Source organism: Kingella potus, from assembly GCF_900451175.1.
In the GTDB taxonomy this organism is placed as follows: domain Bacteria; phylum Pseudomonadota; class Gammaproteobacteria; order Burkholderiales; family Neisseriaceae; genus Neisseria; species Neisseria potus.
The window spans coordinates 445,985-671,967 of the sequence record NZ_UGJJ01000002.1 but is presented as its reverse complement, the minus strand read 5'-3'; the positions used below and the strand labels follow the sequence as shown (position 1 = coordinate 671,967).

The 225,983-nt window shown below is 57.0% G+C and carries 222 protein-coding genes, 8 tRNA genes, 3 rRNA genes and 3 pseudogenes (2 of these 236 running past the window's edge); 72 read left to right on the top strand and 164 right to left on the bottom strand.

Going from position 1 to position 225,983, the window contains the following annotated elements; all coding sequences use genetic code 11:
- The 23 genes and pseudogenes from rpoC to DYE40_RS09700 all read right to left on the bottom strand — a co-directional run.
- Nucleotides 1-940, bottom strand: the 5' end (the start) of a protein-coding gene (rpoC, locus tag DYE40_RS09815) for a DNA-directed RNA polymerase subunit beta' (RefSeq protein ID WP_115308894.1). It extends 3,275 nt beyond the left edge of the window; the window shows 940 of its 4,215 coding nt (coding positions 1-940); the start codon lies at nt 938-940; its stop codon lies beyond the left edge, outside the window.
- Nucleotides 941-1,117: 177 nt separating this feature from the next.
- The gene (gene rpoB, locus DYE40_RS09810) at nt 1,118-5,314 is read right to left on the bottom strand and encodes a DNA-directed RNA polymerase subunit beta (protein WP_115308893.1); all 4,197 of its coding nucleotides are present in this window, start codon (nt 5,312-5,314) and stop codon (nt 1,118-1,120) included.
- 214 nt (nt 5,315-5,528) lie between these two features.
- Nucleotides 5,529-5,900 (bottom strand): 50S ribosomal protein L7/L12, encoded by a 372-nt coding sequence (rplL, locus tag DYE40_RS09805; protein ID WP_115308892.1) that lies wholly within the window; start codon nt 5,898-5,900, stop codon nt 5,529-5,531.
- Nucleotides 5,901-5,958: 58 nt separating this feature from the next.
- Nucleotides 5,959-6,459, bottom strand: a complete 501-nt coding sequence (rplJ, locus tag DYE40_RS09800) for a 50S ribosomal protein L10 (protein ID WP_115308891.1) — start codon at nt 6,457-6,459, stop codon at nt 5,959-5,961.
- A 241-nt stretch (nt 6,460-6,700) separates the two neighbouring features.
- Nucleotides 6,701-7,396: a 50S ribosomal protein L1 gene (gene rplA / locus DYE40_RS09790; protein ID WP_115308890.1), complete on the bottom strand. Its 696-nt coding sequence runs from the start codon at nt 7,394-7,396 to the stop codon at nt 6,701-6,703.
- A complete protein-coding gene (gene rplK / locus DYE40_RS09785; protein ID WP_115308889.1) occupies nt 7,397-7,828 on the bottom strand; it encodes a 50S ribosomal protein L11 in 432 nt (143 codons plus the stop codon).
- Nucleotides 7,829-7,976: 148 nt separating this feature from the next.
- Nucleotides 7,977-8,626: pseudogene (locus DYE40_RS09780) on the bottom strand (IS1595 family transposase).
- A gap of 49 nt (nt 8,627-8,675) precedes the next feature.
- The gene (nusG, locus tag DYE40_RS09775) at nt 8,676-9,209 is read right to left on the bottom strand and encodes a transcription termination/antitermination protein NusG (RefSeq protein ID WP_115308888.1); all 534 of its coding nucleotides are present in this window, start codon (nt 9,207-9,209) and stop codon (nt 8,676-8,678) included.
- Between the two features lie 9 nt (nt 9,210-9,218).
- Nucleotides 9,219-9,650, bottom strand: a complete 432-nt coding sequence (gene secE, locus DYE40_RS09770; RefSeq protein WP_115308887.1) for a preprotein translocase subunit SecE — start codon at nt 9,648-9,650, stop codon at nt 9,219-9,221.
- Nucleotides 9,651-9,705: 55 nt separating this feature from the next.
- Nucleotides 9,706-9,781, bottom strand: a tRNA-Trp gene (locus DYE40_RS09765).
- A gap of 7 nt (nt 9,782-9,788) precedes the next feature.
- Nucleotides 9,789-10,979: an elongation factor Tu gene (gene tuf / locus DYE40_RS09760; RefSeq protein WP_115308024.1), complete on the bottom strand. Its 1,191-nt coding sequence runs from the start codon at nt 10,977-10,979 to the stop codon at nt 9,789-9,791.
- A gap of 46 nt (nt 10,980-11,025) precedes the next feature.
- Nucleotides 11,026-11,100, bottom strand: a tRNA-Thr gene (locus DYE40_RS09755).
- A 12-nt stretch (nt 11,101-11,112) separates the two neighbouring features.
- A tRNA-Gly gene (locus DYE40_RS09750) sits at nt 11,113-11,186 on the bottom strand.
- Nucleotides 11,187-11,230: 44 nt separating this feature from the next.
- Nucleotides 11,231-11,314: transfer RNA gene (locus DYE40_RS09745), tRNA-Tyr, on the bottom strand.
- A 122-nt stretch (nt 11,315-11,436) separates the two neighbouring features.
- Entirely contained in the window at nt 11,437-11,688 is a 252-nt protein-coding gene (locus DYE40_RS09740; protein ID WP_115308886.1) for a YfhL family 4Fe-4S dicluster ferredoxin, read from the bottom strand.
- Between the two features lie 107 nt (nt 11,689-11,795).
- Complete coding sequence (gene rsmD / locus DYE40_RS09735; RefSeq protein WP_115308885.1) at nt 11,796-12,365, bottom strand: 16S rRNA (guanine(966)-N(2))-methyltransferase RsmD; 570 nt, start codon at nt 12,363-12,365, stop codon at nt 11,796-11,798.
- On the bottom strand, nt 12,362-13,309 hold the full coding sequence (locus tag DYE40_RS09730) for a DUF4349 domain-containing protein (protein ID WP_115308884.1): 948 nt from the start codon (nt 13,307-13,309) through the stop codon (nt 12,362-12,364). Before DYE40_RS09730 ends, rsmD begins: the two co-directional genes overlap by 4 nt.
- 712 nt (nt 13,310-14,021) lie before the next feature.
- Nucleotides 14,022-16,331, bottom strand: a complete 2,310-nt coding sequence (topA, locus tag DYE40_RS09725; protein WP_115308883.1) for a type I DNA topoisomerase — start codon at nt 16,329-16,331, stop codon at nt 14,022-14,024.
- Nucleotides 16,332-16,443: 112 nt separating this feature from the next.
- The gene (locus tag DYE40_RS09720) at nt 16,444-16,899 is read right to left on the bottom strand and encodes a Smg family protein (RefSeq protein ID WP_115308882.1); all 456 of its coding nucleotides are present in this window, start codon (nt 16,897-16,899) and stop codon (nt 16,444-16,446) included.
- 95 nt (nt 16,900-16,994) lie between these two features.
- Nucleotides 16,995-18,215, bottom strand: a complete 1,221-nt coding sequence (dprA, locus tag DYE40_RS09715) for a DNA-processing protein DprA (RefSeq protein ID WP_115308881.1) — start codon at nt 18,213-18,215, stop codon at nt 16,995-16,997.
- A gap of 80 nt (nt 18,216-18,295) precedes the next feature.
- Nucleotides 18,296-20,140: an ABC transporter ATP-binding protein gene (locus DYE40_RS09710; protein WP_115308880.1), complete on the bottom strand. Its 1,845-nt coding sequence runs from the start codon at nt 20,138-20,140 to the stop codon at nt 18,296-18,298.
- A gap of 187 nt (nt 20,141-20,327) precedes the next feature.
- Nucleotides 20,328-20,807, bottom strand: coding sequence for a protein-export chaperone SecB (gene secB / locus DYE40_RS09705; protein ID WP_115308879.1), 480 nt, complete (start codon nt 20,805-20,807; stop codon nt 20,328-20,330).
- A gap of 164 nt (nt 20,808-20,971) precedes the next feature.
- On the bottom strand, nt 20,972-21,649 hold the full coding sequence (locus DYE40_RS09700) for a DUF4190 domain-containing protein (RefSeq protein ID WP_115308878.1): 678 nt from the start codon (nt 21,647-21,649) through the stop codon (nt 20,972-20,974).
- 193 nt (nt 21,650-21,842) lie between these two features.
- On the opposite strand from DYE40_RS09700, the gene gmhB reads away from it, so the two are divergent.
- Nucleotides 21,843-22,424 carry a D-glycero-beta-D-manno-heptose 1,7-bisphosphate 7-phosphatase gene (gene gmhB, locus DYE40_RS09695; RefSeq protein ID WP_115308877.1) on the top strand — a complete coding sequence of 194 codons (582 nt, stop codon included), beginning with the start codon at nt 21,843-21,845 and terminating at the stop codon, nt 22,422-22,424.
- Nucleotides 22,408-23,145 (top strand): lysophospholipid acyltransferase family protein, encoded by a 738-nt coding sequence (locus tag DYE40_RS09690; protein WP_115308876.1) that lies wholly within the window; start codon nt 22,408-22,410, stop codon nt 23,143-23,145. The genes gmhB and DYE40_RS09690 overlap by 17 nt, the downstream gene beginning before the upstream one ends.
- A 71-nt stretch (nt 23,146-23,216) precedes the next feature.
- On the opposite strand, the gene DYE40_RS09685 is transcribed toward DYE40_RS09690, so the two are convergent.
- Both DYE40_RS09685 and DYE40_RS13150 read right to left on the bottom strand, forming a co-directional pair.
- Entirely contained in the window at nt 23,217-23,909 is a 693-nt protein-coding gene (locus DYE40_RS09685; protein ID WP_115308875.1) for a hypothetical protein, read from the bottom strand.
- A gap of 162 nt (nt 23,910-24,071) precedes the next feature.
- On the bottom strand, nt 24,072-24,203 hold the full coding sequence (locus DYE40_RS13150) for a hypothetical protein (protein ID WP_280529823.1): 132 nt from the start codon (nt 24,201-24,203) through the stop codon (nt 24,072-24,074).
- 126 nt (nt 24,204-24,329) lie between these two features.
- On the opposite strand from DYE40_RS13150, the gene mgtE reads away from it, so the two are divergent.
- Complete coding sequence (gene mgtE, locus DYE40_RS09680) at nt 24,330-25,763, top strand: magnesium transporter (protein ID WP_115308874.1); 1,434 nt, start codon at nt 24,330-24,332, stop codon at nt 25,761-25,763.
- A gap of 88 nt (nt 25,764-25,851) precedes the next feature.
- Here mgtE and fabG (DYE40_RS09675) read toward each other — a convergent pair whose 3' ends face one another.
- Complete coding sequence (gene fabG, locus DYE40_RS09675) at nt 25,852-26,598, bottom strand: 3-oxoacyl-ACP reductase FabG (protein WP_115308873.1); 747 nt, start codon at nt 26,596-26,598, stop codon at nt 25,852-25,854.
- 230 nt (nt 26,599-26,828) lie between these two features.
- On the opposite strand from fabG (DYE40_RS09675), the gene DYE40_RS09670 reads away from it, so the two are divergent.
- The 3 genes from DYE40_RS09670 (at nt 26,829) to DYE40_RS09660 (ending at nt 29,527) form a co-directional block, all read left to right on the top strand.
- Nucleotides 26,829-27,434, top strand: coding sequence for a BON domain-containing protein (locus tag DYE40_RS09670; protein ID WP_115308980.1), 606 nt, complete (start codon nt 26,829-26,831; stop codon nt 27,432-27,434).
- A 9-nt stretch (nt 27,435-27,443) separates the two neighbouring features.
- A complete protein-coding gene (locus DYE40_RS09665; RefSeq protein WP_115308872.1) occupies nt 27,444-27,974 on the top strand; it encodes a hypothetical protein in 531 nt (176 codons plus the stop codon).
- A 77-nt stretch (nt 27,975-28,051) separates the two neighbouring features.
- Nucleotides 28,052-29,527: a DegQ family serine endoprotease gene (locus tag DYE40_RS09660; RefSeq protein WP_115308871.1), complete on the top strand. Its 1,476-nt coding sequence runs from the start codon at nt 28,052-28,054 to the stop codon at nt 29,525-29,527.
- Between the two features lie 72 nt (nt 29,528-29,599).
- On the opposite strand, the gene DYE40_RS09655 is transcribed toward DYE40_RS09660, so the two are convergent.
- On the bottom strand, nt 29,600-29,827 hold the full coding sequence (locus DYE40_RS09655) for a hypothetical protein (RefSeq protein ID WP_115308870.1): 228 nt from the start codon (nt 29,825-29,827) through the stop codon (nt 29,600-29,602).
- Nucleotides 29,828-29,862: 35 nt separating this feature from the next.
- Between DYE40_RS09655 and nagZ the strand changes: the two genes are divergently transcribed.
- Nucleotides 29,863-30,945 (top strand): beta-N-acetylhexosaminidase, encoded by a 1,083-nt coding sequence (gene nagZ / locus DYE40_RS09650; RefSeq protein WP_115308869.1) that lies wholly within the window; start codon nt 29,863-29,865, stop codon nt 30,943-30,945.
- Between the two features lie 371 nt (nt 30,946-31,316).
- Here nagZ and miaB read toward each other — a convergent pair whose 3' ends face one another.
- From miaB to purB, 34 genes are all read right to left on the bottom strand, one after another.
- Complete coding sequence (miaB, locus tag DYE40_RS09645; protein WP_115308868.1) at nt 31,317-32,648, bottom strand: tRNA (N6-isopentenyl adenosine(37)-C2)-methylthiotransferase MiaB; 1,332 nt, start codon at nt 32,646-32,648, stop codon at nt 31,317-31,319.
- Between the two features lie 402 nt (nt 32,649-33,050).
- Nucleotides 33,051-33,428, bottom strand: a complete 378-nt coding sequence (locus DYE40_RS09640) for a hypothetical protein (RefSeq protein WP_115308867.1) — start codon at nt 33,426-33,428, stop codon at nt 33,051-33,053.
- A gap of 117 nt (nt 33,429-33,545) precedes the next feature.
- Nucleotides 33,546-33,923 carry a 50S ribosomal protein L17 gene (gene rplQ, locus DYE40_RS09635; RefSeq protein WP_115308866.1) on the bottom strand — a complete coding sequence of 126 codons (378 nt, stop codon included), beginning with the start codon at nt 33,921-33,923 and terminating at the stop codon, nt 33,546-33,548.
- Between the two features lie 27 nt (nt 33,924-33,950).
- Nucleotides 33,951-34,934 carry a DNA-directed RNA polymerase subunit alpha gene (locus tag DYE40_RS09630; RefSeq protein WP_115308979.1) on the bottom strand — a complete coding sequence of 328 codons (984 nt, stop codon included), beginning with the start codon at nt 34,932-34,934 and terminating at the stop codon, nt 33,951-33,953.
- Nucleotides 34,935-34,959: 25 nt separating this feature from the next.
- Entirely contained in the window at nt 34,960-35,580 is a 621-nt protein-coding gene (gene rpsD, locus DYE40_RS09625) for a 30S ribosomal protein S4 (protein ID WP_115308865.1), read from the bottom strand.
- Between the two features lie 17 nt (nt 35,581-35,597).
- Nucleotides 35,598-35,993 carry a 30S ribosomal protein S11 gene (rpsK, locus tag DYE40_RS09620; protein ID WP_115308864.1) on the bottom strand — a complete coding sequence of 132 codons (396 nt, stop codon included), beginning with the start codon at nt 35,991-35,993 and terminating at the stop codon, nt 35,598-35,600.
- 18 nt (nt 35,994-36,011) lie between these two features.
- Nucleotides 36,012-36,374, bottom strand: a complete 363-nt coding sequence (gene rpsM, locus DYE40_RS09615; protein WP_115308863.1) for a 30S ribosomal protein S13 — start codon at nt 36,372-36,374, stop codon at nt 36,012-36,014.
- A gap of 52 nt (nt 36,375-36,426) precedes the next feature.
- Nucleotides 36,427-36,540: a 50S ribosomal protein L36 gene (gene rpmJ / locus DYE40_RS09610; RefSeq protein ID WP_003697674.1), complete on the bottom strand. Its 114-nt coding sequence runs from the start codon at nt 36,538-36,540 to the stop codon at nt 36,427-36,429.
- Nucleotides 36,541-36,563: 23 nt separating this feature from the next.
- The gene (gene infA, locus DYE40_RS09605) at nt 36,564-36,782 is read right to left on the bottom strand and encodes a translation initiation factor IF-1 (RefSeq protein ID WP_115308862.1); all 219 of its coding nucleotides are present in this window, start codon (nt 36,780-36,782) and stop codon (nt 36,564-36,566) included.
- Nucleotides 36,783-36,799: 17 nt separating this feature from the next.
- Complete coding sequence (gene secY / locus DYE40_RS09600; RefSeq protein WP_115308978.1) at nt 36,800-38,092, bottom strand: preprotein translocase subunit SecY; 1,293 nt, start codon at nt 38,090-38,092, stop codon at nt 36,800-36,802.
- 12 nt (nt 38,093-38,104) lie between these two features.
- The gene (gene rplO, locus DYE40_RS09595) at nt 38,105-38,539 is read right to left on the bottom strand and encodes a 50S ribosomal protein L15 (RefSeq protein ID WP_115308861.1); all 435 of its coding nucleotides are present in this window, start codon (nt 38,537-38,539) and stop codon (nt 38,105-38,107) included.
- Nucleotide 38,540: 1 nt separating this feature from the next.
- Nucleotides 38,541-38,726 (bottom strand): 50S ribosomal protein L30, encoded by a 186-nt coding sequence (rpmD, locus tag DYE40_RS09590; protein ID WP_115308860.1) that lies wholly within the window; start codon nt 38,724-38,726, stop codon nt 38,541-38,543.
- A complete protein-coding gene (rpsE, locus tag DYE40_RS09585; RefSeq protein WP_115308859.1) occupies nt 38,719-39,237 on the bottom strand; it encodes a 30S ribosomal protein S5 in 519 nt (172 codons plus the stop codon). The genes rpmD and rpsE overlap by 8 nt, the downstream gene beginning before the upstream one ends.
- A 37-nt stretch (nt 39,238-39,274) precedes the next feature.
- Entirely contained in the window at nt 39,275-39,628 is a 354-nt protein-coding gene (gene rplR / locus DYE40_RS09580) for a 50S ribosomal protein L18 (protein WP_115308858.1), read from the bottom strand.
- 13 nt (nt 39,629-39,641) lie between these two features.
- Nucleotides 39,642-40,175, bottom strand: a complete 534-nt coding sequence (gene rplF, locus DYE40_RS09575) for a 50S ribosomal protein L6 (protein ID WP_115308857.1) — start codon at nt 40,173-40,175, stop codon at nt 39,642-39,644.
- A gap of 11 nt (nt 40,176-40,186) precedes the next feature.
- On the bottom strand, nt 40,187-40,579 hold the full coding sequence (rpsH, locus tag DYE40_RS09570) for a 30S ribosomal protein S8 (RefSeq protein WP_115308856.1): 393 nt from the start codon (nt 40,577-40,579) through the stop codon (nt 40,187-40,189).
- A gap of 14 nt (nt 40,580-40,593) precedes the next feature.
- Nucleotides 40,594-40,899: a 30S ribosomal protein S14 gene (gene rpsN, locus DYE40_RS09565; protein ID WP_115308855.1), complete on the bottom strand. Its 306-nt coding sequence runs from the start codon at nt 40,897-40,899 to the stop codon at nt 40,594-40,596.
- A gap of 2 nt (nt 40,900-40,901) precedes the next feature.
- Complete coding sequence (rplE, locus tag DYE40_RS09560; RefSeq protein WP_115308854.1) at nt 40,902-41,441, bottom strand: 50S ribosomal protein L5; 540 nt, start codon at nt 41,439-41,441, stop codon at nt 40,902-40,904.
- Nucleotides 41,442-41,446: 5 nt separating this feature from the next.
- On the bottom strand, nt 41,447-41,782 hold the full coding sequence (gene rplX, locus DYE40_RS09555; RefSeq protein ID WP_115308853.1) for a 50S ribosomal protein L24: 336 nt from the start codon (nt 41,780-41,782) through the stop codon (nt 41,447-41,449).
- Between the two features lie 14 nt (nt 41,783-41,796).
- Nucleotides 41,797-42,165, bottom strand: a complete 369-nt coding sequence (rplN, locus tag DYE40_RS09550; RefSeq protein WP_115308852.1) for a 50S ribosomal protein L14 — start codon at nt 42,163-42,165, stop codon at nt 41,797-41,799.
- A 230-nt stretch (nt 42,166-42,395) separates the two neighbouring features.
- Complete coding sequence (rpsQ, locus tag DYE40_RS09545) at nt 42,396-42,659, bottom strand: 30S ribosomal protein S17 (protein ID WP_115308851.1); 264 nt, start codon at nt 42,657-42,659, stop codon at nt 42,396-42,398.
- Nucleotides 42,659-42,850, bottom strand: coding sequence for a 50S ribosomal protein L29 (rpmC, locus tag DYE40_RS09540; protein ID WP_115308850.1), 192 nt, complete (start codon nt 42,848-42,850; stop codon nt 42,659-42,661). Before rpmC ends, rpsQ begins: the two co-directional genes overlap by 1 nt.
- Nucleotides 42,850-43,266, bottom strand: coding sequence for a 50S ribosomal protein L16 (gene rplP / locus DYE40_RS09535; RefSeq protein WP_115308849.1), 417 nt, complete (start codon nt 43,264-43,266; stop codon nt 42,850-42,852). Before rplP ends, rpmC begins: the two co-directional genes overlap by 1 nt.
- Nucleotides 43,250-43,945, bottom strand: a complete 696-nt coding sequence (rpsC, locus tag DYE40_RS09530; RefSeq protein ID WP_115308848.1) for a 30S ribosomal protein S3 — start codon at nt 43,943-43,945, stop codon at nt 43,250-43,252. The genes rplP and rpsC overlap by 17 nt, the downstream gene beginning before the upstream one ends.
- 9 nt (nt 43,946-43,954) lie before the next feature.
- Nucleotides 43,955-44,284, bottom strand: coding sequence for a 50S ribosomal protein L22 (gene rplV, locus DYE40_RS09525; protein ID WP_115308847.1), 330 nt, complete (start codon nt 44,282-44,284; stop codon nt 43,955-43,957).
- An 8-nt stretch (nt 44,285-44,292) separates the two neighbouring features.
- Nucleotides 44,293-44,571: a 30S ribosomal protein S19 gene (gene rpsS / locus DYE40_RS09520; RefSeq protein ID WP_009119027.1), complete on the bottom strand. Its 279-nt coding sequence runs from the start codon at nt 44,569-44,571 to the stop codon at nt 44,293-44,295.
- 5 nt (nt 44,572-44,576) lie between these two features.
- Nucleotides 44,577-45,410: a 50S ribosomal protein L2 gene (gene rplB / locus DYE40_RS09515; protein WP_115308846.1), complete on the bottom strand. Its 834-nt coding sequence runs from the start codon at nt 45,408-45,410 to the stop codon at nt 44,577-44,579.
- Between the two features lie 5 nt (nt 45,411-45,415).
- A complete protein-coding gene (gene rplW / locus DYE40_RS09510; protein ID WP_172461247.1) occupies nt 45,416-45,730 on the bottom strand; it encodes a 50S ribosomal protein L23 in 315 nt (104 codons plus the stop codon).
- Entirely contained in the window at nt 45,727-46,347 is a 621-nt protein-coding gene (gene rplD, locus DYE40_RS09505; protein ID WP_115308844.1) for a 50S ribosomal protein L4, read from the bottom strand. Before rplD ends, rplW begins: the two co-directional genes overlap by 4 nt.
- Complete coding sequence (rplC, locus tag DYE40_RS09500; RefSeq protein WP_115308977.1) at nt 46,347-46,991, bottom strand: 50S ribosomal protein L3; 645 nt, start codon at nt 46,989-46,991, stop codon at nt 46,347-46,349. The genes rplD and rplC overlap by 1 nt, the downstream gene beginning before the upstream one ends.
- A gap of 229 nt (nt 46,992-47,220) precedes the next feature.
- On the bottom strand, nt 47,221-47,865 hold the full coding sequence (locus DYE40_RS09495) for a DUF1294 domain-containing protein (RefSeq protein ID WP_115308843.1): 645 nt from the start codon (nt 47,863-47,865) through the stop codon (nt 47,221-47,223).
- An 89-nt stretch (nt 47,866-47,954) separates the two neighbouring features.
- Nucleotides 47,955-49,019: a class II fructose-bisphosphate aldolase gene (gene fba / locus DYE40_RS09490; RefSeq protein ID WP_115308842.1), complete on the bottom strand. Its 1,065-nt coding sequence runs from the start codon at nt 49,017-49,019 to the stop codon at nt 47,955-47,957.
- A gap of 219 nt (nt 49,020-49,238) precedes the next feature.
- Nucleotides 49,239-50,450: an NAD(P)/FAD-dependent oxidoreductase gene (locus tag DYE40_RS09485; RefSeq protein WP_115308841.1), complete on the bottom strand. Its 1,212-nt coding sequence runs from the start codon at nt 50,448-50,450 to the stop codon at nt 49,239-49,241.
- A 171-nt stretch (nt 50,451-50,621) separates the two neighbouring features.
- Nucleotides 50,622-51,992: an adenylosuccinate lyase gene (purB, locus tag DYE40_RS09480; RefSeq protein WP_115308840.1), complete on the bottom strand. Its 1,371-nt coding sequence runs from the start codon at nt 51,990-51,992 to the stop codon at nt 50,622-50,624.
- A gap of 155 nt (nt 51,993-52,147) precedes the next feature.
- Between purB and DYE40_RS13145 the strand changes: the two genes are divergently transcribed.
- Genes DYE40_RS13145 through DYE40_RS09470 form a run of 3 tightly spaced genes read left to right on the top strand, consistent with a single transcriptional unit; the run spans nt 52,148 to nt 53,900 of the window.
- Nucleotides 52,148-52,273, top strand: coding sequence for a hypothetical protein (locus DYE40_RS13145; protein WP_281270671.1), 126 nt, complete (start codon nt 52,148-52,150; stop codon nt 52,271-52,273).
- A complete protein-coding gene (locus DYE40_RS09475) occupies nt 52,270-53,019 on the top strand; it encodes a class I SAM-dependent methyltransferase (RefSeq protein ID WP_115308839.1) in 750 nt (249 codons plus the stop codon). The genes DYE40_RS13145 and DYE40_RS09475 overlap by 4 nt, the downstream gene beginning before the upstream one ends.
- Complete coding sequence (locus tag DYE40_RS09470) at nt 53,016-53,900, top strand: NUDIX hydrolase (protein WP_115308838.1); 885 nt, start codon at nt 53,016-53,018, stop codon at nt 53,898-53,900. Before DYE40_RS09475 ends, DYE40_RS09470 begins: the two co-directional genes overlap by 4 nt.
- A 540-nt stretch (nt 53,901-54,440) precedes the next feature.
- On the opposite strand, the gene DYE40_RS09465 is transcribed toward DYE40_RS09470, so the two are convergent.
- From DYE40_RS09465 to pmbA, 13 genes are all read right to left on the bottom strand, one after another.
- Nucleotides 54,441-54,932, bottom strand: a complete 492-nt coding sequence (locus tag DYE40_RS09465) for an META domain-containing protein (RefSeq protein ID WP_115308976.1) — start codon at nt 54,930-54,932, stop codon at nt 54,441-54,443.
- A 774-nt stretch (nt 54,933-55,706) separates the two neighbouring features.
- On the bottom strand, nt 55,707-56,132 hold the full coding sequence (locus DYE40_RS09460; RefSeq protein WP_115308837.1) for a F0F1 ATP synthase subunit epsilon: 426 nt from the start codon (nt 56,130-56,132) through the stop codon (nt 55,707-55,709).
- Between the two features lie 12 nt (nt 56,133-56,144).
- Nucleotides 56,145-57,542 carry a F0F1 ATP synthase subunit beta gene (atpD, locus tag DYE40_RS09455; protein WP_115308836.1) on the bottom strand — a complete coding sequence of 466 codons (1,398 nt, stop codon included), beginning with the start codon at nt 57,540-57,542 and terminating at the stop codon, nt 56,145-56,147.
- Between the two features lie 41 nt (nt 57,543-57,583).
- Nucleotides 57,584-58,462 (bottom strand): F0F1 ATP synthase subunit gamma, encoded by an 879-nt coding sequence (atpG, locus tag DYE40_RS09450; protein WP_115308835.1) that lies wholly within the window; start codon nt 58,460-58,462, stop codon nt 57,584-57,586.
- A gap of 23 nt (nt 58,463-58,485) precedes the next feature.
- Nucleotides 58,486-60,033, bottom strand: coding sequence for a F0F1 ATP synthase subunit alpha (gene atpA, locus DYE40_RS09445; RefSeq protein WP_115308834.1), 1,548 nt, complete (start codon nt 60,031-60,033; stop codon nt 58,486-58,488).
- 10 nt (nt 60,034-60,043) lie between these two features.
- Entirely contained in the window at nt 60,044-60,592 is a 549-nt protein-coding gene (locus DYE40_RS09440) for a F0F1 ATP synthase subunit delta (RefSeq protein ID WP_115308833.1), read from the bottom strand.
- 3 nt (nt 60,593-60,595) lie between these two features.
- A complete protein-coding gene (locus DYE40_RS09435; RefSeq protein WP_115308832.1) occupies nt 60,596-61,066 on the bottom strand; it encodes a F0F1 ATP synthase subunit B in 471 nt (156 codons plus the stop codon).
- A gap of 69 nt (nt 61,067-61,135) precedes the next feature.
- Nucleotides 61,136-61,369 carry a F0F1 ATP synthase subunit C gene (atpE, locus tag DYE40_RS09430; RefSeq protein WP_002642492.1) on the bottom strand — a complete coding sequence of 78 codons (234 nt, stop codon included), beginning with the start codon at nt 61,367-61,369 and terminating at the stop codon, nt 61,136-61,138.
- Between the two features lie 98 nt (nt 61,370-61,467).
- The gene (gene atpB, locus DYE40_RS09425) at nt 61,468-62,340 is read right to left on the bottom strand and encodes a F0F1 ATP synthase subunit A (RefSeq protein ID WP_115308831.1); all 873 of its coding nucleotides are present in this window, start codon (nt 62,338-62,340) and stop codon (nt 61,468-61,470) included.
- Nucleotides 62,324-62,665, bottom strand: a complete 342-nt coding sequence (locus DYE40_RS09420) for an ATP synthase subunit I (protein ID WP_244731618.1) — start codon at nt 62,663-62,665, stop codon at nt 62,324-62,326. The genes atpB and DYE40_RS09420 overlap by 17 nt, the downstream gene beginning before the upstream one ends.
- A gap of 328 nt (nt 62,666-62,993) precedes the next feature.
- Nucleotides 62,994-63,854 carry a ParB/RepB/Spo0J family partition protein gene (locus tag DYE40_RS09415; RefSeq protein WP_115308829.1) on the bottom strand — a complete coding sequence of 287 codons (861 nt, stop codon included), beginning with the start codon at nt 63,852-63,854 and terminating at the stop codon, nt 62,994-62,996.
- A 125-nt stretch (nt 63,855-63,979) separates the two neighbouring features.
- On the bottom strand, nt 63,980-64,477 hold the full coding sequence (locus DYE40_RS09410) for a disulfide bond formation protein B (protein WP_115308828.1): 498 nt from the start codon (nt 64,475-64,477) through the stop codon (nt 63,980-63,982).
- Nucleotides 64,478-64,723: 246 nt separating this feature from the next.
- Nucleotides 64,724-66,055 carry a metalloprotease PmbA gene (gene pmbA / locus DYE40_RS09405; protein ID WP_425451194.1) on the bottom strand — a complete coding sequence of 444 codons (1,332 nt, stop codon included), beginning with the start codon at nt 66,053-66,055 and terminating at the stop codon, nt 64,724-64,726.
- Between the two features lie 101 nt (nt 66,056-66,156).
- On the opposite strand from pmbA, the gene yjgA reads away from it, so the two are divergent.
- Both yjgA and DYE40_RS09395 read left to right on the top strand, forming a co-directional pair.
- Nucleotides 66,157-66,702, top strand: a complete 546-nt coding sequence (yjgA, locus tag DYE40_RS09400) for a ribosome biogenesis factor YjgA (RefSeq protein ID WP_115308975.1) — start codon at nt 66,157-66,159, stop codon at nt 66,700-66,702.
- Between the two features lie 9 nt (nt 66,703-66,711).
- Entirely contained in the window at nt 66,712-67,179 is a 468-nt protein-coding gene (locus DYE40_RS09395) for a DUF2750 domain-containing protein (protein WP_115308826.1), read from the top strand.
- Nucleotides 67,180-67,450: 271 nt separating this feature from the next.
- Here the strand turns inward: DYE40_RS09395 and mnmE are convergent, their stop codons facing one another.
- The 5 genes from mnmE to DYE40_RS09370 all read right to left on the bottom strand — a co-directional run bounded on the left by mnmE (nt 67,451) and on the right by DYE40_RS09370 (nt 75,486).
- Complete coding sequence (gene mnmE / locus DYE40_RS09390) at nt 67,451-68,815, bottom strand: tRNA uridine-5-carboxymethylaminomethyl(34) synthesis GTPase MnmE (protein WP_115308825.1); 1,365 nt, start codon at nt 68,813-68,815, stop codon at nt 67,451-67,453.
- A gap of 99 nt (nt 68,816-68,914) precedes the next feature.
- Nucleotides 68,915-72,343, bottom strand: coding sequence for a DNA polymerase III subunit alpha (gene dnaE, locus DYE40_RS09385; protein WP_115308974.1), 3,429 nt, complete (start codon nt 72,341-72,343; stop codon nt 68,915-68,917).
- Nucleotides 72,344-72,761: 418 nt separating this feature from the next.
- Nucleotides 72,762-73,538, bottom strand: a complete 777-nt coding sequence (locus DYE40_RS09380) for a ParA family protein (protein ID WP_115308824.1) — start codon at nt 73,536-73,538, stop codon at nt 72,762-72,764.
- A 464-nt stretch (nt 73,539-74,002) separates the two neighbouring features.
- Complete coding sequence (locus DYE40_RS09375; RefSeq protein ID WP_115308823.1) at nt 74,003-74,818, bottom strand: siderophore-interacting protein; 816 nt, start codon at nt 74,816-74,818, stop codon at nt 74,003-74,005.
- The gene (locus DYE40_RS09370) at nt 74,815-75,486 is read right to left on the bottom strand and encodes a TetR family transcriptional regulator (protein WP_115308822.1); all 672 of its coding nucleotides are present in this window, start codon (nt 75,484-75,486) and stop codon (nt 74,815-74,817) included. The genes DYE40_RS09375 and DYE40_RS09370 overlap by 4 nt, the downstream gene beginning before the upstream one ends.
- 210 nt (nt 75,487-75,696) lie before the next feature.
- On the opposite strand from DYE40_RS09370, the gene DYE40_RS09365 reads away from it, so the two are divergent.
- From DYE40_RS09365 to DYE40_RS09355, 3 genes are all read left to right on the top strand, one after another.
- Nucleotides 75,697-77,037: an efflux RND transporter periplasmic adaptor subunit gene (locus tag DYE40_RS09365; protein ID WP_115308821.1), complete on the top strand. Its 1,341-nt coding sequence runs from the start codon at nt 75,697-75,699 to the stop codon at nt 77,035-77,037.
- Nucleotides 77,038-77,049: 12 nt separating this feature from the next.
- Nucleotides 77,050-80,229, top strand: coding sequence for an efflux RND transporter permease subunit (locus DYE40_RS09360; protein ID WP_115308820.1), 3,180 nt, complete (start codon nt 77,050-77,052; stop codon nt 80,227-80,229).
- 70 nt (nt 80,230-80,299) lie between these two features.
- Nucleotides 80,300-81,733, top strand: coding sequence for an efflux transporter outer membrane subunit (locus DYE40_RS09355; protein ID WP_115308819.1), 1,434 nt, complete (start codon nt 80,300-80,302; stop codon nt 81,731-81,733).
- A gap of 561 nt (nt 81,734-82,294) precedes the next feature.
- Here DYE40_RS09355 and DYE40_RS09350 read toward each other — a convergent pair.
- Both DYE40_RS09350 and DYE40_RS09345 read right to left on the bottom strand, forming a co-directional pair.
- A complete protein-coding gene (locus tag DYE40_RS09350; RefSeq protein ID WP_115308818.1) occupies nt 82,295-82,972 on the bottom strand; it encodes a HEPN domain-containing protein in 678 nt (225 codons plus the stop codon).
- 202 nt (nt 82,973-83,174) lie between these two features.
- On the bottom strand, nt 83,175-84,590 hold the full coding sequence (locus DYE40_RS09345; protein WP_115308817.1) for a leucyl aminopeptidase: 1,416 nt from the start codon (nt 84,588-84,590) through the stop codon (nt 83,175-83,177).
- Nucleotides 84,591-84,766: 176 nt separating this feature from the next.
- On the opposite strand from DYE40_RS09345, the gene lptF reads away from it, so the two are divergent.
- From lptF to DYE40_RS12355, 3 genes are all read left to right on the top strand, one after another.
- Nucleotides 84,767-85,879: an LPS export ABC transporter permease LptF gene (gene lptF / locus DYE40_RS09340; protein ID WP_115308816.1), complete on the top strand. Its 1,113-nt coding sequence runs from the start codon at nt 84,767-84,769 to the stop codon at nt 85,877-85,879.
- Nucleotides 85,876-86,946 (top strand): LPS export ABC transporter permease LptG, encoded by a 1,071-nt coding sequence (gene lptG / locus DYE40_RS09335; protein WP_115308815.1) that lies wholly within the window; start codon nt 85,876-85,878, stop codon nt 86,944-86,946. Before lptF ends, lptG begins: the two co-directional genes overlap by 4 nt.
- A 236-nt stretch (nt 86,947-87,182) precedes the next feature.
- Nucleotides 87,183-87,371: a hypothetical protein gene (locus DYE40_RS12355; RefSeq protein WP_147286625.1), complete on the top strand. Its 189-nt coding sequence runs from the start codon at nt 87,183-87,185 to the stop codon at nt 87,369-87,371.
- A gap of 77 nt (nt 87,372-87,448) precedes the next feature.
- Here DYE40_RS12355 and DYE40_RS09330 read toward each other — a convergent pair whose 3' ends face one another.
- From DYE40_RS09330 to DYE40_RS09245, 19 genes are all read right to left on the bottom strand, one after another.
- Entirely contained in the window at nt 87,449-88,168 is a 720-nt protein-coding gene (locus tag DYE40_RS09330; RefSeq protein WP_115308814.1) for a hypothetical protein, read from the bottom strand.
- Entirely contained in the window at nt 88,156-89,190 is a 1,035-nt protein-coding gene (locus DYE40_RS09325) for a beta-ketoacyl synthase N-terminal-like domain-containing protein (RefSeq protein WP_115308813.1), read from the bottom strand. The genes DYE40_RS09330 and DYE40_RS09325 overlap by 13 nt, the downstream gene beginning before the upstream one ends.
- The gene (locus DYE40_RS09320) at nt 89,187-89,477 is read right to left on the bottom strand and encodes an acyl carrier protein (RefSeq protein ID WP_115308812.1); all 291 of its coding nucleotides are present in this window, start codon (nt 89,475-89,477) and stop codon (nt 89,187-89,189) included. The genes DYE40_RS09325 and DYE40_RS09320 overlap by 4 nt, the downstream gene beginning before the upstream one ends.
- Nucleotides 89,478-89,531: 54 nt before the next feature.
- Nucleotides 89,532-90,056, bottom strand: a complete 525-nt coding sequence (locus tag DYE40_RS09315) for a hypothetical protein (protein WP_115308811.1) — start codon at nt 90,054-90,056, stop codon at nt 89,532-89,534.
- Nucleotides 90,057-90,177: 121 nt separating this feature from the next.
- Nucleotides 90,178-91,428, bottom strand: a complete 1,251-nt coding sequence (locus DYE40_RS09310; protein WP_115308810.1) for an ABC transporter permease — start codon at nt 91,426-91,428, stop codon at nt 90,178-90,180.
- On the bottom strand, nt 91,425-92,321 hold the full coding sequence (locus DYE40_RS09305) for an ABC transporter ATP-binding protein (RefSeq protein WP_115308809.1): 897 nt from the start codon (nt 92,319-92,321) through the stop codon (nt 91,425-91,427). Before DYE40_RS09305 ends, DYE40_RS09310 begins: the two co-directional genes overlap by 4 nt.
- An 80-nt stretch (nt 92,322-92,401) precedes the next feature.
- Nucleotides 92,402-93,397, bottom strand: coding sequence for a BtrH-related acyltransferase DarH (darH, locus tag DYE40_RS09300; RefSeq protein ID WP_115308808.1), 996 nt, complete (start codon nt 93,395-93,397; stop codon nt 92,402-92,404).
- A gap of 97 nt (nt 93,398-93,494) precedes the next feature.
- Nucleotides 93,495-93,887 carry a DarG family dialkylresorcinol biosynthesis protein gene (locus DYE40_RS09295; protein WP_115308807.1) on the bottom strand — a complete coding sequence of 131 codons (393 nt, stop codon included), beginning with the start codon at nt 93,885-93,887 and terminating at the stop codon, nt 93,495-93,497.
- 15 nt (nt 93,888-93,902) lie between these two features.
- Nucleotides 93,903-94,673 (bottom strand): DUF3800 domain-containing protein, encoded by a 771-nt coding sequence (locus DYE40_RS09290; RefSeq protein ID WP_218564342.1) that lies wholly within the window; start codon nt 94,671-94,673, stop codon nt 93,903-93,905.
- Between the two features lie 166 nt (nt 94,674-94,839).
- Nucleotides 94,840-95,979 carry a beta-ketoacyl-ACP synthase III gene (locus DYE40_RS09285; RefSeq protein WP_115308805.1) on the bottom strand — a complete coding sequence of 380 codons (1,140 nt, stop codon included), beginning with the start codon at nt 95,977-95,979 and terminating at the stop codon, nt 94,840-94,842.
- A gap of 130 nt (nt 95,980-96,109) precedes the next feature.
- Entirely contained in the window at nt 96,110-97,024 is a 915-nt protein-coding gene (locus DYE40_RS09280) for a hypothetical protein (RefSeq protein ID WP_115308804.1), read from the bottom strand.
- An 87-nt stretch (nt 97,025-97,111) separates the two neighbouring features.
- The gene (locus tag DYE40_RS09275; RefSeq protein ID WP_115308803.1) at nt 97,112-97,855 is read right to left on the bottom strand and encodes a class I SAM-dependent methyltransferase; all 744 of its coding nucleotides are present in this window, start codon (nt 97,853-97,855) and stop codon (nt 97,112-97,114) included.
- A 71-nt stretch (nt 97,856-97,926) separates the two neighbouring features.
- Entirely contained in the window at nt 97,927-98,517 is a 591-nt protein-coding gene (locus DYE40_RS09270; protein WP_115308802.1) for a LolA family protein, read from the bottom strand.
- A gap of 41 nt (nt 98,518-98,558) precedes the next feature.
- On the bottom strand, nt 98,559-98,996 hold the full coding sequence (locus tag DYE40_RS09265) for an acyl-CoA thioesterase (RefSeq protein ID WP_115308801.1): 438 nt from the start codon (nt 98,994-98,996) through the stop codon (nt 98,559-98,561).
- 21 nt (nt 98,997-99,017) lie between these two features.
- Nucleotides 99,018-99,947, bottom strand: a complete 930-nt coding sequence (locus tag DYE40_RS09260) for a lysophospholipid acyltransferase family protein (RefSeq protein ID WP_115308800.1) — start codon at nt 99,945-99,947, stop codon at nt 99,018-99,020.
- Nucleotides 99,944-100,675, bottom strand: coding sequence for a glycosyltransferase family 2 protein (locus tag DYE40_RS09255; RefSeq protein WP_115308799.1), 732 nt, complete (start codon nt 100,673-100,675; stop codon nt 99,944-99,946). The genes DYE40_RS09260 and DYE40_RS09255 overlap by 4 nt, the downstream gene beginning before the upstream one ends.
- Nucleotides 100,672-101,763 carry a FlxJ family methyltransferase gene (locus tag DYE40_RS09250; RefSeq protein WP_115308798.1) on the bottom strand — a complete coding sequence of 364 codons (1,092 nt, stop codon included), beginning with the start codon at nt 101,761-101,763 and terminating at the stop codon, nt 100,672-100,674. The genes DYE40_RS09255 and DYE40_RS09250 overlap by 4 nt, the downstream gene beginning before the upstream one ends.
- Complete coding sequence (locus DYE40_RS13140; protein WP_281270666.1) at nt 101,760-101,882, bottom strand: hypothetical protein; 123 nt, start codon at nt 101,880-101,882, stop codon at nt 101,760-101,762. Before DYE40_RS13140 ends, DYE40_RS09250 begins: the two co-directional genes overlap by 4 nt.
- A 94-nt stretch (nt 101,883-101,976) precedes the next feature.
- On the bottom strand, nt 101,977-103,779 hold the full coding sequence (locus tag DYE40_RS09245; RefSeq protein WP_115308973.1) for an ApeI family dehydratase: 1,803 nt from the start codon (nt 103,777-103,779) through the stop codon (nt 101,977-101,979).
- Between the two features lie 364 nt (nt 103,780-104,143).
- On the opposite strand from DYE40_RS09245, the gene DYE40_RS12955 reads away from it, so the two are divergent.
- Both DYE40_RS12955 and DYE40_RS09235 read left to right on the top strand, forming a co-directional pair.
- On the top strand, nt 104,144-104,680 hold the full coding sequence (locus DYE40_RS12955) for a hypothetical protein (RefSeq protein WP_244731631.1): 537 nt from the start codon (nt 104,144-104,146) through the stop codon (nt 104,678-104,680).
- 54 nt (nt 104,681-104,734) lie between these two features.
- Entirely contained in the window at nt 104,735-105,316 is a 582-nt protein-coding gene (locus tag DYE40_RS09235) for a 4'-phosphopantetheinyl transferase family protein (RefSeq protein WP_115308797.1), read from the top strand.
- Nucleotides 105,317-105,691: 375 nt separating this feature from the next.
- On the opposite strand, the gene DYE40_RS09230 is transcribed toward DYE40_RS09235, so the two are convergent.
- From DYE40_RS09230 to DYE40_RS09220, 3 genes are all read right to left on the bottom strand, one after another.
- A complete protein-coding gene (locus DYE40_RS09230) occupies nt 105,692-106,927 on the bottom strand; it encodes a beta-ketoacyl-ACP synthase (protein ID WP_172461246.1) in 1,236 nt (411 codons plus the stop codon).
- Nucleotides 106,927-107,655, bottom strand: a complete 729-nt coding sequence (gene fabG / locus DYE40_RS09225) for a 3-oxoacyl-ACP reductase FabG (RefSeq protein ID WP_115308796.1) — start codon at nt 107,653-107,655, stop codon at nt 106,927-106,929. Before fabG (DYE40_RS09225) ends, DYE40_RS09230 begins: the two co-directional genes overlap by 1 nt.
- Before the next feature lie 459 nt (nt 107,656-108,114).
- Nucleotides 108,115-108,600: a hotdog family protein gene (locus tag DYE40_RS09220; RefSeq protein WP_115308795.1), complete on the bottom strand. Its 486-nt coding sequence runs from the start codon at nt 108,598-108,600 to the stop codon at nt 108,115-108,117.
- Nucleotides 108,601-108,708: 108 nt separating this feature from the next.
- Here DYE40_RS09220 and DYE40_RS09215 point away from each other — a divergent pair, with 108 nt between their 5' ends.
- The 6 genes from DYE40_RS09215 to DYE40_RS09190 all read left to right on the top strand — a co-directional run bounded on the left by DYE40_RS09215 (nt 108,709) and on the right by DYE40_RS09190 (nt 111,789).
- Entirely contained in the window at nt 108,709-109,455 is a 747-nt protein-coding gene (locus DYE40_RS09215) for a beta-ketoacyl synthase chain length factor (protein WP_115308794.1), read from the top strand.
- Complete coding sequence (locus DYE40_RS09210; protein WP_115308793.1) at nt 109,452-110,210, top strand: lysophospholipid acyltransferase family protein; 759 nt, start codon at nt 109,452-109,454, stop codon at nt 110,208-110,210. The genes DYE40_RS09215 and DYE40_RS09210 overlap by 4 nt, the downstream gene beginning before the upstream one ends.
- Nucleotides 110,207-110,473 (top strand): phosphopantetheine-binding protein, encoded by a 267-nt coding sequence (locus DYE40_RS09205; RefSeq protein ID WP_115308792.1) that lies wholly within the window; start codon nt 110,207-110,209, stop codon nt 110,471-110,473. Before DYE40_RS09210 ends, DYE40_RS09205 begins: the two co-directional genes overlap by 4 nt.
- Before the next feature lie 27 nt (nt 110,474-110,500).
- Nucleotides 110,501-110,758 carry an acyl carrier protein gene (locus tag DYE40_RS09200; RefSeq protein WP_115308970.1) on the top strand — a complete coding sequence of 86 codons (258 nt, stop codon included), beginning with the start codon at nt 110,501-110,503 and terminating at the stop codon, nt 110,756-110,758.
- A 243-nt stretch (nt 110,759-111,001) separates the two neighbouring features.
- On the top strand, nt 111,002-111,538 hold the full coding sequence (locus DYE40_RS09195) for a COG4648 family protein (protein ID WP_115308791.1): 537 nt from the start codon (nt 111,002-111,004) through the stop codon (nt 111,536-111,538).
- Between the two features lie 53 nt (nt 111,539-111,591).
- Nucleotides 111,592-111,789 (top strand): hypothetical protein, encoded by a 198-nt coding sequence (locus tag DYE40_RS09190; protein WP_115308790.1) that lies wholly within the window; start codon nt 111,592-111,594, stop codon nt 111,787-111,789.
- 154 nt (nt 111,790-111,943) lie between these two features.
- On the opposite strand, the gene DYE40_RS09185 is transcribed toward DYE40_RS09190, so the two are convergent.
- The 6 genes from DYE40_RS09185 to DYE40_RS09160 form a co-directional block, all read right to left on the bottom strand.
- Nucleotides 111,944-113,152: a beta-ketoacyl-ACP synthase gene (locus tag DYE40_RS09185; RefSeq protein ID WP_115308789.1), complete on the bottom strand. Its 1,209-nt coding sequence runs from the start codon at nt 113,150-113,152 to the stop codon at nt 111,944-111,946.
- Nucleotides 113,153-113,155: 3 nt separating this feature from the next.
- Nucleotides 113,156-113,695, bottom strand: coding sequence for a hypothetical protein (locus tag DYE40_RS09180; protein WP_115308788.1), 540 nt, complete (start codon nt 113,693-113,695; stop codon nt 113,156-113,158).
- A gap of 407 nt (nt 113,696-114,102) precedes the next feature.
- Nucleotides 114,103-115,344 (bottom strand): NAD(P)/FAD-dependent oxidoreductase, encoded by a 1,242-nt coding sequence (locus tag DYE40_RS09175; RefSeq protein WP_115308787.1) that lies wholly within the window; start codon nt 115,342-115,344, stop codon nt 114,103-114,105.
- 22 nt (nt 115,345-115,366) lie between these two features.
- Nucleotides 115,367-116,050, bottom strand: a complete 684-nt coding sequence (locus DYE40_RS09170; RefSeq protein ID WP_115308786.1) for an Abi family protein — start codon at nt 116,048-116,050, stop codon at nt 115,367-115,369.
- A gap of 221 nt (nt 116,051-116,271) precedes the next feature.
- The gene (locus tag DYE40_RS09165) at nt 116,272-118,611 is read right to left on the bottom strand and encodes an MMPL family transporter (RefSeq protein WP_115308785.1); all 2,340 of its coding nucleotides are present in this window, start codon (nt 118,609-118,611) and stop codon (nt 116,272-116,274) included.
- 35 nt (nt 118,612-118,646) lie between these two features.
- Entirely contained in the window at nt 118,647-118,985 is a 339-nt protein-coding gene (locus tag DYE40_RS09160; protein ID WP_115308784.1) for a hypothetical protein, read from the bottom strand.
- A 220-nt stretch (nt 118,986-119,205) separates the two neighbouring features.
- On the opposite strand from DYE40_RS09160, the gene pyrH reads away from it, so the two are divergent.
- Nucleotides 119,206-119,925 (top strand): UMP kinase, encoded by a 720-nt coding sequence (gene pyrH / locus DYE40_RS09155; protein ID WP_115308783.1) that lies wholly within the window; start codon nt 119,206-119,208, stop codon nt 119,923-119,925.
- A gap of 124 nt (nt 119,926-120,049) precedes the next feature.
- Here the strand turns inward: pyrH and hemL are convergent, their stop codons facing one another.
- On the bottom strand, nt 120,050-121,333 hold the full coding sequence (hemL, locus tag DYE40_RS09150; protein WP_115308782.1) for a glutamate-1-semialdehyde 2,1-aminomutase: 1,284 nt from the start codon (nt 121,331-121,333) through the stop codon (nt 120,050-120,052).
- Nucleotides 121,330-121,788, bottom strand: coding sequence for a glucosamine-fructose-6-phosphate aminotransferase (locus DYE40_RS09145; protein ID WP_115308781.1), 459 nt, complete (start codon nt 121,786-121,788; stop codon nt 121,330-121,332). Before DYE40_RS09145 ends, hemL begins: the two co-directional genes overlap by 4 nt.
- A gap of 107 nt (nt 121,789-121,895) precedes the next feature.
- Here DYE40_RS09145 and DYE40_RS09140 point away from each other — a divergent pair.
- Together DYE40_RS09140 and murJ are read left to right on the top strand one after the other, a co-directional pair.
- A tRNA-Lys gene (locus tag DYE40_RS09140) sits at nt 121,896-121,971 on the top strand.
- Nucleotides 121,972-122,016: 45 nt separating this feature from the next.
- Complete coding sequence (gene murJ / locus DYE40_RS09135; RefSeq protein WP_115308780.1) at nt 122,017-123,555, top strand: murein biosynthesis integral membrane protein MurJ; 1,539 nt, start codon at nt 122,017-122,019, stop codon at nt 123,553-123,555.
- 143 nt (nt 123,556-123,698) lie between these two features.
- On the opposite strand, the gene DYE40_RS09130 is transcribed toward murJ, so the two are convergent.
- Nucleotides 123,699-124,217: a hypothetical protein gene (locus tag DYE40_RS09130; protein ID WP_115308779.1), complete on the bottom strand. Its 519-nt coding sequence runs from the start codon at nt 124,215-124,217 to the stop codon at nt 123,699-123,701.
- Nucleotides 124,218-124,352: 135 nt separating this feature from the next.
- Nucleotides 124,353-125,102 carry an amino acid ABC transporter permease gene (locus DYE40_RS09125; protein ID WP_115308969.1) on the bottom strand — a complete coding sequence of 250 codons (750 nt, stop codon included), beginning with the start codon at nt 125,100-125,102 and terminating at the stop codon, nt 124,353-124,355.
- Between the two features lie 182 nt (nt 125,103-125,284).
- On the opposite strand from DYE40_RS09125, the gene DYE40_RS09120 reads away from it, so the two are divergent.
- Together DYE40_RS09120 and DYE40_RS09115 are read left to right on the top strand one after the other, a co-directional pair.
- Nucleotides 125,285-126,211, top strand: coding sequence for a bifunctional riboflavin kinase/FAD synthetase (locus DYE40_RS09120; RefSeq protein ID WP_115308778.1), 927 nt, complete (start codon nt 125,285-125,287; stop codon nt 126,209-126,211).
- Nucleotides 126,212-126,543: 332 nt separating this feature from the next.
- A complete protein-coding gene (locus DYE40_RS09115; protein WP_244731648.1) occupies nt 126,544-126,804 on the top strand; it encodes a hypothetical protein in 261 nt (86 codons plus the stop codon).
- A gap of 86 nt (nt 126,805-126,890) precedes the next feature.
- Here the strand turns inward: DYE40_RS09115 and DYE40_RS09110 are convergent, their stop codons facing one another.
- The gene (locus DYE40_RS09110) at nt 126,891-127,496 is read right to left on the bottom strand and encodes a nitroreductase family protein (protein WP_115308776.1); all 606 of its coding nucleotides are present in this window, start codon (nt 127,494-127,496) and stop codon (nt 126,891-126,893) included.
- 10 nt (nt 127,497-127,506) lie between these two features.
- Nucleotides 127,507-127,905: a DoxX family protein gene (locus DYE40_RS09105; RefSeq protein ID WP_115308775.1), complete on the bottom strand. Its 399-nt coding sequence runs from the start codon at nt 127,903-127,905 to the stop codon at nt 127,507-127,509.
- A 127-nt stretch (nt 127,906-128,032) separates the two neighbouring features.
- Between DYE40_RS09105 and DYE40_RS09100 the strand changes: the two genes are divergently transcribed.
- Together DYE40_RS09100 and DYE40_RS12350 are read left to right on the top strand one after the other, a co-directional pair.
- Nucleotides 128,033-128,932 carry a LysR family transcriptional regulator gene (locus DYE40_RS09100; protein WP_115308774.1) on the top strand — a complete coding sequence of 300 codons (900 nt, stop codon included), beginning with the start codon at nt 128,033-128,035 and terminating at the stop codon, nt 128,930-128,932.
- A 140-nt stretch (nt 128,933-129,072) separates the two neighbouring features.
- The gene (locus tag DYE40_RS12350; RefSeq protein ID WP_147286624.1) at nt 129,073-129,276 is read left to right on the top strand and encodes a hypothetical protein; all 204 of its coding nucleotides are present in this window, start codon (nt 129,073-129,075) and stop codon (nt 129,274-129,276) included.
- Here DYE40_RS12350 and DYE40_RS09090 read toward each other — a convergent pair.
- Nucleotides 129,249-131,426: a FepA family TonB-dependent siderophore receptor gene (locus DYE40_RS09090; protein ID WP_115308772.1), complete on the bottom strand. Its 2,178-nt coding sequence runs from the start codon at nt 131,424-131,426 to the stop codon at nt 129,249-129,251. The genes DYE40_RS12350 and DYE40_RS09090 overlap by 28 nt on opposite strands.
- A gap of 479 nt (nt 131,427-131,905) precedes the next feature.
- On the opposite strand from DYE40_RS09090, the gene DYE40_RS09080 reads away from it, so the two are divergent.
- The 3 genes from DYE40_RS09080 to DYE40_RS09070 all read left to right on the top strand — a co-directional run bounded on the left by DYE40_RS09080 (nt 131,906) and on the right by DYE40_RS09070 (nt 134,897).
- On the top strand, nt 131,906-132,496 hold the full coding sequence (locus DYE40_RS09080; RefSeq protein ID WP_115308770.1) for a hypothetical protein: 591 nt from the start codon (nt 131,906-131,908) through the stop codon (nt 132,494-132,496).
- A gap of 93 nt (nt 132,497-132,589) precedes the next feature.
- Nucleotides 132,590-133,720, top strand: coding sequence for a bifunctional diaminohydroxyphosphoribosylaminopyrimidine deaminase/5-amino-6-(5-phosphoribosylamino)uracil reductase RibD (gene ribD, locus DYE40_RS09075; protein WP_245944094.1), 1,131 nt, complete (start codon nt 132,590-132,592; stop codon nt 133,718-133,720).
- Nucleotides 133,721-134,273: 553 nt separating this feature from the next.
- A complete protein-coding gene (locus DYE40_RS09070; RefSeq protein WP_115308769.1) occupies nt 134,274-134,897 on the top strand; it encodes a LysE family translocator in 624 nt (207 codons plus the stop codon).
- A 447-nt stretch (nt 134,898-135,344) separates the two neighbouring features.
- On the opposite strand, the gene DYE40_RS09065 is transcribed toward DYE40_RS09070, so the two are convergent.
- Entirely contained in the window at nt 135,345-136,757 is a 1,413-nt protein-coding gene (locus DYE40_RS09065; RefSeq protein ID WP_115308768.1) for an alanine/glycine:cation symporter family protein, read from the bottom strand.
- Nucleotides 136,758-136,925: 168 nt separating this feature from the next.
- Here DYE40_RS09065 and DYE40_RS09060 point away from each other — a divergent pair, with 168 nt between their 5' ends.
- The 5 genes from DYE40_RS09060 (at nt 136,926) to nadD (ending at nt 140,065) form a co-directional block, all read left to right on the top strand.
- On the top strand, nt 136,926-137,432 hold the full coding sequence (locus DYE40_RS09060; RefSeq protein ID WP_115308767.1) for a hypothetical protein: 507 nt from the start codon (nt 136,926-136,928) through the stop codon (nt 137,430-137,432).
- A 269-nt stretch (nt 137,433-137,701) separates the two neighbouring features.
- The gene (gene hpaR, locus DYE40_RS09055) at nt 137,702-138,148 is read left to right on the top strand and encodes a homoprotocatechuate degradation operon regulator HpaR (RefSeq protein WP_115308766.1); all 447 of its coding nucleotides are present in this window, start codon (nt 137,702-137,704) and stop codon (nt 138,146-138,148) included.
- 162 nt (nt 138,149-138,310) lie between these two features.
- Complete coding sequence (gene hpaC / locus DYE40_RS09050; protein ID WP_115308967.1) at nt 138,311-138,808, top strand: 4-hydroxyphenylacetate 3-monooxygenase, reductase component; 498 nt, start codon at nt 138,311-138,313, stop codon at nt 138,806-138,808.
- 55 nt (nt 138,809-138,863) lie between these two features.
- On the top strand, nt 138,864-139,442 hold the full coding sequence (locus tag DYE40_RS09045; protein WP_115308765.1) for a beta-class carbonic anhydrase: 579 nt from the start codon (nt 138,864-138,866) through the stop codon (nt 139,440-139,442).
- Entirely contained in the window at nt 139,439-140,065 is a 627-nt protein-coding gene (gene nadD / locus DYE40_RS09040; RefSeq protein ID WP_115308764.1) for a nicotinate-nucleotide adenylyltransferase, read from the top strand. The genes DYE40_RS09045 and nadD overlap by 4 nt, the downstream gene beginning before the upstream one ends.
- 265 nt (nt 140,066-140,330) lie before the next feature.
- Here the strand turns inward: nadD and DYE40_RS09035 are convergent, their stop codons facing one another.
- The 5 genes from DYE40_RS09035 to DYE40_RS09015 form a co-directional block, all read right to left on the bottom strand.
- Entirely contained in the window at nt 140,331-140,735 is a 405-nt protein-coding gene (locus tag DYE40_RS09035) for a murein L,D-transpeptidase (RefSeq protein WP_244733500.1), read from the bottom strand.
- Nucleotides 140,736-140,771: 36 nt separating this feature from the next.
- The gene (locus DYE40_RS09030) at nt 140,772-141,296 is read right to left on the bottom strand and encodes an outer membrane protein assembly factor BamE (RefSeq protein ID WP_115308762.1); all 525 of its coding nucleotides are present in this window, start codon (nt 141,294-141,296) and stop codon (nt 140,772-140,774) included.
- A 76-nt stretch (nt 141,297-141,372) separates the two neighbouring features.
- Nucleotides 141,373-153,084, bottom strand: coding sequence for a YadA-like family protein (locus DYE40_RS09025; protein WP_115308761.1), 11,712 nt, complete (start codon nt 153,082-153,084; stop codon nt 141,373-141,375).
- A gap of 762 nt (nt 153,085-153,846) precedes the next feature.
- The gene (locus tag DYE40_RS09020; RefSeq protein WP_115308760.1) at nt 153,847-156,057 is read right to left on the bottom strand and encodes a RelA/SpoT family protein; all 2,211 of its coding nucleotides are present in this window, start codon (nt 156,055-156,057) and stop codon (nt 153,847-153,849) included.
- Between the two features lie 153 nt (nt 156,058-156,210).
- Entirely contained in the window at nt 156,211-156,567 is a 357-nt protein-coding gene (locus DYE40_RS09015) for a hypothetical protein (protein WP_115308759.1), read from the bottom strand.
- A 443-nt stretch (nt 156,568-157,010) separates the two neighbouring features.
- Between DYE40_RS09015 and grxB the strand changes: the two genes are divergently transcribed.
- Nucleotides 157,011-157,655: a glutaredoxin 2 gene (gene grxB, locus DYE40_RS09010; RefSeq protein WP_115308758.1), complete on the top strand. Its 645-nt coding sequence runs from the start codon at nt 157,011-157,013 to the stop codon at nt 157,653-157,655.
- 95 nt (nt 157,656-157,750) lie between these two features.
- Here the strand turns inward: grxB and DYE40_RS09005 are convergent, their stop codons facing one another.
- Nucleotides 157,751-157,993 (bottom strand): helix-turn-helix domain-containing protein, encoded by a 243-nt coding sequence (locus DYE40_RS09005; RefSeq protein ID WP_218564341.1) that lies wholly within the window; start codon nt 157,991-157,993, stop codon nt 157,751-157,753.
- 91 nt (nt 157,994-158,084) lie between these two features.
- On the opposite strand from DYE40_RS09005, the gene DYE40_RS09000 reads away from it, so the two are divergent.
- The 3 genes from DYE40_RS09000 to DYE40_RS08995 all read left to right on the top strand — a co-directional run bounded on the left by DYE40_RS09000 (nt 158,085) and on the right by DYE40_RS08995 (nt 160,365).
- Nucleotides 158,085-159,335 (top strand): PD-(D/E)XK nuclease family protein, encoded by a 1,251-nt coding sequence (locus tag DYE40_RS09000; protein ID WP_115308757.1) that lies wholly within the window; start codon nt 158,085-158,087, stop codon nt 159,333-159,335.
- Between the two features lie 16 nt (nt 159,336-159,351).
- Nucleotides 159,352-159,513 carry a hypothetical protein gene (locus tag DYE40_RS12655; RefSeq protein ID WP_172461245.1) on the top strand — a complete coding sequence of 54 codons (162 nt, stop codon included), beginning with the start codon at nt 159,352-159,354 and terminating at the stop codon, nt 159,511-159,513.
- A gap of 90 nt (nt 159,514-159,603) precedes the next feature.
- Nucleotides 159,604-160,365: a DnaA/Hda family protein gene (locus DYE40_RS08995; RefSeq protein ID WP_115308756.1), complete on the top strand. Its 762-nt coding sequence runs from the start codon at nt 159,604-159,606 to the stop codon at nt 160,363-160,365.
- Nucleotides 160,366-160,842: 477 nt separating this feature from the next.
- On the opposite strand, the gene DYE40_RS08990 is transcribed toward DYE40_RS08995, so the two are convergent.
- The 6 genes from DYE40_RS08990 to DYE40_RS08970 form a co-directional block, all read right to left on the bottom strand.
- Nucleotides 160,843-162,690 (bottom strand): RNB domain-containing ribonuclease, encoded by a 1,848-nt coding sequence (locus DYE40_RS08990; protein WP_115308755.1) that lies wholly within the window; start codon nt 162,688-162,690, stop codon nt 160,843-160,845.
- Nucleotides 162,691-162,793: 103 nt separating this feature from the next.
- A complete protein-coding gene (gene dksA, locus DYE40_RS08985; RefSeq protein WP_115308965.1) occupies nt 162,794-163,210 on the bottom strand; it encodes an RNA polymerase-binding protein DksA in 417 nt (138 codons plus the stop codon).
- Between the two features lie 184 nt (nt 163,211-163,394).
- Nucleotides 163,395-164,189 (bottom strand): pyrroline-5-carboxylate reductase, encoded by a 795-nt coding sequence (gene proC, locus DYE40_RS08980; protein WP_115308754.1) that lies wholly within the window; start codon nt 164,187-164,189, stop codon nt 163,395-163,397.
- A gap of 85 nt (nt 164,190-164,274) precedes the next feature.
- The gene (locus tag DYE40_RS08975) at nt 164,275-164,463 is read right to left on the bottom strand and encodes a hypothetical protein (protein ID WP_115308753.1); all 189 of its coding nucleotides are present in this window, start codon (nt 164,461-164,463) and stop codon (nt 164,275-164,277) included.
- Between the two features lie 30 nt (nt 164,464-164,493).
- The gene (locus tag DYE40_RS13135; protein ID WP_280529829.1) at nt 164,494-164,622 is read right to left on the bottom strand and encodes a hypothetical protein; all 129 of its coding nucleotides are present in this window, start codon (nt 164,620-164,622) and stop codon (nt 164,494-164,496) included.
- Nucleotides 164,623-164,642: 20 nt separating this feature from the next.
- The gene (locus DYE40_RS08970) at nt 164,643-165,338 is read right to left on the bottom strand and encodes a YggS family pyridoxal phosphate-dependent enzyme (protein WP_115308752.1); all 696 of its coding nucleotides are present in this window, start codon (nt 165,336-165,338) and stop codon (nt 164,643-164,645) included.
- 129 nt (nt 165,339-165,467) lie between these two features.
- Between DYE40_RS08970 and DYE40_RS08965 the strand changes: the two genes are divergently transcribed.
- Together DYE40_RS08965 and DYE40_RS08960 are read left to right on the top strand one after the other, a co-directional pair.
- A complete protein-coding gene (locus DYE40_RS08965; protein WP_115308964.1) occupies nt 165,468-166,505 on the top strand; it encodes a type IV pilus twitching motility protein PilT in 1,038 nt (345 codons plus the stop codon).
- Between the two features lie 35 nt (nt 166,506-166,540).
- Nucleotides 166,541-167,776 carry a PilT/PilU family type 4a pilus ATPase gene (locus DYE40_RS08960; protein ID WP_115308751.1) on the top strand — a complete coding sequence of 412 codons (1,236 nt, stop codon included), beginning with the start codon at nt 166,541-166,543 and terminating at the stop codon, nt 167,774-167,776.
- A gap of 97 nt (nt 167,777-167,873) precedes the next feature.
- Here the strand turns inward: DYE40_RS08960 and DYE40_RS12650 are convergent, their stop codons facing one another.
- Both DYE40_RS12650 and DYE40_RS08955 read right to left on the bottom strand, forming a co-directional pair.
- Entirely contained in the window at nt 167,874-168,017 is a 144-nt protein-coding gene (locus DYE40_RS12650) for a hypothetical protein (RefSeq protein ID WP_172461244.1), read from the bottom strand.
- Between the two features lie 529 nt (nt 168,018-168,546).
- A complete protein-coding gene (locus tag DYE40_RS08955; RefSeq protein ID WP_115308750.1) occupies nt 168,547-168,912 on the bottom strand; it encodes a DUF805 domain-containing protein in 366 nt (121 codons plus the stop codon).
- 131 nt (nt 168,913-169,043) lie between these two features.
- Between DYE40_RS08955 and brnQ the strand changes: the two genes are divergently transcribed.
- Nucleotides 169,044-170,450 (top strand): branched-chain amino acid transport system II carrier protein, encoded by a 1,407-nt coding sequence (gene brnQ, locus DYE40_RS08950; protein WP_115308749.1) that lies wholly within the window; start codon nt 169,044-169,046, stop codon nt 170,448-170,450.
- 430 nt (nt 170,451-170,880) lie between these two features.
- Nucleotides 170,881-172,605, top strand: coding sequence for a proline--tRNA ligase (locus DYE40_RS08940; protein ID WP_115308747.1), 1,725 nt, complete (start codon nt 170,881-170,883; stop codon nt 172,603-172,605).
- A gap of 659 nt (nt 172,606-173,264) precedes the next feature.
- On the opposite strand, the gene DYE40_RS08935 is transcribed toward DYE40_RS08940, so the two are convergent.
- The 3 genes from DYE40_RS08935 to lysS form a co-directional block, all read right to left on the bottom strand.
- Entirely contained in the window at nt 173,265-173,843 is a 579-nt protein-coding gene (locus DYE40_RS08935; protein ID WP_115308746.1) for a UbiX family flavin prenyltransferase, read from the bottom strand.
- A gap of 213 nt (nt 173,844-174,056) precedes the next feature.
- Nucleotides 174,057-174,809: a hypothetical protein gene (locus tag DYE40_RS08930; protein ID WP_147286623.1), complete on the bottom strand. Its 753-nt coding sequence runs from the start codon at nt 174,807-174,809 to the stop codon at nt 174,057-174,059.
- Between the two features lie 151 nt (nt 174,810-174,960).
- The gene (gene lysS, locus DYE40_RS08925) at nt 174,961-176,472 is read right to left on the bottom strand and encodes a lysine--tRNA ligase (protein ID WP_115308744.1); all 1,512 of its coding nucleotides are present in this window, start codon (nt 176,470-176,472) and stop codon (nt 174,961-174,963) included.
- 272 nt (nt 176,473-176,744) lie between these two features.
- Between lysS and DYE40_RS08915 the strand changes: the two genes are divergently transcribed.
- The 4 genes from DYE40_RS08915 (at nt 176,745) to fabF (ending at nt 181,124) form a co-directional block, all read left to right on the top strand.
- On the top strand, nt 176,745-177,119 hold the full coding sequence (locus tag DYE40_RS08915; protein WP_115308742.1) for an ACP-like domain-containing protein: 375 nt from the start codon (nt 176,745-176,747) through the stop codon (nt 177,117-177,119).
- 99 nt (nt 177,120-177,218) lie between these two features.
- Entirely contained in the window at nt 177,219-179,246 is a 2,028-nt protein-coding gene (locus DYE40_RS08910; RefSeq protein ID WP_115308741.1) for a prolyl oligopeptidase family serine peptidase, read from the top strand.
- Between the two features lie 278 nt (nt 179,247-179,524).
- On the top strand, nt 179,525-179,761 hold the full coding sequence (gene acpP, locus DYE40_RS08905; RefSeq protein ID WP_115308740.1) for an acyl carrier protein: 237 nt from the start codon (nt 179,525-179,527) through the stop codon (nt 179,759-179,761).
- A 115-nt stretch (nt 179,762-179,876) separates the two neighbouring features.
- On the top strand, nt 179,877-181,124 hold the full coding sequence (fabF, locus tag DYE40_RS08900) for a beta-ketoacyl-ACP synthase II (RefSeq protein ID WP_115308739.1): 1,248 nt from the start codon (nt 179,877-179,879) through the stop codon (nt 181,122-181,124).
- Between the two features lie 542 nt (nt 181,125-181,666).
- Here the strand turns inward: fabF and pyrI are convergent.
- From pyrI to DYE40_RS08875, 5 genes are all read right to left on the bottom strand, one after another.
- Complete coding sequence (gene pyrI, locus DYE40_RS08895; RefSeq protein ID WP_115308738.1) at nt 181,667-182,125, bottom strand: aspartate carbamoyltransferase regulatory subunit; 459 nt, start codon at nt 182,123-182,125, stop codon at nt 181,667-181,669.
- Nucleotides 182,126-182,134: 9 nt separating this feature from the next.
- A complete protein-coding gene (gene pyrB / locus DYE40_RS08890) occupies nt 182,135-183,055 on the bottom strand; it encodes an aspartate carbamoyltransferase (RefSeq protein WP_115308737.1) in 921 nt (306 codons plus the stop codon).
- A 347-nt stretch (nt 183,056-183,402) separates the two neighbouring features.
- Nucleotides 183,403-185,313, bottom strand: coding sequence for a nucleoside-diphosphate sugar epimerase/dehydratase (locus DYE40_RS08885; protein ID WP_115308736.1), 1,911 nt, complete (start codon nt 185,311-185,313; stop codon nt 183,403-183,405).
- Between the two features lie 122 nt (nt 185,314-185,435).
- Nucleotides 185,436-185,942 carry a DUF302 domain-containing protein gene (locus tag DYE40_RS08880; RefSeq protein ID WP_115308735.1) on the bottom strand — a complete coding sequence of 169 codons (507 nt, stop codon included), beginning with the start codon at nt 185,940-185,942 and terminating at the stop codon, nt 185,436-185,438.
- An 82-nt stretch (nt 185,943-186,024) separates the two neighbouring features.
- Nucleotides 186,025-186,399 carry a rhodanese-like domain-containing protein gene (locus DYE40_RS08875; protein ID WP_115308734.1) on the bottom strand — a complete coding sequence of 125 codons (375 nt, stop codon included), beginning with the start codon at nt 186,397-186,399 and terminating at the stop codon, nt 186,025-186,027.
- 318 nt (nt 186,400-186,717) lie between these two features.
- Here DYE40_RS08875 and DYE40_RS08870 point away from each other — a divergent pair, with 318 nt between their 5' ends.
- The 6 genes from DYE40_RS08870 (at nt 186,718) to DYE40_RS08850 (ending at nt 192,854) form a co-directional block, all read left to right on the top strand.
- On the top strand, nt 186,718-187,599 hold the full coding sequence (locus DYE40_RS08870) for a helix-turn-helix transcriptional regulator (RefSeq protein WP_115308733.1): 882 nt from the start codon (nt 186,718-186,720) through the stop codon (nt 187,597-187,599).
- A gap of 222 nt (nt 187,600-187,821) precedes the next feature.
- Nucleotides 187,822-188,505 (top strand): sulfite exporter TauE/SafE family protein, encoded by a 684-nt coding sequence (locus DYE40_RS08865; protein WP_425451195.1) that lies wholly within the window; start codon nt 187,822-187,824, stop codon nt 188,503-188,505.
- Between the two features lie 122 nt (nt 188,506-188,627).
- Nucleotides 188,628-190,544 carry an ATP-binding cassette domain-containing protein gene (locus tag DYE40_RS08860; RefSeq protein ID WP_115308963.1) on the top strand — a complete coding sequence of 639 codons (1,917 nt, stop codon included), beginning with the start codon at nt 188,628-188,630 and terminating at the stop codon, nt 190,542-190,544.
- Nucleotides 190,545-190,624: 80 nt separating this feature from the next.
- On the top strand, nt 190,625-191,419 hold the full coding sequence (locus DYE40_RS08855) for a tetratricopeptide repeat protein (protein ID WP_244731738.1): 795 nt from the start codon (nt 190,625-190,627) through the stop codon (nt 191,417-191,419).
- A gap of 433 nt (nt 191,420-191,852) precedes the next feature.
- The gene (locus DYE40_RS12345; RefSeq protein WP_147286622.1) at nt 191,853-192,041 is read left to right on the top strand and encodes a hypothetical protein; all 189 of its coding nucleotides are present in this window, start codon (nt 191,853-191,855) and stop codon (nt 192,039-192,041) included.
- 261 nt (nt 192,042-192,302) lie between these two features.
- Entirely contained in the window at nt 192,303-192,854 is a 552-nt protein-coding gene (locus DYE40_RS08850) for a DUF1287 domain-containing protein (RefSeq protein ID WP_115308961.1), read from the top strand.
- Nucleotides 192,855-193,375: 521 nt separating this feature from the next.
- On the opposite strand, the gene DYE40_RS08845 is transcribed toward DYE40_RS08850, so the two are convergent.
- The 11 genes and pseudogenes from DYE40_RS08845 to fabI all read right to left on the bottom strand — a co-directional run bounded on the left by DYE40_RS08845 (nt 193,376) and on the right by fabI (nt 202,574).
- Nucleotides 193,376-193,870, bottom strand: a complete 495-nt coding sequence (locus DYE40_RS08845; protein WP_115308731.1) for a GlcG/HbpS family heme-binding protein — start codon at nt 193,868-193,870, stop codon at nt 193,376-193,378.
- A 44-nt stretch (nt 193,871-193,914) separates the two neighbouring features.
- Nucleotides 193,915-194,445: a hypothetical protein gene (locus tag DYE40_RS08840; RefSeq protein WP_115308730.1), complete on the bottom strand. Its 531-nt coding sequence runs from the start codon at nt 194,443-194,445 to the stop codon at nt 193,915-193,917.
- Nucleotides 194,446-194,619: 174 nt separating this feature from the next.
- Nucleotides 194,620-194,751, bottom strand: a complete 132-nt coding sequence (locus tag DYE40_RS13130; protein WP_280529832.1) for a hypothetical protein — start codon at nt 194,749-194,751, stop codon at nt 194,620-194,622.
- Nucleotides 194,752-194,797: 46 nt separating this feature from the next.
- Entirely contained in the window at nt 194,798-194,926 is a 129-nt protein-coding gene (locus DYE40_RS13125) for a hypothetical protein (RefSeq protein WP_281270663.1), read from the bottom strand.
- A 407-nt stretch (nt 194,927-195,333) separates the two neighbouring features.
- On the bottom strand, nt 195,334-196,764 hold the full coding sequence (locus tag DYE40_RS08830; RefSeq protein WP_115308729.1) for a tetratricopeptide repeat protein: 1,431 nt from the start codon (nt 196,762-196,764) through the stop codon (nt 195,334-195,336).
- A gap of 414 nt (nt 196,765-197,178) precedes the next feature.
- Nucleotides 197,179-197,820 (bottom strand): Imm53 family immunity protein, encoded by a 642-nt coding sequence (locus DYE40_RS08825; protein WP_172461243.1) that lies wholly within the window; start codon nt 197,818-197,820, stop codon nt 197,179-197,181.
- Complete coding sequence (locus DYE40_RS08820) at nt 197,817-199,217, bottom strand: MafB family polymorphic toxin (protein WP_115308727.1); 1,401 nt, start codon at nt 199,215-199,217, stop codon at nt 197,817-197,819. The genes DYE40_RS08825 and DYE40_RS08820 overlap by 4 nt, the downstream gene beginning before the upstream one ends.
- 182 nt (nt 199,218-199,399) lie before the next feature.
- A pseudogene (locus tag DYE40_RS13315) lies at nt 199,400-199,660 on the bottom strand (adhesin); the annotation flags it as partial.
- 104 nt (nt 199,661-199,764) lie between these two features.
- Nucleotides 199,765-200,373: pseudogene (locus tag DYE40_RS08810) on the bottom strand (adhesin); the annotation flags it as partial.
- A gap of 507 nt (nt 200,374-200,880) precedes the next feature.
- Entirely contained in the window at nt 200,881-201,723 is an 843-nt protein-coding gene (kdsA, locus tag DYE40_RS08800) for a 3-deoxy-8-phosphooctulonate synthase (RefSeq protein WP_115308725.1), read from the bottom strand.
- Nucleotides 201,724-201,791: 68 nt separating this feature from the next.
- Nucleotides 201,792-202,574, bottom strand: a complete 783-nt coding sequence (gene fabI / locus DYE40_RS08795) for an enoyl-ACP reductase FabI (protein ID WP_115308724.1) — start codon at nt 202,572-202,574, stop codon at nt 201,792-201,794.
- Between the two features lie 171 nt (nt 202,575-202,745).
- Here fabI and DYE40_RS08790 point away from each other — a divergent pair, with 171 nt between their 5' ends.
- Both DYE40_RS08790 and DYE40_RS08785 read left to right on the top strand, forming a co-directional pair.
- Nucleotides 202,746-204,536: an extracellular solute-binding protein gene (locus DYE40_RS08790; RefSeq protein ID WP_115308960.1), complete on the top strand. Its 1,791-nt coding sequence runs from the start codon at nt 202,746-202,748 to the stop codon at nt 204,534-204,536.
- Nucleotides 204,537-204,681: 145 nt separating this feature from the next.
- Nucleotides 204,682-204,981: a DUF2818 family protein gene (locus tag DYE40_RS08785; protein WP_115308723.1), complete on the top strand. Its 300-nt coding sequence runs from the start codon at nt 204,682-204,684 to the stop codon at nt 204,979-204,981.
- An 826-nt stretch (nt 204,982-205,807) separates the two neighbouring features.
- Here DYE40_RS08785 and lptA read toward each other — a convergent pair.
- From lptA to DYE40_RS08760, 3 genes are read right to left on the bottom strand one after another with little or no spacing between them, the layout of a single operon-like run.
- Entirely contained in the window at nt 205,808-206,332 is a 525-nt protein-coding gene (lptA, locus tag DYE40_RS08770) for a lipopolysaccharide transport periplasmic protein LptA (RefSeq protein ID WP_115308720.1), read from the bottom strand.
- Complete coding sequence (gene lptC / locus DYE40_RS08765) at nt 206,313-206,894, bottom strand: LPS export ABC transporter periplasmic protein LptC (RefSeq protein ID WP_115308719.1); 582 nt, start codon at nt 206,892-206,894, stop codon at nt 206,313-206,315. The genes lptA and lptC overlap by 20 nt, the downstream gene beginning before the upstream one ends.
- A complete protein-coding gene (locus tag DYE40_RS08760; protein ID WP_115308718.1) occupies nt 206,891-207,436 on the bottom strand; it encodes a KdsC family phosphatase in 546 nt (181 codons plus the stop codon). The genes lptC and DYE40_RS08760 overlap by 4 nt, the downstream gene beginning before the upstream one ends.
- Nucleotides 207,437-207,647: 211 nt before the next feature.
- On the opposite strand from DYE40_RS08760, the gene DYE40_RS08755 reads away from it, so the two are divergent.
- The 3 genes from DYE40_RS08755 to DYE40_RS13220 all read left to right on the top strand — a co-directional run bounded on the left by DYE40_RS08755 (nt 207,648) and on the right by DYE40_RS13220 (nt 208,741).
- Nucleotides 207,648-208,214, top strand: coding sequence for an NADPH-dependent FMN reductase (locus DYE40_RS08755; protein WP_115308959.1), 567 nt, complete (start codon nt 207,648-207,650; stop codon nt 208,212-208,214).
- A 186-nt stretch (nt 208,215-208,400) separates the two neighbouring features.
- Nucleotides 208,401-208,476, top strand: a tRNA-Phe gene (locus DYE40_RS08750).
- 103 nt (nt 208,477-208,579) lie between these two features.
- On the top strand, nt 208,580-208,741 hold the full coding sequence (locus DYE40_RS13220) for an Arm DNA-binding domain-containing protein (RefSeq protein ID WP_342345901.1): 162 nt from the start codon (nt 208,580-208,582) through the stop codon (nt 208,739-208,741).
- A 157-nt stretch (nt 208,742-208,898) separates the two neighbouring features.
- Here the strand turns inward: DYE40_RS13220 and DYE40_RS12950 are convergent, their stop codons facing one another.
- From DYE40_RS12950 to DYE40_RS08710, 8 genes are all read right to left on the bottom strand, one after another.
- Nucleotides 208,899-209,045: a hypothetical protein gene (locus DYE40_RS12950; RefSeq protein ID WP_244731769.1), complete on the bottom strand. Its 147-nt coding sequence runs from the start codon at nt 209,043-209,045 to the stop codon at nt 208,899-208,901.
- Between the two features lie 78 nt (nt 209,046-209,123).
- On the bottom strand, nt 209,124-209,372 hold the full coding sequence (locus DYE40_RS12340) for a hypothetical protein (RefSeq protein ID WP_147286621.1): 249 nt from the start codon (nt 209,370-209,372) through the stop codon (nt 209,124-209,126).
- Between the two features lie 285 nt (nt 209,373-209,657).
- On the bottom strand, nt 209,658-209,975 hold the full coding sequence (locus DYE40_RS08735) for a ComEA family DNA-binding protein (RefSeq protein ID WP_115307676.1): 318 nt from the start codon (nt 209,973-209,975) through the stop codon (nt 209,658-209,660).
- Nucleotides 209,976-210,123: 148 nt separating this feature from the next.
- A 5S ribosomal RNA gene (gene rrf / locus DYE40_RS08730) occupies nt 210,124-210,236 on the bottom strand.
- Between the two features lie 134 nt (nt 210,237-210,370).
- Nucleotides 210,371-213,257 (bottom strand): 23S ribosomal RNA (locus tag DYE40_RS08725).
- A 328-nt stretch (nt 213,258-213,585) separates the two neighbouring features.
- Nucleotides 213,586-213,661 (bottom strand) — tRNA-Ala (locus tag DYE40_RS08720).
- A gap of 9 nt (nt 213,662-213,670) precedes the next feature.
- Nucleotides 213,671-213,747: transfer RNA gene (locus DYE40_RS08715), tRNA-Ile, on the bottom strand.
- A gap of 57 nt (nt 213,748-213,804) precedes the next feature.
- Nucleotides 213,805-215,345: ribosomal RNA gene (locus DYE40_RS08710) — 16S ribosomal RNA — on the bottom strand.
- Together the 16S, 23S and 5S rRNA genes with 2 tRNA genes alongside form the textbook arrangement of a ribosomal RNA operon.
- A gap of 447 nt (nt 215,346-215,792) precedes the next feature.
- On the opposite strand from DYE40_RS08710, the gene thrB reads away from it, so the two are divergent.
- The 8 genes from thrB to DYE40_RS08670 all read left to right on the top strand — a co-directional run bounded on the left by thrB (nt 215,793) and on the right by DYE40_RS08670 (nt 223,160).
- Nucleotides 215,793-216,722 (top strand): homoserine kinase, encoded by a 930-nt coding sequence (thrB, locus tag DYE40_RS08700; RefSeq protein ID WP_115308715.1) that lies wholly within the window; start codon nt 215,793-215,795, stop codon nt 216,720-216,722.
- Nucleotides 216,723-216,967: 245 nt separating this feature from the next.
- Nucleotides 216,968-218,392, top strand: a complete 1,425-nt coding sequence (locus DYE40_RS08695; protein WP_115308714.1) for a sodium:proton antiporter — start codon at nt 216,968-216,970, stop codon at nt 218,390-218,392.
- A 91-nt stretch (nt 218,393-218,483) separates the two neighbouring features.
- The gene (locus DYE40_RS08690) at nt 218,484-219,020 is read left to right on the top strand and encodes a cysteine hydrolase family protein (RefSeq protein WP_115308713.1); all 537 of its coding nucleotides are present in this window, start codon (nt 218,484-218,486) and stop codon (nt 219,018-219,020) included.
- A gap of 223 nt (nt 219,021-219,243) precedes the next feature.
- Nucleotides 219,244-219,432, top strand: a complete 189-nt coding sequence (locus DYE40_RS12335; protein WP_147286620.1) for a hypothetical protein — start codon at nt 219,244-219,246, stop codon at nt 219,430-219,432.
- Nucleotides 219,432-221,258, top strand: coding sequence for a lytic transglycosylase domain-containing protein (locus DYE40_RS08685; RefSeq protein WP_115308958.1), 1,827 nt, complete (start codon nt 219,432-219,434; stop codon nt 221,256-221,258). Before DYE40_RS12335 ends, DYE40_RS08685 begins: the two co-directional genes overlap by 1 nt.
- Nucleotides 221,259-221,353: 95 nt before the next feature.
- A complete protein-coding gene (locus tag DYE40_RS08680) occupies nt 221,354-221,881 on the top strand; it encodes a C40 family peptidase (RefSeq protein WP_115308712.1) in 528 nt (175 codons plus the stop codon).
- 297 nt (nt 221,882-222,178) lie between these two features.
- The gene (locus DYE40_RS08675; protein ID WP_115308711.1) at nt 222,179-222,547 is read left to right on the top strand and encodes a cytochrome C; all 369 of its coding nucleotides are present in this window, start codon (nt 222,179-222,181) and stop codon (nt 222,545-222,547) included.
- A gap of 94 nt (nt 222,548-222,641) precedes the next feature.
- Entirely contained in the window at nt 222,642-223,160 is a 519-nt protein-coding gene (locus DYE40_RS08670) for a hypothetical protein (protein WP_115308710.1), read from the top strand.
- Between the two features lie 195 nt (nt 223,161-223,355).
- Here the strand turns inward: DYE40_RS08670 and der are convergent, their stop codons facing one another.
- The 3 genes from der to DYE40_RS08655 form a co-directional block, all read right to left on the bottom strand.
- Nucleotides 223,356-224,828, bottom strand: coding sequence for a ribosome biogenesis GTPase Der (gene der, locus DYE40_RS08665; RefSeq protein ID WP_115308709.1), 1,473 nt, complete (start codon nt 224,826-224,828; stop codon nt 223,356-223,358).
- A 64-nt stretch (nt 224,829-224,892) separates the two neighbouring features.
- Nucleotides 224,893-225,324, bottom strand: coding sequence for a hypothetical protein (locus DYE40_RS08660; protein WP_115308708.1), 432 nt, complete (start codon nt 225,322-225,324; stop codon nt 224,893-224,895).
- Nucleotides 225,325-225,470: 146 nt separating this feature from the next.
- Nucleotides 225,471-225,983 carry the 3' portion of a YfgM family protein gene (locus DYE40_RS08655; protein WP_115308707.1) on the bottom strand. The gene runs 117 nt beyond the window's last position, so the window shows 513 of its 630 coding nt (coding positions 118-630); its start codon lies beyond the right edge, outside the window; the stop codon is at nt 225,471-225,473.

Genomic DNA, 225,983 nt, shown 5'->3' with positions numbered 1-225,983 from the left:
GGCCGTTATCCAGCAGCGAATCCACCGCTTCCTGCAACATACGTTTTTCGTTGCGTACGATGATGTCGGGCGCATTCAGCTCCAACAGGCGTTTGAGGCGGTTGTTGCGGTTGATGACGCGGCGGTAGAGGTCGTTCAGATCGGAGGTGGCAAAACGTCCGCCGTCCAGCGGCACCAGCGGGCGCAGGTCGGGCGGCAGCACCGGCAGCACGTCCATAATCATCCATTCGAGCTTCATGCCGCTGCGCTGGAAGGCTTCCAACACTTTCAAACGTTTGGCGATTTTTTTGATTTTGGTGTCGGAATTGGTGCTGTCCAATTCCTGACGCAGTATTTCCACTTCGGAGGCAATGTTGAGATTCGACAACAGGTCGCGGATGCCTTCCGCGCCCATTTTGGCATCGAAGTCGTCGCCGTATTCTTCCAGCTTCTGGTAGTAGTCCTCTTCGGTCAGCAGCTGGCGGCGCTGCATGGGTGTCATACCCGGATCGGTTACGACGAAGGCTTCAAAATACAGGACGCGCTCAATGTCGCGCAGGGTCATGTCCAATACCATACCCAAGCGTGAGGGCAGGGATTTCAAAAACCAGATGTGGGCGACGGGCGCGGCCAGTTCGATGTGTCCCATACGTTCGCGGCGCACTTTGGACAGGGTTACTTCCACGCCGCATTTTTCGCAGGTAACACCTTTGAATTTCAGTCGTTTGTACTTGCCGCACAGGCATTCGTAGTCTTTTACCGGGCCGAAGATTTTGGCGCAGAAGAGGCCGTCGCGCTCGGGTTTGAACGTGCGGTAGTTGATGGTTTCGGGTTTTTTCACTTCGCCGTAAGACCACGAACGGATGGTTTCGGGCGAGGCGATGCCGATTCTGATGGCATCAAATTCTTCTTCCATTCCTGCTGCTTGCAGGGGATTAAACAAATCTAGCAATGCTTTCATTTCTGTTCCTCGGTAAGGATGGGTTTTGTTCCGTATCGCGGATGCGGAATGTTTTTTTCAGACGGCCTCTACGCCGCAACAGGCAAAGGCCGTCTGAAACGGGTATGTGCCGCCGCATTCTGCGCGGGCGGCTTTTTCAGACGGCCTCTTGGTTTTGAGGCCGTCTGAAACCCGCCGTCAGTAACGCTCTAAGTCGATATCCAAGCCCAGCGAACGGATTTCTTTAACCAATACGTTGAAGGACTCGGGCATACCGGCATCGATTTTGTGTTCGCCTTTGACAATGTTTTCGTACATTTTGGTGCGGCCGTTCACGTCGTCGGATTTCACGGTAAGCATTTCCTGCAAGGCGTAGGATGCGCCATAGGCCTCCAACGCCCAAACCTCCATCTCGCCGAATCGCTGGCCGCCGAACTGGGCTTTGCCGCCCAACGGCTGCTGGGTAACCAGCGAATAGGGGCCGGTGGAGCGTGCGTGCATTTTTTCGTCTACCAAATGGTGCAGTTTCAGATAATGCATCACGCCGACGGTTACTTTGCGGTCGAAAGGCTCGCCCGAACGGCCGTCGTAGAGGGTGATTTGGGTTTTGGTGTCGTTGAAACCGAGTTTCTGCACTTCGGGATCGTCGCTCGGGTAGGCCAGTTCGAGGAAGGCTTTGATTTCGCTCTCGTGTGCACCGTCGAATACCGGCGAGGCAAAGGTTGCACCGTTGCGCAGGTTTTGCGCCAGCGTGAGGATTTCCGCATCGGAAAGCTGCGACAGGTTTTCCTTGTGCATATCCGTACCGCCGAGATTGCCGTTGTACATGGTGTCGAGGAATTTGCGGATTTCTTTGACTTTGCGTTTCTCGTCCAGCATCCGTCCGATGCGTTCGCCTATGCCTTTTGCCGCCCAGCCCAAATGCACTTCGAGAATCTGGCCGATGTTCATACGCGAGGGTACGCCCAGCGGGTTGAGTACGATGTCCACGGGGCGGCCGTCTGCCATATAGGGCATATCCTCCACCGGCAAAATGCGCGATACAACGCCTTTGTTGCCGTGGCGGCCGGCCATTTTGTCGCCCGCCTGCAAGCGGCGTTTGATGGCGATAAAGACTTTGACCATTTTCTGCACACCGGGCTGCAATTCGTCGCCCTGGGTCATTTTCTTTTTCTTGATTTCAAACAGGCTTTCGGCTTCTTCGCGTTTGTCCTGCAAGCTGCTTTTAATCAGCTCCATCTGTTTGGCGATGTTTTCGTCGGCGACGCGCACGTCGAACCAGTCGTGTTTGCTCGGCAGTCCGGCGAGATATTCGGCGGTAATTTCGCTGCCTTTGGCCAGCTTCATCGGTCCGCCGTTGGCTTTCTGGCCGACAATCATGCGTTCGATACGGTCGAATGCGTCGTTATCGAAAATGCGCAACTGGTCGTTCAGATCCAAACGGTAGCGTTTCAGCTCTGCATCGATAATGGACTGGGCGCGTTTGTCGCGTTGGATGCCTTCACGGGTAAACACCTGCACGTCGATAACGGTGCCGCTCATACCGGTGGGCATACGCAGCGAGGTGTCTTTCACATCGGAGGCTTTTTCGCCAAAGATGGCGCGCAGCAGTTTTTCTTCTGGCGTGAGCTGGGTTTCGCCTTTGGGCGTTACTTTGCCCACCAGCACATCACCTGCCTCCACTTCCGCACCGATGTAAACAATACCGGATTCGTCCAGACGGTTTTGCATACGCTCGGAGAGATTGGGAATATCGCGGGTAATGTCTTCGGCACCGAGTTTGGTATCGCGGGCAACAACGTTCAGTTCTTCGATATGGATGGAGGTGTAACGGTCGTCAGCGGCCACCTTTTCGGAAATCAGAATCGAATCTTCGTAGTTGTAGCCGTTCCACGGCATAAAGGCGATGGTCATATTCTGACCCAATGCCAGCTCGCCCAAATCGGTAGACGCACCGTCGGCCACCAAATCGCCGCGCTGCAGCACGTCGCCGGCTTTTACGGCAGGACGCTGGTTGATGTTGGTAGACTGGTTGGAACGGGTAAATTTCACCAGATTGTAAATATCCACGCCCACTTCGCCTGCCACGGCTTCATCGTCATGAACCCTTACTACCACACGGTTGGCATCGACATATTCGACCACGCCGCCACGACGGGCGACAATGGCTGTCGCGCTGTCTACCGCAACATCGCGCTCAATACCGGTACCCACCATCGGCTTCTCCGCACGCAGGCAGGGTACGGCCTGACGCTGCATATTCGCACCCATCAGGGCACGGTTTGCATCATCATGCTCGAGGAAGGGAATCAGGGATGCGGCAACCGATACCGCCTGTCCTGTTGCCACGTCCATATACTGCACGCGGTCGACGGTGGCCATGATGGTTTCGCCTTTTTCCCGACAGGTTACCAAATCGTCAATCAGACGGCCTTTGTTATCCAATGCGGCATTTGCCTGTGCGATAACAAAACGGCCTTCTTCGATTGCGGAGAGATATTCGATTTCATCGGTTACTTTGCCGTTTACGACACGGCGGTACGGTGTTTCCAAAAAGCCGTATTCGTTAGTGCGTGCATAAACGGAGAGCGAGTTGATCAGACCGATGTTCGGGCCTTCCGGCGTTTCAATCGGACAAACACGGCCGTAGTGGGTCGGATGCACGTCGCGCACTTCAAAGCCTGCACGCTCGCGGGTCAGACCGCCCGGGCCAAGTGCGGACACGCGGCGTTTGTGTGTGATTTCCGAAAGCGGATTGGTCTGATCCATAAACTGCGACAACTGGCTCGAACCGAAAAATTCTTTAATGGCCGCAGAAACCGGCTTGGCATTAATCAGATCGGTAGGCAACAGATTCTCTGATTCCGCCTGATTCAGACGCTCTTTTACTGCACGTTCGACACGCGAAAGGCCGCTGCGGAACTGGTTTTCCGCCAATTCTCCTACCGAACGCACGCGACGGTTGCCCAAGTGGTCGATATCGTCTACTTCTCCATGCCCGTTGCGCAACTCGACCAAAGTAGCAATAGATGCCACAATGTCTTCAACATTCAGTACAAATCCGCCTTTTGCCGCCGCACCGGCAAATGTTTCATTCAGCAAGCGGCCGTACCACGAGGCCTTCTGTTCGTCGCTCAATTTTTGTTCGTACGTACGGGTATTGAACTTCATACGTCCCACGCGCGACAAATCGTAACTGTCTTCGTTGAAAAACAGCCGGTTGAACAGCAATTCGACAGCATCGTCGGTGGGTGGTTCGCCCGGGCGCATCATTCTGTAGATGGCAATGCGTGCAGCATGCTGGCCTACGGTCTCATCCGTGCGCAACGTGGCCGAAATATATCCGCCCTGATCCAAATCGTTGATATAGAGGGTTTGGATTTCCTTCACGCCGTTAATATCAAACTGAGCCAACAGTTCTTCAGTAATCTCGTCATTGGCCGCAGCCAGCACTTCTCCCGTGTCTTCCGCCACCACATCCCGTGCCAATGATTTGCCGATCAGGGTATCCGCCTCAACTGGCAGATACTTCAAGCCTGATTTTTCAATATCACGGATGTGTTTGGCAGTAATACGTTTACCTGCGGCCACTAAAATATTACCGTCCTTATCGGCAATATCCTGCTTGGCAGTTTCTCCTTTCAGACGGCCTGCCACCAAATCGGTACGGACTCCGTCCTTTGACAGATAAAAGGTTTCTTTGTCGTAAAAAGTGTCCAATATCTGTTCATTGGTATAACCCAATGCTTTCAGCAGGATGGTTACCGGCATTTTCCGGCGGCGGTCAATACGGAAATACAGCAAATCTTTCGGATCAAATTCAAAATCCAACCAAGAACCACGGTAAGGGATAACGCGGGCGGAAAACAGCAGCTTGCCCGAAGAATGGGTCTTACCTCTGTCGTGCTCGAAAAATACACCCGGGGAGCGGTGCAGCTGTGACACGATAACCCGCTCGGTACCATTAATAATGAAAGAGCCGCTGGGAGTCATCAATGGAATCTCACCCATATAAACTTCGTTTTCGCGCACTTCCTTAATCACATCTTGTTTGCTGGATTCCTTATCCAAAATTACCAAGCGGATACGCGCACGCAAGGGAGCCGCATACGTAATCCCGCGCAACTGGCATTCGGGAATATCAAACAGTGGCTCTCCCAAAATATAGTGCACAAATTCCAAACGGGCATAGCCGTTGTGGCTTACGATAGGAAAAATGGAATTAAACGCAGCCTGCAAACCTTCGTCCGCACGTTTGTCATAAGCTTTTTCCTGCTGCAGGAATTTAGCGTAAGAATCAAGCTGGGTAGCCAGCAAAAAAGGTACTTCCAATACGTTTTTGCGCTTTGCAAAACTTTTACGGATACGCTTTTTCTCGGTAAAAGAATAAGTCATGGCGTACTACTCCAAAGATAACGATTAATTAATCCGTCCCAATACTGAGGCCGTCTGAAACATCAGGGGATATACACCCCCTTCAAAACCTACCAAATTCACTTATTTTTTAATTGAATAAATTAGAAATGAAAAAATAAGTAAACTTCGATATTAAAAAATAACAGATGCAATAAGGCTGGCAGCCAAGCTGCCAGCCTTATACAGGTAAAACTTATTTGATTTCGACTTTTGCGCCAGCTTCTTCCAGCTGTTTCTGAATATCTTCCGCCTCGGCTTTAGATACACCTTCTTTAATAGCCTTCGGTGCTCCGTCAACCAAATCTTTAGCCTCTTTCAAGCCCAAACCGGTAACGGCACGGACAACTTTAATTACGCCAACTTTCTGATCTCCGGCAGAAGCCAAGATAACATCAAATTCGGTTTTCTCTTCTGCAGCAGCACCAGCAGCAGCCGGACCAGCAGCAACAGCAACTGCTGCCGCAGATACACCGAATTTTTCTTCAAATGCTTTAACCAAATCGTTCAATTCCATTACGGTCAAAGAACCAACTAATTCCAAAATGTCTTCTTTAGTGATAGCCATGCTATTCAAACTCCAATAATTGTATTTAAAGATAAAGTTTCAAATGAAACAAAATTGATTAAGCGGCTTCTTCGCCTGCTTTTTTCTCCGCCAACGCAGCCAACCCACGTGCGAAACCAGACAACGGAGCCTGCATAACGAACAACAGCTTGGACAACAGCTCTTCACGACTCGGGATAGAAGCCAACTCAGCTACCTGAGCAGCACCCATTACCTCACCGTTATAAGCACCGGCTTTAATAACAATTTTGTCATCTTTTTTCGCGAATTGATGCAGCACTTTTGCAGCAGCGACAGCGTCTTCAGATGCAGCATAAACCAACGGACCAATCATACTATCCGCCAATCCGGCAAACGAAGTACCTTCCACCGCACGACGGGCCAAAGTATTTTTCAGAACACGCAAATATACGCCTTCTTTACGCGCATTCGCACGCAGCTCGGTCATGCTGGCAACACTGATACCGCGATACTCTGCAACCACGAGGGTTTGTGCATTGGCAATTGCCGCACCAATCTCCTCAACAGTCGCTTTCTTGGTTTCAATATTAAGACTCAAGGTCTACCTCCCACTGTTTATCAAAAGAATACCGAAACGGTACTCCACCAGCTCGGCAACCTAAAAAGACATTTTACAAGTAAGCTCGTAATACGTTTCAGGACTACCGTCTGCGTAGGGTTGTTACAATTAAATCACATGATCCCTACGGTCTTGGACATCTACTTAATCTTCAATCTAAGCAGCCCAAATCCGAGCAGTCTAAGCTAAAATGCCAGGCCACCCGAAATTTTCTATTTTATTAATTGTTGATACTTGAAGTATCAACACGAACACCAAGCCCCATGGTACTGGACACAGCAACCTTCTTCAGATACTGGCCTTTTGCAGCAGCAGGCTTAGCCTTCAAAATAGCATCCAACAACGCATTGAAATTCTCTTTCAATGCTGCCTCTTCAAATGAAGCACGCCCGATAGTCGCATGAACAATACCTGCTTTGTCTGTACGATATTGCACTTGACCGGCTTTTGCATTTTTTACAGCCTCAGCAACATTCGGGGTAACCGTACCCACTTTCGGATTAGGCATCAATCCTCGCGGACCTAAAATCGTACCCAACTGACCAACGATACGCATCGCATCAGGAGATGCAATAACTACATCAAAGTTTAAATTACCACCTTTGATTTCCGCTGCCAAATCCTCAAAGCCGACAATATCGGCACCGGCAGCTTTCGCAGCCTCAGCATTTGCACCCTGAGCAAAAACAGCCACACGAGTGGTTTTACCTGTACCTTTCGGCAAAACAACAGAACCACGAATAACCTGATCGGATTTACGAGGATCAACACCTAAGTTAAAAGCAACATCTACGGACTCATCAAATTTAGCCGTAGCCGCTTTTTTTACCAATGCAATCGCCTCATCAACCGCATACAGTTTATTAGCCTCAACAGAAGAACGCAGAGCTTTTAATCGTTTAGATACCTTAGCCATTTATACGCCCTCCACATCCAAGCCCATTGAGCGAGCAGAACCAGCAATAGTCCGCACTGCTGCATCCAAATCAGCAGCAGTCAAATCCGGCTCTTTAGTCTTAGCAATCTCTTCCAACTGCACTCTTGTCAGCTTCCCTACTTTATTAGTTAAAGGATTGGAACTTCCCTTTTGCAAACCAGCCGCCTTTTTTAGCAAAATGGATGCTGGCGGGGTTTTCATAATAAAAGTAAAGGACTTATCTGCAAACGCAGTAATAACAACCGGAATAGGCAAACCCGGCTCTACACCCTGAGTCGCAGCATTAAATGCTTTACAAAACTCCATAATATTCAAACCCCGCTGACCCAAAGCAGGACCAACAGGAGGAGAAGGATTGGCCTTGCCTGCAGGAATCTGCAGTTTAATATAGCCGACTATTTTTTTTGCCACTGAAAAGCTCCTAAAAAACGGGTAAAACGCAGAATAAATCCTGCTCCCCAATTGACGAACTTGTCATTTTACATTTTTAAAAATTAAAAATCAAGCACCAATACCAAAGCACAGCCAAGCACTTAATTTTTGGGGCTGTCCTAGATAACTAGGACAAATCCGATTTTACTAATTGTTTTAAAATGGAAATTTGAACTTTTATCTCACTGTTGTTAAAACGCCATTCGCACTCTTTCAAATACAGCTCAAAATGCTCTTTGGGAATGCCGTTAAACTTACGCAAATGCCGTTTTGCCTGACTCCAAAAGTTCTCAATTCCGTTAATATGATTGTGCTTTTGGGCAAAATGTGTGCTGTGGTTAATACGGAAATGATTGAACTCACTCACGTCCAACACGCCATAGCCCTTATGGCAATCCGTGTAAACAATGCTGTCAGGCTTAACCTGTTCTCGGATAATGGGCAGTAATGTTGCTGTTTGCGTATTGGGTACGGCAACGGTGTAAACCTTGCCATTGTGCTTTAACAGCCGAATACTGCAGTTTTGCCAGCAGCTCCGCGACCGCGTTTGCCTTTGTAGTGTCTGCCGAAATAGCTCTCATCTGCTTCTACTTCGCCGTCAAACATTTCTAAGTGGCGGCTGTTTTGGTAAATAAGCAGACGTAAACGGTGGAAGTAATAGGCTGCGGTGTTTTTGTTGACGTTCGCCAATTGGGCAGCCGTGCGGGCGGTTACACCTGCAACGAAAAGTTCAATTAGTTTGTTTTGCTTGTACTGGCTTAGACGACTTTTTCTCATGGGGAAATTCTAAACTATGTGGAATTTCCTGAGTTATCTAGGACAGCCCCTAATTTTTTTCAACCTGCCCAAATTCCAATTCAACAGGAGTCTCCCTGCCGAAAATCTGAACAGAAACGCGCAACTTGTTGCGTTCATAATTAACTTCTTCTACAACGCCGTTAAAATCAGCAAAAGGACCTTCATTTACGCGCACTTTCTGCCCAATCTCAAATTCTACCCTCGGTTTGGGTTTTTCACCATCAACCTGAACTTGAGCCATAATTATCTCAACCTCTTTTTGTGAAATTGGCAAAGGACGATTAGCAACTCCTCCAACAAAGCCAGATACCCTAGGTGTACTCTTTACCAAGTGCCAAGAATCATCAGACATTTCCATCTCAATAAGCACATACCCCGGAAAAAATTTTCTTTCGCTGACCGTGCGCCGACCGTTCTTAATATCAACTACTTCCTCGACAGGAACCAATATTTCCCCAAAATACTGTTCCATACCCTCCCGCACAATACGCTCTTTCAAAGTTTTTTGAACATTTTTTTCAAATCCGGAATAAGCTTGGATAACATACCACTGCTTAGCCATATACACCCCCTATCGCATCAGAAGATCAAACAATACCCAAGAAACCACGGTATCCACGCCATAAATAAAAACGGCAAGTATAGTAACAAAGACCAAAACAAATCCAGTCATCCTAACAGCATAGGATTTTTCCGGCCATACAACTTTTTTCAATTCAGTTATCGATTCCCGAACATAACGTATGAACCGATAAAAATTTCCCCATATACAAATTACTATAATCAATAAAGCAGATATAGCACTTACCACATTTTGCAAATAAGGCGGCAAATCAGGCCTGTATTGCAATAATAAAATTGCACCAGCTATAACAAGCAAGATAAAAATCATCCTAACCGCAACCGATATGGCAGATTTTCTCACTTGTTTAACCTGCTGCTGTAATCTATCACTAACAACAACACTTGTGGCGACTTTATTCTCAGAATCTTGCTTAGACATAATTCATACCAATCAATAGAAAAAACTAACCGACACAAGCCGGTTAGTTTTTATTTGGCAGGCCAGGAGGGTTTCGAACCCCCAACCCTCGGTTTTGGAGACCGATACTCTACCAATTGAGCTACTGGCCTATATAATTTAAGCGATTACGGCAGAAACCACGCCGGCACCCACAGTACGGCCGCCTTCGCGAATGGCGAAACGCAGACCATCTTCCATGGCGATCGGAGCAATCAGTTCTACGGTAATGGTTACGTTCTCACCGGGCATCACCATTTCCACTCCGTCTTCCAAAGTTACCGCACCGGTTACGTCAGTCGTACGGAAGTAGAACTGGGGACGGTAGTTGGCGAAGAACGGTGTATGGCGGCCGCCTTCTTCTTTGCTCAGTACGTATACCTCGGCTTTGAATTTGGTGTGCGGGGTAATGGTGCCGGGTTTGGCCAAAACCTGACCGCGTTCCACTTCTTCGCGTTTGGTACCGCGCAGCAGTACGCCGACGTTGTCGCCTGCCTGGCCTTCGTCCAGCAGTTTGCGGAACATTTCGACACCGGTACAGGTAGTTTTTTGGGTTTCTTTCAAACCGACGATTTCAATCTCGTCGCCTACGTGGATGATACCGCGCTCTACGCGTCCGGTTACCACGGTACCGCGGCCGGAAATGGAGAATACGTCTTCAATCGGCAGCAGGAAGGGTTTGTCTACGGCACGCTCGGGCGTGGGGATGTAGCTGTCCAAAGCATCAGCCAAAGCGAAGATGGCGGTTTCGCCGATGTCGGAAGTGTCGCCTTCGAGTGCTTTAAGGGCGGAACCTTTAATAATCGGTACGTCGTCGCCCGGGAATTCGTAGCTGTTCAGCAGGTCGCGGATTTCCATCTCAACCAACTCAAGCAGCTCTTCGTCGTCCACCATGTCGCATTTGTTCATGAATACGATAATGTAGGGTACACCTACCTGACGGGCAAGCAGGATGTGTTCGCGGGTTTGGGGCATGGGGCCGTCGGCTGCGGAACACACCAAAATCGCACCGTCCATCTGGGCGGCACCGGTAATCATGTTTTTAACGTAGTCGGCGTGTCCCGGGCAGTCTACGTGTGCGTAGTGGCGGCCTTCGGTTTCGTATTCGACGTGCGAAGTGTTGATGGTAATGCCGCGCGCTTTTTCTTCGGGGGCATTGTCGATTTGGTCGTAGGCTTTTGCGGCACCGCCGAATTTCTTAGCCAAAATAGTAGTCAGTGCAGCAGTAAGGGTGGTCTTACCATGGTCTACGTGACCGATGGTGCCGACATTTACGTGCGGTTTGCTGCGTTCGAATTTTTCCTTTGCCATGGCAAACTTCCTATCTGAAATTAGAACATTAAATAAAATAATTAGTTGGTGCCCATAGGCAGATTTGAACTGCCGACCTCTCCCTTACCAAGGGAGTGCTCTACCCCTGAGCTACATGGGCCTGGAAATTTATTGGAGCGGGTGAAGGGAATCGAACCCTCACCGTAAGCTTGGAAGGCTTCTGCTCTACCATTGAGCTACACCCGCATATTCAACTGCCGGAATCCATGTTCCGGCAATTTTTTTAGATATGGTGGTGGGAGAAGGATTCGAACCTTCGAAGCTCTCGCAACAGATTTACAGTCTGCCCCCTTTGACCGCTCGGGAATCCCACCAAAACAGAAGCGCGATAGTACCAACCGTTGCCAACATCGTCAAGCGCGAAGTTGAAATAATTTTGGAGAAACAGCTTTAATGCAAGCATAAGTATATATTTGCAATAGTTTTTAATTATTTTTTATTTCTCTTCTACAATGCGTATATATTTGGCGTAAAGCTCATCATGCGTTTCGGGATGCTCTTCGTCAATCAGAATACAGTCCACAGGGCATACTTGCTGACACTGAGGTTCGTCGTAGTGGCCGACGCATTGCGTGCAGAGGTTGGGGTTGATTTCGTAGATTTCTTCGCCTTGTGAAATGGCATCGTTGGGGCATTCCGGTTCGCAAACGTCGCAGTTGATGCACTCATCGGTAATAAAGAGCGACATGGTTGAATCCTTCTTGAAGTGGGTGTGTTTGGAATTTATCGGGCGCGGATTATATCACGCCTTTATTTTAGCTTTTTGTTTTTTATACGTTTAATGAATAATTATCATTAATTTGGCAGCCCGGCTGACACACGCGCCAGAAGATGCCTGCTTTGCCCTGCCCTGCCTTCGCGCAATACGGTGAGCCACTCCGGCAGTTCCGGCAAACGTGCCGCCTCGATATAAACCCGTGCATCGGTTTTCAGACGGCCTTTGAGTGCGACAAACAAAACCGGCCATTCCTGCCATGCAAACGGCGGATCGAGAAAAACGGTATCAAAGGTTTGGGCGGTGTTGTTTAGAAATGCGGCGGCCGTACGGCAGCAGACGAAGACTGTGCCGTCCCAGCCGAACTGTTCCCTATGCCGGTTCAGATTTTGTGCGGTCTGCCTGTCCGCTTCAATCATGACGATTTTCCCCGCACCGCGCGAGGCCGCTTCAAAACCGAGTGCGCCGCTTCCGGCAAACAGGTCGAGTACGGTTTGCCCCGTCATGTCCTGACCCAGCCAGTTGAACAGTTTTTCGCGCACGCTGTCGGGAGTGGGACGCAGGCCGTCTGAAACGGCGAAGGTAATTTTCCGCCCCCTGTGCGTGCCGCCGATGATGCGGACTTGGTTTTGGTGTTTGGGATGACTCATACTTTCTTTCTGATGCTGCGTTTGCGGACAATGCGCCAGAAGACTACGAACAGGGCTGAAAACAGCCACAGCGGCCACAGCGCGGCCAGCAAAAGGGACAGCCGCACGAATCCCGCCCAGCCCTGCTTCAACATCACGCCCGCCGACTGCCAAAACGAGGGCGCATACTGCCGCGCCTCGGCATCGCTGTCGGGACGGGTGTAGCGGAACACGGATTCCGGTTGGAAAAACCGCAGGTTGAGGGTGGCGAAAGCCACTTTGTCCTGCCAATATGCCTGCTGCAATCGGGCATATTCCGCTTCTGCGCGTGCTTCGGACTGTCTGACCAGCACTTCGGCAGTACCGCTTTTGCTGCTTTTTTCAGCAGACGAAGCGGCTTGTTGCAGGCGTTCGGCCAAACTGTGCTGCCGCGCCGCTTCCAATGCCTGACGGCGTATGTCTAGCGCGACATCGGCGGCGGCAAATGACTGGTTTTCAAGAAATACGACAAACGGCTGTATGTCGCGCAGAAAATCCGCTGTTTTTTCTTTCGGCAGACGCACCGTCATGCTGCCGTATTGCCCGTAGCGGCGGACAACCAGCAGCGTACCGTCCTGCTGCGGATAGGTGCGCTCGCTTTCGGTTTCGGCTTCGATACGGCTTTTTTCGACGAAACCGCCGTATTTCAGAGCCAGCTTTTCCAATTCGGACAAGGTTTGGCGGCTGTCTTTCGTTTTAAACGATATATCGGCTTCCACCACCATCTGCCGCCCTTCCGGCTTCTGCGACAATATGATGCTGTCGGCGCGGGCGGAACTTTCCTGCCCGCCTTTTTCCGCCGCAGGCAGAGCATACGCGGCGACCGGAGCCTCGGATTGTCCGCTTTCCGCATCTTGCTCCTGTGCGCCGCAGGCGGCCAAGAGGGCGGCAGACAAGAGTAGTGAAACTGGTGGGCGTATATTCATAATTGCTCCGTCGTTGTGAATCACAGGCCGTCTGAAAACCAAAAAGCGGTTTTCAGACGGCCTCAAACCGAAATATGCCGATTATAGGGCTGTTTATGGGTTCATGCGGAGAAACAGGCGCACCGTATTCCAATCAGTCGCCTGACGCAGCAGACCGTTTTCCCACTCTTCGGGCATAAAAGCCCTTGTCAAAGGTTTTACCTGTGATTCCGCAGAAATGGCGGTACTTGCCTTGTACGGTAAAACCACAGGCGGCACACTGCCGGAGCAGGCTGGGCTTTTCTGACAATATAAAAGGCCGTCTGAAAATCGCAAAAACGGTTTTCAGACGGCCTCAAAACTTTGTGCCGCACACCGCATACGGCCAATCCGCATCAGCAAACAGGCCGTCTGAAAAACGTAAAACTGCATTTCGGACGTGCCGGACACGTGCTTTCAGACGGCCTCGTTTTCCTTTTTTTGCAAAAACTGTGTAAATATCCGCAACCGCGTGCGTGGCGGTGCCGCAAGCCTTACCTGACGGCAGAGGCTGCTCCGAACGAATTCCGTGCCGGTGTTGCAGAACGGTACACGCGGTGTGAAGGGCTTGTCGGGAGGGCGGCCTGTCAAATAAAGAACACGTGCGCCGCCACACGATATATCCTGCCAAAGGCAGAGGCCGTCTGAAAAATGTTTTCAGACGGCCTCTGTGTTTTTGCCGCTATGGCACAGGTCAGGCTTTCGGTGCGGGCGGTTCGATTTGCTCTTTCCAGCCGCAGTCTTTCTGCGGGCAGACTTTTTCCACGCCCCAGCGTTTGGTGGTTTTGACGGTCAATACCGGCCATTGGCATTTGGGGCAGGTTTCGGCCAGCGGCGGATTCCAAGTGGCGTAGTTGCAGTCGGGATAGGTGCTGCAACTGTAAAACAGTTTGCCGTAGCGCGATTTGCGTTCGACCAAATGTCCTTTTTTGCATTGCGGGCATTCGACGCCGGTGTCTTTGGGTTTTTCCAAAGGTTCGATGTGTTTGCACTTGGGGTAGTTGGCGCAGCCGATGAATTTGCTGCCGGTGCGGCTGTATTTGTACACCAGCCGTCCGCCGCATTTGGGGCACTCGCGCCCGTCGAGCTCGGCCTGCTCGGCTTCGGCTTTGGCGATGCGCTCGGCGGCTTCTTCGGCGGTTTCGTTAACGTTGCGTGTGTAGCTGCATTCGGGATAACCGGCACAGGCAACGAAGCGTCCCATTTTGCCGAATTTGATTTGCAGTTTGTGGCTGCCGCATTTGGGGCAGGTTTCGTCCAGCTCTTCGGTGGTGAATTTGGCGCGTTCTATGCCTTCTTTTTCTTCAACCTGTTTGTGGAAGGGCTTCCAGAATTTGTCCATCACGGGTATCCACTCTCGTTTGCCGCTGGCGATTTCGTCAAGCTGGTCTTCGAGTTTGGCGGTGAAGTGGTAGTCGACGTATTGGGCGAAGTGTTCGGTGAGGAATTTGTTGACGATTTCGCCGGTGTCTGTGGGCATGAAGCGTTTTTGTTCGAGCGTTACATATTCGCGGTCTTTCAGGGTGGAGATAATGCTGGCATAGGTCGAGGGGCGGCCGATGCCGAACTCTTCGAGTGCTTTGACCAGTGTGGCTTCGTTGAAGCGCGGCGGCGGGCTGGTGAAGTGTTGTTCGCTGTAGATGTTGTCGACGGGCAGTTGCTCGCCTTCTTTCATTTCGGGCAGTTTTTTGTTTTCTTCGCCTTCGTCGGTGTCGTCTGTTCCTTCTTCATACACGCTCAAGAAACCGGCAAAGGTCTGTACTTGGCCGGTTACGCGGAACACGCCGCTGCCCACGGCAATATCGACGGTGGTCTGGTCGAATTTGGCGGGCGTCATCTGGCAGGCCACGGTGCGCTGCCAAATCATTTGGTACAGCTTGAACTGGTCGGCGGTGAGAAAGGGTTTCACGCTTTCGGGCGTGCGGTAAACCGAAGTCGGACGTATGGCCTCGTGGGCTTCTTGGGCGTTTTTGGATTTGGTTTTGTAGTGTTTGGCGGCGGCGGGCAGGTATTCTTTGCCGATTTTGTTTTCGATGTAGTGGCGGATTTCGACCAGCGCTTCGTCGGAAAGGGTAACGCTGTCGGTACGCATATAGGTGATGAGGCCGGTTGCGCCCTGTCCGACATCGATGCCTTCGTAAAGCTGCTGGGCGGTACGCATGGTGCGGTCGGTGGTCATGCCGAGTTTGCGTACGGCATCCTGCTGCATGGTGGAGGTGGTAAACGGCGCGGCGGGGTTGCGGCTGCGCTTTTTCTTTTCTACGGCGGCGACAACGGCTTCTCTGCCTTCCAGCTCTTTCAGTACGGCAGACTGTGCGGCTTCGTCGGGCAGGGAAAACTGTTCGAGTTTTTCGCCCTGCCATTGCACGAGGCGGGCGGTGAATTTGCTGCGGTTTTTGTGACTGTCGAGATGGACGGTCCAGTATTCCTGTGCTTCAAAAGCGCGGATTTCGTTTTCTCGTTCGCAAATCAGGCGCAGGGCGGGGCTTTGTACGCGGCCGGCACTCAAGCCCCGGCGGATTTTTTTCCACAACAGCGGCGAAAGGTTGAAGCCGACGAGATAGTCGAGCGCGCGCCGTGCCTGTTGGGCATCGACAAGGTCGATTTCGATGCCGCGCGGGTGGGCGATGGCTTCGAGTACGGCGCTTTTGGTGATTTCGTGAAACACGACGCGCTGCGGGCTGATGTTTTTCAGGCCGCGTTTGGATTTTAAAATTTCCTGCAAGTGCCAGGAAATGGCCTCGCCTTCTCTGTCCGGGTCGGTGGCGAGATAGAGGTTTTGCGCCTCGCGGGCGGCGGCAACGATGGCATCGACATGTTTGATGTTGCGGGAAACCAGTTCGTATTTCATGGCAAAGTTGTTGTCGGGATCGACTGCGCCGTTTTTGGGCACCAAATCGCGTACATGGCCGTAGGATGCGAGTATTTCAAAATCGCCACCCAAATATTTTTTCAGTGTTTTGGCTTTTGAGGGCGATTCGACGATTACAAGGTTTTTTGCCATTTTGTTTTCTCCGGTATGGGCAGATACGCCGTTTCGGTATTTCAGACGGCCTGCCCTTGTGGGGTAGGCCGTCTGAAAAAGGAACGGATAATGTGTTGTCCGAACGTATGGTTTAGTGCATGGTGGCCTGCCCGTGCAGGGCGGCCATCAGTTCGTCGCCGATTAAAACGGGCAATTCGGCGTTTTGCGCCCACAACACCAGCAGGGTCATGACTTTGGCGGTGTCGGCAGTAATTTCTTCGGCAGGCATGAACATCAGGGCGTTGATGACGAATTCGCGCTGCCCGGCATCCAATGCGCCGGCCTGTTCGAGCGAATGCAGCAGGCCGCGCACTTCGGCGGGCAGGCGTTCGATTTCCTCCGGCCAGTAGGCGCGCAGGCCGCCCGCGCTCTGGCTGCCGGTTTGCAGCTGCGATTCTTCGTTCAGCACGTCGACCAGGGTCAGGATTTTCCGGATTTCGGTTTCGCCGAAGCCGACTTCTTCCAGTATGTTGCACAGGTCGCCGCCGGTGGGGCAGTCGGCAAAGTTTTGGAAGTGTTCGATCAAAAAGGCTATCAGTTCCGCCATGTGTCCGTTCTCTTTGAAATATTGTCAGGCCGTCTGAAAATGGTGCGGGATGCGGCTGCGCCGTGCCGCGTTTTCAGACGGCCCCGATGTCTGTTTTATCCGATTCTCTGGTAGCAGCCGCCGGCGGCTGCGGCAACGCGGCCTTCGAGTTCGAGTTCCAGCAGGGCGGCGAAGATGTCGGCGGCGGGGAGGCCGAGCCTTTCGGCCAACGCGTCGGGATGGACGGGATCGTAGCCCATCGCCGCAAGCAGGCCGTTTTCCGCCTCCGTCTGCCGCTGCGCCGGAGCAGACGGATTTTGCGCGGCTTTTTCCGGCGTTTCCGTCTTTTCAGACGGCCTCTGTATCTGTGTTTCGGCAGCCGTCTGAATGTCCGTTTGGCCGCCGTGCCGTGTTTCTCTATTTATAGAATATGATGAAGCCGTGTCTTTTGGCAACAGGTGCGGGCATTCGCTCAAAATGTCTTCCAGCGATTCGGTGAGTTTCGCGCCCTCTTTGATGAGCTTGTGGCAGCCTTTGCTGCGGGGGTTGTCAATCGAGCCGGGCACGGCCATGACTTCGCGCCCCATTTCCGCCGCCAGCCGCGCGGTAATCAGCGAGCCGGATTCGAGGGCGGCTTCCACTACCAGCACGGCCTGCGACAGGGCGGCAATCAGGCGGTTGCGGCGGGGAAAGTTGCCGGCCAGCGGGCGGGTGTCCAACGGAAATTCGCTGACCACCAGGCCTTTGGCGGCGATTTCGTAGGCAAGGTTTTTATTGGACGGCGGGTAGATGCGGTCGATGCCGGTGCCCCATACGGCTATCGTGCCGCCCGCGCCCTGCAATGCGCCACGGTGGGCGGCGGTGTCTATGCCTGCCGCCATGCCGGAGACGACGGTAATGCCCTGCTGCGAAAGGGCGCGGCCGAAATCGTGCGCGATGCGTTCGGCCTGCGGGGAAGCGTGGCGGCTGCCGACCAGGGCAACGGCGGGGCGGCGCAGCAATCCGGTGTCGCCGCGCACAAACAGCAGCGGCGGCGGGGTCAGGCCTTCGCCGAGCAGTGTGGGAAAACCGTCGTCGCACAACAGCAGCAGGCCGCAGTCTGCGCCCTCTTCCCAGCGCAGGGCGGCGGCGGCGGCGCGTTCGGCCTCGCCGCGCCGGTTTGCCCATGCGTCCTGCGCCTGTTTGCGGACGAGAAACGGGCGTACTTCGTCCCATCCCGCCTGCCATGCGTTTAGGGCGTTGCCGAAGTGTTTTACCAGCTGTAAAAAGGTTTCCGAGCCGATGTGGGGCATGAGGGCGAGCTTGATCCAGGCTTCGCGTTCGTTTTGTCCGTGCATTGCGTTTCCCTTTGTTTTGACAGGCGGGAGGCCGTCTGAACAGGCTGTTTCGTGTTTTCAGACGGCCTCCCGCCTTGCGCCTAATCGTGGTGCCCGCTCAAAAAGCCGCCGCTCTGGCGCGACCACAGTTTGGCGTAGAGGCCGTTTTGCGCCAAAAGTTCGGTGTGGCTGCCTTCTTCGACGATGCGGCCTTTGTCCAGCACGATGAGCCTGTCCATCGCGGCGATAGTGGAGAGGCGGTGGGCGATGGCGATAACGGTTTTGCCGTCCATCATTTTGTCGAGGCTTTCCTGAATGGCGGCTTCCACTTCGGAATCAAGTGCGCTGGTGGCTTCGTCCAGCAGCAGTATCGGTGCGTCTTTGAGCATCACGCGGGCAATGGCGATGCGCTGCCGCTGGCCGCCGGAAAGTTTCACGCCGCGCTCGCCCACATGGGCATCGTAGCCGCGCCGCCCTTTGGCATCGGACAGGTTGGGGATAAAGCCGGCGGCTTCGGCGCGTTCGGCGGCGGAAAACATTTCTTCGTCGGTGGCATCGGGGCGGCCGTACACGATGTTGTCGCGCACGGAGCGGTGCAGCAGCGAGGTGTCCTGCGTTACCAGGCCGATTTGGGCGCGCAGGCTTTCTTGGGTAACGTCGTTGATGTTTTGCCCGTCGATGGTGATGGTGCCGCTTTGCGGCTCGTAAAAGCGCAGCAGCAGGTTCACAATGGTGGATTTGCCCGCGCCGCTGCGGCCGATAAGGCCGACTTTTTCACCCGGTTTGATGGTGAGGTTGAAACCGTTGAGCAGGGGCTTGCCTGCTTCGTAGGAGAAATCGACGTGGTCGAACTTGATTTCGCCCGCGCCCACTTTGAGCGGCAGCGCGGCGGGTTTGTCCAAAATCGTCTGCGGTTTGGAGAGCGTGTCCATGCCGTCGGACACCGTGCCGATGTTTTCAAACAGGCGGGCGGATTCCCACATGATGTATTGCGACAGGCCGTTGACGCGCAGGGCCATTGCGGTTGCCGTGGCCACCGCGCCCACGCCCACCTGCCCCTGATGCCAGAGCCAGATGCCCAGCGCGGCGGTGGAGAGCGTGAGCGAGGTGTTCACGATGAAGCTGCATGTGTGCAGCAGCGTCGCCAGCCGCATCTGCGCGTGTACCGTCAGCATAAATTCTTCCATCGACTGCTTGGCGTAGGCCGCTTCGCGCGCGCCGTGGGAGAAGAGCTTGACCGTGGTGATATTGGAATAGGCATCGGTGATGCGGCCGGTCATCAGCGAACGCGCGTCGGCCTGCGCGGCGGCGGTTTTGCCCAGCTTGGGAATCAAGAGCTTCATCACCAGCACAAAGCCGACCAGCCAGCCGGCAAAAGGCAGCAGCAGCCAGCCGTCGAGCGCGATCAGAATCACGCCGGAAGTGATGAAGTACACCAGCACATACACCACCATATCGGCCACGGTCATCACCACGTCGCGCAGCGCGAGCGCGGTCTGCATTACTTTGGCCGACACGCGTCCGGCAAATTCGTCTTGGTAAAAACCGAGGCTCTGCCCCAGCATCAGACGGTGGAAATTCCAGCGCAGGCGCATGGGAAACACGCCCTGCAAGGTTTGCAGGCGCACGTTGGAAGTAACGAATATCCACAGCACGCCGAACACCATCATGCCCGCCATTGCGGCAAGCTGCCAGCCCTTTTCGGCAAACAGCGTCTCGGGCGTGTATCTGCCCAGCCAGTCCACCACCTTGCCCATAAACTGAAACAGCAGCGCTTCCATCACGCCGATGCCCGCCGTCATCAGCGCGAGTATCAGAATCCACTTGCGCACGCCCTCGGTGGCCGACCACATAAAGGGAAACAGCGTTTTCCCCGGCCGCAGCGACACTTCGTCGGGATAGGTTTCGATGCGGCTTTCAAACCAAGAAAATATTTTTTTAATCATTAATCTGCTTTACCAATACGTTTTCAGACGGCCTCTGCGTCCGAGGCCGTCTGAATACAAAACAAAGGCGGCATTCTACGGGAAAAGCCCATGCGGCAAAAGCGGCGGCGGCAACGCCATACGAAAGGCCGTCTGAAAACCTCGAAACGGGTTTTCAGACGGCCTGTTACCGGCGCGGCGGCGCGGTTTAAGCGTTGCCCTGTTCCTGCTGCTGTTGGAACATTGCCTCGAAGTTGATCGGGGCAAGGATGACGGGCGGGAAACCGGCGCGGGTAATGGTGGAGGAGACGGTTTCGCGGGCATACGGGAACAGAATGTTCGGACAGGCCACGCCCAGCAGCAGTTTTTCGTCGTCTGCGGGGATGTTTTCCAGACGGAAGATGCCGCTTTGGGTTACTTCGTTGAGGAACATGACGCGCTCTTCGCCGAGACGGGCGGTTACGGTTACGGTTACGGCAACGTTGTAGTAGCCCTCTTCCAGCTTGTCGCTCTGGGTGGAAATGCGCATTTCGACATTGGGCTCGCCCTGTTCGAGGAAGATCTGCGGCGCGTGCGGCACTTCGAGGGACAGGTCTTTGACATAGATTTTTTCAACGCTGAAAACAGGTTGCGCTTCGGCCTGATTGTCCTGTTTGCTGTTTTCCTGTTTGTTTTCTTGCTCGCTCATGTTTGCTCTCGCTTTAAGTTGGGCCGTCTGAAAACGGCGGGTTGGTAAAAACGGATGGGAGTTTGCCTGCACCGCAGGGGCGTTGCCGCAAAGGCCGCCATTATGGCGGCGGCAGGCGTTTTTTCAAGTACGGCGGCGGACAAGTATCGTCCGGCCGCCCGGCTTCAGCGGCAGACGGTCTGCTCGACCGCTTCTTCCAATTCGCCGATGCACGACCAGGTAAGCCGCCCTTCTTCCTGCGCGGACAGCAGGATGATTTGGCGGGAGAAGCCGTGTTTGTCGGGCTTGGGGGTAACGATGATGCTGCCCTGTTTGGCTTCGATGCTCTGCCAATGGCTGTTGCGGTCTTCGGCTTGAACGAAACTTTCGTTGATTTCGTCGAGCGGCTCGCCGTTTTGCAGCCGTTCGGCCACGGTTTTCTGTGCGGCGAGAATAACCTCCGCCTGCGGCGGGATAACGGCGGGCAGGGGCTTCTCAACGGAGGATTTGGGTGCGGCGGGCTTTATGGCAAACGGCCTTTCAGACGGCCTGTGTTCCGTTACGGCAGGCTTGTCCTTGCCGCTGCCGCCGAACAGGCTTTTGCCCTCGGGCAAGGCCACCCATGCGCCGAAGAGGATGGCGGCGGCGGCCAGTCCGGAGTAGCCGAGTACCATACCGGCCATCGCCATGCCGCGCCCGCCGACGTTGAGCCGTTTGCTTTTGGCATGGGCAACGTGGCCGCAAAACATGGCGGCGAGGGCGGCAAAGAAGGGGAGCAGCGTCCACGCAAGTATGCCGCAGACCAGGCTGACGGGGGCGAGGATGTTGGTACGGCGCAGGGCGGACTGTCGGTTGAGGCGCATAGCTGTTTCCAATCTTCGAATGATTTCGGCGGCATATTATACGGTGCTTGGACGTTTTGCGGCAGGCCGTCCGAAAACGGGCGCGGAAGCGGGACGGGCGGCAGTGCGGCCAAATGGCCTTTTCAGACGGCCTGTCTTGACAGGGCGCGTCCGCAGCCTACAATGCCGCAGCATTTTTTTCCGAAAGCCTTTCATGAAACTGATTATTCTCGACCGCGACGGCGTAATCAACCAAGACCGCGACGATTTCGTCAAGTCCGCCGACGAGTGGGTGCCGCTCGATGGCAGTATGGACGCAATCGCCTTTCTCACGCAGGCGGGCTACACCATCGCCGTTGCCACCAACCAATCGGGTATCGGGCGTGGTTTTTTCACGATGCAGCAGTTGAACGAGATGCACGCCAAAATGCACAAGCTGGTGCGGCAGGCGGGCGGCGAAATCGACGGCATCTGGTTCTGCCCGCATACCGCCGCCGCCGAATGCAACTGCCGCAAGCCCCAAAGCGGCATGGTGGAGGACATTCTCGCCCGCTTCAACGCCAAGGCGGCCGACACCTATATGGCGGGCGACAGCCTGCGCGACGTACAGGCTGCGGCGGGCGCGGGCTGCCGTCCGGTGCTGGTGCTGAGCGGCAAAGGGAAAAAAACGCTGGCCGAATCGGCAGACAGGCTGCCGCAGGGCACGCAGGTGTTCGACAACCTTTCCGCCTTCGCCCAATATCTGATGGAGCGGCAGCGGCAGAACGAGGAGGCAGGCCATGCTGCTGGCGCGTAACCTTCTGCACTGGCTGATACTCGTCGCCAGCCTGATTTCCATGTTTCCGTTTATCCTGCTGGCCGCGCCCGTTCCCAACGGCGCACACTTTGTCGCGCGGCAGTGGGTGAAAGTGCTGATGTGGTCGCTCAAGCACGTCGTCGGCCTGAAATACCGCCTCACCGGCGCGGAAAACATTCCCGCGCGTCCCGCCATCATCTGCGCCAAACACCAGAGCGGGTGGGAAACGCTGGCCTTGCAGGAAATCTTTCCGCCACAGGTGTTTGTCGCCAAACGCGAGCTGTTTAAAATACCCTTTTTCGGCTGGGGCTTGAAAATCGTCAAAACCATAGGCATCGAGCGCGGCAGCGCGCAGGCCAGCACCCAGCTTGCCAAACAGGGGCGGGCGCGGCGCGACGAGGGCTACTGGATCACGATTTTCCCCGAAGGCACGCGCGTTGCCCCGGGCGCACAGGGACGCTACAAAAGCGGCGCGGCACGGATGGCGAAGCTGTTTGAAATGGACATTGTGCCCGTTGCCCTCAACAGCGGCGAGTTTTGGCCGAAAGATTCGTTTCTCAAATATTCCGGCACGGTGGACGTGATTGTCGGCGAACCCATTCCCTACGGCAGCGGCAGCGAGGCCGAGCTGATGCGCCGCTGCGAGGAATGGATAGAGGCGCGGCAGCAGGAAATCAACGGCAAAGGGCCGATGGCCGCCAAAGACACGCCGCCGCAGTAAGGCGCAAAAAGCAGGAGGCCGTCTGAAAAACGTTTTCAGACGGCCTCTGTCATGCTGTCATGCCAACCGCTTTATTTCACAAAACGCGCATCGGCTTTGAAAGGCTCGCTGCTGGTCGGTTTGGCAGTGTAGAAACGGGTGAAGGTGCTGTCGAGCTTGGTTTCCACTACTTTGCCGTCGATCACCGCACCGGCTTGCAGCTTCACGCCGCCGCCGCTGGCTTCGCCTTTTTTCATGTTCGGCAGCTCGAGTTCGGTAATTTTCAGATACGGTTTTTCCACCACGGCTTTTTCGTTCATCAGCTGCTTGCCGATGGGGCGGATTTTCTCGTCGGCCGAGTGGGGCGTGTCGCCGCCGTTGTCGTCCACCACGCCGATGTTGATCAGACGGGCATGGGCGGGATCGGGCTTGCCTTTAACCACGGGAACGCCGACAAACAGCTTCACGCCCCTGTGGACGTAGGTCTGTTCGCGCCACTGGGTCTGACCCTCTTTGGGCGGCTTGGTTTCGGCTGCGGCAGAATAGGTGCGGCCCATAATCATGATTTTGTAACCGGGAACTTTCTTGCCGGACAGGCCGTCGGTAATGTCTTCCACCAGCTCGGGTGCGGAGAAGTCTTTGTTGGCCAGCACGCGGGCGGAGGTTTCGGTCAGATGGGCGGGTTTGCCGTCGATGGTGAGCTTCTGCACGTTGCTGAAATCGGCAGCGGAAGCAAAGGGCGCGGCAGCCAGGGCGGCGGCCAGCAGGACGGAAGTTTTTTTCATAATGCTCTCTCCTTATATAGTAGGGAAAAGATTAAAAGATTAAGAAACAGACATTGCCGCCGCCGCACCGGGCAGCGGTAACGGGCATATTGTTTCACGAATGGTAAATATTATCAAGATTTGTCAGAAAAAGTTGCCGCAATGTAGGCGGCAGGCAACATATCAGGCCGTCTGAAAACGCGGCGGCGGCACGGCAAAACCCGTTTTCAGACGGCCTGATGCGCCCCTTGTGCTACAATACCGCCCGTTTACGGCCATCCCGCCTGCACCGCAGGCCGCAAGAAATGGACTCATCCGGCTCGTCCCCCGCCTTATCTCTTTTTTACATACGAACCATCGCATCCGCCGCCCGCAAAGGCGGATACGGGTTTTAAAACATCCCGCTGAACGCCCCGCCGCCTTCACGCGGGCGGAGCATCCATGAACACATCTTCCCCCGCCCACCGCGCCGACGCGCCGCGCCTCGATTTGGACATCGACCGCGTACACGCGCTGGCCGAAGATCTGCTGCCGGTTTACGCACAGATCCGTGCCGACGCACCGCTCCCCGACGCATCCCTCAACGGCAAACTGTCCGAACTGACCGGCATCCTGCACGAGCTGCATCCCGCCGACATGGCCGCGCTGCTCGAATCGCTGCCGCCCAAAGAGCGCGTATTGGTGTGGCGGCTGGCCGGGCCGGAAGACGACGGCGACGTGCTTTTGGAAGTGTCCGAAGCGGTGCGCGAAACCCTGATCGAGGCGATGAACCGCGAGGAAATGCTGGCGGCGGTGGAGGATATGGATGCGGACGAGCTGGCCGAGCTGGCCGACGATCTGCCGCACCAGGTGGTGTACGAAGCCCTGCAAACGCGCGACGAGGAAGAGCGCGAGCAGGTCAAGGCCGCCATGTCCTACGAAGACGGCACCATCGGCGCGCTGATGGACTTCGAGCCGGTGAGCGTGCGTGCCGACGTGTCCTGCGAAGTGGTGCTGCGCTATCTGCGCCGCTTCGACGCACTGCCCGACCATACCGACAAAATCTTCGTCGTTGACGAAGAAGACGTACTAATCGGCGTGCTGCCCGTGCGCAAGCTGCTGATTTCCAATCCCGAAGATTTGGTGGCCGACGTGATGGCCACCGACGTGGTGCGTTTCTCGCCCGAAGACGATGCGGAAGAAGCCGCGCAGGCTTTCGAGCGTTACGACTTGGTTACCGCGCCCGTTATCGACGCATCAGGCAAACTCATCGGCCGCATCACCATCGACGAAATGGTGGACGTTATCCGCGAAGAGTCGGAAGCCGACATTTTGAACATGGCCGGTTTGCAGGAAGAAGAAGACCTGTTTGCCCCTGTGTGGGATTCGGTCAAAAACCGCTGGACCTGGCTGGCGGTAAACCTCTGCACCGCCTTTGTTGCCAGCCGCGTTATCGGTGCGTTTGAAGGCAGCATCCAGAAAATCGTCGCCCTGGCCGCGCTGATGCCGATAGTGGCGGGCATAGGCGGCAATTCGGGCAACCAAACCATCACCATGATTGTGCGGGCGATGGCCGTCGGCCAGCTTGCCGACATCCAGGCGGGGCGGCTGTTGAAAAAAGAAGTGGGCGTTGCGCTGGCCAACGGCCTCATCTGGGGCAGCGTGATGGGCGCACTTTCCTACGCGCTCTACGGCAGCATCGGCATCGGTCTGGTAATGGTGGCGGCAATGACGCTCAACCTGCTGCTGGCCGCCGCAGTCGGCGTGCTGATTCCCATCGCGATGGAAAAACTCGGCCGCGATCCCGCGCTGGGCAGCTCGGTACTGATTACCGCCGTTACCGACTCCGGCGGCTTTCTGATTTTCCTCGGCCTGGCCACCGTATTCCTCATGTAAACCATGCAAACCGCGCCGCAAATAGCAAGAGGCCGTCTGAAAACCCACAAAGCAGGTTTTCAGACGGCCTCTTTAACTATCCGGCGCATCAAGGCATCAGCATACCGCCGTTTACGTGCAGCGTTTGGCCGGTGATGTACCTACCCTGATCGGAAGCCAGGAACAACACCGCGTCGGCAATGTCCTGCGCATCGCCAAACCTGCCCAACGCAGTTTGCGCTTCAAACATTTTGCGGGTTTCTTCCGGCAGGGCGCGGGTCATATCGGTATCGATAAAGCCCGGGGCAACGCAGTTTACGGTAATGCCCCTGCTGCCGACTTCGCGTGCCATCGACTTGGAAAACCCGATCAGGCCGGCTTTGGCGGCGGCGTAGTTGGCCTGACCCGCGTTGCCCATCACGCCCACTACCGACGTGATGTTGATGATGCGGCCGGAACGCTGCTTCATCATGCCGCGCAACACCGCTTTGGAAGCACGGAAGACGGATTTCAGATTGACCTGCATAATCTCGTCCCACTCTTCTTCTTTCATGCGCATCAGCAGATTGTCGCGCGTGATGCCGGCGTTATTGACCAAAATATCGAGTTTGCCGAACTCTTTTTCGATGCCGGCAACCAGGTTTTCGATCGTATCGGGTGCGGCAGAATCCAACACCCTGCCCACGCCACCCCATTGTGCCAAACGTCCGCCGACGGCAGCCGCGCCGGATTCGCTTGTGGCCGTGCCGATGACTTTCGCACCTGCTGCGGCAAGCGTGTCGGCCACCGCCGCGCCGATACCGCGTGATGCGCCTGTTACCAATGCGGTTTTTCCGCCCAAATCCTGTGTACTCATAATGTAAGGTTCCGTGTCGGTAAAAATGAAGGCGGCCTTATATCATAAGGCCGTCTGAAAACTCAAATATGCAGCTCGGATTGGAAACACCCGCGATCTTGCCGCGCTGCGCCGCAAACGCAGCCGCGCAGGACAAACCCTACGCACAAACGGCAATACCCGCTACAATACGCGCCGTTTTGGATTTTCACACCCGGCAGCCGCAACAATTGCCGCGAAAGGATACAAACATGACCACAAACCGGCTCAAAACACTCTCCGCCGCCCTCCTCGCCGCCCTGCTGCTCAACGGCTGTGCGGCCGCCATCATCGGCGGCGCGGCGGCAGGCACGTCCTCCGCCATCGACCGGCGCACCACCGGCGCGCAGGCCGACGACCAAATCATCGAGCTGCGCGTGAAAAACACCGCCACAGCCTACCTGAAACAACACAGCCCCGCCGACGGCTTCACACCCAATCTCAGCGTCATCAGCTACAACCGCCACATCCTGCTGTTGGGCAAAGTCGCCAACGAAAGCGAGCGGCAGTTTGTCGAGCAGGTTGCCCGTTCCGAGCAGTCGGCGGAAGCGGTGTACAACTACATCGAAGTCAATCCGCAGGCACGCTCCTTTGGCAGCATTTCCGCCGACACATGGAGCACCGCCAAAGTGAAAACCATGATTGGTGCGGGCGGCGTATACCCGGGCCGCGTCAAAATCGTTACCTACGACGGCGTTACCTACGCCATGGGCATCCTTACCCCCGAAGAGCAGGCGGCGGTAACGCAGAAAGTCAGCACCACCGCCGGTGTACAGAAAGTCATCACCCTCTACCAAAACTACACGCCGCAGAAATAAATACCCGAAATGAGCGAACACAACACACCGTCCGGCAAGAAAAAGAGCTTCCTTACCGCAGGCAAACTACTGTGGGCATTCGTCTTCCTGCTCTCCGTGGCCGTGGCCGCGCTGCTGATCAACGTCTGGCTCGAGCTGCAACGCCCTCCCGCCCCGCCCCCTGCCGCAAGCGAACCGAAAACAGACAAAATCGAAGTGCTCTCGCCCAGCGGCGCACCCCCGCCCGCCACAGGAAACGGCAATCCGCTGGTGCCGCAGCGGCCGCAGGAGGCGGATAACCCGCCCGAAGAAGCCGCCTCGGCAGCCGCAGCACCCGCCAAACCCAAAGCAAAAGCCAAGCCCAAGGAAGATGTGCCAAAAGAAGAAAAAATGACACCGCAGGAAACCGTCCTCGAGCCGGTAAACAAGCAGAAAAACAACAGCGAACGTACCTTGGAGCCGGTAAACAAAACCGCCCCCGCAGGCGAAAGACCGCTTACCCCGAAAACCGACAAACCCGCCAGACGGCAAAGCGGCGGCGATATGGACAACCTGTTTTAATGCCGGAGGCCGTCTGAAAACCGCATTTTCAGACGGCCTCAAATCCCTGCCGCACCCGAACAACCAAAGGAAACACCATGAACCGCACCCTGAAATTCCCCGCCCTTGCAGCCGCCGTCATCCTCGCCCTCGCCGCCTGCGGCAAAAAAGAACAGGCCGACACACCGCCGGCGCAAAGCGCGCAAGAACAAACCTTTGCCAAACCCGTCGAAACGCACACCCCGCAGGGCAAAGTCGATATGCTGCTGCCCGACTTTACCAAACTCATGGAGCAGGAAGGCGCGGCAGTCGTCAATATCCAAGCCGCCAAACAAAGCGAAAGCAGCGGCGACAGCTCCCTGCCCGAAGACGACCCGTTTTACGACTTCTTCCGCCGCCTCGTTCCCAACGCCCCCCAATTGCAAGATCCGGACGACGGCAAAAGCCAAAACTTCGGCTCAGGCTTCATCATCAGCCCCGACGGCTACATCCTGACCAACACCCACGTCGTGGGCGGGATGAACAACATCAAAGTTACCCTCAACGACAAACGCGAATTTGCCGCCAAACTCATCGGCTCCGACGCGCAGTCCGATGTCGCCCTGCTCAAAATCGAAGCCGACGGCCTGCCCGCCGTCAAAACCGGCGACGTGAAAGCCCTGCGCCCCGGCGAATGGGTGGCCGCCATCGGCGCGCCTTTCGGCTTTGAAAACAGCATCACCGCCGGCATTGTCTCCGCCAAAGGCCGCAGTCTGCCCAACGAAAACTACACGCCCTTCATCCAAACCGATGTCGCCATCAATCCCGGCAACTCCGGCGGCCCTCTGTTCAACCTCAACGGCCAAGTCGTCGGCATCAACTCGCAGATATACAGCCGCAGCGGCGGCTTTATGGGCATTTCCTTCGCCATTCCCATCGACGTGGCGATGAATGTCGCCGAACAACTCAAAACCACCGGCAAAGTGCAGCGCGGCCGCCTCGGTGTCATCATTCAGGAAGTGGATTACAACCTTGCCAAATCTTTCGGCCTGGCCAAACCCACCGGCGCGCTGATTACCCAGATTCTGCCCGACAGCCCCGCAGCACAAGGCGGCCTCCGCCAAGGCGATGTCGTCCTCGCCGTTAACGGCGAAGAGGTCCGCGCTTCCAACGACCTGCCCGTTTTGGTCGGCTCCATTGCCCCCGGCAGGGAAATCACCCTCAAAATCTGGCGCAGCGGCCAAACAATCGAACAAAAAATCCTGCTCGACAGCGCGGAAAAAAACAACAGCCGCCGCAACACCCCCGCCGACAACGGCGGCAGCGGCCTGCAAAGCCAAAGCTTCGTCCTCGAAAACACCGGCCTGACCCTCTCCGCCCCGACCGAAGGCGGCGACCGCCTGCAAGTCCTGCGTGCCGAAGGCCCGGCCGAACGCGCCGGCCTCAAACGCGGCGACCACATCCTCGCCGTCGGCCAAACCAAAGTTTCCGACGAAGAAAGCCTGCGCAAAGCCTTTGCCGCAGCAGGCAGCAACATCCCCCTGCTCGTACAGCGCGGCGACAACACCCTCTTCCTCGCCATTACCCTGCAATAAACCGAAGCGGCATGAGAGGCCGTCTGAAAACCGGCAACCGCGTTTTCAGACGGCCTCCCTCCATACAGGCCATCAGGCAGCTTGGCGGATCGGACCAGCAAACGGGACAACGGCAGCATATGCCGAAACAATTTGGAACGAACCATTATTCCCCTCCCGCCCGTCGCCATTCTTTCGATAATTCCATTGGGGACGCTTCTCGGATTCGGCAGAAACCGCCGCCCTGATAAAAATATAGTGAAATAAAATAGAAAAGGTGCAAGGCAGCGAGGCCGTAGGCTTTTTATTTTGCCCCACCATACCGCAATCCTTATCCCCGTTTTTGAAAGCCAGCCATGACCCACCAGCTCCCGCGCGGCCCCGTAATGGCCGACATCCAGGGCACCGTCCTTACTGCCGAAGAAAAACAACGCCTGCTGCACCCGGCAATCGGCGGCATCATCCTCTTCCGCCGCAATTTCCAAAACAAAGAGCAGCTCGCCCGCCTTACCGCCGAAATCAAATCTCTGCGTGAGCCTCCCCTTATCATCGCCGTAGACCATGAAGGCGGCCGCGTCCAGCGGTTTACCGAAGGCTTTACCCGCCTCCCCGCCATGCGCACCCTCGGAACGGTGTGGGATACGCAAGGCCGCGCAACAGCCGAAAGCCACGCCGAAGCCGTCGGCCTCGTTCTCGCCACCGAGTTGGCCGCCTGCGGCCTCGACCTGTCCTTCACTCCCGTTCTCGATTTGGACTGGGGGCAATGCGCCGTCATCGGCAACCGCAGTTTCCACAGCCATCCCGACACCGTAGCCGCCCTCGCCCTCGCCTTGCAGCGCGGCCTCGCCCGTGGCGGCATGAAAACCTGCGGCAAGCACTTCCCCGGCCACGGCTGCGTCGAAGGCGACAGCCACCACACCCTGCCGCAAGACCCCCGCAGCCTCGCAGAACTCGAAACCGCCGACCTGCGCCCCTTCGCCGCCCTGGCCGCCGCCGGAATGGCCGCCGTTATGCCCGCCCATGTCGTTTACAGCCAAGCCGATTCCCTGCCCGCCGGCTATTCCTCCTTTTGGCTGAAAACAATCCTGCGGGGAAAACTCGGCTTTAACGGCATCATCTTCTCCGACGACCTGACGATGGAAGGCGCGGCCGCCGCAGGCGGCATCAAAGAACGCGCCCGCCTCGCCTTTGAGGCCGGCTGCGACATTGTCCTCGTCTGCAACCGCCCCGACCTGACCGACGAGCTGCTGGACAGCTTCCAAGCCCCCGCCAATCCCGAGCTGGCCGCCCGCTGGCAAAACATGGCCTGCACGCTTTCCCCGTCAGCCGCCCGCGCCGAAATGGAAAGCGACAGCTTCCGTGCCGCCCAAGCCCTAACTGCCGCCCTCGCTTCGCCGGACGATACCGCAGGAGGCGTAAAAGTCGGCGAAGCATTTTAAGTTTCCGCTATCACACAAAGGCCGTCTGAAAATCTCGTTTTGCCATTTTCAGACGGCCTTTGCACCGCACCAGTAAGATATCCGCAGACAATGACCCTGCTTGCGGCGCGGTATAAGCGGAACAAATAACAGGCCGTCTGAAAGCACGGCTTCCGTACAGCACGCAAAGGATTCGCTGTGTCAAAAACCATTCCCGCATTGATGCCCGTATGGGATATAAACACCGTATCTGCTTTACAACATATACGGTTCGGCATAGAAATTGCCGTTGGGGCAAAGTAAGAAAACAAAAGGCCGTCTGAAAAACCGAAAACGGAATTTCAGACGGCCTCTTCACCTATTGCCACTACCTTTGTCGGACACCAGATCTGTTATGAATCGGCAACAAGTTTCCCACGCAGAGAAAAAGTGAACGCTTCCGTGATCTCAATCTCCACCATTTGCTTGATAAGGCTTGGTACTCCGGTAAAGTTTACCACCCGGTTGTTGGCTGTGCGGGCTTGGAGCTGATCGGGATCTTTTTTGGAGATGCCCTCGACTAGACAGCGTTGTACCGTACCGACCATGGTTTGATTGATGCGGGCGGTTTCCGCTTCAATCACTTCGTTCAGAGCTTCAAGACGGCGCACTTTTTCGGCGTGCGGGGTATTGTCGGGCAGATTGGAGGCAGGCGTACCGGGGCGCGGGCTGTAAATAAATACGAAGCTGAGGTCAAAAGCAATATCTTTTACCAGCTTCAAGGTCTGTTCGAACTCGCGCTCGGTTTCACCGGGAAAGCCGACAATAAAGTCGCTGCTCAAACACAAATCGGGACGGATGGCACGCAGCTTGCGGATGATGGATTTGTATTCAAGCGCAGTATAGCCGCGTTTCATGGCTGACAGCACACGATCAGAACCACTCTGAATAGGCAGGTGCAGATGGGAAACCAGTTTGGGCAGGTCGCGATAACATTCGATGATCGCATCGGTAAACTCACGCGGATGGCTGGTGGTAAAACGCAGGCGTTCGATGCCCGGGATTTCGTGAACAATGCGCAGCAGAGTGGCAAAATCACAGATTCCACCGTTATCCATCTCTCCACGATAGGCATTGACGTTTTGACCGAGCAGATTGATTTCTTTCACACCCTGCTGCGCCAAACCCGCAATTTCGGTTAATACGTCATTGAGCGGACGAGAAAATTCCTCACCACGCGTGTAAGGTACAACACAGAAGGAACAGTATTTGGAACAACCTTCCATAACGGAAATAAACGCACTGCCGCCCTCTACCCGGACAGGCGGCAAATGATCGAATTTTTCGATTTCGGGAAAAGAAACGTCTACCTGCGCATAACCCGTGGTTTCCTTATCCGCAATCATTTTAGGCAGACGGTGAAAAGTTTGCGGGCCGAACACCACATCCACATAGGGTGCGCGTTTGACAATGTTTTCCCCCTCTTGCGAGGCAACACAACCGGCCACACCGATAATCACATGGGGATTTTTCTCCTTGATAGGTTTGACCCGTCCAAGATCAGAAAATACTTTTTCTTGAGCCTTTTCCCGCACAGAGCAGGTATTAAAGAGAATAATATCGGCATCATCCGGTGCCGCCACCTGTTCAATACCACCGTGTTCCTCTTCCAAAACAGCAAGCATTTTCTCACTGTCGTATTCATTCATCTGACAGCCGAAAGTGCGGATAAAAACTTTCTTCATAATTTGTTCTTTCTCAGGATGCCCGTAATCGCGGGGCTGAACTGTTGTCAAAAGGCCGAGATTATAAATGAATTTAAAAAATATAAAACAAAATCATATAATTAAAATATATAGTCATCATCATTTATCAGGTATAGCCAACCCCCTTTATGAATTTTCAAATAAAAATCCCGCCTTTCCAACAGCGGGATTTTCTAAAAAATAATTGAAGATACGACACACCCTAATAATCTTCCTGTTATTGTTACCACCTAGCCAAGCAGTTTGGCGGCCAACTTAATCAGGTAGTAAACAATGGATGGCATGATACCTCTGCCTCCTTCTTCCAAATCTCTAGAACATACAGTTAATTTTTTTAAAATTAGCAGATAAACAAGATAATTTATCCAGACACATCAGTTTTCACTGAGTACGTCGCTTCATTTCTTCCCGTTCTTTAGGAGTTAAAACCCAAATTTCCTTTATCTGCCCCTGACGGTCAAAAAAGACTCCGACAGGCTGTCCGATATGTTTTACTAACCGGTTTTTAGTAATAAAACGGTTATATGTATCTTTAATCCGTATGCTGCCTAAAGCCTCTGCCTCTGTTTGGTTGTTATTAACCAATCCCAACGTCAGAATTTGCGTCCAAGTCCACCCGTCTCCGGACAATACAATATCCGGATAATCGGCTTTTTTCAGAACTGCCAAACGCATATCAGGCGGAAGTACTCTGCCGGCAAATGCCATATGTGAAGCTAAAAACAATGTACAAACAAATAAAAATATTTTTTTCATCATAACATCCAATCAATAAATACTATTATCGAATTATAACCAATCCTTAACTGATAGGATACTCAAATCAACTACCTCATCGCATGACAAAAAGCCGACCTGAAAAGGTCGGCTTTTTTTCTACTCAGCAACGGTTTGTTCAGCTTTATCCACCAACTCAATCAGTGCCAATGGAGCATTATCCCCTTTGCGGAATCCGCATTTTAAAATACGAAGATAACCACCATTGCGTGCTGAAAAACGAATGCCCAACTCATCAAACAATTTAGTTACCACATCACGATCGCGAGTACGATCAAATGCCAACCGACGATTCGCCAACGATGGCTTTTTACCCAAAGTAATCAAAGGCTCAACTACCCTACGCAACTCTTTGGCTTTAGGCAAAGTTGTTACAATAGTTTCGTGAGTCAGCAAAGAGTTTGCCATATTCCGCAGCATTGCTGCACGATGGCTGCTGGTACGGTTTAATTTACGATTTCCATTACGATGACGCATGTCGTTTTCCTTTAATATTCATAGACACTACGGCCTTTCCAAGCCCACGGGCGGCCAAGACTCAAGCTTGGAGCCCAAAGTCAATCCTTTAGAAGCTAAAACCTCTTTTATCTCATTTAGAGATTTTCTACCCAAATTGGGTGTCTTCAACAGCTCGGTTTCTGTACGCTGTATCAAATCACCAATATAATAGATATCTTCAGCTTTCAAGCAATTGGCCGACCTTACAGTCAATTCTAAATCATCAACAGGACGTAGTAAAATCGGATCAATTGGAGGAGTTTTTTCTTCTACCTCTTCCGCAGGAGTACTTTGCAAATCTGCAAAAACAGACATTTGATCAATTAAAATACGAGCGGCACTACGAACAGCCTCTTCAGGATCTAATGAGCCATTTGTTTCAACATCAAGAACTAACCGATCAAGATCCGTCCTTTGTTCTACTCGAGCCGGCTCCACCTCAAAGCTAACTCTGCTAATTGGCGAAAAACTAGCATCTAGCTGGATAGCACCAATACCAATATCGTTTCTTGTATTACGACGACCTGAAACAGATTGATATCCACGCCCCTGCTCCACCACAATCTCCATCTCAATACTACCATTATTTGCCAAGTTACAAATAATATGATTGGGATTGATAACATCAACATCATGCGGCAAAGTGATATCAGCTGCAACAACTGGGCCATTTCCCATTTTTTTCAACTGAAGCTTAACCTCTTCCCGACCATGTAGTTTAAATATCACACCTTTCAAATTCAGGAGAATATCTACAACATCCTCCTGAACACCATCTAATGTCGAATATTCGTGCAATACTCCTGTGATGGAGACTTCTGTTGGCGCAAAACCATTCATAGATGACAGCAAGATACGACGCAAAGCATTACCCAAAGTGTGTCCGAAACCACGCTCAAACGGTTGCATGGATACTCGAGCTCTATTATTAGATATAGTATCCACATCAATCTGACGTGGCTTTAAAAATTCGGAAGTGCTGTTTTGCATTAAACTGTCCTTCATTAAACTGGCATTACTTAGAATAAAACTCTACCACCAGTTGTTCGTTAATATCGCCAGATAACTCCGAACGATCAGGCATATTCTTAAAAATGCCTTCCATTTTTACGGCATCAACAGACACCCAGCCAGGAAAACCTATCTGAGCAGCCAAGCCTAAAGCTTCCTGTATCCGAACTTGTTTCTTAGCCTTTTCTCTTACCGCAATAACATCACCAGCTTTTACCTGATAAGATGGGATATTTACTACTTGTCCATTCACAGTAACGGCTTTATGGGATACCAACTGCCTCGCCTCTGCCCGCGTAGAGCCAAACCCCATTCTATATATCACATTATCCAAACGGGATTCCAACAATTGCAACAGCAACTCACCAGTCGATCCTTTGCGCCGCACAGCTTCGGCAAAATAGCGACGAAATTGGCGTTCTAATACACCATAAATTCTACGAATTTTCTGCTTTTCACGCAATTGCAAGCCATAATCGGATAATCTTGGCTTTCTTGCACCATGCTGCCCTGGAACAGCATCTATTTTACATTTAGATTCCAAAGATCGTCGCGCACTTTTCAGAAATAGATCAGTACCTTCACGACGAGCTAACTTACATTTAGGGCCTATATAACGTGCCATATTATAATTACTCCAAACTAAATACGACGTTTTTTGGGAGGACGGCAGCCATTGTGGGGTAACGGCGTAACGTCTGTTATGCTAGTAATTTTAAAACCAAGCGCATTCAGGGCACGAACGGAAGACTCTCTTCCAGGCCCAGGCCCCTTAATACGGACTTCTAAATTTTTTACACCATACTCTTGGGCAACTTTACCAGCACTTTCTGCCGCAACTTGCGCAGCAAAAGGTGTACTCTTGCGCGATCCTTTAAAACCTGCACCGCCAGAAGTAGCCCAAGATAATGCATTCCCTTGGCGATCTGTAATAGTAATAATAGTATTATTAAAAGAAGCATGTACATGTACAATGCCCTCACTAACGGTTTTACGTACTTTTCTACGTACACGCGAGGCTGTATTTGCTTTAGCCATTAATTAATCCTCAACATTTTATTTCTTACCAGCAATTGCCTTACGAGGCCCTTTTCGGGTGCGTGCATTTGTTTTCGTCCGCTGTCCACGACAAGGTAAACCCCGACGGTGCCTGAACCCACGGTAACATCCCATGTCCATCAATCGCTTGATTGACATGGTTACTTCACGGCGTAAGTCACCCTCAACCTCATACTTTGCAACCTGCGCACGCAAAGCTTCCAATTGTGATTCATCTAAATCCTTTACTTTCGAACTGGGTACAATACCAGCCGTCTCGCAAATTAATTTAGCACGACTACTGCCAATCCCATAAATCGCTTGTAAACCAATCACGATATGAGCATTATTAGGGATATTAACCCCCGCAATACGAGCCATATTTAGTCCTTAATAAATAAAGATAAAATCCAGTCAAAGCACAAAGTCCAACTCACCCTTGCCGTTGCTTATGACGAGGATCCGTGCAAATTACACGAACTACACGATTTCGCCGAATGATTTTACAATTTCGACAAATTTTTTTTACAGAAGGCTGAACGCGCATTCTCAAATTTCCTTTCTATTAAATTATCTAGCTCGAAAAACTATACGGGCTCGAGATAAATCATAAGGTGTCAATTCTACTGTAACCTTATCACCAGGAGAGATGCGTATATAATGCATCCGCATCTTTCCAGATATATAACCTAAAACCACATGTTCGTTTTCTAGCTTAACCTTAAAAGTAGCATTAGGCAGGGTTTCCAAGATCTCTCCCTGCATCTGTATTGTATCTTCTTTTGTCATCTTAAAAATTAATTCAACTAATGTATTTGTTTTGAATTTACCCGCTTCATTAAATGTTCATACTGACGAACCATCCCATATGAGGATATTTGGGTATTAAAATCCATTGTTACAACAACTAAAATTAATAAAGAAGTTCCACCCAATGCAAACGATACATTAAAAATAGAAGTAAAAAATTCAGGTATCAAACAAATTACGGTAATGTACAAAGCACCCCATAACGTCAACCTCAATACAACACCTTCGAGATAACGAGAGGTTTGACTACCAGGACGAATACCAGGTATAAAAGCCCCACTTTTTTTCAAATTTTCCGCCATTTCTTTAGGACTAAAAACTAAGGCAGTATAAAAATAGCAAAAGAAAATAATTGAAGCTGAAAATAATAAAATATAAATGATATTCCCATGTTGAAGCCATACAGCCAATTTTTGCAGCCATCCATACTCCCCTCCAATCCAACTAATTAGAGTTGATGGGAAAAGAATAATGCTTGAAGCAAAGATGGGAGGAATTACACCTGCCATATTTAATTTAAATGGTAAATGAGAACCTTGCGATACAACCGAATACTGCTGCCGCTTCGCATAATGAACTGGAATTTTTCTTAATGCAGCTTCAAAATAAACAACAATATAAACTAATATTAGTGCAGATAATATAATAAATAAAGCAGCTAACAATTTATCAGTTACAGCCATATCCCAAAGATGTATAACTCCTGAAGGAATACCCGCCGCAATACCTGCCGTAATAATCAAAGAAATGCCATTCCCAATTCCTCGTTCAGTAATTTGTTCACCTAGCCACATTAAGAACATAGTTCCAGTTACCAAACAAATCAAAGCTAAAAAATAGAATTCAAACTTGGAAATTACTACGACTCCTTGCTGATAAACAAAAGTTGCTGCAACAAAACCCTGAAGCGTAGCCAAAATAACTGCACTTAATCGCGTATATTTTGTAATTGCCTTTCGCCCAACTTCTCCTTCTTTTTTCAAAGCCTTTAACGATGGGATAATCTCGGAAGCAAGCTGAACAATAATTGAGGCTGATATGTAAGGCATAATGCCTATAGCGAAAATACTAAACCTCTCTAGAGAACCTCCAGAGAACATATTTAACATTCCTAAAATACCGCCACTTTGTCCTCCCTTATAGACTTCAGATAAAGCAGCGGCATCAATGCCCGGCACCGGAATATGTGCACCTATTCTAAATACCACCAATGCAGCTAACAAGAATATAAGCCTGCCCTTTAATTCTTTGGATTTAAACAACCCTAATACTAGCCCTCTATTAGCCACTATCATTCAGCCTTAGTCTTCTATTGTACCACCAGCCGCATTAATTGCAGCCCTCGCACCCTCTGTAACCCTAATACCTCTTATCCTAAATGGTTTCTTAATCTCCCCTGTATTAATGATTTTAACATTTCGCACAGAAGAACTAATTAGTCCAACCTGCTTTAGCATCAAAATATCAACAGTACCTTCCGGCAGAATAGAAAGAGAATCCAGATTAAGATCTGCATTTAATGAAGCCGATAAAGATTTAAACCCCCTTTTAGGCAGCCGGCGTTGCAACGGCATCTGACCACCCTCAAATCCTACTTTATGAAAACCGCCAGCACGACTTTTTTGACCTTTGTGACCACGCCCACATGTCTTACCCAAACCACTACCCATACCTCGACCTACTCTACGTCTAACATGAGTAGCCCCACTCTCCGGTCGCATCGTATTCAAATACATATTAAAACTCCACTTTTAATAGATAGCTAACTTTATTAATCATTCCTAAATTTTCAGGAGTTGCTAAAACCTCAACAGTATGATGCCTTCGCCGCAATCCCAAGCCTTTTACACAAGCACGGTGAGACTCAATAGTACCAATTAAACTTTTTACCAATGTAACTCTTACCTTCTTACATTCAGTCATTGCTTACTCCCATAATCTCCTCTACAGATAGACCACGTTTAGCTGCAATCTCACTAGGTGTATATAATTTGGTCAACCCATCAAACGTAGCGCGTACAATATTATAAGGATTAGTAGAACCATGTACTTTCGCTGAAATATTATGTATGCCTAGAGCATCAAATACTAAGCGCATAGGGCCACCCGCCTTAACACCACTACCCTCTTTTGCGGGTTGCATAAATACACGGGTTGCTCCATGCCTTCCAATAACCCCATGAAAAATTGTACCGTTTTTTAAAGGAACTTTAATCATAGAGCGACGAGCCTGATCCATAGCCTTCTGAACAGCAACGGGCACCTCTTTAGACTTACCTTTGCCCATGCCAATTCTACCATCTCCATCCCCAACAACTGTTAAAGCTGAAAAAGCCATAATACGACCGCCTTTAACAACCTTAGTCACACGATTGACAGCAATCATCTTTTCAATTAAGCCATCACTACGCTCTTCTGCTTCATGCTTTGCCATATTTTTCCAAACTCCACAACATTTCTATTTATTTCATTTAGAAGCTCAAGCCCGAACCGCGAGCTGCCTCTGCCAATGCCTTAATACGACCATGATATTGAAAACCTGAGCGGTCAAATGCTACTTTCTCAATACCAACAAGCTTAGCCTTTTCAGCAATTCGCTTACCAATTATAGCAGCAGCTTCAATATTTGATCCTGACTTCAAATTACCACGTACCTCTTTTTCCAAAGTAGAGGCACTAGCCAATACCTCATTACCATCTTCACTAATAATTTGAGCATAAATATGAACATTAGTACGGTAAACACATAACCGTACCATACCCAAACTTGCTATACGGGAACGGGTCTTTCTCGTACGACGCAATCTCGCCATATGTTTATTCATTCTAATTCCTTAACTATTTTTTCTTAGCTTCTTTCAGCACTATAGTCTCGCCCACATAACGAACACCCTTACCCTTATAAGGCTCAGGAGGACGGAACGACCGAATCTCAGCAGCAACTTGACCTACTGCCTGCTTATCAGCACCATTAAGTACAATTTCAGTTTGAGAAGGAGTTTGGACAGATACCCCATCAGGCATCTCATATACGATCGGATGAGAAAAACCTAATGATAAGTTTAAAATTTTTCCTTGAGCCTGAGCACGATATCCAACACCAACCAATTGCAACCTTCTTTCAAAGCCATTAGCAACACCCTTTACCATATTAGCAATTAATGCTCGAAAGGTACCAGACATTGCATTAGCTTGCTGCCTTGAATCAACAGCAGCAACAATTAATTGACCATCACCCAATGTAATTTTCACATCAGAAGACAATGACAAAGCCAATTTACCATGCTTCCCTTGAACTATTAATTCAGCTGCACCAATACCCACCTCCACATCATCAGGGATAGTTACTGGATTTTTTGCTATACGAGACATTCTATCACCCTCTATGCGACAATGCACAACAACTCACCACCAACACCCTCATATCGGGCCTTGCGGTCAGTCATCACACCCTTCGAAGTGCTGATAATGAGAATACCCAAACCATTCATAACTGAAGGAATAGAATGAGCGCCTTTATAAACTCGCAAACCAGGCCTAGAAACTCGCTTAATCTGTTCAATGACAGGCTTGCCTGAATAATACTTTAATTGAATTTCAAGTTGCGGCTTAAATTCAGAAGAAACTGAAAAACTATCAATATACCCTTCCTCTTTTAAAACATTTGCAATTGCACATTTTAGTTTAGAGGAAGGCATAGAAACAACAGACTTTCCAGCCCGCTGCGCATTACGAATACGCGTCAGCATATCGGAAATAGGATCATGCATACTCATTTAAATTCCTCACATTACCAGCTGGCCTTAATTACACCAGGAATCTCCCCACGCATCGCAATTTCACGAATTTTAATACGCCCCAAACCAAATTTACGGAAAGTACCACGTGGCCTACCCGTTAAAGCACAGCGACGACGCTGACGAACAGGAGCAGCATTACGCGGAATAGCCTGTAATTTCAACCGTGCTTCAAATTTTTCTGCATCAGTTGCATTTCCATCATTGATAATAGCAAAAATAGCAGCCCTTTTTTGAGAGTAACGTTTCGCAAGAGCAAGCCTTTTAGCCTCACGATTAATAAGTGCTTTTTTAGCCATAACTATCCTTTAAATGGAAATTTAAACAGTGACAACAAAGCTTTAGCCTCTTCGTCAGTTTTCGCAGAAGTAGTGATTGTGATATTCAAACCACGTATGCTATCAATCTTATCATATTCAATTTCGGGAAAGATAATCTGCTCCCTAATGCCCATATTATAATTTCCGCGACCATCAAATGATTTATTACTCACACCACGAAAATCTCTAACCCTTGGCAAAGCTATAGTAACCAGCCTATCTAAAAATTCAAACATCTTCTCACGCCGTAAAGTTACCTTACAGCCAACAGGATAATTATCTCTAATCTTGAACCCTGCAATAGATTTTCGAGCTACTGTCACAACAGGCTTCTGTCCTGCTATTTTTTCCAAATCTGAAACAGCATGATCCATAATTTTCTTATCTGCTACAGCCTCCCCAACACCCATATTTAAGGTTATTTTTTCAATACGAGGAACCTCCATAACAGTTTTATAACCAAACTGTTCAATTAACTTTGGAATAGCAACGCTATTATAAAAATCTTTTAATCGAGCCATATTCGTCAACTACCTTTTTGCACATTAATTGCCACATCATTAGATTTAAACACCCTAATACGCCTAACAACTCCATCCCCACTAATCAACTTAATGCAAACTCGATCAGCTCGTTCGGTATGCGGATTAAAAATAGCAACATTTGAAATATCAATAGGTAAACTTTTTTCGACTATCCCACCCTCCACACCACGAATAGGATTTGGCTTGGCATGCTTTTTTACCAAATTCACACCCTCTACCACAACTTTTCGTTCTCTTACAGAGAGAACAGCACCAATCTTACCCTTATCCTTACCAGAGACAACGATAACCCGATCACCTTTAATAATCTTATTCACTATTACGATTCCTTTTATAGGACTTCCGGAGCCAACGAAACGATTTTCATAAACCTCTCAGTGCGTAATTCACGAGTCACTGGCCCAAAAATACGTGTACCCATAGGTTCAAGTTTGTTGTTCAACAACACAGCAGCATTATTGTCAAACTTAATCAAAGCTCCATCAGGACGCCGCACGCCTTTTGCAGTACGAACTACCACAGCATTATATACATCACCTTTTTTAACCCTGCCACGAGGAGTGGCATCCTTGACTGCAACTTTGATAACATCACCAATATTGGCATAGCGCCGCTTAGAGCCACCCAACACCTTAATACACATCACCCGACGCGCACCAGAGTTATCAGCCACATCCAAAATAGTCTGCATCTGAATCATTTTTTTTGCCTTTTAAAAATCCAACTTAACCTATCTTTTTAAGCTGATTAGGAAATTAGATTCATCCCCAAATCAACTTAAACCTCAAATTAAGAGGTCATAATAAGCCAGTCTTGGTTCCCGATGGGAGAAACTTTCTAGAAACGAAAGTTAAGAATGGGAGTATACAGACATCTCAATCTATCTGCAAGTCCCATTTTAACTTAATTGCTGCATTAGCATAGTTAACGCTAAACAGCTTTTGATTTTTCTACAATTTCTTTAACCACCCAAGATTTTGTTCGAGAAAAAGGACGACCTTCCTCAATAATGACAATATCACCAACTCCATACTGATTAACTTCATCATGCGCATGAATTTTAGTAGAGCGGCTAATAACTTTACCATACAAAGGGTGCTTTACTTTTCTTTCAATAAGCACTGTCACGGTTTTGTCCATTTTGCTACTAACAACTTTACCTTGCAAAGTACGGACGTTTTTTATTTCATCCATTATTTCGCACCTTTCTCACTCACTATAGTCTTGATGCGTGCAATATTACGCCGTATTTTCTTCAGCTCGCTAGACCTTCCTAACTGACCCGTAGCATTTTGCATTCTAAGGCTAAATTGCACTTTCAGCAGATCAAGCAGATCAGAATGCAGTTGCTCAACTGATTTATTCCTTAATTCATCGGTTTTCATTATTTACCCACCTGCCTTACTACAAATGTTGTTGGAATAGGTAATTTTGCAGCCGCTAACGCAAAAGCCTCTCGTGCCAGCGATTCGGAAACCCCATCCATTTCATAAAGCACTTTTCCCGGCTTGATTTCAGCAACATAATATTCTACTGATCCTTTACCACCACCCATACGAACCTGAATCGGCTTTTCAGTAATAGGTTTATCAGGAAAAATACGAATCCAAATCCGCCCACCACGTTTAATATGACGAGTCATAGCTCGACGTGCAGCCTCAATTTGCCGAGCAGTTAATCGTCCTCGCCCAATAGATTTCAACCCAAAATCACCGAAATTTACAGTATTGCCTCGAGTTGCAATGCCTGTATTTCGACCCTTATGTTGTTTTCGATATTTTAGTCTAGTTGGCTGCAGCATTTCTACCTGCCTTTCTACGTTTGTTTTCCTGTTCAGGTTTTGCTTGAACAGACTCATTGCCCTCGCCAGTATAAACCCAAACTTTCAAACCAATTACACCGTAAGTTGTATGCGCCTCACTTGTAGCATAATCAACATTAGCACGCAAAGTATGCAATGGCACACGCCCTTCTCGATACCATTCGCTACGAGCAATATCAGCACCATTCAAACGGCCAGAGGTCATAATTTTAATACCTTTTGCACCGACACGCATTGCATTTTGCATTGCACGCTTCATGGCACGACGAAACTGAACACGCTTCTCCAATTGCTGCGCAACACCGTCAGCAATAATCTGAGCATCCAATTCCGGCTTACGAATTTCTTCAATATTGACATGAACCGGTACGCCCAAGAGATTTTGCAAATCACGCTTCAACACCTCAATGTCTTCACCTTTTCTACCAATGACCACACCAGGGCGAGCAGAATAGATGGTAATACGTGCAGATTTAGCAGGACGCTCAATAACGACACGCCCAACAGAAGCATTTGCCAAACGCTTGCGCAAATAGTCGCGAACATCAATATCTTGTTTCAAAACAGTTGAAAACTCTCCAGTTTTAGCAAACCACTTTGAAGACCAGTTTTTATTTACCGCTAGGCGAAAACCAGTCGGATGAATTTTTTGTCCCATAGATTTTCCTTAGTTTCCTACCGTTACATTGATATGGCAAGTTTGTTTCTCAATACGATTGCCACGCCCCTTTGCCCGGGCTTGAAAACGTTTCAACGAAGATGCCTTATCAACATAAACAGTTACGACTTTCAACTCATCGATATCAACACCGTTATTATGCTCAGCATTTGCAATAGCAGATTCCAATACCTTCTTAACCAGCTCAGCACCTTTTTTCGGACTAAATGTCAAAATATTCAATGCCTGGGCAACATCCTTACCACGAATCAAATCTACAACCAAGCGAGCTTTTTGCGCAGAAATCCGTGCATTTTTATGACTTGATGATACTCTCATGATTTACCTTATTTCTTTTTGGCCTTTTTATCGGCCAAGTGGCCTTTAAAAGTACGGGTCAACGAGAACTCGCCCAATTTATGTCCGACCATGTTGTCACTAATAAACACAGGAACATGAGTGCGGCCGTTATGCACCGCAATAGTCAAACCAATAAAATCAGGCAAAATAGTCGAACGCCGCGACCATGTTTTAATAGGACGCTTATCGTTATTTGCTCGTGCAGCATCCACTTTTTTCAAAAGATGCAGATCTACATACGGACCTTTTTTCAATGAACGTGCCATGTCAATTAACCTTTATTCGAATAACGGCGGCGGACAATCATATTATCCGTACTTTTATTGTTACGGGTGCGGTAACCTTTAGCAGGCGTACCCCACGGACTAACGGGCTCACGAGCCTCACCGGTACGTCCCTCACCACCACCATGCGGGTGATCAACAGGGTTCATAACGACACCGCGCACTGTCGGACGAATACCACGCCAGCGGTTAGCACCTGCCTTACCGATTTTTTTCAGGCTCTGCTCTTCATTACCAACTTCACCGACTGTAGCCCTGCAATCAACATGGATTTTACGCACCTCACCCGAACGCAAACGAACTTGGGCATACGTACCTTCTTTTGCCAAAACTACCGCAGAAGCACCAGCAGAACGGGCAATTTGAGCACCTTTCCCGGGTTTCATTTCGATGCAATGCACGGTAGTACCAACCGGAATATTACGAATCGGCAAAGTGTTGCCTGCTCTAATTGCAGCCTCAGAACCGGATAACAATACCGCACCAACCTGAATGCCAGACGGAGCAATGATGTAGCGACGTTCGCCATCTGCATAACACAGGAGCGCAATATGTGCCGTGCGGTTCGGATCATATTCAATCCGCTCTACTTTCGCCGGAATACCGTCTTTATTGCGCTTGAAGTCGACGATGCGGTAATGTTGTTTATGTCCGCCACCTTTATGGCGGGTGGTAATATGACCATTATGGTTACGGCCGGCAGTCGAGTTCTTTTTCTCAACCAACGCGCCATAGGGCGCACCCTTATACAAATCTTCCGTGATGACGCGAACCATGCCGCGACGACCAGCAGAAGTAGGCTTCATTTTTACGATAGCCATTCCATTTACTCCTTATCGGCCGCTGCAGCAGCAGATTCGAGATCAAGCTCTTGACCTTCGATCAAGCTGACATAAGCCTTCTTAACATCACTGCGACGACCCATATTACGACCAAATCGCTTGGTTTTACCTTTAATTGTAACGGTAGCAACCGAAGCAATCTGCACACCAAACAACAATTCAACAGCTGCTTTGATTTCAGGTTTCGTTGCATTCGGCAATACTTTGAAAGTCATCTGATTGCGTTTTTCGGCCAGCAAGTTACTCTTTTCAGAAACAACAGGTGCCAAAATTACTTTCATTAAGCGTTCTTGATTCATACCCATTGCTCCTCAAGTTGCGCAACTGCAGCCTTAGTAACCACTACTTTTTTATAGCGCAACAGGCTATAAGGATCAATTTGCTGCGCTTCCAATACCAAGACATTTGGCAGATTACGGGAAGACAGATATACGTTTTCGTCCAACTGGCTGGTTACAAACAAAACCTGCTCCAAACCGAGATTCTTTACCTGCTCGGCAAAGTCTTTGGTTTTCGGCGTCGCCGCAGTCAATTGCTCAATGACACAAAGACGCTCATCGCGAACCAGTTGCGACAGAATAGTAGCCATACCGGCACGGTACATCTTACGGTTTACCTTCTGAGTAAAATTCTCATCAGGCTTGTTCGGAAATGCGCGACCACCGCTTCTCCACAAAGGAGAGGAAGTCATACCGGAACGGGCACGCCCCGTACCTTTCTGTCTCCACGGCTTTTTAGTGGAATGTTTTACTTCGGCACGGGTAAGCTGGGCACGGTTACCAGAGCGGGCATTAGCCAAATAGGCAGTTACCAACTGATGAACCAGTGCTTCATTATATTCTCGCGCAAATAAAGTATCGGAAGCAGACAAGGAGCCTGCAACCTGACCTTGTGCATTAATTACTTTTAATTCCATTACGCACCCACTTTCACGCCGGGACGGACAATCACATCGCTATTCACAGCACCAGGAACAGCACCCTTTACCAGCAAGAGGTTGCGCTCTGCATCAATGCGCACAACTTGAAGATTCTGTACGGTAGAACGGGTGTTGCCATACTGCCCCGCCATACGCTGACCCGGGAAAACACGGCCGGGATCCTGCGCCATACCGATGGAGCCGGGTACGCGGTGCGAACGGGAGTTACCGTGGGAAGTGCGCTGGGAGTCGAAGTTGTGGCGTTTGATGGTGCCGGAGAAGCCTTTACCTTTCGAGGTGCCGGTAACATCAACCAACTGACCCGCTTCAAACAGGGAAACGGAAATTTCGCCGCCCACTTGCAATTCGGCCAGCTTTTCGGCAGAAACAGCAAATTCAACCAAACCGCGACCAGCCTCGACACCTGCTTTCGCAAAATGTCCGGCTTCGGCTTTATCGGTATGTTTCGCTTTTTTCTGACCGAAGGTAACCTGAACGGCCGTATAACCGTCGGTATCTTCGGATTTCAGTTGCGTGACGCGGTTGGGGGTAATTTCCAACACGGTTACCGGAACAGAAACGCCCTGTTCGTCGAACACGCGGGTCATACCCACTTTGCGCCCAACCAGACCTAATGTCATGATTATTTTCCTTAAAATTAAAGGGGTCAGCTGCGATTGGCCGACCATTGGACAAAAAAGATTCTTGGCGCGTAACGCCAAGCTGCGCACTATACTACACTACCGGCTGTATTTTCAAGAGAAAATGCCGCAACCGATAATTTTTGCAACAAGCAGCCGCAAAGACGGCAGGAAGGCATCCGTCAAACCGGCACACCCTGCCTTTCCCAGCAAACGGGACAACTCCGTCCTACCGCCACAACACCGCAAACCATGCCGGACGCGTGGCGAGATACAGCAAAGCGGCGGTGTTGAAAAAGACGGTGGCGTAAAACACGCTGCGGAAAGATGCTTTTTGCGATTTGTGGCGCATATAGGCTTGCGCCAGAAGTGCGCCGCCCCAGCCGCCGAGTAATGCCAACATGTGCAGCGTGTCTTCTTTGATACGCCATTCTCCTGCCTGTGCCGCCTGTTTGTCTGAATAATAGGCAGCAAATGTAATGATGCCGGCAACGATATACCATGCAAACAGCAGCCACGGCAGTCTGCCTGCCGCACACAAAACGGCCACACCTGCATAGAGTGCGGCGACAACGGTGGCTTGGCTGCTGCGGCCGGACGCAAATGCCTGCTGTTGTTGCTGCCGCTGCTTTTCTTGGCGTTTCCGTGCCATGGCTTTACGCTGCACGAAGGCAAGTTCCTGCACGCTCACCGCCTGTGTTTTCCCTTGCCGTTCGGCGAGAGCAAACGCCACTCTGTCGCCGCACTCCGGCCGCCTGTCCGCACGGAACTGGCTGATGTGGAAAAATACTTCCCGACCGTTGTCGTCGCAGCGGATAAAGCCGTAGCCCTTATCGTCGTGCCAGCGGGCGACGGTGCCCGTTTGCTTGTCCATGCTTTGTCCTTGTCGGCGGTAACTTTTAAGGCCGTCTGAAAACCTGTTTTACGGATTTTCAGACGGCCTCAACGCATATTGCGGGCAAATTAGCCGGTAATTTGACCCAATTCGCCCTTGGCGTAGCGTTCAGCCATTTTGTCCAGCGATACGGGCTTGATTTTCGAGGCCTGACCCTCGCAGCCGAAGGCCAGATAGCGGTCGATACAGATTTGCTTCATGGCTTCGACGGTTTTGGCCAGGTATTTGCGCGGGTCGAATTCGGCAGGGTTTTCGGCCATAAATTTGCGTATTGCGCCGGTGCTGGCCAGGCGCAAATCGGTGTCGATGTTGACTTTGCGCACGCCGTGTTTGATGCCCTCGACGATTTCTTCCACGGGTACGCCGTAAGTTTCGCCGATGTTGCCGCCGTATTCGTTAATCACTTTGAGCCATTCCTGCGGCACGGAGCTGGAGCCGTGCATCACAATGTGGGTGTTGGGCAGGGCCTGGTGGATTTCTTTGATGCGGTCGATGCGCAACACGTCGCCTGTAGGCGGACGGGTGAATTTGTACGCGCCGTGAGATGTGCCCACGGCAATCGCCAGCGCGTCCACGCCTGTGTCTTTTACAAAGCGCACGGCATCTTCCACGCTGGTAAGCATTTGGTCGTGCGAGAGTTTGCCCACCGCGCCCACACCGTCTTCTTCGCCCGCCTCACCGGTTTCCAAATTGCCCAATACACCGATTTCGCCCTCTACCGACACGCCGCAGGCATGGGAGAAATTTACCACGGTGCGCGTGGCGTTGACATTGTATTCGTAGCTCGACGGGGTTTTGCCGTCTTCCAGCAGCGAGCCGTCCATCATCACGGAGGAGAAGCCGAGTTGGATGGAGCGCTGGCACACGTCGGGCGATGCGCCGTGGTCTTGGTGCATCACCACAGGAATATGCGGAAACTCTTCCACCGCCGCTAGAATCAGGTGGCGTAAAAACGGCGCACCGGCGTATTTGCGCGCACCCGCGCTGGCTTGGACAATCACGGGGGCGTTTACCTGGTCGGCGGCTTCCATGATGGCGCGCATTTGTTCGAGGTTGTTAACGTTGAAAGCAGGCAGGCCGTAGCTGTGTTCGGCAGCATGGTCGAGCAGTTGGCGCATGGAGACGAGTGCCATGAAAAACTCCTAAAAATAAAATGTAATCGGATGTAGGGCGCGGATTATAGCAAAGTTGAGTTGAAAGGCCGTCTGAAAACTGTATCCGGCTTTTTCAGACGGCCTTTCTTACGGCGCAATAGGGCGCGGGGCACGTACGGCGGCGGGGCTGGAAACCCGCAGGCCGTCTGAAAAACCGTTTCCGGGTTTTCAGACGGCCTGTTGCGCTTGGCCGGAGGCTTATCCGAACAATATCTGCGATTCGCGTACGAAGGGGTTTTCTTTGTCCCAGGCGTAGCCGGCGAGGATGGCGCAGACCATGCGGCCGGTGTCGCTGTTTTTGTCCACGTCGAAAACCAGATCTTGAAAGCGTCCGTCGTACCAGCCCTGTATGTAGCTGCCGAAAGCGGTTACCCCGCTCATCAGCGGGATGGCAAATTCGCTTTTCCAATCGGGATTCTGCCCGCGCAGCTCGCGTGCGGTGCAGGCAACGGCGAGTTTGGCCGACTGTACGGCGATGGTTACGCCGGAGGAAAAAACAGGGTCGAGAAACTCTCCCGACGCGCCCAAAAGGGCGAAATGGCGGCCGTAGAGGCCTTTGCCTTTGGTGGTGTAGCCGGGCAGGTAATGGAAGGGGAAGCCGTTGTCCCATTTCGCGTCGGCCAGGATTTCGGCGAGGTACGGGATTTCCGCCACCATGCCTTTGAGGATGGCGGCGGTGCTTTCGTGGCGGAAGTAGTGTTCTTCGCCCACTACGCCGATAGAGCTTCTGCCGTTGGCAAACGGGATGAGCCAAACCCATACGTCGCGGTATTCGGGATGGATGCAGACGAGGTTTTTGTTGCGGTCGAATTTGGGCGAGGTGATGCGGTCGTCGATGTGGGTAAAATGCACCTGCCGCATCACGCTGTGCGGCGGCAGCTCCCAGTTCATCAGGCGCGGCAGGGCGCGGTAGAAGCCGCTGGCATCGAGGACGAAACGGGTTTCCATTTCGTACACTTCGCCGTTTTCGCGCTCCACGGCGAGCATGACGGTGTCGCCTTCGTTGTCGAAGCGTTTGACGGTTTCGCCGTAGCGCACGGCCACGCCGCGTTTTTCGGTTTCGTCGATGAGGAGTTTGTCGAAATCGGCACGTTGGACGTTGAAGGCGGTGGTATTGCCTGCGCTGAATTTGTCGAGGAAGCTGAACGAGGTATAGCGTTCGCCCCAGGAAAAGGCGAAGCCGTTTTTATATTGGAAGCCCAGTCCCGCAGCCTGTACGGCGTGCAGGAGATCCGCTTCTGCGAGCACGTCCATCGCATACGGCAGCAGGCTCTCGCCGATAACGAAGCGGGGGAAATGCTGCTTTTCCAATACGCAGACGCTGAAACCCTGTTTGTTCAGCAGCGCGGCCGATACCGAACCCGCCGGCCCCGCGCCGATAATCACGACATCATAGATAAATGCGGCCACACAACCCCCTTTTTCTCTGTATTTGTTTTAACGTGTATGCCTTAGTATGCGGCGGCGGATTGTAACGGCATGAAAGAATGCTGGCAATCGCACGGCATAGCAGAGGCCGTCTGAAAACCGGTTTTCAGACGGCCTCTGACTCAAGGAAACCAAGTACACTCGGCAAACGCTTCAAATCCGTTTGGCCAGCTCTTCGGCTTTGCCGACATACAGCGCGGGGGTCAGAGCCAGCAGCGCGGCTTTGGCTTCGGCCGGGATGGCCAGCGACTCTATGAAGGCTTGGAGCGTTTCGGGCGTGATGCCGTTTTTGCCGCGCGTGAGGTCTTTGAGTTTTTCATAGGGGTTGGCCACGCCGTAGCGTCGCATCACGGTTTGAATCGGTTCGGCCAAAAGCTCCCATGTCGCGTCCAAATCGGCGGCAAGGGCTGCGGGGTTGGGTTCGAGTTTGTCCAGGCCGCGCAGGTGGGCGGCGTAGCCAAGCAGGGTGTAGCCCGCGCCCACGCCCATATTGCGCAAAACCGTGCTGTCGGTGAGGTCGCGCTGCCAGCGGGATACGGGCAGTTTTTCGGCGAGGAAACCGAGTACGGCGTTGGCCATGCCGAGGTTGCCTTCGGAGTTTTCAAAATCAATCGGGTTGACTTTGTGCGGCATGGTGGACGAACCGACTTCGCCGGCTTTGACTTTTTGTTTGAAGTAACCGAGCGAGATGTAGCCCCATACGTCGCGGTTGAAATCAATCAGGATGGTGTTGATGCGCGAGAGGGTTTGGAAAAATTCGGCCATGTAGTCGTGCGGCTCGATTTGGATGGTGTAGGGGTTGAACGCGAGCCCCAGGCCGCTTTCGACGAAGCGGCGGCAATGGTTTTCCCAATCCACATCGGGATAGGCGGCCAGATGGGCGTTGTAGTTGCCCACCGCGCCGTTGGTTTTGCCGAGAAATTCCTGCGATTCGAGGATGCGGATCTGGCGTTGCAGGCGGTAAACCACATTGGCAAGCTCTTTGCCGAGCGTGGTGGGCGTGGCGGGCTGGCCGTGGGTGCGGCTCATCATGGGTACGGCGGCCAGGCTGTGCGCCATGCCGGTGAGTTTTTCCACGATTTCGGCGAGCTTGGGCAGCAACACGTTGTCGCGCGCTTCTTGCAGCATCAGCGCGTGGGAGAGGTTGTTGATGTCTTCGCTGGTGCAGGCGAAGTGGATAAATTCGCTGACTGCGGCCACTTCGGGCACGGCGGCAAAACGTTCTTTCAGCCAGTATTCGACGGCTTTGACATCGTGGTTGGTCGTGGCTTCGATGGCTTTTACCGCTGCCGCGTCTTCCAATGAAAAGCCGTCGATAACGCCGTCGATTTCGGCAAGGGCGGCGGCGGAAAAGGCGGGGACTTCGGCAATCGCCGGCTCGGCCGCCAGGGCTTTGAGCCAGTTTAATTCGACTCGGACACGGGCTTTGATTAGCCCGTATTCGGAGAACACGGGACGCAGGGCTTCGACGGAGCGGGCATAGCGGCCGTCGAGTGGGGAAAGGGCGGTAACGGGGTTGGTCATGGTCGGCAGTCCTGAAATGGGAAAGCGGCGATTATAACCGAAAGGCAGGCGGCGTTTTACCGCAATGCGGCGGCAGATATTGCTACAATGAGGCCGTCTGAAAAACACGGCAACCGTTTTTCAGACGGCCTCTTTTTTATCCGCAGGAGCACGCAATGGCTCAAACACCCGCACAAACCAAGCACGGCCTTTTGCCGGCCGCCGTTTCCCCCATTTCCCCGCACACTCTGCCCGCCGTCATGCCGGACTTGGTTTGCCGCAAAGAAAAGGCACGGCCGTGATTCCCTTTTCCGCCACGCCCGACGCGCCTGCCGACACCATCGCCCTGGCCGCACGCTTCGGCTTCGCGCCGTCCGAATATCCTGTTTCAGACGGCCTCTTCCTTTATGCCGACGCAGGCGGCATCAGCCTGCGCCGCAGCGGCGAAAAGGGCTGCGTACAGGCGGACTTCACAAGCGGCGCGGCGCAATACCGGCGCGAAAAAGGCGGCGGCGAACTCATTGCCAAAGCCGTCGGCCACCCCGCTGCCGCCGACATCATCGATGCCACCGGCGGCCTCGGCCGCGACGCATTCGTCCTCGCCGCCCACGGCATCAACGTCCGCATCATCGAACGCCATCCTGCCGCCGCCTGCCTGCTGGCCGACGGCCTCGCCCGCGCCCTTGCCTGCCCCGACACCGCCCAAGCCGCCGCCCGCATCACCCTCTATCACGGCGACGCAGCCGCCCTGCTTCCCGCACTTGCCGCCGCACACCGCCCCGATACCGTGTACCTCGACCCCATGTACCCCGTCCGCCGTAAAAACGCCGCCGTCAAAAAAGAAATGGCCTACTTCCACCAACTCATCGGCAGCGCACAAGCCTCCGACGATGCCACCCTCCTCGCCGCCGCCCGCGCCGCCGCCAAAAAGCGCGTGGCCGTCAAACGCCCGCGTCTGGGAGAATTTCTCTGCGGCGCAAAACCCGCCTACCAATACAGCGGCAAATCCACCCGCTTCGACATCTATCTGCCCGAGCATCCCGAATGAATACCGCCCCCCTACCCGACTCCGTCCAAAACGCCCTGCTCGCCTTTCTGCAAAACACCTTCCGCCACCGTTTGCAAGACACGCACCCGCTGCTGCTCAACGGCATCCCTCTCGGACGGCTTACCGCATCATGGCGGCAGCGGCTGCAACAAGACTGGACGGGCCGCTTGCAAGCCCGTGCGGACGGCCTGCTGCTCGAAACCGACAGTTGGCACGATATGGCCGCCATGCTGCAAGAAACCGCCCGCCGCTGGCACGAAGCCGGATACTTCGGCGGCTGGCGCGGCGAACAATGCGACGTGCACGACGGCGGCGGACACCTCCTCTTCACACTCGAACGCTCCGCCTTCCGCCCGCTCGGCCTTGCCAGCCGCGCCGTCCACATCAACGGCTGCTGTGAAACACCCGCAGGCCTCCGCTTTTGGATTGCCCGCCGCAGCCCGCACAAGGCCGTCGATCCCGGCAAACTCGACAACCTGACCGGCGGGGGCATCGCCGCCGGCGAAACCTCCGTTTGCGCCATGTACCGCGAAACATGGGAAGAAGCCGGCATCCCGCCCGACACCGCCGCTGCCGCACACCCAGCAGAATGCCTGTTCAGCAGCCATCCCGTCAGACGCGGTCTGCACCGCGAATACCTGCACATCTTCGATCTCCGCCTGCCGCACGGTTTTACCCCGCAAAATCAAGACGGCGAAGTCGCTTCTTTCTCACTGATGACGGCCGAAGACACCGCCGCCGCCATTGTGCAGGGCAAAATGATGAACGACTCCGCACTCGTAACCCTGGATTTCTTCCGCCGCCTCGGCCTCGTCAGCCCGCAGCATCCGCTGGCCGAATACCTGCAAAGTTTCCAAAGCACGGGAGTGGAGGCCGTCTGAAACAGTAAGAGGCCTCTTACTGTTTGTAATGCAGAGGATGCCGACAGCAGAAAGGCTGCGGGACTTCAGACTGTTCCAACCTTCGGGAAAACTCCAATTCTGCACCACGGAAATGCAAATTCATCCATCCGGCTAAATACATCGAACAAAACGACAATACAGCAATATTCCACCGTTTCAAATATATGATGGAACAAAATAGAAAAGATGTAAGGCAGCAAGCCCAGATAATGCGGACAATACGGGACAGATTTTCTTGGCATTGTTTTCAATGCCTTAGAAAATCCTCCTTTCCGAACCAAGACGCAACAACGCCGTAGATTTTTTATTTCACTACGAACGCTTACACCCCTCCATTGCAAAAATAACCGATCTGCAATCGGTTACGTTTAAAAACACCTGCAATGCATGACTGTTTTTATTGCAAAAACATCGCTAGCCTGATTCAAAACGCAAACGGCAGCCTTTTCAAACCTGTCGTTATCCATAGCCGGCCTGTTTGACATCCCTATATTATTGATACAAAAAGCATTTCGACGACTAATGCAGCGGAGCGAAATGACTTTTCCTGGATTTTTCAGGTTTGTCCGCCGCATTTTCAGACGGCCTGTCTTCTTTCTCCACCGCATGTCCGCTCATTCTCGTTGCCTGCAACAGCACATTTCCTTCGCCATCTTCCAGCAGCAGACGGCCTCCGCCAATACGGAAGGCCTCGGTCTGGGTAAATGCGTGGCTGATGCGCTGTTCCGCTTCGGCAGCATCGGAAGCGCAAGCCATACGGGTAGAAGCGGTATATCCGAAATTCAGACGGCCTTTTCCGTCGGAAGAATACCGTGTATTCATCCGATTGCAGCCCGCATAGCTGGAAAGCATTTTTTCCTGCACTTCAAAAGACAACTCCGCTACTCCTTTAAAAGGCTCTCCGCTGATTTTGCTTACTTTCCACTTTCCTGCCAACGCCTCGCTGTCGGCGGACACAGCGGCGCATCCGGCCAGCAGCACACATACCAATATGTACACCATTTTGTTCATTTTATTTCCTTTTAGCATCATTCTATGCAGGTAATTTTGTGGCAGAGATACAAAATCAAGAGGATCTTCTAAAAAATTATGCGGTATACCACTCCGGCCTTAACCTGACAAAAAACAAATGTCCTCCGCCGCCATTCCTGCATTTATATTCTAACTTCGGTTACGCTTCGTACAAATCATCATGCTTTGACGGAAACAGAATTTGATTTCTTTCAAATATGAATAACTAGCTGTATGCTTTGCTTCCGTCAAACAGGATCGGAAGAGGCTTCGCACTCCTTCGAAACGAGCCGGTATCATTGATGCCCGTAGTCCTCAGATAAATCCATGTCTGCGAAATACCCTCTGAAAGGTTTGGCAAAGATCAGTTTGATCGGTTACAAATAAATGTGGCAGCTATCGGCAACTGCCCCATTCCGGCCGATATGGTATCGGATGAACTTTCACAATGCAGTTTCGAAAAATCCAAAAATACTTTCAGTACAAATCCTACAATTTTATTGCAGTCTGTTGCCAACAGGTTCCCACTTTTCACATTTGATCGCCAAACATTACCGTCATTTTAGATATGGCTGTCGACGTTTCCAAGTCTTGGTATCTGCTAGTTTGCAACATCAGACACTACCGGCTTAAAAACCCAATCCATAGGATCCGGCAAAATTTCGCTTCGGCAGTTTTACCTAAGGCCTGATTTTGACAAATCTTCTAATACAGATATTAAAGAAAGCACGGACATGCCGTGCTTTCTTTAATAATACTAACAATACTGCAAATTCACTTATGCTTTTGAGAGCGGATATAGTCAAGTGTTTTCAGTTCGGCAATTGCGGCCGCCAAAGCCGCATGTGCTTTCGCCAAAGCTTCATCGTCTGTTGCTTTTGCAATCGAACTTTCTGCGGCTTTTTTGGCTTCCTCCGCACGCGCCTGATCCATTTCACTACTGCGTACGGCAACGTCGGCCAATACAGTCAACTTATCAGGCTGCACTTCCAACACTCCTCCGGAAACGGCAACCAAAACCTCTTGACTGCTTCCGGGAACCTGCAGTCGTAACGCACCAGGACGCACCAAACTCATAATCGGCTCGTGTCGTGGGTAAATACCGAGCTCGCCCTGTACGGTGGGAACTACTGCAAAGCTGGCTTCGCCCGAATAAATGTTATATTCGTTGCTTACCACTTCAACTTGCATGACACTCATGCCGCCCTCCTATCAGCTTAACGTTTTCGCTTTCTCAGCAGCTTCTTCGATACCGCCCACCATATAGAATGCCTGCTCCGGAAGATGGTCGTATTCTCCACTCAAGATAGCTTTAAAGCCTGCAATGGTATCACGCAGCGGCACGTATTTACCGGGCGATCCGGTAAATACCTCAGCCACATGGAACGGCTGAGACAGGAAACGCTGGATTTTTCTCGCACGCATTACAGTCAGTTTGTCTTCAGCAGAAAGCTCATCCATACCGAGAATAGCAATAATATCGCGCAATTCTTTGTACTTCTGCAAAGTAGACTGAACACCGCGTGCAACATCGTAATGTTCCTGACCTAATACCATCGGATCAAGTTGGCGGGAAGTGGAATCCAAAGGGTCAACAGCAGGATAAATACCCAAAGAAGCAATATCACGGCTTAACACGACTGTTGCATCCAAGTGAGCAAACGTAGTTGCCGGAGACGGATCGGTTAAGTCATCGGCAGGCACATACACAGCCTGAATGGACGTAATCGAACCTGTTTGCGTTGAAGTAATACGCTCTTGCAGACGACCCATCTCTTCAGCCAATGTCGGCTGATAACCCACAGCAGAAGGCATACGACCCAACAACGCGGATACTTCGGTACCCGCCAGCGTGTAGCGGTAGATATTGTCCACAAAGAACAATACATCACGGCCTTTTCCGTTTTCATCTTTTTCGTCACGGAAATATTCGGCCATTGTCAAACCGGTTAACGCAACACGTAGACGGTTACCCGGAGGCTCGTTCATTTGTCCGTAAACCATCGCTACCTTGTCCAACACATTGGAGTCTTTCATCTCATGGTAGAAGTCATTGCCTTCGCGGGTACGCTCACCCACTCCGGCAAATACAGACAAACCGCTATGTGCTTTTGCAATGTTATTGATTAATTCCATCATGTTAACGGTTTTGCCCACACCGGCACCACCGAACAAACCTACTTTGCCGCCTTTTGCAAACGGACAAAGCAAATCAATAACTTTAATACCTGTTTCCAATAGCTCGGTAGTTGACGAAAGCTCATCAAACTTGGGAGCTTCCTGATGAATGGCTCTAGTATGCTTTGCACCAACAGAACCTGCTTCATCTACAGGATTCCCCAATACATCCATAATACGGCCAAGCGTCTCCTTACCCACAGGAACGGTAATCGGAGCATTTGTATTATTTACCGCCATACCGCGTTTCAGTCCGTCAGAACTGCCCATTGCAATGGTACGAACGACACCGTCGCCCAGCAATTGCTGCACTTCCAAAGTCAGGTCGTTTTCAACTAATTTTAAAGCATCGTAAACATGCGGAATCGCATCACGCGGAAATTCTACGTCTACCACCGCACCAATAATTTGTACGATTTTACCTTGACTCATGATCGTATCCTAAGTTTTCTATTCCGAGTTTTCAGACGGCATCAAACTGCCGCCGCACCCGCAACAATTTCTGACAACTCTGTGGTAATTGCGGCTTGGCGTGATTTGTTATACACCAAGCGCAGCTCTTTGATGGCATTTCCCGCATTGTCGGTCGCAGCCTTCATTGCCACCATCCTTGCAGCCTGTTCGGAGGCCATATTATCGCTCAATGCCTGATAAACCACAGATTCCAAATAACGGCGAACCAAATACTCTAACACTAAGACAGGACTAGGTTCATAACGGTAATCCCAGTTATAGCTTTGTGCTTCCCTACTGGCTTCCTCAAGAGTATTTCTGCCTATCGGCAGCAATACTTCCATGCGTGGCTCTTGTCGCATGGTATTTACAAAGCAGGAATAAATGATATGAATAATATCAATCTCATTTTTTTCATAGCATCGGAACAACTCGGTTAACGCTCCTACCAAAATTTCCAGTCGAGGCGTATCACCCAAATTAACAACACTGGCAATCACATTTAAGCCAATACGCTGGCAAGCCGCCAAACCTTTGCTGCCAATACACACCACATCGACAGCTATGCCTTGACTTTGATATTCCTGCACTTGTGCCAAAAACTTTTTCAACACATTAGCATTCAAGCCGCCACATAGGCCTTTATCGGTTGTAATCAGGATAAAGCCTGCCCTACGAATTTCCCTATGCTCGTCTAAAAGCTTGATGCCGTGATTTTCTTGTGTCTGCGCCAAGTGGCTCATAACCAAGCGAACCTTATCTGCATAGGGACGAGCCAAGCGCATTCGCTCTTGAGTCTTCCGCATTTTAGAGGTTGACACCATCTGCATTGCCTTAGTGATCTTTTGAGTATTTTGAACACTTCGGATTTTGGTGAGAATCTCTTTTCCTACTGCCATTTCAGACTCCTTTTCAGACGGCCTTATGCAGCATAACCGTAAGACGCTTTAAAAGCCTTCATAGCCTCATCCAAACTCCGTTCAGCCTCATCAGACATTGCTCCAGAGTTATTGATATCTTCTAAAACCTGAGGATTTTGAGTGCGGACAAAGTTTAAAAAATCAGCTTCAAATGACAGTGCTTTTGAAACAGAAACATCACCATACGACCCGTTATTGATTGCCCACAGAGTCAATGCCATCTCGGCAGTATTTAGCGTACTGAACTGTTTTTGTTTCATCAATTCGGTAACCACCTCACCATGTTCGAGCTGCTTACGGGTAGCTTCATCCAGATCTGATGCAAATTGAGAAAACGCAGCCAACTCACGATATTGGGCTAATGCAAGTCGTATACCTCCACCCAGTTTTTTAATGACTTTTGTCTGCGCCGCCCCACCAACTCGCGATACAGAAATACCTGCATTAATCGCCGGGCGGATACCTGAATTAAATAAATCAGTTTCCAAGAAAATCTGACCATCTGTAATCGAAATTACATTAGTCGGCACAAATGCAGATACATCGCCAGCCTGAGTTTCAATAATAGGCAGCGCAGTCAAAGAGCCAGTTTTTCCTTTTACCTGACCCTCAGTCAGTTTTTCAACCTCATCGGCATTAATACGTGCCGCACGTTCCAACAGGCGGCTATGCAAATAAAAAACATCGCCAGGATAAGCTTCCCGGCCGGGAGGTCGGCGCAGCAGCAAAGAAATCTGACGGTAAGCAACAGCCTGCTTCGACAAATCATCATATATAATCAGTGCATCTTCGCCACGATCACGGAAAAATTCACCCATAGTACAGCCGGCGTAAGGAGCAATATACTGTAAAGCAGCAGCCTCCGAAGCTGTCGCGGCAACCACGATAGTATGCTCCATAGCCCCATGTTCTTCCAGCTTGCGTACCACATTTGCAATAGAGGACGCTTTCTGCCCCACTGCAACATAAATACAAATAACACCCGTACCTTTTTGATTGACAATAGCATCCAAAGCTACGGCTGTTTTACCGGTCTGACGGTCTCCAATAATTAATTCACGCTGCCCACGACCAATCGGCACCATAGAATCAATAGCCTTTAATCCAGTCTGCATCGGTTGATCCACAGACTGACGGGCAATCACACCTGGTGCAATTTTTTCTATTGGAGCAGAAAGCTCCGCACCAATAGCACCCTTACCATCAATGGGCTGACCTAATGCATTGACGACACGACCGATTAACTCGCGACCAATAGGTACTTCTAAAATGCGACCAGTACATTTAACCTCATCGCCTTCTTTGATATGTTCGTACTCTCCCAGTACTACCGCACCTACAGAATCACGCTCCAAATTCATCGCCAAACCGAAAGTATTACCAGGAAATTCAAGCATCTCTCCTTGCATTACATCCGACAAACCATGTACACGGACGATACCGTCCGTTACAGAAATTACTGTACCTCGCGTACGTAGTTCTTGTTTGGTATCTAAATTCTCAATTTTAGCCTTCAGTAAATCACTGATTTCAGCAGGATTAAGCTGCATGAAAATTCTCCTAATTTATCATTGCCGCGTACAATTTATTCAATTTATTCCGCACAGAAAGATCCAGCACCTGATCTTCCACTTCTACTTTAATACCCCCAATCAACTCAGGCGCAACCTTAAAAGTAGCATCCAAACGCGTATTAAAGTGACGTTCCAAGTCTGCTAAAAGCTTAGCCTTTTGTCCTTCACTGGCAAATTCAAAAGCACTATATATTACAGCATGTTTGGTATGGTTATTTGATAAAAATAAATTTTGAAACTGAGCATAAATTTCAGGTAAAGCGAAAAATCTTTTTGCTTCCGCTACTACATTGACAAAATTACGGAATACCACACTTTTTGCCACCTGACTATCAGATAGCAAATTAAGCAAGAAATTCGCTTTATGCTCAACCGTATCAGACGTATTATCAAGTAGCGCAGAAATAGACGGCTGCTGTACAATCCATGCCAATTCCTTCAACGCCCCCAGCCAAGATTCTGCTTGATGCTTCTCGTCAGCCAGCTCAAACAATGCATTTGCATAAGGCCTGGCAATAGTTGCAAATTCAGCCATAGATTACAGCTCCTGTTTCAAGTTGCTCAGCAAATCCGCATGCTTTGCAGCATTAACCTCACTACGTAAAATTGCTTCTGCTCCTTTTACAGCCAAAACGGCAACTTGCTCGCGCAGACTTTCTCGCGCACGACTAGTCTCCTGCTCCACATCCGCCTTAGCCTGTGCTGTAATACGTGCAGCTTCGGCGGCCGCATGATTTTTGGCATCCTCCACAATTTGCGAGGCACGTCTTTCAGCGTTTGCCACCAATTCAGCAACTTGGCTGCGACCGTCGGCTAAGAGTTCTGCAACTTTTTTTTCCGCCTGTTCAAAATCACTTTTTCCACGCTCGGCAGCAGCCAAGCCTTCTGCGATTTTATCGGCGCGCTCGTCAAGTGCTTTTGCAATCGGAGGCCACACATATTTCATAGTGAACCAAACCAAAATACAAAAAACAATTATCTGCGCAAATATGGTTGCATTTAAATTCACTTTACTCAACCTTCGTATTTGTGGTTAATCAACATCCTTTGCTTGACGCAAAACAGTCTGTATTTAGGATTAGCCTTGGAAGGGATTAACAAAGGCAAACAACAGAGCAATGGCCACACCAATCAAAAATGCAGCATCAATTAAGCCCGCAATCAGGAACAGCTTGGTCTGCAACGGACCAATCAACTCAGGCTGACGCGCTGAAGATTCCAAATATTTAGAACCGACCATTGCAATACCAATAGATGCGCCCAGTGCACCCAAAGCAACGATCAAACCACAAGCGATAGCAATCAAACCCATTTTTAGAACTCCTTCAATATCAAACAAAAGGTTAAACTACATTAAAAAATTAAAACAACTTACTAAAAAACCGTACTGTCAAAAACATCATCCGGCAATCAATGCGAGTCATGCGACTGCCCAATATAAACAAAAGCCAAGGCCATGAAGATAAATGCCTGCAAGGTAATAATCAGGATATGGAAAATCGCCCACGCAGAACCTGCAACAATATGGAATAAGAATAAAATAGGATCCATCAAACCTACGCTACCGGAAGCTGCCCATGCACCTCCCAGCAACGCAATCAGCAAAAACACCAACTCTCCCGCATACATATTACCAAACAACCGCATGCCGTGAGATACAGTCTTGGACAAAAACTCCAAAATATTCAGCAGGAAATTGGCAGGAAACAGAAACGGTCCGAATGGTGCTGTAAAAAGCTCATGCACCCAACCCTTGCCGCCTTTGATTTTTATATTGTAATAAATACACACAATCAGCACACCTACCGCTAAAGCCAAAGAGGTATTCAAATCGGCAGTCGGCACAACACGTAAAAGCGCGTGATGATTACCTGTAATACCCTGCCAAGTTAATGGCAGCAGATCTACCGGCAGCAAATCCATGGCATTCATCAGAAAAATCCATACAAACAGCGTCAAACCAAGCGGAGCAACCATTTTGCGCGATTCGGCATTATGGATAATGCCCTTGCACATATCATCTACAAACTCATAAAGCAATTCGACGGCAGCCTGAAAACGACCGGGGACACCTGAAGTAGCGGCGGCGGCGGCCTTACGCAACAAGAAGCAACCCAAAACACCAAGCAAAACAGCAAAAAACACCGCATCCAAATTGATATAGGAAAAATCGGCGATATTCTTTAAATCCTGCCCTTTGTCCACATTGGACAAACTGGTCAAACTCTGCAAATGGTGTTTGATATAGTCGGCCGCAGTCATGGTTTCACTTGCGCTTGCCATAATATTTAGCTTTCCAAAAAACAAAAAAAATGATTTGACTGACTGCCAAAAGACCGAAAAGAAACGGCAAAAATTTCAGACTCCGATGAAACAGTGCAAACACTGCAACCATCAGAAACAGAGCCAGCACTATTCTTAAACCTTCTCCGATTAAAAAGGCATAACCCGCATATTGCGGCTTATTGCGGAAAATATTTAAGAACAGCACCGCAGCAATAGAAGGAATAAAGTAACTTAATCCGCCTGCAACCGCAGACCACGCCGCAGCAGAACCTGCCGCAGCACCACACAATAGAGTTACAGCAACCAAGGCAGCAAACTGCAAATAAAGAATCCTAACCATTGGCGCATTAAAGTACGATTCAGACTAATCGCAGGCACTATAATGAATGCCCTATTTTTCGTCAAGCAGTTCGGTTAATTTTCGTGAAATATTTTAACAGCAGATTAAATCCGCGACCCATGCCGCCCTATTGCCAATCACCTGACTATTTAATTAATCTATTGTTTTATATATTTATTTTAAAATTAAAAATTTATCGTTTGAAAACAAGCAGCCCGCCTCTGCATTAAAGCGGCGGCTTGTCTGTCCTTAACCAGCCCAAGTGCCGTATTCCAAGCCTTTCTTTACTGCCCGCCGCTTTTCAGACGGCCTACCGCCCGTAATCCACTCCCAACCGTTCCAACAGCGCGTCCAACATTTCCGGGCTGTCGAAATGCAGCACAACCCGTCCGCTGCGCCGGTTGCTGCTTTTTACCTCCGCATTCATGCCCAGTGCGTCGGTTAGGGCTTCATTCAGACGGCGGATGTCGGGATGGACGGTTTTGCACGGTTTTTCCGCTGCAGGCTGCTGCGCCATCCGGCTGCGTTTTTCCACCTCCCGCACCGACCAGCCGTTTTTTACCGCTTTTTGCGCCAGTTCCAGCTGATCGACCACCGGCAGGGTCAGCAGCGCACGGGCATGCCCCATTTCCAAACGCCGCTGGTAGAGCATGTCCTGCACCGGTTCGGGCAGGGCAAGCAGGCGCATACTGTTGGATACCGCGCTACGGCTTTTCCCGACGGCTTTGGCGATGGTTTCGTGAGTCAAGGAAAACTCGTCGGCCAGTCGTTTCAAACCGCGTGCTTCCTCAATCGGATTCAGGTTTTCCCGTTGCAGGTTTTCTATCAGACCCATCGCCAGCGCGGTTTCGTCGCTGATGTTTTTGACCACGATGGGGATTTCCGCCAGTCCGGCCAGTTGTGCCGCCCGCCAGCGGCGTTCGCCTGCGATCAGCTCGTATTGCGACAAACCGTGTTCGCGCACGATAACCGGCTGGATGACTCCCTGCGCCTTGATGGATTCCGCCAACTCGTGCAGGGCTTCGTCGTCCATTTGCACGCGCGGCTGGTAGCGGCCGGGAAGGATGTCGCCGACGGCGGCAACGGACAAACGGTCGCCCTGCCCGTCCCCTATGCTGCCGGCCAGCAGGGAATCCAGCCCGCGTCCCAATCCGCCAGGTAGTTTGGCCATAATTCTTTTCCTTATAAAAATGCGGGATTATTTTAAAGGAAAGGCCGTCTGAAAGCAGTTTTATTTTGCCTGCGCACCTGCGCGGGGCATTGTCTGCCCGTTACCTGCACGCTTTTCAGACGGCCTCAACGCTTCTTGCGCCCCGTTTTGACGAAGCCGCCCCACACCAGCAGCAGCACCGCAGAAAAAAACAGTGCGCTCCACACTGGCAGGGGCACGCCCAGTATGTATTCGCGTGTGCCGCAGTTGCCGAAGCCTTCGACGATAAAACGCCATTGCTCGAACAGCGGCCATTCTTTCAGGCGGAAAGTCCACGGTGCGCCGCAGCCCGGCTGTTCGTCCGCGGGCAGGCTTTGCAGCCAGATTTGGTAAACGGCGGTATACAGCCCCCACGCGGCAGGAAGGCTTGCAAGCAGCGCGGCGGCAATGCGGCCGGCGGGCTTGGCGGCGGGAAGCAGCAGGCATAGGGCGGAAACCAGCAGCACGGCGATCACGGCAACGCGTTGCAGGATGCACAGCGGGCAGGGGTTCAGCCCCATGACGTATTGGGCGAAAAACGAGCCGGCCGTGGCGGCGGCAGACAGCAGAACAACGGCAAACAGGACGGTGCGGTAGGATTTCATGGTTTTCCCTGCGTGGTTGGCAACAGGCGGATTATACCCGTTCGGCGTACCGAGGCCGTCTGAAAACGGGTTTTCAGACGGCCTCTTTATGCTTTCAAGTCATTCGGAAAACCGTGGCATAACGGGGCAAAGAACGCGTGCGCTGTTTGGGCGGCACACCTACACGGCGGCAGAAGGGCGTATTATGAAACGGCAGGCCGTCTGAAATTTATTTTTCAGACGGCCTGGTTTGGTTCGGGTACGGGACTACTGCCCGGCCACGGTCATGTTGCCGATCAGTATCGAGCCGACTTTGTGCGAGGTGCGGCGCAGCGCGTCTCCCGCTACGCCTGCGATGTCGGCAAACATATCCTGCAAGCGGCCGGCCACGGTGATTTCTTCGACAGGGTATTGGATTACGCCGTTTTCCACCCAAAATCCGGCCGCGCCGCGCGAGTAGTCGCCGGTGAGCATATTCACGCCCTGCCCCATCAGCTCGGTTACCAAAAGCCCGCTGCCCATTTGGCGCAGCAAATCGGCCTGTGTCGGGCAGGTGGAGCTCAAAATCAGATTGTGTGCGCCGCCGGCGTTGCCCGTGGTGTGCAGGCCGAGTTTGCGCGCGCTGTATGAGGACAGGAAGTAGCCCTGTATTACGCCGTCTTCGATGACGAAGCGCGGGCGGGTGGCCACGCCTTCGCTGTCAAACCAGGTGCTGCCCCACGCGCGGGGAATGTGCGGCTCTTCGCGCAGGCTGAGGCCGGCGGGCAGGATTTGCCTGCCGAGGCTGTCGGTAAGAAAGCTGCTTTGGCGGTAGAGTGCGCCGCCGGAAAGTGCGCCGACGAGGTGGCCGATCAGGCTGCCGGACACGGTGGTGTCGAAGAGGACGGGGCAGCTTCGGGTGGAAAGGCTTGCGGCATTGAGGCGGCGCACGGTGCGCTCGGCGGCGGTGCGGCCGACGGCCTCCATGCTGTCGAGTTCTTCGGGTGCGCGGGCAAGGTCGTACCAATAGTCGCGCTGCATCGCGCCGCTGCCGTCTTCGGCAACCACGCTGCACGAAATGCTGTGGCGGGTGCCGCGTTCGTGTTGCAGAAAGCCGTGGCTGTTGCCGTAGGCAAACTGGTAGTGCGAGGTTTGGATGTCCGCGCCTTCGGAGTTTTTCACGCGCGGGTCGGCGGCGAGTGCGGCGGCTTCGCAGCGGCGGGCGAGTGCCACGGCTTCTTCTACGGACAAATCCCATTGGTGGTATTTGTCCAAATCGCCGAATGTATGTGCCATCAGTTCCGCATCCGCGAGGCCGGCGCAGTCGTCCTGCGCGGTGTGGCGGGCGATGTCGAGCGCGGCCTGCACGGTTTCCTCCACCGCGCGGCGGGAAAAGTCGGCTGTGCTGGCGCGGCCTTTGCTTTGGCCGAGGTAAACCGTGATGTCGAGCGATTTGTCCTGCTGGTGTTCGATGTGTTCGGTTTCCTGCAAACGCACCTGCACGTTTTGGCCGACCGATTCGCTCAAATCGGCTTCGGCGGCGGTGGCGCCCTTTTGTTTGGCGGCATCGAGCGCGAGGGCGCACAAGTCGGACAATTCCTGCGGCGAATGGGTAAACATAATCTCTCCGTGGCAAACGTATCGGGCGGCATTTTACCCGCGCACGGCGGATATTGCTGCTAAAATGCCGCCCCTGCCGCAACCAACCGCCGAAACAAAAAATGAGCGCAACCGACAACGCCGAACGGGTCAGCAAAACCCAAATGAAAAAACACATGAACGATTTGCAGGATTTGGGCATGGAGCTTACCCGCCTGTCGGACGAAACGCTGAAAAAAGCCGGCCTGCCCGAAGAACTGTACCAAGCCGTGCGCGACTACAAAAAAATCACTTCCAACGGCGCGCTGAAACGGCAAAACCAATACATCGGCCGCCTGATGCGCGACACCGACCCCGCCCCCATCCGCGGATTTCTCGCCAAACTCAAAGGCGAAAACCGTGCGCACAACGCCTTTTTGCAGCGCGTCGAGCAAATGCGCGAAAAGCTGCTCGGCAGCGACGAAGCGTTCACGGAATTTGCCGCCGCCCATCCCGCAGCCGACCTGCCCGCCCTGCGCACCCTCATCCGCAATGCCCGCAAAGAAAAAGAACAAAACAAGCCCCCCAAACACTTCCGCATCCTCTATCAGGCACTCAAAGCCGCAATGGAAGCGCAGAGGCCGTCTGAAAACGCCGTTTCAGACGGCCTGCCACACCCGTCAGAATAAGGAAAAACCATGTTCCCGCATCCGCAAGACGAAGAATACAACCGCTTCATCCGCGCCGTCCTCGGCACGCAGACCGTCTACACCCTCGTATCCGGCGAAGACGTGGCCGAATGTCCCTCCACAGAATACGAAGAGGACGACGGCGAAGCCGTGCCCGTATTCTGCGTCTGGCACGAACGCGCCGCCGCCGAAGCCTGTACCGCCGAAGAATGGGCCGACTACGAAGTCGAAGAGCTGCCGCTGGATTTTTTCCTGCACGAATGGCTGGTCAATATGGATCAGGACGCGGTGCTGCTGGGCGTAGACTTCGATCCCGAGCTCTACGGCCTGGAAATCGAACCGGTGGAAGTGTTGGCCGACATCCTCGACGCGGCGGAACAAATGCAGTGCACCGAACTGATCGACGGCTACGGCGAGCTGATGGACTACCGCCTCGAATGGGAACGCGAAATGGCGGGGCAGAAGCGGCTGAACTGAACCCGTATCCCCAAGCCGCAGATACACCGGCACGGCAGAGGCCGTCTGAAAACGGAAACCCGCTTTTCAGACGGCCTCTTTGCGGCAAACAGCCGGGACCGCGTGCGTGTCCGCGCCACACCCTCTGCCCCGTCTGCCGAATCCCGCCCATGCCGAACCATACGCAGGGTGTGCCGCCCCGAGGCGGCGCACGCTGTTTCCGTCATGCGACAGGCCGTCTGAAAACCTTTAAATCCGGTTTCAGACGGCCTTTTTGTTTTCAGACGGCCTTTTATTTGCCGATACAGAAACGCGAGAAAATCACGCCGAGCAAATCGTCGGCGGTAAATTCGCCGGTGATTCCGCTGCACGCGGCCTGCGCCAGCCGCAGATGTTCGGCCATCAGCTCGATTTGGTTGTTGCCGCACAGGGCGGCGTTGTCCAATTCGGTTTGTGCGGTTTCGAGGGCGAGGGTGTGGCGGCGGCGGGCGAGAAACAGGCCTTCGCTTTCGCCCTGCCAGCCGATTTGCCGCAGCAGTGCCTGTTTGAGCAAATCCAGACCCGCGCCGGTTTTGGCCGAGAGGGCAATCAGCGTGTCCGCGCCGCTTTCGAGTGTGAGGCCGTCTGAAAGGGCGGGCGCGGTGCCGGTCAGATCGATTTTGTTGCGGATTTCGATTTTTTTCAGATGGGGCGGCAGCGCGGCGAGAATGTCGCGCGTTTTTTGGTTCAGGCCTTCGGCGGGGTCGGTAAGAATCAGGGCAAGATCGGCTTCGGCGAGTGCTTTGCCGCTGCGTTCGATGCCGATTTTTTCCACTGTGTCGTCGGTGTCGCGCAGGCCGGCGGTGTCGGTGATGTGTACGGGGATGCCGTCGATGGTGATTTGTTCGCGCACGGTGTCGCGCGTGGTGCCGGCGATGTCGGTAACGATGGCGATGTCGTCGCCCGCCAGCGCGTTGAGCAGGCTGGATTTGCCTACGTTGGGTGCGCCGACCAGCACGACGTTCATGCCCTCGCGCAACACCGCGCCCTGCTGTGCCTGTGCCAATACGGTTTTCAGACGGCCTTGCAAACCGGCCAGTTTGCCGCGTGCGTCGGCGGCTTCGAGAAAGTCGATGTCTTCTTCGGGAAAGTCGAGCGTGGCTTCCACCAGCATCCGCAGCGTGATGAGTTCGTCTACCAGCGCATGGATGTGTTGCGAAAACGCGCCTTTAAGCGAGCGTACGGCCATGCGGGCGGCCGCTTGGCTGGATGCGTCGATGAGATCGGCCACGCTTTCGGCCTGCGCCAAATCGAGTTTGTTGTTGAGAAAGGCGCGTTTGGTAAACTCGCCCGGTTCGGCCGGCCGCGCACCGAGTTCCAAACAGCGTGAGAGCAGCATCTGCATGACGACGGGGCCGCCGTGTCCCTGCAATTCGATCACGTCTTCGCCGGTGAAGCTGGCGGGTGCGGCAAAATAGAGCAGCAGGCCGCTGTCGATGGTGCGGCCGTGGGCATCGAGAAAATCGGTGTAAAGGGCAAGGCGCGGCTGCGGGGTTTTGCCGCCGCTGATTTGTTGCGCCAAAGGCAGCAGGCGGCGGCCGGAAATGCGGATTACGCCCACGCCGCCGCGTCCGGGGGCGGTGGCGGCGGCGGCGATGGTGTCTGGAGTGGCGGTCATGGGTGTGTCCCTGTGGATCGTTTGCAATGTTTCAGACGGCCTCTGCGTACTTTGAGGCCGTCTGAAAAAAGGATTGTCTGTTTTCAGACGGCCTTTTCTTTACCAGCCGACGCTTACGCCGTAGTCGCCGAGCAGGGTGTGCAGGCTTTCAAAGAGTTCGGCGCGGGCGGTAATCTGCCATTGGCCGTGCAGGTCGAGTTCGCCGGACGCGCCGCCGTTGCGGTAGCGGATGTGCAGGGGGATGCCGCCGCTGCGGGTGCGGGCGGATTCGAGCAGGGCGGCAAGGGCGGGGATGTCGCTGCCGGGGCCGACGGTCAGGGCGAGGCTGCGGGCGAATTTTTCACGCGCCTGCGGCAGGGTCATGATGCTGTTGGCTCGGATGCGCAGTTCGCCGCCGTTGTAGTCGTTGCGGCTGATGCGGCATTCGGCGATAAGGATTTGGTCGGTTTTGAGCCGGTCGCGCACTTCTTCCAGCAGTTCGCCGGAAACGCTGACTTCGGCCGCGCCGCTGCGGTCTTCGAGCAGGACGATGGCGAATTTGCCGTTTTTCCCCATCATGGTGCGCACGCCGGTAACGAAACCGGCCACGCGCACGCTCTCTTGCGGTTTCAGACGGCCTAAGGACACGGGGGCGAAGCGGCGGATTTCCTGTTCGTAGGGGGCAAACGGGTGGCCGGACAGGTAAAAGCCGATGACGGTTTTTTCTTCGGCCAGCTTTTCCGATTCGCTCCATGGGGCTGTGTCGGCAAGTTTTACCGGCTCGATGGCGTCTTCCATCATGTCGAACAGGCCGCCCTGGTTGGCGTTGGCGGCTTTTTGTTCGGCGTTGTCCATTGCCAGGTCGATGTTGGCGATGAGTTTGGCGCGGTTGGGTTCGATGCTGTCGAACGCGCCGCCGCGTATCAGGGCTTCGAGGGTGCGGCGGTTTATGTGTTCTTTGCCGACGCGTTCGCAAAAATCGAGCAGCCCCGTGAATTTCCCGCCAGATTTGCGGGCGGCGATGATGGATTCTACGGCGGCTTCGCCCGTGCCTTTGATTGCGCCGAGGGCGTAGCGGATTTGTTTGCCGCCGCAGGGGACGAAGCGGTAGGACGATTCGTTGATGTCGGGCGGCAGAAACCCGATGCCGTTGGCGCGGCAGTCGTCGTAAAAAAGTTTGAGCTGGTCGGTGTTGTCGAGTTCGGACGACATGGTGGCGGCCATAAACTCGGCCGGATAATGGGCTTTGAGCCAGGCCGTCTGATAGGAAATCAGCGCGTAGGCGGCGGCGTGGGATTTGTTGAAACCGTAGCCGGCGAATTTTTCCATGTAGTTGAAGATTTCGTCGGATTTTTCGCGCGGGATGCCTTGTTTGGCCGCACCTTCGGCGAAGATTTCGCGGTGTTTCACCATTTCTTCGGGCTTTTTCTTGCCCATGGCGCGGCGCAGCAGATCCGCGCCGCCGAGCGAGTAGCCGCCGATAATCTGCGCTGCCTGCATGACTTGTTCCTGATACACCATGATGCCGTAGGTCGGCTCCAGAACCGATTCGAGCAGCGGGTGGATGTATGCGAATTTTTCGCCTTTCATGCGGGCGACGAAGTCGGGAATGTTGTCCATCGGGCCGGGGCGGTAGAGCGATACGAAGGCGATCAGCTCTTCAAATTTGGTGGTGTGCGCCGTTTTCAGCATTTTTTTCATGCCGGTGGATTCAAACTGGAATACGGCGGTGGTGTTGGCGTCGCGGAAAATCTGGTAGGCGGCCTGGTCGTCGAGCGGGATTTTGCCCACGTCAACGATGTCGCCGGTGGTGTTTTTGATGTTGTCCTGCGCCATTTCGATGATGGTGAGGTTGCGCAGGCCCAAAAAGTCGAATTTCACCAAACCCACGTCTTCCACGTCGCCTTTGTCGTACATCGATACGGGCGAGGCGGACTCGTCAGCCTGGTAAACGGGGCTGTAATCGGAGATTTTTCCCGGCGCGATGAGTACGCCGCCCGCGTGCATACCCAAGCCGCGCGTGAGGTCTTCGAGTTTTTTCGCCAGCGTGATGAGTTCGCCGGCTTCTTCGGCTTCGATTAATTCCTGAATCTGCGGCTCGGCTTCCATCGCTTTGTCGAGGCTTAAAGGCTTGTTGGCTTCCAGCGGAATCAGCTTGGAGAGTTTGTCGCACAAATTGAACGGCAGTTCCAATACGCGCCCCACGTCGCGGATGACGGCCTTGGACGACATCGTGCCGAAGGTAACAATCTGGCTTACCGCTTCCGCGCCGTATTTGTCGCGTACATATTCAATCACGCGGCCGCGGTTGGACTGGCAGAAATCCACGTCGAAGTCGGGCATGGACACGCGCTCCGGATTTAAAAAACGTTCAAACAGCAGCGCGTATTTCAAAGGATCGAGATCGGTAATTTTTAGGGAATAGGCCACCAGCGAGCCTGCGCCCGAGCCGCGTCCGGGGCCGACGGGGCAGCCGTGTGTTTTCGCCCAGTTGATAAAGTCTTGTACGATAAGGAAATAGCCCGGAAACTTCATCTGAATGATGATGTTCAACTCAAAATCCAGCCGCGCCTGATATTCGGGCATTTTCGCCGCGCGTTCGGCTTCGTCGGGATAAAGCTGCGCCATGCGCTCCCGCAGGCCTTCGTTGGAGAGTTTGACCAGATAATCGTCGAGCGACAGGCCGTCGGGCGTGGGAAACAGCGGCAGGAAGTTTTTGCCCAAAGTGATGTGCAGATTGCAGCGTTTGGCGATTTCCACCGAGTTTTCCAAGGCTTCGGGCAAGTCGGCGAAACGTTCGAGCATGGTTTCGGGCGGGATGAAAAACTGGCCGCCTGTAAATTCGCGCGGACGTTTTTTGTCGGTGAGTACCCAGCCGCCGGCGATGCATACGCGTGCCTCGTGCGCATTGAAATCGCCCTCGCTCATAAACTGCGCCGGATGCGTCGCCACCACCGGCAACCCCAATTCTTCCGCCAGCTTTACGCTGCCCGATACCGATGTTTCCCATTCCGGCCGCTCGGGCAGGCGTTGCAGTTCCAGATAAAACGCATTCGGAAACCAAGCCGCATATTTCAAAGCCGCCGCGCGCGCCGTGTCTTCGCGGCCGTTTGCCAGATTCGCGCCCACCTCGCCCAAATGCGCACCCGAAAGGCAGATCAGGCCGCTGTTGTCGCCGTCTGCCAGCCATTCGGGCTTGAGTTCGGCAATGTGCGTGTTGCGGTCGCGGCCGACATAAGCGGCGGTCAAAAGCTCGCTCAAACGCAGATAGCCCGCCTCGTTGCGGATAACCAGCATCGCGCGGAAAGGCTTGTCGGGCGACTCGGGATTGCCGATGCGCACGTCCGCCGCACCGATGGGTTTGATGCCCGCGCTGCGGCAGGCTTTGTAGAATTTCACCAAACCAAACTCGTTCATCAAATCGCTGATGCCCAGCGCGGGCAGGCCGTATTCCTGCGCTTTTTTCACCACTTCTTTGATGCGCACCATGCCGTCGGTAATCGAAAATTCGGTGTGCAGGCGCAGGGGGATGTAGGCGGGGTCGGTCATGGCGGAATCCGGCAAAAAAACGAAAGTGCGGATTATAGCAGGCCGTCTGAAAACCGCGTTTTCAGACGGCCTGCTGTTTGTGCCGCCGTGCAGGGTGCCGTATACGGCGCGGCGGATGCGGTCTTGCTGAAATACGCGGTTTCCTTGCGGCGTTTCCTGACAACACAAGGAACGCGTGCGCCGCCTTTGGGCGGCATACGCTACTTTGGATTTGCTGTGGGCGGAAAACGAAAGGCCGTCTGAAAATGCGGTTTTCAGACGGCCTGTTGTTTGTGCCGCCGTGCAGGGCGTGTCGTTTACGATGCACACGGATGCGGTCTTGCGGAAAGCAGAAGGATTTCCTGCGGCATTCAGAAAACACGTGCGCCGCTTAGGCGGCACCCTACCCTAACCGCAGAGGCCGTCTGAAAAGCGGTTTTCAGACGGCCTTGCCCGCCCGCGCCGCCACTTCGGCCGCCAAAGCCTGATAGGCCAGCGTGCCTTTGGCCTTCGCGTCGTAGGCCAGCGCGGGCATACCGTGGCTGGGGGCTTCGGCCAGACGGATGTTGCGCGGGATGGTGGTGTCGAACAGCTTGCTGCCGAAATGGCGGGCAAGCTGTTCGCCCACTTCCACCGCCAGCCGGCTGCGTTTGTCGAACATAGTGCGCACGATGCCGAGGATGTCCAGCCCGGGGTTCACCGCCTGGCGGATTTTGCGCACGGTGGCCACTAAGTCGGAAATGCCTTCGAGGGCGTAGTATTCGCACACCATCGGCACAATCACGCCGTCGGCGGCCACCAGGCCGTTGAGCGTGAGCAGCGTGAGCGTGGGCGGGCAGTCGATGATGATGAAGTCGTAATCGTCCGCCACTTCGGCCAGGGCGTTTTTCAAACGCATTTCGCGGGCAATCTCCTGCACCAGCTCGATTTCCGCGCCGGCCAATGCGCGGTTGGCCGCCAGCACGCCGTAGCCGCCGCCCGGGCTGCGGCTGACGGCTTCGCCCACGGCCGCCTCGCCCAGCAAAACATGGTAAACGCCTTTGGCGATGGCGGTTTTGTCCACGCCGCTGCCGGTGGTGGCATTGCCCTGCGGGTCGAGATCGACCACCAGCACGCGCTGTCCGGCCGCCGCCAGCGAGGCGGCAAGGTTGACGGCGGTGGTGGTTTTGCCCACGCCGCCTTTCTGGTTGGCAACGGCGGTGATGTACGCGCTCATGACAGGTTTCCGTTCGGTTTGCAGGGGCGCGGATTGTACCGTTATTCGAGGCCGTCTGAAAACGGCCGGGCAGGTGCGGCACGGGCTTTTGCCCATGCCGCTGCGTAGTACGTGTGGCGCGGCCGCGCACGCGGTTTTGTCTCGGAAAGTGTGCAGATTCCTTGCGGCATTTTATTTATGCAAGGAACGCTTGCGCCGCCTTTGGGCGGCACACCCTACCGGATTGTTGTAGGGTGTGTGGCGCGGCCGCGCACGCGGTTTTGTTTTTTCAGACGGCCTCTGTCGGGAATCGCGGAACGCGTGTGTCGCCGGGGCGGCACACCCTGCTTTGAAAATCTGAGAGGGCCGGTAGCGCGGATTCTGTTTTGGATTCGTTACGGATGAAAAACGGCAGGCCGTCTGAAAACTAATTTTCAGACGGCCTCTTATCTTTGCGCACCGACAAATATGCAGACGGCCGCAGGCTAGGGCGCGTCGTTGTCTACGAAGGCGTGGCGTTGCTCGTGGTAGGCCTCTTCGGCCTCGCCCTGCCGCCAGTAGGGCACGGCGTAGCAGCGGGCGGGCGGCAGCCCCCAGTCTTGGCGTGCGATGGGGCGCAGGGCGGCAACGAGGGCGGCTTCGGCGGCAAACCAAACGTAGCAGTCGCCGCCTGCGGGGCGGGATTGGGACACGGCGGCGGCGATGGCGGGGTTTTGTCCGCTGCCGCCGAAAAAGGGCAGGATTTCAATGCCGGCCGGGCGGACAAGCTCGGGCAGGTCGGCGGCTTCGGGCAGCAGCAGCAGGACTTTGCCCCGCGCGGCGGGAGACTGCTGCGCGAGTTCTTCCAGCATGGCGGCGATGGCGGGCAGGGCGGTGAGGTCGCCCGCCATCAGGTATTCGGCGGCGGGCTTGAGCAGGGTGCCGCGTTTGGGGGCGGTGATGCCGACGGTTTGGCCGGGCGCGGCCTGCGCGGCGAAGGCGGCGGCGGGGCCGTTGTCGCCGTGGAGGACGAAATCCACGGTCAGGATGCGGGCTGCGCGGTCGAAACGGCGCACGGTGTAGGTGCGCGATATGGGTTTTTCAGACGGCCTGTCCCATTGCGGGCGGCCGTTGGCAAAACGGTCGGGCATTTTCGGCTCGCTTTGGCCGCTGTGCGGCAGCAGGAGCTTGAACGGCACACCCGCGCCGTCGCAGGGATAATCGGCCAGCTCGGGCGAGGTGAAGAAGATGCGGCGGGTGTGGCGGCCGACGGTTTCGGCGGAGAGGACGCGGACAAGGCGGGGGCGGGCGGCGTGGTTCATAGGGCGGTTTCCGTGGCGGGGAGGCTGTGGCGGGCAGGGTGTTTTTCAGACGGCCGCAGCAGATGGGGGCTGTGGCGCAGGGTGTATACCGCACTGTCGATAACAGGCTGCACGAAGGCGGAAAAGTCGGCTTCGGGCTCGCAAAACCAGATGCCGGCCAGGCCGTCGATAACGGTGTGCAGATAGAAAACGGCCAGGTCGGGATCGATGGCCTGCGGCAGCTCGCCGCGCTCCGTACAGCTTCGGATCAGACCTCGGAGCTGCTCTTCCCACAGGCCGATGTATTTTTTCTTCACATCGAATACGGCGCGGGTTTCTTCGGTGAACTCGCATTTGAGGTGGATGATGGTAAACAGCTTGCGGTGGGTGTCGTCATAGCGGATGCGGTCGAACATGCCGCAAAGCATACGGTGCAGCCCCTGCCCGTCGTGTTCCCCGAGGCCGTCTGAAAGCGAGGCGCGGCAGGCAAGAAAGATTTTTTCAAACAGGGCTTCAAACAGATCTTCCTTGTTTTTGAAATGCCAGTAGAGCGCACCGCGCGTTACGCCGGCATTGCGGGCGATGGCGGCCAGCGAGGTGCGGGCGACACCGTGTTCGAGAAAGGTGTCGAGGGCGGACTGCATAAGCTGCTCGCGGGTTTTCTGTGCTTCTTCTTTGGTTTTTCGCATGGCCTGTATCGTGAAACGTTATGTAATTGTAAAGATTAGGACGGCATTATATTTTTTAACTTTCTTACATTCAAGACTGTATGTATAATTCGCCCCGAATTTATTTGGTTTGCAGCATCCGACAGGCCGTCTGAACGTTTTCAGACGGCCTGCACAGGTTTGATTTTTTGCATTTTTGTTTGGTGTTTTTCAGAAAAAAAGGATAGCAATATGACACGCAGAACGTGGCATCTGGCGGCTTCGGCCGCAGCCGTATCGCTGGCTCTGGCAGCCTGCGGCGGACAGGGCGGCGCAGCCGCCGAAGGCGGACAAGGCGCGGCACAGGAAGGCGGCGCGGCCGCGCAGCAGCAGCCTCCCGCCCCTGCGGTGGAGGTGGTAACCGTGCAGCCGCAGGATGTCGCGCTCACGGTGGAGCTTCCCGGCCGCTTGGAAGCGGTGCGCTCCGCAGCCGTACGCCCGCAGGTGGGCGGCATTGTGAAACGCCGTCTGTTCCAGGAAGGTACGTTTGTGCGCGAAGGCCAGCCGCTCTACCAGCTTGAAGACGCAAGCTACACCGCCTCGCTGGAAAGCGCGCGCGCGCAGCTCGCTTCGGCCGAAGCCGCGCTGGCCAAAGCCAATGCCGATGTGTCGCGCTACCGCCCGCTGGTGGAGGCCGACGCAATCAGCAAGCAGGAATTTGATGCCGCAATCAGCGCGAAACGTTCCGCCGACGCATCGGTGAAAGCCGCCAAAGCCGCCATCCGCTCGGCGCAGATCAATGTGAACTATTCCCGCGTGAGCGCACCGATTTCCGGCTTTATCGGCCAGTCGAACGTGTCCGAAGGCGCGCTGGTGTCCTCGGGCGACGCAACTGCGATGGCCACCATCACGCAGACCGATCCGATGTATGCCAACGTTACCCAGTCGGCCGTGGAAATCATGAAGCTGCGCCGCCAAATCAGCGAAGGCAAGATGGCGGCGGCAAACGGCCGCATCGAAGTGGACATTCTGCTGGAAGACGGCTCCGCCTATGCCCACAAAGGGCAGCTTATGTTTGCCGACCCCACGGTGAGCGAAACCACGGGGCAGGTGAAGCTGCGCGTGGTGGTGCCCAATCCCGAAAACGTGCTGCTGCCCAACCTGTATGTCCGCGCGGTGATGAGCCAGTCGGCCGTGCCCAATGCCTTTGTCGTGCCGCAGCAGGCGGTTACGCGCGGTGCCAAAGATACGGTGATGGTGGTGAATGCGCAGAGCGAACTCGAGCCGCGCGTGGTAAGCGTGGCCGCGCAGCAGGGCGGCAACTGGATTGTTTCAGACGGCCTCAAAGCGGGCGACCGCGTGGTGGTGGCCGGTACGACCATCGCCGCCATGATGGGGGCGCAAACCGGCTCGAAAAAAGTTGCGCCCAAAGAATGGGTGAGGCCGTCTGAAAACGCCGCCGCACCCGCCGCTGCCGCACAGGCGGCGGAACAGAACGCCTCCGCGCCGCAGCAGGCCGCTTCCGCCGCGCAGCCCGGCGTTCAGACGGCCTCCGAAGCGGGCTCCGCATCTGCCGCCTCCGCCGCCAAATAAGGAAATCCGCACATGGCTAAGTTTTTTATCGACCGCCCCATTTTCGCGTGGGTAATCGCGATATTCGTCATTCTGGCGGGCATTATCGGCATCAACAACCTGCCGGTGTCGCAGTATCCGAGCGTGGGTGCGCCCACCATCAGCCTCTCCGCCGCCTATCCGGGCGCGTCGGCGCAGGTGATGGAAGACAGCGTGCTGTCCGTGATCGAGCGCAATATGAACGGCGTGGAAGGTTTGGACTATATGTCCACCGATGCCGACAGCAGCGGCTCCGGTTCGGTTACGCTGACGTTTACGCCGGAAACCGACGAGAATTTCGCCCAAGTCGAAGTGCAGAACAAGCTCTCGGAAGTATTGTCGCAACTGCCGGCCACAGTGCAGCAAAACGGCGTAACCGTGTCCAAATCGCGCTCCAACTTCCTGATGGTACTCATGATGTCGTCCGAAAGCATGAGCACCGAGGAAATCGCCGACTATGTCGAGCGCAACATCAAACCCGAAATCCAGCGCGTCGAAGGCGTAGGCGCGGCGCGTATCTTCGGTTCGCAACGGGCGATGCGCGTGTGGATCGATCCGAAAAAGCTGCAAAACTACAATCTCTCTGTAGCCGAAGTGAACGCGGCGATTTCGGCGCAAAACGTGCAGATTTCCGCCGGTTCGATCGGCGATCTCCCCAACGTGGCCGGCCAAACCATTTTCGCCACCATCTCCGCCGAAGGCCAGCTCTCCACCGCCGAGCAGTTTGGCAACATCATCGTGCGCGCCAACACCAACGGCTCCAACGTGTACCTGAAAGACGTGGCCAAAATCGAGTTGGGCAGCCAAGACTACTCCACCGCCACCAAACTCAAAGGCAAGCCTGCCGTGGGCATGGCCGTGATGCTGTCGAACAAGGGCAATGCGATGGCCACTGCCACCGCCGTGCGGGCGCGTATGGACGAACTCAAACGCTTCTTCCCTGCCGGTATGGAATGGAGCGCACCCTACGACTCCTCGAAATTCGTATCCATCTCGATTGAAAAAGTGGTGCACACGCTGCTTGAGGCGATTGTGCTGGTGTTTATCGTGATGTATTTGTTCCTGCAAAACTTCCGCTACACGCTGATTCCCACCATCGTCGTGCCGATTTCGCTGCTGGGCGCGTTTGCCTGCCTGCAATATCTGGGTATGTCGATCAACGTATTGACCATGTTTGCCATGGTATTGGTGATCGGTATTGTGGTGGACGACGCGATTGTGGTGGTGGAAAACGTCGAACGCATCATGTCTGAAGAAGGGCTGCCGCCCAAAGAAGCCACCAAAAAAGCCATGTCGCAGATTTCCGGCGCGGTCATCGGCATTACCGCCGTATTGGTGTCCGTGTTTGTGCCGCTGCTGTTTTTCTCGGGCGCACAGGGCAAAATCTTTACCCAGTTTGCCGCCACCATGGCGATTGCCATCGGCTTCTCCGCCTTCTTCGCCCTCTCGCTCACGCCCGCATTGTGCGCCACGCTGCTCAAGCCGATTCCCAAAGGCCACCATGTCGAGAAAAAAGGCTTTTTCGGCTGGTTTAACCGCACATTCAGCAAAGGCACGCACGGCTACGAAGGCTGGGTGGCCAAGCTGATGAAACGCGGGGCGCCGATGATTGCGGTGTATCTGGCACTGGCCGGCGTGGCCGGTCTGCTCTACCGCAACATCCCCACATCTTTCCTGCCGCAGGAAGACCAGGGCAGCCTGATGATGATGGTGCAGCTCCCCGCAGGCGCCACCAAAGAGCGCACCGACGAAACCATGAAAGTGGTGGACGGCGTGTTGCAAAACATGCCCGAAGTCGATACCTACCTTACCGTATCGGGCTTTAGCTTTGCCGGCTCGGGCCAGAACATGGGCTTCGGCTTTATCACGCTGAAAGACTGGGCAGAGCGCAGCGATCCGGCCAGCGGCTCCGCCGCCGTGGCGGGCAAAATCACCGGCGCGCTGATGGGCAGCGTCAAAGACGGCTTCGCCCTCGCCATCAACCCGCCCGCCATCAGGGAGTTGGGTTCGAGTTCGGGCTTCGAAATGTATCTGCAAGACCGCAACAACAGCGGCCACGCCGCCCTGTTGGCCAAGCGCAACGAGCTGATCGGCAAAATGCGCCAAAGCCCGATGTTTGACGCATCCAACGTGCGCGCCTCCGGCCTGGAAGACGCGCCGCAGCTCAAGCTCGAAATCGACCGCGCCGCAGCCGCCGCGCAGGGCATCGACTTCTCCGCCGTGCGCACCGTGTTAGCCACTGCGTTGAGTTCTTCGTATATCAACGACTTCCCCAACAACGGCCGCTTGCAGCGCGTAATCGTGCAGGCCGATGCGGCTTCGCGTATGCAGCCCGAAGACATCCTCGCGCTGACCGTGCCCAATTCATCGGGCGCAGCCGTACCGCTTTCTACTTTCGTGAGCGCGAAATGGGAAAACGGTATGCAGCAGAGCATACGTTTCAACGGCTATCCGGCGATGAAAATCGAAGGCGCGGCCGCCACGGGCTACTCCACCGGCCAGGTCATGGCCGAAGCGCAGCGCATGGTCAACGAACTCGAAGGCGGCTACAGCCTCGAATGGGCGGGACAATCGCGCGAAGAAGTCAAAGGCGGCTCGCAAACCTATCTGGTTTACGGCCTGGCCATTCTCGCCGTGTTCCTCGTGTTGGCTGCGCTGTATGAAAGCTGGTCGATTCCGCTGGCCGTCATCCTTGTTGTGCCGCTGGGCTTCCTCGGCATCGTGTTGGGCGTAACCGGCCGCAACGGCTTCCTGGCCCTCTTCGGCGTGCCGCCGCAGTATCTCAACGACATCTACTTCAAGGTCGGCATGATTACCGTGATCGGTTTGAGCGCGAAAAACGCCATTCTGATTATCGAGTTTGCCAAAGACCTGCAAGAACAGGGCATGGACGCGGTAAAAGCCGCCTTACAGGCCGCCCACCTGCGCTTCCGCCCGATTCTCATGACCTCCTTCGCCTTTATCCTGGGCGTGGTGCCGCTGTTTTTCGCCTCCGGCGCAAGCTCGGCCAGCCAGAGGGCCATCGGCACCACCGTGCTTTCGGGTATGCTGGTCGGCACCATCCTGTCGGTGTTCCTCGTGCCGCTGTTCTATGTATTCGTGCGCAAACTCTTCAAAGGCAAAACGCCGCACGCAGAGCCGCCGCACGAAACGCAAACCGGCCGCACCGCCTAAACGACGGCATCTTTCAGACGGCCTCTGTGCAGCAGAACAGGCCGTCTGAAAACCATCAAGGAAACAGATTATGAAAAAACAGACTACATTCCCCCTTGGCGCAATCGCCGCCGCCCTCCTCCTGTCGGCCTGCACCATGATTCCCAAATACAGCGAGCCGAAAGTTGCCGTACCCGAAACCTTCGGCTACGACAAAGCGCAAAGCGGCATCCGCGCCGCCGACCTCGGTTGGCAGGACTACTTCGCCGACCCGCGCCTGCACCGCCTGATCGAAACCGCGCTCGAGCGCAACACCGACCTGCGCACCGCCGCCCTCAACGCCGAAGCCATGCGCGAACAATACCGCATCAGCCGCGCCGCCCTCTTCCCTTCTCTGGGCGCAACCGGCAGCGGCACCCGCCAGCGTAGCGCAGGCGATCTCAACGGCACGGGACGCGGAGTCATCTCCGAATCGTACAGCGTCGGCCTCGGCGTATCCGCCTACGAACTCGACCTCTTCGGCAAAGCCCGCAGCAACAAACAGGCCGCCCTCGAAGGCTACTTCAACAGCACCGCCGCCCGCGACTCCGCCCACCTCGCCATCGTTGCCGCCGTAGCCAAAGCCTACTTCAACCAGCGTTATGCCGAAGAAGCCATGGCACTGGCGCAGAAAGTGCTCAAAAGCCGCGAGCAGACCTACCGCCTCAGCCAAATCAAACACAAAGCCGGCGTGATTTCCGCCGTGGACCTGCGCCAGCAGGAAGCCCTGATCGAAGCGGCCAAAGCCTCCTACGAATCCGCCGTGCAAAGCCGCGAGCAGGCGCGCAACGCCATAGCCGTCCTCATCAACCGGCCCATACCCGACGATCTGCCCGCAGGCCTGCCGCTGGACAAACAGTTTGCCGTTTCCCGCCTGCCCGCCGGCCTCACCTCCGAAGTGCTGCTCAACCGCCCCGACATCCGCGCCGCCGAACACGCCCTCAAACAGGCCGATGCCAACATCGGCGCGGCCCGCGCCGCCTTCTTTCCCAGCATCAGCCTCACCGGCAGCGTCGGCACCGCCTCCAACGAGCTGAACAACCTCTTCAAAGCAGGCAACGGCACCTGGGCATTCGCCCCCAGCATCAACATCCCCATCTTCACATGGGGCAGCCTCAAAGGCAGCCTCAACGCCGCCAAAATCCGCAAAGAAATACAGGTTGTCAATTACGAAGCCGCCGTACAGGGCGCGTTCCGCGACGTATCCGACGCACTCGTCGCCCGCGAACAGCTCGACAAAACCTATCAGGCCAACGCGCGGCAGAGCAAAGCCTACGCCGACCAGCTCCGCCTGATCAGCCTGCGCTACAAACACGGCGTGTCCAGCGCGCTCGACCTGCTCGATGCCGAACGCAGCAGCTACTCCGCCGACACCGCCCTGCTCGCCAACCAACTCACCCGCCTCGAAAACATGGCCGACCTCTACAAAGCCCTCGGCGGCGGCATGAAACGGCACACCGCCGAATCCGCAGCGCAGGCCAACTGAGGCCGTCTGAAAAACGGCTGCGCCAAAATGCAGCCGCGCAGACACAAAAAGGCCGTCTGAAAACCCGTTTGAAGGTTTTCAGACGGCCTGATGCTTCTTATGCCGTCCCGCTGCCGCCGTGCAGGGTATGCCGCCCAAGCGGCGCACGCATTTTCGTGCTGCAACGCAATGCCGTAACAAAGCTGCGTACGTTCCAAGAAACAAAAACCGCGCGCGTGGCTTACGCCACACCCTGCGCAGCAGCATTAAAAGCCGTCTGAATGCCCGCAAAACCCGTTTTCAGACGGCCTGCCGTTTCATCATACGACCTGCAAACCTACCGTAGGGTGTGTGGCGCAGCCACGCACGCGTTCTTTGCTTCATTATTCCCTGGATTTTCAGAATGGCTTGAAAACACAAAGAGGCCGTCTGAAAACCTTCAAACGGGTTTTCAGACGGCCTTCCGGCTATTGCCCCGCCTGTTTTCAGCCAAACAAACGCCCCGCCCTGCCCCGCAGCCCTGTTTTGCCGCCGCACTCCGTGCCGCACCACATTTTCGGTTTTTCCAACGGCACCGCCGGCTCAATCCTCCCTGACAAACGGATAAAACGGCCTGCCCCAATCATCATCCGGATGCTGCTGCATAATGTGCAGCAACGCCGGAATCAGGCTGTCCAAGATATTGCAGGCATCCCGAAGCTGGCTGCGGTTGGCCGAACTGCCACATGTCGCGCCGCCGTGGACAAGCTGGTTGCGCAGCGTATAAAGACGGTCAAACAGCACCGTGAGCACGGTATCCGTATCCTGCGCCGCCAACGCGGCATGTGCCTTTTTCTTTGCCCGTGCAAAGCCGTCCAGCCATGCGCTTTCGCTGATTTTGCCGTTGTGGAAATCCCAAAACGGCTGGAAAGTGTAGCGGTTGTCCAGCAGCGTGCGGATGCTGCCCGAAAACGTCTGCCACACCAGCTTGTACAGCAGCTTTTCCGTGTCCAAACGGCACACCGTCTGCAAAAACTGTCTGAAATCGCTGCGCTCCGCCGACATCGTGCGCCCGTCGATTTCCTTGGCATAGGCGGCATTGAAAGCAATCCACAGCGCGATAAAACGGAAATCAAGGCGTTCGGGCTGTTTTTCAGACGGCCTTTGAGCCTCTGCCGCAGATTTGAGCCAACTGATCGCACGGTGGATACGCAGGCGGAAAGGGTCGGGGTAGGCGGCGCGGTGTTGGTGGTAGCAGGTGTCGATCGTTTGCAAATCCATGACTCTGCCTTAGATTAAAGGTTGATATAAAAGATAAACGGTGTATTTGGATTGTGGCGTTTTTTTGCTTTTTTGTAAAGGTGTTTGCATATCGCTTGCGATCGGCAAAAAAGCCGTACCCGGCAGAGTTGCCCGATACGGCTTTTTTAGTTGCACGGATGCGTTTTCAGACGGCCTGCGCCATGTCCTGCGGCAGACTGCGCTATGCCGCGCGGTCGCGCAGGAATTGCAGCAGCAGGGCGACGGGGCGGCCGGTCGCGCCTTTTTCTTTGCCGGATTTCCATGCCGTGCCGGCAATGTCCAAATGCGCCCAGGGGTGGCTTTCGGTAAAGTGGGACAGGAAGGCGGCGGCGGTGATGGTGCCGGCGGCGCGGCCGCCGATGTTTTGCAGGTCGGCGAAATTGGATTTGAGCTGTTCCTTATATTCGGGGAACAGGGGAAGCTGCCAGATTTTGTCGCCGCTTGTGCGCGAGGCGGCGAGAAGCTGGTCGGCGAGCTGCTGGTTGTTGGACATGAGGCCGCTGGCGGCGTGGCCGAGGGCGATGATGCACGCGCCGGTCAGGGTGGCGGCATCAATCAGGGCGGCGGGGCGGAATTGTCCGGCGTAGGTCAGCGCGTCGCAGAGGATGAGGCGGCCTTCGGCATCGGTGTTGAGGATTTCGATGGTAGTGCCGTCCATGGCGGTTACGATGTCGCCGGGTTTGCTCGCGCCCGCGTCGGGCATGTTTTCGCAGGTGGGGACGACGGCAACAATATTGAGCGGCAGGCGGGCTTTGGCAGCGGCGGCAAATGCACCGATTACGCTTGCCGCGCCGCCCATATCGTATTTCATTTCGTCCATGGCTTCGCCGGGCTTGAGGGAGATGCCGCCCGAATCGAAGGTGATGCCTTTGCCGACGAGGACGACGGGGGCTTCGTCGGGATCGGACGCGCCGTTCCAGCGCAGCTCGATGAGGAAAGGGTTTTGCACGCTGCCTTTGGCTACCGACCAGAATGCGCCCATGCGTTCGCGGATGTAGTCTTTGTCGAGAATGGTGGCGGCGGCACCGAATTTTTCCGCTTCGGCGCGGGCGGTGTCGGCGAGGTATTGCGGGGTGCAGACGTTGGGGGCGGTGTTGCCGAGGTCTTTGCAGAGGTTGATGCCGTAGAGTGTGGCTTCGGCATCGGTTAAGGCCGTCTGAACGGCGGCTTCGTATCCTGTGTAAAAGGCGGCGCGTTGCAGGCGGGCGGGCTTGGCTTCTTTTTTGAAACGGTCGAAACGGTAAACCGCCGCACCGAGGGCGATAACGAACACTTCGGCAGCCAGGGCGGCGGCGTTTTCGTCGGATGCGGGCAGCACGATGGCAAGGCTTTGCTGCTTCTGCGCCCAGGCGGCGGCTTCGGCGGCGGCCTTTTCGAGGCTTTCGCGCTCGAAGCCTGCCGGACGGCATACGGCCACGGGGCGCAGCGTGCCGCCGGATACGGTTTGCGCGGCGGCGAAGGTGTCGCCCTCGTCCAAAGAAGCGAGCAGCAGGGCGGCGGCTTCATCGGCCGGCGGCTGTGTGCCTGCGGCGGCAAGGTAGAGCACCGCACCCTCGGGATGCGGCTGCAAAGCGGCGGCTTTTGTGATAAATTCCATTTTCCTAATTTCCTGTCGGCTGTTGTAAACAGCGCGGGATTGTACCCCATCATGCGGCATCTGTTTGCAGTCTCTGCCCTATCCGGCAAGGCGCATACGGCAGCCGCACACCGACCCACAGGCCGTCTGAAAACGCCGCCGTGCCTTTTCAGACGGCCTTTGCCGATAATGCGCTTATGATCTACCGCCAGAATTTCATCAAAGAACTCACTTACACCGCCGCCGGCATTTTCGCCGTGATACTGGCGGTGCTGGTGTCCACACAGGCCGTAAACCTGCTCGGCCGCGCCGCCGACGGGCGGGTGGCGGCGGATGCCGTTGCCGCCCTCATCGGCTTTTGGACGCTGGGCATGACCCCGCTGCTGCTGGTGCTCACCGCCTATATTTCCGTGCTCACCGTGCTGACCCGCTTTTGGCGCGACAGCGAAATGGCCGTATGGCTCTCCTGCGGCCTGTCGCTGCGGCAGTGGCTGCGTCCCGTCCTTGCCTTTGCCCTGCCCTTTGCCGCGCTGGTGGCGGCCATGCAGCTTGCCGTGTTGCCGTGGGCGGAGCTGCGCAGCCGCGAGTTTGCCGAGCTGCTGAAACAAAAACAGGAGCTTTCGCTGGTGGAGGCGGGCGAATTCCGCACGCTGGGCAAACGCAACGGCCGCGTGTATTTCGTCGAAACCTTTGACACCGAATCGGGCGTGATGAAAAACCTTTTCCTGCGCGAGCAGGACGAAAAAGGCCGCGAAAACGTCGTGTTCGCCAAAGAAGGCCGCTTCGCCCTCACCGACCACCGCCGCACGCTCGAGCTGACGCAGGGCTACCGTTACAGCGGCATCCCCGGCGAAGCCGACTACAACCGCGTCGGCTTCGAACATCTGAGCCTCGTCATCAGCACCACGCCGAAAATCGTCAATCCCATCGACCACCGCCGCACCATCCCCACCGCCCGCCTCATCGGCAGCGATAACCCGCAATACCGCGCCGAACTCATGTGGCGCATCAGCCTGCCGCTGGCCGCCGTCATCCTCGCCATCCTCGCCGTGCCGCTCTCCTATTTCAACCCGCGCACCGGCCACACCTACAACATCCTGTTTGCCATCGGCTTTTTCCTTGTTTACCAAAACGGCCTCACCCTGCTGCGCAACGCCGTGGAAAACGGAAAAATCGGCTTTTGGGCGGGCTTTCTGCCGCTGCACATCCTGATGTTCGCCGCCGCCCTCATCCTCCTGCGCGTGCGCACCATGCCCGCGCAACCCTTCGGCAACGCCCTCAAAGCCGCATTGAAAGGCGGTAAAGCATGAACACCATCCCGCGCTACCTCATCCGCCAGCTCAGCGTCATGAGCCTCTACGCCATGTTTGCCCTGCTGGCCCTATACAGCTTTTTCGACATCGTCGCCGAAGCCGGCGGCATCGGCGAAGGCAGCTACACCGCAGGCAAAATGGCACAGTACGTCCTGCTGCAAATCCCCGACCACGCCTACCAGCTCATGCCGCTGGCCGTCCTCATCGGCAGCCTGCTCGCCCTCGGCCGCCTTGCCGCCAACAGCGAGCTGACCGTCATCAAAACCAGCGGCATGACCACCGCCGGCCTGCTGGCCGTGTTCTTCGGCTTCGGCCTGATTTTCGCCACCGCCACCGCCCTGCTCGGCGAACTCGCCGCCCCCGCCGCCAACCGCTACGCCGAAAACCTCAAAACCACCGCCAAAAACGGCAGAATCAGCACCGGCGCGGAAGGCTTGTGGATCAAAGAACAAGGCAGCATCGTCAACGTGCGCGAAATGCTGCCCGACCAAACCCTGCGCGGCATCAAAGCCTTCCGCCACGATGCAGACTTCCGGCTGACTGAAAGCTGGCAGGCCGAGTCCGCCGCCGTGGCCGCCGACGGAAGCTGGCAGCTTGAAAACGTCCGCCGCAGCATACTCGGCAGCGACAGCGTGCGTACCGAACAGCACGCGCGCGAAACCTGGCACGCGGGCATCCGCAGCGGCCTGCTCGACGTACTGCTCGTCAGCCCCGACCAAATGTCGCTGACCGCCCTCACCGCCTACATTACCCATCTCGAAGAAAACCGCCAGAAAACCGACCTCTACCGCATCGAATGGTGGCGCAAACTCATGTACCCCGCCGCCACGGTCGTCATGGCCTTCGTCGCCTTCGCCTTTACCCCCCAATCCTCGCGCCAGGGCAACACCGGCCTGAAACTGTTTGGCGGCATCTGCCTCGGCCTCGCCTTCCACTTCGCCGGCCGCCTGTTCGGCTTCACCAGCCGCCTCTACGGCATCCCCCCCTTCCTTGCCGCCGTGCTGCCCACCCTCCTGTTCGCCGCGTGGGCGGTGTGGCTGATACGCAGGCACGAAGCCCGCTGAAGCGCAGCGTAAACAGGCCGTCTGAAAATCCGCAAAACGGGTTTTCAGACGGCCTCTGCCGTTCAAGCAGGGTGTGTTGCCACAGCGACGCACGCGGTTGCGGATGTCTGCACGATGGAATGGCGAACATCCCCGAATCGTCCCCGCATCCGTCAGCCCCGCGTTTATCCGCCGGCGGGACAGCGGCGGTTTCGCCAAAGTTTGCAAAAGACAAATCCATAAAGGGTAAAAAACACGTGCGCCGCTTGGACGGCACACCCTACATGATTGGCTGCACGGAGACATACATCAAACCAAAAGGCCGTCTGAAAATCCGTTTTGACGGTTTTCAGACGGCCTCTTTCTTATCCCAAACCAGAGAACGTATGCGCCGCTTGGGCGGCACACCCTACTCGGCAAACCGCGCTAATCGCATCAGGCGATGAGCAGGAAAAATAAGATTAGGTTTATTCAGGACTATTTATTTAATCTCAGGTCCGGCCTCTATGTGCTTACGCCCCGCCTAAACTCTTCCCCGCGCCACCGCCCAATCCGCCGCGCCCACCAGCAAATCCCAGTCGCCCACGCGCAGCGGGCTTTCTGTTTCAGGCTGGCTTGTGAGCCGGTCGCATACGGTTTGCCAATAGTATCCGTCCGACTGTGCTGTTTCGCAGGGGGGTGCGGTGTGGTTTTGCCGCACGCGTATTGTTGCGCCTGTGTTTGCGCCGTGTTCCAGCAGCAGCCATACGCTGCCTTCTGCGGTGCAGCGGTGTTCGTTTTGGTATTCGTAACACCAGCCCACCGCTGCCTGTCCGCCTGCGTCCAATGCTAGGGCGGCGGCGAGCAGCGGGTAGTAGGGTTGCTGTTTGCCAGTGGGGATGAATACGGTAGCGCCGCTGCTGGCAAGGCTTTGCGCGGCGTGGAAAGCGGGAGCGTTGTGCAGGTTGGCGATGAAATCAAAGGGCATGGCGGCGTGGTTGAACACGTTGTCCGCCATTTTTGCAAACACGCCGGGCGATGAAAACGGGGCGGCGGTATAGACGGCGCAGTCGGGTGCGATGGGGCGGTTTTGTTTGAGCAGGTGTGCGCCGAGCGCGGCGATAAGGCTCAGGCGGCTGAAACGGCGCGGGTCTATGCCGCTTTGCTGTTGCAGCGCGGCTTTGAGCTGTTTGGCGGGTGTTGCCGCATCGGTGTCCAAACGGGCGGCGGCGGTGATGCGGATGTTTAAGTCTAGGATGTCCATTGCCAGATGCTTGCGGTGTTGCTGCCGCCGAAGCCGAAATGGTGGGCAAGGCAGTAGAGATGGTTGGAAAGGGGAATGCTGCGCCCGTGTATATCGGTGAGCGTGCGGCGGCGGAGTGCTTCGGCGAGCAGGGCGGTTTCCAGCGCGGCACTTGCGCCCAGGGTGTGCCCGATTTGCGGTTTGAATGCGACCAGCGGGGGCGGTGTGCCGAATACGTCGTTTAACGCGGCAAGCTCGGCGGCATCGGTGTCTGCGGTGCCGATGCCGTGGGTTTTGACTAGGGCGATGCGGCTTGGGGCAAGGTCGGCTTGTTGTAGTACGCGGCGAATCAGTCGGGCTTGGGTTTCGGCATGGCTTTGCACCAGATGGCTGCCTGTGTTGGCGGCGGTGGCGATGAGTTTCAGGCTGCCTTTGCGGGGCGGGGCATCGGCTGATAGGGCCAATGCGGCTGCGCCTTCGCCCAATATCAAGCCGTTGCCGTGGAAAGGCTGGTATTGCTGGGCAAACAGTCCCAAGCTGTGGAAATGCAGCAGCGTGAGGCGGTTTAGGTTTTCTATGCCCAGCACAAAGGCGCGTGCTGCCAAGTCGTGCGACAGGAGGCGGTGTGCCTGCATCAGGGCATGGGCGGAGGAGGTGCAGGCGGTGGCGGTGTTGAAGATGCTGCGGTTGCCGCTGCGTTGGGCAAGGTCGCCGGCGAGATAGAGCAGGTGGTTTTCTAGGTGGGGAATGTGGGCGGCGCGGCGGTTTTCGTATTCGGAGATGAGATAGGTGCTGGACGCGACAAACACGGGCGCGCGGTGCCAGCTTTCAGGCTGCCAGCCTGCCTGTTCGGCGGCGCGGCGCAAGTGCTGTTCGGCGGCATCGGCAATTTCGCTGCGGGAAAGGCTGTCGGCGGCAAAGGCGCGGTAGTATGGGGCTTGGTGGGTTTGCCCGAGAAAGGCGAAATCTATGGTTTCAGGCTGCTTTGATGCGCGTTGCGTGTGGCCGGCACACGTTGCCGCTGCGCCGCACAGCCAAGTCATGCGCCGTGTTCCGTGCGGACAAACGCCGCCAAATCGCGCACGCACATCATGTGTTTGCGTACCATGCGGTCGCCCTGCAAACGCACGCGAAAATGCTGCTGCAATGCCACGCTGATTTGCAGCGCGTCCAGCGAATCCAAGCCGATGGGGCTTTGGTCGCCAAACAGCGGGAGGCCGTCTGAAAAATCGGATAGCGCTATCGCATCGGTTTTATCGGCTTCTTGCAGGATGAGTTTTTTTAATTCGGTTTCCAAGGCTTCGGGGGCGAGGGTGAAGGTGTAGGGCATGGGGGGCTTTCGTGGGGTGTGTTGTGTGCTTGGGCAGCCTGAAAAAGGGGGCGGTTAAAGCGTTACGTTGAACCAGCCTGTTTCGGTTTGATAGCCGTATTTCACTTCGTCCAGCCGCCAGCCGTTTTCTTCCAGCCGAAAACCAAAGCGGTTTTTCTTTGCCGGCGTGCCTGTATAGTAAAACTCAACCGTCATCTTTTTCGCGCTTTTTACAATCAATTCGGCGCGGCAGGGCAGGTCAATATAATGGTATCGGGCGGGCCAGCCGAAAGACTGTGCAATGCCTTTTTGCAGCTGCTGCTGAAACAGGCTTGCGCTTGCCCATTGGCGAACCAGCGCGGTTTTTTGTTCGGCAAAATCGCGCCAAATGGCTTTGTCTTCATCGTTGGTTTGGTGGGTGGGCAAGCCGTTGGCGGTTTTTTGGTTTTGCGATGCTTTGTGCCTGTCGTGCGCTTCGGTTTCCAAGCGGTTGAGCTCGGCGAGAAAACCGCAAAATTGGTAGAAAAAATCAATGTGTGCTTGGGTGAGCACTTTTTCGCGCGATTGTTGGGTGTTCAGTTCAATATTGCTGTATTGCATTGTTTTCCCTTTGTTTATGTTTTCAGGCTGCCTGAAAGGGGGTAGGTTGCCAAATTCATTTGTGCGCTGTCAGATGGGCAGGCAGCCTGAAACGCCAAACCATAATCGCAAAACCGCAGGCTCAAAACCTTACCTGCGTTCGCAACTGCCGCCGATAAACCAGCACCGCCGCCGCCAGCGTCAGCACCGCAAAGCCTGCCAGCAGCGCGAGATACGGCATGATGCCGTGCAGGCCGCTGCGGTTGAGCAGCAATGCCTGAAACGCTTTCAAGCCCCATGCCATCGGCGACACCCAAGTGAGCTGCTGCATGGTTTCCGGCATCACATGGGCAGGCACCATAATGCCGCCGAGTGCCGCCATCAGGATAATGCCGCCGCCGCCCAGCACCACCGCGTGTTCGGTGGATTTGGCGCACACGCTAATCAGCAGCGCGTAGCCGAGCGCGGCGGCGGACACGGCGGCGGCAAGCAGCGCGTAGGGCGCAAGGCTGCCGTTCAATACCAGCGCGCTCACGCCGATTTCGGGCAGCAGATAACGCCCGAGCAGCAACATGCCTGCAAACTGCAACTGGTTAATCAGGAAATACGGCACCAGCTTTGCCGCAATCAGCCCCGTTGCGCTGGCACGCGCCAGCCGCAGGCGCGTAATCGTGTTGGTCTGCCGCTCCAAAGCCATCACGTTGGACAGCGGTATCATGATGAAAAACATCCCGAAAATCAGCCATGCCGGTACGCTGTGCTGCACCGCGTTGGGCTTGGCGACCGCGCCGCTGCCCGCGCTCAAATAATGCTCTTCCAGCATCGGGCGGTTGAGAAACGCGCTCACCGCGTTCAGCTGCTCGGCGTTTTTCTCGTCTATCTTTTTCTGGATTTCTTGGCGCACGGCAGGCGGCAGTTTTTTATTGTCAATCGTGATGCCGCTGCCGTCAAAATAAGCGTTGATGCGCGTTTCGGTGTAATGCTGGCGCAGCACGCCTTTTACCGCCGCCAGCCACGAAGGCTCGGTGTCGGGCGCAACGTAAATCTGCAAAGGCTTGCTGTCGGCAAGGCTTTCGGCAAGGCGGTTGGGATTGTGCAGCACCAGTTGGAAGCGTTTTTCGTGCAGCCCGTTTTGCGCTTCGGCGAGTTTTTCAGACGGCATGGTGCTGACCTGCATGGCTTCTTTTGCCAGCGCGGCGGCAAGCTGCGTGTTGATTTTGTCGCCTGCCGCGCCCACCAGCGCAATGCGGCTGCCTTGGTGCGGGTCGGCATCGCGGCTCAACGCCAGCGACATAATCAGCATGAAGGTAATCGGCATCACAAACAAAACCGCCAAGCCGTGCAGGTCGCGGCCGAGCAGTTTCAATTCTTTAACCAGCGAGGCGGCAATCATGGCTGCTCCGTTTCTCGGCGCAAAAAGTCCAAATAAAACGCTTCCAGCGAGCCGTGCCCCTGCTGGAAATAGCGGATGCGCGTGCCGCTGTTTTGCAGGGCGGCATACACCGCCGCCGCGTTTTGCGCCGTTTCCATCATGCCGTGTTTGTCTAAGGGTGCGGCTTCCAGCGCGGCTAGGGCTTCGGGCGGCAGGGGCGGCTCGGTCATAAAGCGCACCGTTTGCGCCTGCGTGTCCAACAGCGTGTTCAGGCTGCCGTGGTACACCAGATGCCCGTGTTGCAGCAGCGCGATTTTGCTGCAAAGCTGCTCGATTTCGGGCAGGTAGTGCGAGGTGTACACCACCGTTACCCCCTGCTGCGTCAAATCCGCCACGCTGTCCAAAATAAAGCGGCGCGACTGGGGGTCTATGCCCACGGTAATTTCGTCTAAAAACACAAGCTGCGGCGCATTCACCAGCCCGATGGCGAAATTCAGACGGCGTTTCAAGCCGCCCGAAAGATGCTTGGCGGCTTTGTGCGTGTGCGCTTCCAAGCCTGCCTGCGCGATGAGCTTTTTCAGGCTGCCTTGGTCGCGCAGGCGATAGAGCGATGCGAAAAACAGCAGGTTGTCCCACACCGAAAGCTGCGGATAAAAGGCGAAATCCTGCGGCACCAGCCCGATTTTCTGCCGCTCGGCACGCGGCAGGCGGTGCAGCGGTTTGCCGTCAAACAAAATCGCGCCCTGCTGCACGGGCTGCAAACCTGCCAGCAGCGACATCAGCGTGGTTTTGCCTGCGCCGTTGTGCCCGAGCAGCCCCAAGCATTCGCCTTTGGCAATCTCAAACGAGACCTTGTCCAGCGCAGGCGCGGCGGCTTGGGGGTATTGGTGGGAAAGGGATTGGATTTGAATCATGGTTTGGCTTGGGATAGGGGCATTGGCGTGGTGCAGACGGGCTGGTTGGCAAAACGGTTTATCGGCTTTGTTTCGGTTTGTCAGCTTTGTTTCAATGTGCGCCACAACGCTTCTTCTTTGTCGGCGATTTCGCGCAAAAACGCGGCGATTTGGGCGCAGCCGTTTTCAGACGGCCTTTTGCATTGCTTCACGCACAGCGCGGCGAATTGCCGCCATTGGTCGCCGATGTGGGTCATTTGTTGTGAGGCAGCCTGAAAGGCGGGTTCGCGGCAGATTTCGGCGGCTTGTTCCAGAAAATAGGCGTAGATGTAGCGGAAGCCTGCGCCGCCTGTGCCGATTTCTTCCTGCATCCGCACGAGATGCCCGAGAAAGAGTTTTTGGTATTTTCCATCGTGTCGGGCGGGCAGGTTTTCAATGTTTTTGGCAACGGTGCGGATGCCTTTTACGCCGACAAAAAACACGGGCGCGAGCATTTGGCGTGCGTTTTTGCGGATGGCGCGGCGGATGATGCGGGGCAGCTCGGCGATGGTGTTTTCAGGCTGCCTGTGCGTTTCCAGCGTGTACATCATGCCTTTGGCGGCCAGCGCGCCTTTGGCGAAACGGGCGCGTTGCAAATCATCGGCGGGGCAGCGTTGCACGTTTTCAAACACGGGGTCGCTAATCAGGTAGTCGTTGCCGTCTTTGCCGTACACCAATAGGTTGTGGGCGTTGAAGTGGAAGCGCATTTGTTCGGGAAAATAGGGCAGCCAGTAAACGGAGGTTTGCATGCCGACCAGTTTGCCTGATGCAAGGGCGTTGTCCAGCGCGGTTTTGCCGTCTTCGGGTCGGGCGAATTTTTGTATGCTGAGTTTCAGCCCGAGGGCTTGGCAGGTGCGTTTGATGATGCTGCGCGGCGGTGTGCGGTAGGAAACCAGCGGCATGCCGTTGAGCTTGACGATGGGCAGCCACACAAAGGTGAGTGCGTGGGCGATGCCGAATATCATGGCTTCGTTGAGCGGATAGCCGTGGTATTGCAGCAGGGTGGACATCACGCCGCTTTCGCAGTGGGCGGTGTGCTGGTGGGGGAATGGGGTCATGGCGGTTCTCAAATGGGGGCTGCCTGTGCGCTTGCTTTTAGCTTCGCAGAAGCTCGTAAACTCGCTTTCAGGCTGCCTGAAAACGGGGGAGCTGGGGTTAATCCAGTTTGTTTAAATCGGCAGGGTGGATATTCAGCGCATCGGCGTATTTTTGCAAAACGCGCGCGGGCAGTTTGGCAAACACGGCGGGGCGCAGATGGCGGCGCGTTTGCCAATGCCAGAAGCCTGCGGCGGCGGCAAGGCTGGCGCTGTCGTGGCGCGCGCGGAACATTTGGTAATACAGCGGCGAATATTCGCCGCGCAATACGGCGGCGCGTGCGGCTTCGGTTTGCGCGTCCAATTCGTGCACGGCTAGCGCGGTGGCGTAGGCTTCGGCTTCCCAGCCGCTGCTGGTGGCGGCTTGGTAATGCCCGCCTTGCGTGCCGTAGATGATTTTTTTGTGTCCGCCGTAGCTTTCGCTTTGGTCTTGGGGGATGTCGTCGATGTCCATTTTCAGACGGCCTCCTTAAATGGGATTGGGCGTGGGAAACGGATAGCCGCAGTCGCCTGCATGGGGCAAACGCCGGCGCGTTTCATCAGAAATATGCTCGTGCAAACCCAGTATTTCCGCGCCGCTGCGCCAGATATGCGGTTGGATGATGTTGAATCCGCGATTGTCGTTGCTTTGGTAATAACGGTACAGCCAATAGGCAATTAAGTCTGCCATTTGTATCAGCCGTGTGGCTTGCGAATCCACAAATACAGGCACTTCGGCGAAATTGCGCAGTTTGTCGTCTGACGAACCCAAGTGTTTATAGCTGTAAGACAGCTCTTGTATCATGCGCTCGGAAGTGCTTTTGTCAAACAAAACCAAGCCGCGCTGGGCGTTGTTGTGTTTGTAATAAATATTCCGCAGCGAAGAATCGAATGAAAAGGCAATATCTTGAAAGGCGGTGGGGATGATTTCCGATTTGTCGGCGAACAGCCGTTTTTCAATTATTGATGCAAAAATGCGGATTTGGGATTGCGAATGCGACAACAAATGCAAAATATCGGCAACCGCCTGAGCGCGTTCGGCGGGCGTGGCGGCGGTTTTCCAACTGCCCCTGCCCGAGTGCATGGGGCTGCCGTGAAATTCGCATTTTCCGCCGGCAAAGCGGGCGTTGAAGCGTTGCGCCACGGTTTCTATTTTTTGGTCTAACCAATGGGTTTGGCGTTCAAAAATACTGATGCCTGCCAACACGAAAAAATCGCCGTTCGGATCGTCCACCGAGCCTGATTCATCGGCATAAAGCAAATACATTGTTTAATCTCTAACAAAAAGCCCCCTGCATGGCTGCAAAGGGCTGTGGAATGGATGGTAAGCCGAGTGGGTCAATCGCCCAACGTTCTGCAAATAAAGGTCAGCACTCTCGGCTTAATGCGTGCCATTTTAAATGATAAGCAGCCTGAAAGCAAGCCGGCTACACCGCCTCCAACAGCATGAAACAAGTGGAAAAGCGTCCGCTTTCAGGCACATAGCATAGGATTTTCTGCCCGCGTCCAATCGGCTGGCGGCGCATGAATTCTTCCAAAATGATGTAGATGGAAGCCGAGCCTGTGTTGCCTTTGCTGCTCAGGTTGGTGAACCATTTTTCCTGTGCGATGGGCAGCCCTGCGTTTGCCAGCCCTGCGGCTACTTTGTCGCGGAAAAATTCGGACGAGTAGTGCGGCAGAAACCAGTCGATGTGTTCGGCTTTCAGGCTGCGTTTGGCGGCGATTTGGGCGAGCGGTTTTTCTACGGTGTAGCGGATGATGTGTTCGTTGAGCAGTTTGACGTTTTGTTTGACTGCCATGATGCTGTGGTGTGCGCGCTCGTCTGCGCTGACGGTTTTCCAGCCGTGGAATGCGCCGTCGCGGATTTCTGCGCCTGCGTACATGCAGGGCGGCATTTCGTTGGCGTAGGACAGCAGGTCTATCCAGTGGATTTTGAAATTCAGGCTGCCTGCAAGGGGGCGGTTTGCCAGCAGCACCGCGCCTGCGCCGTCTGACAGCATCCAGCGCAGGAAGTCTTTTTCAAAGCCGATTTCGGGGGTGGCGTGTTGCAGCAGCCTGAAATCGGTTTCGCTTTGGAATACTTCGCCGCGCATCATGGCGGAGGCGTTTTCCGATGCGGTGGCGATGGCGGCGGCGTGTTCGCCTGTTTTTACGGCTTGGTAGGCGTATTTCATCGCTGCCATGCCTGCCACGCACACGCCTGCGAGCGATACGGTTTCGCAGGGGGGCAGGGGGGACAAGCCGTGCACCATTGCGCCGTGCCCGGGCATGGTTTGGTCGGGATAGGAGGTGGCGCAGGCAAGGCAGGTGGCTTCGCTGGCTTCGGGTGCGGCAAAGAGTTGGCGCAGGGCTTCGGCGGCGAGTTCGGCGTTGGTGTGGGTGGCGGCGCGGCTGGCGGGGTCGATGGCGTAGTGGCGCGAGACGATGCCGTTGGAGCGCAAAATCATGCGGCGCACGCGCGAGGGGATGCCGCCTGCCATGCCGAGTACGGCTTCCATTTGGTCGTTGGCAACGGGGGCGTTGGGGAGAAAGGCGGTGGCGCGGGTGAGGTAAACTTCGTTGGTCATGGTGTTGTGTGATGAATGGGGGGGTATGGTTTTCAACCTTGCGTGTTACGCTGGGGTATAGCCCCTTATATGCTGGGACAAAGGGGCAAGGCTGCCTTTGGGTTCGGCAGCCTGAAAACGGGTAAACAGGCTATTCGCCCGAGGGTGCGGCGTAATATTGCCTGGCTTGGGCAAGGCGATGTTTGAGCAGCGGATGCAGCAGCTTTTTCAACACCATGCTCAGGGGGATAACGGTCAAAATCAGCGTAATCAGAAACAGGATGTAGCACGCCAGCAGCAGGCGGCGCAGCAGGGGCGAGACTTTGCCTGCCGCCATCAGCAGCTTGCCCCACAGGTGGAAGCTGCGGGCGGCGGCTTTTTCGCTGAAAATCAGTTTTTCGTTTACCCGTGCCGCGCCCATGTGTCGGAACAGGGTTTCATCGGGCGTTTGGCGGGCGAGCAGGGCATCGCGCAGTTTTGCGCCGAACCTTGCGCCGTCTGCCAACTCGGCTTCGGCGATGCCTGCGGCGGGCAGGGTTTGGAAATAATGTTTGTTGCCCGTGAACAGCCATGCGGGGGTGGTAACAAAGCTGGCGGCGGTGCCGCAGGCATCGGTTTTGACGATGTTGCCGATGAGTTTTGCGCCGTTTGCTAAGAGCAGCGTTTTCATTTTTTCCTGCGCGGCAAGCCACATATTGCGGCAGCCAATCAGCGTTACCACGGGCTTGCCGTTGAGCAGCCGGCGCGTTTCGGGGCGTTGCAGAAAGGCGGTTATCGGCTGCGATGGGGCGAGAAACCACACGGTGTAGGCGATGACGATGACATCGTAATCATCATGCGGAAGCTGCGGCGGCGCAATCGGCGCGGGGCGCAGGTGGGCGGTTTCGGGGAAGGTGTCAAAAAAATGCCAAAACCGCCACGGGAAGGGATAGGGCTGCTGCGGCGCAAGCGGTATGCAGTCGAGCGTGATGCCTGCCTGTTGCAGCGGCAGGGCAAATTGCTGCGCGAGCGTGGCAAGCTGCCCTGTTTGGGAGTAGTAAACGAGTAAAACTTTGGGGGCGGTCATGGCAAAAGGCGGTTACGAAATGTGTAATTATAGCTTTTGTGCGCTGTTTTTTAAATGAAAGGCAGCCTGAAAGTGGCAAAACGGTTTTCAGGCTGCCTTGCGGAACGTCAGCGCGTAAAAGCGTCCGCTCCACAGGATATGCGTTTGCCGCTCGACGGCGTTGTCGGGCAGGGCGTTTGTTATTGCCGACACGTCCACCTGTGCGTTTTGATAGGCGGCTTGGGTGAACACGCTTTTTTGGTATTGCTGCTCCACCAAATCCTGCGTTTCATCGGCAACCATCAGCCGTGTGTCCGGCTTGGCGACGCGCAGCATTTCGGCCAGGGCGCGGCGTTGGTCGGAAAAGAAATTGATGCCGCCCACATGGAACACGATGTCAAAGCGGTTGTCGGCAAAGGGCAAATCTTCGGCGGCGCAATGCACGAGCGACAGGTTGAGCCGCCGCTGCCATGTTTTCTGCGCGCGCCGCAGCATTCCCAGCGACAAATCCGCGCCCACGATGTTCAGGCTGCCTGCGTTTACCGTGTCGGGGAAATAGCGGAAATCGTTGCCCGTGCCCACGGACACATACAGCACGTTTGCGCCGTTTTGCCAGTCAATCAGCCGCATCATTTCGCGGCGCATTTTGGCGATGCCGTTGCCGTATTTGAGCCGCGCCAGCCAGTTTTCGCCGATGTCGTACAGCGGGGCGAGGCGGTCGTAGAGCTTTTGGTATTTGCCGTTGTCGCCTGCCAAATCGGCGGGGTTGAGATAGCGCAGGATGCCGTGTTCTTCGGCAAGGTAGGCGGGGTTTAAATCTTGGCGCAGCAGGGGGGCGAGATTGGGGTTCATGGTTTGCCTTTCCGATGATTGGGCAGCCTGAAAACGGGGGAAAATAGTTTTCAGACGGCATCGGATGGTGTTTACAACGCGCTTTGGGCAAACGCGCTTAACGGTTTGCCTGTTTGGATTTGGCTGAACTGCATCACGGTGCGGTCGCCTTGTTTTTCGTTGAGTTCTATTTTGCGGACCACGCTGTCGCCGCTGATGGCGATGTGGTCGAAGATTTGGCGCGTAATCGCGGTTTTGGGCGTGAGGCGCAGCGTCCATTGTTTTTCGCTGCCGCTTAATGCGAGGTCAAATTGTTTTTCCAAGCCCTGCGTGTTGCCGCCGAGCAAATCCAGAAAAAGCTGGATTTGGCGGCTTTGCCCGATTTGTTTGGCATTGGGGTTGCGCCACGCGCTGCCCGTCCATTGCATGATGCCGTCCGAACGCACGCGCAGGGTGGTGTCAAACGGTTTCTGCATCTGCCACAGCAGCCCTTTTTTCGGCACGAGCGTGAATGCGCCGCTTGTGGCGAGCGGTTTGGCGAGCGATTTGAGATAACGCTGCTGGCTGAACGCGCCTTGCACGTTGCTCGGCTGTTGCAGGGTGTTTGCCAGTTGGGCAAGGGAAAATGCCCACAGCGCGGGGGCGGCGAGGGCAAGGCTGATGGCGAAAAGAAATTTTTTCATGTTGCGGTTCCTTGTCGGTGGATTGGATTGGGTGGACGGGCTTAGGCAGCCTGAAAGGTGGGATGCTGCCGCACGGCTGCCAGCCAGCTTGCGGGGGTTTGAAACTGCATTTCGCCGGTGGCGGTGGCAACGGCGGCTTGGGTGGTGGCGGCGCGTGTGAGTTTTCCGCCTGTGGCGGCATCGCGGATGGTGTAGTCGATACGCAGGCAGCTTTCAATTTCCACGATTTCCATTTCCACGCGCACGCGCTGCCCGAAGCGGGCGGGGCGGATGTATTTGAGGTTCATCTGCACGATGGGCCAGCCGTAGCCCTGCCGTGCCATTTCGTTGTAGTCGTAGCCGATGCTGCTGAGAAAGGCGCAGCGTGCCACTTCCAGATATTTGACGTAATGCCCGTGCCAGACGATGTGCATGGCATCTACGTCAAAAAAGGGGATTTCCAGCTCGTGGCTGTGGCGGCAGTAGATGTGTTTTTTCATGATTGCGTTGTCTCCTTGTTTTCAGGCTGCCTCATCGTCCCAAAAATCGTAAAAATTAAACCATTGCAGCGGATTTGCCGCGCATTCCTGCGCCATCATGTCGGCAAATTGCTGCGCGGCTGCGGCGATGTCGTGTTGGCGGCCGGCGCGTGTCCAGTTTGCCGTGTCGGCGAAGCGGCGCAGTTTCAGATGGTAACGCCCGTTTTGCTTGATGCAGAACAGCGTGTGGATTTGTGTTTTGAGCAATGCCGCCAGCAGCCACGCGCCTTGCGACAGGGGGGCGGTGTGCCCCAAAAAACGGACGGCAACGGTTTTTTCGCCGCGAATCGGCACGCGGTCGGCGGCAATGGCGAGCCATTCGCCGTTTTCTATGCGGCGGTTGAGTTCCAGCATCAGGTGGGCATCCAAATCGCCCACCTGTATCAGCCGTATCCGCGCCGCGCCTGCTTTGTGCAGGGCTTCGTTAAAGGCTTGCGCGTGCTGGCTGTGCACCAGCACGTTGAGCTTGAAGCCTTGGTTGTGCGACACCAGCGCGCGGCAGATTTCGGTGTTGCCGATGTGGGAGCAGGCGAAAATCTGTCCGCGCCCGTTCTGCCGCACCAGCGCGTACACGTCGTCGGGGTCTTCCACGGTTAAATCTTCGTAGCGGATTTTGCGCTGCCACACGGCGAAGCGGTCGCAGATGGCGGTGCCGAAGGCGGTGAATTGGCAAAAATGCGCCATGCGCGGCAGTTTGACGGTGGGAAAGGCGGCGTGCAGGCGGCTTTGGTAGCGGCGGATGTGGCGGCGCGCGCGGGGGGCGGTGGCGTAGAAGTAGCACACGACAAGCCAGATGCAGGGTTTCATCAGCCATGCGGGCAGGTGGCGCACCATCAGCGTGGTGAGTGCGAGAAACAGGCGGCTGCCGCGCTCCTGTTGCGCCGCCCAATGGTTGTGTTGCAGCGGTTTCATCGTTTCAGGCTGCCTGAAATGCGCCGCCACAGCATGGTGCAGAACAGCCGTGCGTGCATTTTGCTGATGCGGACGTTGTCTTCCCATGCGCGGAAATGGGAGATGCCGTCTTGGGCGTAGCGCACGGGGGTGGGAATCCAAACGGGTTTGATGCCGCGCCAATACAGGTGTATCAGGATTTCGGTGTCAAAATCCATGCGGTCGCCTATGTTTTCTTGGCGGATAACCGCCAATACGGGGGCGAGCGGATAGAGGCGGAAGCCGCACATGCCGTCTTTGATGTCGCGCGAGGCGGTGTGCAGCATATTCCAGAAGTCGGTGATTTTGCGCCCGTAGAGCCGTGCTTTGGGGGCATCGCTGCCGTATTGCGGTTCGCCGCAAATCACGTTTTCAGGCTGCTTTTGCGCGGCGGCGGTGAATTTGGGCGTGTCGGCAAGATTGTGCTGCCCGTCTGCGTCCACCTGCAAAACGTGGGTGTAGCCGTGTTCTGCGGCGTATTGCAGCCCTGTTTTCACCGCCGCGCCTTTGCCGCCGTTGCGTTCGCGGAACAGCACTTGAATAGTGGGGCTGGGGGTATCTTGCGCCAGTTGGTTGAGCCGCTGGTGGCATTCTGCTTGCGAGCCGTCATCCACAATCAGTACGTCCAAGCCGAAGCCGCGCAGGGCGTGGGCAACCTGCCCTACGGTGTCGGGGTGGTTGTAGTGGGGGATTAACGCCAGCGTTTTCATGGCTGGGCTTTCACGCAGCGCAAGATGCTGTGCCCCAAGCCGATGTCGTCTGAAATGTCGGCAACTGCCAAGCCTGCTTGTTCTATGCAGCGCAGCAGGTCTTCGGAATGGAAGATTTTGCTGTTGCCGTTTGCCATGGCGGTGAAATAGACGCTGGTCATGGTGAGGCAGTAGGCGGCGGTTTCGTAACGCTGCCTGTCCCACAGCGGCTCTAAGATAAACAGGCTGGTGTGCTCGCCCATGGCTTGCGCGGCGCGGCGCAGGATGCTGGTGGTTTCTTCGTTGGAAAAGCAGTCTAGAAACTGGCTCATCCAGATTGCGTCAAAGCCTGTGGGGAAGGGGGTGTTGTCGTCCAGCAGGTTGGCGGGGTGTCCGTGGATGCGCTCTGCGCCTGTTTTGCCGCGCACGGCTTCGCGCATCAATGCCAATTGCTGCGGCAAATCCATGATGGTTACTTCTACATCGGGGTTGTACGCCACGCATTGCAATGCCCACCGCCCTGTGTTGCCGCCCACGTCCAGCAGCTTGGGCAGGGGTTGGGCGAAGACGGTTTTCAGGGCAGCCTGAAACGCGCTGTCGGAATAATAGTGGTCAAACGCCAGCCATTTTTCCTGCGCCACGGGCGGCAGGGACGACAAGCCTTCGTAAATGGTTGCCCAGCCGCCAAACACTTTCAAGCCTTCGGGTTTGCCCGATTGCAGGGTGGCATCCAAGTCAAACAGACCCTGATAGCAGATTTCCTGCACGAAATCCATGTTTACCTGCGCCAGCTTGTCTTTCAGCAGAAACCAGCCTGCTTTGCTGATGAAGAAGCGGTTGTCGCGCGTGAGCACGGTGCCGATGGAGAGCGAGGCTTCCAGCAGCACTTGGGCGGCGTAGTCGCTGATTTCGGCGGCTTGGGCGATTTCGGCGCGGCTCAGCCCGTGGGGGGCTTGGTTGAGCTGCGCCAGAATGCCGTATTTCAGCATCAGCAGCGACACTTGGAACACAATCGGGGCAAAGGCGATTTCCTGCGCCAAGCGTTGGGCTTCGCCTGCGGTGAAGTGTTCTTGCGAATAGCGTTGGGAGAGGGAGGGGGATAGGTTCATAGGAGTCCTTTGAGGTGGGTGTTGGTTTCAGGCTGCTTTTGGGTTTTCAGACGGCATTTTGCTTTCAGGCTGCCTTTGATGCCGTCTGAAAGCTGCCGTAGGGCGTGTGGCTCTGCCACGCATCGTTTGGCATTATTCAATAAATGGTGCGTGTCTTACGCCGCGCACCTTATTCAATGCTTTTTCAGACGGCATCAATGTTGTTTTACGTTTTCAGGCTGCCTCAAACACCAGCCGCCCCGAGGCGCAGGGCTTGCCGTGGGCGGTGATTTGAAAGGCGAGTTTGTTTTTTGCCGCATCGTAGTCCAAGCTCAGCACGATTTCGTCATGCGGGCGGACGAATTGCTGGTATTTCAGGTTTTCCACACGCACGAGGGTTTGGCTGCCCCACGGGTAACGCGCCGCCAAATCGCGTGCCCATTGCAGCTCCACCACGCCGGGCACCAGCGGAAAGGCGGCGAAGTGTCCGCCGAAATACACCAAATCCAGCGGCACGCGGGCGGTGTAGGCGGCTTGGCAGGCGGCGGTGTCGGGTGTTGCGGCATCGGCGGTATCGGCTGTATCGGCGGCGTGCGTCCATTGCGGCGCGGTTTGCGGCACGGTAAAGGCAGCCTGAAAATCGGCGGCGGCGATTTTGGCTTGGGCGTTGCGCGGCAGGCTGTCGGCAAAACGCCAGTAGCGCGGCAGGGCGGTTTTGTCCAGCGATTGGGCAAGGTGGCGTTTGAGCGTGTCGGCAAGGGCTGCACGCCCGTGTTCGCGCAGGGCGGCGATGCCTGCTTCGTTCAACGCTGCCCACGCGGCGATGCGCTTGTGCTGGGGATGCAGGGCGCAATGGCTGTCGGCAATCCATGCGTGTTGCAGCAGGTGGTGCTCTATTTGCGTGAGCGACACGCGCTTGTCTTCAAATTTGATGATGCGGTCTTTGCGCCCGAGCAGCAGGAAGCCGTGTGCCTGCGGTTCGCGCACGGCTTCAACCACGTCTGCCGTTTGCACGCGCTCCGCCCACGGCGACTGCACCCACAATGCGCCCTCCGCGTCCTGCCCGAACACCATGCCGTCAAACGGCTGCCAGACGCTGCCGCCTTGCCGCGCGGCGATGATGCCTGTTTCGGTGCTGCCGTAGATTTCGTAGGGGCGCACGGCGTGGGCGGCGAGCCGTGCGGCGGTGGCTTCGGGCAACGCGCCGCCCGATGAGACGATGCCTGCGATGTGCGCCGCCGCTGCCGACCAGTCGCGCCCGTTTTCCAAGCGGTTGAGCACGGCGGGGCTGGCAATCCATACGGTTTTGCCGTGCGCGGCGGTGGCGGCGAGCAGGTTTTCGGGATAGACGGCTTGGGCGCGTTCTATGGTCCAGCCTTGTGTGAGCGCGAGTGCGAAGCGGAAGGTGAAGCCGTACAGGTGCTGCGGCGACACGCTGCCGACTGCTGTTGCGCCGCGGCTGTCAAACGGCAGGGCGGCGGCAAGGGCAAGGGTTTCCGCCTGCATTTGCGCGGCGGTTTTGACGATGATTTGCGCCGCGCCGCTGGAACCCGATGTTTTCAAATGGGCTTGGGCGGTGGCGGCGATGCGCCAGTTTTCAGGCTGCTCGTCATTTTCAGGCTGCCTTTTGGTTTTAGCTTCGCTTAAGCCCGTAAACCCGCTTTCAGACGGCATCTGCGCCAGTATTTCGGGCAGATGCCAGAGTGCGGGCGGCGCATCGATGCCGTCTGAAAACAGGTTTTCATGGGGCGCATCGCTTAAAAACACATCCGCCGTGCCGCCCCATGCGAGGTTTTCTTGCGTCGTGTTCGGCAGCAGCAGCACCCGTGCGCCCGCGTGCCAAGCTGCCAGCACGGTGCAGGCAAACAGCGCGGCATCGTCAAACCACAGCGCGGCGGATTGGACGCGGTGCGTTTTCAGACGGCGTGAAAGATGGAACACCGCGCGGTTGAACGCCGCCCGCGTCCAGTTCGGACGGGCGGCAATCAGGTCGGTTGGCGGCAGGCTGGGGGCAAGGATTTCGGTAAGCGGATGCATGGAACGGGGCGGATGGGAATGGGGGACAATAGGGTTGGGCAAAATACGGCGGTCAAAACAGGGGTTGGCAAACTGGCTTTCGGCTTTGCAGAAGCGTGCAAACCCGCTTTCAGGCTGCCTTATCGGGCGGCAGACGGGCGCGGCGCGGCGGTTTTTATGGTCCGACTGTCGTTTGCGCGGCGGCAAAAGGTCAAAATTGTAGGGAGGTTGGCACAGAAAGGCAAACAATAAGTCTGCACAAATAGCCTGCACGGAAAACGGTTTGATATACAAATACAGCTTGATATACAAATACAAACGGATAGGCTAAAATTTACCCGTTTACCAACCTTAACATTAACACAACCCCGTTTAGGAGACGATTATGACTGTCCATATTTCCCGTGTTTTGCTGTTGTCTGCCGCTGTTGCCCTGTCTGCCTGCGCTTCGCAAGGCGGTTCGTCTGGCGCATCAAGCGCATCAGACGAGCGCGAAACCGCCCGTTCCGCCCCTGCCGAACGCCGCGCCGCCCCTGCCGACGGCACGATTTGCCGCAGCATCGGCTCGGTGGCAGGCAAAGGCAAAAACGATGCTTATATGTGCAAAGCTTCCGCCGTGCTCAATTCCGCCGAAGCGCGCGAAGTGCTTGACCCGTCCATCCGCGTGTCCTACGGCAGCACCAGCGGCAAAACCGATGTGTCGCGCCAATCTGCCAACGCGACAGGTAAATCGGTGGATGCAACTTGCCAACGCGCGTTTTTAAACGCCGCCAAACGCTTCCAATCCTCCGCCACGCGCTATCGCAAAAACGCCGTGCGCTTGGTGAGCTTTTACGACCGCAAAACCAAAGGCGGCAACGAATACGAATGCCATGTCGGCACGTTCCACAGCTATGTGGTGTTGAAAGGCAGCTACCATTGATTGAATGGCAGAAAAACCACCGCTGGTGGTTTTTTTGTACGCAAACGATATGACATGACCGATTTGATTTGCCTGATTGGCACGCCGCAAACCGCCCGTGTTTACGACCGCGCCCTGTTAAGCCCCGAAGACGCACGCCGCGTGGCGCAGTCGCCGAAGCTGGAAACGCGCTTGGACTGGCGCGTCAGCCGCGCGCTCAAACAGCAGGCGACGCTGCCCGTGGTGTCGCTCAGCCACAGCGCGGGACACGCGGCGGTGTTGTGCGCCGATGAGCCGATAGCGGCGGGCGTGGACATGGAAATCATCAAGCCGCGCGATTTCGCCGCTTTGGGTGCGCTGATAGCCAGCGCGGCGGAACGCGATTACCTGCGCGGCTGCGATGGGCAGCCTGAAATGCTGTATCCCGAGTTTTACAAACTGTGGTGCGGCAAAGAGGCGTTGATTAAGGCGGCAGGCTTGGATTTTCCTGCGGATATGCGCCGCGTGGGCTACCGCATTGTCGGCGGCGAAAAAACAGGCTGGCGCGTGGACGGGCAGCAGGGCTGGCAGGGCGCGGAACGGGTGTTGGCAGGCGGCTTGGCGTTGGCGTGCGTGTGGCGCGGCGAGGGAGTGAAGCTGCGGTTTCGTTTTTTGTGAAGTTTGTCGGTTTGCAAGTGAAGCGCAATTTGCACGGCGGGTAGTTTGCACAGCAGGTAGGGTGTGTCGCCCCAAGGCGACGCACGCGGTTTCAGACACAGGTTTCAGACACATTTAGATGCAACATAAAGCGTACAAACCAAAGAACGCGTGCGTCGCTGGGGCGACACACCCTACTTTATCGTCCGCTTTCCGTTACCGGCGCAAGTGCTGGCTGTTGGTTTTGTCTTACGATAAAACCCGATTGGTTTGCATCAAGCCCACCGTTTCAATCCCATCTTTTCAACCTATATCCGCCAAACGCTTTTCAGGCTGCCCTAACGTACAAAGGCAGCCTGAAAACTTATTTGTCATCTTAAAACGTCCGCAGCCTGATTACTCCCCGCGCCAGCGTTGCAGCACCAGCGAGGTGTTCACGCCGCCGAAGGCGAAATTGTTGCTGACCACATAATCCGTGGCGATTTCGCGTCCGCCGCTTGTGATGTAGTCCACTTTGCCGCAGCGCGGGTCGATGTTGTCCAGATTGACGGTGGGGGCAAACCAGCCGCTGTTCATCATTTCCAGCGCAAACCACGCTTCCAACGCGCCGCACGCGCCCAGCGTGTGCCCGAGGTAGCTTTTTTGCGAACTCATCGGCACAAAGCCGAACACGGCTTCGGTTGCCAGCGTTTCGGCGATGTCGCCTTTTTCGGTTGCCGTGCCGTGCCCGCTCACATAGCCGACTTGGCCGGCGCGGATGCCTGCGTCTTGCAGGGCGCGTTCCATGCATTTTTGCATGGTGTCTTTTTGCGGCTGGGTAACGTGGCTGCCGTCGCTGTTTGCGCCGTAGCCGATGATTTCGGCGTAGATTTTTGCGCCGCGCGACAAGGCGTGTTCCAGCGATTCCAGCACCATAATGCCCGCGCCCTCGCCGATGACCAAGCCGTCGCGTGCCGCATCATACGGGCGCGGCGTGCGCTCGGGCTCGCCGTTGCGGTGGCTGGCGGCGTAGAGCGAGTCAAACACATACACTTCCGATGGGCAGAATTCTTCGCCGCCGCCTGCCAGCATGGTGTCAATCAGCCCGTATTTAATCGCTTCGTAGGCGTAGCCGATGGCTTGGCTGCCCGAGGAACACGCGCTGGACGTGGGGAGAATGCGCCCCGTCAGCCCGAAAAAGATGCCGATGTTGGCGGCGGTGGTGTGCGGCATCATGCGTACATAAGTGTTGGCGTTGAAATTGCGCGATGTGCCGGTGAGCAGCAGCTCGCCCATGTCGCCGATGTCTTTGGTGCTGCCGACCGATGAGCCGCAGGCTACGCCCATGCGTCCGTCTTTAATCGTTTCATCGCCGAGCAGGCCCGCATCGTCCAATGCCTGCTCCGCCGCGTCCACGCAAAGCTGCGACACGCGCCCCATGCTGCGGAGCTGTTTGCGCGTCCAATGCGCGGGCGGCGCGTAATCGGGCAGCGGTGCGCCGAGCTGCGCTTCCAGTTCGGGGAAACGCGCCTGCCAGTCCATATACTGCACGGCGTTTTTTTCGGCGCGAAAGGCAGCCTGAATCTCTGCCCAGCCGCGCCCGAAGGCGGTGATGCCGCCGATGCCCGTTATCACAACCCGTTTGGTTTTCATCAGCACAATCCTCCGTTTACCGCAATCACTTGCCGCGTGATATACGCCGCTTCTTCGCTCATCAGAAAGCGCACGGCGAACGCCACTTCTTCGGGCGTGCCCATCCGCGCGGCAGGCACGGCTTTCAGGATTTCGTCCACGGGCACGTTTTCGTCCACGATTTCGGTGTCAATCAGCCCGGGGGCAACGCAGTTTACCGTGATTTTGCGCTTCGCCAGCTCCACCGCCAAGGCTTTCGCCGCGCCGATGATGCCTGCTTTGGACGCGCTGTAATTCACCTGCCCCCTGTTGCCCGTGATGCCCGAAACGGAAGCCATGCACACGATGCGCCCGCTTTGGCGGCGGCGTATCATCGGCATGACGACGGGGTGCAGCACGTTGTAAAAACCATCGAGATTGGTACGCAGCACGCTGTCCCAGTCGTCGTCGGAAAAGGCGGGAAAGGCGTTGTCGCGCGTGAGCCCCGCATTGAGCACCACGCCGTAATACGCGCCGTGTGCCTCTATATCGGCGGTTAGGGCGGCGCGGCAGGCGGCGCGGTCGGACACGTCAAACTGCAACACGCGCGCCTGCCTGCCGATGGCGCGGATGTGTTCGGCAACCGCTTCGGCTTCGGCGCGGCGGCTGCGGCAATGCACGGCGATGTCCAAGCCGTCTTGCGCCAAGGCAAGTGCCACGGCTTTGCCGATGCCTCGGTTGGAACCTGTGATTAAGACTGTTTTGTTCATGGTGTTTCCTGATGGGTTTTTGGGGGCGGTTTTGGGGTTTGGGGTTTTTCAGGCTGCCTGAAAGCTGCCGTAGGGCGTATGGCTCTGGCACGCGCTGTCTGGCAATGACCGTCTGTACTTTACTGCCCAATGTTTTTTCAGACGGCATCACATGGTTGTTTTACGTTTTCAGGCTGCCGTTAATGTGATGCCGTCTGAAAACGGTTGTTTGGGTGTTGCTTGGGGTGGGGTGCTGTTTCGGCGGAAACAGGGCTGGTCGGAATGTCGGGCATTTTCCCCCACCCTAACCCTCCCCGCAGGCGGGAGAGGGGACGGCGTGCGTGTGGGCAATGCCGTTTCAGGCTGCTTTTTGCAAACTGCGGTGTTTTTGCCGTTTCAGGCTGCCTTGATGCCGTCTGAAAACCCCAAAAGCAGCCTGAAAACGGGTTTACGCGCTTCTGCGGGGCGAAAACCCAAACATCAAGCCATCTGCCCGTCTTTCGGGCTGTAAACATTCAACGCCGCCGCTGCCAGCAATCCGTCTTCGGGCAAACTGCCGCGCACATCGTCGGGCGCGTCCAGCCAGCGCAGTTCGCAGTCAAACACGCCCATGCCGCTTGCGTCCTGCGTGGAAAGGCGGGCGGTGGCGGCGAGCGTGGTGCCGATGGGGATATGGTCGGCAAACAGGTTGAGCCTGCGCGTGCCCAGCAGAAAGCCGAGCTTCACGGCTTCGCCTGCGCGCACCGCCTGTATCCCTGCGAACGCGCCGATTGCCTGCGCCATGATTTCCATGCCCATGCTGGCAGGCAGCACGCCGTTGTGCAGCAGGATGTGGTTTGCGCCGATATGGGCTTCCACGCGCACGAAGTCGGCGCGGTGTTCGCTTACGCGGTCGATTAAAACCATGTGGCCGCTGTGCGGCAGCAGAAAGGCGGGGTGTTCTATGGGGCAGGTCAGGCGGTGCATAGCGGCTTGATGTGGTTTGCAAAATGCGAAATTATACAATGCCGCTTCGGTTTCATCGCGTGTTAATTTCAGTTAAAATGCACGTTTTATTCCACACGAAGCCCCGTTATGCCCACCGCCTGCACTTTTTCTTTCCGTATCGCCGCATGGCACGCCGCTTCCAGCCGCCTTGCCACGGCGGAGCAATGGCGTGATTGGGCGGCAGGCAGCCTGAACGCCGGCAGCCTGCCCGAACACAAGCCTGCGCCGGCGTTTCTGCCTGCCATGCAGCGGCGGCGTTTGGGCGCGGCGGCGCGGCTGGTGTGCGAAGCGGCTTGGGATTTGGCGGAGCGTTTCCCCGATTGTCCGCTGGTGTACGCTTCGCACGACGGCGAAATCAACCGCAGCTTTGAATTGTGGCCCGAACTGCTGAAAACGGACACCGTGTCGCCCACATCGTTCGGCTTGTCGGTGCACAACGCGCTGGCGGGGCAATGGTCTATTTTGCGCGGCGAAATGCAGGAAAACACCGCGCTGGCAACGGGCGCGGACGGCTTGGAAACGGCGTTGGCAGAAGCGGTGTCGCTGTTTTCAGACGGCATCGGGCGCGTGCTGCTGGTGGTGGCGGACGACCCCTTGAAAAACGAATACGCCGTTGCCGCCGAGCGCGCGCCGTTTGCCTACGCGCTGGCGATGGTACTGGAACGCGGCGACGATTTCCGCCTGACTTTGGAGACACAGGCAGGCGAAGCCAACGAGATGCCGTCTGAAAACTACTGCGGCGCGTTGGACTGGATACGCTTCCTGCTTTCAGGCAGCCTGAAACACACGCGGCAATACGGCAGCCGCCGCTGGCTTTGGAGCAAACGCGCATGAAACGCTTGGATTACCTGCGCCGCTTTTTCGCCACCGCGTTCGGCTTTATTCTGTTTGGCGTGGCAGGCGTGCTGTTTAAAGCCGCGCTGCTGCCCTACACGCTCAAATCCACCCGTGGCGATGTGCCGCGCCAGCTTGCCGCACGCCGCATGATTGGCGGCGTGTGGCGGTTTTTTGTCGGCTACCTGCAATGGTCGGGCGTGTTGTCCGTAACGTTTCACGGCATGGAAAAACTCGGGCGCGGCGGGCAGCTTATCCTTGCCAACCACCCGTCTTTGCTGGATGTGGTACTGCTCATCAGCCATGCCGACACGCCGAATATCTTGGTCAAAAAAGATTTGGTACGCAACCCGAGCATGAGCAGCCAAATCCGTGCCGCAGGCTACATCCCCAACGATGAAAGCATGGAAATGCTGGAAGAAATCGAAGCCGTGTTCCAAAGCGGGCAAAGCCTGCTGATTTTCCCCGAAGGCACGCGCACAGGCTGGGACGGGCAGGTCAGAATGCACCGTGGCGCGGTGTCCATCGGCTTACGCAGCGCACAAGTCATCACCCCCGTGTGCATCAGAATGAACCCGCCCAATTTCAAAAAAGGGCAGCCGTGGTACCGCATTCCACCGCACAAAATCCATTACGAAATCACCGTGGGCGAAGACATCCGCCCCGAAGACTGGCTCGCCGAAAAACCCCTACCCATCGCCGCAAGACGGCTCAACGAATACCTGCAAGACTACTTCACAAGGAAAACCACATGAACGACTTAGAACAGCAAATCAAACAACTCATCATCGACAGCCTCGCATTGGAAGACATCACGCCCGATGACATCGGCAGCGAAGCCCCGCTCTTCGGCGACGAAGGCTTGGGGCTGGATTCGGTGGACGCGCTGGAACTGGGCTTGGCGGTGCAGAAAACCTTCGGCTTCCAGCTTGACGGCGAAAACGACAACCTGCGCGACAATTTTGCCAGCGTCAAAACACTGGCGGAATTTGTCAAAAGCCGCCAAGCCCAAGCCTAAGGAGCAGCCATGAGCGAACACAAAACCCTGAGCGAAGCCGAAATCCGCAGCCTGCTTGCCGACACGCTGGTCAGCCTGTTTGAAATAGAACCCGAGCGCATCCGCCCCGACACCAACCTGTATGAAGATTTGGAAATCGACAGCATAGACGCGATTGACCTCATCGACAGCATCAAACGCGAAACAGGGCGCAAGCTCAACGCCGAAGACTTCCGCAACGTACGCACCGTGGACGATGTGGTCAAAGCGGTGTTGAACGTGCAGGCGGCGGCGCAAGCCGAATAAGCGGCAGCCTGAAAAAGGCAGCCTGAAAGATAAAGGCTCCGCCCAAACCCGAACGGGCGGAACGGGTTTGGGCGGAGCGCAAAATCTGCCAGATAGGTTGGGCTTGGCTGAAACTTGCGTTGTTTTCGCCGCGCTGCAACGCACTTCGCTTGTTTTATCTCCGCTGAAACGCAAAAAACCGTTTTAGCTCCGCTGAAACGCACTGCGTTCGTTTTCAGGCTGCCGAAAGTTTCCATTTCTACCATGCCCATCGCCAAAATCCTGCTCGCCCTTGCCAGCCTTGCCTATCCGCTCCTGTGGTATTACGGGCGCGAAAACGGCGCGTTTTTCTGGCTTGCCGCCGCCATGTGCGCCCTGTGGCTGGCGCGTGCCGCCATGCCGCAAACGGCGGGGCAGCGGGCGGTAGCTTTGCTGCTGGCTGCCTTTTTTGCCGCCGTGCTGGTTTTCAGGCTGCCCGATTCGATGTATTGGTATCCCGTTGCTGTCAATGCGCTGATGCTGGCGGTGTTCGGCGGCAGCCTGTTTGCCAAGCAAACCGTGATTGAACGCCTTGCCCGCCTGCAACACCCCGACCTGCCGCCCGAGGGCGTGCGCCACACGCGGCGGGTAACGCAGATTTGGTGCGGCTTTTTCGTGCTCAACGGCGGCACGGCGGCGTTGCTGGCGTGGAGCGGACGCTACGACTGGTGGGCGGCGTACACGGGGATTGTGTCGTATGTGCTGATGGGCGTGCTGTTTGCAGGGGAGTGGCTGTACCGCAAGCTGGTGTTGAAGGTTTGATGCCGTCTGAAAACGCGGCTTCAACGAAGTTAAAATCAACTTGGAGCGCAACGATGGAAACAGAATACAAAATTAAATCCGCCAGCCAGTTGGATGTGGCGGTGCGCGATGCTTTGGTGGATTACATCCAAACCAACCGCGTGTCGGATTTGGTTACGCTGAAAACCGCTGCCTTGTCTTTTGTGGCAACCCTGCTGCTGCCTGCGTTGCTGCTTGCTGTTTTTGCTTTGACCAAGCAGATTTCCGCATAACTATTTGGGCAGACCAATGCTGCCGCGCTTGGGGCGGCGAAAAAGGGCGGTTGCCGTGTGCCAATGCAGGCAATATGAATACAAAGGCAGCCTGAAACGGGATACTTCGTTTCAGGCTGCCTTTTTTGCACCTTTTTTGTATTGATGCCGCTGTTTACTGTTCGCCGATGATGAGCACCGCGTTGCTGCCGCCGAAGGCAAACGATGAGCTGGCGGCAATCCGCCGTGCGTGCTGCCATGCGCTGCTGCTGTCGGTGAGCGCGATGGGCGGCAGTTCGGGGTCGGGCTGTTTGTCCCAAAGCTGCGGCGGCAGTTTGCCTTGCGGATTGGTGTCGCGGCTGGCGATGCCCCATGCGAACGCGGCTTCCAATGCGCCTGCCGCGCCGAGTGTGTGCCCTGTGCTGGGTTTGGTGGAGGTGCAGGGCGTGCGGCTGCCGAATACTTGGGCGACGGCGCGGCTTTCCATGCTGTCGTTGTGGCGCGTGCCCGTGCCGTGCAGGTTTATCCAGCCGATGTCTTGCGGCGCGAGCGCGGCGTGGCGCAGGGCAGCCTGAAACGCTTGTGCCGCGCCCAAGCCGTCCGGTCGCGGCGAGGACATATGGTGGGCATCGCTGCTTGCGCCGTAGCCGAGAAGCTGCATTCCGCCGCCGAAATCGGCATCGCGCGTCATCACGAATGCGGCGGCGGCTTCGCCGATGTTGATGCCGTTGCGGCGGGCGGAAAACGGGTTGGCGATGCCGTCTGAAAGCACTTCCAGCGCGGCAAAGCCGTTGATGGTGAGCGGCGACAGGGTGTCCGCGCCGCCGCACAGCACGGCATCGGCAAGGTTGGCACGCAGCAGCCTTGCCGCGCTGATGAGTGCGCGCGCACCCGATGTGCAGGCGGTGGACACGGTGTAGCGCAGCCCGTGCAGCCCGTAAACATGGGCGGCAAATTCGGCGGGCGCGCCCATGGTGTGCTGCAATTGCTTGAACGGCTGCCCTGCCCATGCGCCGCCTTGGGCTGCGTGGGCAAACAGGGGGATGTTTTCGTCTGCGCCGCTGGTGGAGGTGCCGATGACCACGGCAACGCGGTGGCTGCCGTACCGCTCGGCGGCAGCCTGAATGTCGGGCTCGATTTGGGCGAGGGCGTGCCAGAGCAGTTGGTTGTTGCGGCTGGCGTGTTCGGGCGGCAAACCGGCCGGCAGGGGGCGCAGGGCTTCGTTTGCCGCGCCGAATGCGTGGCTTTTGCCGCGCACCCATTGCTCGGAAAAGGTCAGCGGCGATTGGGCGGACGGGTTCAGCAGCGCGTCGATATGGGTTTGCAAACCGCTGCCGAGCGCGCTGGTGGCGGCGGGGCGGCTGAGATAAACGGGGGTGGTCATGTTTTATTCTTCAAGTTGTTCTTCAAGCGGGCTGGCAATCCAGCGGGTTTGGTCGGGGAAGCGGATGTCAAACTGCCTGCCTTTGTGCGCCACGCACCACAAATCGCGCTGGCGGTAGCGGAACAATGCGCCGCTGTCTTCGGGGCAGAACGCCTGATGCCGCGCGGACGGCGTTTCAGGCTGCACCTGCCGCACATCGGGATACAGCGCGGCGGCGCGTTCGGCGGCAAGCAGCGGCAGCAGCGCGGCAAACAGGCGGCGCGATTGGGCGTTGGGCATCACGAAGCCGTCGTTTTGCCAGCCGCGCGGGCTGACGGTTTGGCGCGAAACGGGCGCGCCGAGCGCATCGGTCTGCACAAAGCGGATGCCGTCTGAAAGCTGCTCCACCGCCAACAGGCTGGTCTGCACCGTTTGCCCTGCGGCATCGGTTTGTTCCAGCTTGAACCACTGCGCCTGCTGCGGCAGCGTGGGCAGGGTGTGCGGATGGGGCAGCGCGGCGCAGGCGGCCAGGGCGAGCGCGGCGGTTATCGGGAAAAGGCGCATGGGGGGTCCTTTGGGGTGGGCAGTGTGTGCGGTTTGGGCTTTCAGGCTGCCTGATGCCGTCTGAAAGCGAGTTTACGGGTTTCTGCGAAGCTAAAACCGCTCCCTCTCCTGCGCTTGCGCGGGGGAGGGGTGGGGGTGCTGTTTCGGCAGAAACAGGGTTTGCCAGAGCATCAGACGGTTTTGCCCCCACCCTAGCCCTCCCCCGCAGGCGGGAGAGGGGACAGAGTTCGCGGGGGGATTACATTTTCAGGCTGCCTTTGATGCCGTCTGAAAGGCAGCCTGAAAACGGGCGCAGCGGGTTTCAGCGAAGCTGAAACGCTTTCGGCTTGCCAATCGCTTGCCATAGGGTTTTAGCTTCGCGGAAGCGCGTAAACCCGCTTTCAGACGGCATCAAAGCCGTCCAGCCGTTATTCAAACGCCAAATCGCCCACCAGCTCTGCCAGCGTGTTCAGGCGTTGTTCCGATTTCGCCACAAACGGGTTTGCGGTATCCCACGCATAGCCTGCGAGGATGGACGAAATCATGCGCCCGATTTCGGGGGCGCGGTTGGGGGCGTACAGCACGTTTTGGAAGCGTAGGTCGTACCAGCCGTTTACATAGGTGCGGAAGGTGTTTACGCCCACCATCAGCGGTTCGGCAAATTCGCGCTGCCAGTCTGCCGCGCCGCCTTTGAGCTGTTTGCCCAGCAGGTCGGCGGCGAGTTTGGCGGAATGCAGGGCGATGGTTACGCCTGATGAGAACACGGGGTCCAGAAATTCGGCGGCGTTGCCCAATAGGGCGAAATGTTTGCCGTGCAGCGTTTTTACGTTGGCGGAATAGCCTTGTATCGTGCGGTAGGGGAAGCCGTTTTCCCATTCGGCGCGGGCAAACAGTTCTACAAAATGGGCGCAGTCGCCCACCATTTTTTTCAGCACGGTTTCCGCTTCGCCTGCGAGTTTGTCGGGCGTGCCGACTACGCCGAGCGAGCAGGTGTTGTCGCCGAAAGGGATTGTCCAAAACCAGATGTCGCGGTGCCGGGGGTGGGTGGTGATGAGGATTTTGTCGCGGTCAAAATCCGCATCGGCGGTGATGTTGTCGGTGATGCGGGTGAAGTGCGCCATGCGCGGGGGCAGGTGCGACGGGGTTTCCAAGTCTAAAAGGCGCGGCAGCACGCGCCCGTAGCCGCTGGCATCCAAGACGAAACGGGCGGTGAGTTCGTATGCTTCGCCTGTGTCGCTTTCCACCGCCAGTTTTGCGGTGCCGCCGCTGTTGTCAAAGGCGGTTACGCCGTGCCCGAAGCGCACTTCCACGCCTTGTTTGGCGGCTTCGTTAATCAGGATTTGGTCAAATATTTCGCGGCGCACTTGGAAGGTGGTGCCGGGGCCGTCTGAAAATTTGTCGGTGAAATCAAAGGCGGTGCGGCGGCTGCCCCATGCAAACGCTGCGCCGTTTTTAAACTGGAAACTTTTTTCGGCGCGGACGGCATCGGCAAAGCCTGCTTCTTCCAATGCTTTCATGCAGTGCGGCAGCAGGCTTTCGCCGATGACGAAGCGCGGAAAATGCTGTTTTTCCAGCACGCATACGTTGAAGCCTTGTTTGTTGAGCAAGGCGGCGGCAACCGCGCCGGAGGGGCCTGCGCCGATGATGGCGATGTCAAATTGTTCAGACATTTTGTTATCCTTTTTTAAAAAGTTACGGTTTGTTTTGTAATAAGATTTCAATATATGAAGTCTCTGCAAAGTGAAAAGGCAGGCTGCGTTTCAGCCAGCCGATGAAATCTTGCGAGTGCGCCGCGCCAAGCACATACAGAATGCTGTCCAAATCGCCGCTTAAATCGCGCTCGTGTATCGGTTCGTGATGGGCGATGCGGTTGCGCAGTTTCCGTATTTGCTCAATATGGTCGTAAAGCGTTTGGCGGTTGGCATCGGTTGTTTTTGCAAGGTCCAAATTGGGAAAGGCTGCGGACAGGTGTTTGTTCCATAAGGTGTGAAGCTGGTTCTTTTTCAGCATCTGCTGCCAAAAGGCAAAATTCAAATCGGCGATGACTTTGCCTGTTTGCTGCGTTTTGCCGTATTTTTTGCCGACAGCGGCTAATTCGTCTCTGGGATTGAAACCTTGTTTGGGTTTGGGAAGTGTATTGATAAAACCATGCTGCCAAACCCATCTGCTGCCGTGAACGGCACTAAGCGCAAAATGGATGCGGTTGCGCAATACGATTTCCACCATATTCAGCCACGGGAAAAACGCGCCCGATACTGCCATGTTCCATATATAAAGCTCGCAGGCGGCATCAAAATTATTGCCGCATTGGCTTAAATAAGGTGCGAAGCGTTCGGTAGATAAGGCTTCTTGAATTTCATCGGTGAGGGTAAGCATACGGGGGTAATGTCGGGCGGATGTGAACAGTATTCAAACAAATTATAACTTATGTAAAGACGCAAACCGTCCTGATATTTTTAAGGTTTGACATGAATGGGTTAAAACCAGTAATATCCGAAGCGTTAGTCTTTTGGGATCGATGGCTGCAATGACGGCAAATACCCCATCAGGCGTCAATTTGAAGCCCCGCGAAGCAATTTGCGGGGCTTTTTGTATGCCTAATCCTTCAACAACGCGCCTGCCAGCCAAAGGTTAAACCCCACGCCGATGGTTACCGTCAGCCCGAATGCGGCAACGGCGGGGGTGCCGCTGGATGCGAGCAGGGCGAATGAGATGGCGGTGGTGGCGGCGGCGAGCAGCATTCCGCCTAGGCGTGCGGCGGCGGTGTGTTTGGCGGTGAGCGCATAAACGGCGTAGTCCACGCCGATGGCGGAAACCAAGAGCAGCCCGAACATGGCAAACAGGCTCACGGGGATGCCCAGCCAGCCGAGCGCGGCAACGGTGCAGACGGCGGCGGCAAGCGGCACGATTAGGATTTTGCTGCCGCGTTTTGCGCCGAACATCCGCCACAACAGCAGCCATGCCAGCGCGTAGGAGGCGAGTTTGAGCCATGCGGCTTGGTTGCGCGTGTGGCGGAACAGTTCGTTGAGATGGGCGCGTTTGTCTGCCCAATGCGCGCCCGTGATGTTTTGCACGGCGGCGCGGGCGGCAGCTTCGTCTGCCAAGCCGTTCAGGCGCACGATGGCGGCGTAGCGTCCGCGTTCCACTTCGCCCAGATACAGCGGCTGCCATGCTTGGGCAAGCTCGGTTTTCAGGCTGCCTGAAAGCGTGAGCGGCGGCGTGTCGGCGGCTTGAATCAGGGCTTGGCGGATGGTTTTTTGCGGAATGCCGATGTCGGCGAGCGGCTGCCAGTTTTCAGGCTGCCCTGCCAGCGCGCGCAGTTGCGCCTGCCATTGCCGCTGTTGCGAAACGGGGGCGGCAAATTGGTGCAGCGACTGCGTGCCGCCGAGCTTGCCTTGCGCGATGAGCGGTTGCAGGGCGCGGTCGATTTCGGCGGTTTTGGCGAGCAGCGCGTCTTCATCGGCGGCTTCGGCAACGATGTAGCGTCCGCCGAAATCGGTGCCGCTCAATTCTCCGATGCGCTGCACTTCCAGCAGCATTTCAGACGGCATATTGACCCATTGGCGGATGTCGTCGCGCCAGTCGCTGCGCCACAGGCCTGCCGCCAAGAAAATGCCGCCCAGCAGCAGCCAGCCGCGCTTGTGCAGACGGGCGTTCAGACGGCGTTGCAGCGCGAGCAGCGTTTGCGTCAGGGCGGCAAACGGCACGGCTTTCGCCCGATAACGGCGAAACAGCGGCGGCAGCCACAACACGGTTGCGCCAAACGCGCCCAGCAGCGCGAAGCCTGAAAACACGGCGGTTTGGCGCAACACCGCCAGCGGCGTGAACCACAGCAGCGCGTAGCCCAACACGGTAATCAGCAGGCTGGCGGCAAAGCTGGGGAGAACGTGCTTCATTGCGTTTTCAGGCTGCCATAGCCCGTTGTTTCGGCTGCTTTTTCCGTTTTCAGGCTGCCCGAATACGGACGGCGCAAGCCAGTGCAGCGGAAAATCCACCAGCATCCCCACCAAGCTGGTGCCGATGACGATGGTTAAAATATGCACTTCGCCAAATACCGCCAACGCCGCCGCCAGCCCCGTCAGCATTCCTGCCGCCAGCGGCAGCACCAGCCAGAACACGCGCGCGCTGCGGAACACCCACAGCAAAAGCGCGAACGTTGCCAGCGTGCCTGCCAAGCTCATGCTGCGGCTTTCCGCTTCGGCGGCGGTTTTGGAGGCGGCGGCAAACAATGCGCCGCCTGCCGTCAGCGTTTCCGCGCCGTGTTTGTGGGCGATGGCGCGGCTGCCGTTGATAAGCGGCAGGAGCTGGTCGTTGCCCGAGAATTGGTCGCCCGTTTTCAGACGGCCGCGCAGCCACACCCATGTTTTGCCGTCTGCTTCGGTGAACAGCATGCCGTTGTCCATATTCCATTGCAGGCGGCTTTGCGGATTGGCTTTTGCCGCCACAAACCGCCCGAAGCCCAGCCAGTCTTGTTCCAGCGACAAGGGCGTGGGCGCGGCAAACGGGTTCGCCGCTTCTTCGGCGCGGGTTTGGAAATACTGCTTGGGATTGTCCAGCAGCAGCTGCGCCTGCGCCTGCGGCAGCGTTGCCAACGCCAAATGCCGCATATCGGCACGCACGCTGTCCAAATCGGGCATCACGCTGCTGTCCACCGAGGCAAACACGCCGCTGCCGCGCCATTGTTCGGCAATTTCGGCGGCAGCCTGAAACGCCGTTTCCGCATTGCCGCTGCCTGCCAGCAACACAATCTGCCCGTTGAGCTGCGCCTCGCCCGCTTGGTCGGCAGCCAGCAGCAGGGTATCGGGCTGCTGCTCGGCGGGGAGCAGGGCGGTGAGGTTGGTTTGGAGCGGCTGGCGGGCGGCAAACATATACACGGCAAAAAAAGCCACAACGAAGAAACAGGCCGTAAAAAAACGGCGCAGGAGGCGGATATTCATGTTTCAGACGGCCTTTTGCTGCATACGCGCGGGCATCAGTAGCTTGTGGCGCAGAACTGCTCGCCCTTGTTTGCCGCCGTGCCGTAGCAGGTCAGCCCCATGCCGGCGGCGGTGCCGTTTTTCACCTGCCCGCCCGGTTTGCCGTTGACCGTGGTTTTGCCGTTTTTCGTTTCCACCACCACCGCCGTGCCGCCCTTCTGCTTCCATTTGAGCGAGCTGCCCGACGCGTCCTGGCATTTGCTGACCGTGCACGCGCCCTCCCCTGCGACGCTGCCGTTTTTGTAGTACACGCACTGCTGGCCGCTTTCGGTGCAGGCGGCGTGGGCGGAAAAGGCGCAAAGGCACAGCAGGGCGGCGGTTAGTTTCGTTTTCATTGCAATCTCCCGAAAATTTCTGAAAAAGGCCGTCTGAAACGGCGGGCAGATTGTAAACCCAAACCGCCTGCCGCGCCCTGCCCTCCCGCATCCGCTTTGACGAAAAACAGCTTCCGCCCCGCGCACCGGATTTTTTTCAGACGGCCTCTCGGGTGTGCCGTGCGATAAGCGTATAATGCCCGCCGTTTGCCCTTCCCACCCGTTACACAAGGAATCCCGTATGACCACCCCCGTCAAATACAAACGCGTCCTCCTCAAACTCTCCGGCGAAGCCCTGATGGGCTCCGACCCTTTCGGCATCAACCGCGACACCATCATGCAGATCACCGCCCAAGTGAAAGAAATCGCCGATATGGGCGTGCAGGTCGGCATTGTCGTCGGCGGCGGCAATATTTTCCGCGGCGTATCCGCGCAGGCCGCCAGCATGGACAGGGCTACCGCCGACTACATGGGCATGATGGCCACCGTGATGAACGCCCTCGCCCTCAAAGACGCGTTTGAATCGCTCGGCGTGAAAGCCCGCGTCCAATCCGCGCTTTCCATGCAGCAGATTGCCGAAACCTACGCCCGCCCCAAAGCCATACAGTATCTGAAAGAAGGCAAAGTCGTCATCTTCGCCGCCGGCACGGGCAATCCGTTCTTCACCACCGACACCGCCGCCGCCCTGCGCGGTGCGGAAATGAATTGCGACGTGATGCTCAAAGCCACCAACGTCGACGGCGTGTACACCGCCGATCCGAAAAAAGACCCGTCGGCCGCCCGCTACGAGAACATCACTTTTGACGAAGCTCTCAACAAAAACCTGAAAGTGATGGATGCCACCGCCTTCGCCCTCTGCCGCGAACGCAAGCTCAACATCGTCGTGTTCGCCATCGCCAAAGAAGGCGCACTCAAACGCGTCGTCGCCGGCGATGACGAAGGCACGCTGGTACACTGCTGACCACGCCGCCGCAATATCTGCAATATCAAAGAGGCCGTCTGAAAACCCGTAAACAGGTTTTCAGACGGCCTCTCAACATCCCACACCGTGCGGTGCGCTTCCATCCGCGCCCGCACGGCCTTTTTCAGCCCGCCACCGCTGCGAACACTTCTTTTGCGGCGGCTACGGTTTCTTCAATCAATTCAGTCGTATGCGCGGCGGAAACGAAGCCCGCTTCGTAGGCCGACGGGCCGAAGGCAACGTTTTTATCCAGCATGCCGTGGAAGAAGGTTTTGAAGCCGTCGGTATCGGAGCGCGCCATATCGCCGTAGTTTTGCGGCAGGCCGTCGGCAAAATACAGACCGAACATACCGCCCACGCTGTCGGCGGCAAATTTCACACCCGCGTCGGCGGCGGCGTTTTTAAAACCGTTTACCAACTGTTCGGTACGCGCCGTCAGGTTTTCGTAAAAGCCCGGACGTTGGATGATTTCCAGCGTTTTCAAACCGGCGGCCACGGCCACAGGGTTGCCCGACAAAGTGCCGGCCTGATACACGCCGCCGAGCGGAGAGATGCAGGCCATGATGTCGCGCCGCCCGCCGAACGCCGCCAGCGGCATGCCGCCGCCGATCACTTTACCCATCGTGGTCAAATCGGGCGTAATGCCGTGCAGCGACTGTGCGCCGCCGAGCGCGACACGGAAACCCGTCATCACTTCGTCGTAAACCAACACCGCGCCGTGTTTGGCAGTCAAATCGCGCAGTGCTTTGACGAAGTTTTCAGACGGCCGCACCAGATTCATGTTTCCTGCAAAGGGCTCGACAATCACGCAGGCGGTTTCGCTGCCGATTTGCGCGAACGTTTCTTCCAGTTGCGCGACATTGTTGTATTCCAACACCAGCGTGTGCCGGGTGAAATCGGCAGGCACGCCGGCCGACGACGGGTTGCCGAAAGTCAAAAGGCCGCTGCCCGCCTTGACCAGCAGGCTGTCGGAATGGCCGTGGTAGCAGCCCTCGAATTTGATGATTTTGTCGCGGCCGGTAAAGCCGCGCGCAAGGCGGATGGCCGACATGGTGGCTTCCGTGCCGGAGCTGACCAGGCGCACCTGTTCGACGCTGGGCACCAGTTTGGCGATTTCTTCGGCGATGACGATTTCGCCCTCGGTGGGCGCGCCGAACGACAAACCGCCCAAAGCCGCTTCGCGCACGGCTTCAATCACTTCGGAATGCGCGTGTCCGACAATCGCCGGCCCCCACGAGCCGACGTAGTCGGTGTAGCGCGTACCGTCCGCATCCCACACATACGCCCCTTCGGCTTTGGTAATGAAACGCGGCACGCCGCCGACGCTGCCGAAGGCGCGTACGGGCGAATTCACGCCGCCGGGAATAATGTTTTTGGCACGGGCAAACAGGGTTTCGTTGCGGTTCATGGGTTTTCCTTAGTGGATTGGGTGGATTTTTCAGACCGTTTGAATAGAACTTGGATCGCGCTGCCGGCGGGAGAGTCGATGTCGGTTTTGACATCGTGGCTGAAACGGTAGTCGGCCACAGTGTTGTCCTCCGCGTAATCGATGCACAGCTTCCATGTGTCATCGCGGCTTTTCATGTAGAAAAAATTGGTCGGCAGGAAGTTGTAAAACGGCAGCGATACCGTGTAGTAACCGTAGCAGCCGTTGTAACCGCGGGACGGCCTGCCGAACATGGCTTCGATTTCGGCGCGGGTGGTTTGGCCTTTAACGATTTTCTGTGCCAGCGAAGTTTCGCTTTCGCGGCGCAGAAAGGCGTTTTCGCGCTGCCGGAAATCGGAGACGCAGGCGGCAAGCAGGAAAATGGAAACAATAAGCGGCAGGCGGCGCATGGCGTTATTCCAAATAATAAGCAGCATTTTACTATTTTTCAGACGGCCTCCGCCGCCGTGCGACAAAAAAAACTTGGAAAACGCTTGACACGTTTTTCCAAACCTCTTATTATGCGCACTTCAATTCATCACGCGGGTCGTTAGCTCAGTCGGTAGAGCAGCGGACTTTTAATCCGTTGGTCGAGCGTTCGAATCGCTCACGACCCACCATTCACAAAGCCAGGTTGCAAAACTTGGCTTTTTTTTCGCAACGACATGAACCTGCTCCCCATTCTCGGCAAACTCGGCAGCATGACCATGCTCTCGCGCATACTCGGTTTCGTCCGCGACATGATTATCGCGCGGGTATTCGGCGCGGGCGATGCCGCCGATGCGTTTTTTACCGCGTTCAAGCTGCCCAACCTGCTGCGGCGCATTTTTGCCGAAGGCGCATTCGCGCAGGCCTTCGTGCCGGTGCTGGCGGAATACAAACAGACCAAATCGCCCGAAGCGACGCGCGAATTTGTGCAGTACATCGCGGGAATGCTCACTTTCGCGCTCACCGTCGTAACCGCCGTCGGCGTGCTGGCCGCACCGTGGATTATCGGCCTCACCGCCTCCGGCTTTGCCAAAACCCCCGGGAAATTCGCGCTGGCATCCGATCTGCTGCGGATTATGTTTCCCTATATCTTACTGATTTCCCTGTCGTCTTTCGTCGGATCGATACTCAACACCTACCACAAATTCCAAATACCCGCCTTCACGCCGGTGCTGCTCAATCTGTCGTTTATCGTTTTTTCCCTGTATTTCGTTCCCTATTTTGATCCCCCTGTTACCGCGCTGGCTTGGGCGGTGTTTGTCGGCGGCATTTTGCAGCTTTCGTTCCAGCTTCCGTGGATGGCCAAACAGGGTTTCCTCCACCTGCCCAAACTCGATTTCAAAAACTCGGCGGTCAACCGCGTGGTCAAACAGATGATGCCCGCCGTTTTTGCCGCCAGCGTGGCGCAGATTTCCCTGGTTATCAACACCATATTCGCTTCCTATCTGCAAAGCGGCAGCATTTCGTGGATGTACTATGCCGACCGCCTTACCGAGCTGCCTACCGGCGTACTGGGCGTGGCTTTGGGTACGATTCTGCTGCCCACGCTGTCCAAACACGCGGGCGGGCGCAATCCGCGCGAATTTTCCAAGCTGCTCGACTGGGGGCTGCGCCTGTGCTGCCTGCTGGCCGCGCCCGCCGCGCTGGGGCTGGCACTGCTGGCCTACCCGCTGATCGCCACCATGTTCGTCAATAAAGGCTTTACCGCCCACGACGCGGTCATGACCAAAAACGCTCTGATTGCCTGCTCTTTCTGCGTTATCGGCCAGATTATGATTAAAGTACTTGCCCCCGCCTTCTACGCGCAGCAAAACATCAAAACGCCGGTAAAAATCGCCGTGTTTACCCTAATCGTTACCCAAATCATGAACCTAGCTTTCATCGTGCCGCTCAAACACGTCGGTTTGTCGCTTTCCGTCGGCTTGGGCGCGTGCCTGAATGCCGCGCTGCTCTATACGCTGCTGCGTGTCAAAGGCCTGTATCTGCCCGAAGCGGGCTGGCAGCGTTTTTTGGGCAAACTCGCCATCGCGCTGGCGGTGATGGGCGGCGGCCTGTGGGCGGCGCAAAGCCTGATGCCGCTCGAATGGATAGAGATACGCGGCTGGCAGAAAACGCTGCAACTGTTTTGGCTGGTGCTGCTGGGCATCACGCTCTATTTCACCTCGCTGGCCGCGCTCGGCTTCCGTCCGCACCATTTCAAACGCTCGGAAAGCTGACGGCGGCATTGCTGCCCCCTCCTCCGGCCGCAACGTACGCGTACAGCCCCATACCGCTGCGCCGCGCACCGCCGCAAATTTAAGAGGCCGTCTGAAAACCCGTTTGCAGGTTTTCAGACGGCCTCTTGCGCTTTTTGCCCGTTCTAATGCCGCCGCCGCAGCGAAAACATCCCCGTTTTGTCCGCATCGAAAACAAAACGCCCGTCCTGCACCGCCGCATAAGTGTGTTGCGCGGACACCGGCTGCAAGCCTGCGTGTTCCAGCAGATAGCCGCCCACCACATCGGGCTGTGCGGTAACGGCGGCGGCGAGTTTGCCAAACAAATCGCGGCAGATGCCGCCTTCTGCCCAGCCCGCAGCAGAATCTTCCATACACCGCCCGTTGAGCGCGTGCATATTTTCCGGCGTTTTGCCGCTGATTTCGACAAAATTCCCTTCCGGCAAACCTTTAATCGGATAGCGGTAGGTTTTCGTGCCGTCCTGCGCCCCGCTGATTACGGGTTCGCCCAGCGGCAGCTTAGGCACAAGCACCTCAATATCGAGAAACTTCACCGTAAACCCGGGCTTGGGCGGCTTGGGTACGGCATCGGCGGCTTCATTGCCGCCGCAGGCCGCCAGCGCGAAAACGGCGGCACAAAACGGAAACAGACGGAATTTCATCATGCGGACTCCTTTGCGGACAACGGTTTTCCGCCGGCAGCAAAAGCCGGCGGAACGGAAGCGGCACCAAATGCCGGAAAAGCGGGGTAGTGCCGCTTGGGCGTTACCGCCGTTTGGCGGCAAAAACGCGGCGGCGGCCTAATGGTGGCGTTGCAGGCTGTAGCGTTTTTCCAGCGAGGAAAACAGCCAGCTCAGGCACAGCGTCATCGCCAGATAAATCAGGGCAATGGCGTACAGCGGCTCTTCATATACCGAATAACGGCCGGAAATGGTGCGCTGCACATAGGCCAGCTCGGCAACGGCGATAGCCGACAGCAGCGAGCTGTCTTTCAAAAGGGTGATGAACTCATTGGCCAGCGGCGGCAGCATACGGCGCACGGCCTGCGGCAGAATGATGAAGCGCATGGCCTGGGTGTAGGTCATGCCCAGCGAGCGGGCGGCCTCCATCTGGCCTTTGTCGATAGACTGGATGCCCGCGCGGAAGATTTCGGTAATGTATGCGCCGGAGTTGGCGGTCAGGGCGAGTACGCCGGCGATGACCGCGCCATAGTTGCGGCGCAGCTCCGCCGCCGCCGGCCCGCTCACCAGCCAGCCGTCGGCCGGGTGGATGAGTGCGGCAAGCCAGACGAAATACCAGATAAAAATCTGCACAAACAGCGGCGTGCCGCGAAACACCGTTACATAAAGCAGCGACAGATTGCGCATCACCCAGCCCAGCCCGCGTAGGAACACGCCGCCTTTTTCAAAGCGGATAATCCGCGCCAGTGCGCCCAAAAGCCCCAAAAGCGTGCCGCCCAGCGTGGCGAGAAAGGTCAGACCCAGCGTCATCAGTGCGCCGGTGAGAAACATCCAGCGGTATTCGTAAATAATGTCGAAACGGAAATTCATAAAAAAGATTATTCGGAGAAACAGAAAAAGCGGCAGGCGGCGGAATACCGTACAGCGCACGGGAAACCGCGCATTTTACAAGAAAAAACACAATACGCGCCATTTAATTGCCGCTGCGGCTTTTTGTAAACTCCGTACAAATCCGTTTACAATAAACGTTTTCCCTCGAAAGAGCGTCCGCCATGAAGATTTTTCCGGGAGGCACTCCGCCGCCCGCCGCCTTGTCCGCCGCCGTTACCATCGGCAATTTCGACGGTGTGCATTTGGGACATCTGCACATCCTGCAAAGGCTCAAAGCCGAGGCGGACGCACGCGGGCTGGCTCCGGCCGCCGTGGTGTTCGAGCCGCAGCCGGCCGAGTTTTTCGCCCGTCTCGCAGGGCGCGAACCGCCGCCGCGCCTCACGCCGCTGCGCGACAAGCTGCGCCTGCTGCGCGAGAGCGGCTGCGTGGATTCCGTACGCGTGCTGCGTTTTAACCGCGCCTTTGCGAAAATGGGCGCGCAAGACTTTATCGGCGGCATCCTGCGCCGCGAGCTGGATACGCGCTATCTGCTGGTGGGCGACGATTTCCGTTTCGGACAGGGCCGCAGCGGCGATTTCGCGCTGTTGTCGGCGCAGACGGATTTCGTTACCGAACAAACCCCCAGCATTCTGGCAGCGGGCGGCAGGGCCAGCAGTACAGCCGTGCGCGGCCTGTTGCAGGCAGGGCGTTTGGACGAGGCGCAGCGCATTCTCGGCCATGCCTACACGCTCTCCGGCCGCGTCGTCCACGGGCGCAAGCTCGGCCGCACGCTGGGCTGCCCCACCGCCAACATCCATCTGCCGCCGCACCGCTACGCGCTCTCTGGCGTGTTTGCCGTGGAAGCCGAAGGCCGCTTCGGCAGGCGGCGCGGCGCGGCGAGCTTCGGCCGCAATCCCACGGTGGAGGGCGGCGGCGCACAGAAGCTGGAAGTCCATCTGATCGGTTTTTCCGGCAATCTCTACGGCGAACGGCTCACCGTGCGCTTTCTGCACAAGCTGCGCGACGAAGAGAAATTTTCCGGCCTGGACGAGCTGCGCGTCCGGATACACGAGGACATCGCGGCGGCAAGAAACTGGCAGGCCGTCTGAAAACGTGCAGGCAGAAAAATCCGTATGCGGGGAAGCTGTACCGCACAAGCTGCGCGGACGCAAGGCAGGGTGTGCCGCCCAAGCGGCGTGCGCACTCTCTGTGTTGCAGAAAATCGGGATGTTTCCCAAGCAGTAAAACCGCGTGCGTGGCTGTGCCACACACCTACAAAACAGCAGAGGCCGTCTGAAAGTATCGGAGCTGCAATTGCAAACCGCTGGCATTCTTAACACCCAAACCGTATAATCGCGTAAATTTCCGCAAACAAACATCAGGCGGAACGTTTGTTATTCCCGTATCTCCCCCTCCATACTTTACTTTAAGGAGCATGAGCATGAACCAGCAGCCGCAAGCATTCCAGCAATCCACCCCCGCCATCGGTGTCGGCGAATGGATTGTTACCTTGATTGTCCTCTCTCTGCCGCTTATCGGTCTGATTATGGCCTGCGTGTGGGGCTTTAGCAGCAGCACCAATCCGAGCAAATCCAATTTCTGCAAAGCCTGGCTGGTTTTCGCCCTGATCGGTATCGTACTGTACTTCGTGCTGGTTGCCGCCTTCCTCGGCGGTGCCGCCGCCATGCAGCCGCCGCAATAAGCCCGCTGCTGCGGCAGGCATACAAGAGGCCGTCTGAAAACCTGTTTTACGGGTTTTCAGACGGCCTCTTTCATATGCGGCAGCGTTTACGCGCCGTACACTTTGAAGCGCGTGTCCAGCGGCGCGTATTCCTTGCCGTCCGCCGGCGCGGCAATGCCGCCGAACACCAGCTCGGCACGCAGCGTCCACGATGCGGGGATGTTCCATTCGCGGGCAACGGCCTGGTCGATCAGCGGATTGTAGTGTTGCAGATTCGCGCCGATACCGGCGGCGGCCAGCGTCGTCCACACCGCATACTGGTGCATCGCGTCGGCGTGTTCCGCCCACACGGGGAAGTTGTCGGCATAGGACGGGAAGCGTTCCTTCAAGCCTTTTACGACATCCCGGTCTTCAAAAAACAGCACCGAGCCGGCAGCGGCTTTGAACATCGCCATTTTCTGCGCGGTCGGCCCAAACTGGCCGGCAGGCACGACGGCACGCAGCGCGTCTTCGGCAAAACCCCACAGCTTCTCATGCTCGGCACCAAACAGCACCACCACGCGGGTAGACTGCGAATTGAATGCCGAAGGCGTGTGTTTGACCGCGTGGCCGACAATTGCCGCCACTTCGGCAGCGGGCAGCGGCAGGTTTTTGTCCAGCGCGTAAACGGAGCGGCGGGTTTCGGCCGCCTGTTGCAGGTGTTGGTAAGTCATATCGTCCTCCTTATTCGGAACGGTTTTTGCAGAAAAGTTTGTCCAGCGACCACGCGCCGCCGCCGGCAGCGGCCAGATACAGGAACACAAAGCTGAACAGCGCGGCCGGTTCGCCGCCGTTGGCCAACGGAAACAGCGCGTTGCCGCCGCCCGCGTGCGCCATAAAATAAGCCACGGCCATCTGGCCGGAAAGCACAAAGGCCACGGGGCGGGTCAGCAGCCCCAAAAGCAGCAGGATGCCGCCGCCCGTTTCCAACACCGCCGCCGCCAGATAAATGCCGGAAGGCGCGCCGCCGCCCATATCCACAGGAAACGAGAAAAATTTGGACGTGCCGTGGAGGATAAACATATAGGCCGCAGCAATACGCAGCAGCGACAGCACGGCGGGGGCAAAACGGACGGTATTCATCGGGGTTTCCTTTCGCGCACTCGGCGCGGTAACGGTTATCGGAAAAACGCATTATAGATAAAGCCCCTGCGCAGATATATACTCGCGGCATTGATGCAGCCTTTCCGCAAAAGAAACGAAAGACACTATGGACACCCTGTTCAGCCTGCGCGTATTCCGCGAAGTCGTCCGCCAGGGCAGCTTTACCCGCGCCGCCGCCAAGCTCGGCATTTCCACCGCCATGACCAGCAAGCATGTTTCCCATTTGGAAAAACACATCCGCGCCAAACTCTTGCAGCGCAACAGCCGCAGCCTGCACCTGACCGAGGCCGGCGCGGAATACTACCGCCGCTGCACCGAAGCCCTGGAAACGCTCGACACCGCCGCCGAACGCGCCGCAGGCGGCGCAGACATCCCGCAGGGGCAGCTCCGCATCACCATGCCCATGTGGTTTGCCAACGCCCATTTCTGCGGCCATCTGGCCGAATACCGCCGCCGCCATCCGCAGGTCACGCTCGACCTGATCCTCGACAACCGCAAAGCCGACCTGGTGGCCGAAGGCATCGATCTCGCCCTGCGCGTCAGCACCGACGATCTGCCGCCCGGCCTGATTGTCCGCCCGCTCTGCGGCATCCGCTTCTTCCTCACCGCCGCGCCCGCCTATCTCGCCGCACGCGGCACTCCCGCCGCGCCGCAGGAAGCCGCACGGCATGATTTCGTGCTGCCCAGCTATGTGGACATGGGCAGCGTGCGCATCACGCGCGGCGGCGAAAGTTTCACGCTTGCCCCGCCCGCCCCGATCCGTGCCGACAACACGCTGATGGTGCGCAAAATGGTACTGGCCGGCTGCGGCCTCGGCTACCTGCCCGAATGGACGGTGCGCCGCGACCTCGAAAGCGGCCGCCTCGTGCGCCTGCTGCCCGACTGGCACATCCTCACCGCCACCCTCTACGCCGTCTATCCCGACCGCGCCTTCCTCAGCGCGAAAGTGCGCAGCTTCATTGATTTTCTGTGCAGACAGACCAAAACAGACGGAGAGGCCGTCTGAAAACATCTGCACTTTTCAGACGGCCTCTGCCGTTTAGGTAGGGTGTGTGGCTTTGCCACGTACGCGGCTGCGGAGATTGCACGGCTTTTGCGCTGCGGCAGGGAACGCGTGCGTCGCCGGGGCGACACACCCTACGCGAGATGCAACGGGGCAGGCCGTCTGAAACCGATGAAGCCGCCGCAAACCCGCTCCCGCCCGTAAGTGCAGCCGAAGCGGCAACAGCCCCCACCCTAACCCTCCCCCGCAGGCGGGAGAGGGGACAGAGGCCGTCTGAAAACTGTTTTCAGACGGCCTCTGCTGATGCAGACCTGCGCAATCAGAACGACATTTTCAGGCTGCCGTAAAAGGCGCGGCCGGGTTCGTTGTAGGTTTGCGCGCTGCTGTTGCTTGCGCTGCGGTAGAGCTGTTTGTCAAACAGGTTGTTGATGCCGAAGCGGGCGTTGATGTTTTTGTTGAAACGGTAGCCCGCGCTGATGCCCACCAGGCCGTAGGGGCTGACGGCTTCGTTCGACAGGCCGTTGCGCCGTTCGATGTTGCTCAACACCACGCTACGCGGTTTCTGTTTGCCGTAGTAGGTTACGTTGAGCGCGGCATCGAATTTTTCCGTCGGCTGCCAGTTGAGGCTGCTGTTGATGGTGTACTTCGGAATCACCGACAGCGGGTTGCCCGTGTCTTTGTTGACGGACTTGCGCATATAGGTGAAGTTGGTCGTCCATTTGAGCGTGCGGTGCAGCGGCAGGGTCAGGTTGCCTTCCAAGCCTTCCACCAGGGCTTTTTTGGCGTTGGTCCATTGGTACATATGGTTGCCGAGGTCGCTCAAGGCCACAACTTCGTCGCCGGCAACGATTTTGTTGCGGTAGTCGTTGTGGAAGTAGGCGGCGGAGGCCTGATAGCCGTTTTTGGCAAACTCGAAGCCGATTTCTTTGTTCAGGCTGGTTTCGGGCTTCAGGTTATCGTTGCCGATCAGATAGCAGCGGATGGTGCCGGGCGTGCCTGCCTTACAGCCGTTGCCGCGCGTGTAGAGGATGTAGTTGGGGTTGCCCTGGTACAGGTTCGGGGCTTTGTAGGCGCGGGCTACGCCGCCTTTGATATTCCAGCTCTCGTTGATTTTCTGTACGAAGTTGAGCGCGGGGCTCCAATTGCCGCCCGATTTGCTGTTGTGGTCAAAGCGCAGGGCAGGGATAAGCTGGGTGCCGCTGCCGAAGCGGATGTGGTCTTCAACATAAAAGGCGAAGTTGCGCTGGCTGCTTTCGCCGCTGCGGTTGGTGGCGATGCCCGCGAATACGTCGGTGCGGCGTTGGTCGGTAAAGCCCTGCCGGTGGGACGAAGCGTCGTCCAGATGGTCGTTGGTGTATTCCGAGCCGACGGTTACCACGTGTTCCCCGCCGAGTTTGAAGGGGATGTTGGCTTCGGCGGCAAGGCGGCCGGTTTTCAGCGTGCTTTCGGTAAACTGCTTGGGCGGCTGGTACTGGCCTTCGGGGCCGCCGTAAATGCCTTCCACCAAGTGTTCGTTTTCGGTGCGGTCGAATTGGGCGACGACTTTGGTGTCGCCCCAATTCCAGATGCCTTCGTGCGTCAGCGCGTTGCTGATGCGTTTGAGGCGGGCGGTTTCTTCGCCGTAGAGCGAGCGGGTAAAGGCGCTGGGATTGTTGTTTTGGTTGTCGCCGGAATAGATATTGCCTTGCTTGCTGTACATGGCGTCCCAGGTCAGGGTTTGTTCGGGCGTGATGCGCCAGGCGAGGCGGCTGGAAAAGTCGCGGTTGCGTACGCCTTCGCGCCCTGCGCCGTTGCCGCTGCTGCCGTTGACGGCGTTGATGTCGGCCGCGTCGGCATCGGTTTTGTTCAGGCTGCCGTAGAGGCGGAAGCCGAGTTTGTCCTGGACGATGGGGCCGCTGAGGTTGAAGCCGATGCGTCTGGTGTCGCCTTCTTTGCTGTCTTGCGGCTGGTTGGCAAAGAGATTAACCGAGCCGTGCAGCTCATTGCTGACTTTTTTGGTAACGATGTTGACCACGCCGCCGGCCGCGCCGGAGCCGTAGCGGGCGGCGGCGGGGCCGCGCAATACGGTAATGGATTCGATGTCTTCCACCGGCACCCAGTTGCTGTCGCCGCGCGTGTTGCGCTCGCCGCGCCAGCTGTAACGCTCGGCGTTGCGCGAGGTGGCGGGGCGGCCGTCGATCAGAATCAGGGTGTTTTCCGGCCCCATGCCGCGCAGGTCGATTTGGCGTTTGTTGCCGCGCTCGCCCGAGGCGGTGTTGCCGGTGAGGTTGGCACCGGGCATGGTGCGGATGATGTCGGAAATGTCGTTCACCGCCGGACGGGTTTCCAGATCCTTGGCGGTGATTTTCGATACGCCCAGCGACTGTTGGAGCTGGCGTTGCGCGGTAACGTAGACGGTTTCCAGCCCGTCGTTTTCTTCGTCGGCGGCCTGTGCGAACGCGCCCGCGAGGGCGAGCGGCAGCACGGCGAGGGGATAGAGGGATTTTCTGCGGGACATTTCTTGCTGCTCCTTTGTAAAGAAATTTTACATAACAGGGGTAAATATGAACCGATGTAAAATTTTTGTCAAGCGCAAACGGAAACCAAGCGCATCCGTACACCCGCACGCGGCGGCGCGGCGGCCGTCTGAAAACAGGCCGTCTGAAAAGTACATATCGGCAAAATCCGTGTGCGCGGCTGCACCGCGCAGCCTGCGCGGACACAAGGTAGGGCGTGCCGCCCCAAAGGCGACGCACGCGTTCTCTGTATTGCCGCAATTCGAAACGTCCCCAAGCAGCATAAAACGCGTGCGCGGCTGCGCCACACACCCTGCAAAAGGCAAGAGAGGCCGTCTGAAAACGCGCTGAAAACGCGTGCGGCTTTTTACGCCGTCCGAGCCATACTTTCAGACGGCCTCATGCGCCGCCATGCGGATAACATGCGGATAATTTGTTATACTGCCCGCCCCGAAAAACAACCGTACAGATAGAAACCGCCATGAATATCCGATCCGCCGCCATTGCCGCCGCCGCCCTAATTGCGCTGGCCGCCTGCGAACACCAGACATCCGCGCCGCAGGCCGAAACCGCCGCTTCCGCAGCGCAAAGCGCGTCCGCACCCGCACCCGAAACGCAGCCCGCAGCCCCCGCCGAGCCGCAAACCCTTACCAGCCGCGACGGCGCGGTAAGCATTACCGTAACGGGCGGCTTCCAAGACCAAAGCGGCAATGCCGCGCTGCTGCCCGAAGGCGCGTCGGCCGAGGAAGTAACCCTGCTGCAACGCGACGAAGACGCAGACATCACGCTGTCCGTTACCGATTTGGGCAAGCCGGCCAAGCCCGCCAAAGACTACTACGCCGGCCTCAAATCCGCCCTCGAAGCAGGCGGCCTGTCCGGCCTGAAAGTGGGCGCGGCCACGGAAAACCGTATGGACTATTCCTTCTCCTATCCCGAAGGCGGCGGCGAAAACTGCATCGCCGTTTACCATCCCGACCATCTCTACACCGTCTGCGCCGCCAGCGCGTCCGCCGACAGCGGGCGTTTGGCCGAAACGCTCAAAGACGTGAAGCTGCTGAAAACGGCGATGTAACGCCCGCTTTCCGCCGAAACCGTCCGCAGAGGCCGTCTGAAACCTTTTTTCAGACGGCCTCTGCCGCAACCGAACCCGAGAGGCCGTCTGAAAATGTCCTGCCAACCGCCGCCCGCTTTCTCCGACACCGACCGCCGCCATATGCGCACCGCGCTCGCGCTCGCACGCGAAGGCCGCTTTTCCGCCAGCCCCAATCCCCGCGTCGGCTGCGTGATCGCACGCGGGGAACAGATTGTCGGCATGGGTTTCCACGTCCGCGCCGGAGAGCCGCACGCCGAAGTGCACGCCCTGCGGCAGGCGGGGGAACTCGCACGCGGCGCAACCGCCTACGTTACCCTCGAACCCTGCGCCCACTACGGCCGCACGCCGCCCTGCGCCCAAGCCCTGATTGCGGCCGGCGTGTCGCGCGTGGCCGCCGCCATATCCGACCCGAACCCGCAGGTGGCGGGCAAGGGTTTGGCCATGCTCGAAGCGGCGGGCATCCGCACCGGATGCGGCCTGCTGGCCGCCGAAGCCCGCGAGTTGAACCGCGGATTTTTATCGCGCATCGAACGCGGCCGCCCCTTCGTACGCCTCAAATGCGCCGCCTCGCTCGACGGCAAAACCGCGCTTTCCGACGGACGCAGCCAATGGATTACCGACGAAGCCGCCCGCGCCGACGTGCAGCTTCTGCGTGCCGAAAGCTGCGCGGTGCTCTCGGGCATCGGCACGGTGCTGGCCGACGACCCGCTGCTCACCGTACGCGCCTTTCCCGTTGTCCGCCCGCCGGTGCGCGTGATCCTCGACAGCCGCCTGCGTCTGAACCCGTCCGCCAAAATGCTTGCCGATGCGTCCGCGCCGCTGATGGTGCTGACGGGGGAAACCGATCCCGCCAAACACTCCGCCTTCGCCCGTTTCCCCCATGCATCCGTCCATGCCGTGCCGCTGCGTTCGGACGGCCTCACCGACCTGCCCGCCGCCCTCGCCCTGCTGGCACAACACGGCATCGGCGAAGTGCTGGCCGAAGCGGGCGCGACGCTCGCGGGCGCGCTGCTGCACGCGGATCTGGCGGACGAAATCGTGCTGTACCAAGCCGCGAAAATCCTCGGCACGCCCGCACGCGGCCTGTTCGCCCTGCCCGAAGATGCCGCCGCGCTGCACGATGCGCCGCGCTGGGAAACGCGCTCGGTCGAAATGCTCGGCAACGGCGTGAAATGGGTGCTGCGGCGGACAGAGGCCGTCTGAAAAACGTAAGGCGGCAAATACGTCCTGTGCGGGCGCGGTGTAGGGTGTGCCGCCCAAAAGCGGCCACGCGTCCGTATGTGTTGCCGCAAATCGGGAAATCTCACAGCAGCAAAACGCGTGCGTCGCTGTGCGACACACCCTACAAAACGGCGAGAGGCCGTCTGAAAAACGTAAGGCGGCAGATACGTCCTGTGCGGGTACGGTGTAGGGTGTGCCGCCCGAAGGCGGCGCACGCGGCCGTATGTGTTGCAGCGAATCAGAAAATTTCGCAGCAGCAGAAAACGCGTGCGTCGCTGTGCGACACACCCTACAAAACGGCAAGAGGCCGTCTGAAAAATGGAAGGCGGCAGATACGTCCTGTGCAGGCGCGGTGTAGGGTGTGCCGCCCAAAAGCGGCCACGCGTCCGTATGTGTTGCCGCAAATCGGGAAATCTCACAGCAGCAGAAAACGCGTGCGTCGCTGTGCGACACACCCTACAAAACGGCAAGAGGCCGTCTGAAAAACGTTTTTCAGACGGCCTCGGACACAGAGTAATAAGAAAGGAAACAGGCTGTGGATTTTTGGTATGGCTTTTGGCTGATTACGGGCATCCATCTTTTGGCGGCGGTGTCGCCGGGGCCGGATTTCGTGCTGGTGTCGCAGCAGACGCTGACGCACGGGCGCGGCACGGGGCTGTGGTGTGCGGCGGGCATTGCGGCGGGGCTTGGGGTGCATATCGCCTATTCGGTGGCGGGGCTGGCGGCGGTCATCGCGTCGGCGGCATGGCTGATGACGGCGGTGAAAATCGGCGGCGGTCTTTATCTGGTGTGGCTCGGTATCAAGGGGCTGCGGGCGAAGGCGGCGGGGGAGGTAACGGAAATCCGCGTGCAGGATGCCGCGCCCGTGGCGGCGGGTGCGGTGTGGCGCAGGGGCTTTTTGTGCAATCTGCTCAATCCGAAAGCTCCGGTGTATCTGGTGTCGGTGTTTACGGTAGTGCTCTCGCCCGCGATGCCGCTGTCGCAGCTGGCGGCTTACGGGCTGTGGATGGCGGTGTTGCAGTTTGGCTGGTTCGCGCTGGTCGCGCTGCTGCTGTCGGTGCCGCGCGTCAACCGCAGCTTCCGCAGGGCCGGGCATTGGATAGACCGCGTGCTGGGCGCGGCCATGGCGGTGCTGGGCGTGAAAGTGATGACGGGTTGAGCGGCCGGCTGGCGCATTTCCGTGGCGCAAACAATCACGCGTTGCCCGACAGACAGAAAACGTGTGCGCGGCTGCACCGTACAACCCACGCGGACACAATGTAGGGTGTGCCGCCCGAAGGCGGCGCACGCGTCCGTATGTGTTGCCGCAAATCGGGAAATCTCACAGCAGCAGAAAACGCGTGCGTCGCTGTGCGACACACCCTACAAAACGGCAAGAGGCCGTCTGAAAAACGTAAGGCGGCAGATACGTCCTGTTCGGGTACGGTGTAGGGTGTGCCGCCCGAAGGTGGCGCACGCGTCCGTATGCGTTGCCGCAAATCGGAAAATCTCACAACAGCAGAAAACGCGTGCGTCGCTGTGCGACACACCCTACAAAACGGCGAGAGGCCGTCTGAAAAACGTTTTTCAGACGGCCTCTGCGCGTTTGCGGATTACAGACGCGGGTTTACCAAATATCGGATTTGATTTTCCGTTTCAGGCTCGGGTGTTCGGAGAGCTTGAATTCCGGCTCTTTGCCCATGCGCAGCTTGGCGGTGTAGTCTTTCAGCAGCAGGAACACCAGCGGCGAAAGCAGCAGGATGGCGATGAGGTTGATGAGTGCCATGATGCCCATCGTCATATCCGCCATATCCCACACCACGGGCACTTTGGCCACCGCGCCGAAATACACCATAGACAGCACCGCCATGCGGAACAGGGCAACGGTGAACCAATGTCCGTTGACAAACTGGACGTTGGATTCGGCATAGGCGTAGTTGCCGATGATGGTGGAAAAGGCGAAAAGGAAAAGCACGATGGTGAGGAAGTCGGCACCCCATGCGCCGACATGGCCGACGATGGCCGCCTGCGTCAGCTCCACGCCGCTGAGGCCGTCGGGCGTGCTGGACAGCAGCACGATAAAGGCGGTGCAGGAGCAGACGATCATGGTATCGACAAACACGCCCAGCATCTGAATCATGCCCTGCGATACGGGGTGTTTCACATCGGCGGCGGCGGCGGCATTGGGTGCGGAACCCTGGCCGGCCTCGTTGGAATACAGGCCGCGCTTGATGCCCTGCTCCATGGCTATCGAAATCAGGCCGCCGAGAAAGCCGCCGCCGGCCGCGTCAAACGTGAAGGCGTTGCCGAAAATCAGGCCGAAAACGCGCGGCACTTCGCCCAGATTGGTGGCAACGATGTACAAAGCCATCAGCAGATACAGCACCGCCATCACCGGCACCATCATTTCGGCCACGCGGGACACGCGGCGGATGCCGCCGAAAATAATCGGTGCGGTGAGGATGACCAGCGCCACGCCCACTGCGTGTTCGTTCCAGCCCCACGAGCTTTTGGCCGCCACCACCATGGTGTTGGCCTGCACGGCGTTGTACACCAGCCCGAAACAGAAAATCAGGCTCAGCGAAAAGGCCACGGCCATCCAGTTTTGTTTCAAGCCGCTGCGGATGTAGTAGGCCGGGCCGCCGCGAAAATGGCCGTTTTTGTGGTCGCGGATTTTGAAAAGCTGCGCCAGCGACGACTCGGCAAAGGCCGAACTCATGCCGATCAGGGCGGTTACCCACATCCAAAACACCGCCCCGGGCCCGCCGTTGGCAATCGCAATCGCCACGCCGGCAATATTGCCCACGCCGACACGGCTGGCCAGGCCGGTTACAAAGGCCTGGAAGGGCGTGATGCCGTGCGGGTCGTCCACCGCCTTGCGCCCGCCGAGCATCTCGCGCACGCTGCGGCCGAACAGGCGGAACTGCACAAAGCCCGTGGCCAGCGTGAAAAACAAGCCCGTGCCCAACAGCAGGAAAATCAGCCCGTTCCACAGAGGGCCGTTCACTTCGTTTACAAATTTATGAATTAAATCAATCATACGAAAGCCTCGTTTTCAAAACCGCCGGCCATCCGCCGGCACACAAAGGGGCGCATTGTAAATGGATATTTTAAAAATTGCAGACAATTTTACACAACACAAAAGGCCGTCTGAAAACGGTGCGCCGTTTCTGCTAAACTGCGCGCCGTTTTTTCAGGAGGATACGCCATGCGTTTCATCTTCGCCCTGCCGGTGTGGCTGATGCTGGCCGACATGGCCTGCACTTTCGTACTCAATGTGATGCAGAGCTTCGCCTCCGGCCGCAAAACCGCGCCGCGTTCGGACGGCCTGCCCGTGTCGCCCGAAACCGCCTTCGACGGCTTGCAGGTGCTGGCCAACGGCGGCATGGTGCTGGTCATCGGCTACGGCCTCTTCGTGCTGCTGCGTCTGAACCGTACCGTGCCGCGCGGCGAGGCCGTGCCGCTGGGCGTGGCCGCCACGCTCGGGCTGCTGGCCGTGCTGTCGTTTTCGCTGGTGTCGGTATGGGAATGGGGCTGGGCATTGGCGCGGCTGGCGGGCGGCGAACCCGCCGTGTCCGCCGCCAACCCGCGCTATCTGGCAGCAGCCGTGTGCCAGCCGCTCATCGCCTTCCTGTGCCTGTGGCGGCTCGCCGGCTGGTACCGTATCGCCAAAAGGCAGGAGAAAGCGGCGGATGTTTACGGCGCGGCGCAATAGACGGCTCAACGCACAAACCCGCCGGCCAAATCTTTTTTCAGACGGCCTCTGATAGAATAAATTGATACAAAGCAATGCAATACGGCACGCTTTAAGCCACCAACCCTTGCAGCCTGCTACACGGCATACGCGGAACGCACGGCACAACCGTTTGCCGCCGTCTCAAAAAACACACATTGCTTTTATGCAAAGTGTATTTTTTTGGCGCAATCGGTTAAAATAAACATTATTTACTAGATAACGGACAACCAAGCAAAAGGATTACCGCAATGGGCAGCGACAAACACAATTCCATCAACATCACCATGTTGCAGGCACGGGACGTACTGCTGTCGTACCTCCGCCCGATATTCAACGGTGCGGGCATTACCGACCAGCAATGGCGCATCATCCGCCTGCTCGCCGAAAACGGCACCATGGATTTCCAAGACCTCTCCGTCCAGGCCTGCATCCTGCGCCCCAGCCTCACCGGCATCCTCAACCGCCTCGAACAAAACGGCCTGCTCATCCGTATGAAACCCTCCAACGACCAACGCCGCGTCTTCCTCAAGCTCACGCCACGCGGCGGACGCGTCTTTGAAGACATCCGCACCCAAGTGGACAAATGCTACGAAGACCTCGAACAGCGTATGACCCGCGAAAAAATGCACAGCCTGCACAACCTGCTGGCGGAAATGGCCTCCCTGAAAACACAAGATTCCGTACGGCAGCCCTAGGATTTGGCAGCGGCCAACGTTTTGCAACGCGGCAGCGTCGGGTACAATACCCGCCTGCCGCGTCCGCACGTCCGCCTGCGGCAGCCCGAAGCAAACAGGCCGTCTGAAAACACAAACAGCCGCGCCGCCCCGCAACCCGCCGCCGTACACACGAAACCCGCCATGTCCCACCCCCTGCAACTTCCCTTCCGCGATGCCATGTCCGTCTGTGCCGGCGGCGTACACGTCATCACCACAGACGGCTCAGCCGGCCGCTACGGCATTACCATGACCGCCGTCGCCCCCGTAACCGACGAGCCGCCCACCATCATGCTCTGCATCAACAAACAGGCCGGCATCGTCCCCGTCCTCCTGCAAAACCGCGCTTTGTGCATCAACGTCCTCTCCGCACACCAACAGGATGTTGCCGAACACTTCGCCGGCCTCACCGCCCTCTCCCCCGAAGAACGCTTCGCCTACCACATCTGGCACAAAGGCCGACAGGGGCAGCTCCAAGTCGAAGGCGCGCTCGCCCACCTGCACGGCACCATCGCCGAATGCAACGAAGTCGGCACCCACCGGGTTTTCATGGCCGAAATCAGCGAAATCGCCGTCCGTCCCCACAGTGCCGACACCCCCGCCCTCGTCTACTTCCGCCGCCACTTCGCCGCCCTCGGCTAAGCCTTTCAGACGGCCTCTGCCGCCACACAAACCAACAACAAACAAGGAACACGCCATGAGCGACACACTCAGAGAAATCCTCGAATTCAACGACAACTTCGTCGAGTCCGGCGAATACGCCCAGTTTTTCAGCGGCAAATACCCCGAACGCAGCCTCGCCATCCTCTCCTGCATGGACACCCGCCTCTCCGAACTCCTCCCCCACGCCCTCGGCCTCAAAAACGGCGATGCCAAAATCATCAAAAACGCCGGTGCCGTCGTCTCCCATCCCTGGGGTTCCGTTATGCGCAGCCTGCTGGTTGCCGTATACGAGCTGCGCGTAACCGAAATCATGGTTATCGCCCACCACGACTGCGGAATGCGCGGCATGAACCCCGACGAATTTCTCAGCAAAACCGAAGAATTCTCCATCCCCGCCGACCGCATCGACACCCTGCGCAACGCCGGCATCAACCTCGACAACTGGCTTACCGGCTTTACCAACGTCGAAGACAGCGTCCGCCATACCGTCAGCATCATCCGCCGCCATCCCCTCATGCCCGAATCCGTCGCCATCCACGGCCTCGTCATCCACCCCACCACAGGCAAACTCACCCCCGTAACCGACGATCCCGGCCACGGAGCGCAGGAATGACCGGCCGTCTCGGTCTCTTCGGCGGCACCTTCGATCCGCCCCATCTCGGCCACACGCATATTGCCCGCGCCTTTGCCGACGAACTGGATCTCGACACCGTCATCTTCCTCCCCGCCGGCGATCCCTACCACAAAGCCGCCCCCTCCACTCCCGCCGCCCACCGCCTCGCCATGACACAACTCGCCGCGCAGGCCGACCCGCGCTTTGCCGTATCCGATCTCGACACCGTACGCGGCGGCACCACCTACACCGCCGACACCGTACGCATCTTCCGCCAGCACTACCCCGCCGCCGAACTCTGGTGGCTGATGGGCGCAGACAGCCTGGCCGCACTGCACACCTGGAAAGACTGGCCAAGCATCGTGCGCCAAACCCGCATCGCCGCCGCCGCACGCAGCGGCTTTGCCCTGTCCGCCCTCCCCTCCGAACTGCACGCTTGGGCGGCGCAGGCATTAAACGACGGCAGCCTGCACCTGCTGTCCGCCCCGCTCTCCGACATCAGCTCCACCGACATCAGAGGCCGTCTGAAAAACGGGCAACATACCGGCGGTCTGCTCGATCCCGCCGTAGCCGCCTATATCCGCAGACACAAACTGTACGGCGGCAGCCCCGAAAACGTTTGAGGCCGTCTGAAAACCAGGTATCGGTTTTCAGACGGCCTCAAACACCGCAAAACACCTTTCTCCCGCCCCGCCGCCGCACCTGCCCGCGCCGGCGGGAGTTTTTGGTCGGGAAAATGAAACATCCATGGTTTCCCGCAAGAAAGTGCAAAACGGAAAAAGACCCTCTGCCCGCACGAGCAGCCTAAACGGCAGATAGGTTTTCCGCCCGCAGCCGCAGGCATCATCACTCCAACAGACAAAAAAACGGGGCTTGCGCCCCGTTTGTTCAGATTACTTCCAACACAAAATACTGCTTCAACTGTTCGTAAACATCGTCGCTGACATTGATGCAGCCATTCGTCATGATACGGTCGGCAGCAAGCGGCGATTTGATGCGTTCCAAACGGCGTTCCGAAGGCTTGAGCGTCCACACGCGGTGCAGGGCGAAGAGAAAATCCTTTTCCTGCTTAAAACCGATAATATCGCCGCCATAGCCGCGTTTGTCGGTTTTGTAGATTTTCATATCGAAACGACCCTTCGGCGTGGTTACGCCCACCAGTACAGGATGGCAGCTGCCGTTGTCGGCAAAACACAGTTCGGCGTTGGCCGTATCCACCACTACCCTTTTGCTCTGCTTGAAATCATCAATGCTGCCGGAAGCGGAAGCGGCGGCACTTCCCCCCAGCAGCATCAATACCCATAAGGCTTTCAACATATTCCGTCGGTCTTACTGGCGGATTTTCGCTGCCGGAGCAGCTTCTACTTCGCGAATGATGACCTGCGGCTCGGCGCGGGGCGGCTCGGGCTGCGGCGGCGGGCAGGCTGCCCCCTGCGGGAATACGGGATTCCAGTGGAAGCTGCGGGCAAATTTGTGTTTGTCGAAAATCACTTTGTACTGGCAGGTGGTAATGCCGTCCACACCGGAAGTGTTGTCGGGATCGACACCTACGCCCGGAGTGTAGAAGTGGAAGAGATAATCCCATTCGCGCACGCCGTACATACCTTCGTCATAGTGCGGACGGCCGAGAATTTTGTAGATGTCGTCTTTGCTCAAACCGGGACGCATTTTGTCCAGCTCGTCGTAAATGGGGAATGTACCTCGGTTTTTATTGAAAGTCAGCGAATAGGGCTTGGGGAAGACGGGGTTGTCGGTTGTTCCCTCTGCGGTAATTCGGCTTTTGGTGGCACAGGCGGCCAAGAGGCAGGCGGCGGCAACCGCTGCGCCGGTTTTCAGAAATCGTGTGCTTTTCATATTTTCAAATCCTTTAAGTTTAGTGGTTTTCAGACGGCCTCTGTAAAGAGGAGGCCGTCTGAAAACGTTTACGACATTACCATTGGTAGCCTACGGCAGCGGTGCCGCCGACATGGCCGCGCGAGTTGCCGGTTACCGTGCCTTTGATAATCCAGTTTCCGCCATCGGAAATGCTGGAATAACCGACTGCGTAACCGCTTTCGCCGCGATACACGCTGCCGCCGATGGCCATCATGCTCTTACCGGGCAGATAAGCCTGGGGCAGGCCGGCCACTGCCATTGCCGCAGCCGTACCGGCTTTGGAATCAGCCGCCACATCGTCAATTTTCTTGTTCAACTGGTTGCCCATGTTGACCACTTGGTTGTTGATGTTTTGGTTGATGGCCTGGTTGGTGTAATACAGCTGGCTGCCGTTGATGGCATCGGTGCTGGTGGCGGAGATGACACCTGCCGCTACGCCTTGTACCTGACGGGTTTCACCGGCATTGCCGACGCTGACGATACCTTTCGCATCGGCCACACCCGCAACATTGGCATCATTGGCACCCAAATAGGTGTAGTTGCTGCTGCCTGCCACGGCTTTGTGTACACCGGTAATGGAATCGGTGGTCGAACCGGTTTGGGCAAAGCTGCCGCTCTTGTTGCCCAAGAACACGGAGTTGGCCTTGGTGGCGGTAACGTTGCTGCCCACAACAAAGGTATTGTCGGTGGCAATCGTATTGTTGTTACCTACGCTGTAGCTGCCCGCACCGGTAATAACAGTCGGATCACCAAACGCACCGGAATTCGCGCCGGATACTTTGTTGCCCGTACCGATGGCAATCGAGTTCACACCCGTCGCCTGCGAACCTTTACCGATGGCGATACCGTTTTGACCGGAAGCCAGAGACTGGCTGCCCATCGCTACGGCATCAATGCCTGTGCCTTTGGCCTGATAGCCGACGGCAACCGCATATCTGCCCGATGCGCTCGAATCTTCGGTATTCGTAGCCTGGTCAATCTGGGTCTGGCCGTCATTCACATGGAAGAACTTGATACCTTGTTCGTTCATGTTTTTGATCGCTGAAATGACCGAATTGTTCACGTACTCTTTTTGTCCGGAAACATTGTAGGTTTTCAGAGCCACTTTACCGGCATTGGTCAGCTTGCCTGTATTGTCGACATACTGGTTGCTGTCGCCGCCCAAGGTCTTGCTGTAATTGTTGGAAATATTGGTTACGTTGTTTTCAACCTGGGTCAGGTCGCCAACGGTGGCCGCATTGTTCCATTCTGGAGCCTTATTGCCTTGAGCTTTGATTTGGGCAACAGTTTTGCCGTTCAGACCGCTGGCAACATTGGTAATCTGCTTACCGCCGTTGCTCAAACCGTTTGCAGTCAGGTTCACGGTGTTGTTCGGATTGCCCGCAGCCGGCGATTTGATGGTAACGCCGCCGTTGTTGACGGTAGTGTTGCCGGTAGTAACGCTGTCTACGTTCAAATCGCGTTTCAGGGCGACATTCACACCCGAAGCATCGGCTTTGGTCGTGATGTTGCTGTCGCCTGTTACCGCCACTTGGCTGCCCAGTTTCTTCACGCCGGTTGTACCGGTGTCGCCGGTAAAGGTCAGACCTTTGGTATCGAAGGCGTCTTTCGCAGCCGCACCTTTGGCAATGTCGTCTTTAGTTTTCTGCGACAGATCCACAGCATAATTGGTTACGTTATTGGCATTTTTGTTGCCTTTGGTAACAGTCAGGGCAGTAGATCCGGCAGAAACGCTCGCACCATCGGCATTAACGGTATAAATGCTCTGTCCGTTGCTGCCTTTGGTTTCGACAACGCTGGCGATATTGGTACCGGCTTTAACTTCGGTTTTTGCCGCTTTTACCTGACCTACGTTGGCCGCATCGGTGTTTTTCACACCGGGAGCAACGTTGGTAATCGCCTTATTGCCCGCATTGATGCCCCCGGCGGAAAGCGATACCCCGCCCGCTGTAAAGCTGTTGGCTTTCAGATCATTGGCGGTAGCCACTTTGTAAGTGGTGCTGCCGTCCGTATTCTTAGTCGGTGTTACGACAATATTGCTGCCCGCTTCAACTTTATTGGCAGCTTTTGCCGCTGCTTTATTCAGTTGGGAAACGTTAACCGCATCGGTATCGTCAACACCCGGGGCAACCTTGGTAATTCTGTTGCCGCCGTTGTTGAGGCCGCCCGAAGTCAGACTCACTGGCGATTTGCCGCCTACCGGTGTAATGGTTACGCCGTTGCCGCCAATGCTGGTGCTGTTGCCGGCCGCGTCTTTAAATCCGGCACTGGTCAGTCCGGTCAGCTCTTTGGCCAGTTTGACTTCCAGTTTGTCGGTACCGTCGGCTACTACGCCGATGTTGTTGTCGCTCAGCTTGGCCTTGTCGCTCACGCCGCCTTTGACATTGACGGTCTCGCCCAGTTTGCGGCTGACGTTGCCGCCGGTGTCGCCTGCAAAGGTCAGCGGGTTGTTCGCCACTTCGTACAGCTGGCCGCCGTTAATCGCGTCGGTGCTGTTTTTGCTCACTTCGCCGGGGGCAACGTTTTTAAGCTGTACCGGCTGTCCGGCATCTTTGCCTACCAGGCTGACGACGTTGGTCGGACCGGACGAGGCTTTGCCTGCCGCATCGGTATATTGCAGCGGGGTGTCGAAGCTGACTTTGGTTACGCCGTTTTTGCTTTCGACTTTGGCTGTGGTGCCGCGGCCGTCGGCAAAGTTGACGGTGTCGCCGTGGGTAACGAAGTCTTTGTCCGCTCCGTTGCCTTGGACGGTAAAGCCTGCGTTCAGTACGTCGCTGACGGTGGCGGCATTGTTGCCTTTGCCGTCCTTGGTCAGTGCGCCGCGGTCGTTATTGGCCGGGTTGGCCGCAGCCGCAGCCGTGTCGGCAAAGTTGCTCTTGACGTTGGCAAGGGTCATCGGGGCTTTGGTGCTGCCTGCGGCGTTATTCATGGAGGCAATCACGTCGCCGGCAGGAATCTCTGTGCCGCCTGTGGCCTGATCATAGAACTTGTTGCCGCGTTTGTACGCTTTGCTGCCGTCGGCTTTGGTGTAAACAACGGGTTGCGCTACGCTGTCGGCTATGCTCTGGCTGTCTACGTTGACGGTTATGGTGTGCTTGCCGCCTGTTGTGGTCTGGGCCGAAACCTCTGCCGCACCGGTGCCGACAAATTCTACTTCGCCTGCGTTTTTAACCTGGCCGTTGAAAGTTTTGGTCAGATTGCCGGTGGTCTTGTCGGAGCTGACTACCCAGCCCATGTTGGCCAAGTCGCCCGCTGTCGCAGCGCTGGCTTTCTGATCGGGGGTCAGGTTGGACAGATCCAGCAGTCCGGTTCTGGGCGTGCCGGCAGGATAAAGGTTCAATGCGGAAGCTACGCCTTTGACGGTGTTGCCGCCGTTGTTGAGGCCGCCCGAAGTCAGACTTACAGGCGATTTGCCAGCCGCTACCGGTGTAATGGTTACGCCGTTGCCGCCAATGCTGGTGCTGTTGCCGGCCGCGTCTTTAAATCCGGCACTGGTCAGTCCGGTCAGCTCTTTGGCCAGTTTGACTTCCAGTTTGTCGGTACCGTCGGCTACTACGCCGATGTTGTTGTCGCTCAGCTTGGCCTTGTCGTTTACGCCGCCTTTGACATTGACGGTCTCGCCCAGTTTGCGGCTGACGTTGCTGCCGGTGTCGCCCGCAAAGGTCAGCGGGTTGTTCGCCACTTCGTACAGCTGGCCGCCGTTAATCGCGTCGGTGCTGTTTTTGCTCACTTCGCCGGGGGCAACGTTTTTAAGCTGTACCGGCTGTCCGGCATCTTTGCCTACCAGGCTGACGACGTTGGTCGGACCGGACGAGGCTTTGCCTGCCGCATCGGTATATTGCAGCGGGGTGTCGAAGCTGACTTTGGTTACGCCGTTTTTGCTTTCGACTTTGGCTGTGGTGCCGCGGCCGTCGGCAAAGTTGACGGTGTCGCCGTGGGTAACGAAGTCTTTGTCCGCTCCGTTGCCTTGGACGGTAAAGCCTGCGTTCAGTACGTCGCTGACGGTGGCGGCATTGTTGCCTTTGCCGTCCTTGGTCAGTGCGCCGCGGTCGTTATTGGCCGGGTTGGCCGCAGCCGCAGCCGTGTCGGCAAAGTTGCTCTTGACGTTGGCAAGGGTCATCGGGGCTTTGGTGCTGCCTGCGGCGTTATTCATGGAGGCAATCACGTCGCCGGCAGGAATCTCTGTGCCGCCTGTGGCCTGATCATAGAACTTGTTGCCGCGTTTGTACGCTTTGCTGCCGTCGGCTTTGGTGTAAACAACGGGTTGCGCTACGCTGTCGGCTATGCTCTGGCTGTCTACGTTGACGGTTATGGTGTGCTTGCCGCCTGTTGTGGTCTGGGCCGAAACCTCTGCCGCACCGGTGCCGACAAATTCTACTTCGCCTGCGTTTTTAACCTGGCCGTTGAAAGTTTTGGTCAGATTGCCGGTGGTCTTGTCGGAGCTGACTACCCAGCCCATGTTGGCCAAGTCGCCCGCTGTCGCAGCGCTGGCTTTCTGATCGGGGGTCAGGTTGGACAGATCCAGCAGTCCGGTTCTGGGCGTGCCGGCAGGATAAAGGTTCAATGCGGAAGCTACGCCTTTGACGGTGTTGCCGCCGTTGTTGAGGCCGCCCGAAGTCAGACTTACAGGCGATTTGCCAGCCGCTACCGGTGTAATGGTTACGCCGTTGCCGCCAATGCTGGTGCTGTTGCCGGCCGCGTCTTTAAATCCGGCACTGGTCAGTCCGGTCAGCTCTTTGGCCAGTTTGACTTCCAGTTTGTCGGTACCGTCGGCTACTACGCCGATGTTGTTGTCGCTCAGCTTGGCCTTGTCGCTCACGCCGCCTTTGACATTGACGGTCTCGCCCAGTTTGCGGCTGACGTTGCTGCCGGTGTCGCCTGCAAAGGTCAGCGGGTTGTTCGCCACTTCGTACAGCTGGCCGCCGTTAATCGCGTCGGTGCTGTTTTTGCTCACTTCGCCGGGGGCAACGTTTTTAAGCTGTACCGGCTGTCCGGCATCTTTGCCTACCAGGCTGACGACGTTGGTCGGACCGGACGAGGCTTTGCCTGCCGCATCGGTATATTGCAGCGGGGTGTCGAAGCTGACTTTGGTTACGCCGTTTTTGCTTTCGACTTTGGCTGTGGTGCCGCGGCCGTCGGCAAAGTTGACGGTGTCGCCGTGGGTAACGAAGTCTTTGTCCGCTCCGTTGCCTTGGACGGTAAAGCCTGCGTTCAGTACGTCGCTGACGGTGGCGGCATTGTTGCCTTTGCCGTCCTTGGTCAGTGCGCCGCGGTCGTTATTGGCCGGGTTGGCCGCAGCCGCAGCCGTGTCGGCAAAGTTGCTCTTGACGTTGGCAAGGGTCATCGGGGCTTTGGTGCTGCCTGCGGCGTTATTCATGGAGGCAATCACGTCGCCGGCAGGAATCTCTGTGCCGCCTGTGGCCTGATCATAGAACTTGTTGCCGCGTTTGTACGCTTTGCTGCCGTCGGCTTTGGTGTAAACAACGGGTTGCGCTACGCTGTCGGCTATGCTCTGGCTGTCTACGTTGACGGTTATGGTGTGCTTGCCGCCTGTTGTGGTCTGGGCCGAAACCTCTGCCGCACCGGTGCCGACAAATTCTACTTCGCCTGCGTTTTTAACCTGGCCGTTGAAAGTTTTGGTCAGATTGCCGGTGGTCTTGTCGGAGCTGACTACCCAGCCCATGTTGGCCAAGTCGCCCGCTGTCGCAGCGCTGGCTTTCTGATCGGGGGTCAGGTTGGACAGATCCAGCAGTCCGGTTCTGGGCGTGCCGGCAGGATAAAGGTTCAATGCGGAAGCTACGCCTTTGACGGTGTTGCCGCCGTTGTTGAGGCCGCCCGAAGTCAGACTTACAGGCGATTTGCCAGCCGCTACCGGTGTAATGGTTACGCCGTTGCCGCCAATGCTGGTGCTGTTGCCGGCCGCGTCTTTAAATCCGGCACTGGTCAGTCCGGTCAGCTCTTTGGCCAGTTTGACTTCCAGTTTGTCGGTACCGTCGGCTACTACGCCGATGTTGTTGTCGCTCAGCTTGGCCTTGTCGCTCACGCCGCCTTTGACATTGACGGTCTCGCCCAGTTTGCGGCTGACGTTGCCGCCGGTGTCGCCTGCAAAGGTCAGCGGGTTGTTCGCCACTTCGTACAGCTGGCCGCCGTTAATCGCGTCGGTGCTGTTTTTGCTCACTTCGCCGGGGGCAACGTTTTTAAGCTGTACCGGCTGTCCGGCATCTTTGCCTACCAGGCTGACGACGTTGGTCGGACCGGACGAGGCTTTGCCTGCCGCATCGGTATATTGCAGCGGGGTGTCGAAGCTGACTTTGGTTACGCCGTTTTTGCTTTCGACTTTGGCTGTGGTGCCGCGGCCGTCGGCAAAGTTGACGGTGTCGCCGTGGGTAACGAAGTCTTTGTCCGCTCCGTTGCCTTGGACGGTAAAGCCTGCGTTCAGTACGTCGCTGACGGTGGCGGCATTGTTGCCTTTGCCGTCCTTGGTCAGTGCGCCGCGGTCGTTATTGGCCGGGTTGGCCGCAGCCGCAGCCGTGTCGGCAAAGTTGCTCTTGACGTTGGCAAGGGTCATCGGGGCTTTGGTGCTGCCTGCGGCGTTATTCATGGAGGCAATCACGTCGCCGGCAGGAATCTCTGTGCCGCCTGTGGCCTGATCATAGAACTTGTTGCCGCGTTTGTACGCTTTGCTGCCGTCGGCTTTGGTGTAAACAACGGGTTGCGCTACGCTGTCGGCTATGCTCTGGCTGTCTACGTTGACGGTTATGGTGTGCTTGCCGCCTGTTGTGGTCTGGGCCGAAACCTCTGCCGCACCGGTGCCGACAAATTCTACTTCGCCTGCGTTTTTAACCTGGCCGTTGAAAGTTTTGGTCAGATTGCCGGTGGTCTTGTCGGAGCTGACTACCCAGCCCATGTTGGCCAAGTCGCCCGCTGTCGCAGCGCTGGCTTTCTGATCGGGGGTCAGGTTGGACAGATCCAGCAGTCCGGTTCTGGGCGTGCCGGCAGGATAAAGGTTCAATGCGGAAGCTACGCCTTTGACGGTGTTGCCGCCGTTGTTGAGGCCGCCCGAAGTCAGACTTACAGGCGATTTGCCAGCCGCTACCGGTGTAATGGTTACGCCATCTCCATTGGTAACGGTTTTGTTACCCTTACTGTCGGTTGCTGTAACGCTGGTTACGGCCAGATTATTTTTCAGACCAATCTGAACGGTACCTTTGCTGCTGACTTGGGTTTGGATATTACCGGTACTGTAATCAGTAGCGAACGCACCTGTACCCGTACCTTCCACAGCCAGAGTCGATCCCGGCTTGATGGCTTTATCGGCGGCCGAAACACCTGCCGCATCTGCGTTTGCCTTAATCGAGAAGCCTTTTCCGATTTCATTGGCAACGCTGTAAAGCTGACTACCATTGATCGCATCGGTGCTTGTAGCGGTAATCTCACCCGGAGCTACATGTTTGATCTGACGCTCTTCACCCACCTTGCCGACTGACACTTGATCGCCTGCTGCAACTGTACTACTGCCTGCAAAGCCGCCGTATTTGATGCCGTTTACTGTTGCATCGACAACTTTTGTTGCTCCGCTATCAGTCAGGCTGCCAGCACCCAATGCAACCGCATTGTCTTTATCAGCATTCGCACCGGCACCGATGGCGACGGATTTTTCATTCAAGGCTTTAGCTTTTGTGCCGATAGCAATAGCGTCTTTTGCATTTGCCTCACTTTGATCGCCGCCGGCAAAAGAGGATTCTCCGGCAGCAATATTGCCGACACCAAATGCCGAAGCACGATCGGCTTTTGCAGTTGCATAACGACCGACGGCTGCCGAATTTTTACCTTCTGCAACAGAACTCTGACCAAATGCCTGTGCGCCTTCTTTCATAGCACGGGTGTTGTTGCCAACGGCGGTTGTGCCCGTGCCTTTTGTAATGACATTATTACCAAGTGCCAAGGATTCCGTACCTTCGGCTGTAACGTCACTACCGATGGCTACAGAGTTGTCAGAAACCGCTTTGGCTTTCACGCCAATAGCGAGGGAATCTTTACCTGCTGCACCATCATTAGCGTAGTTGCTACCTGGGGCGGTTTGTCCAGAATTTACGCTGTAATAGCGTGTAGTGGCACCACCACCACCGGTTCCTGTGTTGGTAATGGTGATTTTTCCGCCGTTTTGGGACACATTAATGCCACTACCTGCTTCCAAAATCAGGGTTTCGTCGCCGATGATTCTCTTATCGGCCGCACCAGTTGCAGTAGACGGGGTATTGTCTGCGGAAGTACCTGAACCAGAATGTGCCACAGCCAAGTTGAAACCATTGTTCTTCAATTGCTTGAGATTAACCGCTTCATCATCGTTCTCGCCGGCTTTCACGTTAGCGATTTTCTTACCTCCGGCATTGATTCCGTTTGCTTGATCGATGCTGATGGGACCCACGGTTACAGTATTGAACTGAACTGCGTCTTTGGTTGAATAAATTACCTTGCCGTCAGCCGATTGTTTTACTTTCAGGTTTTTACCGGCAATCATTTCCACGGCTTCGCCGGGGTTGATGATTTCGCTGGGGGTAGAAGCAGCATCTTTTTCGCCTTCCCCGCCAACTGCGGAGGTTTTCAGGGTAAAGCCGCTGCCGTTGATTGCTTTGGCAATTTCCCCCGCGGTAACGAGCTTGCCCGCATCGGCAGGTATAGGCGCATTAACCTTACCTGTCGGCGAATTGCTCAATGCAACGGTATTCACACCCACTTTATACGGATCAGAGGCTGTGCCTGTGCCGCCCACGGTAACCGGGCTGCCGGCTGCCGCTTCGACTTTGCTTGCACCGCCGCCGGTACCTGTGGCATTGATGGTAATTTTCTTACCGTTTTGATTGATGCTGACATTGTCGCCCGCCTCAAAAGTCAGGGTGTCGCCGTCCGCTACGCTTTCTCCGGCAGTCAGTGTGCCACCTTTGTTCGGTACAGTCGCCACTTTGAAGTTTTGCATAGCAGTATCAGCTTTACCCAAGCTGGTTTTGGCATCTTGGGTCAGATCCACTTCATAGTTAGGCGCAGCGACCGTGCCTATATTCTTGGCCGTAATTTTGCTGCCGGATGCGGGGGTAACTTTGGTGGGCGTGGTGTTACGCACCAAATTAGCAACAGATTTCAACTGAGCCACGTTCACAGCATCGGAATCTTCCGTACCGGCAGCCACGTTGATGATTTGGCGGGTATCTTGTTGCGTACCGATAGAAAGCGCACCGGACGAACCTTTGACTGTTGCGGCAATATTGTTTTTATCGAGCTGGCTGGCAGCATCCAAGGCATAAACCTGATCCCGCGACACAGCCGCATCCGACACAGCCTTAACGTTAGTCGCATTGATAGTTTCGCGGGTAGCCTGCGCACCATAACCCAAAGCAATCGAGCCAGAGGCGGAAGTCGCGCTGCTGCCGCCGATGGCAATGCTGTTCAAACCGGCCGTATTGGCTCCATTACCGATGGAGATACCATTCTGCCTAGAAGAAACCGCGTTGTAACCAATGGCAGTAGAAGATTCGGCGGTGGCACGGGCGTTGGTACCCAAGGCAATCGAGTCCTTCTGCTCGGCGCGCGCCTGTCCAAGTGCAAGCGCATGTGAGCCGGCGGCATAAGAAGTATCGCCGATGGCGATTGCACCTTGTGAAGCCGTCTTGGACGTTCCGACACCACTAAAGGTTGATTCGGCTTCCACGGTAGCATTGCCGATGGCAATCGAGCTTGCGCCTTTTGCCTGAGCATTAATGCCGGCTGCCATTGCTTTAGTACCGGTTGCGCCGTTGTTGTTGTAGTTGTTGTCCGTGTCTTTGCCGTTTACATGATAGAAGTGTACGCCACCGCCGGAAGCGGAGATATTGGCAATCTGCGTTTGCAAGCCGTCGGCAACACTGTAAAGCTGACTGCCGTTAATGGCATCGGTACTGGTGGCGGAGATTTCGCCGGGAGCAACGTGTTTGATTTGGCGTTCGGCATCTTTCGCGCCGACGGATACTTGGTAGCCGGAAGCACCCACTTTGCCGGCGAAGCCGCCGTATGTGGTAGTGCCGACGGTGGCCGTGTTGATTTGCTTGGCTTCCGTAGCCGTGCTTGCGCCTGCACCCAAGGCCACAGCCTTGTCTTTATCTGCAGTGGCTTCCGTACCCAAAACAACGGCATCACTAACAGCAATCTTCGCAGCGGGCGCACCTTTCAGCGCATTTTTACCGATGGCTACGTTATTGCTACCCGTTACATAAGAACCTGCATTAACTTGGCCGAAGAAGTTGTTATTGCCGCTTGCACCCATACCCGCCTGTGTAGCCAAAGCAACGTTGGTGCTGCCGCTGGCATCTGCCAAGGCACTTGCGCCCAAGCCGATATTATGGCTGCCTGTCTTGGTGGCCACGCCAAGGTTTTTACCCGCGTTCAAGCCCATCAAGATGGAATCGTTGATATTTTGCGCACCCGTGCCACTGGACGAACCAATCATAATAGCGCGGGTATTGGTGTTGGATGTAGTTTCATCGGAAGTTTTGCCCGCATTCAAGCCAAGAGCGATAACTGCATCCGCTTTGGCAGCAGCACTCTTACCAATAGCCACGGAATTATTGCCGGAAGCGGACGAACTGTCGCCAAACGCGCTACCAAAGTCGCCCGCTGCTTTTGCCAAATGGCCGTAAGCAGATGCGCCGTAGGCAGCGGTGGAAGAATTACCCACAGCCGTACCCCAGCCCTTGTCTGTCGCATTTGCACCGTCGCCGACAGCAACAGTAGACTGACCCAAGGCCTTGGTGGCCTGACCCAGCGCGGTGGCGTTTGCACCCGAAGCTACGCTGTTGGTACCCATGGCAACGGAATTAGTGGTGGTGGCCTTGCTGTTCGAGCCGATGGCCACAGCACTCAAACCCTCCGCCCTGGTTTCGGTACCGATGGCTACGGCATGTTCAATGGCTTTGGTTTTCGCACCCACAGCCACAGCGGCCAAGCCTTCGGCATAGGCAGTCTGACCGATGGCGATAGAAGCATCGGATACACCTTTGGTATTTTGAGTGGTGAGTGGTGCGGTCGGATTAACTTTCGCATTACTACCAATGGCAACAGCATGCTCCGCCGCCGCCTGCACATCCACACCAATAGCCAAAGCATTGGTCTTTTTATTTGCATTATCCAAAGTAGTGCCAGTACCGATACGGATACTATTGGTCGCATTTGCGCCGTTTACACCCCTATCACCCAAACCAATAATACCGCTGTTAACATCCAAACGACCGCCCAACGACAAATTCGTCGCGCCGTTATTTCCAATACCAGAAGGCGTACTTTCACCGTAGAACAAAGCACGGTTGGTTTGTGTATCTTTTGCTTCAGCTTTTTGATTAGCACCAGCCGTACCCGTGCTCAGACAGGGATTCATACCGCCTGGTTGAAAATCGGGAAGCTGGGGAAAATGCGATTGTGAAGCATCCGGATTATAAACACCCGCACCAGGAACAACCGCATAAACATTGGTGCGGTTATTGCCATCCCAAATAGCGGCACAAGCAGTATCCGTACCGTCATTGACATAAATACCGGCAGAGGCAAACGTCTGACCCGCACCGGTCATCATAACTGCCGAAGCCATTGCACTTACAGCAAAGCGCGAACCACTAAAACCCAATGCGCCAACCACAGAAGAAGACGAACGCCCTGACTTGCCGTGTGCTTTAGCGATTTCCGCCACGGCCGTCCATGTATTGGTCGATTCGTTATAAACGGTACGATAGATTTTGTTCATAATATTTCCTTTTTGTTAAAAATTTTCCGCCGCCGCCGGTCTTTGCGGGAATTTTGGCGACTGCGTCGCAACCAAGGCCTTATAGCAAATTTCGTGCCATTGCATTCTTCCCATGACAGAGTGCCGGAAAATTCCTTCCGGCGCATGGCCGAAAGGTTTTTTCAGACGGCATTTTTTTGTTCTGCCAATTGGGGCGACCCAGTACGATATGACGTTTTCCGGCCAGATTGCGCAGATTTTCGTAGCTGCCGCGTCTGTATTTTTATGGACACGACAAGTAGGCTGCCCGATTTTATATACATATTCCAAACCGCTTGCAACTTGTTTTGATAAAAAGGAGCGGCAATCTTACCAAAGGCCGTCAGTGTGTTGCTTTCATGACAATATTGCTGACATTGTCGCCAAGAGGCCGTCTGAAACCGCGCTTTCAGACGGCCTCTTAGCCATTTGCTCTGCCGAATCCTGTGTAGGGTGTGTCGCGCAGCGACGCACACACTCCCCGCCGCCCGCCTTGCAAACATCCATCCGCAGCCGCGTGCGCCGCCTTTGGGCGAGATACCCTACCTTTTTCCGTTCTTTAAATTGCCGTGCCAAGTATCTGACTCAGATACCGACGTTTAGTATTTCCCCCGCTTTTCCTGTCCTTTAAAACGCCGTGCAAGTATCTGCAACCGCGTGCGTGGCAAAGCCACACACCTTACCTGAACGGCAGAGGCCGTCTGAAAACCCGTTGGACAGATTTTCAGACGGCCTCCTCGCCGTTTACAGCCGTGTAACCGACAGCACGCCGCGTATGCCGCCGAGATCGGCCAGAACGCGCGGCAGGTCGTTTACCTGCCGGATTTCCAGAGTGAAGCGCATACTGGCCGTCAGGTCGCGTGATTGGGTCTGCACGCCGGTTACGTTGATTTTGTGCCGTGCCAGATTGTCGGACACGTCGCGCAGCAGGCCGCTGCGGTCTTGAGCGCGGATTTCGATGTCCACGGCGAACACCTGTCCGCCGTCTGCCCCGCTCCATGCGGCGGGCAGCACTTTTTCCGGCGATTGTGCGGCCAGTTTTTGCAGCGACGGGCAGCCGCTGCGGTGGACGGAAATGCCGCGCGTGCGTGTAACGAAGCCGGTAATGTCGTCGGGCGGGGCGGGTTTGCAGCATTTGGCCAGCGTGGTCATCAGGCCGCTTTCGCCGTCTATCAGGATACCGCCGGCCTGGCTGCTTTTGATTTTCGACTGTCTGACGATGTTTTCTTCGCTCACGGGCGCACTCGGCGGCGTATCCGTTGCGCCGGCGGCTTTCTGTATCGCGCGCGGCGTGATTTCGCCCTGGCCGATTGCGGCGTAAAGTTCTTCGGTTTTGGTAAAGCCGAGTTTTTCGCAAAGCTGTTGCAGATTGGGTTTGCCCGGGATTTTCGCCAAGGCTTTGTCCAACTGCATCCGGCCGTTTTCGCGTACGGCATCGGCGTTTTGGCGGCGGATGTAGGCGCGGATTTTGGCGATGGCTTTGTTGGATTTGACCCAGCCTTCGTACAGCCAGTTTACCGACGGTTCGCCTTCTTTGGCAGTGATGATTTCGACGCGCTGGCCGTTTTCCAGCGGGGTGGACAGCGGCACAATCTGGCCGTCGACTTTCGCGCCCCGGCAGCGGTCGCCGATGCTGCTGTGCAGCGCGTAGGCAAAATCGATGGGCGTTGCGCCTGCGGGCAGCGACAGGACTTTGCCGTGCGGGGTGAGGACGTAAATCGTGTCGTTGAAAAGCTCGGTTTTGAAGGCGGCGGCGAGATCTTCCTTGCCGCTTTCGGCCATGTTTTCACGCCAGTCGAGAAGCTGGCGCAGCCAGGCTATTTTCTGCTCGTAGGCCGAATTGCCTTTGCCGCCCTCTTTGTAACGCCAGTGGGCGGCCACGCCGAATTCGTTGAAGCGGTGCATTTCGAAGGTGCGGATTTGCACTTCCACGCCTTTGTCTTCGGGGCCGACGATGACTGTGTGCAGGCTTTGGTAGCCGTTGCCTTTGGGATTGGCGATGTAGTCGTCAAACTCGCCCGGTATCGGCTGCCACAGGCTGTGGACAATGCCCAGCGTGGTGTAGCAGTCGGCCACGGTGTCCACCAGTATGCGCACGGCGCGGATGTCGTAGAGGCCGTCGAAATCCAGCTTTTTCTTGACCATTTTTTTGTAAATGGAATAGATGTGCTTCGGCCGGCCGGCCAAGTCGTAATGCCGCACGCCGTGCTGCGCCAGCTCCGTGCGCAAAGTAGCGAGAAAGGAATCGATGTATTCGAGGCGTTCGGTGCGCTTTTCGTCCAAAAGCCCGGCAATGCGCCGGTATTCTTCGGGATTTTGGTGGCGGAAGCCCAGGTCTTCGAGCTGCCATTTGAGTTGCCACACGCCCAGACGATTGGCCAGCGGGGCGAAAATGTCCAGCGTTTCTTTGGCAATGGCGCGTTTTTCCGGGCTGTCGGGCGCGGAGGCGAGAAAATGCAGGGTTTGCGTGCGTATGGCCAGCTTGATGATGACGACGCGGATGTCGGACACCATCGCCAGCAGCATTTTGCGCATGGTTTCCGCCTGCGCCGCCCGCTCTTCGGGCGTGTCGAGATTGTCGATGCTGGCGAAATGGGTCAGTTTCTGCACTTCGTCGATGCCGCGCACCAAATCGGCAACGGTTTTGCCGCAGCGGGCGCACACTTCTTCATGCCAGCCCTCGCGGTAGGACGAGATGTCGGCCAGCACGGCGGCGGCGGCGGCTTCGGGCAGTAGGTCGATTTGCGCCACCGTCCGTGCCGTTTCCAGCAGGTGCGGCAGCAGCGGTTCACCCGCCGTTGTGGCGGCCGCGTCGGGATAGGAGGCCTGCGCCAGAGCCAAAGCCTGTTCCAGCATTTCTTTTTGTGCGGCATTTTGTGCGGCGGCATATTGTCCGAACCATTCGGAGGCGGTGCGAACATCCTCTTTGCCGTCGGGGGAAACCGTGCCAACCATAAAACACTCCGGATACGAATGCGAAAAAGAAGCGGCATTGTAGCGGAATGCCGCCGAAGCGGTAAGCGCAACGGTGTGTTTCGGGCCGCCGCCACAGGCCGTCTGAAAACAAAAAAGCACCCGGAAACCGGATGCTTTTCAGAGGAAGAGGGATTAGCTGAGGTTGCGTTCCACATCAACCAAAGAGCGGCGGGCAAGAGCCAGGTTGGATTTGGATTTGTCCAATACGGAGTAGAGGAACAGGCCTTCGTGTTTTTTCAGCGGGCGGATGAGGTGGTATTGTTTGCCCAAGGTAATCAGGATGTCTTCAATGACATCGTTGATGCCGAGCATTTTCATGGTTTTCATTTTTGCGCTGACCACTTCGGTGTTGCCCGCAGCGGCGATTTCGAGGTCGATGGAGGGGGAGCCGCCGCCGGCCAGCATCATGCCGCTTTCAAAGTCTACAACGGCCGCAGCCAGTGCGCCGTCTACATTCAACATTTCCGATACTGCTTTATCGTAATTCATAATACACTCCAAAGGATAACAAGTTAGTAAGGGAAACCGGACTGCTGCTGGATAAAGCCGAAGGTTTCCGCCGTTTCGATAATGTGATGTGGTTTTTATGCCGGACCACCCGGCAACGGTTACCGTCCGGAGGGTGCGGCGGTAAAGTTGCGTGCAGTATATGCCTGCGGTTTAATTAAGTAAACCGCACGGCTGCTTAATTTTCAGGCATTGCAGCCTGCCGTTAATCATGTTTTTCTGCCGCTTGTTTGTCATTTTGAAAAATACTCCATAAAAAACAACAATAAACCATTGATTAAATTTTTAGCGTTTATTTTGTAAAAAATGGTTAATTATTCATTTGAAACAACACTTTGGCGAAGCGGGATTTTGGCAGTATGATTCGTGCGGCCTCAGGCGGCGGCCTTTTTCCCGTTTTGCCGCCATCAGCAAGGAAACAAAAAATGAAGCTCTATATTTACGACCACTGCCCCTTCTGCGTACGCGCCCGTATGATTTTCGGCCTGCGCGGAGTGGCTGCGGAGCAGATCGTTTTGCCGAACGACGATGAAGACACCCCGATCCGTATGATCGGGGCAAAGCAGCTTCCGATTTTGGAAAAAGACGACGGCACGTTTATGGGCGAGAGCCTCGACATTGTGCGCCATATCGACGAAACGGCGGGCAAAGGCCGTCTGAAAGAGGATGTGCGCCCCGAAATTCAGGCATGGCTGGACAGGGTCGGCGCATATGCCAACAAGCTGGTGCAGCCGCGCGACGTTTTGGCCGGTTTTGCCGAGTTTGCCACGGCTTCGGCGGCGGCGTATTTTACCGAACGCAAGGAGAAGCTGATTGGCAGTTTCGCCGACAATTTGGCGGAGAGCAGCCGTTATCTGGCGCAGCTTGATGCGGATTTGGCGGAACTGGAAAACCTGATTGCGCTGCCGGAATCGGCGGATGCGGCGGGCATGGAGGATATTCTGCTTTTTCCCGTGCTGCGCAACCTCACCATCGTACGCGGCCTGAAGCTGCCGCCGAAAACGGCGGCTTATGTGTCGGCCGTGTCGGCCATGTGCGGCGTGCCGCTGCTGGCGGATAAGGCCGTCTGAAAAAATTGCCGCCGAAGTGTGCAGAGGCCGTCTGAAAACCGCAAAACGGGTTTTCAGACGGCCTCTTTAATATTATTGCCGACAGGGATGCCGCTTTAAGGATTGTCCGCCTGCCGGTATTCCTGTGCGGCCAATTCCACCAGATACCCCGGCGGGCAGTTCAGACCCCGCGCCAGTTTCAGCACCGTTTCCAAAGAGGGCTGCTGCCGCCCCAATTCCAAAATGCTCACGTACACCCGTTGCAGCTCGGCTTCAAAAGCGAGCTGTTCCTGCGTCAGGCCTGCCTCTTTGCGCAGTTTCCGCAGGGTTTTTCCAAAAGCCACGGCAACGGTTTTCAAATGTTTCTCCTACAATTGTAGGAATTTCACCAGTATGCTATGCTGTCGTCTTCATACAACTGTATGAAAAAATCAGATACAGGGGGATTTTATGCAACGCCAAGCCATCACGCCGCCCTACGCGCTGCCGGCATTTCTGGAGCAGCTCTGCCGCGATCTGCGGCAGCACGAAGCCGCGCGGCAGCAACGGGACTACGCCGAAGCCGCCCGCTTCAATCCGCTGCGCTTTCTCGACAGCCGTGAAAACGGCCTCTCGCGCATCCTCGCCTTTCTGCTCGACCCGCAGGAAAGCCATGCCCAGGGCGGCCTGTTTCTGGATGCCTTTCTCAAAGCGGCGGATCTGCACCGCTTCCTCGCCTACGACAGCGTGGAGGTTGGTACGGAAAAAGTGTTGAAAAACAGCCGCCGCAAACACGACATCCGTATTTTAGGCCGTCTGAAAGGCAAAACCGTTTGGGCGGTTTCCATTGAAAACAAGCTGTGCGGCGCACCCGACAGGGAAGGCCAGGTGGGCAGCTATTTGGCCGATTTGAAAGAATATGCCGACGACTACTGCCTGATTTACCTGCCGCCTTTCGAGTGCGTGCCTGATGCGGCATCTGTCGATCCCGAAGAATTGGAGCAGCACCGTATCGGCGGCCGTTTCAAAATTCTTGTCGCCGAATCTTTGGCCGAGTGGCTGGAAAACACTCCGTCCCACGCCGGCAGAATCAACGACTTCAATGCCTATTTCGCCCGATACATCAAGGAGAACATCATGGGACAGGAAACTTCCGCACCCGAACTGCCCGACCACATTACCGCCCGCCCCGAACACCTGCAATCGGCTCTGTATCTGATTGCCAACCAAAACGAAATCTTCAACCGTCTGCTTGATACGCTGGCAGCACAGTTGGAAGAAAAATTTGCCAACGCCTTCCCCGATCTGGCCGATGCGGGCTGGACAGTGGAGAAATACGGCGACTATCCTGCAAAAAATGTCTGTATTTTATTTAAATCGCCAAGCGGCGGGCTTGCTGTCGGCATCGAGGGCGAAAACAGGCTGTTCGGCAAAATTTACGGGTTTGCATATGCCGACAAAGAGGATGCGCACGAAACCGAACTTGCCTCCGTCGAAGCTGCGTGGGATAGGCTGCCCGCTTTGAGCGAACCGCCTTTTGAGGCGGAACTGCTCGATATAAAAAACGACGACGGCGACATAGTGCGCCGCATGATGTGGCGGTATCTGCCCGACGGCCTGTCCGACTGGGACAGCGGCACATGGCTGCGCGTTGCCGACGGCAGCCTTGCCCGTGAAATTTTCAAAATCCTGCGTCCGCTGGCAGCAGTGGTACACCCGTAACCAAAGGAGGAAAAAAATGGTAGTAACCGTGCGCTTCAAATACGGCAACAAAGGCGGCAGCCTGAGTGCGGCCTCAAAAGTTACCATCCAGGCCGCCGCCAAAACCGAAAGCGCGGTGATGGCGGCTTTGCAGAAACACTATCCGAACCGCGATATGGTGATTTTGGAAATCAAATAAGCCGTACAGGCCGTCTGAAAACGGTTTTCAGACGGCCTGCAAACATTCAGCCTGGCAGAGACAGATTTGAAACAGCAGAAAGCAACAAATATGAGCAGCAACAAACAAATACCTCCGGACACAGCCCTACCGAATCCCGCCCACACCTTCGACACCCTGGTATGCGGCCGAGCCAACCGCGAGATATGCGAAACCGCCCGCCGCATTGCCCGCAGCCCGGGCGGCGGCATATACAATCCCTTGTTTCTCTACGGTGCGGCAGGCACGGGCAAAACCCATCTGGCCGAAGCGGTCGGCAACGAATTTTTGCGCCTGCATCCCGCCGGACGCGTATATTGTCTGAACACAGACGATTACACACAAAGCCTGATAAAAGCCATACGCACCAACAAATACGCAGACGGCGACTTCGGGCGGCAATACCAAGATGCAGACCTGCTGATTGCCGACGACATCCAATTGCTGCAAGGACGCGAACGCACGGCGGAGGAATTTCTGCGCCTCTTTGAGCATTACCGTGCGCGCGGTTGCCAAATCGTGGTCTGCGGAAGCTGTCCGCCGCAAGCACTGGCCGACACCAATCCCGGCCTTGCCTCGCGCCTGTCGCATGGCATTGTCATACGCCTCGATGCCCCCGATGCCGCCATGCGCGCCGCCATCGTGCAGGCCAAAGCCGCCGCAGCGGGAGTGGAGTTGTCCGAAGCGGCCGCCGAACGTTTGGCCGCATATCCAGCCGGAGCGGATGTCCGCTGCCTGACCGGCCTGCTCAACCGCCTGATTGCCGTGTGCCAAACGGAAAACCGCGTCCGCATCGAGGCAGACTGGCCGGAAGAAATGCTGTGCGGGCGGTAAAACCGGCGCAGCCGGAGCGGCACCCCAATCCCCGCAGGCGGGAGGAATAAAAAACACTTATTCGGACAAGCGTTTCGTGCGGCCGAATCTCCCGCAGGAGTGGAGGAAATAAAGGCCGTCTGAAAAACATCGGCACTTTTCAGACGGCCTTTGCCGTTAAGGTAGGATGTGTGGCTCTGCCACGCACGCGGTTTCAAATGCTTTCATGTGTTTTAAAGGACAGCAAAAGTGAGGCCGTCTGAAAAAACAAAGGGCGTGCAGACAATTGCACGGCATTTTAGAGAAATAGAATAAAGATAGGGTATGCCGCCCAAAGGCGGCGCACGCGTTCTTTATTTACAGGCAATTTCTCCGGCCAATCCGCGTGCGTCGCTGTGCGGCACATCCTACGCGTGATGCGGCAGGATAAACAGAAAGAGGCCGTCTGAAACCGCAAATACGGTTTTCAGACGGCCTCTTGCCGTGCTTTGCCGCCTGCTAGACCACGGCGTTGAGGTAGTTCAGGCCGATAAAGCGTTTTTCGGAATCGAGGCCGGTGATGCGCAGCCTGACGGTGGTGCGCGGCGGCAGATCGACGGGCAGGCCGGTAACGCGCGCGGCGAGGGGCAGGCCGCTGAGGCGGACGAGGTCTTCTTTGAGGATGACGGCTTCGGTTTCGGCGGCATGGTGCTGTTGCAGCCAGACGAGGCTCCAATAGTGTTCCATTTCGCGCTGGAAGTCCTGACAGGCGGCGTAGGCGGTTTCAAAGTCGCGCAGCTGGGCGAAGAGGGCGGGATCGTTTTTTGCAAAACGCGGCTCTGTGCCGCCAATCAGGGAGAGAAGCTGTTTTTGGTTTACCCAGTCGGCGGCGCGGCGCAGGGGGGAGGTAAACCAGCCGTAGTGGCTGACACCGATGCCGGCGTGGGCTTCGGCGCGGGTGCTCATGCGCACTTTGGAGGAAGGCGGCTGGACGCGGAAGAGGCCGGGCAGGCCGGCTTCTTCGAGCATTTGCGCCCAGGTGCTGTTGGCGAGGATCATCATTTCGCTCACGAGGGTGTCGATGGGCGAGTTGCGTTCGCGCTGCGTTACGGCGACGCTGCCGTCGGCCAGCAGGTCGATGCCGTAGTCGTACTGTACGGGAGGGTCGGCTTCGTATTTGCCGCGCTGTTTTTGCAGCTCTGCGGCGAGACGGTAAAACCAGGCCAGGTCGTTGTGGTGGGGGAAGGCGTTGCCGCCTTCCGTGCCCCGGTCGCGGTTGAAGTGCGGCTCGATGTGCTGGATGCGCAGGTTTTCGGCAATGGCGACGCGCTCGGTTTTGCAGACGGGATTGGATACCCGGAAATCCGCGTCCACGTCGAAATAGAGGCTGACGGCAGGCGGGGTTTTGCCTGCGTCGAGGCTGAATGCGGCGATCCAGTTGTCGGGCAGCATGGTGATTTTGCCGCCGGGGAAGTAGGCCGTGCTTTGGCGTTGGAAAACGCTGCGTTCGATGCTACTGTCTGCGGGGGCGGCGAGGGCGGGGGCGGCAATGTGGATGCCGATGCGTTTTGTGCCGTCGGGCAGCTCTTGCAGCGACAGCGCGTCGTCCACTTCGGTGGTGGATGCGTCGTCGATGGAGAAGGCGCGGATGCCTTCGGCCGCAGGCAGGGCGGGGATGTCCGGCTCTGCGGTGTCGGAGGGCTGCGTACCCTGCGGGTATTGGCGCAGCTCGAAGCCGTCGCGCAGGTATTGCGGCAGGGAGGCAATGCCGCCGACGTGTCTGGCCAGTTCGTAGGGCGTGAGCTTGAGTGCGTCGGCGGCTTTGGTGAAGGCCTTATAGGCGGGAGACTGTTTGTCGGGGGCGTGGAGGACGGTTTTCAGCACGGCGGCGACTTCGGCGGGCAGCTCGCCGTTTTTCAGACGGCCTGTCCAGTCTTCGATTTGCGCGTCCTGCTGTTTTTTGCGCTCGACGGCGGCCAATGCCTGTTTGAGGGTGTCTTCGGGGGCGGCTTTGAATACGCCTTTGCCTTTTTTGTAGAAATACATCGGCGCGGCATAAAGGGCGATGAGGGTGGCGGCGAGTTCGGTTTTCGACGGGGGATGGCCGTAGTATTCGGCGGCGGTGTCGGCGGCGGTAAATTCCTCCCGGCCGGACACTTCCCACAAAAGGGCGGTGTCGATTTGTCCGGCTTCGGCTTCGGCGGCGGCGAGGAAGGCGGCGGGATCGCCGTCAAATTCGGCAAAGACGTTGGCGGCTTTGATTTTGGCGCGTTTGCCGTGGAGGGTTTCGGCCTGATAGGCCGCTTCGGTTTTCTGGACGACGGCGGCGGTTTTGAAACGGCCGGATTCTTCGTAAAAAATGTTCATGGCGTGGGACGGGCTGTGTGGAAACGGCGGGATTATACAGACTGCGGACAGACAAACAGGCCGTCTGAAAACATTTTTTCAGACGGCCTGATGATGCGCCCGTTCAGTCGGCAAACTGTTTTTTCATGCGTTCGCGGCGTTCCTGCGCTTCTACCGACAGGGTGGCGGTGGGGCGGGCGAGCAGGCGTTTGAGGCCGATCGGTTCGCCGGTGTCGCGGCAGTAGCCGTATTCGCCCTGGTCGATAAGGCGGATGGTGTCTTGGATTTTGTTGAGCAGCTTGCGTTCGCGGTCGCGGGTGCGCAGCTCCAGCGCGTATTCTTCTTCCTGCGTGGCGCGGTCGGCCGGGTCGGGGGCGGTTTCGTGCTTTTTCAGCTCGGCGGCGGTGTCGGTTGCATTGGCAATCAGCTCTTCCTGCTGGTTGAGCAGCAGCTCGCGGAAGAAGGCAAGCTGGTCTTCGTTCATATAGTCGTCTTCCGGGCCGTTCCAGTTGATGATGTCCTGTTCGGTCAGTTTGGCCATTTTGTCTCTCTTCTGTTTGTAATAAACTGTTTTTTCAATGGGATGCGGCATTTTTTGCCGGAAAGTCCACCCGCGCTGCGACGAGTGGCGCGCATGATAGCACGGATTATTCTTTTAACTCTTGTTTTGCAATCCGCTTACATTTCTTAAACGGATAACTGTGCTTTTGGCTGCGGCGGCGTTTTCAGACGGCCTCAAACTGTGTAGCCATTTCCCGCGAACGCGCCACGCAGGCCGCCACGCCTTTGGCCAGGGATTCGGCGATGTGTTCCGCTTTGAAGGTTTCCACGGCTTCGTGGGTGGTGCCGCCTTTGGAGGTAACGTTTTGGCGCAATGCGGCAAAATCTTCTGTGCTTTGCTCCGCCAGCGCAACCGCGCCTTTGAATGTGGCCAGGCTGAGCCTGCGTGCGTCTTCGCGGCCGAATCCCTGCTGTTCGGCGGCGGTTTGCAGGGCTTCGAGCAGGTAGAACACATAGGCCGGCCCGCTGCCGCTGATGCCTGTGATATGGTGCATTTCTTCTTCGCTGCCGAGCCAGACGGTATCGCCGGCCGAGCGCATGATTTTGTCGGCGGCGGCTTTGTCGGCTTCGCAGAGGCCGTCTGCAAACATCCCCGACACGCCCAAACCGATTTTGGCGGGCGTGTTCGGCATCACGCGCACAATGCGGCGCGTGCCGCCCAGATAAGACGACAGAGTATCTATACCCAAGCCGGCCGCCACCGACAATACCAGCGCGCCGTTGGTTTGCACGCCCGCACACGCCGCCCGCATATCCTGCGGCTTTACCGCCAGCACCAAAACGTCGTCCGCGCCCAATTCCGGCAGGCTTTCGGACACGGACACGCCCAATTCGCGCACCAGCCTGGCGCGGGCGGCCTCGTTGCGTTCGGCAATATGCACCTTATAGCCGCCCTGTCTGACCAGCCCGCCCGCAATTGCGGCCGCCATATTGCCGCCGCCGAGAAAGTAGATATTCATGTTTCGCTCCTCTATATATAGGAATGGGGTGTTGTCTGTTTCAGGCCGTCTGAAAACCGGTTTTGGCGGTGCCGACACTCCGCTTTCAGACGGCCTCCGATAAGGGCTTGCCGTCAAGGCCGGTATGGATGCCGTCAAGGAAGGCTGCCGTGTCCGCCGACAAAGCCTGCCCGGCTTCGCGCACCCAGTCTGCGTAAGCGCAAAGCAGGGCAGTATGTTTCGGCAAGGCTTCAAAAATGCCGTTGTGCTGATGCGATTCGATGATATGCGCCATCAGTGCCAGCCGCTTTTCCCGACGGGACGGCTAAGCGTGCGGGTTGAGACCCGACAGGATGCGGATGAAGCGCAGCTCGTCGGCAAAATCCAAAACGGCCGGCTTCCCGCGCACTTGCGCATACAGGACATCGATCACGGCGGCTTCGGTATTTTCCATTTTTCAGACGGCCTCTCCGTTTACCGGCCGTAATCGCGCCGCCCGAAAACCGCGCTGCCGATACGCACATGGCTTGCACCGCAATCCACCGCCACTTCCCAATCGCCCGACATCCCCATCGACAGCACATCCGCCGCCACGCCCGCCGCATTCAAACCGGCCAGCAGGACACGCATTTTGCCGAACTGTTTTACCAAAGCCGCTTCGTCCGCCCCCGCTTCGGCCACACACATCAGCCCGCGCACCTGCAAATTGGGCAGCTTGGCCGCCGCCGCCGCCAGATCCACGGCCTCTTCGGGCGCAACGCCGTGTCTGGCCGCTTCGCCCGTGATGTTTACCTCGATGCACACCTGCAAAGGCGGCATGGCAGACGGCCGCTGCGCACTCAGCCGCTGCGCGGTTTTCAGACGGCCTACGGTATGCACCCAATGGGCGCGTTCGGCCACGGCCTTTGTTTTGTTCGACTGCACATCGCCGATGATGTGCCAGACAATATCGGGCAGATCGGCCAGCGATTCGGCCTTGTCCTGCCATTCCTGCACATAGTTTTCGCCGAAATCCCGCTGCCCTGCGGCATAAAGCGTGCGGATGTCGGCGGCGGGAAAGGTTTTCGACACCGCCACCAGCCGCACGCTTTCAGACGGCCTGCCCGCTTTTGCCGCCGCCTGCGCCAGATTTTGCATGAAATTTTGATAATTCTGTTGCAGCGTTGCCATGATAATTGCCTGATTGGAACGGGTTTTGGGAATTTGTGCAGATTTGCATGGAATAAACCGCCGTTCTTAATTAAAATGCGGTGTTATTTTTTGCAAGAAATTGTAACTGAAAAAGACAAAGGCCACATTATGCAAATTACCGACTTGCTCGCATTCGGCGTAAAAAACAAAGCGTCCGACTTACACCTTTCCTCCGGCCTGCCGCCGATGATCCGCGTCCACGGCGACATCCGCCGCATCAACCTGCCGGAAATGAACGCCGAAGAAGTCGGCCACATGGTAACGTCCGTGATGAACGACTTGCAGCGCAAAAACTACCAGCAAAACCTGGAAACCGACTTCTCCTTCGAGCTGCCCAACGTAGCCCGCTTCCGTGTCAACGCCTTCAACACCAACCGCGGCCCCGCCGCCGTATTCCGTACCATTCCCAGCAAAGTGCTGACCCTCGACGACCTCAAAGCCCCGCGCATCTTCCAAAAAATCTCCGACAATCCGCGCGGCCTCGTCCTCGTAACCGGCCCGACCGGCTCCGGCAAATCCACCACGCTGGCCGCCATGATCAACTACGTCAACGAAACCCAGTCCTCCCACATCCTCACCATCGAAGACCCGATCGAGTTTGTCCACGAGAGCAAAAAATGCCTGATCAACCAGCGCGAGCTGCACGAACACACCCACAGCTTCGCCAACGCCCTGCGTTCCGCCCTGCGTGAAGACCCGGATGTCATCCTCGTGGGCGAGATGCGCGACCCCGAAACCATCGGCCTCGCCCTCACCGCCGCCGAAACCGGCCACTTGGTATTCGGCACCCTGCACACCACCGGCGCGGCCAAAACCGTCGACCGTATCGTCGACGTATTCCCCGCCGGCGAAAAAGAAATGGTACGCTCCATGCTTTCCGAATCCCTGCGCGCCGTTATTTCCCAAACCCTCCTCAAAACCCGCGACGGACAAGGCCGCGTAGCCGCCCACGAAATCCTGATTTCCACCGCCGCCGTGCGCAACCTCATCCGCGAAAACAAAATCGCCCAAATCGGCTCCGCCCTGCAAACCGGCCAGCAGTACGGTATGCAGACCCTCGACCAATCGCTGCAAAACCTCGTACGCACCGGCGTGATCTCCCAAGAAACCGCCCGCGCCAAAGCACAAAACGCCGACTTCCTCTAAAATATACGCATATACAAAGGCAACGGAGAATTTCCATGAGCTCAATCCCGCAAGACCTAAACGGCCTGTTGAACGAAATCGTATCCGACTACTCGACCGGCACCAGCCCCCACCTCGCCAACGAAAGCCCCGCCTCCATCGGCCAGCACCTGCACCCCATCCTGGCGCGCATGTGCGAAGAAGCCGAAAAACGCGGCGCGTCCGACATCTTCATCAGCGCAGGCTTCCCCCCCTCGGTAAAAATCGACGGCAACCTCATCCCCGTCCCCCTGCCCGCCCTCACTTCTGCGGAAACCGAGCAGATTGTTGCCTCCACCATGAACGCCGGCCAGCGCGAAGAATACGTCCGCGCCCACGAAATCAACTACTCCGTCCAATCCAAAGCCAACGTGCGCTACCGCGTCAATTCCTATCACGAACAAGGCCGCTGCGGCCTCGTCATGCGCCGCATCAACACCGAAATCCCCTCCGTGGAAGACCTGGCCCTGCCCCTCAAGCTCAAAGAGCTCGTCATGCAGAAACGCGGCCTGCTCATCCTTGCCGGCGCAACCGGCTCCGGTAAATCCACCTCCATGGCCGCCATGCTCGACCACCGCAACCGCAACCTGCCCGGCCACATCATCACCATCGAAGACCCCATCGAGTATCTTCATGTTCCCCGCCGCTCCATCATCACCCAGCGCGAGATCGGCATCGACACCGAAAGCTGGGAAATCGCCGTACAAAGCGCAATGCGTCAGGCTCCTGATGTCGTCTGCGTCGGCGAGGTGCGTTCCGTAGAAAGCATGGAATACGCCCTCCAGCTCGCCCAAACCGGCCACCTATGCATCTTTACCATCCACGCCACCACCGCCAACCAAACCATCGAACGTATCATGAACCTGTATCCCGAAGACCGGCACAAGCAGGTACTGATTGACTTGGCCATGAACCTCGTCGGCATCATCGGCCAGCGTCTCGTTGTCAAAAAAGGCGGCAAAGGCCGCACCGCCATCGTCGACCTCATGATCAACACCCCCGCCGTACAGGATTTGGTATTCAAAGGCGACCTGCTCGGCATCAAAGATCTGATGACGCGCGGCCAGGGCGACGGTATGCAAACCTTCGACCAACACCTTTTCGACCTTTATGCCGCCGGCACCATCGACTACGACGAAGCCATCCGCCAGGCCGACTCCGCCAACGACCTGCGCCTGCGCATCCAGCTCTACGAAGAAGGCAACAAGCCCGACCACATCTTCGACCGCGTCAGCGACCTCAATCTGATTTGATCCGCCCGTACGCATTTTCAGACGGCCTGTCCGAACGGACAGGCCGCTTCTTTTTTGCATTACCGCTTAAACGCGTGCGTCGCCGTGGCGGCACACCCTACACAAGAGTCAGCAGCAAGCAAACGGCAGAGGCCGTCTGAAAGCGCAGCTTCAACGAAGTTAAAAACACGGATTCGCTGCGTCCGAAATGCCGCTTGCGGTTTTCAGACGGCCTCCAAGGTAGGGTGTGTGGCTCTGCCACGCACGCGGCTGCGGAGATTGCACGGCTTTTGCGCTGCGGCGGGGAACGCGTGCGTCGCCGGGGCGACACACCCTACGCGGGATTACGCGGGATGCGGCAGGACAAACGGAAAAGGCCGTCTGAAACTGACAAATCCACCGCATACCTGCTCCCTCTCCTGCGCCCGCGCGGGGGAGGGTTGGGGAGGGGGTGGCGGTTTGCAAAACCGCTTTCCCGCCCGCAAACGCAGCCGAAGCGGCAAAGCCCCCGCCTTCCCCCGCAGGCGGGGGAGGGAACAGAGGCCGTCTGAAAATCTGTCAAACGGGTTTTCAGACGGCCTCTGCCGTTCAGGTAGGGTGTGTGGCTCTGCCATGCACGCAGTTGCAGATACTTGCACGGCAGCTTGTAAAGTCGGGGAACGCGTGCGCCGCTGCACGACCCACCCTACGCGGGATTCGGTGGGGCGGCGGAAAGGTTTGTATAAAAAACAGCCTGAAAACGATGTTTCAGGCTGCTGTGTGCGAAATATCCCAATCCGGCGTGAAAGCAGTCAGATTTCGCTGCGTGGCTCCGCGCCATAATTATTATTGCCTGCTGTGCCTTCCAGGGCACACAAAATCAAGACAATAATAAAGCCGATACCAGGTAATAAGGCAATCAAGCTATACCAGCCCGAGCGGTCGGTATCGTGTAACCGGCGGACTTGTACCGCCAAACTGGGTAAAAATGTTGCAAGCAAATACAAATTGCCGATGAAATTGAAGCTCCCACCTGTTGAGCTACGCATGAGGCCGGCAATGAAGCCCAACATAAAAGCTACAATAAAATGACACAGCATAAACATCCAATATTCTCTACGCGATGCGCGTCCGCTGAAGCCGACATAATTTTTCAATACGGCAAAATACCATTTCATATTAAAATTCCCAAATAAACGTTAAATGAAAACCAAATAATTGTTAATTATTTTAAATAAAAAGTCAAGAGGCTTTCACGCGCCGCCGCCGTTTGGGCGGCATTTTCCCTTTCCGACAGGTATTTGTATCCATGAGTAAAAACACAAAAAAATCGGCCTTTCTTGCCACCGGTCTGATGCTGTTCGCGCTGTTTTTCGGCTCGGGCAACCTGATTTACCCGCCCACCATGGGTCAGAATGCCGGCTCGGCGGTGCTGCCCGCCACTTTGGGCTTTCTCATTACCGGCGTGGGGCTGCCGCTGATGGGCGTGCTGGCGATCGCCTATTCCAATTCGCACGACGTGCAGGATTTGGCCGGCCGCGTTTCCAAGTGGTACGGCATTGTTTTTGCCGTGGTGCTGTATCTGGCCATCGGCCCTTTGTTTGTGTCGCCGCGCAATGCCACGGTGGCGTTCGACATCGCCATCCAGCCCTTTTTGGGCGATGATGCGCAGTTGAAGGCGCGGGCGGACAATATCGTGTTTTCCGTCGGAACTTATGCGGTGTCCGAACTCAAGCTGTGGCTGGCGGGCTTTGCAGCCGTGTTTTTCGCCGTCAGCTACTGGCTGTCGGTATCGCCCGGCAAGCTGGTCGACCGCGTGGGCAAGGTACTCACGCCCGCGCTGCTGCTCTCCATCGCCGTTTTGGTGGTGTATGCCGCCGTCAATCCGATGGCGCCCTTGCAGGCTCCGTCCGCAGCCTATGCCGCCGCTCCGGTGGTAAAGGGTCTGATCGAGGGCTACGGCACGATGGACGCGCTCGCCTCGCTGGTGTTCGCCATTATCGTCATCGATGCGGTGCGCGGCATGGGTTACGGCAAAAAAGAAGAGGTGCTCTACCTGACCTCCCGCGCGGGCTTTGTCGCCATCGGCTTTCTCGCTCTGGTGTACGCTTTCGTGGCCTATATGGGCGCAAGCAGCGTCGGCAGAATCGGTATGCAGGAAAACGGCGCGGTGGTGCTGGCCAAGGCGGCACACTTCTATTTCGGCGCACCGGGCAACGTCCTGCTGGCCGTTATCGTGCTGCTGGCCTGCCTCTCCACTTCCGTCGGCCTGATTACTTCCTGCGGCGAATACTTCGCCCGACTGCTGCCGAAAGTGTCCTACCGGATCTGGATTACCGTGTTCACCCTGGTGTCGCTCGCGCTGGCCAATATCGGCCTCACCGGCATCATCAAATTTTCCGTACCCGCGCTGATGCTGCTGTATCCGCTGACGATGGTACTGATCATCATGGCCTTTTTGGACAAATTCTTCGGCGGCAGACGCATTGTTTACGCCTGCGCCATGCTCGGCACCGCCCCCGTCGCCGTGATCGACGGCTGGCGCACGCTGCACGGGATGCTGGAAATGCCCAAAGACGACTGGATTATGCACGCCGATTCCTACCTTACCGGCACGCTGCCGCTCTATCCGCAGGGCTTGGGCTGGCTGCTGCCTGCCGCTGCGGGACTGGCGGTCGGGCTGGTGCTGGCGAAAATTTTTGTCAAGGGCGAGTAAGCCAACGCAGAGGCCGTCTGAAAACCCGCAGCGGTTTTCAGACGGCCTCCCTGCCGCTTTTTGGTTTACCCACAAAATCTGTGGATAAGTCTGGGGGTAAAGTATGGGCAAACGGCCGAAGCCGTTTGCCCGCCATATCCGCCTGACATTGCCCAAAAAATACACACAAATAAATTTGTATAAAATCAACAAGATAAATAAAACACTTAAAGAAAGGCCGTCTGAAAACGGCAAATCTCCAAGCAAAACAAAGCGGTGGGAAATTGTGCATAAAATCTGCTTGACAGGCCCTTTTCCCCGCCTGCGGAAGCGGCACAAAATGCGGCGGAAGTTTTCAGACGGCCGCAAATAAAGGCAGAAAACGCCCGCCCGCAAATCCGTTTCGCGTTACAATCCGCCATCATTTCTTAACATTAGAAGAACCGCCGCCATGAAAGCCAGCCAATTTTTTATTTCCACCTTAAAAGAAGCCCCCGCCGAAGCCGCACTTGCCAGCCACAAGCTGATGATACGCGCCGGCCTGATTAAGGCAAACGCCTCCGGCCTCTACACCTGGATGCCGATGGGTTTGCGCGTGTTGCGCAAAGTCGAAAACATCGTGCGCGAAGAAATGAACCGCGCCGGCAGCGTCGAACTGCTGATGCCCGTGGTGCAGCCGGCCGAATTGTGGCAGGAATCCGGCCGCTGGGAATTTTACGGCAAAGAACTCTTGCGCCTGAAAGACCGCCACGAGCGCGATTTCTGCATGGGGCCGACCTGCGAAGAAGTCATCACCGACATCGTGCGCAAAGAAATCACCAGCTACAAGCAGCTTCCGAAAAACTTCTACCACATCCAAACCAAATTCCGCGACGAAGTGCGCCCCCGTTTCGGCGTGATGCGCGCGCGCGAATTTGTGATGAAAGACGCTTATTCCTTCCACGCCGACTACGAATCGCTGGTGCGCGACGGCTACCAGCCCATGTATGACGCATACTGCCGCATCTTCGACCGCCTCGGCCTGAACTACCGCCCCGTCGCCGCCGACACCGGCAGCATAGGCGGCACCGGCTCGCACGAATTTCAGGTGCTGGCCGACAGCGGCGAAGACGTGATTGCCTACAGCGACACTTCCGATTACGCCGCCAACGTCGAGCTGGCCGCCACGCTGCCGCTTTCAGGCAGCCGCGCTCCCGCCGCCGAAAGCCTGGCCAAAGTCCATACGCCCGATGTCAAAACCATCGCCGCGCTGGTGGAATTTTTAAACATTCCGATTGAAAAAACGCTCAAATCCATCGTGGTCGAAGGCGAAAACGCAGGCGAAATCGTCTTGCTGCTGTTGCGCGGCGATCACGAGTTCAACGACATCAAAGCCGAAAAACTCGCCGGCGTGAAAACCCCGCTCACCATGGCCGCGCCCGAACTTATCCGCGCGCAATTCGGCGCAGACGGCGGCTCGCTCGGCCCGGTCGGCTTTAAAGGCCGGGTTTACGCCGATTTCGCCGTAGAAAAAGGCGCAGACTGGGTAATCGGCGCCAACGAAAACGGCTGGCACTACACCGGCTTCAACTTCGGCCGCGATGCCGCCGAACCCGGATTTGCCGACATCCGCAACGTAGTCGAAGGCGACGAAAGCCCCGACGGACAAGGCCGTCTGAAACTCGCGCGCGGCATCGAAGTCGGCCACGTTTTCCAACTGCGCGACAAATACTCCGCCGCCATGAACGCCGCGTTTTTGGACAACAACGGCAAAGCGCAAATCATGGAAATGGGCTGCTACGGCATCGGCATCACCCGCATCGTCGCCGCCGCCATCGAGCAGAATAACGACGAACGCGGCATCATCTGGACAGACGCAATGGCACCCTTCCAAGCCGTGATTGTGCCGATGAACTACAAAAAATCCGACACCGTGCGCGAAGCGGCCGACCGCCTCTATGCCCAATTGCAAGCGGCAGGCGTGGACGTATTGCTCGACGACCGCGACGAACGCGCCGGCGTGCTGCTCAACGACAGCGAATTGCTCGGCATTCCCCACCGCATCGTTATCGGCGACAGAGGCTTGAAAGAAGGCCAAGTCGAATACGCCCGCCGCACCGACAGCGAAGCACAAAGCATCGCGCTGGACGAAGTCGCCGCCAAAGTGCTGGCGGCGTTGCAGGCGCAAACCGCATAAGCCCGCAAACCGCACAAAGGCCGTCTGAAAAGTGTTCAGACGGCCTTTTTATATGAACAACTAGGCAGGGCGTGCCGCCAAAGCGACGCACGCGCTTGCGAATATTGCATGGCGTTTTGAAAAACGGGAAACGAGGCCGTCTGAAAGCGCAGCTTCAACAGAGTTAAAACACGGATGCGGCGTATCCGAAATCCCGCTGGCGGATTTCAAACGGCGTTGCGTTTGGCTGCTGGAAGCGCGTGCGTCGCTATGCGACACACCCTACGCGGGATTCGGTAGGACACACAGACAAGGAGGCCGTCTGAAAATATTTGTACTTTTCAAACGGCCTCTGCCGTTAAGGCAGGGCGTGCCGCCAAAGCGACGCACGCGCTTGCGAATATTGCATGGCGTTTTGAAAAACGGGAAACGAGGCCGTCTGAAAGCGCAGCTTCAACGGAGTTAAAACACGGATGCGGCGTATCCGAAACCCCCGCTTGTGGTTTCAAACGGTGTTTCCGTTGTGGCGGGAAGCGCGTGCGTCGCTGTGCGACACACCCTACGCGGGATTTGGCGGTACAGACAGGCAAAGAGGCCGTCTGAAAAGCCGCTCCGCCACAGACGGAACAGGTTTTCAGACGGCCTGTTTATATGTTTCCGCTGCTTGGAAGCTGCCGCGCCTACTCTGCCGCGCCGCCACGCCATTGCAGGTTTTCCGGCAGGGGGATGCCCAGCAGGGAAAGGGCGCGGGCGGTGCTGTGGGCGACGATTTCGTCGGCGGTTTGCGGGCGGTGGTAGAGGGCGGGAACGGGCGGGAAAACGATGCCGCCCATTTCGGTTACGCGGCGCATATTGTCGAGATGGGCAAGGTTGAGCGGGGTTTCGCGCACCATCAGCACGAGGCGGCGGCGTTCTTTCAGGCTGACATCGGCGGCGCGGGTAATCAGATTGTCGGCCAGGCCGTGCGCGATTGCGCCGAGCGTGCGCATCGAGCAGGGGGCGATTATCATGCCGTCGGCGGGAAACGAGCCGCTGGACACGGGTGCGCCGAGGTTGCCGACCGCGTACACCACGTCGGCCAGGCCGTAGATTTCGTCTTTGCCGTAGGAAGTTTCGAGGGCGCGGGTCAGCTCCGCGCCTTTGGAAACAATCAGATGGCTTTCCACGCCTTGCGCGCCGCGCAGGATGCGCAGGGCGGCGGCACCGTATTGGAAGCCGCTGGCTCCGCTGATGCCGACGACGATGCGGCGTTTTTGCATATGCAGTCCTCCGAATGGCTTTGAGGCCGTCTGAAAAGCCGTTTTCCGCTTTCAGACGGCCTCTCTGCCAAAATCCGTGTCTTCAAACAATCCCTGTAAACCGGAATCCGCACGGCGGGCGGCAGGCAATACGGCCTGATTTTTCCGCATTCAGGCCGTCTGAACGCCGGTTATGGAAACGCTGTCCGGCCGTGCGGCGCGGGAAACGGTCTATCATTTCTCGGAAACGGAAGACAGTTTGCCGTCGGGGCTGAAAAACACGATAACGGGGGTTTGTTTCAAATCGTGGTTTTTCTCGTAGCGCACCGCCCAGACAAAGGCGGGTTTGGCCGGTGTCCAGTTTTGGGAGACTTCGTAGGTAATGCTGTTCCAGCCGTTGTTGAAGGCGACGGGGTTTTTCTCCTTGGCGATTTTGTCGGCTTCGGCCACGATGGCGGGCAGCACGGAGAAATCCACGTCGTTTACGGGGAAATAGCCGTTTTCGGTGTCGGCTCTGACATTCAGAATGCGCACGCCTTCGGGGCCGGTCCAGCTTTTGCCGCCGACGCTGTATGTGTAGCCGATGATTTTGGCTTCTTTGGCAGAGGGGGAGCTGCTTTCTTTGGTGCCCGGAACAATGTTGCGGATGTTCAGCGACAAAGTGGCCGCGTTTTCGCGGCCGCTGTCGTTGCGGTGCGGCTCGGCACGCAGGGTAAAGAATTGGTAGGCCTCTATTTTTTTGCCCTGCACTTCGGGGCGTTTTTCCAATTCGGACAAAGCCTGTTTGACGGCGGCGGGATCGGTGAAAAACTGGCGGGCGGCGGCGGCGATGGCGGCGGTTTCTTTGTCGTATTCTTTTTGCGCCTCTTCCGCCCTCGCCATGGCTTCGGCCTGCAATTCCTCCGCGCTTTTCTTCTCGCCGCAGCCGGCAAGCAGGGTGATGCCGATCAGGGCGGCGGCGATGGATTTGGGGATGGGTCTGTTCATAGTTTGCTCCATATGGTTGGTGGGATAATCGGGAACGTTCGCGAAATAAAATCTGCGGCCTTGTTTCTTTTCTGTTTTCCGTCATGCCTGGCAAACAGGCCGTCTGAAAACCCTTACCGTGCTTTTCAGACGGCCTGTGCAGCGTATCCGCCTATTCCGGCCGCATCTGCGGAAACAGAATCACGTCGCGGATAGACGGCGCGTCGGTAAGCAGCATCACCAAACGGTCGAGGCCGATGCCGCTGCCGCCGGTGGGGGGAAGGCCGTATTCCATTGCGCGGATGTAGTCGGCGTCGTAGTGCATGGCTTCGTCGTCGCCCGCGTCTTTTTGCGCGGCTTGGGCTTTGAAACGCGCGGCCTGGTCTTCGGGGTCGTTCAACTCCGAATAGCCGTTGGCCAGCTCGCGGCCGACGACAAACAGCTCGAAGCGGTCGGTCAGGCCGGGTTTGGTGTCGGAGGCGCGTGCCAGCGGCGACACTTCGACGGGGTAATCGATGATGAAAGTCGGGTTCCACAGTTTGCCTTCGGCGCAGCCTTCGAACAGTGCCAGTTGCAGGCTGCCGATGCCGGGTGCGGGCGGGATTTTTTCGCCCAGCCTGACGATTTCTTTTTTCAGCCATTCTTCGTCGGCAAGCTGCTCGTCGGTGTAGTGCGGATTGTATTTCTTAACGGCTTCGAGAATCGTGAGCCGCTCAAACGGGCTTTCCAAATCGACTTCTTTGCCGTTGTAGCTGATTTTGGCCGTGCCGCACACTTCGCGCGCGGCTTGGCGGATTACGCCCTCGGTCATTTCCATCATGCGCTCGTAGGTGCAGAAGGCTTCGTAAAATTCCATCATGGTGAATTCGGGGTTGTGGCGCGTGCTCATGCCTTCGTTGCGGAAGCTGCGGTTGATTTCGAACACGCGCTCCAAGCCGCCCACCACCAGCCGTTTCAGATAAAGCTCGGGCGCGATGCGCAGATAAAGCGGCATATCCAGCGCGTTGTGGTGGGTTACAAACGGTTTGGCCGTTGCGCCGCCGGGAATCGGGTGCATCATCGGCGTTTCCACTTCGAGATAACGCTCGTTTACCATGTAGTTGCGCACGGTTTGGATGATGCGGCTGCGTTTGATGAAGGTGTCGCGCGATTCGGGATTCACAATCAAATCCACATAACGCTGGCGGTATTTCGCTTCCTGGTCGGCCAGGCCCTTGTGTTTGTCGGGCAGCGGGCGCAGCGATTTGGAGAGCAGGCGGATTTCGGACACGCGCACGGTGAGTTCGCCGTGGTTGGTTTTGAACAGCGTGCCTTGTGCGCCGACGATGTCGCCCATGTCCCAATGTTTGAAATCCTCATGCGCGGCCTCGCCCACGCCCTGATTGTTGATGTAGAGCTGGATTTGGCCGGTGGCGTCCTGCACGGTGGCGAAGCTGGCCTTGCCCATCGCGCGTTTGAGCATCATGCGGCCGGCGATTTTCACCGGGACTGCCTGCGGGTCGAGTTCTTCTTTAGACAAAGCGCCGTATTTCTCGTGCAGATCGGCGGCGAAGCTGTCGCGTTGGAAATCGTTGGGAAACGCGATGCGCTCTGCGCGGACGGCGTTGAGTTTTTCGCGGCGGATGGCGGTGATTTGGTTTTCGTCGAGCTGTGGTTCGGCAGCGGCCGGATGGTGTTCGTTCATATTGTTTGCCTGATAAAAAACAGGCAGTTGCAGCTGCCTGACAGTAAAAAAAACTGCGCGGATTTTACACCGCTTTCCGTATTTTTAAAAGGCGGCGGGAGCCTGTGCGGATTTTCGGGCGGCCTGCCGCCGCCTGCTTTGCTTTACAGAAATTATCCGAAACCGTTAGGCTTTTTAACGGAAAAAGTTTTAGTATGCCCGCGCTTTCCGCACGGACGGCAATGTCCGGCGGACGGCATTTCCGAAATTCATATTTTGTGAGGATATAGAAAATGAAACTGTTATCTGCCGTCGTTCTGTCTTCCCTCGTTGCCCTCAGCGGCACCGCGGCCGCCGCCAACGACAACCCCACCGTGGCGAAAAAATCGGTTTCCTACCGCTGCCAGCAGGGCAAACGGATCAACGTAACCTACGGCTTCAACAAACAGGGCCTGCCCACCTACGCTTCCGCCCGCCTCAACGGCCGCACCCGCGTGATGGAAATCGACCTCGCCCGCTCCGACAACGTGGGCACTTTCTTCGGCGAAGCCGGCGGCTACCGCTTGGACACCGACGTACTCGACAGCAAAAACGTCCGCACGCAGCCCATGATGATCACCTCTCCGGACGACCGCATCCTCTTCAAGAGCTGCTCGCCGCGCCGCTGATTTCCCCGCCGGCAAAAGGCCGTCTGAAAGCATACCAAGGCTTTCAGACGGCCTTTTTGTTTATAATCGCGCCCTTTCTTTGTTTTCAGACGGCCTCCCATGAGCGAACAGCAGACCGACCCGTTTTCCCGATTCCACGACTTGTCCGCCGCCGAAACGCAGGACTTCGCCCGCCGCGCCCACGCCGAAACGGCGGCGCGTTTCACGGCGGATGCGGCTTTTGCCGCACTCAAAAACGACATCGCCGCCCAACTGCGCGACGAGCGGCAGATTCCGTTCTGCGAGGAACACCGCGCACGGATGTACCATTTCCACCAAACCGCCGAATTTCCCAAAGGCGTGTACCGCGTCTGCTCCGCCGCCGCCTACCGCGCGGGTATGCCCGATTGGGAAATCCTGTTTTCCGTGGCCGCGTTCGACGAAATCCTCGGAGCCGACGTATATCTCGAAGGCGTGTCCCACAATGAGGAGCAGCCGCTGCGGGTCCTCATCAGCCTGAGCGAAAACGGCGGCGACGCGGCCTATACGCTGGAATTTGATTTGCAGCAAAAACGGATTGTGGAAAACGGCTTCCACTTCCCGCCCGGCAAAAACCACATTTCCTGGCGCGACGAAAACAGCGTCTGGGTATGCCCCGCGTGGGACGAGAGGCAGCTTACCGCCTCGGGCTACCCGCGCGAAGTGTGGCTGCTCGAACGCGGACAGGCGTTTTCAGACGGCCTGCCCGTATTCCGCGTGCCGGAAAACTGGATGATGGCCAACGCATGGCGTTATCTCGACGGACTCGGCTCGCCCGTGGATCTGATCGAAGCGGCGGAAGGCTTTTTCACCAAAGACTACTACCAAATCCTGCCCGGCGGCGGCACGGCGAAACTCAATCTCCCGCGCGACTGCGACATCGTCGGCTACACCGCCGGACAGCTGCTGGTGCAGCTCCGCAGCGCGTGGCGGCGGGCAAACCAAAGCCATCCCGCCGGCGCATTGGTGGCGGCCAAACTCAACAAAGGCACCGTCGGCGAAGCGGTTGTACTGTTTGAGCCCGCGCCGTCGCAGGCGGTGGAAAGCGTGGAAACCACCAAGCACTTTATCGCCCTCTCCCTGCTGGACAACGTTGCAGGCCGTCTGAAAGCATGGAAGTGGACGGGAAAAAACTGGGCGGAGCAAACCCTGCCCGAACTGCCGCAGGGCGCATTGGAAATCGCCGACCAGCCCTGGGGCGGCGACATCCTCTATCTCGCCGCCGACGGCTTCACCACCCCGCTGACGCTGTTTGCCCTCGACTTGCACGCAAACGAATTGAGCGTGCTGCGCCGCCAGCCCGATCAGTTTGACGCAGCAGGCATCGGCATCCGCCAGCTTTGGGCGGAATCGGCCGACGGCGAACGCATCCCCTACTACCACGTCGGCAGACACGCCTCGCCCGACACCCCCGCGCTGGTCTACGCCTACGGCGGCTTCGGCGTGGCCGAACTGCCGCACTACCTCGGCAGCATCGGCCGCCACTGGCTCGCGCAAGGCAACGCCTTCGTACTGGCCAACATACGCGGCGGCGGAGAATTCAAACACTGGCACGAAGCCGCACAGGGCAAACACAAACACCGCAGCGCAGACGACCTGCTCGCCGTGGTGCGCGATTTGGCCGCACGCGGCCTCAGCTCCGCCCCGCGCATTGCCGTACAGGGCGGCAGCAACGGCGGCCTGATTGCCGCCTCCGCCTTCGTGCGCGAACCGCAAAGCATCGGCGCACTGGTGTGCGAAGTGCCGCTGACCGATATGCTCGGCTACACCGCCCTCTCCGCCGGCGCAAGCTGGACCGACGAATACGGCGACCCTGCCGATCCCGCAATGCGCCCCCATCTCGCCGCGCTTTCGCCCTACCACAACCTTTCAGACGGCCTCCCCTACCCGCCCGCCCTGATTACCACCAGCCTCAGCGACGACCGCGTCCACCCCGCCCACGCGCTCAAATTCTACGCGCGGCTGCGGCAGCTCTCGCCGCAAAGCTGGCTCTACTGCGCCGACGGCGGCGGCCACACCGGCAACGCCACACAAGACGACACGGCGGCGGAACTGGCCTGCGTTCTGCGCTTTCTCGAGCACACCGTCGGCAGAAAAAACGGCCGATAATCGCCGAACGCCGCCAAAATGCGGCAAACCACCGCAAACGGCTCTTGTCGGCAAAAACGCCGCCATGCTAAGATAGCCGCAATCCGCCCTGTGCAAGACTCTCTGAAAACAAACACAGAAGGTTTGCGCGGGGCAAAAACACACGCGGCAGATTCCGGCACGGCCGGAACACCCCGCCCGAATCAGATGGAAAACTCCAAGCCAATCGGTTACAATGCCGCCGTTTCGAGTTTCAACTCCAACCACCGCCGCAAGGCTCAAACTAAGGACTTAAAAACATGTCAAACGTTGAACAAAAAGTGAAAGAAATCGTTGCCGAGCAGCTTGGCGTTGCCGCCGACGAAGTAAAAAGCGAATCTTCTTTCCAAGACGACCTGGGTGCCGACTCCCTGGACATCGTCGAGCTGGTAATGGCTCTGGAAGAGGCTTTCGGCTGCGAAATCCCCGACGAGGAAGCCGAAAAAATCACCACCGTCCAAGCCGCCATCGACTACATCAATGCGAAACAGGGCTGATACGCGTCTGTAACCCTTTCCGGCCTCTGTGCGCAGGCTTTCTGCACACAGGGGTCGTTTCTCATCATAAAGGCGCACCGCCGCCCGAAACCCGATTATCCGACGAGCAGATTTTATGAGTCAGAGAAGAGTAGTGATTACCGGACTGGGACAGATTTCCCCGGTCGGCAACGACATACGGAGCGCGTGGGACAACCTGCTCGCAGGCAAAAGCGGCATCGGCCGCATCACCCGCTTTGACGCATCCGACATCAACAGCCAAATCGCCGGCGAAGTGCGCGGCTTCGACATCGGCGCATACATCAGTGCCAAAGAAGCCCGCCGCATGGACGCATTCATCCACTACGGCATTGCCGCCGCCCTGCAAGCCATCGGCGATGCGGGTCTCGACGACGTGTCCGGCCTCGACAAAGACCGCGTCGGCGTGAACATCGGCTCCGGCATCGGCGGCCTGCCCAGCATCGAAGCCACCGGCAAAGCCGTGATCGAAGGCGGCGCGCGCAAAATCAACCCCTTCTTCATCCCCGGCTCGCTGATCAACCTCATCGCCGGCCACGTTACCATCCTCAAAGGCTACCGCGGCCCCAGCTACGGCATGGTTTCCGCCTGCACCACCGGCGCACATTCCATCGGTGATTCCGCCCGCCTCATCAAATACGGCGATGCGGACATCATGATTGCCGGCGGCGCAGAAGGCGCACTCTGCACACTCGGCGTGGGCGGATTTGCCGCCATGAAGGCCCTGTCCACCCGCAACGACGACCCCGCCACCGCCTCCCGCCCGTGGGACAAAGGCCGCGACGGTTTCGTTATCGGCGAAGGCGCGGGCATTTTGGTGTTGGAAGAACTCGAACACGCTAAAAAACGCGGCGCGAAAATCTACGCCGAGCTGGTAGGTTTCGGCATGAGCTCCGATGCCTACCACATTACCGCACCCGACGAAGAAGGCCCCGCGCTGGCCGTTACCCGCGCCCTGAAAGACGCAGGCCTGAACGCGCAAGATGTGGACTATGTAAACGCCCACGGCACCTCCACCCCGCTGGGCGATGCCAACGAAACCAAAGCCCTCAAGCGCGCCTTGGGCGAACACGCCTACAAAACCATCGTCAATTCCACCAAGTCCATGACCGGCCACCTCCTTGGCGCGGCAGGCGGCGTGGAAGCCGTGTACAGCGTGTTGGCCGTACACCACCAAAAATCCCCGCCCACCACCAACCTGTTCGAGCAGGACGTTGAATCCGGCTGTGATTTGGACTACTGCGCCAACGAAGCACGCGACGCAAAAATCAATGTCGCCATCTCCAACTCCTTCGGCTTCGGCGGCACCAACGGCACGCTGGTGTTCAAACGTTTCACGGGTTAATACCCCTGCCCTGAACACAAAGAGGCCGTCTGAAAACCTGTTTACGGGTTTCAGACGGCCTCTTGCTGCGGCGTGGAACGCGTGCGCCGCTGTGCGGCACACCCTACCTTAGACGGAGAATGTGCACGCTGTTTGGCCGCACACGCGGCTTGTACAGCGGGAAGGATGTTTTATCTGCTTCAATACAGAGGCCGTCTGAAACCGGATTTTCAGACGGCCTCTGCCGTTCAGTAGGGTGTGCCGCCTAAGCGACGCACGCGGTTTTGGTGTTTGCAGGGTGTTTTGAAAAAACAGATAAAGGCCGTCTGAACGTGCAGCTTCAACGAAGTTAAAACACGGATTCGGCGCATCCGAGATACCGTTTGCGTTTTTCAGACGGCCTGTTGCAGTAACGTGGAACGCGTGCGCCGCTGTGCGGCACACCCTACCTCAGAGCGGAGAATGTGCGCGCTGTTTGGCGGCGCACTCGGCTTGTACAAGCCCAAACACAGAGGCCGTCTGAAATCTGTTTTGCAGATTTTCAGACGGCCTCTGTGGCGTATTTACGCCTCCAACACCGCCTGGCGCGGGAAGGTTTTTTCGCAGTAGTGGCATTTGAGTTTGGTATGCCCGCTCTGCGTTTTGACATAAAAACGGCTTTTTACCGGTTCGCCGTGGCTGGCGCAGTTGGCATTGGGGCAGCGGAACACTTCGGCGATTTCTTCGGGCAGCGTCAGGCGGCGTTTGGCGGTTACTTGGAAATCGGCGATGGTGTTGACCACGGCTTCGGGGGCGAACAGGGCGAGGCGGTTGGCGGCGGCATCGTCGAAGGTTGCGCCGGCGATTTTGATGATGTCTTTGCTGCCCTGCGTTTTGCTGGGCAGGTTGAAGCCCACAGTTACCGCGCTGCCGTAGTGCAGCAGCTTGAAGCGGTGCAGGATGGTCAGTCCCAAACCGGCGGGGATGTGGTCGATGACGGTGCCGTTTTCAATGGCTTCGACGCTGAGTTTTTTGGCTTCCATATTCGCTCCTTACACTTCTTCGTTCAATACCAGCGACAAAATCGCCATGCGCGCGTACACGCCGTTTGCTGCCTGTTCGAAATAGCAGGCGTAGGGTGTGGCATCGGTATCGGGGTGGATTTCGTCAACGCGCGGCAGCGGGTGCAGCACGCGCAGGTTGGCTTTCGCGCCGGCCAGCACGGACGGGTCGAGGTTGAACCTGCCCTGGATTCTGGCAAACTCCTGCTCGTCGAAACGTTCGCGCTGCACGCGGGTCATGTAGAGGATGTCCGCCCATTCCGCCGCCGTTTCGAGATTGGGCAGCACGCGGTGGCGGCAGCCCGCTTCGTCCAGCTCTTCGGTGATGTAGTCGGGCATGGCGAGGCTCGGCGGCGAGACGAAGGCAAATTCGCAGCCCCAGCGTTTCAATGCCTGACAGAGCGAATGTACGGTGCGGCCGTATTTCAAATCGCCCGCCATGGCGATTTTCAGCTTGTCCAGACGGCCTTGCGTTTCGTAAATCGTTACCAGATCAAGCAGGGTCTGGCTGGGGTGCTGGTTGGTGCCGTCGCCCGCGTTGATAACGGGCACTTTGGAAAATTCGGCCAGCACGCGCGCCGCGCCGTCTTTGGGATGCCGCTGGATAATCGCGTCGGTGTAGCCGGAAATGATGCGGGCGGTATCGGCCAGGGTTTCGCCTTTTTTCGCGCTGGTGTTCGCGCCGTCGGCAAAGCCGATGACTTGGCCGCCCAAACGCTGCACGGCGGTTTCAAACGACAGCCGCGTGCGCGTCGAGGGTTCGAAAAAACACGAGGCGACGAGCCTGCCCGCAAGCAGGTCGCCGCGCGGCTCGGCTTTGAGTTTCAGCGCGGTGTGCAGCAGCAGCTCGAGCTGCCCGGTCGTCAAATCGGATACGGAAATAATGTTGCGGCGGTAGAGCGGATTGGGCATGGGATTTTTTTCTCCGTAAAAAAACCCGCGCGGCGGCGGGGGCGGGGGGAAAACGGAAAACCGCTGCGGCGGGCGGCGGCGGCTTGGCGGGCGGCGCGTGCGGGCATGGCGGTGATCCTGTGGGAAAAAACGGCGCGATTATCGCACAAGGTCAGGCCGTCTGAAAACGGGCTTGCCGCCCGCGCCGCCGGATCGGTGTTTTCAGACGGCCTCTGTCCGCAAAGAACGCTTGCGCCGCTTGGGCGGCACGCCCGACGCGGAACGGCCGTGCGGGACGCGGCTCTGCCACGCACGCGGTTTGCGGGTTTCAGACGGCCTCCATGCCCCGCCGCCTTGTCCCGCCGGCTTTATCCGCGCCCCGCTCCGCCCTGCTGCGCCGTCCACACCAAATCGCAGATGCCGTCCTGCGGCCGGAAGGCGGCTGGGGCGGCAACCAGCAGGCGGCGCAGGGCGGCCTGGTCGCCGGTTTCGCAGGCGGCGGCGATTCCGTCCAAAAGAACGCCGAGCTGCGGCCAGGGCAGCATGGTTTCCGCTGCGGTGAGGATGCGCGGGTGGCGGGTGGGGGAAACGTTGTCGCCGATGAGCAGCTCTTCGTAGAGTTTTTCGCCGGGACGCAGGCCGGTGATGCGGATTTCGATGTCGCCGTGGGGATGGTTTTCGTCTTTCACTTCGAGGCCGGAAAGGCGGATCATCCGTCGGGCGAGGTCGATGATTTTCACCGATTCGCCCATGTCGAGTACGAATACGTCGCCGCCTTTGCCCATTGCGCCGGCCTGGATGACAAGCTGGGCGGCTTCGGGGATGGTCATGAAATAGCGGGTGATGTCGGGATGGGTCAGGCTGACCGGCCCGCCCCGGGCTATCTGCCGCTCGAAAGCGGGGACAACCGAGCCCGAGGAGCCGAGCACGTTGCCGAAGCGCACCATGCAGAAACGGGTGCGGCAGCCGGGCTCGGCGGCCAGTGCCTGCAAAACCAGTTCGGCCATGCGTTTGCCCGCGCCCATGGTGTTGGTGGGGCGCACGGCTTTGTCGGTGGAGATTAAAACAAAGGTGGACACGCCGCCTTCCTGCGCGGCTTGGGCGCAGGCGAGAGTGCCGAAGACGTTGTTGCGTATGCCTTCGATGGTGTTGAGGGCGACAAGGGGGACGTGTTTGTAGGCGGCCGCGTGGTAAACGGTGTCCACGGCAAATGCGGCAATCACGCTTTTCAGACGGCCTGTGTCCTGCACCGATCCCAAAAGCGGCAGGATTTCGCAGCCGATACCGTGCTGCCGCCGCAAGCCGTCGAGTTCCTGTTCGATGGTGTAAAGGGCAAATTCGGACAGCTCGAAAAGGACGAGCCGCGCCGGACGCAGGGCGAGAATCTGGCGGCACAGCTCCGAACCGATCGAGCCGCCCGCGCCGGTTACCATCACGCTTTTGCCGGCAATGTCGAGCGACATCAGCTCTGCATCGGGATCGACAGGCTCTCGCCCCAAAAGGTCGGCCACGGAGATTTTTTTCAACACGCCGGTGTGGATGCCGCCGTCCACCAAATCCTTCATGCCGGGGATGGCCAGCACTTCGCAGGGATAGGCTTCGAGGCGGCTCAGAATGGCTTTGCGGGCGGCCGGCGGCGCGCTGGGGATGGCGAGCAGGATTTTTTTCACGCCGTGGCGGGCAATCAGTTTTTCGATTTCGGCGGGGGCGTATACCGGCAGATCGTTCACAATCGTGTCCTGCAAACGCGGATTGTCGTCCACGAACGCGGCGGCGCGGTATTCGTTTACCTGCTTCACCGCTTCGGCAAGCTGCCGCCCCGACTGCCCCGCGCCGTAGATGATGACGGGTACCGCGCTGTTGCGCTCGCTGCGTTCGGCCAGCATCAGCCGCAGCAGCAGGCGCGAACCGGCAATCAGCACCACCAAAAGAAAGAAATACACCACCGGCAGGGCAAGGCGGAGCTGTCTTTCAAACACCAGCACGCTGAAAAAAAACGCCAGCATCGAGGCGAAGCTGCCAAACAAGGCGACGGCGAGGATGCGCAGGCTGATGTAGCGGGTAACGGCGCGGTAAAGCCCCAGCCGCGCAAACAGCGGCACGGTAAACGCCAGCGTGGCGGCGAGCGCGTACCAGTTGGCCGGGTCGTACCATTCGTGGTCGTAATCCGCTTTCAGGCTCTGGGTAAACCAAAAGGCGCAAAACACCAGCAGCAGGTCGTGCACAACGAACAGCATCTTTTTCACATGGCGCGGCAGCGACAGCAGGGTTTCGAGCATGGTTTTCCCGACGGAGGCGGTTGGCAAAAGGCGGCGGCATTATAGCGGATTCGGGCAGAGAGGCCGTCTGAAAAGCACGGACACACGCTTTTCAGACGGCCTCTCTGCCGCAGGCGGAAACGCTATTCGGACACGGTTTTCTCAATCAGCACCATCAGCACCGCTGCGTCGATCAAGCTGTTTTCCACATCGGCCACCGCAATGCCGCTGCCGTCCAGCAGGGCGCGGGTGTCGTTGAACACCGCGCGTACCTGCCCGCCGCTTTCGGTAACCAGCACTTTGAGCGGCAGCTGCAGCGCGAAATCGGGGTCTTTAATCATCAGCGGGGTGCCCGCTTTGGGTGCGCCGAACACAATCACCGTGGCCGGCTGCATATCCAGCCCCGCTTTGCGGGCGGCGGCCTGATGGTCGATCACGGCAAACACGGTCATGCCTTTGCCGCGCACGGCCTGTTGCAGCCGGGAAACGGTTTCGGCAAAGCCGTAGCGGCTGGAAATGCTGTGGGTACGGGAAGGCTGGGACACGATCTGCTCCTTATCGGACGGGGATACGGACGGTAGGGGTGCGGCACAGGCGGCAAGCGCGAGCGCGGCGGCGGCAGACAAAACGGGTTTCGTCGGAAATTTCATCGGATGCTCCAAGCGTCGGCACCGGCCGCCCGCAACACTCTGCGGACGGCGGCAAAGCCGGTATGGTTTACGGATACGTTTTTTATTTCAAGCCTTTGGCCAGCAAATCCTGATAGCCGCCCTGATTTCTCACATTGGTGTAGCCCAGCTTTTCCAACATCTGCTTGGCCAGGCCGGCGCGGCGGCCGGATTTGCAGTAGAGATTGACCGGCGCGGTTTTGTCCGGCTGCACTTCGGCGGCTCTGGCGACGAGCTGTTCGAGCGGGATGTTTTGCGCGTCGGACAAATGGCCTGCCGCATATTCCTCGGGCGAGCGCACATCGATCCACACGCCTTCGGCGCGGGCGGCAGGCGCGGCCTTTTGAGCGGCGGCAGGAGCCAGGGACAGGGCGGAAACGGGAACGGAAGCGGCGGCCAAAAGGGCGGCGGCCAATACAGAAACAAACGGTTTTTTCACAGATTTTCCTTTTTTAGCTGAAAAACGGAGGAAGCGGACTCGGATCCGGCGCGGCAGGCCGTCTGAAAGCGCGGCTTCAACGAAGTGAAACGCGGTTTCGGCAGATGGGGAAAACGGCGGCGGACGTTTTTTTCAGACGGCCGCACAGCCCGTATCACGGCAAATCCTTGTTCCGCCAACGGCTTTCCGCCGCCCTCCAAGCGCGCGGGGCATGAAGTATAACCGTCCCGGCAGCGGGTGGAAACGGCGGCCGCATGGCTGCTTCTGCCTTATCCGCCTTATAATAACCCGCAAATCGTATCATCGGATGGTGCAAATATGGATATGCTCGACAGATTGGTGTCGCTCGCGCAGATTTGCGGCAGCGTAGAGGCACGGCGGCTGTTGCCCGACGGCTCTCAAATACACCAAGAAGCGCGGCGCGGACGGGCTTGGATATACATTATCGGCGGCGGATCGGGGCGGCTGCAAACCGACGGCGCAGCCGAACCCCGCCTGCTGCGCGAGGGCGACATCGTGTTTTTCCCGCACGGCTCGGCGCACACCCTGGCGGCGGGCGGTACGGATGCGGCGGATTTCGGCTTCTTCTGCGCCCGCTTTTCCTACGACGCACACGCCGACCTGATGGCGGGGCTGCCCGAAACGGTGCTGCTCAATATGCGCGGCACGTCCCTGCGCCATGTGGCCGCACTATTGCAGGCGGAAGCGGACAACCCGCAGCCGGGTGCGCGTTCGGCGGCGGACGCGCTCGCAAAGGTGATACTGGTGATGCTGCTGCGCGCTTTCCTGACGGAAAAGCGCGTGCCGACGCTGCACGAAGGGGTGCTGAAAGGCCTGCGCAACCGCCGTCTGCACGATGTAATCCGAGACGTGCTGGAACAGCCGGCGCAGCCGTGGACGATAGGCGACATGGCCGGTTCGTCCGGCATGTCGCCCGCCCAACTGGCACGCCTCTTCAAAATCTACACCGGCACCAGCCCCTATTCCTTCGTCAACCGCATCCGCCTGCAACACGCCGCCGTGCGGCTCAAACACAGCGCGGAACCCGCGTTTGCCATCGCACAGGATGCGGGCTTCGGCTCGGAAACGCACTTTTGCAAGGCATTTAAAAAAATGTACGGCATCACGCCCGGGCAATACCGCAAACGGGACGGCTGCGATACGGCAAACGGTACGCCCGCACCGCCGGAGGCCGTCTGAAACCGCTCCGGCACAAGGCAGGGCGTGCCGCCCAAGCAGGCTTTTTCAGACGGCCTCCGTCCGCATCCGCCCATTGAAGGCAGAACCATTGGAAGCAGGTTGATGCGGCAGCAGCCGCTCCCGACGGGTATTGCCGCTCCGCCTTAATCCTTACCTGCACCGACACGGTCAAACCCGCAGCACCGCGGCCACCTTAAAACAAAAAAACAAACCGCTCCGCACATCATGAACGATTTTTCCTATCCCACCCTCTTCCTGCTCGGCTTTTTCGGCGGCGGCCATTGTCTGGCCATGTGCGGCGGCCTCTCTTCGGCTTTCGCCCTGCAACTGCCGCCGCACATCAACCGCCTGTGGCTGATTGTGCTGATGAACCTCGGCCGCATCACCAGTTACACCGCCGCCGGCATCCTGGCCGGCGCGCTCGGCCGCTTCGGCATTTCGCTCGACGACACGCGCGGCGTGCAGATTGCCCTGCTGGCCGCAGCCAACCTCCTGCTGCTGCTGCTGGGGCTTTATCTGGCCGGTTTGTCCGACTTCGTGCGCCGCATCGAAAGCGCGGGCAAACCGGTGTGGAAACGGCTCAATCCGCTGCTCAACCGCCTGCTGCCGGTCAAAAGCGTGCCGGCCTGTTTCGCCGTCGGCCTGCTTTGGGGCTGGCTGCCCTGCGGCATGGTGTACAGCGCGTCGCTGTACGCGCTCGGCAGCGGCAGCGCGGTGCAGGGCGGCCTGCTGATGCTCTCGTTCGCGCTGGGCACCCTGCCCAACCTTCTGGCTTTCGGCTGGTTTGCCGGACAGCTCGAATCCCTGCTGCGCAACCGCCGCCTGCGTCTGGCGGCCGGGCTTTCCGTCTGCGCCTGGGCGGCGTGGCAGCTTTGGCGCACCGCCGCGATGATTGCCGCCGCCTGAGCCGCGCCCGCAGCGGTTTTCCAAACCGGAAAGGCCGTCTGAAAACGCGCAAAAGCGATTTCAGACGGCCTTTCCCTGTACAATCCGCTCCTTTCCATCCACCCCGTTTCCCCACCGCAGCCATGAACATCCTCCAAGCCGAAAACCTATCCTTTGCCGTCGGCCATGTCGCCCTGCTCGACCGTGCCGCCTTCCAAATCGACTCCGGCGAGCGCGTGGGGCTGATCGGGCGCAACGGCGCGGGCAAATCTTCCCTCCTGAAAATCCTGGCCGGCGTGCAGAAGCCCGACGACGGGCGGCTGGTGCTGCAAAGCGGCCTGAAAACCGTGTATGTGCCGCAGGAAAATTTCTTCGACCCCGCATCCACCGTGTTCGACGCGGTATCCGCAGGGCTGGGCGGCCTGCGCGACGTGCTGCGCCGCTACCACGCCGTGCTGGCGGAACTGGAAAGGCAGCCGGAAAACACGGCTCTCGCCGCCGAAACCAACGCGCTGCAAAACCAAATCGAAGCGCAAAACGGCTGGCAGATTGATGCCGCCGTGCGCCAAACCGTCAGCGAGCTGGGGCTACCTGAAAACGCCGCCGTCTCCAGCCTCTCCGGCGGGCAGAAAAAGCGGCTGGCACTGGCGCAGGCCTGGGTGCAGAAGCCCGACCTGCTGCTCCTGGACGAGCCGACCAACCACCTCGACATCGACGCGATTGTCTGGCTGGAAAACCTGCTGCGCGGCTTTGCAGGCAGCCTGATTGTGATCACCCACGACCGCCGTTTTCTCGACAACGTCGCCACCCGCATTGTGGAATTGGACAGAGGCACGCTGCGCTCCTACCCCGGCAGCTTCTCCAAATACAGCGAAAAAAAAGCCGAAGAGCTGGCCGTGGAAGCCGAACACAACCGCCTGTTCGACAAATTCCACGCGCAGGAAGAAGCGTGGATACGCAAAGGCATCGAAGCCCGCCGCACCCGCAACGAAGGCCGCGTGCGCCGCGTGGAAGAGCTGCGCCGCCAACGCGCCGCCCGCCGCGAACGGCAGGGGCAGGTTAATTTCCGCCTCGACGCGGGCGAAAGAAGCGGCAAAATCATCGCCGAACTCGAACACGCCTCCTTTGCCTACGGCGAGCGCACCATCATGCGCGATTTCTCCGCCGTAATCCAACGCGGCGACAAAATCGGCCTCATCGGCCCCAACGGCATCGGCAAAACCACCTTTTTAAAACTGATTTTGGGCGAACTCTCCCCCACCGGCGGCAAAATCCGCCTCGGCAGCAAGCAGGAAGCCGCCTATTTCGACCAGTTCCGCAGCGCACTCAACGAAAACGACACCGTGTTTTACACCCTCGGCCAGGGCAACGACTATGTGGAAATCGGCGGCAAAAAACGGCACGTAATGGGCTATCTGGAAGACTTCCTGTTCCACCCCGCCCGCGCCCAATCGCCCGTATCCTCGCTTTCCGGCGGCGAGCGCAACCGCCTGCTGCTGGCCAAGCTGTTCACCCGCCCCGCCAACATTCTGGTGCTGGACGAGCCGACCAACGATTTGGACATCGACACCCAAGAGCTGCTGGAAGAACTGCTGCGCGACTACGCCGGCACGGTGTTCCTCGTTTCCCACGACCGTATGTTTCTCGACAACGTCATCACCCAAAGCATTGTTTTCGAGGGCGAAGGCTACCTGAAAGAGTACATCGGCGGCTATCAGGACTACCAAGATGCCAAACAGCGCGAACTGGCTGTTCAGACGGCCTCCGCCCCCAAAGCCGCCGTTGAAGATGCGCCCGCCAAGGCCAAGCCCAAAGCCAAGCGCACGGTAAAACTGTCGTACAAAGAACAGCGCGAACTCGATGCCCTGCCCGACGAAATCGCCGCCCTCGAAACCGAGCAGACCGCCATCGCCGCACAGCTTTCCGACCCAGAAATCTTCCGCGATTACGAAAAAGCCGCCGCATTGCAGCGGCGGGCGGAAGAAATCGAAACCGCCCTGTTGGAAAAACTGGAACGCTGGGAGGCGTTGGAGAGCAAACAGGGCGGAGAGGCCGTCTGAAAACGGCAAAACGCGTGCGCCGCAAGCGGCACAACACCCTACCTTAGTATCCAACCCGCCCCGAACGGCAAAAGTAGGATGTGTGGCACAGCCACGCACGCGCTCCCCGACACACCAAGCCCGCCGCCCTGCAACAACGCGGATTTCCAAGCTGCGGCGGCATTGCCCGCCTTTTTCCGCTTACGGAGAAAACCATGTTTGCCCGCATTTCAAAAAACTTTCCCAACGCCGCTGCGGCGGCTCTGATACTGGCTTTGGCCGCACCCGTGCAGGCGGCTTCCGCCGACAGCCCCGCCTTCCGCCGGGCAATGGATGCCTATAAAGCAGGTAATTACAGCCGGGCCGTCCGCCTGATCCGTCCGCTTGCCGAACAGGGCTATGCGGTGGCGCAATACAATCTGGGCGTGGCGTATGGAAACGGCCTCGGCGTAACGCAAAACGACCAACAAGCGGCAGCGTGGTACCGCAAGGCCGCCGAACAAGGCTATGCCGACGCGCAATACAATTTGGGCGGGCTGTACGACAGCGGCAAAGGCGTGCCGCAAAACGACCGGCAGGCAGCCGCATGGTGGCGCAAAGCCGCCGAACAAGGTTTCGCGCCTGCACAATCCAATTTGGGCACGGCATACGAAAACGGCCAGGGCGTAGCGCAAGACGACAAACAGGCGGCAGCGTGGTACCGCAAAGCCGCCGAACAGGGCTATGCCGATGCGCAATACAATTTGGGCGTGATGTACTACAACGGCAGAGGCGTGCCGCAAAACCGCACGCAGGCCGCGGCATGGTGGCGCAAAGTATTGGCGCAGCCCGACACGGCGGAAAACGCCCGAGCCCAAGCCGAAGCCCGCGCTGCCTTAAAGCTGTTGGCACCGTAAACGGCAAACCCCGCGTGCGCCGCTTGGCGGCACACCCTACCTTAGATTCAAACACCCGAACGGCAAAAGTAGTACACGCACCCTGATACAAAGAGGCCGTCTGAAAGCACAACTTCAACGCGGTGAAAACACGGTATCGGCCAAACAAAACGGCTTGATGGTTTGCAGGCAACCTTATGCTTTGCCCCTACCAAACTGCCGACACAAAGCCGCGTGCGTGGCTGCGCCATACACTCTAATGCAGCCTGACAGGCGGGGCAGGCGGCAGCCTCTGCCGTTCGTAGGGTGTCTCGCCCTGCGACGCACGCGCTCCCCGCCTGCGATCGGAAAAAAAGCCGTCTGAAAAGCAAAACAGCCGCAAACCTCCGCCTGCTTGATAGAAGCCAAAACACAGAGGCCGTCTGAAAACGCCGCTTCAACGAAGTGCAAACCAATGAATCCTCCGCCAGCCCGCTCCCTCCCCTGCGCCTGCGCGGGACGGATTGCGAAGGCGGCGGCGGTGCGCAGAACCGCTTTGCCCACCGTCCCGCAAGCCGAAACCACCGCCAAACCCTACCCGAACAGCACAAGCCCCAACCCTGCCCCGCAGGCAGGGAGAACACCAAAGGCAGAGGCCGTCTGAAATCTGCAATGCGGTTTTCAGACGGCCTCAAAGCCTGCTTCAAACACCTGAAATGCCTGCACGAAAACCATCCAAACCTCATCCGCCTGAGAATACGCCATGAAAGCAAACCGTTTGCCCATCCGCTCCTGTCTTTTCCCGCTGCTGGCCGCCGCATTGGCTGCCTGTTCCGATCCCGCGCCGCAAACTCCTCCGCCCGCGTCCGCCGCGCAGTCCGAAGCCGCCGCAGCCGCCGTTCCGACTCCCGCAGCCGCGCCCGAAATGCCGTCTGCCGAAACGCAGCCGTCGGCGGCACACCCGTCCCCGCCGCTGGTGGCCGCCGCCCGCGCCCAAATCGGCCAGACGGTATCCTACGATCCCGCCTACACCAAACTGGATTACCCGATGGGCGACGTGCCGCTTTACACAGGCGTGTGCACCGACGTGCTGATCCGCGCCCTGCGGCAGCAAGGGGTGGATTTACAGCAGCTCGTACACGAAGATATGCGCCGCCACTTTTCCGCCTACCCGCAAAAATGGGGGCTGTCCGCACCCGATCCGAACATCGACCACCGCCGCGTACCCAATCTCGCCGCCTATTTCGAGCGGCAGGGCTACCGTGCCGACGGACGGGATTTCCGTGCGGGCGACATCGTTACCTGGAATGTGGGCGGCGGCCGCCCGCACATCGGCATTGTTTCCGACCGCAGCAGCAGCGGCCGCCCGCTGGTCATCCACAACATCGGGCGCGGCACGCGGGAGGAAGACATCCTCTACCGCTATCCGATTACCGGCCACTACCGTCTGCCGCAGCAGGGCGCACACCGGCCGTAACGCCGCCCACGTCTTCGCGCGGCAGAAATAAAATACCCGAAGCGGCGGCATGAGGCCGTCTGAAAACGGGTTTGCCGACGGGCAGTCCGCGCATTCGAGATGTGCCAAACAAGCCCGCCTCCTCCGCAGATATGGCGGCACACGCGCGGCAAGCCGCAAGCCGGAGGCCTTTGCCAAACCTGCGGATGCGAATGCGGATGCGGTTTGCGGCGCAGCGGGGACAACACAAACATACGCACAGGCCGAAACTCCGGCCAAGTGCCGAATCCGCCGCAATCTCCCATAGCCGCGCAGACGTATCTGCCCCGATACTTTGCAATGACTGCAAAAACAGCCTGCCGTCTGCCCGCCTGCGGACATTCCCGCCTGCGCGGCAACGGCGGCGGGCGGGCTTGGCAAAGGCAGCCGCCATGCGCCGGCAAACGGCATAGCCCGATCCGTTTGCCGCCGTTGCTATGATGCATAACAAAGGCCGTCTGAAACAGGTTTTCAGACGGCCTTTTTGCGGCAGAACGGGGGGGCTAGCGCGCGGGCAGGGCGGCCGCGCCGGCTTTGGCGACGCTCTCGTCTTCGTCCACCGATCCGCCGCTCACGCCGATGCTGCCGACTATCTGACCCGTTTTATCCACCAGCAGCACGCCGCCGGCAAAGATAGCCAGCCCGCCGTTGCTCACTTCGATGCCGTAGAGTTCTCCGCCCGGCTGCGCGGCTTTGCCCAAATCGCGCGTACTCATATTGAAGTAGCGGGCGGTTTTGGCTTTTTTCTGCGCGATGTCGATGCTGCCGATAAATGCGTCCTCCATGCGGGCAAAGGCTTTGAGGTTGCCTCCCGCATCGACAACGGCGATATTCATCGGCACTTTGATCGCTTCGGCCTTGGCCGCCGCCGCATTGACTACGGCCTGCGCCTGCGCCAGCGTCAGATCGCCGGGCAGGGTTTTGGACAAACCGGCACCGGCGGCGGGAATGGCCAGCGCGGCGGCGGCGATGAGGGCGGAAATTTTCGTTTTATGCATGATGGTCTCCTGAAAATCGGTTTTTCGGATACTGCATGACGATTCTATGCCTGTTTGCGGGAAGTGCAAAGGCCGTCTGAAAAAGCGGCAAGGCAGGCGCGGATACGGCGGGCGGCGGCAGAGTGTTCCGGTTCGCAGGCAAGACGGCGGCGCAGGGCGGCGGGGGCGGCGCGGCTTGCGGGATAGCGGCGGCACAGGGATTCGGCGGCACGGGCGGCATTGGCGCCGCTGCCGCAGGCGAGGATGTCGAGCAGGTGGCGTTCGATGTGCGCCTGCGGGGGAAACCATGCCGCCGCTTCGGCCAGGGCGGCGCAAACGCGCGGGCTGGCGTTGAACAAGCAGGGAACAAGCTGCGGGCGGACGGTGTCGAAGTCTTCTTCGCGCAGCACGCCGCGTTCAAACAGCCGCCCGAGGGCGGCAACGGCGGCGGCAAGAACGGTGGCCTGTCCGCCGCGCCGCAGCAGGGGAAGGAGGAAGGCCAGAGCGGCAGCGGCTTCGCTGCTGCCGGCGGCAGCGCGGATCTGCCCGGCCTCGGCGGCAAGGCGGCGGGCGGGGCGGTTGGTTGTTTTTCCCATTTGTGTTCCTTGTTTATTTTTGCTTGCCGCAGGCCGGAGTGTTTGCCCAATCCTGCACCTGTCCGGCCGGCGTTATCAGGGCAGCAAGCCGCAGACGGTACGGCAAAGCTCTGCAAAACCGCAGTTTTTTTATTTTGTCCCTCCGGATCGGCGGTTGTTTTTATTGCGGACGGTTTAATGCCGGACGGGATTTGCGCCTGCGCCCGTCAGGTATCCTGCGGGATGGCGGCAGTCCTTGTTTTCAGACGGCCTCCTGCATTTGGCAAAGGCTTTGGCCGTCTGAAAACGGGGTTTTATGCAGCGCAAAATAAAACCCTGCGGCCTTATCCCGTGTTTTCAGGCTGCCTTTGGCTTAGGCCTCTTCATCATCCCGCTGCCACTCTGCCATATCGCGCACCGCCGCTTCCAGCCAGCTCCACACATCGGCATAGCTTTGCCGCTGCTCCCAGCCTGCCGCTGCCCACGCATGGATAATCTGCACGCCCGCGCCCTTGCCGTGTTCAAAGTCGCCGCCTGCGTTTTTTCCAGCACAAACCACGGCTCAAATTGCACCAGCCCCAGCGCAATCAATTTGTCAAACGCGGCGGGGTAGGCAAAATGGGCGTGGCGGATTTTAAATTCGGCGGGGTTAAAGCCTTGATAAAAGCGGCAACGGTCGGGCGTGGTCATGGTTTATGGTTTTCACAAGAGGATAAAGCGTTTTCAGACCGCCTGAAATGCACAACAGGGCGTATTCCGCATACGCCCTGCCGCACTTTGCCGTACCGTCTGCGGCTTTATATCTTTTCTGTTTTGTTCCGCCATATGCGGCGGCAGGGCGGCTTCTTGTGTTTTCAGACGGCCTCTCCGATATGGAAAAGGCCGTCTGAAAACGGGATGGATTGGGTGTCAGCCGACCTGCGCCTGCCCCTGCCATTGCTCCATCATTTTGCGCAGCTCTTCGGGATGGTCGTGGCCGTTGTCGATGGCGGTTTGCAGCCATTTGCAGGCAACTTCGGTGTCCTGCGGCACGCCAGTGCCGGTGTAGCTGAGGCAGGCGAGGTTGTATTGGGCGGTGGTGTCGCCCTGCATGGCGGCCTGGGTAAACCAGCGGGCGGCCTGTTTGGGATCGGCCTCCACGCCTTCGCCGTTGTAGTACATCATGCCGAGGTTGGTTTGGGCTTTGGGGTGGCCGTTGCGGGCGGCCATAGAGTAGTAGGCAAACGCGCTTTCAAAGTCCTGCGCCACGCCGATGCCGTAGTGCAGGGCGAAGCCGGATTGGTAGTTGCGTTCGAGGGTTTGCTGCAATTCGAGGGTTTCACGGTTGTAGGCGGGATTGTCCACATGGCTGCGGGAGTCGAGCATCAGCAGCCGCTGCATGGCGACGAGGCTGCCGTATTTGACGGCGTGCTCGTAGTATTGGCGGGCCCTTTCGATGTCGGCATGGATGCCCAGTCCGTATTGGCGGATGTCGCCCAAAAGGCAGAGGGCTTCGGGATGGTTGTGGCGGGCGGCTTTGGCGGCAAAAAGGGCGGCCTTTTTGTAGTCGCGCACGAGGTGTTCGCCGGTAAGGTATTGTTTTGCCAGAAAGGCGCAGGCGTTGTCGTCTTCCTGCCGGACGGCTTTGTTGAGCCATTTGATGCCTTCGGCGGGATCGGCGGGCAGGTATTTTCCTTCGAGCAGGAGCTTGCCCAGCTCCGCCTGGGCGGCGGAGATGTCGGCTTCGGCGGCAATGCGCAGGTGGTAGAGTGCCTGGGTGTGGTTTTTGGGTACGCCCTGGCCGTAGAGAAATTGGTTGGCAAGCTGCCAGTGCGCGGAAACAATGCCTTGTGCGGCAGCCTGCTGGTAGAGGGCGTGGGCGGCGGGGAGGTTGGGGGTGCGGCTGTGCTGGTAGTGGCCTGCAAGGAAAATCTGCGCCTGGGGGTGGTGCTTTTGCGCGGCCTGTTTGGCCCAGTAGACGGCGCGGTCGTCGTTTTTCTCGGCGTAGTAGTGCATGACGCGCACTTGGGCTTCGGTGTAGCCTTCTTCGGCAAGGGAAAGATAGGCAGGCAGGACGGTTTCGATGTTGATGCCGTTGTCTTCGCGCAAGAGGGCGAGATTGTAGCGGGCGGTGGTGTGGCCGGCTTCGGCGGCTTTGCGCAGCCAGTAGGTAGCTTGGACGCGGTTGGGTTCGGTGCCCATGCCGTACTGCATACAGCCGCCGAGCTGGAATGCGGCTTCGGCATGGCCGGCTTCGGCGGCGCGCTCCAAAAGGGGGAGCGCGGCGGTGTAGTCGGTGGGCATGGCGGTGAGATACTGCCGTGCCTGCTGGAAGAGTGTTTCGGCGTTTTCGGTCGTCATGGGCGGCGGTTTTTGTTGTTGTCGGCCTGCACCTCGGGGCGCAGTTCAAGTGGCGGATTTTAACGGATAAACACCGTTTGTGCCATCAATAAACCGCCCGGCATACGGCAAAAGGCCGTCTGAAAACCGGTTTTCAGACGGCCTTTTGCGCTGCGTCAGACGATTTCGGAGCTGGGAAAGATTCGGCTGTACGGCAGCGGCCGGAACCGGATTGTTTTCCCGCATCCGAGCCGAGCCGCCCGACAATTTTTTAAGCACGGGCCGGGTTGCCAATCCCGACTTCCCTGATTTTTGGAAATTACCGGCTTATTGCCTTATTTAAGAGGCCGTCTGAAATTGACACAACAATATTTCAGACGGCTTATCAGGGCAAAAGCGATTAGGGTTGGGTTTGGCAATTCAAGCTGCGTCTGCTTATCCGTCGTATTTGCCCGTTACCAGCCATTTGTATGAAATATCCAGCATATCCGAAAAGCTTTCGCCGCCGCAGGCGGCAAACAGACGGGTCATCTCCGGCCAGCGCGGCTCGTGTTCCGTTTTCACGGCATACCAGTCCCGCTCCGAACGGTTGCGGGTAAGCACAAAATCTGTCCGTGCGCTTTTGCCGGAAGCCTCTTCATCTTCAATCGTCAGTTTCCAGCCGGATATTTCGATGTTTGAAAAACTTATGCCGTTGCCGTGTTCCCACCATCCGTCGCATTGTCTGGCATACCATTCGTTCATTGCACCAAGATAATCGAAGCCGGCTTGTTTCTCCACGTCCAGTCCCAGCCATTCCGTTGCCGTGTACAGAAGATGGAGCAGATTGTTTTCTCCGATTCCGCAGGCCGAATAAAAAATGTTTTCTGAAGCTTTGAAATAATACCAATCGTCATCCGAATAATCCTGCATCACCTTTTGAATCTTTCCATGCCTACCTGCATCTTTGATGATTAAAGACCAACCCGGGTTATCCAATGTACTTAGAGAAATACCGGAGCGATGGAAAAGATATGTATGACACGAACAATGCCATGCGTTTAGTGCCAGAAGATAGTCGGTCAGATTCGGATTCATTTTTTCAACCATCCTTTCCGTATGGCCAGTTTCCGCGCTGTGCGGATGTCGTTTTTGCTGGCTTCTCTGATTTCTTCCCGTTTTTTTATCGGCTGCATGGTGCCGTTTGGTCTGCGCTGTTTGGGAGAAGCCTGAACATGGGGTGTTTTATAAGATTTTTCTGTTTTTTTATCAGTATGAGCTTTACCTACTAAATCAATGTGTCCTATTTTTTCTCCCGACTGAAATCCGACTGAATGTTTGTTGCCTATTTCTCTGGACAGCTCCACCGCCATCTCTTTTGCCGATTTTTGATATGGATTGATAGGCTTATTCCCGCCAGCCATTTCCCCGTCGGTCGAGGACATTTCCCGCCGCTGCTCCCACTTCCCCTTTGCCGCGTCGCCGAAATCGCTGCTGGCCGGTTTTTTCGAGCTGAATCCGTGTGTTGCCGCATTGCGCAGGGCGAAACTTTCGGCGGCTGCGCCAAACACTTCGGCGGTGTTCGGATGTTTCCGCACCCACTGCCGCGCCTTTTCATAGCCGCTTTGGGCGGCAATGGCGGCATCGGCATAGCTTTCAACCGCGTGCGCACGCGCTTCGGGCGGCAGGCGCGAGAATCCTTGATTCACGTACTGGTCTGCCGCGCCTGCGGCGATTTCCCCGCCTTTGCCGATAATGGCCGGAAAGCCCAGTCCTTCAAATCCGGTGGCGAAAAAATTCGTTACGCCCGCCCCGATCAGGCCGCGCACAACTTCTCCGGCATTGCCCGCGATATTCCGATCGGGATTGTGCTTCATGATCAGTTCGCCGTTTTCCCGCATTCTGCGCAGATAGTTGTCTGCCGCGCTGCGGCTGGCTTCCTGCCAGCGTTCGCCGAACGGGCGTTCGTCGGCGGTAGGCGGTTTGATGCGGGTGATCGATCCTTTTACATGGTAGCTGTAAAGATCGCGCGCGCCTTTGGGCTTGGGATAGCCGCCGCCCTGCGGGCCGTCGTAGCCGTCGGCGGGATGGATTTGCGATCCCGTCCATTCGATGCGGTAAACGCCGAAGCCGTCGCTGAGGTCGGGCGCGTCTTGAAACCGGTTGCGGCTGTCGTGCTGCTCGAAGGGGGTGTGTTCGTCGTGTCCGTGGTTGGAAAACCGGGTTTCGTAACGGACGGTGCCTTCATATTGGGCTCTGCCGGTGTTCCAGGCCGAATGGTATGCGGGTGCCAGTGTGTCGCGGCGGTTTCCGACGCTGCCGCGTGCGTTGCCGAACAGGTGGTATTTGCCGCCCGGCTCGAAATCGCGGGCTTGGATGTCTTGTTGCAGCCGCATCAGGTCTGCCAGCGGATCGGCTGTGGCGGCGGGCAGGAGGCCGGTAAGCAGCAGGGCGGCAAGCAGCAGCGTTTGCAGTTTGTGCAGGGCTTTTTTCATTGCTTGTCTCCCTGCGTATTCCTGCGCCTTTCGATGATGCCGTTGCCGGCGGGTGCGCTGTTTTCGGCGGCGTTTTCTTCTGACGGGCTTTGGCTGTGCGGCCTCGCGCCGTGCCGGTTTTTGCTTTGTTGAAACTCTCTGCGTTCGTTTTCAGACGGCCTTTGTGCTGCGCCGCCGTGTCCTGCGGACGGGCTGCCGTAGGGGCGGATGTCGGCGAAACCGACCATCAGGCCGTCCGCAGGCCGGACGGTTTTGACGGTTTGGAGCGGCCCTGTCCACAGGACATAGTTTTCGCGGTATTCGCTTTCGTAGGCACTGGTTTCGGGGGCAATCAGCAGTTTGCCGCTGCTGCGGTCTACCGCAAAATATTCGAGCTTGGTTTGTGCTTTGAGGCTTTCGGCGTTGTAGAGGTGCAGTTCGGTGCGGCTGCGTATCGTACCAAATATAGCGTAACAAAATAGAAAATCTACTGCGTTGCTGCGCCTTGCCGTACTACTTGTACTGTCTGCGGCTTGCTGCCTTGTATCTTTTCTATTTTGTTACGCTATACGTCTACGGTAACAAATACAACATCGGTGTCGGCATATGCACTCGGGACGATTTCGAGGCCGCGCAGGTAGAAGAGGGTTTGGATCAGGTTGTTGAGAAAGGCGGTGTCGCGCGGGTTGGCGGTGAGGGTTTCGTTGCGGTAGTCGCCGGTGCCGTTGGCGGCGATGCCTGCCGAGCGGCTGTTGCCGCTGCCGCGTGTCCGGCTATGCGAGCTTGCGGGGGCATTGAGGACGGAAACGGCCTCCGTCTGCCCGCTGAGGCCGGAAGAAGTGGTGGTGGTGGAGCTGCGGACGGAGGGATAGGAATAGTCGCTGATGTTTTCGGGGGCGGCGGTGTATTCGCCGCGTATCAGCGCACTGAGGGAATAGCGTCCGCCGCTGATGGTGCCGGATCCTTGGTCGCCCATCACGGAAACGTAGAGGGCGGCTTTGCGCCCCTGCAAGGCGGACAAATCCATGTTTTTTACCGCCGCGCGGGCGGAGGCGGCAACGAGTTCCTGCTCGACGGCAAAGCGTTTGCCGCCGCCGTGTGCCGGGATGCCGGTAAGCGTGCCGCAGGCGGACAGGAGCAGGGAGAGGGTAAGGGGGAGGAGAAGATAAAGGCGCATTTTTTCTTTCATTGCTTGGGGTTGATGAATGGTTTAAAACCGTTTTCTTTTACAAGGCGGCGGACTTTATATTATGCGCAATGGGTTTACGAAAAAGGCCGTCTGAAACCGTTATTACGGTTTTCAGACGGCCTCTGCCGCAAAGGTAGGGTATGCCGCCCCAAAGCGGCGCACGCGTTCTTGGTTTTGCAGGCTGCTTCTCCAAACAAGCCGCAAAACGGCAAAGCCGCGTGCACCGTTGCGCGACACACCCTTTATACGGCGGAACGGATTTTTTATTTGTTCCGCAATAAACACAAAGGCCGTCTGAAAAACATTTGCGGTTTTCAGACGGCCTTTGCCGTTAGACAGGGTATGCGGCTCTGCCACGCACGCGCCTGCGGTATTGCACGGCCTTTTGCAAGACAGATTAAAGAGGCCGTCTGAAAACGCGGCTTCAACGAAGTGAAACACGGATTCGGTACTCCCGAACTGCCGTTTGCGGTTTCAGACGGCCTCTTGGCCGCATCAGGCGATTTCTAGCGGGGGGAAGGATTTGACGAGGTCGTCCACGGCTTTGACGCGGGTAAGGAAGGCCTCGAGTTTGTCCAAAGGCAGTGCGCTGGGGCCGTCGCATTTGGCGCGGTCGGGATCGGGATGGGCTTCGAGGAAGAGGCCGGCGAGGCCGGTGGCCATGCCGGCAAGGGCGAGGTCGAGGGCTTGGGCGCGGCGGCCGCCGGAGGCGGCGGAGCCGGAGTCGCGGGTTTGCAGGGCATGGGTTACGTCGAAGATGACGGGGGTGCCGGGGTTGGCTTTTTTCATCACGCCGAAGCCAAGCATATCGACGATGAGGTTGTCGTAGCCGAAGCTGCTGCCGCGTTCGCACAGGATGAGCCGGTCGTTGCCCGCTTCTTTGAATTTTTCGATGATGTTTTTCATCTGTGTGGGGCTGAGGAATTGGGGTTTTTTGATATTGACGGCGCGTCCGGTGGCGGCCAGGGCGGAAACAAGGTCGGTTTGGCGGGCGAGGAAGGCGGGAAGCTGCAATACGTCGCATACTTCGGCGGCGGGGGCGCATTGGCCGGGTTCGTGTACGTCGGTAATGACGGGAACGCCGAACTCGCGTTTGACGGCGGCAAAGATTTCCATGCCTGCGTCCAGGCCGACTCCGCGATAGGAGCGGACGGAGGAGCGGTTGGCTTTGTCGAAGGATGCTTTGAATATATAGGGGATGCCGAGCTTGCGGGTGGCTGCGGCAAAGGCATCGCAGGCAAAGAGGGCGGAGTCGAGGTCTTCGAGGACGTTGAGGCCGCCGAAGAGGACGAAGGGGGCGGTGTTGGATACGGTGATGCCGCTGATGGTTACGCTCATGGTTTTGCTCTCGGGTAAGTTGGGAAAAACGGTGCGGGACGGAGCCTGCGCCGTTGCTTCGGGCGGGTTTACACCACGCTCAGGGCGTTGATGCTGTATCCGCCGTCGACATAGGTAATCTCGCCGGTGATGCCCGAAGACAGGTCGGAAAGCAGGAAGGCGGCGGCGTTGCCCACTTCTTCGATGGTTACGTTGCGGCCGAGCGGGTTTTGGTCGGCAACGTGTTTGAGGAGCTTGCCGAAATCGGCGATGCCGGAGGCGGCCAGGGTTTTGATGGGGCCGGCGGAGATGCCGTTGCAGCGGATGCCGTCGCGGCCGGCGGAGGAGGCGGTGAAACGCACGGCGGCTTCGAGGCTGGCTTTGGCCAAACCCATGACGTTGTAGTTGGGGATGGCACGCACCGCGCCCAGATAGGTCAGGGCGACTACGGCGGCGTTGCGGCCTTTCATCATCGGACGGGCGGCTTTCACCAGCGCGGGCAGGCTGTATGCCGACACGTCGTGCGCGGTTTGGAAGGCTTCGCGGCTGATGCTGTCGAGAAAATCGCCGGACAGGGCTTCTTTCGGGGCGAAGGCGATGGCGTGTACGAGGCCGTCGAGGCCGTCCCACGATTTGCCCAAATCGGCAAACAGCGCGTCAATCTCGCCATCGTTCTGCACGTCGCAGCGGAACACCAGCTCCGAGCCGAATTCGGCGGCCATTTTGCGTACGCGCTCTTCGAGTTTGTCCACCACATAGGTAAACGCCAGTTCCGCGCCCTGGCTGCGGCAGGCTTTGGCGATGCCGTAGGCGATGGAACGCTCGGAAATCATGCCGGTAATCAGGATTTTTTTGCCTTGGAGAAAGCCCATTTTGCTTGTCCTTTTGGGTAAATAATGCGTTGAAAAAACGGGCGCGATTATAGCCGAGTTTGCCCGCAGGCGGGTAAGGCGCGGCGGCGTTTTCAGACGGCCTCCGGAATGTCCGCGCGCAAAAGCGGTTACAATGCCGCTCCCGCCGCAGGCCGTCTGAAACCGTATGCCATGAACACCTCGCTTTTCCTTGCCTCTGCCCTCTTTCTTGCCGCCGCTGCGCAGGCCGCCGCCGACTATGCGCTGGGTTTGGGACAAAAGCCGCTGTATCCGGCCGGTTTTTCCCATTTCGCCTACGCTGACCCCGCCGCACCCAAAGGCGGCACGTTCTCCATGCCGCTGCCCGGCAGCTTCGACACCCTCAACCCGTTCACGCTCAAAGGCACGCCCGAATCCGGCATTTCCCTGCTCACCCTCGACACGCTGATGACCGAAGGCGGCGACGACCCCTTCGCCATGTACGGCCTGCTCGCGCAGGATGCGGCCGTGGCCGCCGACGGCCTTTCGGTAACGTTCGCCCTCAATCCCGCCGCCCGTTTCCACAACGGCGACCCCGTGCTGGCCAAAGACGTGGCCGCATCCTTCCGCCTGCTCACGGGCGATTCCGCCGCCCAGCCGATGTGGAAGCTCTACTGGGCGGACGTGGCCGCCGTCGACACCCCCGCTCCCCGCACCGTCCGCTTCCGTTTCAAGCGGCAAAACGCCGAACTCCCCCTCATCCTCGGCCAGCTTCCCGTTTTCTCCCACAAAAGCTACCCGCAGGGTTTGGAAAAAAACGGCGGCGCGCCCATAGGGTCCGGCCCCTACCGCCTCGTCAAAACCGAATCCGGCCGCCTTGCCGTGTTTGCCCGCGACCCGGCCTACTGGGCGGCCAAGCTCCCCTCACGGCGCGGCATGTACAATTTCGACACCGTCCGCCTGCACTATGTGCGCGATCCCGCCGTACTCGCCGAAGGCGTAAAGGCCGGACGCTACGACTTCTCGCAGGAAACCTCCGCCCGCGCCTGGGCGCGCTCCTACCCCGAAACCATACTGCGCAAACGCGGCCTGGCCAAAACGGAGCTGGCCCACGGCAACACCGCCGGAATGCAGGGTTTCGTCATGAACCAACGCCGCCCCGCCCTCAAAGACATCCGCGTGCGCCGCGCCCTCATCCTCAGCTTCGACTTTGAAAACATCAACAGCCGCATGATGTACAACGCCTACCGCCGCAGCCCCAGCTTCTTTACCAACAGCCCGATGGCCGCCGCCGGCCTGCCCGGCGCGGACGAAGCCGCCCTGCTCGCCCCCCTGAAACAACACCTGCCCCAAGCCGTCTTTACCCAAGCCGCCCCCCTGCCGCCGCAAAGCGATCCCGTCCTCGGCATCCGCCCCAACCTTCTGAAAGCCCGGCAGCTGCTGCTCGAAGCCGGCTACCGCTACCAAAACGGCACACTGACCGACCAAAAAGGCGAACCCCTCGTCCTCGAATTTCTCATCGGCAACAAACTCTTCGAACGCATCATCGCCAAATGGCAGCGCGACCTGGCCAAAATCGGCATCACCCTCAACGCCCGCACCGCCGATCCCTCCGTTTACCAAAAACGCATGGACAACTTCGATTTCGACCTCACCACCGCCGTATACGCCCAAAGCCAGAGCCCCGGCAACGAACAGGCCGGCTACTTCTCCTGCGCCGCCGCGCACACCAAAGGCAGCCGCAACCTGGCCGGCCTCTGCCACCCCGCCGTCGAAGCCCTCCTCCCCCGCTTCGGCCGCACCGGCAGCCGTGCCGAACTCACCGCCGCCGCCCGCGCCCTCGACCGCGTCCTGCGCCACCAATACATCATCGTCCCCAACTGGTATGCCGACCGCCACCGCGTCATCCGCCGCACCGCCCTCGGCACGCCCGCCCGCCCGCCGAAATACTACAGCCCCGCCGTTTGGGCCTTGCAGACATGGTGGGTCAAACCGCCCGCCTGAACGCCCGCTCGGACAACAGGCAGCGTAATACCGCCCGAAACCGCGCACGCGCCCCCATCCTCCGACGGCAGCAGGCCGTCTGAAAACCCCGCTTCCGCAACCAAGCCAAACACCATCCCGAAAACACTTGAAACACGGACACGCCATGACCGCCCCCATGTACACCCTCGTCATCCTCGCCCTCATCCTCGCCAACCTCCCCTTTGCCACCCACCGCCTGTTCGGCATCAAAACCCTGCCGCGCAAACACGCCGGCCACCATCTGCTCGAACTGGCCGCCGCCTACGCCCTCACCGCCGCCCTCGCCCGCCTGCTCGAAAGCCGCGCCGGCCCCGTCCACCCGCAGGGCTGGGAGTTTTACGCCGTAACCGTCTGCCTCTTCCTCACCGCCGCCTTCCCCGGCTTCGTCTGGCGTTACTTCTGGCAAGACCGCGACAAACAATAAAGCCCGCCCCGCCGCGTACAGGCCGTCTGAAAAAACATTTGCATTTTTCAGACGGCCTTTTTGCATTGCGGCGGGTAACGCCTGCGCCGCTCGCTGTGCGGCACACCCTGCACGGATTTTGTAAGACAAACGGAAAGAGGCCGTCTGAAAATTCAAAGTTTCAAATTTTCAGACGGCCTCTGCCGTTGAAGCAGGGTGTACCGCCCAAGCGGCGCACGCGGTTGCGGAATTGTGCTGTGGTTTGCAAAACAAAAAACAAAGCCATCCGAAGCATGATTCCATGCGTCCGAAATGCCGTTGGCCGTTTTCAGACGGCCTCTGCCGTTAAAGTAGGGTGTGTGGCGCAAGCCACGCACGCGGGGTTTTGCGTTTTCAGACGGCCTGTTGCGCCACGACAGGGAGCGCGTGCGCCGCTGCACACCCTACCCGTTATGCAGACAACGGTACGGATGTTTTTTATTTCCCGACAAACACACAAAGGCCGTCTGAAAACGCGGAATTTCGTTTTTTCAGACGGCCTCTGCCGCAAAGGCAGGGTATGCCGCCCCAAAGCGGCGCACGCGTTCTTGGTTTTGCAGGCTGCTTCTCCAAACAAGCCGTGTAACTGCAAAACCGCGTGCACCGTTGCGCGACACCCTTTATACGACGGAACGGATTTTTTATTTGTTCCGCAATAAATACAAAGGCCGTCTGAAAAACATTGGCGGTTTTCAGACGGCCTCTGCCGTTAGATAGAGCGTGCGGCTCTGCCATGCACGCGCCTGCGGATATTGCACGGCGGTTTGCAAGACGGATTAAAGAGGCCGTCTGAAAACCGTGCGGACGTTTATTTGCTGCGGCTGCCCATGCTGTCGGGCTGGATAACGACGCTGACGCGCTTGCCGCCTTTTCCGCCCGCCGCCTTGCTGCCGCTGACGGTATAGACTTCGGTGCGCGTATTGTAGGTAATCACCGCACCTTCGGCCTTGTCGCCGCCGCGCGTTACTTTGGCGTTGCCGCTGAGGCGGACGACATTGGTGGCGGAGGAATAATCCACCTGCGCGGCCTCCCCGCTGACCGTACCCTTGCCGCCGTCGAGTGTTTGGCCGAAGCGCACGGGGCTGCCGGTGGCTTTCATGGTCTGCTGGCCGTCGTCGCTGCGCACGACATGCACGCTGGCGGCGCGGATGTTGAGCGTGCCCTGTTTGATGGAAACATTGCCGCTGAATGTGGTGGAACGGTTTTTCTGGTCGAGTTCGCCCTGGTCGGCTTCGATTTCGATGGGCTGTTTGCGGTCGCTTTCCAAGGCGTACACCTGGCCGGCGGCCAGCAGCAGGACGAGGGCGGGGATATTAAGGATTTTGCGGATCATAAAGGGTGGCTTTCACTCGTGAGGGCAGGCGCAGCAGCCCCCGATTGTAATCGTAAGTCATGCCGTCTGCCGTACCCTGCGATGCGCCGTAATCGAAGCGCACCGGACCGGCGGCGGCAGCGGTTTTGGAAACGGTATCGACCGTGAGATTGTCGGCCGCCATCCGGCCGGCTGGTTTGCCGTCGGCGGCTTCTTTGTTTAAGACAACCTGTTTTTCAAACAATATCTGCCGGCTGCCCGTGTCGTAGCGGGCTTCTTCGCTGCCCACTTGGTAAGCTTTTTTCCCTTCCGCATACACCTGCAAAAGAGGCCGTCTGAAAACCACTTCCTTGCTGTCGGGAAACTGCCGCGCCGACTGCGCATCCAGCCTGTCCTGCAACGCGCCCTGTTTGTCGAAACGGCTGCCCGAAATGCCTTCCATCGCATACTGCGGCTCGTTCGGATTGAGCGCGGTTTCTTCCACGGTAACGGTGCTGATGCGGTCGAGCCAGGCGGAAAGGCCGCCCAGCCCGAGTGCCAGCACCAGCGGAAACAGCCAGCCCGCATAGCGTTTGCCGGTCATTTCACATAGCTTTCCAGCGTGGCGGCCAGCGTGCCGTGCGCCTGCATAATGAGTTCGCACAATTCGCGCACCGCGCCGCAGCCCGCACCGCTCTGGGTAATATAGCCCGCATGTTTGCGCACCAGCCAGTGCGCTTCGGGCACGGCGGCCGACAGCCCGCAGCGCAGCATCACGGGCAAATCGACCACATCGTCGCCGATATAGGCGCATTCCTCCTCCGCCACGCCCGCCTGCGACAGCAGCTCGCCGTATGCCGCCAGCTTGTCGGAAATGCCTTTGAAATAATAGCTGATGCCGAGCTGCTGCACGCGCACGGCAACGGAAGGCGCATCGCGCCCGGTAATGATTGCAGTACGCACGCCGCTGGCATGCAGCATTTTCAAACCGTGTCCGTCAAGCGTATGGAAGGATTTGATTTCCTCGCCGTTGTCGCGGATAAAAATGCGCCCGTCGGTCAGCACTCCGTCCACATCCATAATCAGCAGCTTCACTTTGGCGGCCCGCGCCTGCAATTCTTCGGGAATAAGGCTTCTTTTTCGCATCGCAATCTTTCAGACGGCATAAAAACCTTATTTTAACATTAAGAGCAGCCGCTCCGAATGCCTTAGGGCAGGATTTTTGCCCGCCTTCCGCCGCAACCCTCCGCGCACGGCGTGCCGCAGCTTGCACGGCAACGGTTTTACACTTATTATCATTACCGTACTTTCCGCCGCCGACCGGCGGCTTCCCCCTACCCGTAAAAAGGAAACCATCATGGCAAAAAAAATCAGCATCCTCGTCGGCAGCCTGCGCAAAGGCTCCTTCGCACGCAAAGTAGCGCAAAACGCAATCGAAATGTTCCCCGCCGGCTATGAAGCCCGAATCGTCGAAATCGGCCACCTGCCGCTCTACAATTTCGACTACGACGATCCTAACGAGACCGACTTCCCCACACCCGAAAGCTACACACAGTTCCGCGAAACAATCAAAGCCTCCGCCGGCGTGCTGTTCGTTACCTCCGAAAACAACCGCACCGTACCCGCATGCCTGAAAAACGCGGTGGACATCGGCTCCAAACCCAATGCCGACGTTGCCTGGACAAAAACCCCCGCCGGCATCATCAGCCATTCCGTCGGCAAAATGGGCGGATACAGTTCGCAGAAAAACCTGCGCCTCGCGCTTTCCTACTTCAATATGCCGCTTACCGGCCAACCCGAAGTATTCCTCGGCAATTCACCGACCTTGTTTGACGACAACGGCAAACTCATCGAATCCGCCCGTACCTTCGTTCAGGGCTATATCGACCAACTCGTCGCCCTGATTGAAAAAAATCCGAAATAACCATCGTCCGGAAACGCAAAAGGCCGTCTGAAAACCATTTTTCAGACGGCCTCCGTCATTCCAAAAAGCATCCGAATCCCCTAGCTTGCAAAACAGATTGCCAATAAATTTAAAAACTTGTCCGAAACAATAAAACACCCCCTTGCTACAAAAAGCGGAATATGGTCTAATTGCGTCTTTCATTCAGGCCAGATAGCTCAGTCGGTAGAGCAACGGATTGAAAATCCGTGTGTCGGCAGTTCGATCCTGCCTCTGGCCACCATTAACCGCTTTTCAGCGGTTATTTTTTTGTCTTTCAAATACAAGCAGAAGCAACCACTTCTTTATGGTATTAGCAGTACAAACCGCATAAAAGTACCGTCCAAATAAGAACCGCGAAGCCCACTGACAAGCCTTATAAATCATCTGACGGTCATAGCCTTTATATACTGATTCAGCCTAACGGAAGCAAAGACTGGCGTTTTGATTATGCAATCAACGGCAAACGCAGCATGCTGGTAATCAGCATATACCCAGCTCTCGGATGAGAACATCGCCGACGAATGGAGCTGCTTCGAGCACCTGTACACCAACATACTCATTCCCAGCACGCTCAATTCGCCCCAGCACGAACAGACCCACCCGGACGAGTCTCAAAGCGAACGCTAGGAACTGGATGAATCATGTTCGACTTCGTCTACTGGCTCAGCCGCGAAAGTCGGAGGAGAGACGGATGACAAAAGGCAATACAGATTTTTTATCATCTCCATCGACGAACGCTTCTTCGATTTCGCCCACTGCAAGGTTGTAAAACTTTGCCCCAGCGTAACCCGATACGGCGCGATTTTTCACACGACTTCATGGGTGATTGGTCGGCGTTCCAACGCTACTGGTAAGGCAGCAAGACCGAAGGTGTACGGTTTTCGGTTTTCACGGTTTCAGACGGCCTCTCGGTGCCATCCCCCAAAATAAGCTCTGTTTGCAGATGGCTTCGGCAATATCATCGGAAAGGCCGCCTTTTTTGTCCGCATCAGCCAAAACCAGCCTGAGGGCTGTTTGTTTCATTCCACCATTTTGCGATCCTCCAGATAGTCGAGCTGCTGACGCAAATCCAGCTAACCGTGCCGCAGTCTGTAGGTAGATCGCGTTCATGATGTCGAACAGAAAGGTTTCCGCCATGGTGTGCAGCAACGCTTTATAGCATTTACTGGGAGCTGGATCGGATGGCAGTAGTGCTATGTTTCAAAAACAGCACGAGCTCACTTCCCCCTTTCCCTCTAATTTTCTTTTAGAGCTAACTTAACGGCAACATACTTTCCTTACTTCCGATAGAGCAACTTCTTTGACGGGGTGCCGGCAGGCCGTTGTGCCGGATTACGGGGCAGGTTGGAGGCGCAGTAAAACCGGCCGGCAGTATTTGGTCTGCCGGCCGGTTTTGTCTTTACGGTATGGTGTTATGCGCTTTTACGGTTTTTTGGCGGCCGGGACGGCGGCCTGTGCCGGTTTTGCCGGTTTGGCGGCGGGAGCCGCACCAACCGTTGCCTGATCCTTCAATTTGCCCAAAATACCGTCGCCTATTCCTTTGACCTTTTTCAAATCGTCCACCGATTTGAACGCACCGTTTTCCTTACGGTAATCCACAATCGCCTGCGCCTTCGCCTGACCGATACCCGGCAGGGCCTTCAACTCCTCCGCTGTGGCCGTATTGATGTTGACTGCAGCCGAAACCAAAGCCGCTGCGGCATACGCCAAAAGACCGAACAAAGATTTTTTCAGATTCATCACTCACCTTTCAATCAAAATAAAAAAACGAGAGCCATCATAATCAAGAAACCCGTATCAGGCAAGCCTGTCTCACCGACCCCGGTTTGCTTCCGTCCCTGCACGCAAACAAAAACCCCGCCGTTAAAGGGCGGGGTTTGCAATAAGTGCCTGGCAGTGACCTACTTTCACATGGGAATCCACACTATCATCGGCGCTGGTTCGTTTCACTGTCCTGTTCGGGATGGGAAGGAGTGGGACCAAACCGCTATGGCCGCCAGACTAAAACTGTCAAATCGGTAAAGCCGGGGTCGGAAGGCATCTGCCTGTCCAACCGCAATCAACTGTGATGAAATATATCGGAACAAGTCCTATGTAGGCTTTGTCATCAAAGGATACAAAGTCCTTCAAATGATAGAGTCAAGCCTCACGAGCAATTAGTATCGGTCAGCTTCACGCGTTACCGCGCTTCCACACCCGACCTATCAACGTCCTGGTCTCGAACGGCTCTTTAGGAGGATTAAATCCTCAGGGAAGTCTCATCTTCAGGCGAGTTTCGCGCTTAGATGCTTTCAGCGCTTATCTCTTCCGAACTTAGCTACCCGGCGATGCGACTGGCGTCACAACCGGTACACCAGAGGTTCGTCCACTCCGGTCCTCTCGTACTAGGAGCAGCCCCCGTCAAACTTCCAACGCCCACTGCAGATAGGGACCAAACTGTCTCACGACGTTTTAAACCCAGCTCACGTACCACTTTAAATGGCGAACAGCCATACCCTTGGGACCGACTACAGCCCCAGGATGTGATGAGCCGACATCGAGGTGCCAAACTCCGCCGTCGATATGGACTCTTGGGCGGAATCAGCCTGTTATCCCCGGAGTACCTTTTATCCGTTGAGCGATGGCCCTTCCATTCAGAACCACCGGATCACTATGTCCTGCTTTCGCACCTGCTCGACTTGTCGGTCTCGCAGTTAAGCTACCTTTTGCCATTGCACTATCAGTCCGATTTCCGACCGGACCTAGGTAACCTTCGAACTCCTCCGTTACTCTTTGGGAGGAGACCGCCCCAGTCAAACTGCCTACCATGCACGGTCCCCGACCCGGATTACGGGTCTGGGTTAGAACCTCAAAGTCACCAGGGTGGTATTTCAAGGACGGCTCCACAAGAACTGGCGTTCCTGCTTCTAAGCCTCCCACCTATCCTACACAAGTGACTTCAAAGTCCAATGCAAAGCTACAGTAAAGGTTCACGGGGTCTTTCCGTCTAGCAGCGGGTAGATTGCATCTTCACAACCACTTCAACTTCGCTGAGTCTCGGGAGGAGACAGTGTGGCCATCGTTACGCCATTCGTGCGGGTCGGAACTTACCCGACAAGGAATTTCGCTACCTTAGGACCGTTATAGTTACGGCCGCCGTTTACTGGGGCTTCGATCCGATGCGCTAACATCTTCAATTAACCTTCCAGCACCGGGCAGGCGTCACACCCTATACGTCCACTTTCGTGTTAGCAGAGTGCTGTGTTTTTAATAAACAGTCGCAGCCACCGATTCTCTGCGACCCTCCTATGCTTACGGAGCAAGTCCTTAACATTAGAGGGTATACCTTCTCCCGAAGTTACGGTATCAATTTGCCGAGTTCCTTCTCCCGAGTTCTCTCAAGCGCCTTAGAATTCTCATCCTGCCCACCTGTGTCGGTTTGCGGTACGGTTCTGATTCAACTGAAGCTTAGTGGCTTTTCCTGGAAGCGTGGTATCGGTTACTTCGTGTCCGTAGACACTCGTTATCACTTCTCGGTGTTAAAAAGACCCGGATTTGCCTAAGTCTTACACCTACCGGCTTGAACAAACTATTCCAACAGTTTGCTAACCTAACCTTCTCCGTCCCCACATCGCATTGAATCAAAGTACGGGAATATTAACCCGTTTCCCATCGACTACGCATTTCTGCCTCGCCTTAGGGGCCGACTCACCCTACGCCGATGAACGTTGCGTAGGAAACCTTGGGCTTTCGGCGAGCGGGCTTTTCACCCGCTTTATCGCTACTCATGTCAACATTCGCACTTCTGATACCTCCAGCATACCTTACGATACACCTTCTTCGGCCTACAGAACGCTCCCCTACCATGCCTTGCGGCATCCGCGGCTTCGGTTACAGATTTGAGCCCCGTTACATCTTCCGCGCAGGACGACTCGACCAGTGAGCTATTACGCTTTCTTTAAATGATGGCTGCTTCTAAGCCAACATCCTGGCTGTCTGGGCCTTCCCACTTCGTTTACCACTTAATCTGTCATTTGGGACCTTAGCCGGCGGTCTGGGTTGTTTCCCTCTTGACAACGGACGTTAGCACCCGCTGTCTGTCTCCCGAGGAACCACTTGATGGTATTCTTAGTTTGCCATGGGTTGGTAAGTCGCAATGACCCCCTAGCCATAACAGTGCTTTACCCCCATCAGTGTCTAGCTCGAGGCACTACCTAAATAGTTTTCGGGGAGAACCAGCTATCTCCGAGTTTGTTTAGCCTTTCACCCCTATCCACAGCTCATCCCCGCATTTTGCAACATGCGTGGGTTCGGACCTCCAGTACCTGTTACGGCACCTTCATCCTGGCCATGGATAGATCACTCGGTTTCGGGTCTACACCCAGCAACTAGTCGCCCTATTAAGACTCGGTTTCCCTACGCCTCCCCTATCCGGTTAAGCTCGCTACTGAATGTAAGTCGTTGACCCATTATACAAAAGGTACGCAGTCACCCCTTACAGGGCTCCCACTGTTTGTATGCATCAGGTTTCAGGTTCTATTTCACTCCCCTCCCGGGGTTCTTTTCGCCTTTCCCTCACGGTACTGGTTCACTATCGGTCGATGATGAGTATTTAGCCTTGGAGGATGGTCCCCCCATCTTCAGACAGGATTTCTCGTGTCCCGCCCTACTTGTCGTATACCTAGTACCACCAACGAAATTTCGAATACGGGACTATCACCCACTATGGTCAAGCTTCCCAGCTTGTTCTTCTATCTCATCGGCTATCGTATACAGGCTCCTCCGCGTTCGCTCGCCACTACTTGCGGAATCTCGGTTGATTTCTTTTCCTCCGGGTACTTAGATGGTTCAGTTCTCCGGGTTCGCTTCTCTTGTCCTATGTATTCAAACAAGGATACCGTACAGAATACGGTGGGTTTCCCCATTCGGACATCACCGGATCATAGCTTTATTGCCAGCTCCCCGATGCTTTTCGCAGGCTTACACGTCCTTCGTCGCCTATCATCGCCAAGGCATCCACCTGATGCACTTATTCACTTGACTCTATCATTTGAAGTACCTTTCTGACTTCGGTGCTTTGCCGTTGACTAACTCGGCACCTTCAGGCCTCTACTTTGATACAGCCTACTGCTTGTTGTGTCCCGATCCTGCCTTTTGTGCTTCAGAATCGGGTCGATACAATCACCACCCAAATTTTACCGTCTGATTCTTTGATGCTTAAACCATGATTGCAACAATGATTTAAACCAAATCAAACGACTTTGTCTTTGTTTGTTGATTTCGGCTTTCCAATTTGTTAAAGATCAATGCGTTGTTTTCGCAAATTAAAACAGTCTGTCTTTCTTTCAGACTGCTTTGATTTGGGAAATCCTGGTGGAGGCAAACGGGATCGAACCGATGACCCCCTGCTTGCAAAGCAGGTGCTCTACCAACTGAGCTATGCCCCCAGTCTAGCTTGGTGGGTCTGGTAGGACTTGAACCTACGACCCCACGCTTATCAAGCGTGTGCTCTAACCACCTGAGCTACAAACCCTTTGTAACGCTCTCTACGATTACCGATAAGTGTGGATGCACCCGCCCCTTTCTCTAGAAAGGAGGTGATCCAGCCGCAGGTTCCCCTACGGCTACCTTGTTACGACTTCACCCCAGTCATGAAGCATACCGTGGCAAGCGGCCTCCTTGCGGTTAGCCTACCTGCTTCTGGTATCCCCCACTCCCATGGTGTGACGGGCGGTGTGTACAAGACCCGGGAACGTATTCACCGCAGTATGCTGACCTGCGATTACTAGCGATTCCGACTTCATGCACTCGAGTTGCAGAGTGCAATCCGGACTACGATCGGTTTTGTGGGATTGGCTCCGCCTCGCGGCTTGGCTACCCTCTGTACCGACCATTGTATGACGTGTGAAGCCCTGGTCATAAGGGCCATGAGGACTTGACGTCATCCCCACCTTCCTCCGGTTTGTCACCGGCAGTCTCATTAGAGTGCCCAACTTAATGATGGCAACTAATGACAAGGGTTGCGCTCGTTGCGGGACTTAACCCAACATCTCACGACACGAGCTGACGACAGCCATGCAGCACCTGTGTTACGGCTCCCGAAGGCACCCTTCCGTCTCTGGAAGGTTCCGTACATGTCAAGACCAGGTAAGGTTCTTCGCGTTGCATCGAATTAATCCACATCATCCACCGCTTGTGCGGGTCCCCGTCAATTCCTTTGAGTTTTAATCTTGCGACCGTACTCCCCAGGCGGTCGATTTCACGCGTTAGCTACGCTACTAAGCAATCAAGTTGCCCAACAGCTAATCGACATCGTTTAGGGCGTGGACTACCAGGGTATCTAATCCTGTTTGCTACCCACGCTTTCGGGCATGAACGTCAGTGTTATCCCAGGGGGCTGCCTTCGCCATCGGTATTCCTCCACATCTCTACGCATTTCACTGCTACACGTGGAATTCTACCCCCCTCTGACACACTCTAGCCTGCCAGTTCAGAACGCAGTTCCCAGGTTGAGCCCGGGGATTTCACATCCTGCTTAACAAACCGTCTGCGCCCGCTTTACGCCCAGTAATTCCGATTAACGCTCGCACCCTACGTATTACCGCGGCTGCTGGCACGTAGTTAGCCGGTGCTTATTCTTCAGGTACCGTCATAAGTTCATGGTATTAGCACAAACCCTTTCTTCCCTAACAAAAGTCCTTTACAACCCGAAGGCCTTCTTCAGACACGCGGCATGGCTGGATCAGGCTTGCGCCCATTGTCCAAAATTCCCCACTGCTGCCTCCCGTAGGAGTCTGGGCCGTGTCTCAGTCCCAGTGTGGCGGATCGTCCTCTCAGACCCGCTACTGATCGTCGCCTTGGTAGGCCTTTACCCCACCAACTAGCTAATCAGACATCGGCCGCTCGGATAACGCGAGGCCCAAAGGTCCCCCGCTTTCCCCCTCAGGGAATATGCGGTATTAGCCTTCCTTTCGGAAAGTTATCCCCCATTATCCGGTACGTTCCGATGCATTACTCACCCGTTCGCCACTCGCCGGCAGTAGTGCAAGCACTACCCCGCTGCCGTCCGACTTGCATGTGTAAAGCATGCCGCCAGCGTTCAATCTGAGCCAGGATCAAACTCTTATGTTCAATCTCTAACTTACTTAACTTCTGGTCCGCTTCAAAGAAACCGACAGGAAATATAAAATTCCTTGTCTGTTTTTCGTCGCAGTATGGGGCCAAACGCACCCACACTTATCGGTAATCATCTTGTTAAAGAACTGCGCCGCCGAAGCAGCAAAGACGCACACTATACCCACCAGAAAAAAAACAGTCAAGCAGTAAAACCAAATGCCTCTGCCAAAATACGCCATGTACACGGAAAAAAAGAAAATTTTTTGTCAGAGGAAAATTAAAAACAGAAGCTGCAACACACAAACATCAAGACCGGAAAGTATCAGAGGCCGTCTGAAAGCACTGTCTCTGTCGTACCTTTGTGCCATACACGGCTTATTGTTATTTTGATATGATGTGCCGTTTTCCGAAAAATATTACCCGTAATTATTCCTTAAATAAATAAAACGATAGGTGCAAACCATGTCCGTCTATACCAGCATTTCCGATGAAGAAATGCGCATTTTCCTTGCCGACTATGATTTGGGTTCATTTGTTTCACTGACGGGAATTGCGCAGGGGGTTACCAACAGCAATTATTTCCTGAATACGACTTGCGGCCGTTATGTACTGACGGTTTTTGAGGTTTTGCAGCAGGAAGAGTTGCCGTTTTTCCTGTTGTTGAAACAGCATCTCAGCAGCAACGGAGTGGCTTGCCCTACACCTGTCGCACGGCGCGACGGGCAGCTTGATTCGGTATTGGCGGGGAAGCCTGCCTGCCTGGTTAGCTGCCTGAATGGTGCGGATACCGGCAGACCGACGGCGGAACAGTGTTACAACACGGGAGCCATGCTGGCAAAAATGCATATTGCCGGTCAAAGTTTCCCCATGCACATGGACAATCCGCGCCATAGCCGCTGGTGGCACGAATCGGCACAAAAGCTGTTTCCCGTATTGAACAAAGAAGATGCGGAATTACTGGCGGATGAGATTGCCTACTTGGATACCCATCCCGACAGCAGCCTGCCGCGCGGTATCATCCATGCCGACCTATTTAAAGACAACGTACTGCTCGACGGCAGCGCAGTATCCGGTTTTATTGATTTTTACTATGCTTGCGACGGCAGTTTCGTATACGACCTCGCCATTGCCGTCAATGATTGGGCGCGCACCGCCGATAATATTCTGGATACGGAACGCACGGATGCCTTTATTCACGGCTACGAAAGCGTCCGTCCGTTGTCTGCCGCCGAACGCGCCTACTTCCCCACCGCACAGCGTGCCGGCTGTATCCGTTTTTGGGTTTCCCGCCTGCTGGATTTCCATTTCCCGCAGGAAGGCGAGATGACTTTCATTAAAGACCCGAATGCTTTCCGCAATCTTCTGCTCTCTTTCAGGCGGCCTCAGCCTTAACAAGCGGTTTGCAATCTTCCTTTTTCAGACGGCCTGCCTATATCCGGTCTTATTTTGAAGAGGCCGTCTGAAAACCGCCTTAGTCCGACACCTTCCCCGCCGCTCATTCCTCCACCCGCAGTTTTCCGTTACAATTAAAAACGGTTTCCCATAAACTGCGTCAATCCCAACGACTCAACAGGCCGTCTGAAAAAGACAGTCCGGGCAAACCGCCCGCCCTTATCAGAATAAAAAAGGAATATCGAATGCACCTCAAAATGCACCAACTGCTCTTCCCAGCCCTGCTATGCACACCCGCCGCCGCCTTTGCCGCCACACCCGACGGCTCGCAACTCAGCCTGATTTGGGGGCTGCCCTTCGTCCTCATCCTGCTTTCCATTGCCACCGGGCCGCTCTTTTTCGCCCACACCTGGCATCACCATTTCGGCAAAATCACCGCCCTGTGGACGCTGCTTTTCCTCATTCCCTTTACGCTCGTTTACGGCGTAGGCGCAGGGGTGGGTACCATCGTCCATGCCCTTGTGGAGGAATACATTCCCTTCATTCTACTGCTGCTGGCTCTATACACCGTATCCGGCGGCATTTTGGTATGGGGCAACCTGCACGGTTCGCCTAAAACCAACACGGCCATTCTGGCCATCGGTACGCTTTTGGCCTCGGTAATGGGTACGACCGGCGCGGCCATGCTCATGATCCGGCCGCTTCTGAAAGCCAACGACAACCGCAAACACCGCGTCCACAGCGTCATCTTCTTTATTTTCCTCGTTGCCAACATCGGCGGCGGACTTACCCCGCTGGGCGACCCGCCCCTCTTCCTCGGCTTCCTCAAAGGCGTGGACTTCGGCTGGACGGTGCAGCATATGCTTCCGCCCGTCCTCATCAGCTCGGCCGTCCTGCTGACCCTGTTCTACTTTATCGACCGCCACTACTACGCCCTTGAAGACGAAATCCTCCCGCGCGACCCCAGCCCGGACAGCGCGTTGAAAATACACGGAAAACGCAACTTCTTCCTACTGGCCGCCGTCGTCGGTGCGGTACTGCTTTCCGGTATCTGGAAACCCGGTATCTCCTTCGACATCCTCGGCAGCCACTATGAACTGCAAAACCTCGTCCGCGACGGCCTGCTGCTCGCCATTACCGCCGTTTCCATAAAGATCACCCCGAAACAAGTCCGTGCCGGTAATGAATTCAACTGGGATCCCATTGCCGAAGTCGGCAAACTCTTCCTCGGCATCTTTATTACCATTGCCCCCGTCCTCGCCATCCTCAAAGCCGGCGAACACGGCGCGATGGCAGGCATCGTCGCCCTTGTCCACGACAGCTCCGGCAATCCCGTCAATACCATGTACTTCTGGATGTCCGGCCTGCTCTCCGCCTTCCTCGACAACGCCCCCACCTACCTGGTCTTCTTCAACCTCGCAGGCGGCGACCCCCAAGCCCTCATGACCGGACATCTCTTCCACACCCTTTTGGCCGTATCCATGGGTTCCGTCTTCATGGGCGCACTCAGCTACATCGGCAACGCTCCCAACTTCATGGTTAAAGCCATCGCCGAACAACGCAAAGTCCCCATGCCCGCCTTCTTCGGCTACATGGCTTGGTCCTTCGGCATACTCGTTCCCCTCTTTATCCTGCACACCTTTATCTTCTTCGTGTGGCAGATTTTCTAAACCACGCATCCACAAGAGCCTGCCTGCTTACCGCCGGCAGGCTTTCAAGCAGTCTGAACCAATCAACGCAGTCAGATAAGGAGCCCCGATTATGCAGAAAACCGCTTTATTGATTATCGACGTACAGCAATCCCTGCTCGACATGCGGCCCTACCGCGCACAGGAAATGATGGATGCCATCTCCCTGTTGCTGCACACCGCCCGCACCCACGGGCGCGAAGTAGTTTATGTACGCCACAACGATGCCGCCGACCCCATGTTTGCACCCCATTCGCCCGGCTGGCAGATTGCCGGACGGATAGCACCGCAGCCGGGCGAGCGCGTGGTGGATAAACAGTTCAACAGCGCGTTCAGAGGCACTGATTTGCGCGACTATCTGCGCCAACAAGGCATTACCCGCCTGATGGTGGTGGGCATGATGACCGAATACTGCATCGAAAGCACCGTGCGCGTGGCCGGCGATCTGGGTTTCGACGTGGTGCTGCCCGAAGGTGCCAACAGCACGCTGGACAACGGCCGCTGGTCGGCACGCGAAATCTACGAGCACCACAATTTCGACATCATGCGCGGCCGCTTTGCCGCCATGCCGGGCGTGGAAGAAGCCGCCGCTTTGCTGGCCGGAGAATAAGCGGGCTATGGAAACCGGAGCGATATACACGGAAATCGTGAAGATTTTCGCGGCTTAACTTACAGAGGCCGTCTGAAAACACTTTTCAGACGGCCTCTTTGCAATTTAAACAGCAAATACACAGCAGCCTCCCCACACGTTTTCAAATACGGCAATCTCCCCCGATACCGGATTCCGCTTCTTCCGCAAGCAAGACAAGCTCTGCCCGATTGGAAACAAAACCATGCGCTCTGCACATTTCAGACGGCCTCCGTGTAAAAACCGCCGCCGCGAATTGGGCGCATCGGGCAAAACTGCTATCATCCGTCCTGCCTTTTCAGACGGCCTCCGACACGACAAAGGCCGTCTGAACGCACAGCTTCGCCACAGCCCAAGCCGATGCGCCGTCCGAATACATTTGAAGAAACCGTAATGAACAAACTCCGCCCCGCCCTTGCCGTCCTTCTCCTTGCCGCCTGCACCGCCGAACAAACCGTCGAGCCTGCCAACAGCGGTACGCCCCGCCCTGCCGACACCTCCCACTTCCGCCTTCCCAACCTGCGCGGCAGCGAAAACCCCGCCCAAACCCTCGACGACTACAACCGCTACGAAAGCACCCTCCAAGCCGCCAAAGCCGGAGACGACATCCAGCCCGCACAATTCCTTGCCACCCAAAGCGACAGCGCAATGGGCGAAGCCGTGCGCAACGAATGGCTCAAAAGCCTCGCCAAACGCGGCATCTGGCAAACCTTCCAAAGCGAATACGCCCGCCTCGCCCCCGAAGGCCGCAGCAAAGAAGTCCGCTGCTACGCAGAACTTGCCGGCGACAGCGGCCTTGCCGCCGAACTCGTCCGCGACACCGCCCGCCTGCCCGCCGGCTGCAACACCCTGCTCGAAACCCGCGCCGCGCACGGCCGCCTCAACCCCGCCGACGCATGGCGGCGCGTACGCGGCCTCATTGCCGCCAACCAAACCACCGATGCCGCCCGTCTCGCCGCCGCCCTCGGCAGCCCGCTCGACAGCAGCAGCGGACAAGGCGCACAAGAAAACCAACTGCGCGGCATTATCGGCGCAGCCGCCCTCAAAAACCCCGATGCCGCCGCCGCACGCCTCGCCGCCCTCGAAAACATCCTCACCCCCGCGCAAACCGGCTTCGCGTGGGGCGTACTCGGCCGCCAACAGGCCAAAAACCAAAACTTTGCCGCCGCCCTCGACTACTACGCCCGCGCCGACCGCAAACAGCTTACAAGCGACCAAATCGAATGGTATGCCCGCTCCGCCCTGCGCCGCCAAGACTGGCCGCTGCTTGCCTCCGTCATCCGATCCATGCCCGAAGCCCTGCAACAGAATCCCGCCTGGATCTACTGGCTCGGCCGCAGCCACGCGGCGTTGGGAGATCAAGGCCTGGCCGCACAGCACTACCGCCAAGCGGCTGCCAGCGGCCGCAACTTCTACGCCGTACTTGCCGCCGAAGAACTGGGCGGCCGTCCCGACACCCGCAGCACAGCAGCCGAACCCGCCGCCACCGACCTGCGCACCCTCGAACGCGACGGCGCAGTTGCCCGCTCCCTTACCCTCTTCCGCGCTTCCGGCGGCAGCCGCACCATGCGCCGTGCCGCACAGGCCGAATGGCGTTACGCCACACGCGGCTTTAACGACGACACCCTCATCGCCGCCTCACGCCTTGCCCACGACAACCGTTTCTACGAAATGGCCGTCCACTCCGCCGACAACACCACGCAAAAACACAACTTCCACCTGCGCTACATCTCCCCCTACCGCGAATCCGTTACCGCCCAGTCCGCAGCCAACGGCATCGATCCCGCCTGGGTCTTCGGCCTCATCCGTCAGGAAAGCCGCTTTGTAACCGGCGCACAGTCCGGAGTCGGCGCGCAAGGCCTCATGCAGGTCATGCCTGCCACCGCACGCGAAATCGCCCGCAAAACCGGCATGGACAACAGCGAACTCTACACCGACGACGGCAACATCCGCATGGGCACATGGTATTTGGCCGATGCCCGCCGCCGCCTGCAAAACAGCGAAGTCCTCGCCGCCGCAGGCTACAACGCCGGTCCCGGCCGCGCCCGCCAATGGCAGGCAGCCGTTCCTCTCGAGGCCGCAATCTACGCCGAAACCATTCCCTTCGACGAAACGCGCGACTACGTCAAAAAAGTCATGGTCAACACCGCCTACTACTCCGCCCTGTTCGGCAGCTATACCCCGCTCAAACAACGGATGGGCACCGTCCCCGCCAAATAAACAAACGCAGCGCAAGGCCGTCTGAAAACCATCCTTGCGCTGACAAAGCAGCTAAGCCGGTCAGGCCTGCCACTCCCTCCCGCATCCGCAACACCATGAAAAACACCGCCCTACTGTTCGTCCCCGCCGCCCTATTGCTTGCCGCCTGCGGCACCCCGCCCAAAAAACACCCGCGTACACACGATACACGCACCCACACCGCCCGTGCGCCCATGCCGAAAACCATCCGCATCAGCCACATCGGCCGCGCCGCCGGCGGGCAGGAACTCATGCTGCACAGCATGGATCTCGTCGGCACGCCCTACCGCTGGGGCGGCAGCAGCGATACCGGCTTCGATTGCAGCGGCATGGTGCAGTATGTTTACAAAAACGCCATCGGCATCAACCTCCCCCGCAGCTCCCGCGACATGGCTGCCGCCAGCCGCACCATCAGCACCCGCGAGCTGCAAAGCGGCGACCTCGTCTTCTTCAACACCTCAGGACGCGGCATTTCCCACGTCGGACTCTACCTCGGCGGCGGCAAATTCCTCCACGCCCCCCGTTCCGGCAGCACCGTCCAAACCGAAAGCCTAAGCAGCCCCTACTACGCCAAACGCCTGGTCAAAGCGGGAACGTTTTTCTGAACCCGCCTCCGGTTTTATCGCAAATACTTTCGATCTGTATCCGCCACACAGGTGTGCGCCATGCCCAGCGCAAACGGCAACAGGCCGTCTGAAAAACCACCCGCAGGACGGATACTTGTATCCGGCATTTTCCCGCAAGGGGAAAATGCCCGCGCCGCCGGTCTCTACAATTGCAGGACTTGCCCCCCCCCCGAAAAATATAGAATAACTCCGCAGCCCGTTTCACTTCGGCAGCCCCTGAAAACAGAGTGCATCCTGTTTTTTCTTTTTATTTCCCCCTTAAATTGAGGAGCAGACATGAAACAAGCAAGCGTATTGTGCGCCGTATTGGTATTGGCCGCCGCATCCGCCCACGCCGGAAAACTGTCCTGCGGCAAAGAGTCCGTCCGTGAATATGCCAGCGTTACCAAATGCAGCTATCCAGGCACATCGCTGGTCGATGCCTATGCCGCAGTGCGTGCCGCCGGCCACACCACAAACCATATGCCCCAAACCCTGCCCGCTAACAACACCAAACGGCGTATCGATGAGGAAACGGCGGTTGTTACCAAATGGCAGGGCAGGCAAAAAGTATCCGTGTGCGAAGAAAGCAACGCCGAATATTGCGTGATACTGAAACAAAGCAAAGGGCGTGTAGCCATCGAGCTTTTCGGCACATCGCCATAAGCCTGCTGTTCGGCAGCCTGAAAAACTGCCATCCCTCCCGCCGCACAATGTGCGGCAGATGTTTTCCAAGCACCCTTACTGAAGGAAATTCACCATGAGCAAACCCTTTCTGGCCGCCGTTCTGGTATCGGCAGCCTGTGCTGCCTCGGCTGCTCCTAAAACCACCCTGCCTGCCGCCGTGCAGAAGGAAATCAATAGCGACAAACAGATCTGTCAGGAAATGGGCGGCCGTTTCTCCTACCGCAAAGCCGTGTCCGCAACCGATCTCAATCACGACGGCCATCTTGATTATGTTTATGACGCTTCTTTGGCCAGTTGCGCCAACGCGCCCGATTTAGGCGGCTCCGGCGGCTGGCAGGTAACGGTGTTTGCCGGACAGCCGGACGGCAAAGCCAAAGTTGCGTTCGCCCACGGGGCAGACGGTACCCGCATCATCAACGGCAAGCTGTATCTGGCCATGGGCGGTGAGGCGTGCGGCACCAGCACTAGTGGCAAAACGCGTGCCGAATACCAAAACTGCATCCTGCCGCTGGTATGGAATGCCGGCAAACAGGAATTTGAATTTGCCCCTGTGTCGCAAAAACGAGCCTTGCCGAAAAATTGGACACGCTGACCCGATGCATTATTTCAGGCCGTCTGAAAACCGGAATCGGCTTTCAGACGGCCTGTGCGTTTTAGGGCTTCAAGGCAGCCTGAAATCTTTGTCCTCCTTCAAACTGCTCCGAACCACGTCACTCCCTCACAGGAGGGAACGACGGCATATGTTAGGACATTTGTATCAGGATTCAGGCCGCTCTACCCTTTATCCCTACTTCCCGCCCTGCCTTTTTTTCACGCTGACTTGGCGGGTTTTCTTTTTACCCCCGCTGTTGCGTTCTTTTTCCGCTTTGCGGCTTTCGCGTTTGGCAATGCGGTTGCTCAGCGACACGCGGCGCAGGGGTTGTTTTTTGGTTTGTACGGCGGATTCTTCGTAGGGGTTTTCACCGACATTGTACTGGATGCGCAGCGGCGTGCCTTGCAGATGGAAGGCCTTGCGGAAAGTCTGCGTCAGGTAGCGGGTATAGCTGTCGGAAATGTGTTGCAGGGCGTTGCCGTGAATGACGATGACGGGCGGATTCATGCCGCCCTGGTGGGCATAGCGCATTTTCGGACGCACCAGACCGGATCGCGGCGGCTGTTGGCGTTCTACCGCGCTTTGCAGTACACGGGTGATTTTCGGCGTGGACATTTTGACAAATGCCGCGTCATAGGCGGCCTGAATGCTGTCAAACAGGCCGTCTATGCCTTTTTCTTTAAGCGCGGAAATGTAGTGGAATTTGGCAAAGTCGAGGAAGTACAGCTTGCGGGTGATGTCGCGTTTGATCTCGTTGCGCCGCTCTTCGCTGATGCCGTCCCATTTATTGACGGCCACAACCAATGCTCTGCCCGCTTCGAGGGCGAAACCGGCGATGGTGGCATCCTGATCGGCAATGTCCTGCTGCGCATCGAGTACCAAAACGGCCACATTGGCGGCCTCTACCGCCTGCATTGCCTTGATAACGGAAAACTTTTCCACGGCTTCATCCACTTTGCCGCGACGGCGCACGCCTGCGGTGTCGATAATGGTGAACGGTTTGCCGCCTCGTTCGAAATCGATGTGGATGCTGTCGCGCGTGGTGCCGGCCATGTCGAAGGCAATCACACGTTCTTCGCCCAAAATGGCGTTTACCAGCGTGGATTTGCCGACATTGGGTCGGCCGATTACGGCAAAAACAGGGTGTTTTTCCGCAACCGCTTCCTCGGCGGCTGCGGGGAAGCCTGCCAGTATGTCTTCGATGAGGTGGTATACGCCGTCGCCGTGTGCGCCGGAGATGACGCGCGGCTCGCCCAGAGCCAGCTCGTAAAATTCGGATGCCAGCACGTCGTGTCTGCCGCCTTCGCCTTTGTTTACCGCCAAATAAACCGGGCGGGGCGACCGGCGCAGGCGGTCGGCAATGATTTTGTCTTGCGGCGTGAGTCCGGTGCGCGCGTCCACCAGAAAAACGACGGCATCGGCTTCGTCCACCGCCTGCAAGGTTTGTTTGGCCATTTCGTGCAAAATACCGCTGTCCACCACCGGTTCGAAGCCGCCGGTGTCGATGACGAGATAGGGCTTGCTGCCGAGGCGGCCGTGGCCGTAATGGCGGTCGCGCGTGAGGCCGGGCAGGTCATGTACCAGCGCGTCTTTACTGCGCGTTAAGCGGTTGAACAGGGTGGATTTGCCGACGTTCGGCCTGCCCACAAGGGCGATGGTTGGTTTCATGTTTTGCTTTTTTTACAGGCCGTCTGAAAAACGGATATATGGTTTTCAGACGGCCTGTACCGGTTTATTTTTTGTTTAACAGTTGGCCGATGATGCGGTCGATTTCCGCCTGGCGGCCGCCTGCCGTGAAATTGGGATACGCGCGCAAACTGGCGACAGAATGTTCGGGCGTGCGGATAAGCAGGGAGATGTAGTTGATGCTGTTGCCTCTGCCGTTGGTATTGTAACGGAGGTTGTAACGGCAGTCGGACTCGTACAGACGCTGGCGGCCGGCATCGGTATCCACGGCTTCGCTGCTGATGCCGTATTTGTTCAGGGCAGCAGCAATTTCCCCTTTTAATTCGGGATTCGGATCTTTGGCTGCCGGCCGCGCCAAGATGCAGACATGGCGGATATTTGCCAGCTCCGCCGAGCCGTTGGCTCCCAGCGACGGACCGCTTTGGCAAGCGGCCAGCAGCATACTGCTGCCGAATATAAACGCGAGAGGAAGTTTCATCGGTATTTCCTTGTGCTTTTGAACATAAACAATAACAAACAATGACGGATTCGGCCGCAGCACGGCGGGAGGCCGTCTGAAAAAGCCGGCAGGAACAGGGCTTGTGCGGATGCCCTGCGGCGGTTTTCAGACGGCCTCTGCCAGCGTTACTGCGTTGCTTCGGCTTTCAGTTGCAACAGTTCGCGGCCGGGTGCGTCCTGCGCCGTTTTGTCCAATGCCTGTTTGTAGGCAGCGGCAGCCTCTTTGTTTTTTCCCTGTGCGGCGTATACGTCGCCGCGTGTTTCCTGAATGATGTTTGCAAAGGCGGCATCGGTCGGCGTGTTCAGAGTGGCGAGGGCGGCATCGTATTTTTTCTGCTCCATCTGTACGGTGGCAAGCCGCTGGACGGCAAGGGCTTGGACAAACGGCTCTTTTTGGTTCCGCATCACCCATAAAAGCTGTTTTTCCGCTTCGTCGAAGCGGCCTTTGTCAAAGGCTTCTGCGGCAACCATCATGGTGGCCTGTGCGGCGGAGATGCTGGATGGGTAGTTTTGCTGCAATCCGGCCAAATCGGACTGTACGGCTTTTTCGTCTTTGCTGTTTTGCGCTTTGCCGACTAAGGCGGCCAGGGCGGAGGCGGCTTCGCCGTTTTTCGTTTTTTGGTTCTGCTGGTACATGAC

Bases quoted from the DNA above. Each gene is read 5' to 3' on its own strand.
- rpsM (WP_115308863.1), bottom strand. From the start codon at position 36,374: ATGGCTCGTATTGCGGGGGTTAATATCCCTAATAATGCTCATATCGTG.
- DYE40_RS12335 (WP_147286620.1), top strand. From the start codon at position 219,244: ATGCGCTCTGCACATTTCAGACGGCCTCCGTGTAAAAACCGCCGCCGC.
- DYE40_RS09265 (WP_115308801.1), bottom strand. From the start codon at position 98,996: ATGAAAAAACACATCTACTGCCGCCACAGCCACGAGCTGGAAATCCCC.
- hpaR (WP_115308766.1), top strand. From the start codon at position 137,702: ATGGGCAGCGACAAACACAATTCCATCAACATCACCATGTTGCAGGCA.
- gmhB (WP_115308877.1), top strand. From the start codon at position 21,843: ATGAAACTGATTATTCTCGACCGCGACGGCGTAATCAACCAAGACCGC.
- DYE40_RS09700 (WP_115308878.1), bottom strand. From the start codon at position 21,649: ATGCGCCTCAACCGACAGTCCGCCCTGCGCCGTACCAACATCCTCGCC.
- DYE40_RS08990 (WP_115308755.1), bottom strand. From the start codon at position 162,690: ATGAACATTTTTTACGAAGAATCCGGCCGTTTCAAAACCGCCGCCGTC.
- fba (WP_115308842.1), bottom strand. From the start codon at position 49,019: ATGGCACTCGTCTCCATGCGCCAACTGCTCGACCATGCTGCCGAACAC.
- rplP (WP_115308849.1), bottom strand. From the start codon at position 43,266: ATGCTGCAGCCAACTAGACTAAAATATCGAAAACAACATAAGGGTCGA.
- DYE40_RS12345 (WP_147286622.1), top strand. From the start codon at position 191,853: ATGAATCCTCCGCCAGCCCGCTCCCTCCCCTGCGCCTGCGCGGGACGG.
- DYE40_RS09630 (WP_115308979.1), bottom strand. From the start codon at position 34,934: ATGCAAAACAGCACTTCCGAATTTTTAAAGCCACGTCAGATTGATGTG.
- rpsS (WP_009119027.1), bottom strand. From the start codon at position 44,571: ATGGCACGTTCATTGAAAAAAGGTCCGTATGTAGATCTGCATCTTTTG.
- DYE40_RS09665 (WP_115308872.1), top strand. From the start codon at position 27,444: ATGAGCGAACACAACACACCGTCCGGCAAGAAAAAGAGCTTCCTTACC.
- DYE40_RS08825 (WP_172461243.1), bottom strand. From the start codon at position 197,820: ATGAATCCGAATCTGACCGACTATCTTCTGGCACTAAACGCATGGCAT.
- DYE40_RS08935 (WP_115308746.1), bottom strand. From the start codon at position 173,843: ATGCAAAAACGCCGCATCGTCGTCGGCATCAGCGGAGCCAGCGGCTTC.
- rpsN (WP_115308855.1), bottom strand. From the start codon at position 40,899: ATGGCTAAAAAAGCACTTATTAATCGTGAGGCTAAAAGGCTTGCTCTT.
- DYE40_RS08930 (WP_147286623.1), bottom strand. From the start codon at position 174,809: ATGAACAGACCCATCCCCAAATCCATCGCCGCCGCCCTGATCGGCATC.
- acpP (WP_115308740.1), top strand. From the start codon at position 179,525: ATGTCAAACGTTGAACAAAAAGTGAAAGAAATCGTTGCCGAGCAGCTT.
- DYE40_RS09045 (WP_115308765.1), top strand. From the start codon at position 138,864: ATGAGCGACACACTCAGAGAAATCCTCGAATTCAACGACAACTTCGTC.
- DYE40_RS09015 (WP_115308759.1), bottom strand. From the start codon at position 156,567: ATGAATTACGATAAAGCAGTATCGGAAATGTTGAATGTAGACGGCGCA.
- secB (WP_115308879.1), bottom strand. From the start codon at position 20,807: ATGAGCGAGCAAGAAAACAAACAGGAAAACAGCAAACAGGACAATCAG.
- DYE40_RS09355 (WP_115308819.1), top strand. From the start codon at position 80,300: ATGAAAAAACAGACTACATTCCCCCTTGGCGCAATCGCCGCCGCCCTC.
- hpaC (WP_115308967.1), top strand. From the start codon at position 138,311: ATGTCCCACCCCCTGCAACTTCCCTTCCGCGATGCCATGTCCGTCTGT.
- DYE40_RS09325 (WP_115308813.1), bottom strand. From the start codon at position 89,190: ATGACTTGGCTGTGCGGCGCAGCGGCAACGTGTGCCGGCCACACGCAA.
- DYE40_RS09160 (WP_115308784.1), bottom strand. From the start codon at position 118,985: ATGAAAACGAAACTAACCGCCGCCCTGCTGTGCCTTTGCGCCTTTTCC.
- DYE40_RS09305 (WP_115308809.1), bottom strand. From the start codon at position 92,321: ATGATTCAAATCCAATCCCTTTCCCACCAATACCCCCAAGCCGCCGCG.
- DYE40_RS09245 (WP_115308973.1), bottom strand. From the start codon at position 103,779: ATGCATCCGCTTACCGAAATCCTTGCCCCCAGCCTGCCGCCAACCGAC.
- DYE40_RS09315 (WP_115308811.1), bottom strand. From the start codon at position 90,056: ATGCAATACAGCAATATTGAACTGAACACCCAACAATCGCGCGAAAAA.
- rplV (WP_115308847.1), bottom strand. From the start codon at position 44,284: ATGAGAGTATCATCAAGTCATAAAAATGCACGGATTTCTGCGCAAAAA.
- DYE40_RS09205 (WP_115308792.1), top strand. From the start codon at position 110,207: ATGAACGACTTAGAACAGCAAATCAAACAACTCATCATCGACAGCCTC.
- rplL (WP_115308892.1), bottom strand. From the start codon at position 5,900: ATGGCTATCACTAAAGAAGACATTTTGGAATTAGTTGGTTCTTTGACC.
- dprA (WP_115308881.1), bottom strand. From the start codon at position 18,215: ATGCACGGACAAAACGAACGCGAAGCCTGGATCAAGCTCGCCCTCATG.
- rpoB (WP_115308893.1), bottom strand. From the start codon at position 5,314: ATGACTTATTCTTTTACCGAGAAAAAGCGTATCCGTAAAAGTTTTGCA.
- DYE40_RS09130 (WP_115308779.1), bottom strand. From the start codon at position 124,217: ATGATGAAATTCCGTCTGTTTCCGTTTTGTGCCGCCGTTTTCGCGCTG.
- DYE40_RS08910 (WP_115308741.1), top strand. From the start codon at position 177,219: ATGAGCGAACAGCAGACCGACCCGTTTTCCCGATTCCACGACTTGTCC.
- DYE40_RS08850 (WP_115308961.1), top strand. From the start codon at position 192,303: ATGCCGTCTGCCGAAACGCAGCCGTCGGCGGCACACCCGTCCCCGCCG.
- DYE40_RS09350 (WP_115308818.1), bottom strand. From the start codon at position 82,972: ATGGATTTGCAAACGATCGACACCTGCTACCACCAACACCGCGCCGCC.
- DYE40_RS12955 (WP_244731631.1), top strand. From the start codon at position 104,144: ATGACTGTCCATATTTCCCGTGTTTTGCTGTTGTCTGCCGCTGTTGCC.
- DYE40_RS08880 (WP_115308735.1), bottom strand. From the start codon at position 185,942: ATGAAATTTCCGACGAAACCCGTTTTGTCTGCCGCCGCCGCGCTCGCG.
- secE (WP_115308887.1), bottom strand. From the start codon at position 9,650: ATGTCTAAGCAAGATTCTGAGAATAAAGTCGCCACAAGTGTTGTTGTT.
- atpB (WP_115308831.1), bottom strand. From the start codon at position 62,340: ATGGCAAGCGCAAGTGAAACCATGACTGCGGCCGACTATATCAAACAC.
- DYE40_RS09295 (WP_115308807.1), bottom strand. From the start codon at position 93,887: ATGGACATCGACGACATCCCCCAAGACCAAAGCGAAAGCTACGGCGGA.
- DYE40_RS09250 (WP_115308798.1), bottom strand. From the start codon at position 101,763: ATGAACCTATCCCCCTCCCTCTCCCAACGCTATTCGCAAGAACACTTC.
- DYE40_RS08975 (WP_115308753.1), bottom strand. From the start codon at position 164,463: ATGGCGCATATCATCGAATCGCATCAGCACAACGGCATTTTTGAAGCC.
- DYE40_RS09065 (WP_115308768.1), bottom strand. From the start codon at position 136,757: ATGATTGATTTAATTCATAAATTTGTAAACGAAGTGAACGGCCCTCTG.
- DYE40_RS09035 (WP_244733500.1), bottom strand. From the start codon at position 140,735: ATGCTGCTGGGGGGAAGTGCCGCCGCTTCCGCTTCCGGCAGCATTGAT.
- DYE40_RS09220 (WP_115308795.1), bottom strand. From the start codon at position 108,600: ATGCACCGCCTGACCTGCCCCATAGAACACCCCGCCTTTCTGCTGCCG.
- DYE40_RS09115 (WP_244731648.1), top strand. From the start codon at position 126,544: ATGAACCAGCAGCCGCAAGCATTCCAGCAATCCACCCCCGCCATCGGT.
- mnmE (WP_115308825.1), bottom strand. From the start codon at position 68,815: ATGACCGCCACTCCAGACACCATCGCCGCCGCCGCCACCGCCCCCGGA.
- atpE (WP_002642492.1), bottom strand. From the start codon at position 61,369: ATGGGTTTGATTGCTATCGCTTGTGGTTTGATCGTTGCTTTGGGTGCA.
- rpmC (WP_115308850.1), bottom strand. From the start codon at position 42,850: ATGAAAACCGATGAATTAAGGAATAAATCAGTTGAGCAACTGCATTCT.
- DYE40_RS08785 (WP_115308723.1), top strand. From the start codon at position 204,682: ATGACCGCCCCCATGTACACCCTCGTCATCCTCGCCCTCATCCTCGCC.
- DYE40_RS09690 (WP_115308876.1), top strand. From the start codon at position 22,408: ATGCTGCTGGCGCGTAACCTTCTGCACTGGCTGATACTCGTCGCCAGC.
- DYE40_RS09660 (WP_115308871.1), top strand. From the start codon at position 28,052: ATGAACCGCACCCTGAAATTCCCCGCCCTTGCAGCCGCCGTCATCCTC.
- DYE40_RS08690 (WP_115308713.1), top strand. From the start codon at position 218,484: ATGCAGAAAACCGCTTTATTGATTATCGACGTACAGCAATCCCTGCTC.
- DYE40_RS09060 (WP_115308767.1), top strand. From the start codon at position 136,926: ATGCGTTTCATCTTCGCCCTGCCGGTGTGGCTGATGCTGGCCGACATG.
- DYE40_RS09230 (WP_172461246.1), bottom strand. From the start codon at position 106,927: ATGAAAACCAAACGGGTTGTGATAACGGGCATCGGCGGCATCACCGCC.
- DYE40_RS09090 (WP_115308772.1), bottom strand. From the start codon at position 131,426: ATGTCCCGCAGAAAATCCCTCTATCCCCTCGCCGTGCTGCCGCTCGCC.
- pyrB (WP_115308737.1), bottom strand. From the start codon at position 183,055: ATGCCCAATCCGCTCTACCGCCGCAACATTATTTCCGTATCCGATTTG.
- rplO (WP_115308861.1), bottom strand. From the start codon at position 38,539: ATGTATTTGAATACGATGCGACCGGAGAGTGGGGCTACTCATGTTAGA.
- DYE40_RS08820 (WP_115308727.1), bottom strand. From the start codon at position 199,217: ATGAAAAAAGCCCTGCACAAACTGCAAACGCTGCTGCTTGCCGCCCTG.
- DYE40_RS09275 (WP_115308803.1), bottom strand. From the start codon at position 97,855: ATGAACCCCAATCTCGCCCCCCTGCTGCGCCAAGATTTAAACCCCGCC.
- topA (WP_115308883.1), bottom strand. From the start codon at position 16,331: ATGGCAAAAAACCTTGTAATCGTCGAATCGCCCTCAAAAGCCAAAACA.
- DYE40_RS09255 (WP_115308799.1), bottom strand. From the start codon at position 100,675: ATGAAAACGCTGGCGTTAATCCCCCACTACAACCACCCCGACACCGTA.
- DYE40_RS09710 (WP_115308880.1), bottom strand. From the start codon at position 20,140: ATGATTAAAAAAATATTTTCTTGGTTTGAAAGCCGCATCGAAACCTAT.
- rpsK (WP_115308864.1), bottom strand. From the start codon at position 35,993: ATGGCTAAAGCAAATACAGCCTCGCGTGTACGTAGAAAAGTACGTAAA.
- DYE40_RS08695 (WP_115308714.1), top strand. From the start codon at position 216,968: ATGCACCTCAAAATGCACCAACTGCTCTTCCCAGCCCTGCTATGCACA.
- DYE40_RS09310 (WP_115308810.1), bottom strand. From the start codon at position 91,428: ATGATTGCCGCCTCGCTGGTTAAAGAATTGAAACTGCTCGGCCGCGAC.
- thrB (WP_115308715.1), top strand. From the start codon at position 215,793: ATGTCCGTCTATACCAGCATTTCCGATGAAGAAATGCGCATTTTCCTT.
- ribD (WP_245944094.1), top strand. From the start codon at position 132,590: ATGTCCTGCCAACCGCCGCCCGCTTTCTCCGACACCGACCGCCGCCAT.
- DYE40_RS09210 (WP_115308793.1), top strand. From the start codon at position 109,452: ATGAAACGCTTGGATTACCTGCGCCGCTTTTTCGCCACCGCGTTCGGC.
- rpsC (WP_115308848.1), bottom strand. From the start codon at position 43,945: ATGGGACAAAAAATTCATCCGACTGGTTTTCGCCTAGCGGTAAATAAA.
- DYE40_RS09105 (WP_115308775.1), bottom strand. From the start codon at position 127,905: ATGAATACCGTCCGTTTTGCCCCCGCCGTGCTGTCGCTGCTGCGTATT.
- DYE40_RS09740 (WP_115308886.1), bottom strand. From the start codon at position 11,688: ATGTCGCTCTTTATTACCGATGAGTGCATCAACTGCGACGTTTGCGAA.
- der (WP_115308709.1), bottom strand. From the start codon at position 224,828: ATGAAACCAACCATCGCCCTTGTGGGCAGGCCGAACGTCGGCAAATCC.
- rplQ (WP_115308866.1), bottom strand. From the start codon at position 33,923: ATGCGTCATCGTAATGGAAATCGTAAATTAAACCGTACCAGCAGCCAT.
- rplE (WP_115308854.1), bottom strand. From the start codon at position 41,441: ATGGCTCGATTAAAAGATTTTTATAATAGCGTTGCTATTCCAAAGTTA.
- murJ (WP_115308780.1), top strand. From the start codon at position 122,017: ATGAACCTGCTCCCCATTCTCGGCAAACTCGGCAGCATGACCATGCTC.
- DYE40_RS09370 (WP_115308822.1), bottom strand. From the start codon at position 75,486: ATGCGAAAAACCAAAGAAGAAGCACAGAAAACCCGCGAGCAGCTTATG.
- DYE40_RS09465 (WP_115308976.1), bottom strand. From the start codon at position 54,932: ATGAACAAAATGGTGTACATATTGGTATGTGTGCTGCTGGCCGGATGC.
- DYE40_RS09120 (WP_115308778.1), top strand. From the start codon at position 125,285: ATGAAGATTTTTCCGGGAGGCACTCCGCCGCCCGCCGCCTTGTCCGCC.
- rplR (WP_115308858.1), bottom strand. From the start codon at position 39,628: ATGAATAAACATATGGCGAGATTGCGTCGTACGAGAAAGACCCGTTCC.
- DYE40_RS08755 (WP_115308959.1), top strand. From the start codon at position 207,648: ATGGCAAAAAAAATCAGCATCCTCGTCGGCAGCCTGCGCAAAGGCTCC.
- DYE40_RS09170 (WP_115308786.1), bottom strand. From the start codon at position 116,050: ATGCTTACCCTCACCGATGAAATTCAAGAAGCCTTATCTACCGAACGC.
- rpsH (WP_115308856.1), bottom strand. From the start codon at position 40,579: ATGAGTATGCATGATCCTATTTCCGATATGCTGACGCGTATTCGTAAT.
- DYE40_RS09030 (WP_115308762.1), bottom strand. From the start codon at position 141,296: ATGAAAAGCACACGATTTCTGAAAACCGGCGCAGCGGTTGCCGCCGCC.
- fabG (WP_115308796.1), bottom strand. From the start codon at position 107,655: ATGAACAAAACAGTCTTAATCACAGGTTCCAACCGAGGCATCGGCAAA.
- rplW (WP_172461247.1), bottom strand. From the start codon at position 45,730: ATGAATCAAGAACGCTTAATGAAAGTAATTTTGGCACCTGTTGTTTCT.
- DYE40_RS08965 (WP_115308964.1), top strand. From the start codon at position 165,468: ATGCAAATTACCGACTTGCTCGCATTCGGCGTAAAAAACAAAGCGTCC.
- dnaE (WP_115308974.1), bottom strand. From the start codon at position 72,343: ATGACCGACCCCGCCTACATCCCCCTGCGCCTGCACACCGAATTTTCG.
- DYE40_RS08870 (WP_115308733.1), top strand. From the start codon at position 186,718: ATGGATATGCTCGACAGATTGGTGTCGCTCGCGCAGATTTGCGGCAGC.
- rpsQ (WP_115308851.1), bottom strand. From the start codon at position 42,659: ATGGATGAAATAAAAAACGTCCGTACTTTGCAAGGTAAAGTTGTTAGT.
- DYE40_RS09215 (WP_115308794.1), top strand. From the start codon at position 108,709: ATGCCCACCGCCTGCACTTTTTCTTTCCGTATCGCCGCATGGCACGCC.
- dksA (WP_115308965.1), bottom strand. From the start codon at position 163,210: ATGGCCAAACTGACCGAACAGGACATCATCAACTGGAACGGCCCGGAA.
- purB (WP_115308840.1), bottom strand. From the start codon at position 51,992: ATGACCAACCCCGTTACCGCCCTTTCCCCACTCGACGGCCGCTATGCC.
- DYE40_RS09280 (WP_115308804.1), bottom strand. From the start codon at position 97,024: ATGACCGCCCCCAAAGTTTTACTCGTTTACTACTCCCAAACAGGGCAG.
- rpmD (WP_115308860.1), bottom strand. From the start codon at position 38,726: ATGACTGAATGTAAGAAGGTAAGAGTTACATTGGTAAAAAGTTTAATT.
- lptG (WP_115308815.1), top strand. From the start codon at position 85,876: ATGAACACCATCCCGCGCTACCTCATCCGCCAGCTCAGCGTCATGAGC.
- DYE40_RS09470 (WP_115308838.1), top strand. From the start codon at position 53,016: ATGAATACCGCCCCCCTACCCGACTCCGTCCAAAACGCCCTGCTCGCC.
- DYE40_RS08670 (WP_115308710.1), top strand. From the start codon at position 222,642: ATGAGCAAACCCTTTCTGGCCGCCGTTCTGGTATCGGCAGCCTGTGCT.
- darH (WP_115308808.1), bottom strand. From the start codon at position 93,397: ATGACCCCATTCCCCCACCAGCACACCGCCCACTGCGAAAGCGGCGTG.
- DYE40_RS08660 (WP_115308708.1), bottom strand. From the start codon at position 225,324: ATGAAACTTCCTCTCGCGTTTATATTCGGCAGCAGTATGCTGCTGGCC.
- DYE40_RS08685 (WP_115308958.1), top strand. From the start codon at position 219,432: ATGAACAAACTCCGCCCCGCCCTTGCCGTCCTTCTCCTTGCCGCCTGC.
- tuf (WP_115308024.1), bottom strand. From the start codon at position 10,979: ATGGCAAAGGAAAAATTCGAACGCAGCAAACCGCACGTAAATGTCGGC.
- DYE40_RS09415 (WP_115308829.1), bottom strand. From the start codon at position 63,854: ATGGCCAAACTACCTGGCGGATTGGGACGCGGGCTGGATTCCCTGCTG.
- lysS (WP_115308744.1), bottom strand. From the start codon at position 176,472: ATGAACGAACACCATCCGGCCGCTGCCGAACCACAGCTCGACGAAAAC.
- DYE40_RS08675 (WP_115308711.1), top strand. From the start codon at position 222,179: ATGAAACAAGCAAGCGTATTGTGCGCCGTATTGGTATTGGCCGCCGCA.
- DYE40_RS09165 (WP_115308785.1), bottom strand. From the start codon at position 118,611: ATGAATATCCGCCTCCTGCGCCGTTTTTTTACGGCCTGTTTCTTCGTT.
- DYE40_RS12340 (WP_147286621.1), bottom strand. From the start codon at position 209,372: ATGGCGGAAACCTTTCTGTTCGACATCATGAACGCGATCTACCTACAG.
- lptF (WP_115308816.1), top strand. From the start codon at position 84,767: ATGATCTACCGCCAGAATTTCATCAAAGAACTCACTTACACCGCCGCC.
- DYE40_RS09720 (WP_115308882.1), bottom strand. From the start codon at position 16,899: ATGGCGGAACTGATAGCCTTTTTGATCGAACACTTCCAAAACTTTGCC.
- fabI (WP_115308724.1), bottom strand. From the start codon at position 202,574: ATGGGCTTTCTCCAAGGCAAAAAAATCCTGATTACCGGCATGATTTCC.
- DYE40_RS08940 (WP_115308747.1), top strand. From the start codon at position 170,881: ATGAAAGCCAGCCAATTTTTTATTTCCACCTTAAAAGAAGCCCCCGCC.
- yjgA (WP_115308975.1), top strand. From the start codon at position 66,157: ATGAGCGCAACCGACAACGCCGAACGGGTCAGCAAAACCCAAATGAAA.
- DYE40_RS08680 (WP_115308712.1), top strand. From the start codon at position 221,354: ATGAAAAACACCGCCCTACTGTTCGTCCCCGCCGCCCTATTGCTTGCC.
- DYE40_RS09180 (WP_115308788.1), bottom strand. From the start codon at position 113,695: ATGCGCCTTTTCCCGATAACCGCCGCGCTCGCCCTGGCCGCCTGCGCC.
- DYE40_RS08885 (WP_115308736.1), bottom strand. From the start codon at position 185,313: ATGCTCGAAACCCTGCTGTCGCTGCCGCGCCATGTGAAAAAGATGCTG.
- DYE40_RS08970 (WP_115308752.1), bottom strand. From the start codon at position 165,338: ATGGCAACGCTGCAACAGAATTATCAAAATTTCATGCAAAATCTGGCG.
- fabG (WP_115308873.1), bottom strand. From the start codon at position 26,598: ATGAGTACACAGGATTTGGGCGGAAAAACCGCATTGGTAACAGGCGCA.
- DYE40_RS13145 (WP_281270671.1), top strand. From the start codon at position 52,148: ATGGCTCAAACACCCGCACAAACCAAGCACGGCCTTTTGCCGGCCGCC.
- rsmD (WP_115308885.1), bottom strand. From the start codon at position 12,365: ATGAGTCATCCCAAACACCAAAACCAAGTCCGCATCATCGGCGGCACG.
- mgtE (WP_115308874.1), top strand. From the start codon at position 24,330: ATGAACACATCTTCCCCCGCCCACCGCGCCGACGCGCCGCGCCTCGAT.
- DYE40_RS09380 (WP_115308824.1), bottom strand. From the start codon at position 73,538: ATGAGCGCGTACATCACCGCCGTTGCCAACCAGAAAGGCGGCGTGGGC.
- DYE40_RS08915 (WP_115308742.1), top strand. From the start codon at position 176,745: ATGAAACTGTTATCTGCCGTCGTTCTGTCTTCCCTCGTTGCCCTCAGC.
- rplA (WP_115308890.1), bottom strand. From the start codon at position 7,396: ATGGCTAAGGTATCTAAACGATTAAAAGCTCTGCGTTCTTCTGTTGAG.
- DYE40_RS09640 (WP_115308867.1), bottom strand. From the start codon at position 33,428: ATGATGAAAAAAATATTTTTATTTGTTTGTACATTGTTTTTAGCTTCA.
- proC (WP_115308754.1), bottom strand. From the start codon at position 164,189: ATGAATATCTACTTTCTCGGCGGCGGCAATATGGCGGCCGCAATTGCG.
- DYE40_RS08790 (WP_115308960.1), top strand. From the start codon at position 202,746: ATGAACACCTCGCTTTTCCTTGCCTCTGCCCTCTTTCTTGCCGCCGCT.
- grxB (WP_115308758.1), top strand. From the start codon at position 157,011: ATGAAGCTCTATATTTACGACCACTGCCCCTTCTGCGTACGCGCCCGT.
- lptC (WP_115308719.1), bottom strand. From the start codon at position 206,894: ATGACCGGCAAACGCTATGCGGGCTGGCTGTTTCCGCTGGTGCTGGCA.
- DYE40_RS08735 (WP_115307676.1), bottom strand. From the start codon at position 209,975: ATGAATCTGAAAAAATCTTTGTTCGGTCTTTTGGCGTATGCCGCAGCG.
- DYE40_RS09345 (WP_115308817.1), bottom strand. From the start codon at position 84,590: ATGGAATTTATCACAAAAGCCGCCGCTTTGCAGCCGCATCCCGAGGGT.
- DYE40_RS12655 (WP_172461245.1), top strand. From the start codon at position 159,352: ATGGTAGTAACCGTGCGCTTCAAATACGGCAACAAAGGCGGCAGCCTG.
- atpG (WP_115308835.1), bottom strand. From the start codon at position 58,462: ATGGCAGTAGGAAAAGAGATTCTCACCAAAATCCGAAGTGTTCAAAAT.
- rplF (WP_115308857.1), bottom strand. From the start codon at position 40,175: ATGTCTCGTATAGCAAAAAATCCAGTAACTATCCCTGATGATGTGGAG.
- DYE40_RS09020 (WP_115308760.1), bottom strand. From the start codon at position 156,057: ATGGTTGGCACGGTTTCCCCCGACGGCAAAGAGGATGTTCGCACCGCC.
- lptA (WP_115308720.1), bottom strand. From the start codon at position 206,332: ATGATCCGCAAAATCCTTAATATCCCCGCCCTCGTCCTGCTGCTGGCC.
- DYE40_RS09270 (WP_115308802.1), bottom strand. From the start codon at position 98,517: ATGAAAAAATTTCTTTTCGCCATCAGCCTTGCCCTCGCCGCCCCCGCG.
- DYE40_RS09730 (WP_115308884.1), bottom strand. From the start codon at position 13,309: ATGAATATACGCCCACCAGTTTCACTACTCTTGTCTGCCGCCCTCTTG.
- DYE40_RS09410 (WP_115308828.1), bottom strand. From the start codon at position 64,477: ATGAAATCCTACCGCACCGTCCTGTTTGCCGTTGTTCTGCTGTCTGCC.
- DYE40_RS08845 (WP_115308731.1), bottom strand. From the start codon at position 193,870: ATGCATAAAACGAAAATTTCCGCCCTCATCGCCGCCGCCGCGCTGGCC.
- rplB (WP_115308846.1), bottom strand. From the start codon at position 45,410: ATGGCTATCGTAAAAATGAAGCCTACTTCTGCTGGTCGTCGCGGCATG.
- DYE40_RS09365 (WP_115308821.1), top strand. From the start codon at position 75,697: ATGACACGCAGAACGTGGCATCTGGCGGCTTCGGCCGCAGCCGTATCG.
- DYE40_RS08960 (WP_115308751.1), top strand. From the start codon at position 166,541: ATGAGCTCAATCCCGCAAGACCTAAACGGCCTGTTGAACGAAATCGTA.
- rpmJ (WP_003697674.1), bottom strand. From the start codon at position 36,540: ATGCGCGTTCAGCCTTCTGTAAAAAAAATTTGTCGAAATTGTAAAATC.
- DYE40_RS09460 (WP_115308837.1), bottom strand. From the start codon at position 56,132: ATGAGTGTCATGCAAGTTGAAGTGGTAAGCAACGAATATAACATTTAT.
- DYE40_RS09440 (WP_115308833.1), bottom strand. From the start codon at position 60,592: ATGGCTGAATTTGCAACTATTGCCAGGCCTTATGCAAATGCATTGTTT.
- DYE40_RS09000 (WP_115308757.1), top strand. From the start codon at position 158,085: ATGCAACGCCAAGCCATCACGCCGCCCTACGCGCTGCCGGCATTTCTG.
- atpD (WP_115308836.1), bottom strand. From the start codon at position 57,542: ATGAGTCAAGGTAAAATCGTACAAATTATTGGTGCGGTGGTAGACGTA.
- pyrI (WP_115308738.1), bottom strand. From the start codon at position 182,125: ATGGAAGCCAAAAAACTCAGCGTCGAAGCCATTGAAAACGGCACCGTC.
- nagZ (WP_115308869.1), top strand. From the start codon at position 29,863: ATGACCCACCAGCTCCCGCGCGGCCCCGTAATGGCCGACATCCAGGGC.
- DYE40_RS09330 (WP_115308814.1), bottom strand. From the start codon at position 88,168: ATGGACATCCTAGACTTAAACATCCGCATCACCGCCGCCGCCCGTTTG.
- DYE40_RS09320 (WP_115308812.1), bottom strand. From the start codon at position 89,477: ATGCCCTACACCTTCACCCTCGCCCCCGAAGCCTTGGAAACCGAATTA.
- rplD (WP_115308844.1), bottom strand. From the start codon at position 46,347: ATGGAATTAAAAGTAATTAATGCACAAGGTCAGGTTGCAGGCTCCTTG.
- fabF (WP_115308739.1), top strand. From the start codon at position 179,877: ATGAGTCAGAGAAGAGTAGTGATTACCGGACTGGGACAGATTTCCCCG.
- DYE40_RS09145 (WP_115308781.1), bottom strand. From the start codon at position 121,788: ATGCTGCTTATTATTTGGAATAACGCCATGCGCCGCCTGCCGCTTATT.
- DYE40_RS09260 (WP_115308800.1), bottom strand. From the start codon at position 99,947: ATGAAACCGCTGCAACACAACCATTGGGCGGCGCAACAGGAGCGCGGC.
- atpA (WP_115308834.1), bottom strand. From the start codon at position 60,033: ATGCAGCTTAATCCTGCTGAAATCAGTGATTTACTGAAGGCTAAAATT.
- miaB (WP_115308868.1), bottom strand. From the start codon at position 32,648: ATGAAGAAAGTTTTTATCCGCACTTTCGGCTGTCAGATGAATGAATAC.
- DYE40_RS09195 (WP_115308791.1), top strand. From the start codon at position 111,002: ATGCCCATCGCCAAAATCCTGCTCGCCCTTGCCAGCCTTGCCTATCCG.
- DYE40_RS09375 (WP_115308823.1), bottom strand. From the start codon at position 74,818: ATGAACCACGCCGCCCGCCCCCGCCTTGTCCGCGTCCTCTCCGCCGAA.
- DYE40_RS09235 (WP_115308797.1), top strand. From the start codon at position 104,735: ATGACCGATTTGATTTGCCTGATTGGCACGCCGCAAACCGCCCGTGTT.
- pmbA (WP_425451194.1), bottom strand. From the start codon at position 66,055: ATGTTTACCCATTCGCCGCAGGAATTGTCCGACTTGTGCGCCCTCGCG.
- DYE40_RS09175 (WP_115308787.1), bottom strand. From the start codon at position 115,344: ATGTCTGAACAATTTGACATCGCCATCATCGGCGCAGGCCCCTCCGGC.
- DYE40_RS08995 (WP_115308756.1), top strand. From the start codon at position 159,604: ATGAGCAGCAACAAACAAATACCTCCGGACACAGCCCTACCGAATCCC.
- nadD (WP_115308764.1), top strand. From the start codon at position 139,439: ATGACCGGCCGTCTCGGTCTCTTCGGCGGCACCTTCGATCCGCCCCAT.
- DYE40_RS09185 (WP_115308789.1), bottom strand. From the start codon at position 113,152: ATGACCACCCCCGTTTATCTCAGCCGCCCCGCCGCCACCAGCGCGCTC.
- hemL (WP_115308782.1), bottom strand. From the start codon at position 121,333: ATGAACCGCAACGAAACCCTGTTTGCCCGTGCCAAAAACATTATTCCC.
- DYE40_RS09360 (WP_115308820.1), top strand. From the start codon at position 77,050: ATGGCTAAGTTTTTTATCGACCGCCCCATTTTCGCGTGGGTAATCGCG.
- pyrH (WP_115308783.1), top strand. From the start codon at position 119,206: ATGACCACCCCCGTCAAATACAAACGCGTCCTCCTCAAACTCTCCGGC.
- DYE40_RS09685 (WP_115308875.1), bottom strand. From the start codon at position 23,909: ATGAAAAAAACTTCCGTCCTGCTGGCCGCCGCCCTGGCTGCCGCGCCC.
- rpsD (WP_115308865.1), bottom strand. From the start codon at position 35,580: ATGGCACGTTATATAGGCCCTAAATGTAAGTTAGCTCGTCGTGAAGGT.
- rplC (WP_115308977.1), bottom strand. From the start codon at position 46,991: ATGACATTAGGTCTGGTTGGGCGCAAAGTGGGTATGACCCGCGTGTTC.
- DYE40_RS13150 (WP_280529823.1), bottom strand. From the start codon at position 24,203: ATGAGTCCATTTCTTGCGGCCTGCGGTGCAGGCGGGATGGCCGTAAAC.
- DYE40_RS09110 (WP_115308776.1), bottom strand. From the start codon at position 127,496: ATGACTTACCAACACCTGCAACAGGCGGCCGAAACCCGCCGCTCCGTT.
- DYE40_RS09670 (WP_115308980.1), top strand. From the start codon at position 26,829: ATGACCACAAACCGGCTCAAAACACTCTCCGCCGCCCTCCTCGCCGCC.
- kdsA (WP_115308725.1), bottom strand. From the start codon at position 201,723: ATGAGCGTAACCATCAGCGGCATCACCGTATCCAACACCGCCCCCTTC.
- brnQ (WP_115308749.1), top strand. From the start codon at position 169,044: ATGAGTAAAAACACAAAAAAATCGGCCTTTCTTGCCACCGGTCTGATG.
- DYE40_RS09495 (WP_115308843.1), bottom strand. From the start codon at position 47,865: ATGGACAAGCAAACGGGCACCGTCGCCCGCTGGCACGACGATAAGGGC.
- DYE40_RS09080 (WP_115308770.1), top strand. From the start codon at position 131,906: ATGAATATCCGATCCGCCGCCATTGCCGCCGCCGCCCTAATTGCGCTG.
- DYE40_RS08860 (WP_115308963.1), top strand. From the start codon at position 188,628: ATGAACATCCTCCAAGCCGAAAACCTATCCTTTGCCGTCGGCCATGTC.
- DYE40_RS09100 (WP_115308774.1), top strand. From the start codon at position 128,033: ATGGACACCCTGTTCAGCCTGCGCGTATTCCGCGAAGTCGTCCGCCAG.
- rpsE (WP_115308859.1), bottom strand. From the start codon at position 39,237: ATGGCAAAGCATGAAGCAGAAGAGCGTAGTGATGGCTTAATTGAAAAG.
- DYE40_RS09655 (WP_115308870.1), bottom strand. From the start codon at position 29,827: ATGGTGGGGCAAAATAAAAAGCCTACGGCCTCGCTGCCTTGCACCTTT.
- DYE40_RS13135 (WP_280529829.1), bottom strand. From the start codon at position 164,622: ATGGAAAATACCGAAGCCGCCGTGATCGATGTCCTGTATGCGCAAGTG.
- DYE40_RS08830 (WP_115308729.1), bottom strand. From the start codon at position 196,764: ATGACGACCGAAAACGCCGAAACACTCTTCCAGCAGGCACGGCAGTAT.
- DYE40_RS09285 (WP_115308805.1), bottom strand. From the start codon at position 95,979: ATGACCAACGAAGTTTACCTCACCCGCGCCACCGCCTTTCTCCCCAAC.
- DYE40_RS12350 (WP_147286624.1), top strand. From the start codon at position 129,073: ATGCAACGGGGCAGGCCGTCTGAAACCGATGAAGCCGCCGCAAACCCG.
- DYE40_RS08760 (WP_115308718.1), bottom strand. From the start codon at position 207,436: ATGCGAAAAAGAAGCCTTATTCCCGAAGAATTGCAGGCGCGGGCCGCC.
- DYE40_RS09395 (WP_115308826.1), top strand. From the start codon at position 66,712: ATGTTCCCGCATCCGCAAGACGAAGAATACAACCGCTTCATCCGCGCC.
- DYE40_RS08955 (WP_115308750.1), bottom strand. From the start codon at position 168,912: ATGAAATGGTATTTTGCCGTATTGAAAAATTATGTCGGCTTCAGCGGA.
- infA (WP_115308862.1), bottom strand. From the start codon at position 36,782: ATGACAAAAGAAGATACAATACAGATGCAGGGAGAGATCTTGGAAACC.
- nusG (WP_115308888.1), bottom strand. From the start codon at position 9,209: ATGGCTAAGCAGTGGTATGTTATCCAAGCTTATTCCGGATTTGAAAAA.
- DYE40_RS09025 (WP_115308761.1), bottom strand. From the start codon at position 153,084: ATGAACAAAATCTATCGTACCGTTTATAACGAATCGACCAATACATGG.
- DYE40_RS09125 (WP_115308969.1), bottom strand. From the start codon at position 125,102: ATGAATTTCCGTTTCGACATTATTTACGAATACCGCTGGATGTTTCTC.
- DYE40_RS09190 (WP_115308790.1), top strand. From the start codon at position 111,592: ATGGAAACAGAATACAAAATTAAATCCGCCAGCCAGTTGGATGTGGCG.
- DYE40_RS08840 (WP_115308730.1), bottom strand. From the start codon at position 194,445: ATGGGAAAAACAACCAACCGCCCCGCCCGCCGCCTTGCCGCCGAGGCC.
- rplN (WP_115308852.1), bottom strand. From the start codon at position 42,165: ATGATTCAGATGCAGACTATTTTGGATGTGGCTGATAACTCTGGTGCG.